Consider the following 230,686-nt stretch of genomic DNA (forward strand, 5'->3'; position numbering starts at 1 on the left):
GCTTAGACGAGCCACGCAGGATATTCAGTACATCCACGACGATGCCAGTTTGGGGTTATCAAAGCGACCTGAAGAGCAATCTGGAATTGAGGCGGCGGATGTTTCGGCAAGTTGCCTGAGTGTTGAGGTGCATGCGTTGCTGCGTTACCGTTTCTACGCGCTTCTGACCTGGCTGGCTTTCCTGCACGGGCAGCGCCAGGAACCTGCATCTCAGCAGTCGGCCATGCTGCTACGATTCCGGCAGTTTCAGAAACTGGTAGACGAGCGTTTCTCGCAATGGAGCCAGGTCGGTGACTATGCAAGCTACCTTGGTTGTACTGAGAAGAGCCTGACGCGCGCAACACTGACAGTTCAGGGGATCAGCGCCAAAGCCTATCTCTCAAAAAGGATTGTGCTGGAGGCCAAACGGCTACTCACGCATACCGATTTGTCCATCGGTGCGCTGTCCGGGCGTCTAGGGTTCGGTGAGGTCGACAGATTCTGCAAGTTCTTCAAACGGGAAACCAATTTTACGCCGAAGGATTTCCGCAAACGAGAGGCTATCTCTTGACCTCATGAGGATCAGCCTACGTCACAGCAAAATATATGCGAAATGCTCGCTGGAACTTGATGCGCGTTTCTATCCGGCTGTAAGCGAGGTTTGCTTTCCTTTGCCAATATTTTTTTCGAATACAAAAGGATAAATGTATGTCAAATGCACTGCCTGTTTACGAGCAAAACTACGGTAATGAAGAACGTAACCTCGCGGACCATCTTATCGGTCTGGAAATATCAGCACTGGATAAGTGGTTCAAGGGGGATACATCTGGTTATGAATCGCTCTGGTCAGAACGCAGCTTTACTTACTTTGATGCGGTAGTGACCGAAAGGGTCGATGACTATGAAACGATTAAAGAGTTTCTGAAATCCATTGACGGCAAGCTGTTTGCTGACAGTTATGATTTCTGCCATCCACGGGTGCAGGCCGTAAACGATATGGCCGTGCTGACCTATCAGCTGTACGCGAAAACCAACCGAATTGATATGGAATACAACGTCATCGAGGTTTTTCAGAAGGAAGACGACCACTGGCGTGTGATCCACTCTACTTGGTCATTTATTCGTCCAATGGATAAAAAATTTCCTAAAATTGATGCTGTTATCTGACTAGGTGGTTCGCTCAGAGTAGGGGCGAGCGACAAAGAGGCAAGGTTCCGGCCCAGAATATTTATAAACCGATGGTAGTGTCTATGCAGGTAAGGTATAGACCGTGAGAATCAGAAACTTTGAATGGTTTTGCGGATGATTTTAAGTTGCGGATTTTTGAGTCGTTAAGGGGCATTTGGGGGTCACTCCGTCATCGAACCAACTTGACCCCAAATCTGACCACCAAATTCTCCCGATGCGGAGTGAAAATGGAATGCGTATCGGGAACGCTGTGAACATGAATTTATTGAACAAAGTGCTAAAAAGCAAAAATCCCGCTTAAGTTTCCTTAAGCAGGATTTCTAAATTTGGCTCCTCTGACTGGGATCGCCTTTGCCAGTAACTGGCTAATATTAAAGCTAAACCTGAATTCCCTTTCTGTCAAGACCACCAGAATGACCACCAATGAATATAGGTTACATTAAGCTCGATACGCTTCCCGTTTTGCATGAAGTAATCGCTAATATGTAGTTACCATCAGTTGGAGGAGAGGATCTAAAGACCTTTCCTCCTAAGAAGTCTGAGAAGGCCATCAATAAACGAGCGTTAGCGGCTTGAGCCCGGAACAATGCGCATGGCTTATCCGCATAGACTCGTACTGAGGTGACCTTGAAGTTGTCCAAAATGCCCGACCTGTAGAAGCACATTTTTATTGATATCCAGTGGAATGCCGATGGGTTTCTCAACGAAACCCTATTGCAGGCGAAAGAGGATCTTGCCTTGAACGATCTGCTCGTTGGCACGCTGCATGCCTCTCCATTTGTGGTAGTGCAAACGCACAAACATAACCGTCTGGAAGAGGGACCCTTAACCCCCAACTGTAAGCACGGCCGCCATACGAAATGAGAGCAGCAGGCAGAAGCAGAAATACGCGAGAACCCGCCACGCTCCTTGCGAATTACCTAAAGGAGTTACGAGCAGCCCTTAAGGGAATGGTTTGCATCGGTGCAACTGGTTGCTGTCAAGTGTCTGTGGTGTATCCGGAGTGATGGCACTGCGCGGAATTGGTTCTAATAGCTGCGCTGACGGACATGAAATTTTTTTGTGGTTGTGTGTCATCTCTGAACCCCTACTGCGATGAGAATGCCGCTCACCGTGCGCTTCTCAACGAGGGCAGTAAATTTCCGGCCGCCAGCGCGCTACCTTAGCGCTGGCGGTAACAGGAAAATGAGTGCCTAATTGCTGAACTTTTTGCTCTCACTGGGTCAAATATGTTTTTTGAAATTTTCCTGAGTTGGATGACATACGCTGCCTTTTATCGCCTCCAGCACACGATGATAGCGGGCTCGCTCAGCTTCGATTAGCTCCCGATCACTTTCCTTTTCACCCGCAGATAGTGCTTCATAGGGCGTTGAAATCTGTTCCTTCCAGCGTGTTACAAGCGCTGAGGGAATGGTCAAAGAGCCATCGTCGTTCATCGTGCACTGGCTGTGCAGATAACTTTGCCACTTTGCCCAGCGCTCATGTTCTATGCTTGCTAGGATCTCAATCACAGCAGGTGAAATTTCAAAATTAGTTTCAGACATTGGATCCTCATGTTTTTCAACGGGCACATACCCTCTCTTAATCAGAAAATTTAGCATAGCCTATCAGTGCATGCCGTCTGTGGTTGTATCCATTCATATTGTGCTGATAAGCAGGAATAAATTTAGCTGCATTCCCATAAACCACACTCGTAATTACTAGAAAAAACGCCTTTTTATCAGACCTTTCCTATGTTACATTTTGAAATCATTTAAAAAAATTCAAATTTTGGAATGTAACATGAGCGTTTTCATCAGTTATCGCCATTCCGATTTTGCACTGGCGATCAGTATTAATAAGAGACTCAGGGACGTTAATATCGAGACCTATCTTGATAAGCTGGATGCAGAGTCTCAGACCACAGACGACATCACGTCAGTCATTACCCGTAATATTGCCAGAAGCACACATCTTATCGCGGTTGTGTCATCGCAGACCGCTCAATCTTGGTGGGTTCCTTTCGAAATAGGAGAGGCGACGATACTGGGACGCAGAATTTCTTCTTATCAGAACGGTTTCCTGAGTCTGCCTGAATATCTCTCCAAATGGCCACAGATGAAAAGTGCGGAACATCTTGAGCTTTTTATCAGTGCATATCAGCGTGATCTTTTTGAACACGTAACTGAAGGAATGGAAGCTTACAGTACATCAGCTGCAGGACGATCGCTTGATAGCGACCGTTCTGCAGCTGATGAGTTCCACCGTAATCTCACTAAAAACATTTTGCACAGCCGATAACCGGGTGCGTCTTAAGCGTGTTCGAGGAGAAAATAATGAAAAAACGCGTTTTTATCAGCTTTGATTATGATCATGATGCCTCACTGAAGGTGCTGCTGGTTGGTCAGTCAAAAAATGAAGACAGTCCATTTGAATTGGCTGACTGGTCTATTAAGGAGCACATTGATCAGAACTGGAAAGATAAAGCCAGAAGCCGGATCCGTGCAGTGGATGTTGTGTGCATCATCTGTGGTCTGCATACCAATACGGCCACTGGCGTTAGTGCTGAGCTGAAAATTGCTATTGAAGAGAAAAAACCGTATTTCCTACTGTGGGGCTACACGGATAAGACCTGCGTTAAGCCAACAGCAGCACTAACCACCGACAAAATATACAACTGGACCTGGCCAAATCTTAAAGCGCTCATTAAAGGAGATCGTTGATGAGAAAGGCGCTTCTTATTGGCATTGACGACTATCCGGACCGCCCGCTTAAAGGTTGTGTAAATGATGCTATAGAGCTGGCTGCGCTTTTTGAAACACATGGTAACGGAGATCCTAACTTTGACGTAAGAAAGCTTACAAGCAATGACGATGAGGTGACGGCTTATGCCCTTCATAAGCACGTGTCCGAACTCTTTGAGGGTGATGCAGACATTGTTGTACTGTATTTTGCGGGCCATGGCATTATCGTTCCTGAAACAAACGCTGGTTACATCATGCCTCAGGATGCCCGTGCCGGCGCGTGGGGGATGTCTATGGCTGAAATTTTGGGGATGGCTAATCAAGCGCATCCTCGTATTAAGTCGACCGTTATCATTCTAGACTGCTGTCACTCCGGTTTTGCCGGTCAGGTGGTCGGGCTTGATAGTCAGAATGTGTCAGTTATCGGTACGGGGGTGACGATACTGACGGCCTCGCATCGTGAGGGGAAAGCTGAAGAAGCGGCCGGACACGGTATTTTTACCGATATTCTTCTCGATGGCCTCCGTGGGGGGTGTTCTGATATACGTGGCAACATTACGCCCGCGGCGCTTTACTCTCATGTTGATCAGACTCTGGGCCCTTGGAAGCAACGGCCTATCTACAAAGCCAATGTACAGAATTTTATTTCTCTCCGGCAGGTTGAACCTAAGGTGTCATCAGAAATACTGCGTAAGTTACCCAAGTATTTTCCTGAGCCAAACTTCGTTTTTCCACTTGATCCTTCTTTTGAACCGGACAGAGATAACGTCCCCGCAGAGCTTAAACATATCCCTGTTAATGAAACCAATGTGGAGATTTTCAAAGAGCTGCAGAGATGTAATCGCTATGGTCTGATTGCCCCTGATGGGGCTGATCATATGTACTACGCAGCCATTGAGTCTAAAGGCTGTAAGCTTACCGCTCTTGGCGCACATTACAGGAAACTGGCCGAAACAAAACGATTATAGGTTTCATTATGACCCGATACAGCATACTCAGAAGAAAGGTGGGTACGTCAAGTGGGCGAAGCATCGACAATGCCAGCATATTGACTGGCGCAGAAGCTTTTACGCTTGTGTCTGAAAATCTCTCTTTACGAGAATTGACCGAAGTGGCAGGCGATCCTGAGACAGAACTCATTGCTCAGGATATGCCTGTATCATTGATAAAACCCGTTACAAAATCTTCTTGTGAAAATGCAGCGGAGTCTTTTTCTAAAAAGCAGACGACTCAGGGGTTAGAGGATATATTGGCCGTATCGTCACCCTTTTCCGGACGCGGCGTCACTGTTGCCGTCTTGGATACAGGTATTGAATTGACGCATGACTGTTTCAGGGATCTGTCGATAATCAGTAGGGATTTTACCGGTGAAGGCATTCATGACAGAAATGGTCATGGAACCCACTGTGCAGGCACTATTTTTGGGCGTGATATCAGAGGTTCACGCATTGGCGTTGCCAGGGGTATTGATACGGCCTACATTGGCAAGGTTTTGGCTGACTCGGGTAGCGGCAGTTCAGATATGACATACAATGGGATGCTGTGGGCACTGGAGCAAAAAGCAGACATTATCTCCATGTCGCTGGGATTTGACTTTCCCGGCATGGTCGTGAATCTCACTAATGACGGATGGCCGACCGATCTGGCAACGTCTACAGCCCTTGATGTATATCGTGACAATCTCAGGATGTTTGATGCCATCATGGCTATCGCCCGTGCACAGTCATCATTTGGATATTCTCCGCTGATTATCGCCGCGAGCGGGAACGAAAGCCGCCGCTCTGTCGACAGAAAACTGAAAATTTCCTGTTCCCTGCCTGCTGCAACTGATGGAGTTATATCGGTTTCAGCCGTCTTTAATAGCGGTAATGGTGTATACAACGTTGCTGATTTTTCGAACACAAAAGCGACGCTCTCTGCGCCCGGAGTCGATGTTGTCTCTGCCTGGCCGGGCAATACCACCAAATCGCTGAGTGGTACCAGCATGGCTTGTCCGCATGTGGCGGGGGTGGCTGCATTGTGGTGGGAGGAACGGCGTCGGTCGGGCGTCCGCCCCACCGCTAAAAACGTTTCGGCCAAGCTTATCGCAACGGCAAGAGGTGACCTATTTTCATGTGAGAATAATGAGCTGGATACGGGGCAGGGGCTTGTCACCTCACCCCAGTAATCTGGTGCCTTAAATCATAACATTAGTCATTTAAGCCAAATATGACGTGCTCATTTCACCCGGGCATTTATGTAAGCATTTTTTCGGAGCAATGCCAAAGGGGCATATTGTTAGTTTTTCTTGCCAACACGCATCCCAAACGAAGAGTGATAGTCCATAGCATTGATATGTCTCATATATGAGACAGTATTCTTGTTTAGATTTGTATTAATCGAGAGCGTAATATATTTCTTCGCGATATATCTTCTTAGTGGCTGTTTTTGCGATCATGCTGCAGATAAGACAAACAATAATTATGGGGAAGATCCGTGGTTAGAATTTGCAAAATCGAGATCCAGAATTTCCGAACTATCCGCTTATTGAACTGGCAACCTTCACCAGGACTCAACTGCCTGATTGGCCCAGGAGACAGCGGCAAGACCACTATTCTCGATGCTATTGACCTTTGCCTTGGTGCCCGCCGCAATATCAGTTTCGCCGATACTGATTTTTATGGGCTGGATGTCACCCAGCCCATCAGCATCACGCTGACGCTCGGTTCGTTGCCTGATGCTCTGATGCGTTTGGATTCGTACGGAAATTATTTACAGGCCTTCAACCGTGCAAACGGGTTGGTCACCGAAGAACCTGAACAGGGCCTGGAAACGGTTCTTTGCTTACGTTTGATGGTCGATGGCGAGCTGGAGCCTGTCTGGTCGCTAGTATCACAGCGCGCTCAGGCACATGGGCAGGAGCGCAATATTGCCTGGAAGGATCGGTTACTTTTAGCCCCAGCCCGGCTCGGGACTTATGCTAGTTCCAACCTGTCATGGACACGCGGTTCGGTACTCAATCGACTGACCGCGGAACGACCAAATCTTGGTGCTGAATTGGCCAATGCGGCACGCCAGGCCCGAAACGGTTTCGGCGGTCAGGCTGGTGTACAGCTGGCCGCAACACTGCAAATCGTGAACCAGAAAGCCAATGAACTTGGCGTGCCAGTGGGTGGCGGCACCCAGGCATTGCTGGACGCGCACGCCGTATCGATCGGAGACGGAGCCATTGCGCTACACGATGCTACAGGGGTGCCCTTGCGCTCACTGGGAACAGGCTCATCCCGTCTACTGGTCGCAGGAATGCAGCGTGCAGCAGCGCAGCAGGCATCTGTCGTTCTGGTCGACGAAGTTGAGTATGGTTTGGAGCCGCATCGCCTTACCCGATTGTTGAATTCCCTTGGTGCGAAGGAAAATCCCCCACCCCTTCAGGTATTTCTAACCACCCATTCCCCGGTCGCTGTCCGCGAGCTTAACGGCAATCAGCTCTTCGTGGTACGCAAGTCTCCGGATGGTGCACATCAGGTTCTCCAGGTAGGTGTCGCTGATGATATTCAAAGCACCGTCAGGGCTGATCCGGAAGCTTTTCTCGCCCGAAGTGTCATTGTCTGCGAAGGTGCCAGTGAAGTCGGCCTGATCCGTGGTCTGGACCACTTCTGGACGAACGCAAACGGAGCGTCAATGCTGGCCGCTGGGACTGCGTATGTGAATGTCGGCGGCGGAGAGCCTGACCGGTGCTTTGTTCGCGGACTCGCATTGCGCCAGCTTGGCTATCGGGTATTGGTCATGGTTGATGCGGATAAGCCGCCCACTGCGGCGACCGTACAGGCATACGTGGATGCTGGTGGGGAGTACATCACTTGGCGAGAAGGGCGTGCTCTGGAGGACGAACTGTTTCTGAGTCTGCCAGATGCGGGTGTGGATGCGCTGCTTCAGCGAGCCATAGACCTTGTGGAAGAAGACCTGGTGGAGGCGCATATACAGACTCAGTCAAGTGGACAACTGACTCTCGCCCAAATCCGGCAGCAGCGTCAACAACTAGGTGTGCCATATCCTCTCGCAACGCGACAGCTACTGGGACTGGCAGCGCGTAATCGTCGAAACGGCTGGTTTAAATCGGTCACCAAGTTCGAGGATGTGGCCCGCGATATTCTCGGTCCTTATAGTCAAATATCAGAGCCAGAATTTGTCACCCTGATCAATCGTCTCTACTGGTGGCCCCATGCCGCCTGAGTATAATTTATTCGCTTTTCGTCGAGGCGCGATCACGGCCCCTGCAGGTTGTGGGAAGACGCAACTGATCGCAAATACATTGTCCCAACATACCGAGGCGAAGCCAGTTCTCATCCTCACTCATACCAATGCAGGTGTCACGACACTGCGTCTGCGCATGCAAAAAGCCGGAGTGCCCGCTTCGGCTTACCACATTGCCACAATCGATGGTTTTTCCATGCGGTTGGTGGCGATGTTTCCGCAGCGAAGCGCTGTTGCCGCTGCAGTCCTCCTGCTCCGGAATCCCGGAGCTGACTACCCGGCAATACGCTTGGCTGCTAGGCATTTACTCCAAAGCGGGCACCTCAATGAGGTTCTTGCAGCAAGTTATGCCCATCTGATTGTCGATGAGTATCAGGACTGCAATTTAGTGCAACATGATCTGGTTACAGCACTTTCCGTGGTACTTCCCACCTGCGTTCTTGGAGACCCGATGCAGGCTATCTTCGGCTTTCGCGGTAATCAGCTGGTGGACTGGAATACCCATGTGCTTCCCCATTTTCCTGCTATCGGCGAGCTGAATCAGCCCTGGCGTTGGACGAACGCAGGCAAGCCCGAATTTGGTCAGTGGCTCCTGGAGTGTCGGAGAATACTCCTGGCAGGAGGTGGCATTGATTTACGCCAGGCGCCGGCCGAAGTCGTCTGGGTCGAGTTGCAGCCGGCTACTGCCATTCAGCAGCGGCTCACCGCTGCGTTAACTCAGGCTGTTACGCGGGAGGGAGACGTGTTGGTGATTGGCGACAGTCGCAATCCTCGAGGTCGTCGTCAAATGGCCAGCCAGACGCCAGGGGCGGCGGCTGTAGAGCCCGTAGACTTGGCGGATCTCACACTGTTTGGAACGACTTTTAATCTGCAAGCTGCCAACGCACTAATTCGTCTAGTGGAGTTTGCCGCGGAGGTGATGACGCAGGTCGGCGCTGCTGCCTTGCAACCCCGATTAGAGAGCTTACGCCGGGGAACTGCACGCAATCCTGCTACAGAGGCAGAAGCTGCACTGCTCGCTTTCGCGAATGCTCCAAGTTTTCCCTTGGCTGCCAAAGCTCTACGCGCGTTGACCCTGCAAAACAATGCCCGAGTCTATCGTCCGGATGTTTTGTATTGCTGTCTGCGCGCGATGCAAATGGCTGCGGGAGACAGTTGCAGTTTTGCCGAGGCTACGGTGCGGGAGCGCGAACGCAACCGGCACGAGGGCAGACCCCTTGCTCGGCGTGCCATTGGCAGTACCCTCTTACTGAAGGGGCTAGAGGCGGAAGTAGCCGTCATAATCGCTCCTGAAGAGATGGATGCCCGACATCTCTACGTAGCCTTCACTCGTGGCTCGAAGAAACTAGTTATCTGTTCGTTTACTCCAATTTTGATGGCCCGCTAGCGCCGACGTAAAGCGCTTTTTTTCTTCGACGGAGCACTGGCTATTCATAAGGAACTGAGCGTGATAAACAAAAAAGTACTTTCCCTCATAAAGGATGTGACTGATAGCGGCAATATGTCTGCCGCAGAGATGGCTGAGTGGATCGACACTCATTCTGAAGACATAGAGAATTTTGTAGCGCTAAAAATGTTCGAGTACCTAGATGAAGCTAAAGGGGAAGTATTAAAGGAACATTACGAAAATTTAGATGCATTTAGAAAGAGACTATTTGCAACTTGGGAGTCCCCTATAAAGCGGCTGGATGCATTAATTTATGGCTGTACTGAAATTAGCGATGAGGTAAATAGCGAATATCGCACTAATCCTGGCATAAGGTCTGCAAAGCTGAACATAGATACCCGACTGCATGCACGTGCAGTCCAGGTTTCTTGCGAGATATCTCACCTTCTAAAAGGTGGGTTTGCAGATGGTGCGATGGCCCGCTGGAGAACACTCCACGAAACCACTGCCATATTGATATTTATTGCAGAAGGCGACGAAGACCTGGCGAAAAGATTCACGGATTTTCAGAGTATTCAGAGGAAGAAAGCTGCTAATCGATATAACAAATATAGTGGAGAGTTGGGTTTTACTTCCTTCTCTTCAGAGGATTTAAGTCGGTTTGATCTCGAAAGGGAAGGCATCGTCGGTAAATATGAAGCGGGATTCGGTAATGATTTTGGTTGGGCCGCTAAAGCCTTAGGAAAAGAACCCAGTACCAGAACTAAGGTTCGCTTTAGTGATATTGAGGAATTTGTCGAGCTGGACTTCTTGCGACCGCACTACGGCTTTGCCAACCAGTATATTCATGCAGGAATTGACAGCATTGGCTTCAAGCTCGGTACATCGCTTTCAAATAAAGATCTCTTGCTATGTGGGCCATCTAATGAAGGGCTGTTAGAGCCGATTCAGTGCACCAGCTTGTCCTTGATACAGGCCACTCAGGCGATAATCTCAGTTTCACCAGACGATCAACGTCTGCTATATAGCGCCGTGCTCTAGTTGTGGCATGAGAGGTTGAAAGAGGAAGTTGTCGCCGCATCAGATACACTCATGAAGAAAGGCGAAGCTTATAGCTGTGAATAAAATTCAGGAATTTTAATTTCAGAGATACGAAGATGACACCGACGGTATTTATATCTTACTCACACGATAACGAATTACATAAAGACTGGGTACTGCAACTTGCAACAAGGCTGAGATCCAATGGCGTTGAGGTTTTGCTGGACCGCTGGAATCTAAAGCTGGGGCAAGATTTGGCTGCCTTCATGGAACGTGGCTTATCGTCATCCAGTCGGGTAGTATGTATTTGTTCGGAAGCATACGTCGCAAAAGCGAATGGCGGCAAGGGGGGCGTGGGCTATGAAAAGCAAATTATTACGGGCGAGCTATTAGCCGACTTGAACAAAAATTGGGTTATTCCTGTTGTCAGAAATAATTCTCAGTCCAAAAAAGTGCCAACTTTTTTGGTGGGTAAGTTTTACGTTAGTTTTGAGGATGATAAGCTGTATGAAAATCACTATGAACAACTTTTGAGAGAATTACTGGATGAACCTGTATTACCAATACCACCTGTAGGACCTAATCCATTCAAAACAGCGAAGCAATATACCAAGCAAAAATTCTTTCCTGCGAGTGAGAAATACGTATCGCCAGCGTCAAAGGGGCGAGTAACATTTGATTATTCCAATAATAATGGTCGTTATTATATTGGGCAAAAAGAGCTGGCGTTTGAATTGGATTTTTCAAAGTCGAGCGATCATGATATCCAATTATTAAATGATCCAAGTAGTATAAATACTATCGCTATTGTTAAAGATAAAAATGAATTTATAGAAATAGATGACGCACGTATTTATGATGGTTCATCAAGAGTTAGACGACCAAAAATAAATCAAATAGCAATATTGCAGAACAATAATGGTTTTTATGCTGCCATCAAAATTCTGTCTATCCAAGACGATACTCGTGGTGCTGAGTATGACGAGGTGACGTTTGACTACGTAATTCAAACGAACGGTAGCCCAGACTTTACGTCATTAAAATTTTAGTAGAAAAATGCATTGTGTTGTTTTCAACTTCTACGCTTGTGTCAGATCCTCTTTTCGGTCATAGCCACTGAGTGATCTGCCTCTAGAGTTGGTTCAACACCTGTCTCAAATCAGCATTCTGCTATTGGTACTCAAGAAAGAGAATCGCATTTAACTCAATGGACTTTGTAAGCGGAAGGATGTGGCATTGGTCGGTAAAGCTTATTCCTCTAATGAACGTCAAGATCCTTACAGGTATTGGATTGTTGACATGTGTTTACGGAAAGCCACGGTCCTTTGGGTTCTCGTGCATCGAGTCGGTACATAGTTAAGATACCTGCGTAATAGCTGTCTGGAATGCCAGGGAATGCGACTTTTTCACCGTCGCTAAATCGTCCCTCATAAACTTTAACGTTATGATTACTTTGAGACGCAAGGGATATCGAGATGCGTCCAGAAGGTCGACAAGTGATGTGCATCATTACGTTGGTTTGATGTGAGGCGGCGGAATCATCAAATGCACGCACGATGCTATGGCCGTTTGGCTTAAGACAAAGTGACCCAGGAATCGTCGCAGACACAGCTTCTGCAAATGTTTCTCCAGCCTTAGCGGAAGGTATGTAAAAGGTCAGGTTTAGTCCAAACTGGGCGCTTTCCGGAACGGGGGAAAACTGATCTTCAAAGAAGTACCTTGTAGCCACCAGACCTGGTTCAAAATTATTCTTGATGAGATCCGTGCTGGCCTCAAGGCACGCACCACCTACTGCAACTAGGATTGCGGTAAGTCCCTTTGATATCTTTTTTTTGAGCGACTTTGTTTCACTTCGCTTTTTAAACGCCACATTGATTCCTTTGGTCTCTTGGTCCGTCTGCTTTTTTGAATTCGTAATTAGCGCTTTGTACGAAAAAATTGTTTAGCAAATGGCTATGTTATATTGATTTTTAATCCTGATTACCTCAGTTTTGTGTTGTCCGTTGCTTCAGCTCATTCGCCTGAAGTGCCAAGTATACTGGATATTTTAATTACCAAGCAGGCGTATCTATAAGTGTCCCAGCAAATCGTGTAATTCACTTTTAAGGCTTAAAGCAACCCTATCAAGTAGATGTTCGCTCTTCGCTCAAAGCTGAATGTCAGATTTGAGTGTGTTCTACCCCAGAATACTACTAACTCACGTCTGAATTGATGCAGCTAAATCCAACCCTCAACCATTTCACCGCTGCGGCCTAAGGGGCGCTACGCCCGTCTATGCAGTGTCAGTTTTTCTCCGTGTGACTTCCGTTCTCGTATCAGCTTCCGGTTAATCGTTTCCCAACACAACCCGTCCCGCAAGGGTAAATGGCACGCATTCTGCGCCCTTGCTGGCCGGAACGATGCCGGGAAAGCGAACCGTCAGGCGATACGAAGACGAAAATCACACCACTGACGGAGAAAAAACATGACCATTTCCCTGCATACCCATACTAGCGCCCCTAACACCGCAGCGGCGACCAGCGTATCCCCGCTGGAGCAGTCAGGCTCCTCAAAAACGAAATTTTCTAAAGCCAAAACCGATATTTATCAGACTGTCACCAACAACATCATTGCAGCGCTTGAAGCCGGTGTAAAACCGTGGTCTTGCCCGTGGAAACGAGTGGCGGGCATGTCTGGGTTGCCTTCCAACTTCGCAACCGGTATCGCGTATAGCGCAATGAATATCATGCTGTTGTGGTGCAGTGCATCAGAACAGGGCTTCTGTGATTCACGCTGGATGACATACAAACAAGCACAGGCAGTAGGTGGACAGGTTCGCAAAGGTGAACACGGCACGACAGCCATTTTTTATACAACCTTAGAGAAGGAAAACGAAGACGGCGAAATCGACCAAATCCCGATGCTGAAAACCTTCAATGTATTCAATGTTGAACAAATTGATGGCCTTCCACTGACAACTGAAACAGTCAGCACAGAAGCAACCTTTGACCCGTTGCCGGAGGCTGAAAATCTGTTCCAAAAGAGTGGCGCAAACATCACCGAGAAAGGACAAAATGCCTTTTTCCAACCCTCAACTGATGAGGTCTGGCTACCAGAGCGTCATCTGTTTTCAGATGCAGCTAATTTCTATGCTACTGGCCTGCATGAGCTGGTTCACTGGAGCGGTGGTAAAAAACGCCTTAACCGTGAAATGAAAGGGAAATTCGGCAGTGCAGATTATGCGGAGGAGGAATTAGTGGCGGAGCTGGGAAGTGCTTTTCTGATGGCGGATTTGGGGATTATCGGAGAGGTGCAGCATGAAAGCTATATTGCCTCATGGCTCCAGGCGTTAAAAAACGACAAGCGCTATGTCTTCAAAGCAGCCAGCGCCGCCTCAAAAGCGCATAGTTATTTAATGGATAAAGCCTGAGGGCAGGGGCAAGAAGCCGCAAAGGAATGTGGCTTTAACCTTTCATAGCGGTGGGAGGAAAGGTGTATAATTCCAATGCGAATTTTCCTGGCATACAGTGTCAGGAAAATTCGCAGACTGCGGGGCGGGCGGCAAAGAGCCCGCTCATTCCTTTCAGATGCATTAGAGCAGACTTGATCTGGCAGTGTTCTCTGTTAGAACACGATTTCACCTGATAGTCGGCAACGAGCGAGGAGCGGAAGTTCGCATTTATTTGCCAACTTAAAAGCGCTTGCAGCCCGTCTCGGATATTTTCTTGCAGACGAATGACCGCGGGCCTTTGAAATTCTGCCTCAGGAACACCAATCTGCATCTGGCTTATGTTCACACCAGCGTCACAGGGGTGGGTTCTAGCGTGAGAGTGAAACACGGGAAGAAGTTGTTTTATATTCCCACTCGCTTTCTGTATGCCTGTACCTTCAGTTGATGCGAAGCTTTGGATATGACGATTAGTTAAAAGGCTCATAAAGGTTAAAATCATTACATAATAACTATTATTGTTCTTTATCAATAAATTATGGAAAAACATATCTTGACCACGGCATCCCCAGTGCTATGTTTACGGGAAGCGGCACAGCGCCTGGACTGCACTCCAGATGGACCATGACCTTCAAGGATAACGCCTGTCTGCTATGCCAGGTTGGTCAAGCCCTTAGCCCCGCAAGCGAGACAATCAGCAGTGAAGATTAACAGTATTGGCAATCTGTAGCGAAGAGCTACAGTACTGCCCCTTCCATCATCCACAATGATAGCTATCAGTAAGTTAACGAAAATGAGAGGGCATCGGAAATGCTCGAAGTTGAATTTCAGGAATGGTTGAAGAACAGAGGTGCCAAAACACAAGCAGGCCTCAACTCCCGTATTTATGCTGTCAAAACTATCGAAAAAAATCTCGCAGCGCTTGGTTCTCCTCATGCAGATCTGGATGCAGCCTACAAGGCGGATGGGTTTGCGCAATTGCGACAGCGGATCAAAGAGATTCGCCGTGATGCTAAAGACAACGGCGAAGACTATCGGTTGCTAATGCCCGAATCAGAGCAACCGCTTAACCGATTGTCCAACTGGAATAGCTGGCTCGGACAATATGGACGCTTCCTGAGTGGTGATGATTCTCAGGCCGACGAAATTCGGGATTATGTCCTTGAAAACTACATCATCCCAGGCAGAGAGCGAGGTGACGCCAGTGTCACCCTGGTAGTTGGCCCTCTGAATACTGAAATGGGCCTCGACAAGGGATGGCCGAACATCTGTCAGGTTCTTGATGGTCAAAAATTTCAGGAGCTAGCGGATGTTCCCCCTCCGGTGACGGAAGGGCCTAAAAAGAGCACAACCCGGAAATATACGTTCATCCTTACGGAAGGAAGCGAACTGGTGGCCCAGAATAAACCGACTCCGACTAACCTTATTTTTTACGGTCCTCCTGGTACCGGAAAAACCTATCACACGGCGAGGGAAGCCGTAGCGCTCTGCGATGGCAAAGACGCCTATCCGAACTCAAAAGATGGGCGTGCGGCCCTGATGGCGCGCTATAACGAACTGATGGCAGAAAAGAGGATTTCTTTCGTCACATTCCACCAGAGCTATGACTACGAAACCTTCGTTGAGGGCCTTCGCCCAGAAATCGGTGAAGATGAGTCTTCGTTTGCAGGATTCAGACTCATGCCTACGCCGGGGCTCTTCAGAGAAATTTGCGCCCTTGCCGATCAGGCCAGAACACAACCCCGTGCACAGACGGATGCCTCGGCACTGCAACTGTCCCAAAAACGCTTCTGGAAAATGGGGCAAGGGACAATTGGCACCGAAGACGATGTGTATGAAGATGCCCGCGACAACGGGTATATCGCTCTGGGTTGGGGTGGGACCATAGACTGGAGCGCGGATGGATTTTCATCGTTCAACGCGATTCATGATGAATGGATCAAGCAAAATCCTGGGAACCTGACGCCTAGTAACTGGACGCAAACCTATCCCTTCCGTTGCGAAATGAAGCCTGGCGATATCGTGATTGTCCCTTACGGGAACACTGCGTTTCGCGCTATCGCTGAAATCACTGGTGATTACTATTTCGTTCCTGAAGCCGAAGGTTACTATGCCCACCGCCGCCCAGTTCGCTGGCTACTGACTCTTGATGAACCACTGCCACTCGATACCATTATCGATGGTAACTTCACCATGCGAACGCTCTATTCCATTGCCACCAGTCGTGTGAATATCCCGGCGCTGGGCAGACTGCTGTCGAGTACAGAAAACCCGGATAATCGTTCCGATGTTAAAGGGCAACCAGAACAGTTCGTCCTCATTATTGATGAGATCAACCGGGCAAATATCTCGAAAGTGTTCGGTGAACTGATCACGTTAATTGAGCCGGATAAACGTCTGGGAATGCCTGATGCACTCACCGTAACTCTGCCTTATTCGAAAAAGAAAGATTTTGGCATCCCCGCCAACCTTCATGTCATAGGCACCATGAATACCGCCGATCGATCCATCGCATTACTTGACACAGCATTAAGGCGGCGATTCAACTTTCGGGAAATGGCTCCCGACGCGACCCTGCTAAGTGAAGTCGAGGGGATCGATCTCAAAGCCGTTCTGAATACCATCAACCAGCGAATTGAATATCTTATAGGCCGGGAATATCGCATTGGACACGCCTTCTTTATCAATTGTGAATCCAGGGCACAAGTTGAAGATGCGGTGCGCAATAAGGTCATACCGCTGTTACAAGAGTATTTCTTCGAGGACTGGAGCCGAATCGCGGCAGTTCTGGGTGATGGTTTTATGCAGGAAGAGCAGATCTTACCGCCGCCTGGAATAGAGGGTGAACCGTTATCAAGCTGGTCAGTACGTGCACCATTCAGAAATGACGCCTTAGATCGACTGGTAGGCAAAGCCAGAACGTTAAATACCACTGCTCCCGAGGTGGCTGGTGAATCGAAAGAATGACGCACCTCACGGTTCGCGAATGGGGTGCTGTTTATGTGAGCACGGAAAGCAGCATAAATGCTCCTCATGCTTTTACACGCCCTCAGGCTAACGCGCTGCTTACGGCGGCGCGCGAGCATCCGCTGGCAAATCAGCACGGAACCAATATCTTAATCGATCGCCATAACAAAATTATTGCCGGGCAAATGGTTGGGGTCATTGCCGCTCCGGGATGTAGCCTTGAGATTCTGCCTAAATTCGACGACGAGACGATAGAACCGGACGCCACAATACGCAATCGCCTGATACGTATGCTTGATGTTGCCCTCGGCCTTAAACTCGGCAATGGACAGGCTGCAACAATGGCGAGACAAGCTGAAAGCTTGCTAGAGATACTTATCCGCTTGTTCGCCGATCTACTCTTGTCTGAAGTACATCGGGGATTACCACGCGCCTATTTGGCACAGGAAGACGATTTGCCCTCATTGCGTGGAAGGCTCAATATCAAACGACAATTCACTACGCTTGCCGTCCGCCCTGACCGTCTCGCCTGTCGTTACGACGTTCTGTCGGCTGATACCAGCCTACTTCGAATTATGAAGGCGTGTGTAGTTTTGCTTCACCATTATGCCCGAGCTGCTGATACGCTTCGCCGTCTGAATGAATTGCGTATCCTGCTGACGGGTGTTAGCGACGTTCCCTTAAGTCACCTGCCTTGGTCACAGGTGCGGATCGACCGAACCAATCATCGCTGGGAAGCACTCTACAATCTGGCACGTCTTCTCCTGCGACGCGACTGGCAGGCTACACACCACGATAAACGAGCGCAGAACGGGATTACGCTGCTTTTCCCGATGAACGACCTGTTCGAGGCATATATAGCGGCACTGGCGAAGCGTGCTGTACGCGGTACGGAATGGACAGTTCGTGCACAGGCTGGCAGATTATACTGTCTGATCGAGGATGGATTAGAAGGTAAACCACGTTTCCAGACCCGGCCGGACCTGCTTATCGAGCGGGACCATCAGACTATTATGATCATAGACACTAAATGGAAGCGTATTGGGCGTCATCCCGAAGATGCCCGGCATGGCGTATCGCAGGCTGATGTCTACCAGATGATGGCCTATGCCCGGCTTTATCACTGCCCACAAGTTATGCTTCTCTATCCACACCATACAGGTCTGGGAGCTCAACCTCTGAATGCAGGCTATAGGATTCGAGAAGGTGAAGAACAATTACAAGTGGCGAGTGTCAATATGCTCCTTGATGAAGACGAGATTGTCGGGCAGTTAATTCACCTTATCGGCATCAACACGCAGATAGGCTCTGGCTTGTAACAATAGATGAAAAACCTGATGACCTGAATTGTTATGTTCGCTTTTTGCACCCAGCAGCCCCTCGAAGCCTGCAGCTTTGAGCGAAGTATAGTCATTCGCACCCTGAGAATTACACTTTGAAGTGATTCAGGGTATGCGCTTACTGGTTACGAATATTGAGCGAGAATCATGTGATGATCGCCGCTTTTCTTTCGAGCCAGTAGGTGCTCCACGTTCGCTAACGAATACTCAGGGCATGCAGATAAACTGCTGGCTATATTTCTTTCGAAGAGCGTGGAATGCATACCAATCCCCGATGAAAGGAGTTGGTGATGACTGCGACTAATCAATTTGCTGCGCACGTTGGTCTGGACTGGGCAGATAAAAAACACGATGTCTGTGTTCAGTTTAAAAACGGTGAACGCGTATTCCATGTGATTGAACATACAGCAGAAGCGCTTGATGTCTGGCTTACCGAGTTACACCAGAAGGTAAAAGGCAGGATCGCTATCGCCGTTGAATTGAAGAAAGGCCCCGTGGTGTATGCTCTTCAGAAATATCCGTTTATCACCGTTTTCCCCGTCCACGCTTTGTCCCTGGCTCGTTACCGGCAAGCCTTCTCGCCCAGCGGCGCTAAAGATGATCCGCAGGATGCCGAGCTGGCATTAGAGTTAATGCTGCGTTACCCCCAGAAGATAAAAGCTATTGAACCCGCCAATGCGGATATTCGCTTACTTCAGCAGCTGGTTGAGCAACGTCGTCAGTTGGTTGAAGATAAACGCCGTTTTGTGAACCGGATAATCAACACGCTTAAACAGTATTATCCTCAGCCACTGGAGTGGTTCTCACATCGGGGTAGCTTACTGTTGTGTGAGCTGATTATCCGGTGGCCCAGTTTGCAACAACTGAAACGAGCCAGGCGCGAGACGATCCGCAACTTTCTGAATGCCAAAGGTGGCCGCGCAATAGCCCTTACCGAGCAGCGTGTTGCGAGTATTGATAACGCGATCCCATTGACGACAGACCCGAGTGTTATAGAGGCTAATGCTTTGATGGCAACAGCACTGGCGACACAAATTAAAGTCGTGAGTGAAATCATCAAAACCTATGACGAACGAATCGAAGCGCTGTTTGACACATTGCCAGATGCGGGGCTGTTTAAATCACTTCCGGGCATGGGGCCGTGTATGGGCCCACGAATGCTTGCTGCACTTGGTGATAACCGTGATCGGTTTAACAGCGCTGAAGAAATTCAAAACTACGCAGGTATTGCACCGGTGACAGAACGAAGTGGCCAGAAATCCTGGGTTCACTGGCGATGGCAATGTGCGAAGTTCGTCAGGCAGACCTTTGTTGAATGGGCTGCCAAGACGGTTAACTCCTCATACTGGGCCAGATTTTATTACCAGGGCCAGCGAGACAAAGGGAAATCGCATCAATCAGCCATCCGGGCTCTGGCGTTTAAATGGATAAGGATCATTTATCGCTGCTGGAAGACCAGAACCCGCTACGACGAAGCGAAATATTTGCTGGCACTTGAAGCGCGACACTCGCCCTTACTTAGGCCATAAAAAGCTTATCGAATGTCTCAGGGCGTGATGCAGACGTTACCCCAAACCTGTTCGAGCAAGAAAGGGGAGCGCCAATATTCATCTTAGTGTTCAGATGGTTAATCCAAAATCCCATGGGAATACATCAATTTCTGATGTATTTGACACTGCAGCCCAGTTAATTTTAATATCTTTTGGTTGACTAATGAGCGTATTTTTATCCCTATCCCAGTCAAAGCTGACATCTAGCAGAGGACCTGGAATGTGAGGCGATAAAGCTCCGAAGGCTATATAGTGCCAAGCACCTTTAGGTCCCTCTCTTCCAGTTATCAAAAGCTCGCTGTGCCGTATGGATTCTTTATATTCCAGAGAAAGATGTTCCGCAGCCAAAAGCTTATCTAGCCTCAACCTCCCAAGACTCGGACAATCAAAGTGCCAAGCCGGAAAATCAAAAGTCGTTTTATCGTCGATCAGTGCTACGCTGATAATATTGACTGAATCATTTGAGTCAAAACAAAGCGAAAGTAAGGAATCGGAAAATCTGTATCCCCACCACCTTTCCCCTATCTTTGTAGGCGCCCCGAGTTGCTGTTCAACCCACCGCGCTGGCGCACCAAGCTCTATCCCTGTAAAGATGTTTTCTGGAGTTTTCCGTGGTTCAATACGTAAACTTGGACGTTCTAGTTTCTCTCTCAAAAACCGAATTCCACGTTTACTCATTGCTAGCCACAAAAGGGCTGCCCATCCCAAAAAACTACCGATAGCGTTAACAATAATGTCATTGATTGGGATTTGAGTAAAAATATCTTTAACATATACAAAAATGGAGTCTATCATCTCTTATCACCTCTGTTTGATTAATACTTAAATGATACATTTTAAGAGATTAAAACATTTGAATTAAAGAGTATTATTTCCCGGTATGAACGAGCGTATTGAATTCAGCGTTCGAGTGTTGACTTATCATCCATAGCGGTAATTTCTCTCCCTTATAACCTTTGGGTATATTTATAGAGAAATCAATCGGATCCAGCTTAGTATCTATGGAAGTTATCTGGCAATCATTTACCGTCAATTCGTTGAATGCTGTGGTAATCATAGAGCTGAGGTTACCGATAAAATCAAAACCATTTAATTTTGTATTATTAGGCTCATTAGGTCTGAAGGTATATCTTACGCTGTGCAATTCTCCATTTCCATCTAAAATAGCTTCTGGGCCATTGCAATCCCAATCTCCAAATCGCATGAAATAAAATGCCAAATTTTTTTCGTGGTTGTCGTCAACTTCATTATCATCGCAGTATATTTTTAAATCACCAATAATGAAGCGCGCCTGTTTTTTTTCATCAATTGAAATTTCTTTATTTTTATCAGCAATGAGTTCTAATGCTAAATCTGGTTTTGTACCTATCATCAAGTCACCAAGCATCCCCAAAGTGTTATTTGCCAGAGAATGAATTAAGTTGGTCGCATATTTACGTTCAAGTTCGATAAACGCACTTTTGGGAAGCATTACCCATCGGTTAATGCAGCGATAGTAGATTGCATAATAGACAGGTATGCAATGTAGTTCACCATACCTTTCAATCTTGTCAATGTTGCCTTTATGTAAAAGGAATGAGGATTGAGGTTTTGCTTGGTTGCAATTCTTCACTTCAACGAATATATGAGCGCCATTATTAAGTATCAATTTATAATCAGGTGGTTGTATGTCAGGGTTGGCAGCAAAACTCTCTCCTGCATCCTCAGATTTGATAAATTTGCAGCCACCAAGCCCTGCTGCAAGGTTTCCAAAGAGTGCTTCGACTCTTTTGCCATGAACAAGCATTTCGTTGCTTTGTGATGCTTTTAAAAGCTCGCCAAAACTTGTCATGAATGCGTCAAAATCTTCTTGAACGTGCAGTTTGTAACCTCGTCCACGACTGAATTCTGAATAAACTTCGAGGGGGGCGTATTTCTCAGGATTTCTCGTTATACGTTTCATTTTATAGTGATTTTTAGAGGGGGAGAAGGCTTCAAGTTACACCTCAACAAATGATAATTCCAGTGCCGATGCTACGGTTAAGACGTCCGTTTCTGGCACCAAGCCGTACTTTTCGAACAATCTGCATTTTTGGTGTGCGCATTGCTGGTAAGGAACGCGCCATTCTGGCGAAATATATCCAGTTCAATCAACCTCACGCCATGTTCGGGCTGGGATTCGACGTTGATCGCGCCGGAGCCGCCATCGACTGGGGCGACCGCAACGCCCCCGCGCCCACGCTGACTATCACCAATCCCGACAACGGACATGCGCACCTGCTTTACGCGTTGCAAACCTCGATCCGCACCGCGCCGGACGGGAAAATGAAGCCGCTTCGCTAAGCCGCCGCCGTGGAGAACGCGCTACGTAAAAAATTAGAGACTGACGCTGGGTATTCGGGGCTAATCTGCAAAAATCCAAACCACGGCCACTGGAAAATTGCAGTATGGCAGCCGGAACTCTGCACACTGGACTGGCTCGCCGATTTTCTCGATCTGAACGCGGCGAACGACAAAGAAATCGTTGCCGACTACGGTTTAGGCCGTAACTGCACCTTGTTCGATAAAACCCGTAAATGGGCATATCGCGCCATCCGTCAGGGATGGCCTGAGTATGCTGCTATGAACGAGCTAGTGCCTACAACCTAAAGTGTTCTTTTCATTGGACGATAAAGAAGTTAAAGTTATTGCAAACAGCATATCTAAATGGACTCATGCTAATTTCTCTGATGTAGCGTTTAGATAATACGTAATAAAAATGCACTCTCCAGAAATACAATCAATTAGAGGAAGGAAAAGTAAGGGGGGAGGACGACCTAAGATGGTTGATGAACCCTGGAAGGATATGGGAATTAGTAGGTCAACATGGTATAGGAAATACAGGTGATTTATGGTTATAAGTTGTAGGTTAAAATGTGATTTATGCGATCATCTATACAGGATAAGAGTTGGTGTGGGATTTGATGGCTATCAGAAGCACTACTTTGACTGTTCTAATTGTAATGCAAATATAGTCTTTGCCCTAAGGGCTAAAGCTCCAGAAGCTAATGTGGAATCAGTAGAAAATTGTTCTCGCTCGTTTGATGAATCGGACGTAGAGCCAGAAGTCTTAAATTTTCATCCAAATTGTGCATTTGATAAGGATGATTTGCGCAATCCTTTTTCCTTCCCTTCGTTAGTTTTGTCAAATTTAATATCTCCACATATGAGGTATATTCAGGGGAGAATTCAAAGCGTTGCTCATCAATTCGATATACCAAATGCACCACATAAATGGTCTTTAATTAAAGGAATGATGACAACTATCCATAAAGATAACAAGAAAGCAGCAAGGTTTGTTCAGCAGTATACTAAGCAGAGAAACAATGACATGAACCCATCCTCATCTGATGGTTTTTCTGATGGAGAAGATGTCATAGTTTATGAGTCAGGTACTGCTTACCCTGAGTCCTACATCATCCATGAGTTTTTTGATTCACTTTTCTATCCGAAGTTGGGAGATATAGTAAGGCCTATTATTGATGCGATTGACGCGATTGATAAGGATGCTCTTTCTGATTTTGTTAGTTATTGGCAGAGTGAGCTGAGGGAGCAAAATCAACATCGGTATTTAAACACATTTTCTGATTATTTTCGTCATAGAGACCACTTTGGTCAAATCGTTATATATTCCAGAATTGAATACAACGTCGATGAGTTGGTTGTGTCATCTAAAGGGTTTGATCAGATAAAGTTATATTATGGTGACGCCTATGAGGCGCTAACTTCAAATATGACTATTCTTGCCTGCCTAAATAATGTCATGGATGGTAGGAAGTTCGATGAGTTTAAATCAATGACGCTTACAAAATATTTGGAAGTAAATAAGGCAAATAAATCCAATCCTTTCAAATCCAATCCTTTATTCTCGGTTTTCGCAGAAGAAGATGTAGAATCTTCTATTAGAAATGGTTCTCATCATGCATCAATATGGCATGATGGAGAAAAAATAATGTACAGAAGTGGAGGGACTGGAGCTCAACATGACATCCCGTACACTCGCTATTTGGATTTTTGCAACAAGCTAACCATTAAACTGGCTGCGATATTTATAATCGAACATTACCTCAGTAAACATGTTAGCGGTTCGGGATATTTCATCGTTGATTAAATCCACAGCCGCTACCTTGTGTTGAGACAAAACAACCTATATCAGATAACAGCCCTCTTTTGCAGAGGGTTTTTTTTGCAGCCAGCACAGGATCTGACATACTCCACGGTACTTTTGTAAGTATCCCTGCAAAAAGAACCATCAACTTTTAGAGAGGCTCTGGCACTCCAACTTCCGCTGTTGGCACAAAGCTGCCTGTCAGATTAGGTTTGGCCCTATGTTGTAGTTCTGCCAGATCAAGTCTGAGCTAATACAAATTATCAGTATCTTTCTGAAGCATCTGAAGGCGCTGTTCCAGACTATCCAGTCTTTCTTCGAGGTCATGACTCTGCTGCTCAATATCTTCCATCGTTTCTGACAGAACATCACGTAGCAGCACAAAATTTGCCTGTAGGGCATAGACAAAATCGCTGCCGCCAGTCAGTAATGCTTCGCGCGGTATGTCCTCCAATGCGGAATGCGTCATCCACGTGACCAGCGCTTTTGCGCTCATTTTGGTTAGTACATCCGAAAGTCGGTCAGTTTCTCTGTTCATTCTGGAGTCCTGTATGTTCTGATGTCGAGGGAGTATTTCGGAAGGGCATTAGTTCTGGTCATTGCTCTGCGGGTTGGGGCCGTTGGTGATACAGAACAACTATATGCAATGGCTTGCATCGAGCCGTTGCAGCTCGTCGAGCGTGTAGATGCGAAAGACATTCCGGTGGCGGGTTTCCAGCGGGATGTATTGATGGTTAACGATGACGTGCCGGATGCTGTCAAACAGCCGTTCAAGACCGCGCTTTTTCTGCGGGTCCAGCACGATATAAAAAACGTAAATCCAGTCTTTACGGGTTCGGGCAAGCAAATGACTGGCGATGATCGACTGATAACGGGCTTTGGTTTTCAGACGGCGCTCGGTCTCAATGGCGATCACGATGTCGCCGGGCAGGGTAATCAGTCCGTCCGGGCGGTGGCTGGTCTGATAACGATTGAGGAAGGTTGTGCGATCGCCGTTTATCCATCCGTATGCGCCTTTTTGCTCAAGGATGATACGGGCGGTCTGATTATCAAGGTGGTGCTCCAGCGTCCAGCCGGTAATTTTTGAAGGCTCAAACCTCGCCGGGAAAAACGCATCGTCGGGGGTCAACACGACGGCTATCCCGTCACTGGTTATTCCCCACAATGAAATTTTCATCGTCCGCGATACCAGAACATGCTTATGTATTAAGCCCAATCCCTCGACTTTTGAAAGCAGGGAATACAGCGATTTATGATCCCTGAAGCCAAACAGCAGCATCAGCGTTTTAAAATCACTGTACGTTTCTTCTTTCAGGAAATTCAGCAATCGTTGTATTTTTTCACGGTGTCGCGTCTGGCGTTCACTGTATGCGGTGATCAGCATCATTCCTCCTTTAAAAATCCAGCAATGACGGGTTTTCCTCTTTATTGGTATTCGGTGTTGTCGTGTCTTTTTCATCCTTATCAAAAAAAAGATCGGATCGAGTTGCTGTGACATCCGGTATTGATGCGGGTCCGGGGGAAGTTTCCTCCTCGCTAAAATCCAGGGCGATGTTTACCGTTGCGGCGGTGGCGGCAATCGCGGGCGACACGGCACAGATCTCCAGTTCGCGTTTTTTCACCCTGATGGGCGAAATCAGCGAAGCAGAGGGGAGTGCTTTTGTCGTGAAGATGAAGCTGACAAAATCGGGTAGGTTCAGGATCATATTGCTGTCGGTAAAGAAACGCTCGGCCTGCCTGATGGTGCGTTCACTGTCGATAGTCTCTGTCAGCACGGCGTTGGTTTTCGCTTTGCGGACCTCATCATCGACTAATATGGTGCCTGACATCCTGGCTACCCATTCAGCGGTGTCCGGATCCATGACACGATAAACCAGTTTGAATTTAGCGTTCTCAACGACCGCGCCGACAACGGCGTCACCTTTCAAATCTGCCGGACAGTCTTTTAAATCGGCAATCGACTGATGGTCCATAATAATATGCACACCTTTATCGCGTGCCGCGCCTAAACCCTCCAGCGCGGGCCTGGATAAATGGTATTTCAGTTCGGAAAGATAAATAGCAATGGGGCGGGGCACGTTTTTCACTCGCTCGCGCCTTTCTGCCAGCTGGTACAGGCGAACCAGCAACATACGTTGAGCGGTAATGATTTTGCTGTTGCGCATTGAGCCAATCACATAACAGCAACCGCCTTCCTCAAATATCGTATTAAGCGAAAATCCTGTCGGCGCATTGATGGCATTAAGCAAGGCAAGCTCTTCAATTTTCCCGAAAAAGGCTTTTATCTTATCTGCAATACCCTGAACGTAGTCGCCGTTATAAACATCCCGAATGGTTGAGGCAGTATTACGGGTGACAAATTGTGCGGCTATCCGGGCCGCTTTCCGATCGTCAATCCGATAAAAGTCAGATTCCTGACCTTTCTCTGCCAGGCTGAACCCGGCAACAAAAAGCTCTTCCAGTTCATCGGCGGTGATCTCTTCAATCAGGTTTAACTGGTATTGGGGTTTACGCAGGTCAATCAGGGCAAAAGGTTTGCCTGCATCCTCACAGGCCTTGCGGTAAAGGTGGGGTGCCCATTCATCATCCTTCGGGTCCATCACAAATACGCCTTCACCAGCCAGAATACTTTGATAAAGTAATATCCCGGTGGCAACCCCTTTACCGGCGCCGGTGGTGCCGATAATATCCGCGTGTTGTTTTTGCCAGTCTTTTAATGGCAGGTACATCGGCTGAATATCGCGGTCCATACCGATAAAAATACCCTTGTTGAGGTCGATATAATCCAGCGGGTCATAATGCAGTGTTTCCGGCAGCAGGGATTTCACCGTGCGGACATCGGTGCGTAATTCCCGTTCAAGCGTGGTTTTCCTGACGAGGCGTTTCTTTATTTTATCTAACTCAGGTGTTAATACCCTGCGCAGCAGAATATGCAAAATAAAACCCGTCAGGGTAAAGGTAATCAGCACCGGCCATGCCAGAACGGGAATGCTGGCGATTACCCGGCCTTTATAAAGCCACTGGAAAATCCAGATAACAACAGGGGCCATCGTACCGGAAAGAAAACACAGCAGGGAAAAAGCAATCATCAGCTTTTGCCATAACGGGGCTTTTTGCCGTTCATCGCTTTTCATCGACGCGAAAAACGGCATCGTCAGCCCCGATAACAGCGCCAGCATCAGCTGGTGCTGTTGCATAAAAGCAATGAAGCTCAGCGCGCCATTCACTATCGGCGACAGTGAAACAGCCAGCTTATTTAAAATCACGATGCCTCCTTCGTCAGCGTTTCGCCCCATGATATCGCCCCATCAGTTCGCCCCACGGTGTCGGGCGAAAAGGCGGGGCGAGCGTATGGGGTAAAGAAGGTGGCCGCATTGCGGCCATGTACCGGAAAGCATGCTTCCCAGTACGACACAGCGTGCGCCAGTACAGGCGGGCTGGACGCCCTTATTGCCTGTCGCATGGGGGTAATGTCGCGGCTGGACGCTGCGCCAAAACCCCCCAACATCAAAGGCGGCACACCGTCGCCCGCTACGCGCGACCAACCCCTTTAAGACGGTCGCTTTTGCCTTTTTATTCCCTTTGCTCGTTCCTCGCAGCGTGAATAAAAGGGAAGCTGACCTTTAAAGGGGTTGGTCGCGCCACGCTACCGGCTTTTGGCCGGAGACTTAGCTGCGACGGTGTGCGGGGCAAGCCCCCCAAATAAACCGCTATCGTGGGCGATAGCTTTTCGCTCGCTGGGGCGGCGAAATTTATTCGGCTCCCCCCGGCCTGCAAAACCCGCGTGGGCGCGGCTGTTTGCAGATGGGTTCGGCGACGCAAATTAGCTATTTCTGCGAAATAGAATTTACTCGCCTTACGCCACTTTTAAATTTCTGCTATTCGCATAAATTTAAAAGCCTAAAACCGTTACGACCAGTGCAGAGTTTTCCATCCAGAGTTGACTGGGGGATCGGTAATAATCCGGATATTGTTATTGCCATTTTTCTTTGCATTCAATTACGCACGCGGCCAAATTTATTGATTATCTGGTCGATAATTTGCGTGTCGGCTGATTTGCATTCGAGCAATAAGTCTCTTCGGGCATCGGCGGTACGGTTAGGGTGAAATCCGTGTCTGTTCTTTTTCACAATAGTAAAGAAAGAGCGTTCGGCAGATTGACATTCATTTCCTCCGCCATTACCGGTTGTTTTACCATACAGACATAAAACAATCTCACAGGCATCAGCGGCCATTACGGAAGAGGGTAGTAGTAAACTCATGCAGAAAAGGCAGATAGTGAATATGATCGTTTTCATATTGAATACCTTTATTGGAAATAACAGGTGATTTAGCTATTTTTTAACTGAAGGTTTCTTTCATTTGATGAAGGTGTATCGGTTTGAAATAAATATCCCCCATCCGACGAATATCACCGTGAATATCTACGCTGACGATGATATCCACGCATTTAAGCACCTTGCGTAACAGCACATCGAACGGGATATTTTTGCAATCTGGATTTTCATAACAGCGGTCAATGATCCCTTCAATACATTCTTCCAGGCTGCCTGCGTGCAGGGAGGTGATAAGACCTTCATGCCCAGAACCGATAATTTTCAGCGCATCCCACGCCTCCCGCCCACGAATTTCTGCCAGCAGAATCCGATCTGGATTCATTCGATAATTTGCCCGAATTAATCGACTGGGGGTGACAATGGCATCCTCTCCAGCATCCGCCGGGTAAAATAGATGAACATAATTTGCGTGGTGGTAAAACCGGATTTCGGGATTATCTTCAATCGTGGTTAGCCTGAGATGTGGCGGAATATAGTGCAGCAACGTCTTCATATAGGTGGTTTTACCGGAGCCGGTTTCACCAACAATAAAGAGGGTTTTGCCGTACTCGACGGCTTTTTCGATAAAGTGGGGAATATCACCCTTGTTATAGCATCGGGTCAGTTCATCATCTTTGCTTTCGTTTCTCTCCTTACCGGCTATCCGGTTATAAAACCCGGCATCAATCCAGGACTGATGAGTTTTCTGCTCAAATGACGGGTTTCGCAGCGTAATAGATACGGTATTCCGCTCGCAGGCTGGGGGGATAATGGTCTGGACACGTTCACCTGATCCTAATGTAGCGGAAAGGATAGGGGAGGTATCATCGATATTGTCCTCATTCCATGAGGCCAGTGCTTTGGCAAACGCATGGCACTGACGCAACGTAACCGGAGAATCATGCTTCTGCCATCGACCGTTTATTTTGGTGTGGATCTCTCCGGGGCGGTTGATAGCAATTTCCGTCAGGCCATCTAGTTTGAGATAATCGCCGAACAACTGAGTTTTCATAAAATCCAGCGACAGGTTTTCAGCGTTCATACCACCTCTTTTTTAGACGTAGTTGATAAACGGAAGAGAAATCGATATCCGTACCGGTCATGATGCCGATCACATCGCCCTGATTGAGGTACATCGTGGGCGGGATATTGATGCTGTTTTCTAAGGCCGTTTTCGCCATTTCTGACGCGGCAGCGCGGGTGTTTTCGGTGTAATCGGTATTGCGGTCTTTCCCCGGTGCCGAATCTGATGCGGCGGCAGCCACATCTTGTACGGTGCTCAACATCAACGCATTGCCGAACCGTTCCCAGAAATGGGTATCAATCCATCCGCTAATTCCAGCCTCACCCAACGGGCCGGTGGCTTCGGTATCAATCAGCGGGATTTGCAGGCTGCCGGGTTCCGGTGTGCGTAATTCCGTCCAAATGACAAACATTCGGCTCCGGCCATGTTGCAGCGCCCCGGTGCGGTAGATGCCTCTGGCGACGCTTCCGGCAGGGAGCAACTTCACGTGATGGTTAGCGCTGTAGACATCTTCGCCGATAAGGCAGGAAATCCGGCCACCCACGTCAGAGACAAAACGTCGCATCATTGAGCACGGAATATAACGATCAACCGGAAGATAGAGATTGGGATCGAGACCCAGTCGCCTGACGCTGGTCACTTTTGCGACACCGGGATTGGCGTCGTTAGCCTTGGTGTCAGACGTGATTGCTGGTGTGCCTTTGCTCTGATTGCGTTGTGTGCCGGAAGGGGCTGTTTGTGAAGCCTGAGTATTACCGCGTTGTGTGGACTCAGCGGCACTACTTGACCCATCGACCAGTGCCGCCGCCTTATTTAAAGCAGGTGGCTCTGACGGTGGTGCCGTCTGTATTGGGTGATTATCTGTTGCGGGTTCCTGTTTGTCCTGACCGAACAGGCCGAACGGATTATTGTCCATGCCGAGGTTTTTACGCTCATGTTGCCCTGTATTGGCTGATGGCGGTGCTGGGGTTTCAACCGACTTATTATCGCGTTGCTTTAATGCGACAAGGAAGCGATCTCCACCCAATGCCAGAGCAATCAGCACGCTCAGGCTTAGCAGGCTGACCAGCAGTGTCCGGCGGCTGGAGGTTTTTTTAAAGCGCGTCACTTCAGGTTGGCCGGGAGGTGTGTTTTGCTCTGGTGCCTGACTCGCCATCGCTGAACGGGCGCGTTCACGGGCTTCAGCCTCCAGCTCCGCCACGGTTTTTTCCGTTGTCTCTGAGTCTGCTTTATCAGTCATCTGGCCTCCAGTGTGACGACAGGTGAAACGGTGTCACCGCTGCCAGCGCTGGCGTTGCCGAATGACGTATTCTCAATCCCGACTACCGCGCTGCCGTAGCGCAATACCAACTGTGGCGACATTGCCCGCACGACGACCACGGTGTAGTTTCCGTGTTTGGCTATGCGAGGCGTTACGGTCTGTTCCTGCCCGTTAACGACCCGGAAGATTGACGGAAGGATTTTGACGGGGGAAAAACCGAGATAGATAAAGCGGCCATCATCATAAGTGAAATCTGGTGCAATGGAGGCTGAACCGGCTGCGACTCGCTTGGTATAAAGCCAGTTACGCGGCGTGGTAGCTTGCTCGAAGGCTGTCGTTATTCGCTGATTTTCCTGTGTTTCACGCAGGAGTTTCAGACGCGCTGCGCTGGCTGCGTCTGCTTGCCTGCGCTCGTCATCCGGATAGCGAAAACGGATAATAAAGGCCTGAGAAGGCGAGTCGTTCTCCAGCACGTTCAGTTCCAGACTGTATTCGCGCTTCGATGTAACGACAAAGAGATTGGTTCTCCACTCGCTCGCCGTTGGCAGAAACACCTTATTGATGTTGTTGCCGTTATCATCGGTTACCGGCTGGGTGATAGGGTTTGGACTGACACCGACCCGGTTATCGTTTTTGGTGACTTTCCAGCCCTTTGGAAAACCCGCTTGTGCGTCGATGACTTCTTCATCGTCATCAAACAGGAGTGTGGTGAGGTAGCCGGGGCGGGTGTTGACGATGGTAGCATTCTGACTGTTATAGGTGACATTCTGCATTCGGCTGTCATACGTGCTGCTGCGCGGTATCGCTGCGCTCCAGGCTGTTGATGACATCAGAAGGAGCCACAAGATCACTATTGTTTTCAGCATCATTCACCCCTCAGTTCTTTATCGCGTTGGTAGCTGGTTACGATGAACCCCAGCGGATTGACTTCTCGCTGGCTGTCTGTCAGTTGTTTGCGGGGGAGATAGCGATAAGTCAGGCGAATGTTCCAGACATCTGTTTTAACCGAGTTATCGACAATGCGGCGGATAGTCCGTTTAATGCGTAAGGTCGCCAGATGGTCAGGTGCTGTCGCGGTCGCGTGAACGTTGGAAATAATGTCGATAGACACGACATATTCCGCTTTATTGAAAATGATATCGGGTGCCTGATTGCTGTTAAACCCGTCGAGATAATCCCTGTTAACGCTGTCGCTATTGAATAACTGTACATCGTCGTAATCGCGCTGGAGAGCAAAATAGTTATAGCCCTCGCGGAGCCTGACATAATGCGCCGCTAACGCCTGAGCCAGTGCTTTCTCAGTGGAAATACTCTGCTCTTTAATCCGGGTCATATATTCATAACGTCCGGTCTGTTTATCCACCGACCATAATTCGATTTCGGTGGTTTTCAGCGGTAGCAGAATAATCAGTGCGGTGATCGCCTTTGCGGCCAGAGCAAACCCTATGGCCGCTATTCGCCACGCCATCTTTTTTTCCCGTTCATCCTTTTCCAGCAGGACAGATTCAAAGGCGCGGGATGACGCAATGATGTTTTCTGTTTCAGACATGCTTTGTCAGCTCCTGAATAATTGCGGGAGAATTAACTGGTTGAGGATCGCCAGATACCGGCGGGAGGTCGTGCCGATGTTGCGCGCAGCCCGTGAGGACGCACAGCATCAGAAAGACGAGGCTGGATTTCATATCGATTCCTGTGTTTGTCGAAGACAGAAATACCATACCGATGGCGGTTGCCATGGTACGAGGTAGAGAGATGGGATTAGAAGGAGATTAGCGGTTACGCTGTTGGTTGAAACGCTTCATGCTGTCGATAGAAGCCACACGTTTTTGCCATGCGGATAGGGCTTTGCTGGTGCCTGCGGCGATAAGTGTACCGGTGGCATTAGCGGCGCTGACGCCCCCTTTTGCCGCCAGTCGAGCACCCGCCGCCCCGGCTTTCATGGCCGGTTTCGCTGCATCAGAAGAGGGTTTCGCCAGCCCACGCAGACCGCCCATAGCGGCACCCTGTAGTGCAACCTGAACGGCGACGCCGCCTAATGCATTCGCGATTTTTGCTGAAAACCAAATAATGATGCCTGAAATAACACCTGCAACGCAGCACTGAACACCCAGTGTGATGATATTGGCGCTATCTGCAAAATTAACCGCTTTATCTAATAGCCCATTAAGATAGTTGATGACAATCCTGATAGATAACGCGGAAAACATAATCGTCAGGATCACCGTGAAGATAATTTTCAGCCAGTTGTTAAACATCGGAATAAGGAATCCATACAGTAGGCAGAAAATAAATAACGGTGCGGTGGTGGTCATTAATACAATGATTATTCCGGCTAACAGGTTAACCGCCGAACCAAATAGCAGGGTGACGATTGCGCCTCCCCAGACCAGAAGTTGGGCAATACCGCCGTTGAGTTTTACATAGGTGGAATCATCCTGCTGATAAAGCTTTTGTCCTATCGTTTGCGCTTTCGCCCAAACGGTATCCAGTAACACCCAGACATTGTCATCACCGCTGACGCCGTCGGTTAATCCGTTAATGGCCGAAATGGCTAAATCCAACCAGCCATCGAGATTTAAAACGAATGTCATGATTAATAGCATTCGCCCAACATCCCATATGACATCTTCTGCAGGCGTTTGGAGTTTTCCAGCCAGGGTTTGATAACCCCGATAAGTGACAAATAACGTGAAGGAGCTGACGGCAATAACGCTTACCATATCGCCGTACACGGAGGTTTGTCCCCGCAGTACGGCATGTAAACCGTCAGTGATCGTGTTGTTCATTCCAACAAACATACCACCTGACATAGATGACCCCTTTAATTCAAATCGGGAACCTTGGCATTTTCCTGACGGAGTTCAAATCGCGCCTCTCGTGCATTTTTGCAATCCTGGGAGTCATCGCCGGATGATTCACACGCTTTATATCGCTGACTCAGTTCATCCGGATGTTCTTTGTACCACTGCGTTGATTTCGGGTTGTCACATCCCGCCAGAAATAATGAGGCTAAAATAATCGGAAAAATGCAAAGTGACGTTTTCATTCTTACCCTCTCAATGATTAAAGTCAGGAATCGGGGAGACGAGTTGTTGTTCATTGAATGCTTTTTGGCGTTGTTGAGTCAACATCACGGATCGCTGTTCAGCCTGCTTGACTGACATTTCCCATTGGCTGGTTAATGCGTTCAATTGTACGCTTTTGGCTGCCACCGCGTTAGCCAGGTCCTGTGACTCTTTCGAGTCTTTGGCGTTTGCAATGCGGTCGGATAAATCTGATATATCGTTTAATGTGCTATTAATCCGGTTTTGGACATCGCTCGTATTCTCAATCGATACCGCCTGATTGAGGACAAGCTGTTTGCAACTTTCAAGATAACGTTGCGATGAACTGGACTGATTACAAATATCAAACGATTGATATTTGCTATATAAGCGCTGAAGGTCAGAAGAATAATAACCGCTTGGGTTGGTCAGCAGATCATCCAGTGAAATACCATTTTTACGTAGATGTTCGATATCGTTTTTCAGGGATTTTGCCTCGCGGAGAAATCCCTGAATATCTCGTATGCCTGTTGCGGTCGCTAATTGCTGCTTATAAGCATCAAGCTCACTTTTATAGTGAGTGACCGTTTCCTGCCATTGCTGGAGTTTCTGTACCCATTGGTTAATCGACTCGGTATTACTGGCGGCATCAAACACAGGGATACCGGCACTAAGTGCGGGTGTGGAAACCAATAGCGATAATGCCAGAAACATCTTTCTGGTTTGCATGGTAGCGACCTCCGAGGTGAATATCAGATAGCGTGGTTAAGGAACGTGTCTTTCCAGTCTTGAGGGGACATGCCTTCCTGATAAATAGCATCAAATATTTTCAGGTTGTCTTCACTGCCGCTCAGGATCTTAGTGATGTTCCCGAGGCCCGATAAATCCATTCTTGCCATGGCGACAAACGGGCGAGTTTCACCGGCACGCAGCGGTGTTTTCAGGACAACCGTATAGTGCTCGCTGGGATCAAGGGTGCGAACCATGTCGTAAACGCTTTCCGGGACTTTCATTTTATCTACGTAATCCGCATGGTTGGCCTTGGGATTGGCGAGAAAAATCTGGGTACTGCACTGCTCAATAATCGCCGGAGCGATAGGGTGCCTGACGATTTCATCGGGCGACTGGGTGGCGGGGATAAAAATGCCGTTCAGCTTGCGGATCACCTTGAGCATATTGAGTGAGAATTTAGAAAACTCGACATCCGCCAGCCATTTCCAGAACTCATCCATGAACATCACCAGTCGGCGACCATCCAACAGGCTGGTGACGCGGTACAGCAGATAAAAGGTGATCGGCCCGCGAATGTCGTCATCATCCAGGAATTCCGTGCCGTCGATACCAAAGTTATCAATATTGTTGATGTTGAAGGTGTCCTCCTCGTTATCGAATACCCAGCCGAATTCACCGCCCTGCGCCCACTGTTTCAGTCGGATTCGCAAGCCGTTAGTTCGGGCCTCTTTGGTCGGTGGCTCTGGCAAGACTTCTAACAGCCGGGTAATACCATAACGGCGGTATTCCGGCGGATAGTCCAGCATGATGGTATCCACCGCAGTGCTGATACGCTCTTCATCGCGGGGATCGAGAGGCTTACCGTCACGACGGCACAGCATCCGGATCAGTCGCTTGATAAAGCTGATATTCCGTCGTGTGGGAGCAAGTGAGAACGGGTTGAATCCGGTAGGGATACCTGTCCGGATACGGAAGTAGCGACCGCCCATCTGGCGGATCGACATTTCTGCCGCTCTGTCTTTATCAAAATAAACGGTGGTCAACCGCTTGATGGTGGCTGAGGCGGAAAATGTCGCCGGATTGCGGTACTTCTGCATCAACTGTTTCATCATCGTCATCAGCAGGGTCTTTCCTGAACCTGTTTTACCGATGATGGCGGTATTCCCCGGCGTTTTCTCATTAAAGTCATTCCGTCCTGCGTGACTGTCATGCAGGTTAAGATAATAACCGCCACCACCAGGTGATTTCAGGATGGCGATAGCCTCACCCCATGGATTGCCGTTTCTCTTGTGAGAATGAAAGTTATGCAGACTCCCCATATCCGCGTAATTCTGGCTACTGACCACCACCAGACGGGGTCGTAACGTATAGACGCCGGGAAGTTGAGCCAGATAGGCGGCTGGTAACGACAACGTAGATAGGGATGTCATGATGCCGAGATCGTTAAAAGGCTGGGCCAGCGCATTGGTCTCCTTGACTACCTGAGCGGCGCTGACGGACGAGACCAGCAGCGAGAAGTGATACTTGCCGCAAGACACATGCCCGGACTGGAGCAGGTCGCGTAAGACGATCAATTCCTCTCGCTGTGAAATAGCGTCATCGTCGGTTGAGTTCAGCCGTTTTTCTGCCAGTCGGATATGATTTTGTGCTTCATCCCGTGCCATACAGGTGAAAGACTGCGTCAACACATACTCGCTTTCGGCATACAACAGCGCATCCAGCAGGCCGGTATAGGTTTCCGGTGAATAGTCTTTAATTTCCAGATTGCGGAAGAAACGAGAACCGCCGACCGTCTGACATTCGGCGGTATCGGTGGTAAAGAACACATCCGGTGTGCTGAGTGCGTGATAAAACGGTGTGCGTGTCACCGCCACGTTCTGCCATTTGCCCATAATCAGCCGATGGTAGAAAGCCAGTTGTGAAGAGTAAACCCGACCTTTTTCCTCATAGAGGCCCAATGGTGTTGCCACGTAACGTGACAGGGCGGTGTTGATGGCTTCATGGTGCTCCAGCATCCCTTTCAGAGCATCATCCAGTGCTGCTTTCCTTTTTCCGGCGGTCTGCGTCTTCATGATTTTTTTCTCCAGCGTGGAGAAAGGGGCATAACAGACGCTGAAAAACAGCCGATGTCGCCATAGTGGTTTCTCTTTTATTGGCTGGTAATAGCGTTCCGTGACGTCATCCGCAAAGGGAATGCCCGAACTGGCCTCAAAGCCATCCTGATATTTCTCTCGTATGCGGTGGATATAGAAGGTGATCGGTAGCCCTTCATACGAGCGGATCAGGTTGTTAAGGTGGCTTGCCAAAAATGTCAGATGATGTTCATCTTCACATTCAAAAACAGTACCGTCCAATTCCCAGGTAGCGACTAAATCACCGGCACGATTTCTTATGATGTGTGGGTGAATGTGGGAGGAGTAGGGAATGTATTTATCCAGCGTGATGCGCTCGTTTAATTTCATCTTATCGGTAAACTCCGAAACATCGACGGCGTCATAGTGGCTTGCCAGCATGGCACTAGCACCGAAATGGCGATCCGTGGCAAATCGCCCACGGGTTTTAAAGGCCAGCCACAGAAGTTCGAAATAATGAATATCCGTTCGAGCTTTTGCCTTCATTTCCAGCCAGGCAGGGATCAATAACGACGCAAGGTAATAGCTGATATAGACCGACAGCAGGACGATAGCCCCGCTGACGATCACGAACGGGACGAGAGGGATACCCATAATGGCGGCAGGGCGGGTCAGCGCTTTGTTCAGGGTGGTCATCGGTTCCTCCTATGATGCCCAATAGGCACCAAAGCCCGATGCACCGACAATCAGGATGGCTCCGATAATGACGTTGCGCATATCATGCAAACTTTTACCGTCAAACAGCACCTTGTAACCCACCCACATGGTTGCCAGCGTGATCGTGACGGCGGCCAGCCCGAGCAAGCCGGTGGAGGTATTACTCAGCGTGTCGTTGGCTTTATTAAACCCGCTCCCAGCTGCCAGCGTTTGGGTCGATATCAACAGGGAAGAAAACGCAGGCCAGTATTTACGTGTTTGCATCGTCATTTCTCCTCATTAATTACAGGTAGGGATACATCGCCGCGAAGGATGGCGTCGGGATAGTGCAAGGAGGTCACAACAGGTGTGGTTTTATCGGTGAGTTCACCGCGTAGGACGGTGGTCGGATAATGAACATATGATGTGGATTGGCTGGTGGTACTGCGCTTTAGATCTTCCCGCGTTGACCGGACCGCATAGCCAATACGCTGGATATAACTGGTTTGGTTAAAGGCGGATTCTGGCTGCTGACCCGTATCGAAATTGCCGGAATAGTAGCAACTGAGTGCTCTTTTCAGCGTGCCACCGCGTTGGTAGCAGTCGGTGAGGATGCGCTCAAAAATGGACAGATTGATGCAGGGGTCTAACAAGTCATGGGCTGTTACGCCGTAATGGCGAAAGTTGGTACTGGTGATTTGCATCAGCCCGACCGAATAGCGGCGACCTTTTGCTGCCACCCGCTTGATGATGTTGATGGCAGTTTGTTTGCTGGTAGGTTGATGAGAAATGACACCTAGGCTGCCGGGCGCTCTTTCTTCCTTTGGCACAATTTCAGCGACGGCATAAGGATTAAAGCTGGATTCCACTTTAGCCACATCAAACGCGGTGGAGGGGTGAACAGTGACGGCACACTGTATGGTCGCCGCCAGAAAGGCTGTGGGGGAAAGCATAGTTGCCTCGGTAAAAGGTCGAGCCACACACAGCCAACAGACTGTTGCTGGCAAGGGAAAAGGTGCGTGAGGGGACAAGTTAATCGTGGTGGGGAGCTTGCGGAGTGTCGCTATCGTCTCTCGGCTCAAGGAGCACCAGCTTACCGGAGACCGCAATATCGGGTGTCAGTACGATGTTCAATCCGGGTTTGCCGTTATGGGCGAACGCCACGCCGACCTTTGTCCAGTAAGTGTTTTTCTCTCTGTTGGAGTCGGGCTGACTTTTTTGCGTGACAAATACGTGATAGGTAGGTTTTCTCATGTGATTTCCTTTAATAAAAAGCCATAGTGAATTAACTAAATCGATCACATCCCGATTCTGCATTCCGGTTTCAACGGGTCAGCGAGAACATTCAGCGGCACCCTGAATTGTGGTTGTGTGACAGCCCGATTCGCATTGTTAAAGAGCAATACCCGCCCCGGACGAATAAACGTCCATAAAGCTCGCCAGTGGAAGGTGGCGCGATAAGCGTGCGATATCGGCGTCAGGATGAGAATGAGAAAATCAAAAAGGGAATGAGAGAAAAAAAGAATAGCGTGGTAATTATTTTTAGTATATTGGATTTTTTGTGTTGGCACTATTGTAGCTCATGTGTATATCTAATCTGAGAGACAGTTTTGTGCTGTGAATTCAACGGGTCGATGCATCGAAATATTTCTATTTCTTGTCAATTTAACTGTGATATCTTAATTCAAACACTAGTTTGAATGAAATGAAATAAAATCTTAGTTAATTATAAGTATTTGCAACGAAAATAGTGGGTGTATTATAATGAACGGAATATTTAGACCTTTTCAGAAATACGAAAATGAACAATATCAACGAGTAAAAGCAAAGGTGTTTTCAGTATTCACATCTGGACACATAACCAAATTAGATGAAGTGATTTCTGTTTGTCTTGTTATGTTTGATGAGCATGAAGCTGTGTTTGTGGAAAATATTGATCGAATTGATACTCTCGATCTTATTATTTTTGCGCTAAACGAATATGAAGCGTATGCAAGAGTGAATTATTTATATTATAACCACTCCTTATCTGCATCTGATGAAAAAGAATGGTTGAGTTACGCCAGCCACGCCAGAAGGGGCATTAAATATTTAATGGAATATCTATGTCAATTTTACATGACGCTTTCTCGAACTAAAAAAAATAAATTAAGCGATAGTGAGAACGGTGCAGTTTTATCGAGAATATTTATTTCAATCGAAGAAATGTGCTCTACTTACATGCGCGTTGATAGTTATAAATTCTTGTACGATCGTGTAGACCTTTTCCTTAATGAAGAAGAATTTGTCTATTTTAATGTGCCTCAAGACGCCGAACCTAAAAATAATTTAGACATTCGTAATGAAAAAAAACAAGTCTTACCCCTTATTAGTGGAAAGCCTTATGGACATAATATAGAAGAGCACAGCAAAGTGTTAGAAACTTCCTTTTATAAAAACTTGGGGGTCAGCTATCACCAACTAATAAATTTTCTACGCAGTTATATAGAATCGCAACATTCATCCGTTGCTATTATTCCTAAAGAAAAAATAATTTCAGATTTACAGCAAGCCTGCCAAATAAGTTATGAACAAGCAATTAATGCCATTCACGGCTTTAGCGTAAGAACTGTTAAACTAGAAAATAGGAAATTATTCAACCCTAAACAAGAACATCGAGCCTATCATCGAGGTTTTTTTGAGTTCATGGACGAAGATATTCCTGTGCTGATATTTTCAAAAGTAATGGCACTAGAAGCCCTAGATATTTTGATTAATAACACATGCTACCAAAAACTACCAGAAGAGTGGAGAACACCGGCAGTTGACCTGCAACTAGCTTCTTTATCTAATAAGGCAGGGAAATGGTTTGAAAAAATTCTGAATGATAATCTTAAAACTGTAGCAGTCAGCGCTATTTCTTCAGTAGAACGCTACCGCTGGCAAAAAAAAGTGATCACGCCACCGGATAATGTTGGTGAGATTGATTTTATTGGTTATTGTCCTAAGAATGATTATTTATTTGTCATTGAGGCTAAAAACGTACGGTTTAATACAGAGCCAAAGCTATTTCGAGATGACTTAAGTAAGTTTATTACTGGAAGTAAATCCTATGCCAGCAAGTTTAATGCGAAGCATCAATGGGTTGTTGAAAATCTACCGATAGTGATTAGTGAACTTAAAATGAGAGGAATAGAAGTACGGAAAGTTAAGAAAGTTTTCAAAGTAATGGTGATTTTTTTTCCATCGCCTGTAGAGGATAGAATATTTGATTTTAGTTGTGTTAATTTGGTTAAGTTTATGCAAATCATGAAAGGCGGAGATCTATCCTCTTTAGCATCAATTGACGTTTAACACTTTTTTTCATTAAAAATTAGATGTTTTTTTGTTGGCATTCCTAGAGTGCCAACAATGCAATTCACTAAGGAATGGTGGTGATAGCCATGTAGTAGTTATCGGAAAGTTAATTAGTAGAGAGGTTTAAATTGTGACTTTTACGCCTCATAAATCCAACTAATATTGATATGTCAACATCTGAGTTTCGCTCATTTCCGGATATCATTTTTAATTGTGCTCAACACAGAGCGTTTTCAGATAAAGTTTGAGCCAATGCAGATAAATAATAATGACTGTGGTTTTATATTCATTATTTTGAAACTTAAAATACTCATGGTTTCTTACTTATTCAGATAATAAAAAATGCGCAAAGAAGAATGCCTCTCTGCGCGTATATCTGCATACTATCAGCGCTGACGGCGCTCAAGAATAGTCTGGCATTCCGTACAGGTTGCCACGCCCGGCAGGGTTAGACGTCTCTGCTCGGGAATGGATTCACCGCACAAACGACAGTAATGTAATGAGGGTGTAGTCGCTGGCTTGAAACGGTTCTGTTCAATCATCTCTTCCAGGCGTTGCTCATTAAATTCCTGATCGCGATCGATCTCATCTGGCATGCGATGTCCTCCTATTCAGTGCTTCTTTTTCACAAAGGGTGATACGGTTCCAGACTGCGGTCAGGGAAGGCCCTTTTTCCCTAGAGGACAACGATTCAGTGACCTGCATCATGGCTTCTAGTGCGTCAGGTGTATCAAGGTTTTCAGTGCGTTTCTTTTGCCATGACAGCCAGATTTCGGCATCAACGGTTTCATCTGGAATAGGCGTTCGGCCATAAGGGATGGTGACACCCAGCAACCGGCGACGAGTGCAGACCTCATTTGAGGTGAGTCCAAAAAAATGATTAAGGAGTGCGATAGATCCCCCTAATATGATGGCCCGATTAATCTGTTGCTGGCGTTGCGCCTCTTGGCGGGACAACGCCAGAATCTGTTGTAGAACGTCGTGACGAACAGTGATCGACATAAACTGCGCGGATACCCGGCTGACGATAAACAGTTCGTCGAGGGATAGTTGATTGAGGGCATTCAATTCGTCGAATGTGAATCCTAACGTTTCGCAATAACGAAAATTGCCTTCCTTAAGCGCGGCAAGGGCGTTTGTTAACACCGCGTAATTCAGTGAGGGGAACATAATGCTGTATCTCCCTTCAGCGCGTTAAGCGGTTAGCTAATTTGAGGTTTATCCACTCGTCAATTTCAGATTCAAGCCAGGCTACGCTGGCAGGTCCAATCTTTATTGAAGATGGAAAGGAGCCTTCTTTCATGTACAGGTAGATTTGTGAGCGTTTCAGACCGGTTTTTACTTCTACTTGTTTCAGACGTAATAACTGATGAGATGTCATAAATACCTCCAGTGCAGAAATGGGATATGCCCGGAGATGACAAAAAAACACAGTGAAGGAAGGAGTGAAAGTAGAAGAGCCCGTATTACGGACACCACGATCCTTAATACGGGTTTTCAGATTGGAACGTGTAACATCATTTTAATTGGGGACCTAAATGGACGTAGGTGAACCACGTTCAAGCGCTGTTTTTAAGGTATCGCCGCTGAGTCGGTCGGTCATGCCTTCGGCTGATGCCCACTGTTCAAAGATGGACAGAAGCTTGTAAGGTTGCCTGATTAATGGACTGATAGACTCATTATTTTTACAGGCAAGCCAGAAAAACCGAGATAGTGGTGTTGATATTCGTGTTGAAGATAAAGGGTTCATTCTGTTCTTAGTCATGATGTTAATTAATTTATCAAGTTCAGCATGTCGAATGACAAAACAGGCATCACGAGGTAGAACATGAGCAGGGAAATACTCTTTTTCCAAGTAATAACTTATCCTCTGAGAAAATATTTCTTTGTGTACATCTTGTGCAATATTTTTAGGTAGTTGCATGATTTTTTGTTTTATCCTTTGCTTCCATGTTACCCTTTCAAATAGTTGAAATATTTCCCCATGTAAGTTTACTGTTATGCCGTGATTAAATTCAATGGCTCCTGTTACCGGTGGACGAATTTTAAGGGAATAGGCAAGCAATTTCTGTATTAGAACATGTTCATACCCAATTAATTGGGTGTCAAGAATTCTCTGTGTGGGTGTTATATATGCACCGTTAGTGCTAACAATAGAATTACACTCGTTGATGAAGGTTGTTTTATCAAAAAAACATAAGCGATTAATTAATGACGATTCTGATTTCCTAAGTTTTACTTTGTTGTCTGATCTTTGTATTTTTCGTAATATTATTGGCGACTGAAAGTAAATGGAGAGACGAATGCTATCATGTAATGCATGTCTGTAAATGTCATTTTTTTTTAATTCCCAGCCCTTTTTTATTTGTCCTTTCAACTGCTTCACTTATAGTCAGCCAGTCAGGAGAGCTAGAGTTTGTACTTGATAATGGTTGTTTTTTTGACATGATAAATCTCATCATTTTATTGGGTTTTACAAAAACTTCATGAAATTGTTCAGTGAGTTTTTTTCAGGGAGTGGGATCATAAAACGTTATGATATCTGAATTATATTGAATATTAAGCGCCTCAGACTGCGTGTCCGGCACATGTTTAGCTTTAGGCAAAAAGAAGAAGAACAAATACCAGATTAAACTAATCCAGTACTCAAACTTCGCGGCCAGTTCTTCGCAAATGCTGAAACTAATTCTGGTTCGGACTCGAGTTACTAGAGCCACTTTCCCAGTCAGTTTTAAATTCATTTGTTGCTCCTCAAATTAAGCATAGTTAATAATATAGCTCTGAGTGACATGGCATAATCAAGGCGATTTGGTGAGTTGAGTAGCGCCCCATCATCTGAACTGGGGCGGGCCGAATTTGTATTTATTGACAGTGCATAGCCACAAGCTACCGAGAAGCACACGTCGAACAATGATCAGAAGCTATATGTCACCTTCAGGCTGCCAGTGGGCGATGTTTTTCGTTGAACAATTGGACTATTTCGTGCATCACCAGCCAACTGCGTAAATCCTGCTGCGGCAACTACGCTCCAGTCTTGATTAAGCTTGTGCGTCCAGTCCATATTCAGTGAATAGGCATAAATTCCAGACTTGGCATCATATCGAGTAAACCCCGATGCTGCCGACTGTGATGCACTTACCCCGTAGTAAGTCTGCATGTACTTGCTGGTCCCCCAACTACTGGTCAGCGCCAGCGTCACAGCGTTTTTCGATGACGTATAGAGCGGGCTGACAATGCTGAAATGCAGGGCCTCACCATTGCTTCGCTGAGAAATCGGCACCTCAGCCTGCAATTGCAAATTAAGCCAGTCGGTCACCTCGTATCCTAGGCCAGGCAAACCGATAGCAGAGCCCTTAACGTCACCCATACCTCGCAAGTAGTCGCTACCGTAGCTGAGCGAGTCGCTGTCCACGTCACGATCCTTTCTGCCTGCGCGATAACTCACCGAAGCGCTGTAATCAAACTTGCCGATATTGTTACCGTAACCGATACCACGCGTGGAGCTGACGAAGAAACCATTTACCATAGAGTAATCAATCACTAGGGCCGTCGTGACTCGGCTTTCATCCGAACCAGAATAACGTGGCGCAACATCCACGCCTCCTCCTAGGGTCAACTCGTTGCCCTGTTTCTGTTCTGCTGCCAGTATTGGGGTTGCCAATAACGCGAGGACAAATCCTGACAACAATTTTCCCAGGGTATGCCCCGAGAGTGAATGGAGGAACTTATGACTCAGTTCGATGTTTCTCATTAAGGAAGTCCTTGTGGGTTCAACTGACTACGATACAAGCGGTTTTAAACGCCAGAACGCTCAGTTTGAATGCTGACCCTGAAGTTCTCATGAGCCAAAAATGAAGAAATACTGAAGTAAGTACCCGTTCTGCAAACCTGATAGATTTACTGACACCGTTTTTTTCTTCAGACGTTCTTCATTCACTGTTGATAAAGTAACTATTGTGAAAATTCTCCTAATCGAAGACGACATCGATCTCGGCAATGGCGTACGTATTGCCCTTACAGACCAAGGATTAGATGTCATATGGGTTCGCCGTAAAGTGGATGCTCTGCATCAACTCGATGTATGCGTGCCAGAACTTGTATTGCTCGACCTCGGCCTGCCCGACGGTGATGGCATGAGCCTGATGGCGCGTCTGCGTCAGGAGCTCAAGGGGATCCCCGTCATCATCCTGACTGCTCGGGGCACTCTGCAAGATCGCTTGACTGGGCTGGATGCCGGTGCAGACGACTATCTCGTCAAACCTTTTGTTCTCGCTGAGTTATTGGCCAGGGTGAGAGCACTTGTGCGGCGCAGTTATGGTTTTCAGAATGAGGTGATAGAGATTCGAGGTCTATCTCTCCATGTGCCAACTCGTCGCGTGACAGTGAGCGAAAGTCATGTTGATTTGACGGCAAGTGAATACGCGCTGCTTGAAACGTTAATGTTGCGTTCTGACCGTGTTCTGACCCGTAGTTTTCTGGAAGAAAGGATCTTCGGTGCAAAAGAAAATATGAGTAATGCTCTCGATGTACATATGGGAAATTTGCGTCGCAAAATCGGTGACGGCTATGTGCGAACGGTGAGAGGTGTGGGGTTTGTCATTGACACCGTACCCATTCAGAAGGGGGTAGGTTGATGCGTAATTTTTGGCGCTATCTGAGAATTCCAACGCTCGTACGGCGAATTATGATCGCCCAGATGCTATTACTCACGCTGCTTTGGTGTATTTTTCTGACCTACATTTTATGGGATAACTTACGCAGCCCTCCAATGCTATCAGGCAACAAAACCTATGAAACCATTCTGACATTGGTGGATCGTATGGGGGATCGCCCGCACGATCTAACCGATGTGCTGGAAACATTCAGCAAGGCATTGCGGGAAGGCTATGGCGGAGGTGAAGACCCAAAAATGTCAATCAGCCTAATCGTTCGGAAGAATAAAGAGATAATTTATTCATCTGATGGCGCTCCAGTAGGAGTGACAAACACCGGTTATGGGATGATTCAGAGTGTTCAGAGTAACGATCGCACCTGGACTAGTCGTACTCTGAAGTCTAGGAGCTCCGACACAGAGGTGACACTGCTCACTCCTGCTGGCGGTTGGAACTTCTTCATATACCTGAACTCGCGCGGATACTACATATTACCGCTGCTGGTATGCATTCCTTTTCTTTTGTTTCCTGCGTGGCTGTCAATCCGCATTGCAATGCGTCCCTGGAACAAGGTGGCAAATGAAGTTTCCTTACGAACACCAGAAGATCTTTCTCCCCTAAAAGCAGTTCCAAAGCACAAGGAGCTTCGCCAAATAGTGGACGCGATTAATATATTCCTTGCCAGGGTACGAGAAAGCACTGAAAGGGAACGGACTTTCATTGCAGATGCCGCTCACGAGTTGCGTACTCCCCTGGCTGCAATGCGAGTCAATGTTGAGGCTTTGCAGTCCGATGTAAGCAACGTTAGTCAACAGGAATTGCTTGCAGGGATTATTCGTAGCAATAGCCGTGCTGCTCGTCTCGTCAATCAGTTGCTGCTGCTGATGCATAGTGAAGCGCGCATTAACACTGTTATGGAGCCTGTGCCGTTGACGACGCTCATACAAGAGCGAATGGCTGAGTTGGCACCTCTAGCTGCTGAGAGCCGAATTGAGCTTGAATTCTACTCTCATGATGAAGTCTGGATTACAGGTGTCAGGGAACGCCTGATGTCGCTGATCGACAACTTAATTGAAAATGCTGTGAAGTACAGTCCTGAGGGCGGGCGGGTTGAAGTAGAGGTACGATCGTTAGAAAAATCCATTCAATTGCGTATCTCAGATGCAGGGCCCGGAATCATGGTTGAATTGAGGGAGCGGGTGTTCGACAGATTTTTTCGTGATCCCAATCAGATACAAAGCGGGAGTGGATTGGGGCTTGCAATAGTCAAAGCGGTTGCGCAGCAACACAACAGCAGTGTTTTACTAAGTACTTCTGCAGAAGGTGGGCTCATGGTTATTGTTGATATCCCAAATCAAAATTCCGTCTGAAAGAAAACGCGATTTTGATCCTAACCCTGCGTAGGATATTTACCAGAATAATGGAGCGTAAATTGAAATATTTGGCCCTAGCTACAATATTATTTTCTATATCACTTAGCGGATGCGCCATAACCGTAAGCGATTTAAAAAACAACAAATCATCCTTAGACGGCAGTTTCATTAGCAAGACGGGGTCCTCCGATACTTATCGAACCCTAAGGCTCATGGCAAGGCAGTGTCTGGAATATCAGTCATATTCAGGAAATCCGGTCATCGTGTTAAGCGAGTTTGACAGTGAGCGCAAAATAGGTGAGATCAATCAAAAGCTTCTTTCAGAGGGATTATTTATCAACAACACGCTAATTGAGATAGAGAACCATGGTGGTGACAAAGCTAAGATCAGTCTATACACAACTAAGAATATTTTGAGTACAGGCATCAGGTCGCCAAATATAAGTGATATCAAGCGATGGGCTGATGGGGACAGCGCCTGCTAACATTATACTTAGCGATACGATCAGGCATTCCAGCCTGAAAATTAGCAATTACCCTGAAATTGTTTTTTTAACGCTTAACTTGCATCTTTATAAGTGTACAGCCGTGTTGAAAGGGTTATTCCGGAGATAGCTTTACCCACCATGGCAGCAGTTCCTTATCACAACTCACCAGCCAGTCGGCGATGTCATGCAGCACATGATACAGGTAGTGATCCGAATCTATGCCGTTCAGTCGACAAACGGCCTATCCGTCCGTTCCCTGATCACCTTCGTGATCAGAGTCGAAGAACAGTTGGTTTTTTCGCCCCAGACTCACCAGCCGAAGAGCATTTCCCGCGATGTTATTACCCACTTCTAGCCAGCTATTTTCTGCATAGTACGCAAGGGCCAGCCACTGGTTTAAAGCATAAGCGAATGCTTCCGCCAGTTCTGAGTGCGCGACAGTGTTTTAACTTTCCCGCCACTAACCTTCCTAAGCCTTCAGGAGCGGTTTCGCCATATATTGGCGTTGTTAGCTGAACAGGTAAAAGTACACAATCCTCAATCAGGACGCAGGGAATGATACGGCTCTTATCTAGCGTTATTCAGTCTTAATGCTATTGCTTTGCCTTTGGATATACGGGGGTACATAGGCTTCCCGGCACGTATCCAGATAATCTGACCACCATTGCATCATCGCTTTTCGAGCATCGAGATATTCTGCTTTATGGATGTAAGCAGCTCGAACGCTATTGCGTTCCTGATGGCTCATCTGCCGTTCAACCGCATCCTGTGCCCACAGTCCAGATTCCATCAGGGCACTACAGGCCATTGCGCGGAATCCGTGGCCGCAGATTTCATCTTTCGTGTCATAACCCATCAAGCGCAGCGCCTTGTTGACCGTGTTTTCGCACATTGGTTTATACGGATTATGGTCACCGGGGAATATCAGTTCCAGATGCCCGGATATATTCCGTACTTGTTTCAGTATAGCGATGGACTGACGAGAGAGGGGAACGATATGTGGCGTGCGCATTTTGGCACCACGCCCGGAATAACGCACACCAGGAATAGATTCACGGGTAGCCGGAATGGTCCAGATTTTGTTTCTAAAATCGATCTCAGACCAACGGGCGAAACGCAGTTCGCTGGAGCGGATGAACAGGTGTAGAGTAAGTGAGACTGCCAAACGGGTTAATTCTCGCCCTTGCTTGTAGTCCTCAATGCAAGTCAACAGTTCCGGTAGTTTCTCCAGCGGAAGGGCAGGGTAGTGGCGTTTAACGGGCGGGGCGATTATACCGTCAAGATTTGCCGCCGGATTGTTCTCTATTAATTCCTGATGTACGGCATGACGCATGATGTTGCACATATGCTGTCGGGTTCGTGCCGCTACTTCCAGCAAACCTTTTTTCTCAATTCCTTTCAGCAGATCGATGAAGTGGCGAGTTTTTAGTTCTGTGACCGGCAGGTGTCCAATTATCGGGAAGATATGGTTATTCATGCTGGCAAGCAGACGGACGGCATGGTTCTCTGACCATGAGCGGTTGCTTTTATGCCATTCCAATGCCACATGCTTGAAGGTTTTTTCTGGTGAGGAAGTGGTTCTTTCAGCAGCGCGCTGTTGTGCTGGGTTGATATTCTGCGCCAGCAATTTACGGATGCCGTCACGCTGTTGACGAGCATCAGCCAGAGAGACATCAGGATAGGAACCCAAGCCGAGGCGGGATTCTTTTCTATTGATACGATATTTGAGATACCAGAGACGTGAACCACCTGGATTAACTAAAAGGTATAGGCCGTGAGAATCAGAAACTTTGAAGGGCTTTGCGGATGGTTTTAAGTTGCGGATTTTTGAGTCGTTAAGAGACATTTGGGGGTCACTCCGTCATCGAACCAACTTGACCCCAAATCTGACCACCAAATTCTCCCGATGCGGAGGGTAAACTGAAAATGCATCGGGAAGACTTTTCACGCTAACTTATTGAATCTGAATCACATAGGGATTCGCAAAGCGGCATGAAAACAAGAATTTGGCTCCTCTGACTGGACTCGAACCAGTGACATACGGATTAACAGTCCGCCGTTCTACCGACTGAACTACAGAGGAATCGGTTAAGTGCGATGGATAATAGCGGGAGCGTTTCGGGTTGTCAAAGACTGTTATAGCTCGGTGCGTTTGATTGCCGAACTAATAACCAACATATTGAAATTATTGCTCAAGTTGAGCACTAGAAAGCAATGAAATGCGCTGATTGGTGGGCAGATCTGCACCCTAAAATAGCAGAGATTGCTTTAAGATGGTGCAGGTTGGCATTGGCCTTATGACCGATTTCCGATACAAAACCGGAGCGTTGGTTAGCAGAATCATTGCTTTTCCTTATTTTACCTGTGGCTTATCAAGGAGGTATCACTTTTTCTTAGGTACAGGTACAAAATATGGCGCGCTTTTTGCTACCTCTTTAGGGTAACTACTCAGGAGGCAGACATGAATCTTAGACGGCTCAAGTATTTTGTGAAAATCGTTGATATCGGTAGCCTGACACAGGCTGCTGAGTTGTTGCATATTGCACAACCGGCGCTGAGCCAGCAGGTCGCGACGCTGGAGAGTGAACTCGAAAAACAGCTGCTGGTACGGAGTCGGCGTGGTGTTACGCCTACCGAGGCGGGGAAAATTCTTTATTCTCATGCACAGACGATATTGTCGCAGTGCGAACAGGCAAAGGATGCGGTGAGTGGTGTACGGCAATCAATGAGTGCGTAAGCGTTAGTCATAGAGCCAGCCATTTCCCGATGGCTGGCTATCAATCAATCTTTCTTGCTAGATGTTCTGTGGAATTATATATCTTTTCCGTGAGTCTCATCACAATTCCATAGTGTTATCGAGTTTCTTCCAAACAATGACGTTGCTCTTAAAAATAAAATGGTTTTTTAGTTTTTTTATTTATTTGGTTTATTTATCTGCAGCTTCATTTTATTGCCGCAATGTGAATATGATTTCCTTAAAATGGTAATAGACACTAGCGGTCATGCCATTCACAGTGTTACATTAATCTTCGTTATGTTTTCTCTAATCCTGTGCACCAAAGAACAGGTGTTGCCTTATGGGTGTATGACGGTTATTTTTTTGATTAAGGAGTTCAAATGAATAATATCCTCTCTCATCTTTTAATAAAGTTGGCAGAAAAAGAAGTTGGAGAAAAAGCGCTTAACGCGAAGATTGAATCGTTAGAGATGCTGATTTCTGCTATTGTTTCAACGTTTGATGATGGTAAAATCAATGAGTTAAATAAAAAGATAGAAGGTGTGGTTGCTGATGCTTCGCAGCGGAAGGATGAGCATAATTACTTAGCTTTCGAATTATTGGAAAAAAATATCAATCGAATCACAACCGTTTCATTACGGGAATAACTTTCTTATATATCAATGGTGACGACATTAATTGATCGCATATTAATTTCCACACATCAATTGAGAATTGATTATATCCAATAATAGAGAATACTTGTGCTATGCGTGACTTTGCTGAAAAAAATTGAAGGCGCCGACGTTGTCCGCGCCTTTCTTGCATTTATACGCTTTACTTCACGTCAACAACCTGCTTTTTTCGACGAACAAACTGATAAGCAATAGCCAGAACAATAAACCAAAGCGGCGTAACAACAAGCGCCTGACGTGTATCTGGCTGTAATGTTAACAGTACAATAACAAAAGCGAAAAAGGCCAAGCATACCCTGCACATAAAAACACCCAATGGCATTTTATATGATGACTCTGCATGTAGCTGAGGGCGTTTTTTACGATATGTCAGGTAAGAACATAGGATGATACTCCAGATGAACATGAATAAAATCGCGGAGACGGTGGTCACCAGCGTAAAGACGGTCATCACGTTCGGAATCAGGTAGATCAGCACCACGCCCGAGAGTAAACATATACAAGAAAACATCAGACCGGTTGAAGGAACCGCGCGTTTAGATAGCATGCCGAAGCTCTTCGGTGCATCGCCTTGTTTAGCGAGGCCAAATAGCATGCGGCTGGTTGAGAACACACCGCTATTGGCTGAGGATGCCGCAGACGTTAATACGACGAAGTTGATCATACTGGCGGCCGCAGGTAAGCCAACAAGAACGAACATTTCTACGAAAGGACTACGATCCGCAGTAATTGCCCCCCACGGTGTCACGGACATAATCATGATTAATGCAAAAACATAAAACATGATGATGCGAATCGGGATGGCGTTAATTGCACGTGGTAGAACGACTTTCGGATTTTTAGTTTCAGCGGCGGTAGTACCAACCAGTTCGATACCAACAAATGCGAATACGGCTATCTGGAACCCAGCAAAGAAACCACTTATCCCTTTAGGGAACATGCCGCCATCATTCCATAGGTTGTTAAAAGAGGCGACGTTTCCTGATGGAGAGGAGAACTGCATCATGACCAGCGCGACACCGACCACAATTAACGCAACGATAGCGACAATTTTTATCATTGCGAACCAGAATTCCATCTCACCAAACAGTTTTACGGTTGCCAGATTTAGCGTCAGTAATAGCAGAACGCAAAGCAGAGAAGAGACCCACTGCGATAAATCGGGGAACCAGAACTGAGAGTAAGCGCTAATGGCTACGACATCGGCAATTCCGGTTACGACCCAGCAGAACCAGTAAGTCCAGCCGGTAAAGAACCCCGCCCATGGCCCGAGTAGATCAGCAGCGAAATCGCTGAATGACTTATAGTTGAGATTGGAGAGTAATAATTCTCCCATTGCGCGCATGACAAAAAACAGCATAAAACCAATGATCATATAAACGAAGATGATCGAAGGACCTGCCATACTGATTGTTTTGCCCGAGCCCATGAATAGCCCAGTACCGATTGCTCCGCCGATAGCGATGAGCTGAATATGACGATTAGTCAGATTCCGTTGCAGTCCTTCTCCCTGTTCAGGGGCAAGGTCTGCGGTTTCTTTTAATTTTTCGACCATGTAAGTACACTTTCCTGTTTCTGTCTGTGATGTTTTTTTGAGCTCTTTGGCGGCTCTCATTTGCGAAAATCGAAACGAATAAGATAGCTCAACCGCAGTACTTATTACAGCGGATGTCTGAGATAAGCATAAAGAAGGCAGATAATGATGTAAGGTGATGCTGTATGTTTTTCGCCCTAAAATGAAGGAGAGATAAAACGATGAAAGGCATAGATATATAGGCCGAGCAGATTAACAAAATTGCCAACTGCTAACAATGCTATTATCGCGTGTAAAAAATTAATATGAAGTATTTGACAGGTGAGCTCTGGAGGAGAATAATCCCCCCCGTTGGGTCGTTAGCTCAGTTGGTAGAGCCGTTGACTCTTAATCAATTGGTCGCAGGTTCGAACCCTGCACGACCCACCAACAATTTCAAAGAGTTACAGTTTTATTTTAAACTTGTTATAATTTTGTTTTCTTTAGTCTCTTTCCATCAAATTGTATCCATCCTTTAATTTCATCGTATTTTTTATTAATTCCACTTTCTCTTTATTTTATTTCATGTCTATTTCAGTATTTTTCGCCTATATCTACGATGACCTCTGGCGTGTCCTTTATTCAATGACGTCTAACGTTGAGTGAAAATATAACGTGGTTGATGGTATAGCTTAAAGTTGCTACCTCGCTTGGTGAGGATGTGTCTCATGCACCCCGAAGAGTGGTGAGAAAGTGCTATGCTTAACGAACGGAATAGTCGATAGATCGTATTATGATGTTGCGAGTTGCATACACAGGGTTGTGTTCACATCCACTGGGGCGGCGTTTAGAGGTTGCTGAAGTTTCCTGGTTAGCCATAAGCAAGTTTTTGCTTTATTTCGGAGGTTCATGTGGGATTCGAAAAATTACTGGCTGTCATAGAAAAAAGTCACCAGGACCCAAAATCGGTTATCTCGTTGTCTGAACTAAGCCAGGCAATTCATGAGATAATTTGTACGGAAAGTTCAAAAGAGTACAAAATAAATGAGTGCTTTACCGAGCTGAGGGAGTTGGTTGATGAAAGAAAAGCACTTTCCAGGAAGCAGTTCCTGGATAAAGCGTTGGTGACGGAATTAACGCTTTATAAAAAGAAAGAAGAGGCGCTACTTCTGAAACTCATGAGTATCGGAAATAAATAGACGAGGGTCTCTATTTTTAAATCAGGGACGATAGTGGTAAATATCACTACACCGCCAGATCAAATTACTGAAATGGCAGTGTAGCAATTAGTGCTATTTACGGTAGCTGGTTTTGATTTGTTTAATCGTGTTATCAAAAACGGCAGCTTGCTCGGCATCTTCCAATTGAGCAATATATCTTTCCATATTGATGATAACTTTACCGGCGTCCGCCTGGCCGATTGCTTTTAATAACAGCGTAACCATAGCTTTCAGGCAGGTAACCTCATGGGCCAGTGTTTCAGCGGATGCGGCAGTAGAAAAATCTGCGTTGCTCATGTTTTCTCCTCAACAAGAAAAAGACGTTTTCCTTCGCCTGCTGCGGGCGTCACCGCTGACACGACAGGCAAAAATAGATAGGGGTAGTATACCATAAAGCATATTATGGATTGATATTATTCGCGGATAACACCATTTTAGTGACTGTTTTTTATGCATTTAATTTATTAGAATAGCGTCTATATTTTGGCTGTTGTTTTGTGGCAAAAGATATAGATGTGTTTCGTTTAATACATATGATGTTAACTATGGACGTTTTTCCCTGAATGCATTATTTGTATAATACAGTTATAGGCGATGATAAAATTCTTAACAATAGCTCGATTACAATAGTGACTTTTTATTGACATTTAAGATGCAAAGCCAATTGCATGCCATTTAATTCACATTGTTTTTCATACATTTTGTGCCATGGAACTGTTTATAAGCGTGCGGCGTATTTGAAATGTTAAGAGTGTGATCAACATACATCTTCAGGTTAACAATATATTGTTATGATCGGGAAATGCGCTTTATTCCTTCTCGGTATATTTTAAAATACATATTCATATAAATCTGTGTTCATTATTTTTTGAAACCAACGTAGTATCACCTGCAAGCAACTTTTCATGTAAGTGTTACTCCCTTTTTTGGAGAATTATTCTTTGATTAGCGTTTTTCTTGTTGATGACCATGAACTGGTGCGGGCAGGGATACGACGCATTCTTGACGATATCAAAGGTCTGAAAGTAGTTGGTGAAGCATGCTGTGGTGAAGATGCCGTGAAATGGTGCCGAAGCAATGATGTTGACGTTGTTCTGATGGACATGAGCATGCCGGGCATCGGTGGGCTTGAAGCAACGCGTAAAATTTTGCGGTTTACTCCAGATATAAAAGTCATCATGCTCACCATTTATACGGAAAATCCATTACCCGCTAAAGTGATGCAGGCGGGTGCCGCGGGATATGTTAGTAAAGCTGCTGCCCCTCAGGAAGTGATCTCCGCCATTCGAGCCGTACATGCAGGGAAACGGTATATTGCTTCTGATATTGCTCAACAGATGGCATTGAGCCAGTTGGAGCCGCAGACGGATGCGCCGCTTGAGTGTTTGTCTGAACGCGAATTACAGATTATGCTAATGATAACGAAGGGGCAAAAAGTGACTGAAATCTCAGAACAGCTCAATCTTAGCCCTAAAACAGTGAACAGCTATCGTTACCGCATGTTCAGTAAGCTGAATATTAACGGTGACGTAGAATTGACTCATCTGGCTATCAAGCACGGGCTTTTTACCGCGGAGACATTGTTAAGTAGTGAGTGAGAGTTTCGATGCTTCGGCATTTTTAAAAACGGTAACGAGCCAGCCTGGGGTCTACCGTATGTACGATGCCGGCAATACGGTCATCTATGTTGGTAAGGCAAAAGACTTAAAAAAACGACTTGCCAGCTATTTCCGCAGCCATGTTGCCAGCCGTAAAACCGAGGCGTTAGTCAAAAGCATCAAGCATATTGATGTCACGATCACGCATACAGAAACTGAAGCCTTACTGCTAGAACACAACTATATTAAGCTTTATCAGCCGCGTTATAACGTCTTGTTACGCGATGATAAATCCTATCCCATGATCTTCCTAAGTGGTGATGCTCATCCACGCTTGACGGTTCACCGTGGCGCTAAGCATGCGAAGGGCGAATATTTCGGCCCGTTTCCCAACGGAAATGCCGTGCGTGAAACGTTAATCTTGCTGCAAAAACTGTTTCCGGTACGCCAGTGTGAAAATAGCGTCTATCGCAATCGCTCTCGCCCTTGTCTGCAATATCAAATTGGTCGCTGCCTTGGGCCTTGCGTTAGCGGTTTGGTTAGCGAAGAGGATTATCGGCAGCAGGTTGAGTATGTTCGCCTGTTCTTGTCTGGTAAAGATCAGCAAGTATTGAATCAACTCATCTCACGGATGGAGTCGGCCAGTCGTGACCTGCGTTTTGAAGATGCCGCACGGATACGCGATCAGATTCAAGCGGTTCGTCGGGTGACGGAAAAACAATTTGTTTCTGGTGACGGCGAAGATTTGGACGTCATCAGTGTTGCTTTTGATGCTGGCATGGCCTGTGTATATGTCCTTTTTATCCGACAAGGGAAAGTGCTTGGCAGCCGGAGCTATTTCCCCAAAGTGCCTGGCGGTACGGAATTGGGGGAAGTCGTACAAACTTTTGTCGGGCAATTCTATTTACAAGGGAACTCAGGCCGAACGCTTCCCACAGAAATTTTGCTTGATTTTACCTTGCCTGATAAAGATTTGCTTACCGAATCCCTAACGGCGGTTGCGGGGAGAAAAGTCCAAATTCAGACGAAACCCCGTGGCGATCGTGCTCGCTATCTAAAACTAGCGCGGACGAATGCTGCTACGGCGCTAGTTACAAAATTGTCTCAGCAATCCACCATTCATCAGCGTTTGGCTGCATTAGCCAACGTCTTGCAGTTGCCCGAAATCCACCGAATGGAGTGTTTTGACATCAGTCATACTATGGGTGAACAGACGGTGGCATCCTGCGTGGTATTTGATGCTAACGGCCCGTTACGTTCGGAATATCGCCGCTATAATATCAGTGGTATTACGCCTGGTGATGATTATGCCGCCATGGCGCAAGTCCTCCAGCGCCGGTATGGTAAAGCGTTAGATGACAGTAAAATACCGGATGTCATTGTGATCGATGGTGGGAAAGGACAGCTCGGTCAGGCTCAGGCCGTGTTTGACTCTTTGCAAGTATCGTGGGATAAAAATAAGCCTCTGTTGCTCGGTGTCGCGAAAGGCAGCGATCGTAAAGCCGGGCTGGAAACGCTGTTTCTTGAGGCGACGGGTGAGGGAATGGCACTGCCTGCTGATTCTCCAGCGCTGCACGTTATCCAGCATATTCGCGATGATTCGCATGACCATGCGATTGGCGGACATCGCAAGAAGAGAGCAAAAGTAAAAAACACCAGTACGTTGGAGCTTATTGAAGGTGTCGGCCCTAAACGTCGCCAAACCCTGTTGAAATACATGGGAGGGCTACAGCCTTTGATGAATGCCAGCATTGAGGAGATTGCAAATGTTCCAGGAATTTCGCATGGATTGGCAGAAAAAATCTTCCATGCATTGAAACACTAGGGACAATGTAGCAACATACTCCTAGTATCCACTCCAGCCAGATAGTTACCTAAGCGCTATGCAATTTAATATACCGACGTTGCTTACCCTGTTTCGTGTTGCTCTTATTCCGTTTTTCGTGCTGGCGTTTTATCTTCCATTCGTCTGGGCACCGCTGCTTTGCGCGTTGATCTTCGTGTTTGCTGCCGTAACGGATTGGTTTGATGGTTTCCTTGCCCGCCGCTGGAAACAAACCACGCGCTTTGGTGCCTTCCTCGATCCTGTTGCGGATAAAGTGATGGTGGCTGTCGCGCTGGTGTTGGTTGCGGAATATTATCATTCTTGGTGGATTACGTTGCCTGCTGCAACGATGATCGCGCGAGAAATCATTATTTCAGCATTGCGCGAGTGGATGGCTGAAATTGGCAAGAGAAGCAGCGTTGCTGTGTCGTGGATAGGGAAGGTCAAAACCACGGCTCAGATGATGGCGCTTTTTGCTTTGCTATGGCGCCCAGAACGCATTGTTGAAGGTATTGGCGTTGCGGCGTTGTACATAGCAGCAGTGCTGACTTTTTGGTCCATGTTTCAATATTTGAATGCTGCGCGCCACGATTTGCTTGAACCTTGATCGAAGCGCCGTAAAAACCAGCAAACGAATGCGGTTGCTTGATAATTCTGTTGACTCATTGCGTCAGGTCAGTAGAATGCACCGCATCAACAGCAACGCTGGTTTGTAAGAAGTTAGATAAATCAGTAAGTTCTGTGTTGCGGGAATAGCTCAGTTGGTAGAGCACGACCTTGCCAAGGTCGGGGTCGCGAGTTCGAGTCTCGTTTCCCGCTCCAATTTAAAGCATCGGCAATTGCGGATGTTGGTTACTAAGACCTGAATATTTTGGCGCGTTAACAAAGCGGTTATGTAGCGGATTGCAAATCCGTCTAGTCCGGTTCGACTCCGGAACGCGCCTCCAATATTTAAGCCCGGGTGGTGAAATCGGTAGACACAAGGGATTTAAAATCCCTCGGCGTTCGCGCTGTGCGGGTTCAAGTCCCGCCCCGGGCACCATTGATAAATCAATAGACGTCAACCGACGTCTATTTTTTTGCCTAAAATCCACGGTTTTACTGGCTTCCACTTCATTCCATACTCTCCCAACGTCAACGCAATTCAATCGACATCAACTTGCTTGTGAGTATACATCTGAGTATATATGTTGGTTCTATCTTGCTCTGTATACTCACCGTAAGCACCAATGAGGATATTGATAATGGCTCTGACCGATATCAAAGTGCGTTCGGCAAAACCAGAAGAAAAAGAGTATTCACTGACTGACGGTGATGGGATGTTTCTGCTGGTTCATCCCAATGGTTCCAAATACTGGCGGCTGCGCTTTCGTTTTGGTGGCAAGCAACATCTCATGGCATTAGGCGTTTATCCTGAAGTCTCTCTTTCTGAAGCGCGTCAGAAACGGGATGAAGCTCGGAAGCAGGTCGCTGCGGGCATCGATCCCCGCGAACATAAGAAAGCGGTAAAAGCCAAACAGGAAGAGGATGAAAAGACCTTCGAAGTTGTGGCTCGCGCCTGGCACGCCGACAACAAGAAATGGTCTGAATCCCATGGCGAGCGTATCCTGAAAAGCCTGAGCGACAATATTTTCCCCGTTATTGGCAACACACATATCGCAGATTTGAAAACACGCGACTTACTGGCACCGATCAAAAGTGTTGAACGTTCAGGACGTTTAGAAGTGGCGAAGCGTCTAAAACAGCGTGTGACTGCCATCATGACCTATGCCGTACAAAATGGCTTGATTGACTATAATCCGGCGCAGGATATGGCGGGGGCGATTATGCCCGGCAAAGTCGAACATCGCCCGGCGTTGGAGCTTGAACGTTTGCCTGAACTCCTTGGTCGCATTGATGGTTACAAAGGCCGTGAGTTTACCAAGTGGGTTATTAATCTCTCCTTACTGATTTTCATTCGTTCAAGCGAGCTCCGTTTTGCTCGCTGGCCGGAAATCGACTTTGAACGAGCATTGTGGACGATTCCCCCTGAACGTGAACCGATTCCAGGAGTGAAATTCTCCGAACGCGGTTCAAAAATGCACACACCACATCTTGTTCCACTGAGCCGTCAGGCACTGGAGATCCTTAAAAAGATCAGAGAAGTGAGTGGGCATTGCGAGCTGGTTTTCATTGGCGATCATTCGTCACGAAAACCCGTTAGTGAAGGGACGGTAAACAAAGCGCTGCAAACCATGGGCTACGACACGAAAACGGAAGTATGTGGTCACGGCTTTCGTACTATGGCCTGTAGTTCACTGATTGAGTCGGGCTTGTGGTCTAGGGATGCGGTAGAGCGACAGATGAGCCACCAGGAACGTAATGGCGTTCGCGCGGCGTATATCCATAAAGCAGAGCATCTGGATGAGCGTAAGCTGATGCTGCAATGGTGGGCTAATTTTCTCGATGCGAATCGGGAGAAAGCGGTTAGTGCGTTTGATTTTGGGAAGTTGATGGTGGGCTGATATGGTAGCATACGGGCAGGCTGTAGTTCTGACTGACTCAGGTTACAGTTTGTTCTGTGGGTAAGAACACTGTTCATATAACTAATAATCACACCAAATACTTGGATATGAGTTTTATGTATTTCTAAAATAATGAACGTTGTCATCAGAGGGAGGGAGGGCATGCTGTGGAGAGTTGTTCGTATCGACTTCACTGAGCGTTGTGCCTGTGTGTTCGGCAGTAAGACACACGACATCACGTCTGGTAAGGGCTTTGTTGTTGTTGATCATGAGGGTAACGAACGGTTCGCAGGTCCTGACTGTGTGCGGAATCCCAATTACGTCAGTAATCCTGGGGAAAAAGTTCCTGATTTGACGAAAGGATGTTTAGAGCCAGGGGGGGAAGTGGGTGGGGATACCTCTAAGGCACCGCCCAAAATAGCCACTGGGAAAGTAGGGGGCACGTCTAAAAAGGACGATCATAGTAACCAAAATGCTATTGCTTATTTGCTACTACGTGTTGAGAAACTTAAAAATTTTCCCAAAATAAAATACAAAAAACTTGATGAGCTATATGAGCGTTATCAACGTGATAGTTTAACCGAGGGTGATTTTATTTTCTTGAATAGGTTAATTGAGAGCAAATCATTTCCTGAATATTCTCTTAGGAATTTACAGGCTATATACGCTTGTGAATTTTGGATTAATCAATTTATAAAAGTTAATCAAGATAAAGATCTAAGCTATGTCGACAGTCTGAAAAGCTATCTTCATGCAAAACTAGCATTAACACCATCTCAAATTAGTGGATTAAACAAGTGGTTCGATAATTCTAGCGGGCGAAAAATGGTCAGATTAAAACCCAATCCTTTTGTTATTGACCCCTCTGAATACTGGAAGAAAGATTAATTTAATATTCTTTCGTTAGTAATACCTATAAAGGTCACACTAGGCTGTGTCCCGTAACTATTTTGTGTACAGTTCAGCATTGTCATAACTGTACAAAAAAATGCTAAGCGATAAAGAACGACCAAATAGATGAATATTTAACCAAAAATCATATCTCGGAAATGATTCTTGCAGCACTTTTTAGCGTGTAGGGAAGTTAAGGGACAGACCCTAAAACAGGTGTGCTTACAGTCGCATAACACGGTTTTAGATGGGTAACCATTTCGGGTATTAGAGCCTGATTTAGGGGCATTTTTCTCGTGCCAGAGATGCTCAGTGAGTTCAGCATTGAGCGCCGTTTCGACGGTTAACTTCGTCAACATGCGGGAAAACGCATTGAGGTCAGCTTCGGTTTTAAGGCCTTTAGCCAATTCAGCAGCCAGTGCTTTGAGTTTCTTTTCGCCCATCGTTGCCTGTCTCTGTTGTTGGAGTGAACATATCAAAAAAGGCAATTACACAATGTAAATTACAGTCTCTTGTACGTTGGTATAGTGAGCACTGTAACACCTTCAATTTTCACATATATTACCGACCTAACGAAAGAATTCTTCGGAAATTATGTTCTAATTTTTCCTCAGCAGTGTCTAAATCACAACCCCATATTTCTGAAATACCTTTAATGGCTTTATCCACATCCCAAGGAAATAAATTTCTTCCATATAACTTCGCAAAAGGAGCATCCGTTTCTGTCAATAATCTATCTTTAGGTATTCGCCCTATTATATCCTTCCCTTTTTTTGAATTTAACATTGCCGGCCCAACTGAGAACCACGCTCCAATATCTATCGCTTTATCAAGCTCTGTTTTTGTGCCAGTAAACCAATGAAATATTGGAACTCCGTCAATCCCTTTTAATTCATCCACAACTTTATCTGCACATCCTCGTGAATGTATGGACATAATCCTCCCTCCTTGATTATTTACCTCCCTTAAAATATGCCTGAACACTTTCAGTTGGATCTCAGCATAGTTTTTATAATCCGCCCCACCATCAAGCCCTATCTCTCCAACATATTTTACTTGAGGTAGTAAAATATCAAAGATGCCTAATTCTTCGTGCCTCAAGTGGGCTAATTCAGGATGAAGTCCTAAAGCAGTTTTTATTCTTTTGCAGCCAGAAACAAGTTTATTGCTACCAATATACGCTTGCGGCGTAGTTGTGACAGAAAGGACATATAGTCCTTTCTTATCACATTGATTAATAATCTCATTTGGATCTTTATATAGATCCAAATGACAATGCATATCAAATTTCAAACCAGTTTTTCCTTTTTCAAGAAAGCTTCCACTTCTTGTAATCCTTCAAAGAATACATTTTCATACTTGCTGACATCCTGCTCTTTAAGCTTTCCAGATTTCAATACCCACGCCTTCAAATTTCTTTTTTTAGCATTTTCAATCGCCATCATTACTGAGAAGATATCATCTCTTCCATCTTTTTTATTCTTAACAAAATTCCGTAAATTAGCATATGATGCCTGGTGATATGTTATTGTTTCTTGAATTCCTCCTCTTAGTAGGGATGCTCGCCTTATCATGCAAGGCACACAATAGCCACATTGTTTATGTTTTCTTTTCCAGTGGCTGCATGAAACTGTGGAATCAACAACTTGGGCTAATGTATTCTTATCTTTACATTGACTAACCATTTTCCCTTTTGTTTCGAATTGATACGGGTTAGTAAAATTCATTTTAATCCCTATGTCATCAAAAATAGACTGTATCATTTCCATAAAATGTGGATGAGTAGTTCTTGTGCTAAGCGAACCTATTCGGCGATTTGTTAGTGGTGCATTCAAGGAGATAAAGCCATTCTCAGGGACATAAATAGATATATTACTATAGTCATTAGCTTTCATTACGGCATCTGCACCAACAGCGGCAAATGCCAAGAAGTTCAAGCTTCTTGTTCTCATTGTAATATCTCTTTGCATACCTCTTCCTATAGGGTTTGCACTGGTACATAGCCTTGAAAATGACCCTATACTTTTAATCCCCTCGGCTATTTTTTCTTGTTTGGCCTTATCTCCTTTGTAAGAATGGCTTATTAGTAATGGTTTTTTTCCGTCGGTTAGAAGATCAATAACACCTATTGCGCTGTCCAATCCTCCTGAAAATAGAGAAATACAATCTAACCCATTTAAATTTATCAACCTACGACCATTAACTGGTTTAAATGGAACAGGAGGTTTCATTCCATCTTTTTTAAAGTCGAAACTCCAGACATCTCCACTCAAGAACTGTAAGGCTTTTTCAATATTTTCTTTATTCTTTATCCAAATAGATGGATTTATGACCCTAACAGATACGTTTATGTCCCGTGTCCAACCATCAAAGCAATCATCACGAACTATAAATGTATCAGCGGCTGTCACGGCCATTGATATTGTCAGAAAATCCATCACCTCATCTGATATTTGAAATCCTAATCTTTTAATTGCGTCGTATACCGGTTTTCCTATAGTTGCAATATCATCACGAGGTTTAATTCCATTCTTCGCAACGACGCCATCACGGTTATAAATTTGAACTGAAATTGTAGAATCATTCGATGCTGGCAACCGACTATAATTATGATCTATATAAATATTCATTCGCTATACCCCTTCCATTCATCCCAAACTTCAGTAATAACATCTTTTTGAATTTTAATTATATCTGACTTTGAAAAGGACCTAATATTTTTACTTATTTTCGGTTCCATATGGTTATCAACTATTGCACTGATATACTCATGCAAATCATTTTCTGCATTCTGCAATTCTTTCGCTGATTGTGCATTATTCCAAGCTTTCCCTACATCCATTGTAACTTGAATAAAAATACTATCAGTTAAATAGCAAATCATCGTTTCAATTAGAACATCGTCTGTAATATCTTGTGGGTTAAATGTAGTCTTCCCATCTAAAGCTTCGACTAAAGCATCATTCATTGCGGTTTGAATTTTATCGGCATCCTCACTCCCATCAGAGAGGGCTTGGGATATTCTTGCAATTGCGTCTTCACATGAGAGCCCATTAAGGCTACTCAGGTCAATTATAGGATTACTGTTCTGATAGTTTGCAACTCCATCATTTAGTAATTCAAATAAATTACCACCAGCACTAACAATATTACCAAGTCGCTCGTTAGCTGAATCTCCTCCACCTGTTACTTGTCGGGAGTAGCGTCCAAGAGCACCTTTTAGTGAAGCGATATCTCTGCTTCGAGCAAATCGACCAAAAAGAGTCCTAAAACCGCTTAAGTTTTTATTTTCTCCATTTTTTGTTTGATCTGCCCAAGGTGGAACAAGGGCATTTCCGTTTTTAGGTCCTTTACTTGACTGTGACGTCCCCATATTTCCTCCTTATTTAAACCAATTTTTTTCTTTTATAAGCGCATTCATCCAATGCGGATTATCGTTTATGCCACTTATAAATCTTTTAAGGATTTTTCCTGCTTCGATATGCTTATCTGCAATTAATACAGCCCCAGCAAAACCAGCAGGTTGTTTACTCCATTCAGTTATAGTTCTAAGGTGTTCAATCAAACTTTCCATAACTGGAATAAACTCATCTTGAGATATATCGCGTAACGCAGTTAAAGCGACTTGAGAACTTTTTCTTGTCGTTGTAATCAATACACTTAACGCATCCCTTGCTTTTGGAGACAAACCCATTACATAATGGCCTGCTGGCATTGTTTCGCGTGATAAATAGATTGATGCTCGTAAATCCTTATCACTCAATTTTGGTTCGATATCAAACCACTTTAAAATAAAATCACTGATTGCATCATCTTTTGTCCAGGATTCTGGTACAGAATCAGGTAATTCCTTAGGTTTCGTGCTTTCTATTTCACTAAATAATTTCTTGTAGTCTTTATTAGTATCAATCATTGAATATAAATCATTGGCAGCAGTCTCTCCTGCACATCTTTCAAATATTACTAACTTCGTAATGACGTTCTCATCTAATGAGATACTTCTTCTTCTAGCAATATTTGATCTCATTTTTACAACATTTAGTAATCTCTTAACTATTCTTGGATTACCATGTATTATTGGTGAGGTTGCAAATATAGGTGCCAACCGGTCTACTTGATCATATGCCCTTGCTAATTCTAAATTATTTTCTCCTTCTAGTATTTTTATAGCATCTTCTTTCTTCATAGGATCCTTATGCCATGATTCCTGTAAAGACTTCTCCAATGCTATCCTTAGCTTTTCTACCAAATCACTATTTACCCCTGCATTAACTGCATGAAGCATGAAAAGATATGATCTTATTTCTAAAAGACCTGTTCTTGGAACTCGGATAGGGACTTGTATTAGTTTATCCAAGTAATCAATATGGTGTCTTGCCGAAGTTCCTTTGAAGTACTCTGATACGGATGTTCTTATCATATCTTCATCAGCAGCAATCACAAATGCCGTATTTGGTAGGAATAGAAATAATCGTATAGCTTCTAATGTTTGTATAGCATTTTGTGGCAAGCAACGATCTAGGTTATCAATGAAAACAATTAAATTCTTCCCTAAGTCTTTTAAAATTACACTATATTCTTCTCTAAATAAATTTATTTGCTGTGGTGGCGTTAATACTTCTTTATCTTTAATTAATCCACTATTTGCGAATTCATTTCCTGTACTAATGGCTTCTTGGTATGTGTTTTCATTAACACCGTTACTGATAATATTTTTAATTGCTCCAACCCCCTTAGAAACCATCCCACCAGTGGGAATGCCGAGAGCTAAAGCAATGCCTTCTAGGGTGTAGCCTAATGCCCTCACTTTATCTACTCGGTTAAATAAACTGAATGTCTTCTCTACAAGGCTTGGGTCTCCTTGGGCTGCTTCGTTAAGTTTGGTTGCAATTACTTCCAGTAATGCAGCTCTTGCGTCATCATATCCCTGATACAGCCAGGCATCGAAATTTACAACTAAGATATCTTTACCATCTTCTTCACTTATCTGTTTTTCTATAATTTTTAGTAGTGAGGATTTCCCAGCGCCCCAGTTACCAAATATTCCAATAGATACTGGTAACATATTTTCAGACTTCAATATATCCACTGCTAGACTTGAAACTTCGCCAAAATTTAAGTAATCAATGTTGGATTCTACGTCAGCCCACATGTGCACTCCCTATTGTTAAACGGCGAACAAACACTTTTATTAATTTCAGATTGTAATTATTGCGTGGTAATCTATTTGCAATAGAACAGTATTACTAACAAGTTTCGTTTAAGGGTGGATACTTAGCCGAAGCAAGTAGCATATTGTATAATTTAGGAGCAGTCATAAACATATGCAACTCAATCCTTTGTAATGCTTCAAAAACCCGTTCCTGATCAAGTTCTGCATACCTTTCTGTTGGATCTGTTGTATTACGGTTGTTAAGTAATCTTTTAACGACTGATGTTGAAAGACCTATATTCATCGTTTCAGCAGCCTGGATCACCGGGTACTTGTGCTGCAGAACCAAATTGATACATTCCCGTTTGAACTCATGGGTAAACTTTTTTCTTCGCATTCTCACCTCGTTAGCATTGCTCATTATATCTCTAACAAAGTGTCCGAAATGATTAGACCATTACTGTGGCAGGACTTACGCTGAGGGAGGGACGTCCATCACATCATTACAGTGTGAATGCGGTCATGAATGATACCTTTGAATGCTGGGTATTATGGCCTAAAAACCTGCCCTCGATGCCATTCCACAAACTGCTCAAGCGGGTAATACTCCCGCTTTTTAGGCAGAAACAGCGGCTTTCCCTCAAAATCCCAGAATAGCCGTTCGACAATCGTGCTGCCGTTTGCACCTTCAGAAACCATCAGTTTCATGCTGTTATCAATACTGATAACGCCAATATCAAACGCAGAGTGATGTACTGAGCACAAAGCTAATCCGTTGGTCACGGTGCAAGGGCCACCATATTGCTTCCATTTGATGTGCGCCGCTTCGAGGCCGACAGGCGTTGCATCGTGTCGTAAATCATAACCACATACCGCACAGCGGTATTGATACGCACGTAGTACCGTTTGACGGAAATGAGGATCGCGAGACTTGCGTACATCATCTAGCGACAGTTCCAGGCGGTTGGCAATTACGTCCTGAACACTTTCAGGAAAGTGCTCGCTTAAAATCTGCTGAGCCAGTTTATCGATAAGTTGAGGTTGTTTGCATAATAGTTGATAGCTGACTTCATCAAATCCCCCCATGACGCTGTGCTTAATCAGCTCACGATTTGGCGGCTCTTTACTCCCTTTCTGCGGTGAACAATACTCGTCGTTCTGCAACTGCCAAAAACCATCTCCCTTCAGCCGCCAGAAGGGCATTTCAGGGTAATGAGCACGCCGCTGCGGCCCAAAGCTGTTCAAAAGTGCCAAGAGCTGCGGACGGATTTCGTCTCCATAGTGAAACAGGCGCGGGTGTCCTTGTTGATAGGCCGATAGAACATAAAGCAGCAACAATGGCTTATGAGGCGCACGTTGATCACCTTTACGCCATATAGACATATTGGAAATTGCTGTTTGAAGTTCCTGGACAGATGGCATACGCAACATGAGCTGAAAAGGGATATGTTGCGATAATGCTCGCAAAATCAGTGGGATTCAAGCCTCCTGTTGCTCTTAGAATGTTACCTCACGCCACCTTATCAACGTAGATAACCCTGTGATGTTGGGCATCGGTGATACGTTGCATATGTGAGATTCTGGCGATGAGTAAAAAGGTGAGCAGATCCTTTATGCCATATTTTCTGTAGATATTATTTTTCATGTTGTTGGCGGTTTTATGCGTTATCGCCATGTTTTTCGCGATGGTTTTTATGGCAACGCCATCCAGCCAATAGCCGAAAAATATTTTCTCATTCGGTGATAACGATATCGTCTTGCCTTTTATTTCTCTGAACGATGACAGGGCAGAGATCACTTTTTTAATCGTACTCATCGATGCGTGTTTTGATAACAGCAATACCTTTTTAGCCACCATCACGGGTGTATGTTTACGGTTATTTAGAATAATAATGAATGCCCGTTGACGGTCGGTAATGATGTGCGTCAGTAGCGTCATTTCGATACCGTGTTCAATATCAACAACAGTGATGGGTACATTACCGCCATCCTTATTTCCCAGACAGGTAAACGCCGCCGTGGTGAAAGGGCAGCGGCTGAATATTTCAATGCTCATGGCGATAGTGGTTCAGTAGAAAATAGCAAAGTGATATCTGACGACGCATCATCCCTGTAACAGCTTTAATACGTTTCCCGACTGCTGATTGGCTTGCGACAAGACGGCCATCGATGCCTGCTGTAGGATCTGGGTTTTTGTCATCGCGGAAACCTCAACGGCATAATCCGCATCCAATATGCGGGAGCGGGCGGCAGCGGTGGCAATTTTCTCCTGTGACAGCACGGTAGTGACGGATTCAAAGCGGTTCATCTGGCTACCGTATTCACTGCGGTAACCGTCCAGTTTTTTCAGCGTATTATCGAACGTGGCTAATGCCGCTCTGGCCTGTTCAGGTGTACCCAGCGTCACAGAGGAAAGCCCCAGCGATTGGCTATCTGCTGGCGTTGGGTTGAGGGTGACCGTTTGCAATGCATCACCGAAACTCGCTCCGACGACAAACGTCGTTTCTTTGCTGATCGGTACTGAGGGCGGCAGTGGCGGGGCAGGCTCTGTCGGTGTGGGAAGTTCATCCCAGCTTGCGCTGCTATTGAATACGCCGCTGCCAACCACAATGACAATCAGATCTTCTGTTACCTCATCAATATGAATTTTTTCCAGTCGGTTTGCTGCGCCCACATTTCCATCGTTAAAGCCCCCGGTGTTGGCATCTTCAAAACGGTCGCCATCACCGCTGTAGGTGATGGTCATACCCTGATAAGTGGTCTGCGCCCCTGTATTGATATTGTATTCCCCGGCTTGCAGCAGCGAATCTGCCGAGTAGGTGGCTCCAGGTAAAAAACCGTTATCTTGCGTAATCACGGCGGTGTTCATGGTGGTTTCATCCGTTACGCCGTTTGCTGACCAGACGATATCGGCGTCTGCTCCTTCTGCGGGTGTACCGGCCAGATGCCTGCCATCTCGCGCAAAGAGCTGGATATCGTCATCGGCGCTTAATGAGTCGATGGTGATGGTAATATTTTTTGCGCCAGCAGGAATGTAAGCCAGCGAAATCACCCCAGAAGGAAATTGATGATTGATATTGGGGACAGGAAACTTTTCAGCCAGTGGCACCGTATCGCCCAGTTTGGCAGGCCGGGGGCCTGGTTCAGTGGGGGCCAGCGGGTAACGACCAAAGATTTGAGTCGATGAAGCGATGCGGTCGATCTCTTCCCTAATCTGCTGATATTCACCGTTCAGGCTGGTCTGGTCGGTATCTGACAACGTGCCATTTGCCGCCTGCACCGCGAGTTGCCTGCCACGTTGTAGCAGATTATTGATGGCATTAAGCCCGCTCTCAGCCGTTTGCATTAGGCTGAGGCCATCTTTCATTCCGTTAGTGATGACGCTGTTGGCATTCAGATTAGCGGTCATCCGGTTGGCAATAGCCTGACCAGCGGCATCATCCTTCGCACCATTGATGCGCAGACCCGATGAAAGCCGTTCAATCGCCTGGCTCAATCGTGTTGCCGATTTATCCTGTTGATTCAGTATCGTTAAATGCAGAGAGGTAATCGGGGTCATTGCGCATCAGTCCTGATTTGGCAAAAGCAACGGGATGGCTTTTATCTGCCGATTATTGATTTATCGGATGACAGGTAATAGTCAGCCCTTCCCGATAATGGAAATAAAAACAGATAAAACATTATGTTATGGTTATTCTCGGCAATAGCTTATCGACGGTAGCGATCAAAAGATAATCGTTTTGATAGATCGATGCGATCGTATCGATCGGCGTTACCGATCAAAAGCGCTCTGAATCAGTGTTCACGTAACGGTATGAAAATTAAGCAGGTCGGTAGTCTGCCCAGTAACCAAAGCAGGCAAAGAAAACGTATTCGTCAATCATTGCCCGACGTGCTGGCTGAGTGCGTAGGCGGGTGCTAATCCACATCTGAATCTGTCTGTCGGTTTTATCAGCCAGTGATGTCCATTCACGATAAGACAGGCCGTTAAGTAGTTCAGACCAGCACAGTAGTATTAACGTTTCCTGAATGCCGGGTTCATTTTCCCGATCAAATAGTCTTTGAAGGGTGTAACTCAATTCATCCAGATGCAGCCGGTCACATTCGCTGATTAGAATGCCGCCCAGCATTGGATACCATCGAAGGTATCGGCTGGCCTCCACTGGCAGAGTGGCTCTGCTGGTAGCCTCAATACGCGATGCTCTTGATTTCTGCACTAGTTTCGCGGGGGCAATCAGATGCGCCTTATGCTGGTCTGGCAGGGAAACTGCCGTCAATCTCAACCGATGGAAAGTATGAATTTTTCTCGTACTGATACCCTGATGGATGGCGTGTGCAGCACTGTTGTCAAGATGGTTTTGGTATTTATCCAGCAACGTGGATAGTGTCGTGTGGCGTGTCATTTGGAAAGTCTCCAACATGCTGAATAACAGACAGACGATATTCTCCGGAGGATCGGACGGCTGCCTGTTATTCAGGGAATAATTAATTAAGGGGGGTGAACTGAAAGGCGTCGTTTCTGGCTGGAATGATGGGATACGAGCAGCGGCCCTGAATTAACTATTCCGATGACCTTCTTCTTCAGGTACATAGCCATTATCTTCAACGACTACACTGTAGATTCCGTCTTTACACGCCGGGCAGAGTTTCTTTCCTGTATAGCGGTTTTGGCACAACACGCAATACCAGGTGTTCGGTTCAGGAGGAACGTAGCTGGCACGGATCTTCTCCCGCAGTTTTTTAATCCTCTCTTCTTCTTTCTCTTCGGGGTCCCGGTAGGCACATGCCTTCAGTTTTCTTGAATCTATACTGAACCGATCATGCTCAAACCAGGCTTCTTGATATTGAGAGCCGTTATGCAGAGTTAACGTACAGCCACAGGATGCACACGTCCAGTGACCCAGGGGCAGGCGGCTAGCCTCAGTTGCATTAACAAAACGATTTTTGGCGTTGTTAGCCAGATAGCATTTTAGAAAGCGCATAAATTGATTCCATTCCTGACGATAACGAGCTTAGTGGAAGCGATTGTCCCAACGCTGTTGGCAGGAAAATGAGTCATGTTTAGAACGTGTGGCTATTGGCGAGACTGATCGATACGTTGCTGTAACCAGGTTTCGACTTCACTTTGCAGCCAGCGGGAACTGCGGCCCAGCTTAATCGGCCTCGGAAACTCACCCAGTTGAATCAGCTTGTAAAACCATTTGTCGGTTAATCCGGTCAACTGGGTGATGAAGATCATATCGACGAACTGGTCGTTAAGAAGGCGGTAATCAGCAGCGGTACTCATCGTTTTTCTCCTTGAATAAATGGGAGAAGGAGCCGGAAAATGGAAATTGGCGAACTCCTTCAAACGATTCGTCAGTGGAGTAATTTTTTACAAATGGGTGCGGCGTCTGTTTCTGTTACGTCCCCCACTTTTACATCGGGAAGGAATATCGCTGCACTGAAAAATAATCTTGTCTGTCTTCTGATTCTTTTTACTGAGATAACTCAGAATATACAGCATGTCGTCTCGACCGGTATTGTTGTCCCAGGAGGTAACACGCTCCCCCCGTACTTCATAATATTCCTTGGGGTTACACCAATGTGTATAACCCGCATCATCGGTAATATCATCCCAGAGTTCAGCTACAGAAAGAAACGTATTCCATGTCTTACGGTGTTTTTGGCCGTTAAGATAAAATGCAGCATGAATATGAAAACCATGAAGTTCGGTATATTCCAGTACCCACACGTACCCTACAAGTCCTCTTATACTCACGCTTTGTTGGAGTAACTTAACCATGTCCCCTACAATGGTATTTTTATCTGAGTGTTTAAATTCGTAACTCGTTTTAATATATGCAAAGTCTACGCGCAGCATCAGTAACTTTGAGTAACGCAGGAACAACATCTCCTGATGTGCTCTAAGTTTTTGGTTCAGATGCATGTCATGCTGATAGTTTGGATTGATGCTTTTACACTGACGTTTTTTCATGATGTCTATTCCGGTGAATTTATCTCATGATAATTATTCAGTGCGTTAATTTTTAATAATGCATGGAGTATGCCTGACGGGTTTTTTATAGCCATACATCCGGGGTTGAATGTTTTTAATAATGCGTCTATTCACTAAGCGAATGATGCTATTATTTATCTATCCGTGATGACTGGATTTATTAAATAATACTTTATTCCTTAATGAACCACATCAGCGACGAATCCCCCTCATGTCATATAGCCGGTTTATATAAATGCTTGTACAAATCAATCAAATAGTACTAAATTAGCACATGCCATAAGTTTATTTAAAATCTATAACCATTTGATTTTATAGTTTTTACTTTAAATAAAATTGTATGATATCTGCCATGAATCACACATAAATAACCTAAAAAACACTACTGTATGTATCAGTAATTCGCAAGAAAACATGCCTTTTCCATGCTTTTAGATGACCTGATTTTAGTATCATGAATCACAGTTTTTTGATGATGTTTGTAGTAGTGTCATTAAAAAATGAAGACACCAGCAATGGAGGGTAGGAGATGGTTAGGTATATTGAAGTTAAGTCCATTAGGGAGGGGGTTTATCTTCTCTGGCGGATGGGACATTCTGAAGATGCAAGACGATTTTCATTCGGCACACAGAAAAACGTACAGTTGATTAATGAGAAGATTAACAAGATTATTGATGCTGAGGTGCGGGAGAGTAACGGAGCCACGCGCATTACAAAGCATGTACTCTGGTATAGCACAATTTACTGTGACCATAGCGTCGATGAATCACAACTGGTATGGCTTAAGCAAGATCAGTATGGCTGTATATATTTTTGGTTACGGTTAATAAAAGAATATGTGGATTTCTACCCTAGAGATGCGGATGATATATACCCAAAATATTATTTTCGTCGAAAAAGGCATCTCTGGCTTATAGGTGAGTATTTGCCTTCGGCGATACCTGACACACCTGAACAATGTTATCTAGCTACCTTGTCTATTCTCGATATATTACTGACCCAGACAAGCAAAAATGACTCAATTACGTCTGAAATAAAAAATGATTACTTAAATAACAAAAAAATGTTCAGAAAGGATTTCTCATGGATGGTCGATGCAGGAAAAGAAAATATTGAATGGATAATGGAGCAATTTTTTTCGGAACGTCGCATATTTAGGGGTTTCAGAGATGTCAACATCATTCCTGAGATGCAGGGTTTTGCCATTCCTGCAATATATTATCTCTGGAATGAAGAACCGGCAGAAAAACAACTTTTTCTAAATACGTTGCGAAAACGCTATGCAAATATGAAGCATCGTAAGAAAGTTGCAACCAAAGCACCGGTCAATATTCGTATTTCTGACAGTTCTAAAAAGACGCTGGTAAAACTTGAGAAATATCTTAACCGTAACAGGGCTGATGTGATCGAATTTCTGATAGATAAAGCATGGGCAGAAATGAATCAGAAAAAATAAAAAAATCTCAGTTATATATCACATCATTGAGTTACCCCAATTCCAATTCATCAGGCCACCCATCCCGGATGGCCTTTTTCATTCTGAGGCTGATATGAAAAAATCGTCAGGTTATTCCCTGATCCGCCGCCATCTGCGGCGCTATCCCCGTTCGTTACGTCATGCCCTTATGCAGGAGCTGACCCGGCTGGTTACCTATGAACCGGTGATTGGCATTATGGGCAAAACCGGCGTAGGGAAATCGAGCTTATGTAATGCGCTGTTTCGCAGCGAAGTCTGCGCAGTGAATGCTGTCGCAGCCTGTACCCGTGAGCCACAACGCATTCGTCTGCGTTTTGGGCGTCATTATCTTACGTTGGTTGATTTACCCGGAGTGGGTGAAAGTCAGCAGCGGGATGAGGAATATCGCGCACTGTATCAATCCCTGTTGCCGGAGCTGGATATGGTGCTGTGGGTATTGAAGGCGGATGACCGCGCCTATTCTGCCGAGGAGCAGTTTTATCGGGATGTGTTCGGCTCCGTGAACGGTGAGCACACGCCGATACTCTGGCTGCTCAATCAGGTCGACAAGATTGAACCGAGTGAAGAATGGCACTGGGCCTCTGCGCAGCCGTCATCCAGGCAACGGGAACATATGGCACAAAAGCAGGCGGCTATCGGGCAACAACTCGGTATCGTGGCAGAGAACATTTTACCGCTTTCCGTTAAAGGCCGTTATCAACTGGGAAAGATGGTGGAGGCGATGATAACCCTTCTCCCAAAGCAGGCTCGCAGTCCGGTCATTCCTCATTTACGTGCTGAGCACCAAACCGAAAGCGCGATACAGCAGGCCAGGGCTGGATTTTCCGACACGGTAGTCAGTGCGGTGGATTGGGTTATTGACCACGCGCCGTTGCCTCAGGTAGCAAAACAGGTGCTGCATGGCGTCACCCATTCCGTTGCCAGAGTGGCAAATGCGGTGTGGTCTTTCTTCTTTGACTAACGTTTTTGCTGCTTCCCATCAGGTTTCTTTATCGTCACCGATCGATTTTGTCGATCGAACCGATCGAATTGATTTGTTATACCGCCATTTCTCCCCGCTATAAAATCGATTTTCCATTCTGAGACTTTTTTACTTTTACGAATCAATAACATGTTCATGTAACGCGTATGCGTCTGGAGGGCAATGATGCCGTTGTTACTGCTTTGGGTGGGGCTGGCAATCGTGTTGGGATGCGTGGCATCCAGCAGCGGTCGCTCGTTCTGGGGCTGGTTCATTTTGGGTATGGTCATCGACCCGTTACTGGCCGGATTGCTGTATTACCTGATTTGCAGAGAAAAATAATATGCGAACGCTGTTGAAGCTGTTTGGCCGCTTTATGCGCTGGTATATCACGCTGGTGATTTTTATGGCCTGCCTGCTTTTTATCATCAATACCGTTGGCGGATGGGCCGGCTTTTAACCGAGAGCCCTTCCGAAGGAAAACCACAATGAAAACACAACCTGCACTGCCATGCAGCGGACTGCTGCTGGCCTCTCTGATGGTTCTGCCCATTCTGTCTGCACAAGCAAAGCCTGCTGACAATGAACCGCAAATTATCACCGACAGCGAAGGGCACATGGTTTGCCATCTCTGTGGACCCGACAGGAAAGACAGTTTCTTTATTTCTGACTATCCACAGGGCTATAAAAATAAAACGGATCAGTACAGCAAGTTATGGGACATGACGCGCTATACCATCCTGCTGAATGATGCCATTCCTGCTTACACCGCTAACCGGACACCCGATTTTTATTACATCGATAAATATGCCGCGTCGCCCACCGTTCACTTTATTGAGTTTGACGATGACCGCTCTGATTTATCGGCTGTAGCTAAGGTGTCGGTGACGGAAAACAAAAACAACACGCTGCTCACTGTCACCTGGAAGAATGGAGAGAAAAACCGTTTCCAGATGAATAACCAGATTCTGGCGTATCAGGCACAAATACTGAGAAACACGCAGGACCAGCTTTTCTGCCGGAATTGCGGTGACAACGGCAAGGATGTGCTGGTTCAGGGCGCGGATACCGCCAGCCTTTATACCCGTCTGACCGATACGCCGTATTACGCCTTTCTGGTGCAAAGTGCCGGGATGGCCTGCCCGGCAGGGAGCTGGTATGCCGTCAATAAAACGACGCCCGCGCCTGAAATCAAGGCGATTGACCTCAAGGATTGCAGTGAAATCGTGAAGGTTGACAGTACCCATGATGCCAACAACACCACGCTTAACCTCACTCACTACAACGGCAAAAAGGACACGCTGACATTCAGCCATCGTTGAGTGTTACCGCCTCTGGTCATCGGAAGGCTTCGAGCCTGTCGAGTAAAGGAAAATATCATGAAAAAAGCATTTGTCGCACTCTGTCTGGGATTGTGTTCGCTAAGCGTTTTTGCAGAAAAAGCGCCTGTCAGAGTGCAAACCCGTATTGCCTCAGGGAACTGGTATGCCGGTCCCTATTATCCAAGGATATCCGTGACAGCGTTGACAGATTCTGTCGTCGTCAAAGACATTGCGGTTAATCGGGGAAATTGCCAGCATCTTTCCGAAGCATCCTGGAAGCCCGTTCGACTCCGCTTCGGCAGCTCTTTTGAAACAACGTTTAAGTCAAAAAACTGGGGAGCCGCCTGTAATGTCCTTGAAATCATTGTCGAGACCGATCAGGGCATATGGGAATTCCAGGTGGAATAACGACTGACCTTATTCACGGTTCCGATGCCTCGTGCGTCTGCGCGAGGCATTGTATTTATTGTGTTCTTGTCATCCATTTCATCCTTCTTTTTCATCATCCATCATTTAGATAAGGAATCACCATGTCATGTAATTCATTGGCAGGCGGCATCGCGTCCAGAGAGCAGCGCATTATCCAGATGGCGTTATGCCTGCTGGAAAAACGGGTACGAAAAAATTCGCGACAGTTCAAAACCTCGGAGGACACCAAAAGCTGGCTGATGCTGGAGCTCAGCGGTCTGGATCGCGAGGTCTTTATGGTGCTGTATCTGGATAACCAGCATCGTCTGATAGAAAAGGAAGTTATCGCGCTGGGTGGTATCAACAGTACCGAAGTGCATCCACGTGAAATCCTCAAAGCCTCACTGCGCCATAACGCCGCCGCCGTGATACTGGCACACAATCATCCTTCCTGCTGTGCCGAGCCCAGTCAGGCTGACCGCCATATCACCGACAAGCTGAAGGGATCACTGTCACAACTCGACGTCAGAGTCCTCGATCATCTGGTTGTCGGCGGCGCTGATGTGGTGTCGTTTGCTGAACGTGGCTGGCTGTGATGATCACATTTACTACCGCACTTTTATAAGGAAACCATCATGCCATCATCGAATACCCCTGAATGGGGACTAAAATGTGCTGTCACGCCGCGATTCGGAGCCAGGCTGGTTCAGGAAGGTCACCGCCTGCACTATCTGGCAGACCGGGCCAGCATTGTCGGTACGTTTAGCAAAACAGAAGCCCAAAATCTGGAGCGTTGCTTCCCTGAGCTAATTAAGCTGTTGGAGCAGAAGCTACGCATGGGGGAACTGAATCCCCGTCAGCAGAACTGCGTCACGCTGCATTGCAACGAATGGATCTGTGAAGCCGATACGCTGGGCAGTGTTGGCTACGTGTATATTGTTATCTATCCCTCTTCGGCAGCAGCAGAATAACCTGCAACTTCTCCCCCATCCTGAGCATTTTCCTGATTTTAACGACTTAACCTGTAGAGAGTATTCCCATGCAAACATCACCTGCAATCCCGCCACGGGAGGATAACCCCTGTCCGTCACCTATAACCGTCTGGCAGCAACTGCTGACCTACCTGCTGGAAAAGCACTACGGCCTGACGCTGAACGATACACCATTCTGTGAGGAAAACGTGATTCAAGCGCATATCGATGCTGGCGTCACGTTGGTCAATGCCGTGAATTTTCTGGTGGAAAAATACGAACTGGTGCGCATCGATCGCGACGGTTTTAACTGGCAGGAGCAATCGCCGTTTCTCACTGCCGTTGATGTTCTCCGTGCCAGACGTGCTACCGGCTTGCTCAAAGCATAAAGACTGCGAGCCGCTTTCCAGTAATACCAGACCAAATCTATTTATCCTTCTCCCCGATGCATAATGCGCCAGCCCTTACCGGCTGGCGCATTTGCTTTTATCTATGGACCACAAATGATGCAAATTGAACCCGAGGTTTTGACCGAACACACCGAGCTGATTTGCTCGACCAATATCGAACGTATCGTTACCGGACGTGATACCGCGCTGCAACAGATAGAACAGCTCCTCAACCAGCTACGGGCGATCTCAACACTAACAGCGACTATTGGTGGCGGCACCGCTGAAGACTGGGCGTTAAAGCAAGGGCATCGCTACGACTGCTGGCTGACAGAAACACCTGGCAAAGCGATGCCTGCCATTACCCGCACACTGGATCGTAATATCTGGCGCGACCTGATGCTGAAATCCGGCATGTTGACGCTGATGGATGCTGAAGCGCGTAGCCAGTGGCATAAAAATCTGGATGAGGGGGAGCTACCGGTCATCAGCGAAGCCAATATACTCAGCACCTTTGAGCAACTCCACCAAAGTAAACAGGAGGTATTTGAGCGAGGTGTTATTAACGTATTCAAAGGGCTATCGTGGGATTACAAAACCAATCACCCTTGCTACTTTGGCAAGAAAATCATCATCAGCAATCTGGTGACATACAACCGTTGGGGCTTTGGCCTGAATTGGGGCTGGCGACGCGATCAACTGGCTGATTTGGAAAGAATGCTGTATCTGTTGGATGGTAAACCGCTCCCCGACAATCGGGGCGATGTAACCATCCGGTTGATGGACCATATCCGTGATAATCCTCACGAGCAGGAATACGAAGATGAGTTCTTTAGTGTGCGTTACTTTCAGAAAGGCACTGGGCATCTCACCTTTAAACGCCCTGACCTGATCGATCAGATGAACGATATAATTGCCAAACATTATCCAGGGATGTTGGCGGCAAGGTGATTATCGACAGGCTAGGGGGCTGGATGGAGGTTACCTATCTCGTTGCTACGGTGATGGTAATGTTAGTCTGGTAATGTAAAAGGGGGATACGACATGTTATGTGCCACGTATCGTTTGGCGGGAGAAGGGCGATGATGAGAAAAGGGAATAGCAGTATCTCAAAAACTGCTGCATTGACCGATGATGTGAAAGACGCAGATACGACAGCGATCGATCACTCACGTATCACTACGTCATCGGGGGAGAGCTGGGATGGTTGGTTTGCTACCGAGGATGCCACTTCTGATTTTATGGAGGACAGGGAGCAACCTAAAGCCCCCCAGACCTGATGATAGCGGTGAACCGATTGCCAGAAATGCACTCGCTGTCTTGATAACGGTTTTGCTATCTACATTAAACCACGATAGCATCTAACCGCTGAATGAAGTTGTACTGATGTTATTTATACATCAGATTTTGCATCGCAACATTTTTAACATCACTGTTGAATTGTGTGGCGAGTAGTCACTGGTGTGAAGGGAAAAAGACTGAGTATACAAATGAGGATATATCGTCTATGTTCACTTATGATGTGTCTTTATTTTCAATAAGATGGGTTTGTTTTTCAAGTCCCGCCCCGGCACCATTGATTTAAGCTAATAAAAACAATTAGTTATATAATATTATACGCCACCGCAAGGTGGTTTTTTTATGCCTGAAAATCCCTTTCCTAATATGATTTTTTTGTCAGTGCTAGATATGCACTATTTTGACCACCAGTTCACTAGAACGAACAGCATTTTACAGTTGTATCAGTCTGTCACTGCCGATGGTCAAGTGTCCTGATATTGACTATTTTTCTGCTAATAGCCCCTGAATATAAAGGTCTTTATCCCTCATCAGAACGTCTATTTTTGAATCCGTGCCTGTTCAACGGCCAGTCGTTCTATTGCTCCTGCGCGGAGTGTCGCCAACTGTTTGAGGAGCCCTTTTGCATCTACCATGGGGTGTGGTTGGTCAGGCTGATGTACTTTTAGTTGATTTTGCATTTCAATTTGACCGTTACTAAAAGGATGCGCGGTGAGATGGACTGTAATGGGGTGCTTAGAATCTTCCACCATCACCTTAATACGGTCTATGCTTCGGATGTAGGCCTCAACCTGTTGCGGACCGTCTATAGCATTTAATCCTAATCCGCCAATAGTAATCGCGTGATAGGTGTTATTCCTCTCTTTGACATCAAGCACATAAGATGTGGTGCCCCAAGTGTGGCCTGGGGTAATGTAGGCATGAAATGTAGTATCACCCACCGTCAACGCATCGCCGTCTTTCACCAAGATATCTGTGGTGGCTGGGTCAGGCATTGCCCATGCGCTAGGTTTCCCCAGTGTTTTTTTTGCATCAGCCTGCGCTTCCTTCCATCCTTCCTCAGACATGACAAAACGTGCGTTGGTTAACGACTTGAGTTTAGATACGCCGCCTACATGATCAAAATGTCCGTGTGTTAGCAGTACCATTTTGATATCTGATGGCTCGACGCCGATTTTTTTAATGTTATCCATAAGCTGGTCTGTAAATTCTCCATACAGCGTATCTATTAGTACTGGGCCTTCGCTGGTTTTGATGAGCCAGGCTGAGACCCAACAAATGCCGACATAATAAACATTGTCAAATACCTGATAGGGTTCGACGGCCTGGGCCTTTGCATCATTCAGCCAACGTCCAAGTTCGGCAGGCATTTTACCGCTGCTTCCAAATTGGTTGAAAAATTGGTTGATAGCTGAGGATGGACCGCACCCTGTCAGTGAGGTGATGGCGGGACTATTTGTTTCTGCACCTTTTGTTTCTGTACCTTGTGATGGGAGAGTGTGAGCCGTAGCAGCCACACTGATTAAAAGTAAGAAAGCTGCTAGGGGCGTAAGACGTTGGTTTTTCATTCTTTATCTCTTGTCTGGATAGTAAAACCCAGACTATAGTTGCAGAAATCGGATGAATAAATACGAAGTAATGCAAACTAACGTTGCATATTTCGGACAATATGAGGGCTTATGGATCGCTTTGTTGCCATGCAGGTATTTGTTGATGTGGTTGAGTTAGGAAGTCTCACTGCCGCAGCGAACAAACTGGATATCTCGCGGGCCATGGCTACGCGGTATATCGCATCATTGGAGAAATCATTTGGCGTTCGGTTATTGCATCGTTCCAGTCGCAGTTTGGGGCTGACCAGTGCTGGGAGCGAAATTTTGTCCTATTGCCGACAAATTTTAGCTCTAAATGATGATATTGGTGCGGCCCTTGAGAGTAAGAGCCAAGAGCCTAACGGCTTGATTCGGGTTGCGAGCAGTATCTCATTCGGTCAATCCTATCTGGCCGATGCGATGAGGCGCTATGCTTCCCAATACCCCAAGGTTGCTATTGAAATGGTGTTGAAGGATGCATCAATTAATCTGGTGGAACAGCGGATTGATCTGGCTATTCATGTTGGTAACAAGCTCGATCCGAGTGTGATTTCACGCCAACTGACCCGATGTGCTTCTGTCGTTTGTGCTGCACCCGATTATCTGGCACGTAATGGAACGCCCCAACGGCCAGACGATCTCAGGCAACACAACTGCTTGCACCACACGCGTTTTGGCAACGTCTGGCGTTTTCAGCGCCCGTCGGCTAAGGGGGAAAATTTGGTGATGGATGAAGTGGATGTCACGGGCAACTTTGCCGCGAATGATAGTATGGTGCTTTTGCATGCTGCGCTGGCGGGCGGGGGTATCGTTCATTTACCCGCTTTTACGGCAGATCCTTATCTTCGCACCGGCGCACTGGTTCGCGTTTTGACGGACTATTTATTGCCGGAACTGGGTGTCTATGCGTTATACAGCTCACGTAAATATTTACCGACCAGCACACGGACGTTACTGGATTTTTTGCTTGATGATTTGGCAAGCGACAACGCTGATGGCACTAAGAGGCGAGCCGTGTCTCGATCACTGACAGCCTAATGTATAGCGTTAGAATAGGCATTCGATAGACTACAGATGCACATCCACGACCGCATCTGTAATTAAACGAGTTGCTGGCTTGGGTAAATAGAGCATTAACTCCTTGAATGTCCGATGTGATCATATGCACTCTTCTTCGTTCGACAGGATATATAACCATATAGTATGAAGGGATGTTATCGTGAAGATACATCTACAGATATATTTGATTCACATGATTAGTTGAGATGTTGGAAGGCGGGTTGGCGGGTGATATGGCAGATTAATGTTACAGAAAATCACTCTTTTAATCGCCGTTAAGAGACGGCGATAAATAGCAAAACTGCTGTTACTAGATTTTTATCTATTTGTTTTTTCGGCATAAGAATTTATCTTTTATCACGCCATCAAAGAAACGACCTTTAGAGACGACAGAGTCAGAAATAAACTTTTTGTAGATAGATTCAGGTACGCCAACATATTGATAGATATCTTTGTTATGAAACGCTATCTCAAGGGTGTGCGTCTGTGGGTCATACCCAATGGAATCAATTCGTGACGATGAAACCTGCTGTCGCTGCAATGCTTGTTCCTCCCTTGTGTAAAATAAGATCAAAGTATAAAAAATTTACTGCATGACGCATTGTCGACGATCATGCTTATTTATGGTTCATCGCGGGTTAGCGTGAAAGAATAGAAAACGGCAGTAAGAACGTTTAGGTTTGTATTTGCCAAAAAACGCCCTAAACCTCCAGACTGCTGCCATGAATGCTAACCCGACTTTACTCTTCTGGAAAGGGTTTGATGTTGAGTTCCACACCGAAATCGCCCCACATACACGCTTAATTATGCCTCAGCCATTGAGTCAGTGACGATGGGCATGAATATCGCGCTCGTTTGGTATACAAATAACGATGTTGCCTCGTGAGCGGCTTCGCGTAATTCTCAGCCAAATGAGACAATTCTGCGGCGGGTGCGATACACTTCGACCATCTTATCAATGGGGTACGTTAGCGAATTATTCGGCGTGAACGTTAAACGAGTAGCAGCCTGCCTAGCCATTTTTTCTATGATGATGCTGTTTATTGCCCCCTTGATTTCAAGATCATTGGTGCAGCTATCGGCCTGTCAGGTATCCGCCCATCACATGCCTGCTGCATCTCAGCATCACCATGGCGTAGATGATCATGAGACATGTCATCGCGGCAGTACGCCGCATAATCTGATGATGTCCAGCATCGGTCTTTCGCCGATGGAGGACATTGCCTGCGGATACTGCCAGCTTCTTGTGCATTTACCGTTCATTCTTTCTGTCATATTGCCATTGCTCTGGTTGCTATTATCCGCACACCGGCCGACGTATTCCCCTAATTTTGTTTGCCCAACGTTATTCCGACCCTATTGCCCACAGCGTGCCCGTGCGCCTCCCGAGACGGTTTCTTTGCTTTGAATCCTTTTAATAACGACATCCGTCGGCGTACTTCCTATGGTCGGGCGATCCCTCCATAGGCGTTCTGCCGCATGTTGTTATGGCATAAGAAACCGTAAGGCAACACGATGAAAAAAATTGAATTTGTATACACGCCCGCCGCTTCTTTGGTGCTGGTGGCGCTATCCTCTTTACCCGTGATGGCACAGGGCGATCACGATCATTCCGCTTCTCACGCTATGCTGAATGATGATGCCGTGATGGTGGTGACTGCCCCCGATACTTCTCCTCTTACGCTGGTGACCTCGCCGAAAACCCCGCGACAGCCAGTACCGGCCAGCGATGGCTCGGATTATCTGAAAACCATTCCCGGGTTCTCGCAAATACGCAACGGTGGAACCAATGGCGATCCTGTTTTCCGGGGCATGTTTGGATCGAGACTACGCATCCTTTCTAATAATGGTGAGATGTTGGGCGCCTGCCCGTCACGCATGGATGCACCGAGTTCGTACATCTCGCCCGAAAGCTATGACCTGTTAACCTTTACCAAAGGACCGCAGACCGTGCTGTGGGGCGCGGGAAATTCAGCGGGAACCGTGCGATTTGAGCGGACACAGCCGCGTTTTGATAAACCGGGAATACAGGGCAACGCCAGCGTATTGGCTGCATCAAACGATCGTCATGATGAAAATGCTGATGTCAGCTTCGGGAGTGAAGAGGGCTATGTTCGACTCATTGGTAATAAATCACAGTCGGGCGATTACAAAGAGGGTGATGGAAAACGCGTGGCATCAAAGTGGGATAAATGGAATGCGGATGTGGCGCTCGGCTGGACGCCAGACAGCGACACACTGCTGGAGCTGACCGCAGGCAAAGGTGATGGAGAAGCGCGCTACGCTGGGCGTGGCATGGATGGTTCGCAATTTAAGCGTGAGAGTTTGGGTCTACGTGCCGAGAAATCCAATATAGGGAACGTATTCGATAAGCTTGAAGCGAGTGTGTATTACAACTATGCCGATCACGTTATGGATAATTACACGCTGCGCTCACCGGGTGGTATGGGGATGATGAGCATGCCAATGGCCAGTCAACTGGATAGAAAAACGGTTGGCGGACGGATGATGGCAACGTGGATATGGTCCGATTATGAGCTGAAAAGCGGGGCGGACATGCAGACGAATACGCATCGCCGTTGGAGGAATGATAGCTGGAAGAAAGATGCGCAATTTAACACCTATGGTGTCTTCAGCGAACTTACCTGGCAGGCCACTGGGCAGAGTAAGGTCATAGGGGGAACGCGCATGGATAAAACCAAGGTCGAGAATGACACGGGCACTGGCGCGAGCGAACGGCACGATACGTTACCAGCAGGTTTTATCCGCGTGGAGCATACGCTGGCCGATAGCCCAGTAATGCTGTACGCAGGCGTTGGCTACACCGAGCGCTTTCCTGATTATTGGGAGCTTTTCTCGCCAACCTATGGGCCGAGCAGAACGCAGAGTGCGTTCGATCATGTTAAAACCGAGAAAACGACCCAGCTTGATATTGGCGCGCAGTACAGCGGCGAACGTCTGAACAGTTGGGTCTCTGCCTATGTGGGACGGGTTAATGATTTTATCCTGTTCCGCTATGATCCGATGAATGCCAGGGTCAGCGAGGCGGATAATGTTAATGCGACCATCATGGGAGGCGAAACGGGATTCAGCTATAAATTAACGGATAGCTGGAAAACGGACGCCAGCCTAGCGTATTCCTGGGCGAAGAATACGGATGACCATCGGCCGCTGCCGCAAATTCCTCCGCTGGAAGCGCGCTTGGGATTATCGTGGGAAAAAGGTAACTGGAGTAGCACGGGTTTGCTGCGTCTGGTGAGTCAGCAAAATAGGGTGGCGATTAGCGAAGGTAACGTTGTCGGAAAAGACTTTGATAATAGCCCCGGCTTTGCGATTTTCTCGGCTAATGCGGCGTATCGTGTTAACCAATACGTCAAACTGAGTACGGGTGTCGATAACTTGTTTAACACCACTTACAGTGAACATCTCAACCTTGCCGGTAATAGCAGTTTCGGTTATTCAGCCAACACATCCGTAAACGAGCCGGGTAGAACCTACTGGGCGAAGGTGAATGTTACCTTCTAATTTAACGTTGTAACGTATGGATAAACCGCACTGTAGCCATTTTTTGACGGATTACAGTGCGGTTCAGGGAGTGATACGCTGCGTGAAACTCGCACTTTCATTTTATCTGCGAAGATTAGTCTCAATTATTTCGATGAATGCTGACAAATCCCGAGTGCTGAACTATTTTCATAAGTAATTATCACGTTACGGAGGTCGATATGGGATTTTGGCGCATTGTACTGACTATTCTTTTACCACCGTTGGGCGTGTTATTGGGGAAAGGAATTGGTGGCGCGTTTATTCTGAATATTATTCTGACGCTGTTGGGTTATTTTCCCGGTTTGGTGCATGCGTTTTGGGTGCAGACAAAAGACGATGGAATTTAATGGCTGAAAAAACTGAACGACGATCATGATGAAATAACGGGGAGGCAACATGCCTCCCCGTTATTTTTTGCGAACATACAGGACAGGCGATTAATAATAGCCAATCAGTTTCCACCAGACTAAGCCGACGATAAAAATCAGGGCGACGTTAAACGTGACGATACAGAAATTGATTTTATAGAAACGGTGCCGTTCAAAATATCCCTGAGCAAAATAGATAGGGCCGGGGCCACCGCCGTATTCGGTATTTCCCCACATCAGGTTGCTAAAAATCCCAAAACAGATGGCAACCATCATGGGCGGGGCGCCTGCGGCTATTGCGGTGGCAGCGAAGGGCGCATAAAGCGCGGCGACGTGCCCAGAGGCGGTAGCAAACAGATAATGCACATAGATATAGAGGATGCCGAGAATAACGAAGGTTTCCATCGCGCCGAAGCCCTGTATGGAGTTACCCAGCTTGACGGTCATCCACTTAATAAAGCCAAGGTCAGACAACCCTGCGGCGAGGCTGATAATGACGCTGAACCAGATGACTGTATCCCAGGCCGCGCGATCGCTGAGTACCTCTTTCCACTGGACGGCCTGAGTGACGAACAGGTAGGCAACTAATGCCAGCCCGACGGACGTGGCAGAGAAACCGGTGATCAGGCTGGTGCCCCAGCCGAGCAGCGCGAGCACAAAACCAAACGCCACTTTTTTCTCTGCCGATTTCATGTTCCCCAATTCCACCAGTGACCGGCGTCCCATCTCCTTGGCTTCTGGTGTTTTTTTCAATTCCGGGTTCAGAATTTTGTAAACCAGCAGTGGCATGAGGCAGAAGCAGCACATTGCAGGTACGACAGCGGCAATAAACCAGCCGCCCCAGGTAATGTCCACGCCTAATGAGGTTTTTGCTAGGCTGCCAACCAGCGGATTGGCGGCCATGCCAGTGAGAAAAATCGCGCCGGTGATCGGCGTAAACTGAAAGCAGACCATGATCAGAAAATCCCCGATCTTTTTACCGCTAACGCCGGGTGTTGAGCCTAATACTTCATTAATTGAACGCGCGATGGGAAAGATAATTCCGCCCGAACGTGCGGTGACGGATGGCATAGCGGGCGCCATGATCAGGTCGGAGACGCCCAGTGAATAAGCGATCCCCAAACTGCTTCCGCCGAATAGCGACAGCATTTTGTAGGCGATGCGTTTTCCTAAGCCGGATGTGACAAAGCCCAGTGAGAGGATATAGGCACAAAAGATGAGCCAGACGGTGCCGCTGGAAAAACCGGCCAGCGCTTTAGCTTCTGTTAATGTTCCCGTGAAAATGGTGATGCAAAGGACAAGCAGCATAATCGCGCCCGACGGCAGAGGCTGCGTCAATATTGCTGCGATAGTGGCGGCAAAAATCGCGAACATATGCCATGCCTGTGGCGTAAGGCCATCAGGGACCGGAGAAAACCAGATAATTAGGCCCAGCAGGAGAGGAATAATAACCGCGACTATTTTTTTCTTGGTGGATGATTCGGATGACATAGCGTCCCCTTAATCGTGCAAGCAATGGTTATCCGTTATCGTTCCCGGCAACAGAGAGCCTACCCAGACGCGTTATTATCTTGCGTCTGGGGAATATCGATCTCAGTTTGTGAATTAGGGAGATACCGGATAATTACCGGTGATGACTATTTTCTTTCCATTTTATTTACTACCTGGTCAACCATTTCAGGGGCGCTCCCCAAATAGTTGACGGGGTTGGTCAGGTCTTCGATTAATTTGGGATCGAGGCGGCTAGCGACGCTTGGCATAGCATTGAGAACATCGGCCAGCGTGCCGCCTTTCTCATTTACGATACGGCAGGCATCGTAGACGATGTCATGCGCTTCCTGACGACCAATATACGGTGCCAGCCCCATCATCACAGCTTCTGCCACAATCAGGCCGTTGGTCATATTGAGGTTTTTCAGCATCATCTTCTCATCAACAATGAGGCCGTCTAGCATGAACTTGGCTTGATGAAGTGCGCCTGCGGAGAGAATGAAACTTTCCGGGATGGCGATCCACTCCGCATGCCAGGGGCCTGTGGCGCGTTCCAGATCTTGCACCATCGCATCCAGCATTAACCCAGCCTGTTGACGAACGCCTTTGGAACAGGCCAGCATCAGTTCGCTGGAAATAGGGTTACGCTTTTGCGGCATGGTGCTGCTGGCTCCACGGCCTTTGACAAACGGTTCATACAGTTCGCCGAATTCGTTGGAGGCCATCAGCATGACGTCATAGCCAATTTTCCCTAATGAACCGGTGATTACCGCTAGCAGGTTGACGGCTTCGGCAAACCCATCACGAGCCACATGCCAGGTTGAGGTCGGTACACCCAGTCCAAGCTCTGCCATCAGTGCTTTTTGCACCGCGAGCCCTTTGTCACCCAATGAGGCGAGTGTCCCTGCTGCACCCGCGAACTCTCCCACCAGCACGCGAGGACGTAGCTGTGCGAGGCGCTCGGCATGGCGATCGAACATATCCAACCAGATGGCCGCTTTGTAGCCGAATGTAATCGGTAGCGCCTGTTGTAAATGGGTACGCCCAGCCATTGGCGTATTGCGGTAACGCACGGCCAGTCTGGCTAAAATAGAACGTAGTGCGTCGATATCTGCTTCAATTAACGCGAATGCATCACGGATTTGTAGCACCACGGCCGTATCCATAATGTCCTGTGTCGTTGCGCCCCAGTGTACATAGCCGCCAGATTGGCCGGCCTGCTTGGAAATCTGGTGTACTAGCGGCAGGATAGGGTAGCCCACAATTTCTGTTTCGTGGCGCAGCAGCTCAAAATCGAGCGTGTCGGCGTTACAGCTGGCTGTGATTTCTGCGGCAGCTTCTTCTGGAATCACGCCACAACGTGCTTGCGCATTGGCCAGTGCGATCTCTACTTCCACATACTTACGGACGAGTTCTCGGTCATCGAAGATTGCCCGCATTGCTGGGGTACCAAATGAATCACGGAATAGAACTGAATCAAGCACATTCGAAGCCATAACGCCTCCTGAAGCGAATGTATTGGTGATAAGATGCAGACCATATCCGCGATAAAATGAAGCGTGTTTACCGCTGATGAGCGGTATGGCCTGAAGGTTTAAATGTTCGGACATGTTCAAATGTTCGGACATGTTGTATTTATAAAAACATGTCCGGACAAGTTAGGGAAGCAGTGAAATGTTATTTTGTGATGCAGGGCATCAATCTTGATTAAGAGCGTGAGCCGATGAAAGAACCTTTGTATAAGCGCATTGCCCGTGAACTCAGCCAGAATATAACGCTAGGCCAGTACCCAACTGGCTCGTTGATTCCCTCCGAGCTGGAGCTCTGTGAGCAGTATCAGGTTAGCCGCCATACCGTCAGGGAGGCGCTGCGCGATCTAACAGAGGCGGGTTTGCTATCCCGTCGCAAGGGCGTGGGTTCCGTTGTTGTCGATAATGATGAAAAGCGGGAACGTAACCATCCTCTGGCTAGCCTTGAGGATCTGTTTGTGTTGGCAAAAACCAACCTGCGCGTAGTGAAGAAGATTGATGAAGTCGTGGCGGATGTTGAGCTGGCAAAGATTATTGGCGGCAAGCCGGGCGATCGTTGGTTGCATATTGCCAGTATTCGTGAAGACAGCCAGAAAAAGGACTCCCCGATATGCTGGACTGATAGCTACGTTAGCCCGGATTATGCCAAGGTCAAAAGTCTGGTACGCAGCGATCCATTTGCGTTGATTAGCGATTTGATTGAAAAGCATTATGGCGTGCAAGGGGAAGAAGTGCGCCAGACGATCTCTGCCGTTGGTGTTCCGGCCAAAATAGCGAAAACGCTGGGCGTTGACGTAGGCTACCCAGCATTAAAAATCGTACGCCATTATCTTGACCGCTCGGGAAACGTTTTTGAAACCACGGTATCGATCCATCCAGCAGACCGATATACCTGCTCCATTACGCTTAAACGCCAAACGGGAAACCGAACGTAATCCGCTTGTACCTTATTGAAGCCTGCTCGCTTCCTGTCTACATGAGCCTGCATGCATAATGCAGGCACCACGCTTGTTGATTTGTTCTTGTTGATATTGTCCCTGTCGTTATTATTCTGGTTACTATATTGCCCGCATTACCTGATTGCGACCCTGCTGTTTGGCCTGATAAAGCGCGATATCGGCGCGGTTAATCAGCATACTGAGTGTCTCACCATCCCGATATTCAGCGACGCCGCAACTGACCGTCACCTGAATGATCCCTTCACGGTAGGGAAGGTGCGCTATTTCAATACTGTGGCGTAGCGCTTCGGCGCGCTGTTGCGCGGCGTTGATATCGCAATCGTCGAGTAGAATGACGAACTCTTCACCTCCCCAACGACAAGATTGATCGCTGGAGCGGGTGTTGGTCGACAATATGGCGGAAACTTCTTGTAAAACCAGATCCCCAACGTTATGGCCATACTTGTCATTAATTTTTTTGAAGTGGTCAATATCAATGAGAAGAATGGAGAGTGACTTGTGTTGTAAGGCATTTTTCGTCCCGAGACGGCGGAATAAATAATCAAACGCTTGCCGGTTCATGAGGCCTGTTAATTTGTCGGTCGTGGCCATTTGTTCCAGACGGCGTTGATATCCGCCAATGGTCAACCACAGCAGAAGTAGGAAAAGGGCGCTGACGAACGTACTGATGCCTAGATTTTTTAGCAACGTGGCGAACAGCCGTTTTTCACTGGGGTGACTGGTTTGCTCTACCATCAAATACCAGCCAAATTCAGGGATTAGTCGGGTGTTGAGGAAAATATGTTCCCCCTTTGACTGATATTCATAAGCGCCACCGGGGGAGGTCAAAACCGTGGTCGCGATCCGGTTCATTCCCTGCTGTTGTTGAATCTTGAGGGGGCGGTTATACGTTTCCCCATGTAAGGTAATATTACCTTCTTTATCAATAAAATAGATGGTCCGATTATAGCGCTGTTCGTATTTTTCAATAAGATGTTTAACCCGCTCAACCGGGATACCCACGCCGGTAATGCCAATAAAATTGTCTTCATAATCCATGACTTTATGGTTGATGAAGATGTCCAAACGAGTACGTTTTTCAGGATCGACACGGAGATCGACAACGTAAGGCATCTCGTCTGATAGCGTTCGGTGTTGGAAATACCATTGATCGTCTGGTGAATCCTCTGAGACGGTTTTCAGGATGCGCTGAGGATCGTAGTAGCGCTTGGTTTTATCCGAAATGAAGAAAGAAAATACGGTATCGAAGCGACGATCGATTTCTCGCAGGTAGCGAAACATGGCTTGCGGATCGCTTTCGTCCTTCAGCACCCAGTCACGTAGGAAGGTGTCGTGCGCCATCAGCGACGAAATAAAGATAGGCTTTAATAAGTCTTGCTGGATTTCAGAATAGACGTTATCACTGGTCAGCGGCAGAGTATTCTCTTCGATTTCTTCTTCTAATGATTCTTTAGCCACTTCATAACTGGTCCAGCTAATCACCAGGAATGCCGCGAGCAGCATAGTGCCGAGGATTATGATTGCGCGTGTTTTATCAAGCCAGCGTGAGTTATTGATGAATCCAGTCTGCAAAATAATCTCCCCAGAGAATCATTGATGAGATAGGTGAATAACCCTCTGCTTTCACCTAAAAATGGTGGTGCAACATTTTACTGGACTGACGATGTAGCATCGTAGGGTAAATGAATCGCTGACTCGTAGGGTTCAGTATAGTGGTTACATTGTGGAAGTATTAGAGCAGATTGCCGGAACGTAATGTTTTGTATTGTATTGTGGGCTTGTTAAAGCTCTCTTGTTGGTTTGATCATCCCTATGGTTAGATTCAAGCAAACAATAATGTCGGGTAGATGACCATGAGCCATTATTCAGCAGCGAAGGAATCAGGCCCAACAGCGCTTTTATTGATTAATAAGCATGCGCGGAATGGTGATTCCTCTGCTCGCGATGTGAAGCAGTTATTACAGCAAAGCCAGATTACCCTCGTCGAGCCAGATGAAAAAGACACGGGCTCATACAGCGATATTATACGTGCCTATGCGGATCGGGTTGATTTCGTCATTGTCGGCGGTGGCGATGGCACGTTAAATTCAGCGGCTCCCGGTCTGGTCGATACCGGATTGCCGCTGGGCGTGCTGCCATTAGGAACGGCAAATGACTTTGCTCGTACGGTGGGGATTCCCAGAGATATTCGGCAGGCCATTCAGATTATTGTCAGCGGCCAGCGGCGTGCGGTTGATTTGGGGGACGTTAACGGACATCTGTTCTTTAATGTCTCCAGCATCGGTTTTTCTGCGGCACTGGCGCGCGGGCTGTCGGCCAAGTCCAAAAAGCGCTGGGGCACATTAGGCTATGCGCTGGCGGCCTTTAAGCTGCTGAAACAAAGTCGTCCTTTCCGCGTTGAGATCGAGCATGACGGCATCAAAGAGCGGGTTAAAACCGTGCAGGTATCGGTGGGCAACGGGCGTTTCTACGGCGGTGGCATGGCGGTAGCACAGAGTGCCGCGCCCGATGATGGCCGGCTGGATGTGTATAGTCTGGAGGTTTCCCACTGGTGGGAAATAGTGGCGCTCATCCCCTTTATCCGACGGGGGACGCACGGTCGCTGGCGTAAAGTCCGCGCTTTTTCCGCCAAACAACTGACGCTGAGTACCTCAAGGCCACACGATATTAATGCGGACGGCGAGTTAATCGGCAAAACGCCAGCGGTGTTTGGGATCAGAGAAAAGGCGATTCAGGTTTTTGCGCCGCCGGTGCATGGTGATAATGGATAGAGCGTAAACAAAACAGGGACACCGTGCAGCGTCCCTGTTTGTTCATAAAGAATGATTCAGTGGATTATTTAAATACGCGGAAACGTTCTTCAAAGGCAATGTAGGTTTTCTCACCAGCGGGTTGCTCAACGGAACCGAATGGCATTTGAGCACGCAGTTTCCAACTGGCAGGCAGATCCCACTGTGCTTTGACATCATTGTCGATCAGCGGGTTGTAGTGCTGGAGTGAGGCACCAATTTTTTCCTGCGCCAGCGTCGACCATACGGCGAACTGGGCGATACCCGTTGAATGTTCTGACCAAACCGGGAAGTTATCGGCATAAAGCGCGAACTTTTCCTGTAGCGCTTCAATTACGCTGGTGTCTTCAAAGAACAGGACGGTTCCCGCACCGGCGGCAAACGAAGCCAGTTTGCCTTCTGTCGGGGCAAAAGCGTCCGCAGGCACAATTTTCTTCAGTTGCTGTTTAACAATATCCCACAGTTTGTGGTGCTGCTCGCCGAACAGAATGACAACGCGAGAAGTTTGTGAATTAAAAGAGGAGGGGCTTTCATTAACGGCTTCGGTAATGAGGGCGGTAACCTGATCTTCTGATATCGGAAGTTTATCGCCGATGGCATAGATTGAACGACGGGCCTTGATTGACTGCAAAAAAGCATTACTCATGGTGTGTTCCTCAGTTTACATGATGACTTACCTTGATACTGTGTCACTGATTTTTCCTGTGTTCAATGACTTATCGTGCCGGATGCCAATCTTTCCACTTTCTGCTTTACCCGCCGCAGACGTCGCAGCGGGGATTTTTCGGCAGCGTAATTTCGCGAAATTGCAGCGTCATCGCATCGAACATCAGCAAACGACCGGTGGTCAGCTTGCCATAGCCCGTTAGCAGCTTAATGGCTTCCATCGCCTGCAAGCTCCCGATCGTCCCCACCAGCGGCGACATCACACCCGCTTCGACGCAGGTCAGCGCATTGGCTCCGAATAGGCGGCTGAGACAATGGTAGCAAGGCTCATCGGGCTGATAGGTAAAGACGCTGATTTGGCCTTCCATCCGAATTGCTGCACCGGAGATCAGCGGCTTTTTGAGCTGAAAGCCAATACGGTTCAGGCGATTACGGATAGCAACGTTGTCGGTACAGTCCAACACCGCATCGTGCTGGCTGACCAGCTCGCTCAATGCGTCGTCATCGAGATCGCTATCAACCGTATCAAACGAAATATGCGGGTTCATGTCGGATAACGTCAGACGCGCCGATTCGACTTTTGCCATCCCGATACGGTTATCGCGGTGCAGAACCTGACGTTGTAGGTTAGACAGAGAGACGGTATCAAAATCCAGCAGCGTCAAATGGCCTACGCCCGCCGCAGTCAGATACTGAGCGGCGGCACAGCCCAGTCCGCCTAGCCCGACAATCAGCAGGCGTGAAGCCTTGAGTTTTTCCTGCCCGTCAAAATCAAAGCCGCGCAGTACAATCTGTCGATTGTAGCGCAGCATTTCTTCATCGCTCAGTTCCGGCAACATACTCAGTGTCCCAGCAGCGCGTTGAAAGGTTCGATTTCTACCCATTCGCCAGCGGCAACGCGCCCACGATCCTGCTCAAGCACGATGAAACAGTTACCGAGGCTGAAAGAGCTGAAAACGTGCGAACCCTGATGCCCAGTGGTTCTCACTTCCAGCTCTCCCTGCGCGTTGCGGCTGAAAATGCCGCGCTGAAAATCGGTGCGTCCCGGCGTTTTTTTCAGTGCGCTGGTGGTTTTGACGCGTACACGTTGTGGCTGGTGCCATTGTGTATAGCCAGACAGGCGAGCCAGCAGCGGCTGAACCAACTGATAGAACGTTAGTGCCGCAGAAACCGGATTCCCCGGCAGACCGCAGAACCAGGCGTGGTGTAACTTGCCGAAGGCGAAAGGTTTACCGGGTTTGATCGCCAGCTTCCAGAAATGGATGTCACCCAGTTCATCCAGTATTTGCTTGGTGTAATCTGCTTCGCCAACGGAAACGCCGCCGCTGCTAATGACCAGATCGGCAAGCTGGTCTGCTTCATGGAATGCGGCACGCAGTGCGTCTGGGTCGTCGCGGATGATGCCCAGATCGTGCACGTCGCAGCCCAATTGTTCCAGCATCAAACGCACGGCGAAACGGTTGGTGTCATAAATTTGGCCGTCTTCCAGCGGCTCGCCGACGCGTTGCAGTTCATCACCGGTTGAAAACACCGCGACTTTCAGACGGCGCACCACGTCAATCTGCGCAATCCCCAGTGAAGCCAGCAGCGGCAGTTCCGCCGCGCCCAGCTTGCAACCGGCGGGCAGCACGCTGGCACCCGCCTGAATGTCTTCTCCTGGCAGACGAATATTCTGGCCGAGTTTTACCTCATGGGAGAAACGAATACCGTCCTCGCTGACTTCAGCCTGTTCCTGCATGATCACCGTGTCTGCGCCTGCGGGAATCGGTGCACCGGTCATGATACGAATGCAGGTTCCGGCAGGCCATTCGCCCGTGAAGGGTGCGCCCGCGAATGCTTTACCCGCCAATGGCAACGGTGCGGCAGCGGACAAATCAGCGTAGCGTACGGCATAGCCATCCATCGCGGAATTGGCGAAAGGCGGGACGTTGATCGGAGAGGCGATAGCATGGGCGGTGATCCGTCCTGCGGCGTCGAACAGGGATACGCGCTCTGTCTCGGTAAGGGAAGGAACCTGAGCAAACATATTTTCCAGAGCTTGTTCAAGAGTCAGTAAACCTGAGTTAACGCTTTCCATCTTCACTCCACCGTTTTTCATCAATACAGTTTGTTTCATCAATACGACTGATTACATCAATAAGAATCGTGTTTCGCCGACGCGTTGTTTACGGGCGAAAATCGGTTTCCTATGCCAATATTAATTATGTCAGAGTTCGTAACGTGGGTGAATGTATGCAGGTCAAGGAATGCGGCTTTTGACGTGTGGACCCCGGTTAGGTACTAAGCAACCGACGGATGGTTAAAAACAGCCGTCTTTTGTCCACAACGTGAACCATTTCGGGTAAATGTGAGTGTATCTGCGTGAGAGTTCACGCATGATGGCGCGTCTATCTAGTGGTTAACTTAATGTTATAAAAAGAATTTTTCACTGTGTTGATTTCAGTTTCTGCTTTACATCATACCTTGCGCTAAATATAGTCGAAAACCGCTGATAATTTGTCCCTGATCGCGCTGCGCTGATTCCAGCCGCATTTATATGGAGATTCGCCGTTCATGTCGCCCACACAGGATCATTATTCCTCGTTGTCTTCCCCTGTCCCGGGGCTGATGTTGCCTGAAAAACGGGTGGTGGAGGTGCGCAACCTGAGTGTCTATTTCGAGCAGCAAGGGCAGCGGACGGATGCGGTACGTAATTTGACGTTCTCTGTCGATCGGGGCGAAACGCTGGCTATCGTCGGGGAGTCGGGATCGGGCAAATCTGTCACATCGCTGGCGTTGATGCGTCTGGTCGAACATGCCGGTGGGGTGATTCATCAAGGTGATATGCTATTCCGTCGTCGTGATGGGCAGGTGCTAGATCTTCGTGGTGCCCGCCAGCGGGTGATGCGAACGCTGCGTGGTGCGGATTTGGCGATGATTTTTCAGGAGCCGATGACGTCGCTGAATCCGGTTTTCCCCGTTGGTGAACAGATAGCCGAGTCGATTCGTTTGCATCAGAGAATGGACAGGCGTGCCGCGCGTGCAGAGACGTTGCGTATGCTTGATCTGGTCAGAATACCGGAAGCGCGCAACGTGCTGGATCGCTATCCCCACCAGCTTTCTGGCGGAATGCGCCAGCGGGTCATGATTGCGATGGCGCTTTCCTGCAAACCGTCGCTGCTGATTGCCGATGAACCGACAACTGCGCTGGATGTCACTATTCAGGCGCAAATTCTGCAACTTATCCGTGTGCTCCAACGAGAAATGGACATGGCCGTGATTTTCATCACCCATGACATGGGCGTGGTGGCGGAAGTGGCTGAACGTGTATTAGTGATGCACCGTGGAGAAAGCGTCGAAGCGGCAAGCGTGGGGCAGATTTTTGCTGCGCCGCAGCACCCATATACACAGGGGCTTTTAGCGGCGGTACCGGCGTTAGGATCGATGCGCGGACAACCGTTTCCAGCAAAATTTCCGCTGCTGGATCAAAACACGGCACGCATTGTGGACAACGTGCCGCAGGATACTGTTCCTGCACATGCGGAGCCAATCTTGCAAGTGAGTAATCTGGTGACGCGCTTTCCGATTCGCAGCGGTTTACTGAACCGCGTAACCCGGCAGGTGCATGCGGTAGAAAAAGTCAGCTTCGATCTCTGGCCGGGCGAAACGCTCTCGCTGGTGGGGGAATCGGGATGTGGCAAGTCAACCACTGGCCGTGCGTTGCTCCAACTGGTTGAAAGTCAGAAGGGCGACATTACCTTTGATGGCCAGCGTATCCATCAGTTGAAAGGCGCGGCGTTACAGCATCTGCGGCGTGATATTCAACTGATTTTCCAGGATCCGTACGCCTCATTGGATCCCCGTCTGACGGTTGGATTCTCGATTATGGAACCGCTGTTGGTACACAATGTTTGCCGCCGACAGGAAGCGGAGAAACGCGTGGCGTGGCTGTTGTCACGCGTAGGGTTGGAGCCGGAACACGCTCGGCGCTATCCGCATGAGTTTTCTGGTGGTCAGCGTCAGCGTGTTTGCATCGCCAGAGCGCTCGCGCTGAACCCCAAGGTCGTCATTGCGGATGAAGCAGTATCGGCGCTGGACGTGTCGATTCAGGCGCAAATCATCAATCTGATGCTGGAACTGCAACGTGAGTTTGGCATCGCATTTTTGTTTATTTCACATGATATGGCGGTGGTCGAACGCATCAGTCATCGCGTGGCGGTGATGTATATGGGGCAGATTGTCGAGATCGGCCCGCGTCAAGACGTATTCGAACGACCCCAGCACCCCTATACCCGCAAGCTGATGTCGGCCGTTCCGGTTGCCGATCCCTCACGCCGCCAGCGTGAGCAGGTATTGTTGGTTGATGAAATACCCAGCCCGATTCGGGCGATTGGCGATGAGCCGACAACGGCGCCTCTGGTTCAGGTTGGCAAGCGACACTTTGTGGCGCACCACCCGATTGCAGGTGCTTATTGACAGGGATTCATAAGGAGAACGTAGCATGAGCGTAATGACGATACAGCGGCGCTGGTTAGTGGCCGCAGGGGTAACTGCAGCAATGGTGGCATCACCCGTTTGGGCTGCCAAAGATGCGGTTATTGCCGTGGGTTCCACGTTTACCAGCCTGGATCCCTATGATGCCAACGACTCGCTATCGCAAACGGTGGCGAAATCATTCTATCAGGGGTTGTTTGGCTTCGATAAAGACATGAAGCTGATCAACGTGCTGGCGGACAGCTATGACATCAGCTCAGATGGCCTGACGTACACCGTCAAATTGCATCCTGGCGTTAAGTTTCACGATGGGTCGGCGTTTAACGCCGCTGCCGTTAAAGTGAATCTGGATCGCGCCAGTAATCCAGACAATCGTTTGAAGCGGTATAACCTGTTCAAGATGATCGACAAAACCGAAGCAGTGGACGATCTGACGGTGAAAATCACGCTGAAGACGCCGTTCTCGGCGTTTGTTAACAATCTGGCGCACCCAGCCGCGGTGATGATCTCGCCTGCGGCATTAACGCAGTACGGCAAGGAGATTGGCTTCCATCCGGTAGGCACCGGCCCGTATCGTTTTGTGGCCTGGAATCAGACCGATTTTGTCAAAGTTGAGAAATTCAGCGGTTACTGGAAAGCCGGGTTACCTAAGTTAGACAGCATTACCTGGCGTCCGGTGGTGGATAACAATACGCGTGCGGCACTGCTGCAAACGGGGGAAGCGCAGTTTGCTTATCCGATACCGTTTGAGCAGGCCAAGGTATTGGAGAAGAATGACAAGCTGGCGCTGGTGGCGTCACCGTCGATTCTGCATCGCTACATCAGCATGAACGTTACGCAGAAACCGTTTGATAATCCGAAAGTTCGGCAGGCGCTGAACTACGCGATTAACAAAGACGCGTTGATCAAAGTGGCGTTCTCCGGCTATGCGACGCCAGCCGAAGGGCCACTGCCGAATAGCATCGATTATTCGGTAAAATATCATCCATGGCCTTACGATCCGGCCAAGGCGCGCGAGCTGCTGAAGGAAGCGGGCTACCCGAATGGTTTTACCACCACGCTTTGGTCGTCACATAACCACAGTACGGCGCAGAAAGTCTTGCAGTTCACGCAGCAGCAGCTTGCACAGGTTGGAGTGAAAGTGCAGGTGACAGCGATGGATGCGGGGCAACGCGCTGCTGAAGTGGAAGGTAAGGGCGTTAAAGAAACGGGCGTTCGTCTGTTTTACACTGGCTGGTCGGCATCGACGGGCGAGGCAGATTGGGCGCTATCGCCGCTGTTTGCTACGGCCTCATGGCCACCAGCACAATTCAATACGGCGTTTTACAGCAACCCGCAAGTTGATACGGACTTGGCTAATGCGCTGAAAACGACGGATCGAGCGGAAAAGCAGACACTGTACAAGGATGCGCAGGATAAAATCTGGGCTGATGCGCCGTGGATTTTCCTGGCGACAGAGCGTTTGGTGTCGGCTAATAGCAAGAAACTGACGGGTTTCTACGTCATGCCAGATACCTTGTTCAGTTTTGAGGATGCCGATCTGACGGAATAACTCACCGCACAAGAATGACCAGGGAGTCGGGTGGCCGTTAGGCTACCCGCTGTGGTCAACACGCGTCTACTTATAGGAGAGCCTGACACATGTATGTGGAAAACCGTTCATGCTGAATTATTTTATTAAACGGTTACTGGGGCTGATCCCCACGCTCCTGATCGTTATGGTGCTGGTGTTCCTGTTCGTTCATCTGCTGCCCGGCGATCCGGCGCGTTTAGCGGCCGGACGGGAAGCGGATGCGGCTGTGATCGAAATGGTACGTCAGGATTTGGGCTTGGATAAGCCGCTGCCGCACCAGTTCTGGCACTTCTTGACCAATATTCTGCAAGGGGATTTGGGAACGTCGATGGTGTCGAAACGGCCTGTCACGCAAGAGATCGCCTTGCGCTTTATGCCAACGTTTTGGCTCACGGTTTGCAGCATGGCGTGGGCGGTAATTTTTGGCATGGCGATCGGCATCGTGTCCGCCGTGTGGCGTAATGGCTGGCCGGACAGAATCGGGATGACGCTGGCGGTATCCGGCCTCTCTTTCCCTGCGTTTGCGCTTGGCATGCTGTTAATGCAGATTTTTTCCGTTGAATTAGGCTGGCTGCCGACAGTGGGAGCGGATACCTGGCTGCACTACATCTTGCCTTCGCTGACGTTAGGTGCGGCGGTAGCGGCGGTGATGGCGCGTTTCACCCGTGCGTCGTTTGTTGATGTACTGCAGGAAGATTATATGCGTACGGCGCGGGCAAAAGGCGTGCGCGAATCGCTGGTTGTGCTGAAACACGGGCTGCGTAATGCGCTGATTCCAGTGGTCACCATGATGGGGCTGCAATTTGGCTTTTTGCTCGGTGGCTCCATCGTCGTGGAGAAGGTGTTCAACTGGCCGGGGCTGGGGCGGTTGCTGGTTGATTCGGTTGAGATGCGTGACTATCCGGTGATTCAGGCGGAAGTGTTACTGTTTTCGCTGGAGTTTATTCTGATTAATTTGCTGGTCGATATGCTGTATGCCGCGATTAATCCAGCCATTCGTTATAAATAAGGAAAGGGAATGAGACACTGGCGACGTAAAGCTATGCTGGCGACGCTCCCTGTCATTAGGGATAAATCCGTTCGTACGCCGTGGCGTGAATTCTGGCGGCGTTTTCTTCGGCAGCACGTCGCGGTCGCTGCTGGCTTGTTTGTGCTGCTGCTTATTGCCATCGCTTTTTGGGCTCAATATCTGATGCCCTACGATGCCGAGAACTATTTCGATTATGATCGACTGAATGAAGGCCCCTCGTCGGCACACTGGCTGGGCGTGGATTCATTAGGGCGTGATATTTTCAGTCGGATCCTGATGGGGACGCGTATTTCGCTGGCAGCGGGTATTTTCTCGGTGCTGGTGGGGATGATGATCGGTACGACATTGGGTCTGCTGGCGGGCTACTACGAAGGGTGGGCAGACCGAATCATCATGCGTATATGCGATGTGCTGTTTGCCTTTCCCGGCATTTTGCTGGCGATTGCTGTTGTGGCGATTATGGGCAGCGGTATGGCAAATGTGGTTGTCGCTGTTGCGATTTTCAGCATCCCGGCTTTCGCCCGTCTGGTGCGGGGAAATACGCTGGTGCTGAAGCAGCTTACCTATATCGAATCTGCCCGCAGCATGGGTGCCAACGACTGGACAATTCTCTTTCGTCATATTCTGCCCGGTTCGGTATCTTCTATTGTGGTGTTTTTCTCAATGCGGATTGGAATGTCGATCATCACCGCAGCTAGCCTGTCATTTTTAGGGCTGGGCGCGCAGCCACCGATGCCCGAGTGGGGAGCGATGCTGAACGAAGCGCGATCGGACATGGTGATTGCACCGCATGTTGCGATATTCCCCAGTCTGGCGATCTTTCTGACGGTATTGGCGTTTAATTTATTGGGGGACGGCCTGCGCGATGCGCTCGACCCGAAATTGAAAAGCTGAGTAAAAAAAAGCGCGACAACGAGTGCCGCGCTTTTCAGCAGTAAGAGCGCTAGCCCTTAGAACGAAGTACGTTTATAGCTGCGGTACTGTGGTTGCCAGAAGTTATGGTCAATCGCCTTCTGCAATGCATCGGCAGAGGTTACGACGGCCACACCTTGCAGCTGTGCGGCTTTACCCACGTCCAGTGCAATACGCTTGGACACCTGCTGGATATCGGACAGGTCCGGTAGCAGAGCGCCTTCACCGTTATTCGCCAGCGGCGAGCAGTCAGCCAGAGCGCGGCTGGCGGCCATCAACATACCGTCAGTGATACGGTTGGCTCCTGACGCCAGTACACCTAACCCGATACCTGGGAAAATGTAGGAGTTGTTGCACTGCGCGATAGGGAAGACTTTATCCTGATAGTGAACCGGAGAGAACGGGCTACCGGTCGCTACCAGCGCGGAGCCTTCTGTCCAGCGAATGATATCTTCTGGACGCGCTTCCACGCGAGATGTCGGGTTAGACAGTGGCATCACGATAGGACGAGCGCAGTGTTTGTACATTTCACGGATGATTTCTTCCGTGAACAGACCAGGCTGGCCGGATACACCGATCATGATGGTCGGCTTGGCATTGCGTACCACTTCCAGCAGTGAAATCGCGTCGCTGTTACAATCCCAATCAGCCAGCAGTTCACTTTTCTGCACCAGTTTGCTCTGGAAATCGAGCAGGTTCGGCAGTTTGTCTGTCAGCAGACCGAAACGGTCAACCATGAAGACGCGTGCGCGTGCTTCTTCTTCGCTCAGCCCTTCTGACTTCATCTGTGCGATGATTTGCTCAGCGATACCACAGCCTGCGGAACCTGCACCCAAGAAGGCAACGGTCTGATCGCGTAACTGCGTACCTGCTGCACGGCTGGCGGCAATCAGGCTACCGATAGCGACGGCTGCGGTGCCCTGAATGTCATCGTTGAAGCTACAGATTTCATCACGATAGCGATTCAGCAGCGGTGTGGCGTTTTTCTGCGCGAAGTCTTCAAACTGCAACAGCACGTTCGGCCAACGGCGCTTCACGGCCTGAATGAACTCGTCAACGAATGCATAGTATTCGTCGTCGGTGATGCGCGGATGACGCCAGCCCATATACAGCGGATCGTTCAGACGCTGCGGATTGTTGGTACCTACATCCAGAACGACTGGCAGGGTGTAGGCTGGGCTGATGCCGCCACAGGCGGTGTACAGCGCCAGCTTACCGATCGGAATCCCCATACCGCCGATACCCTGATCGCCCAGACCGAGAATTCGTTCACCGTCGGTGACAACGATGACTTTCACGTTCTGCTTGGTGGCGTTTTGCAGCATATCGTCGATATTTGCGCGGTTAGGGTAGGAGATAAACAGGCCACGGGCGCGACGATAGATATCGGAGAAGTGTTCACAGGCTTCGCCAACGGTCGGGGTGTAGATGATAGGCATCATCTCATTGAGGTGACCGTCCAGCAGGCGGTAGAACAGCGTCTCGTTGGTATCCTGAATGTTGCGCAGGTATACGTGTTTTTCAATATCGTGTTTGAATTCCTGATACTGGCGCCAAGCGCGTTCTGCCTGTTCTTCGATAGTTTCAACGGCTTCTGGCAGCAGGCCTGCAAGGTTAAAATCAGCGCGTTCTTCTTCAGTAAACGCGCTGCCTTTATTCAGCAGGGGAAATTCGAGCAAGATCGGACCAGCATAGGGGATGTAGAGAGGACGTTTGCTTTCGTATTCTAATTCCATGACTTTTTACTCTTCGGGTAACAGAAAAGACACTCAGGTGTTGTCGATGAAAAACTGCTGAGGATCTTAAATTACCCAGAGAATATGTACAGAAAATGTTAATTTAAATAGTTACAGATGGCTTGCATCTTAGCTGAAATACAGGCTTTATCGATTCACCTCTCTTTTTTCACCCGCACGCCGCTTAAATTTTGCGCCTATCTCTGCTGTTATTCCTCAATAAAGTGGTGTTCAACGTCGGTGCAACCCAGCTCGGCCAACATAATTTGTGAGATTGCCCAGTGGCTGACCACCGCATTACGGCGTTCAACGACAGCTGCGTACTTAATGGTGCTCGGATCTTCGCCTGCAAGGTTCATCAGATTCAATGCGGCCTGCAAAGGTGGGAGACTGGGGTTGAATGCTGCATTTTCTGCGTAGCGTCCGGTATAGATGTTGCCGCTCGCCGTTTCCAGCGCAATACCGCTAATGGCTTTGCTGTAGGGGGCGTGGCTACGGTTGGCAGCATCCAGCGCCTGACGCGTGAGCGCATTCACATTCTGCAAGGTCGCGCCGTGGTTGATGTCATCCATCAGCAGCGTATCGATTTGCAAATCGACGGGGCCAAAGGCATCCGGCAGATAGTGACTGAGTACGGCTGGCTGGCGGCCCGGCAGTTGAATACGCAGCGACGCGGCATTGCGCAATTCATTCATAAATTGGCGACAGTGGCCGCATGGCGTGTAGTTCACGGTCACGGCCCGCAATCCACGCTCATTACGCAGCCAGGCATGGCTGACGGCGCTCTGTTCTGCATGCACCGTTTGCTGAAGCTGAACGGCGGTAAACTCCATATTGGCACCAAAGTAGAAATTGCCGCTGAGCCCTTGCGCAATGGCACCAACCTGAAAATTTGAGATAGAGGCTTGCGCGCAGGCGGCAGCCAGGGGCAATAGCGCAAAGGCTAACGCATCGACGTCTAGCTGGCTGGCTTCGCAGACCGCATTCACCTCGTCAGCGGTTAGCATGGCGGCGAAATCCGGTTTATCGATCAATGGGCCGAGCGCGTCTTGCAGACTGGCAGATAATTGCTGGAAGGCGTTTTCAAATCGTGTATGCATGTCGGCTTACTCTTTTTACCCGTCAATGACGTCATGTTAGGTAGCAGAGTAGCAATAAATTGTGATCGGAATCTCTTTATTGAATGAAATGAATGCAAATTAACTACTAAATGCGAGATGTATCTCAATTTTATAGCGGGAACGATGTGGGTACGCATCGTTCCCCTCAGGCTTCAGCCAGCAAAGTGCAAGAGTACGGGGAACACTAACGGAGCAATCAGCGACGTGATGATCCCACATATAACCAGTGCCAGTGAACTGAACGCGCCTTCCTGATAATCGACCTCTGCGCTGCGCGCCGTGCCGAGTGCGTGTGAGGCGGTGCCCATCGATAGCCCACGTGCAGCTTTGGTTTTGATTCCTACACCGTTGAACAGGCTGTGGCCTAATACAGCACCGAGGATGCCGACAAAAATCACGCAGACGGCGCTGATCGCCGGAATACCGCCGATGGCGCCAGCGACGGCCATCGCAATGGGGGTAGTGACAGATTTTGGCAGCACTGAGGCGGCGATTTCTGGCGATGCGCCCATCCACAGTGCCACCAGCGTGCCGGAGATAATCGCCGTCAGGCTACCGATGAAGCACACGCTGATGATCGACTTCCAGCGCGCGCGAATTTGGTGTAGCTGTTCATATAGTGGGAACGCCAGCGCGACCACAGCTGGTTGCAACAGGTCGTTAAGCACTTTGCTGCCTTGAAAATAGTGCTCGTAGGGAATCTTCAACACCAGCAGCAGTGGAATAATAATCGCCATCGACACCAGTAGCGGGTTCAACAGGGAAAGCTTGGTCAGTACGGCCAGTTTACGTGCGGCGAAAAAGACCAGCAGAGTAAGGGGCAGCGACCACCACAAATAGCTGAACATTATTCATTATCCTTCGGCGGCGTGCGATCGCCAGCCGTGGCTCGCTCACGCTGCATAATCTGGGTACTGAAACCCACAACCAACATGACAATAAAGGTGCTGATCAGACAGGAAACCACAATGGGGCCAAACTGCTGATTGACCAGATCGTAATAATTCATAACGCCGACGCCGATGGGAACGAACAGTAGCGCCATGTGACGAATAAGGAGATAGCAGCCCGGTTTTACCCACTGCGCGGGCAGAATCTGCGAGGCGAGGAGTGTGAACAAGACCAGCATGCCGATGATACTGCCGGGGATAGTGAACGGAAGTAACGCGGATACCGCATTGCCTGCCAGCAGGCAGAGATAAATCAATGCGAAAGCGCGTAAATACTGCCAGCAAACGATGAACGTATTACGCATGGGAAATTCCTGATTAGCAGAGGGGATTATCATAACGCTAATGGAATTTACGTGCCACAGATCACGAATTTTGTTAAGGAAGGTGAGTCGGCCTGAAGGATGAGCGATACCCAGTTCAGGCTGAAAATGAAACGAGAAACGGGTGAGATAAATTCGGTTCAACCCCGCGTCAGTCTGGATTGGGGGTTGAACCGGAAGAATGTCGACGCGTTATTTTACGTCTACGTTCCACTTGGTGATGTCAATCTGTCCATCACCGCCAAAGATCTCGGTGCCAAACTGAACGCTACTGATATATTTTGTATTGCTCATCCACTTCTTGGTTCCTACCAGATAGTTGGTGAAATGGCGAATATTGAGTGATGCATTGTTGGTATTGGAAGTGCGTACGAAGGAAAAGACATTCCAGCCCTTGCCATTACCCGCATTGATCCAACCTTTGAATACATTCCAGCTACTGCCGCCAAGGAAAACTGTTTCAATATAATCACCGGCAGGGCCTGCATTGGTATTATTTAGCCAGATCATTAATTCATCGGTAGGCGTGGAATCCCAATTGGCTTTATCGGTGGTGTGGAACCATATGTCATAAGCTGCATTATACGTGCCGGTAGATTTGATGGAATAAGTGACATTACTGGTAATACTTTTATTACTGGATAACTTTATCGGCAATCCACTATTTTCAGTATAACCCGCAGTCCAGTGCCAGCCGCTCACCAATGAGGGATAACCTTTAACGCTGGAGCTGCTGCTTGGCCAGTGCCAGTTCCACCCCATGCTGGTGGGACTATTATAGAAAACCGTTTGCTGCCATCCTTTTACTTCATCTTTCCCCCAGACGTTATTGAATACGTAATATTTATTATTCTCAAAATAGAGTTTGTCTGCGTCTTTGGATGAACTGACCGCAGAAACGGTTAGGGGCGAGAGTAACAAGGCAGAAAATAATACGGGGAATAACGTACGGAAAATACGCTGTGGATTCTTATTCACTGTAAGCATAATAAATCTCCTTTTAATATATGCTTGGGGTTTTTCACTCTGAAATCTAGCACGTATTCAGTCAGTGTGCATGTCTGATTAAATATAAAATGTGGTGTACTTAACAATTGTTATTGTTTTATTCTATATCAGCATAATTCAGTTCATACGTCATGAATGAAATGAAAATCTTATTCATGAAATAATTATAAGAACGGTAATGAATATCGATAATACGAAATAAAATCAAGCGCCATGGTTTTGAGGCGCACAGGAGCGTGCGCCTTGGGTTAACGATTATTCAAATAACTGTGCGTTATGGATGGCCGCACAAACCGCATCCGTCAGCTTACGCAGTTCATCAGGTTGAATGATAAACGGCGGCATCAGATAAATGAGTCGACCAAATGGTCGAATCCAGACGCCGCGCTCGACAAAGAAACGCTGTAGCCGCGCCATATTGACCGGACGATGTGTTTCCACTACGCCGATAGCGCCCAACACACGGACGTTCGCCACCAGTGGGGAATCCGCACAGGGTTGCAGCGCTTCTCGCAACTGCCGCTCAATATTTTGCACTTGCTGCTGCCAGCGGTTATCTGCCAGCAAGGACAGGCTGGCATTGGCTGCTGCACAGGCTAGCGGGTTACCCATAAATGTAGGGCCGTGCATAAAACAGCCTGCTGCACCGTTACTAATGGTTTCAGCCACCGTTCGGGTGGTCAGCGTGGCTGAGAGTGTCATATAGCCGCCAGTAAGCGCTTTTCCCAAACACATAATATCCGGCGAAATTCCCGCATGCTCGCACGCAAACAGCTTGCCAGTGCGACCAAATCCGGTGGCGATCTCATCGGCAATCAGCAAGATCCCCCATTGATCGCACAGTTCCCGTACTCGGCGTAGGTAGGTTGGATGATAAAAACGCATCCCGCCAGCACCCTGTACGATAGGTTCCAGTATCACAGCAGCGACCTCGTGAGCATGCGCCGACAGCATCGCCTGCAATGGCGCGATATTGGTTTCCTGCCACTCGTCGGTAAAACCGCTTTCGTTGATAGCAGCACAGGGTGGCGCATCGACAAATAGGTGAGTCGGCAGGTAACCCTGATACAGGCTATGCATCGAATTCTGTGGATCGCATACGGACATCGCACCGAAGGTGTCACCGTGATAGCCGTGACGCAGGGTGAGAAAGCGTTGTCGGGTTTCACCGCGCGCCTGACAATATTGCAGCGCCATTTTCATCGCCACTTCGACTGCCACCGATCCTGAATCCGCCAGAAAAACGCATTCCAGCGCATCCGGCGTGATGTTTACCAGTTGACGACACAGCGCAACCGCTGCCGGATGGGTGATTCCGCCAAACATTACGTGCGACATCTGGCTGAGTTGGCTCTGCACCGCCTGATTGATCGCCGGATGATTGTAACCGTGAATCGCCGCCCACCATGATGACATTCCGTCAATCAAGCGACGTCCGTCATCCAGTTGTAGCTCGACGCCGCTGGCTGCTATGACCGGATAGCAGGGCAGTGGTTTGGTCATCGAGGTGTAGGGATGCCAAATATGGCGCTGGTCAAAAGTAATGTCTTCCGGGCTCATGATGATCTTTCGTAAACCAAAATGGATTCTATTTGGTTGACAGTATATCGGGTTAATTTACACTGACGAAACGTTTTTAGTTTGGAGATGCCGAGATGGCTGACCGCATTTACTGGACGCTTGAGCAAGCGCAAGACTTATTTAATAAACCTTTCCTGGAACTGATGTTTGAAGCACAGCAGATCCACCGTCAGCATTTTGATCCCCGTCAGGTGCAGGTGAGCACGTTACTGTCTATTAAAACCGGCTCCTGCCCTGAAGACTGCAAATATTGCCCACAGAGCTCCCGCTATCGGACGGGGATTGATACCGAGCGCTTGATGCAGGTCGAACAAGTGCTGGATTCCGCCCGTCAGGCGAAAGCCGCTGGGTCGACGCGCTTTTGTATGGGCGCAGCGTGGAAAAATCCGCACGAGCGTGACATGCCTTATCTGGAACAGATGGTGCAAGGCGTCAAAGCGATGGGGATGGAAACCTGTATGACGCTGGGGATGCTACACCACGATCAGGCTGAGCGTTTGGCCTCTGCCGGGCTGGATTTCTATAACCATAACCTCGACACCTCGCCAGAGTTTTACGGCAGCATTATCACTACCCGTACCTATCAGGAGCGTCTGGATACGCTGGATAAAGTGCGCGGTGCGGGCATTAAAGTCTGTTCCGGCGGCATTGTTGGGCTGGGTGAAACCGTGCGCGATCGCGCCGGGCTGCTGGTGCAGTTGGCTAATTTGCCGACGCCGCCGGAAAGCGTGCCGATCAACATGTTGGTCAAGGTGAAAGGGACACCATTGGCGGATAATGAGGACGTCGATCCGTTTGATTTCATTCGTACCATTGCCGTAGCGCGTATCATGATGCCGGCCTCTTATGTGCGCCTGTCCGCCGGACGCGAGCAGATGAGTGAACAAACGCAGGCAATGTGTTTTATGGCTGGCGCGAACTCCATTTTCTACGGTTGCAAACTCTTAACGACGCCAAACCCGAAAGAAGATAAAGATCTGGCGCTGTTCCTCAAGTTAGGTCTGAATCCTCAGCAAACAGGGACCGAATTTGGCGACAACCAACAGCAGCAGCGCTTGGCAGAACAACTGATTAATGCTGATAGCGAGCAATTTTATAATGCTGCAGTATAGCGCCCTGTACGCAAACGGCTGCATGGGGCGTGCGCAATCATGAGCTGGCAGCAACGTATTGAAGCTGCGTTGGTACAGCGTCAGCATGATGATGCCTACCGCGTACGGCAGAGTAATCAGGGGGGGAGCGGACGCTGGCTGATACAAGGCGATCGTTGCTACCTGAATTTTTCCAGCAACGATTATCTGGGGCTGAGCCATCATCCCGAGATTGTGCGTGCCTGGCAGCAGGGCGCAGAGCAATACGGTATCGGCAGTGGGGGTTCCGGGCATGTGACGGGATATACCGATGCGCATGCCTCGTTGGAAAACCAGCTTGCCGATTGGCTGGGTTACCCGCGTGCGCTGCTGTTTATTTCCGGCTATGCCGCGAATCAGGCTGTGGTGGCTGCGCTGGCACAGGCGGAAGATCGGATTTTTGCCGATAAACTCAGCCATGCTTCACTGCTGGAAGCTGCCGCACAGTCACCGGCGACGCTGCGGCGCTTTAAACACAATCAGGCGGATAGTCTGCAAGCGCTGCTGGAGAAACCGACAGATGGCCAGACGCTAGTGGTGACCGAAGGCGTTTTCAGCATGGATGGCGATACTGCACCGTTGCCTGCGTTGCAGGCACAGTGCAGGGCGCACGATGCCTGGTTGATGGTGGACGATGCACACGGGATTGGCGTGTTGGGCGATGAAGGGCGCGGGAGTTGCTGGCAGCAGGATATCAAGCCAGAACTGCTGATTGTCACGTTCGGCAAGGCGTTTGGCGTCAGCGGCGCGGCAGTGCTATGCACCGAACCGCTGGCCGAATACTTCCTGCAATTCGCCCGTCATTTGATTTACAGCACCTCAATGCCGGCGGCGCAGGCCTGTGCGCTGAGCGCGGCGGTTAACTGTGTCCGGCAGGGCGGTGCGCGGCGTGATGCGCTACGACGTAACATAGCGCTGTTTCGCGCGGGTTTTTCGAACTCGTCATATCAACTGATGAATTCGCAGAGCGCGATTCAGCCGCTGATTGTTGGCGAGAACGCGCGAGCGCTGGCGTTGATGAACCATCTGCGTGAGCAGGGCGTGTGGGTGAGTGCGATGCGGCCACCGACGGTGCCGCCCGGCAGTGCACGTCTGCGGATTACACTGACGGCGGAACATCAACCGGAAGATATCAATCGCTTGCTTACGGTATTGCATCATGCTGACAGAAAACTATAACAAGCAGGCGATTGCGCAGGCGTTTGGGCGTGCGGCGGGGTGCTATGACCGCTTTGCTGAATTGCAACGCACCAGCGGAGAACGTTTGCTGGCGCTGATGCCTGCGCATAGTGGTTTACAGGTGTTGGATGCGGGCTGCGGGACAGGACACTTTAGCCGTTACTGGCGTCAGGCTGGTCGAAATGTAACTGCACTGGATTTGTCGGCGGAAATGCTGGCGTATGCCCGTGAGCAGCATGCTGCAGATCGTTATTTGGAAGGGGATATCGAAAATCTGCCGCTGGCGGATAGCTGCGTGGACATCTGCTACAGCAATCTGGCAGTGCAGTGGTGTGATTCACTGCCACGCGCGCTGGGAGAGCTGTATCGGATCACGCGGCCGGGGGGCGTTATTGCGTTTGCGACGTTAGCGGACGGCTCCTTAAGCGAACTGTCGCAGGCGTGGCAACGGCTCGACGGTACGCAGCGGACGAATCGCTTTTTGCCGCACTCAGTTATCGATGCGGCCTGCCAGCCTTATCGTCATCATCTGCTACAGGAACGTGAAGTGTGTCTTTTTCCCGATGTGCTGGCGTTGATGAAATCGCTGAAGGGGATTGGCGCGACGTGGCTACATGAAGGACGTACGCCAGGGCTATTGAGTCGGGCACGTCTGGCGGCACTATCTGCTTGCTATCCACAAGAACAGGGCGGCTACCCGCTCAGCTACCAACTGGTTTATGGAGTGATTTATCGTGATTGAACGCTGGTTTATAACGGGCACGGATACCGAAGTCGGGAAAACGGTCGCCAGCACGGCAATACTCCAGGCCGCTTGTCAGGCGGGATACCGTACCGCAGGCTATAAGCCTGTGGCGTCCGGCTGTGAGATGACGGTTGACGGCATTCGCAACAGCGATGCGCTGGCGCTTCAGGCCAATAGCAGCGTCCACCTTGATTATCAGATGATTAACCCACTGGCGTTTATGGAACCGACTTCACCGCATATTATCAGTGCGGTGGAGCAGCGACCTATTCATCTCTCGACGCTGTCAGAAGGGCTACGGGCAGTAGAAACTCAGGCTGATTGGGTGCTGGTCGAAGGGGCTGGCGGGTGGTTTACGCCGCTGTCGGAGCAGGACACGTTTGCCGATTGGGTGGTACAGGAACAGCTTCCCGTGATTTTGGTGGTTGGTATCAAACTGGGATGTATCAATCATGCGATGCTCACCGCCCATGCTATTCAGCACGCTGGCTTGCATCTTGGCGGCTGGATCGCTAATGACGTCATCCCGCCAGGGAAATGGCACCAGCCGTATCTGCAAACGCTGCGACAGCGCTTGCCTGCGCCGATGCTGGGTGAAATTCCTTATTTATCGGATCTTCCTCAGCATAATCTGGGGCAGTATATTGATATTGGGTTATTATACCCATAATACTTCAAGCTGCATGTGCGTTGGCTGCGTTTACTCACCCGAATCACTTACCTGAGTAAGCTCATCGGGATTCCCTCTCTTGCCGCCTTCCTGCAACTCGAATTATTTGGAGTATAGCGGAGTAATTGAAGTCATTAAGACCTCTCAAATCAGATCAATGAAATGAGGGTCGGCCTACAGGGATACTGCGCCACCATTATGCTGATGAGGATTGTTGGTAAGCCATCACCTGCGTTTACTAATCGCAACGATTTTTGTTGTTTTTTACCAACATTTCTTTCATGAGTATAAAGTCTGCATTTTTATCAAAATTAATAGATAAAACCTTCTTGAGTTTTCCTCTAACACCCCGCCATAACTGAATTGTGGCATTTTAGTCCTCAGCTGTTTTTAGTCTTTTTCCGTCTAATACTTATGCGATAAATCACAGAAAGAGTGTGAAGAAAATCCATATCAGGGGGAATCGCCAATGAAGCGGGTATTTCTCTAACTCAGTGCTGATGCGGGGTTGTGGGAGTTATCCACCATTTCTGTGGATAACTATGTGCATTATAGATAGACAACGTGTCCTAGCCGAGAGCTGGCGCGGGTTTTCGCCAGGTTGGCGCTATTCTCCACGGTTTTGTTAATCTATTTATTATCATTCACTTAAATAAAATCAAGTGTCTTGAACATCAACGGTGCGTAGTTGCATAAATTAACCTCGCTGGTTATCCCTGCATGTTACATTTTTACCAAATCTGGGGATAAATCATGATGGTTTTATCTGGTAGATTGAATATGAATGTGCTAGCAAATTCATTTGTCGATTAATCATCCAATTCAGCGATAATTTTCTTGATGCTGTTTTTATATCCAGTATCATGATGGTGGCAAATTTCGCCATTGGCACTCAGAATAAAGCATCGCGTGTTTAACGTTGTAGGGCGATGCTTGTTTGTACGATGGGTTGTGTCTGTGACGACGCAACCTGTGACGAAAATCGTCAGTCTATGTCTTTTACCTGCCTCTGTGCGTCCACCCACGAACATCGTATTTAGCGATGAGTAATAACGATAAGTAGCGTGTTTAACGATGAGTAAAGCATTCACACTGAATTCCGACTTTAAACCGGCAGGCGATCAGCCTGAGGCCATTCGTCGTTTAAAGGAAGGTCTGGAGGACGGGTTGGCGCACCAAACGCTGCTCGGGGTAACAGGCTCAGGTAAGACGTTCACGATAGCCAACGTGATTGCCGATCTCAATCGGCCGACGATGATGCTGGCACCGAATAAAACGCTGGCAGCTCAACTGTACGGCGAAATGAAAGAATTCTTCCCCGAGAATGCCGTGGAGTACTTCGTCTCGTACTACGACTATTATCAGCCTGAGGCCTACGTTCCGAGCTCGGATACCTTTATCGAGAAAGACGCGTCTGTTAACGAACATATCGAGCAGATGCGTCTTTCCGCGACAAAAGCGCTGCTGGAGCGGCGTGATGTGATCGTCGTGGCTTCGGTGTCCGCTATCTATGGTCTGGGCGATCCCGATCTCTATCTGAAAATGATGCTGCACCTGACGCAGGGGATGCTGATCGACCAGCGTGCCATTTTACGTCGTTTGGCTGAATTGCAATATGCCCGCAACGATCAGGCATTTCAGCGCGGTACGTTTCGCGTGCGGGGCGAGGTGATCGATATCTTCCCTGCGGAGTCTGACGAAATCGCACTGCGCGTTGAATTGTTCGATGAAGAAGTGGAACGCCTGTCGCTGTTTGACCCGCTGACGGGGCATGTCCTCCAAACGGTGCCGCGCTATACCATCTACCCGAAAACGCACTATGTGACGCCGCGTGAGCGTATTTTGCAGGCGATGGAAGACATCAAAGTTGAATTGGCCGATCGCAAGAAGGTACTACTGGCGAACGATAAGCTGGTGGAGGAGCAGCGACTGAGCCAGCGCACGCAGTTTGATCTGGAGATGATGAACGAACTGGGGTACTGCTCCGGCATCGAAAACTACTCACGCTATCTCTCTGGACGTGGCCCCGGTGAACCGCCACCGACACTGTTTGACTATCTTCCTGCTGATGGGCTACTGGTCATTGATGAATCTCACGTCACTGTGCCCCAGATCGGCGGTATGTATCGCGGCGACCGTGCGCGTAAAGAGACGCTGGTCGAATACGGTTTCCGGCTGCCTTCCGCGCTGGATAACCGGCCGATGAAATTTGAAGAATTTGAAGCGCTGGCCCCGCAGACGATCTATGTGTCTGCGACGCCGAGTCACTATGAACTGGAAAAATCGGGCGGTGACGTTATCGATCAGGTGGTCCGTCCCACTGGATTGCTCGATCCGATCATTGAAGTACGGCCTGTCGGGACACAAGTGGATGACCTGCTTTCCGAGATTCGCCTGCGTGCAGCGATTAACGAACGTGTGCTGGTGACGACGTTGACCAAGCGGATGGCGGAAGATCTGACGGAATATCTGCAAGAACACGGCGAGCGGGTACGTTATCTGCACTCGGATATTGATACCGTCGAGCGTGTGGAAATCATCCGTGATTTGCGCCTGGGTGAATTTGACGTGCTGGTGGGCATCAACTTGCTGCGTGAAGGGCTGGATATGCCTGAAGTGTCGCTGGTGGCGATTCTGGATGCCGACAAAGAGGGCTTTTTGCGATCCGAACGTTCCCTAATCCAGACGATTGGCCGCGCGGCGCGTAACCTGCGCGGCAAGGCCATTCTTTACGGCGACAGGATTACGGCGTCGATGGCGAAAGCGATTAGCGAAACGGAACGCCGCCGCGAGAAGCAGGAAGCCTACAACACTGAACACGGGATTGTGCCGCAGGGGATCAATAAGAAGATTTCCGATATTTTGCAACTCGGACAGTCTGCGAACAAAGGCAAAGGGCGAGGTAATCGTAAAGCGGCAGAACCGGCAGCGCGTTATGAACTTATGACGCCGAAGGCGCTGGAACTGAAAATTCGCGAGTTGGAAAGTAAGATGCTGACACATGCGCAGAACCTTGAATTTGAAGAGGCGGCTTCCCTGCGCGATGAGGTACAGGTATTACGCGCGCAATTTATCGCGATATCGTAGTTATCGCAGAATTGTAGTTATCGCGGCATCATAGCGATGCGGCACTCTGATAAGGAATCATGATGACCCCTTCTATACCGGGCGTGGATGTGCTGTTTGTCGCGGGCTTTGGCCCTATCGTGACATCACTTCCTGCCAGCTATGCACTTTATGTGGATACGTTGAAGTTACCGCTAAAACCTGTTGCGGAAGGGAGCGACTATCTGGTGAGCGATGTGATGGATGGCGTGAAGCATTTTGCCTTGTGGCCACTGTCACACGCCAGTGAATCCTGTTTTGGGCAGGGAAATTGGCCTGCGGATCTTCCTGAACCGCAAAGCTGGCTGGAGTTTGAAGTGGCTGATATGGCGGAAGCGACAGAGGCGCTGAAAGTACAGGGTTATGCGCTGCTGGTCGAAAATCGTCTTGAACCTTGGGGCCAGCAAGTAACGCGTTTCCTGAGCCCCGAAGGGATTCTGATTGGCGTGACTTATACGCCGTGGCTGCGGGATTAAGAACCTAGTAGCTGTAGTGCACGATCGATAGCCTGACGCAGTAACTGACGGTCGTGGTGATGTGGCTCATCCTCCGCGGCCAGCGGCTGCTGTACGACCAGACGGTTACCGATCTGGCTGACATCAACTTTTGGGCCGACGATTGCTGCATCAATAACCGGTTTCCCCACTTTGCGTTCAATCCAGAACAATTTTTCTGCCAGCGTCAGGCGGGCTGCTGGGTTGCTTTGTTCATTGCCCAGATTGCCGATGTACACCATGGGAGCGGGCGTGCGGCGGAGCGCCTGTGTCAGGTCTTCCAGCAGCAGCAACGGCATCAGGCTGGTCAGGAAACTGCCGGGGCCAATCAAAATCAGATCGGCTTTAGCGATGGCATCGATGGCCTCACGTGTTGCCGGTACGGTTGGATACAGCATCAAATCTTGCGGTAGAGCCGCCAACTGATCGATCTCGACTTCGCCATAAACGGGGTTACCCTGCTCATCAATCGCCATTAAATCGACAGGATGCTCGGACATCGGAATTAAAAAGGCGTCCACTTTGAGCAAATTGCGAATCAGATTGATGGCTTCCAGCGGGCGCACGCTCAGGTGATCGAGCGCTTTTAGCATCAGGTTACCCAGATTATGCCCGGCAAGCTCGCCGTTACCGTTAAACCGGTATTCAAACATCGCAGAGGCTACGCTGGGTGTGGTGATCAGTTGGTTCAGACAGTTGCGCGTATCGCCCCAGGCAAGGCCACCTTCGGAGCGGCGGATGCGGCCGGTAGAACCGCCGTTATCCGTGGTCGTGACAATGCCGGTTAGCCGTGAACCCAAGGAAGATAGCGAAGACATGACACGACCTAAACCGTGTCCGCCTCCTAACGCGACAACCCTGTCGAGGTCGGCCAACGTGCGATTGCGCATAGAGAACCTTATGAATAAGCCAGAGGAATATGAATAGCGTGTATACCCGTCATACTTCAAGTTGCATGTGCGTTGGCTGCGTTCACTCACCCGAATCACTTACCTGAGTAAGCTCATCGGGGGTCCTTCCCTTGCCGCCTTCCTGAAACTCGAATTATTTAGGGTATAACAATCGCCGCTAAGGTAGCTGATTTCACCTTAAAACGCGAAAAATCCTCACACTGGCATGACCTGAGACAATTTCTGCCGCACATTTTCCCGTATGCTGTGCAGTATAAGATATTGAAAATTCGCTATATATTATCTTATATATCGATTTTGAGAGTGGTTAGCGGTGCTTTTTCGCAGTAAACTGCTCAATGAAATCACGGTTCTTTACTGGTTATCCTGCCGTTGTCTGACGGATACCCGATGAGAATCAAACTCCTAGCCTTGGTGCCTAAGTGATGCGCTTATTGCGCGTGATACGGCGCCTTGGCCGTGGCCTTCGCGGTCACCAGGGTGCGAGGTAGAAATGCCTGCATCTCCCGTATTTGGAAAGGTGTTTATGGTGAGTCAACTGACTGATGCGTTTGCGCGCAAGTTTTACTATTTGCGTCTGTCTATCACAGACGTCTGCAATTTTCGCTGTACCTACTGCCTGCCGGATGGTTATCAAGCCAATGGCACCAATCCACATCGCTTTTTATCACTCGATGAGATTCGTCGCGTCAGCCGCGCTTTTGCTGAATTGGGGACGGAAAAAGTCCGTCTTACCGGCGGCGAACCGTCTCTGCGTCGTGACTTCGTCGATATCATTGCTGCGATCCGTGAAAACCCAGCTATTCGTACGCTGGCGGTCACCACCAACGGTTACCGTCTGGCACGTGACGTGGCTCAATGGCGTGATGCCGGACTAACAGCACTGAATGTTAGCGTCGACAGCCTTGATGCTCGCCAGTTTCATGCGATTACCGGACAGGATAAATTCCGCCAAGTGATGGACGGTATCGATGCGGCATTTGACTGCGGTTTTGCCAAGGTTAAGGTCAACACCGTGCTGATGCGTGATGTGAACGCAGGCAGCCTGCAAACCTTTCTCGACTGGATTAAACACCGACCGATTCAACTCCGCTTTATTGAACTGATGGAAACGGGAGAGGGGGGCGAGCTGTTCCGCCGTCACCACGTTTCCGGCGAGGTGATTCGCCAGCAGCTATTGCAGCAAGGGTGGCAACAGCAGCAACGTGCACGCAGCGACGGCCCTGCTCAGGTATTCTGCCATCCAGACTACGAGGGCGAAATCGGGCTGATCATGCCGTATGAGAAAGATTTTTGCCTGAGCTGTAACCGTCTTCGTGTGTCTGCTATCGGTAACCTGCATCTGTGTCTCTTTGGCGAGCAGGGCATTCCACTGCGCGATTTGCTGGCTGACGATCGTCATCTCAATGATTTGAAAATGCGTATCTCGGGCGGGTTGTCGACGAAGAAGCAGACGCACTTCCTGCATGAAGGCAATAGCGGCATAACGCAAAATCTGTCATTTATCGGCGGTTAATCCGCGATATCACTGATTCTTAAAGGAACCTGACATGAGCAAAGTCAGCAGCGAATTCGTTTCTCTCAATCTAGCAGTACTGACCGTTTCCGAACGCCGTACTGCGGAAGACGATACCTCCGGCGACTATCTGCGCGAAGCGGCACAGTCCGCAGGGCATCGTATTGTCGCCAGCGCTATCGTGAAAGAGAACCTGTACCAGATTCGGGCACAGATCTCGGCGTGGATTGCCAGCGATGAAGTACAGGGTATTTTGATTAACGGTGGCACGGGCTTTACGGCAGGGGATGTGGTGCCGGAAGCCATTGGCGTCTTGTTCGATCGGGAAATTGAAGGCTTCGGCGAACTGTTTCGCATGGTGTCATATGAAGATATTGGCACAGCGACGCTGCAATCCCGTGCGCTTGCCGGTCTGGCTAATCAGACGGTGATTTTCGCCATGCCGGGTTCGACGCGCGCTTGTCGAACGGCGTGGGAACGTATCATTCAGGAACAGCTGGATGCGCGTCAGAAACCGTGCAATTTTTACCCGCACTTAAAGAAATCCTCTTAACGATAAGCCTTATTCACTATGTCATCATCTAAGCCACAATTGACCCACATAAACGCCGCTGGCGAAGCCGCAATGGTGGATGTTTCTGCCAAAGCGGAGACCGTGCGTGAAGCCCGCGCGGAAGCCTTCGTTGAAATGGCCCCGCAGACGCTGGCCATGATTATTGCCGGTAGCCACCATAAAGGCGATGTGTTCGCCACCGCGCGTATCGCCGGAATTCAGGCTGCGAAACGTACTTGGGAACTGATTCCGCTCTGTCATCCGCTATTACTGAGCAAAGTCGCTGTCGAGCTGGAAGCGCAGCCGGAGCACAATCGGGTTCGTATCGAATCCGTTTGTCGACTGACGGGGAAAACGGGCGTGGAGATGGAAGCGCTGACGGCGGCTTCCGTTGCCGCGCTGACCATCTATGACATGTGCAAGGCCGTGCAGAAAGATATGGTGATTGGCCCGGTGCGCCTGTTGGCGAAGAGCGGCGGAAAATCTGGGGGTTTTACGGCGGAGGGATCATGATTAAGATTCTGTTTTTTGCGCAGGTGCGTGAATTGATCGAAACAGACAGCCTGTCGCTGCCCGCTGATTATGCCACCGTAGAGGAGGTTCGACAGGCGTTGTGCCAACGTGGTGCTCGTTGGGAATTAGCATTGGAAGCCGGCAAATTGTTGGCAGCAGTAAATCAGTCGCTGGTTGAGTTGACGCACCCGCTACAGGACGGTGATGAAGTCGCCTTTTTCCCACCGGTAACGGGAGGTTGATCGTGGCAGAAACGCGTATTCAGGTCGGCGAAGAGAACTTCAACGTAGGTGATGAGTATCAGTGGCTGGCACAGTGTGATGAAGACGGCGCAGTCGTGACGTTCACGGGTAAGGTGCGTAATCACAATTTGGCGAAAGACGTCAGCGCACTCACGTTGGAACATTATCCCGGCATGACGGAAAAAGCGCTGGCAGAGATTGTCGAGCTGGCACGCGAACGTTGGGAACTGCCGCGTGTGAGCGTGATTCATCGGGTAGGCGCACTCTATCCGGGCGATGAAATTGTGTTTGTTGGCGTCAGTGCCGCCCACCGCAGCGCGGCATTTGATGCCGCCCAATTCATCATGGATTACCTGAAAACCCGCGCGCCATTCTGGAAGCGAGAAGCCACGCCGGAAGGTGAGCATTGGATTGAATCGCGAGACAGTGATAAACAGGCCGCGCAGCGCTGGTAGTTGATTTCTGTGTTAGGATAAAAGGATGGCGGGGAGAGAATATTCAGTCTCGATCCCCCAATCAGGCGGTTCGCGCCGCGTTAATCAGATAACTTTATGCAAAGGTAACATCATGGACAGATATCCACGCTCTGGTTCAATCGTTGAGCGCTCGCAGTCTGGTCTACAGGCCTATATGGCACAGGTTTATGGCTGGATGACTTGTGGCCTGCTGCTGACGGCATTCGTCTCCTGGTATGCGGCGAATACGCCCGCCGTACTGAATTTTGTTTTCTCCAGCCAGATCACTTTCTTTGGACTGATCATTGCCCAACTGGGGCTGGTATTTGTCATTTCCGGCATGGTACAGCGCCTGAGCGGCACGGTTGCCACGTCGTTGTTTATGCTTTATTCCGCGTTGACGGGGCTGACGCTCTCCAGCATTTTCATCATGTACTCTGGTGAGTCCATCGCTAGCACCTTTGTGATTACGGCAGGGATGTTCGGGGCGATGAGCCTGTACGGCTACACCACGAAGCGTGATTTAAGCGGCTTCGGCAGCATGTTGTTTATGGCGCTGATCGGGATTGTTCTGGCTTCGCTGGTGAACCTGTGGCTGAAAAGCGAAGCGCTGATGTGGGCAGTAACCTATATCGGTGTGGTGGTGTTTGTCGGTCTCACCGCGTATGACACCCAGAAACTGAAAAATATCGGCGAGCAGTTGTCTGTTGATGACAAAGATAGCTTCCGCAAATACTCCATCGTCGGCGCGTTGACGCTGTACCTCGACTTCATCAACCTGTTCCTGATGCTGCTGCGTATTTTCGGTAATCGTCGTTAATTTTACGCTCCTATCTGGCGCGATTCCTCGCGCCAGATAACGCCTTCCCGTATTTCCCCTCCTTATTAATTACGCGATATTCCGTCGAAAAATAGCGTAAGCCGCTGAACCCGTGGTCAGCATGATGATGAGCAGTGGCCATAAACTGCCCCAGATAATGCTGAAGTCCTTGTTTATCAGCGGTAGCTATTGTAATTAATTTCATTGAATGATAATAATTGCCATTAGCAATTGCATTTTTACTGGTACTGACATAATGGCCTGCCAGCATTGACGTTGTGCCATAGGGTGTAAACCCTGCGTTCAATGCCAGAGCCGATAGTGATCCGCCAAAGTGCTTCGCGTAAGACGAAGCATTTTGGCATTTTTTTGTCTGTGCTGCGGTGAGTGGTCTGCCACAGGCGATGATTTTTATTCACGGTTGGATATATAACCAAAGGGGAAGGACAGTGAACCAGATGCGCACTTTACTTGCATTGATGCCATGCGTGCTGATTGCTCCGGCGTATGCACAGGATGATACGACCAAAAAGGGTGATTCGAGCGGTGATGAGATGGTGATTACCGCCTCACGCTCGAATATCCAGCAGCAGAAAGCGCCGCAGGTGGTTACGGTGATTACTAAGGAGCAAATCGAGCAGCAGATGCAGGTTACCTCCGACTCATCGCAAATTCTGAGCAATCTGCTTCCTTCGTTCTCCCCCAGTCGTCAGAAAATGAGCGGCAGCGGCGAAACTTTCCGTGGTCGTGCAGCGTTGGTGATGATCGACGGCATTCCCCAATCTAACCCGCTGCGCCCCACCGGACGTGAGATGCATACGGTCGACTATTCGATGGTCGAGCGTATTGAAGTGATTCACGGTGCCAACGCCACCAATGGCATGGGCGCGACAGGTGGGGTGATTAACATCATTACCCGTCGCCCGGAAAACGGTTCGTTTAATCAACATGTCAGTGTGCAGACCACGATTCCGACTGAAAAGATTCGTGGCGAAACTGCCAGCTATAAAACCACTTATCGGGTGGATGGACGTCAAGACTATCTCGATTATCTGTTCGCGATTGGCTACGAGAATCAGGGGTTGTATCTGGATGGCAACAATCGTCCCGTTGGCGTGGATAATACGCAGGGCGACACCATGGACTCTCGCGCCTATGACATCATGGCGAAAGTCGGATACTGGCTGGATGACTATCAGCGTATTCAACTGAGCGTAAATCGCTACCACATTAAAAACGAAAATAACTACCTTAGCGTGGATGGTATCCGCGATCAGGGCATCCCTACGACGTCAGTGCGCGGCACACCGCCGGGCGAAGCGCCAAATAACAGTATTTGGACGACGGGATTAACCTACGAGCACCACGATTTGGCGGGGATGAAGCTGTCCGCTCTGGTGTTTAATCAACGCTATGAAGCGCTGTTTGGCGCAACGATTTCAAATACTTTCCAGGATCCGGCGATTGCTCCCCGAGGTACGCTTTATGAGCAGTCACGATCCGTCGCCAATAAGTACGGCACCAAGCTTGCGTTGACCAAAGACGACTTGCTGGATGACACGCTGAAGGTCACGGTGGGTTTCGATACCTTGTATGATAAAGGGAAACAGGATCTCTACCTGACCAAGCGTACCTACGTGCCGGAGATGGAATACACCAACTATTCACCGTTTATTCAGGGAGAATATCAACTGCTGGATAAGGTAACGCTACACGCGGGCGTACGCCATGAAATCGCTAAGCTACAGGTCGGTGACTATCAAACGCTGGCATCCAATGGCGGTTATACAGTGGAGGGCGGTAGCCCAAAATTTAATGAGACGCTGTATAACGCCGGTATTGTTTATGCGGCAACAGATTCCCTGAGCCTGTTCGCTAACTACTCGGAAGGGTTTGGTATGCCGGATGTGGGCCGTGCGCTACGTTCCATTAACCGTCCGGGTGTTAGCCTGAAAAATTTCGACGGCTTTAAGCCGATTGTGACGGATAACGTAGAAACGGGATTCAGATTTAAACGTGATAAGTTTGACTTCGAAGCCAGTTATTTTGAGTCCAAATCGAAACTGGGTGAGCGTGTTAGAGAGAGCGGTGGCGTATTTTTGTCCGATCGTCAGCGTACGCAGATCCGAGGGGTAGAGGTGACTACAGGCTACCAAATTAACGAGCAGCATAAAATTAATGCCTCTTACGCCCACAGTGAAGGGAAGTATGACAATAACGGCGATGGCAAGGTGGATAAAAAATTCAACGGTCTGAATATTGCTCCGGATCGTCTTATCACTAGCTGGTCGGCGAACTGGAATGATAACTGGAGCTCATTCGTACAGGCGAATTATGCCTTTGGCCGCAGTTTTGACGATGCGGGTATGGCCTTTGATGGCTACCTGTTGATGGATGCTGCCGTGGGTTACAAGCTGCCATATGGTCGTCTCAATGTCGCGGTGGCTAACCTGCTGGATAAGCAGTACATCACCTACTATTCGCAGGCTGCCCTTGTTAACGATACGCGCTATTTCTCTGGGCGTGGTCGCACGATGACATTGGGTTATTCGATTGATTTCTAAAATTACCTTGTTTAACCATGTCTAAGTTTAGCCATGTCCAAAAATCAGCAACACGGCAGCGTTTTTCGCTGGCCGTGTTGTTGTCTTTTCTGCTGGTGACGTTGGCGCAGGCGGCAGAACCGTCGCGTCAGGTTCGGCATGCGCTGGGTGTGACCACCGTGACAGGGACGCCGCTGCGCATAGTGACGCTGTTTCAGGGCGCGACTGACGCTGCCGTTGCACTGGGAATTAAGCCGATTGGCGTGGTGGAATCATGGGCGGAGAAGCCGATTTACCGCTATCTTCGCCCCGCGTTGCAGGGCGTGACGCTGGTTGGGCTGGAAACGCAGCCTAGCCTGGAAACGATCGCGTTACTCAAGCCCGATCTCATCGTGGCGTCTACCTTTCGGCATGAAAAGATCTACGGTCTGCTGTCGCAGATTGCGCCGACGATTGCGCTGGACAGGGTGTCTGAATTTAAGGACACGGTACAGATGATGGGCGTAGCGCTTAACAGGGAAGATAAGACGCATGAGATTTTATCCCACTGGGATCGACGCGTGAATTCGCTGCGTGACAGGCTAAAGGCGCGATTTGGCGATCGCTGGCCGCTCAGCGTTTCCATTCTCGAATTCCGTGAGGATCACATGCGCAGCTATCTACCCGCCAGCTTTGCCGGGTCGGTGCTGTCGGAAATCGGCTTTGTCTGGTCGCGGCCGGAAAGCTACACGTCAGGTCTAATGCAAAAGCTTACGAGCAAAGAGAGTATTCCCGTGGTGGATGCCGATCTATTCTTTGTGCTGCTGCGTTCAGACAAACCTGCGGTGGTGCAGAATTATCGAGATTGGCAGGCCCACCCGCTTTGGCAGCGGCTGCATGCCCCTCGCCAGCAGCAGGTGTATCCGGTAGATAACGTGGCCTGGAGCCTGTCTGGCGGTATTTTGGGCGCAAATAACATGCTGGACGATATCGAACGGCAGTTCGCTGGCAAGGCAGAACCTGCGAGCAAAAAAAGCGATGTCGTAGAGGAGAGTCAGACGCGATGAGACAGTGCATCGTGATGGCAGCGGGTATTACACTGCTGCTGTTGAGTATCGTCGCTAGCCTGATGCTGGGGCAAACCACGATTTCATTTGGTGCCGTGTTCAGGGCGCTATTCTATTACGATCCGCAGCAGATCGATCACATTCTGGTGTTGACGACCCGCCTGTCGCGGACGGTGATTGCTCTCGTTGTCGGTGCCAGCCTTGCCGTTGCCGGGGCGCTAATGCAGGCGTTGACGCGTAACCCACTAGCCTCGCCGGGAATATTTGGCATTAATGCCGGAGCCATGTTTGCCGTCGTGCTGCTGTCTTCGCTGTTGACCTTTTCCTCGCAGGTTGCGTTGGCATGGACGGCCTATCTCGGCGCAGCTGTTGCTGGCGTCATGGTGTACGTGTTGGGAACGTTGGGCAATGCGCGTTCCAGCCACTTACGCATCGTGCTGGCCGGTGCCGCTATCAGCGCGCTGTTTATTTCGTTTACGCAGGCGCTGCTGGTGATCAATCAGGATGGGCTGGATAGCATGCTGTTCTGGCTAGCCGGTTCGGTATCCGGGCGCAACCTGTCGATGCTGTTGCCGCTGCTGCCGTACTTTGTTATCGCGCTATGTCTCACGCTGCTGCTGGCGCGTCACCTCAATATTCTGGTGGCGGGTGACGAGATCGCCAAAGGGCTGGGGCAGCGTACCGCGCTAGTCCGTGCGTTGTCTGGGCTGTGCGTGATTGGGCTGGCGGGGGGAGCGGTGGCGATAGCCGGAAATATCGGCTTTGTCGGGCTAATCGTGCCGCATATCGTGCGTCGCATGCTGTCTGCCGATCACCGTTGGCTGTTGCCCGGTTGTGCAATTTTCGGTGCGACGCTGCTGCTGCTGGCCGATGTCGCTGCGCGTTTGCTAATTGTGCCGCAGGAAGTTCCGGTCGGGGCAATGACCGCGCTATTAGGAGCGCCATTCTTCATTTATCTGGCGAGAAGGGGGCTGCGACATGGGTAAGGTGTGTACCGTGCGCATAGGGAGCGTTTCGCGCCAGATTGATTTACGTACCTCAGCGGTAGCGGTTTCGCTCCTTCTGGTGCTGTTGGCTGTCGTATTCCTCTCGCTGTCGCTAGGGCAGATTGTGCTGTCGCCCACGCAGGTGATGTCGGCGCTGCTGGGAAAGGCAGACAGCGGCGTGCACTTTATTGTCAACGACTTGCGTTTGCCGCGTGCGCTGCTGGCGCTGTTGGTGGGTGGGGCGCTGGCGATATCCGGTTTGATTCTGCAAAGCATTGTGCGTAACCCGCTGGCCTCGCCGGATATTCTGGGGATTACCAGCGGTGCATCGGCGGCAGCGGTGTTCTTTCTCTCGTTTCTGGCGACAACGATAAGCCAGCGTTGGCTCCCACTGGCGGCAATGGGCGGGGCGTGGATTACGGCGATCGCCATTTATCTGTTGGCCTGGAAACAAGGCGCATCACCGCTGCGGTTGGTGCTGGTCGGCGTGGGCCTGTCTGCCATTATGGGCGCGGCGGTTACGATGATGCTGGTGTTTAGCCCGATAGGCACGACATTGACGGCCTATGTGTGGCTGACGGGCAGTATTTACGGCGCACAGTGGCAGCATGTGTCAGCGCTGGCGGGCTGGTTGCTACTTGGCGCCCCGTTTCTGGTGGGGCTGGCGCGGCATGTCAACGTACATGAACTGGATGACGCGCTGGCCTGCGGCGTCGGGCAATCTGTCGGGCGTATCCGGCTTGCACTGCTGACGCTGAGCGTCGCGCTGGCTGGCGCGGCGATTGCCTACGCCGGTGCGATGGCGTTTGTCGGCCTGCTAGCACCGCATATTGCGAAAAAGCTGGCGAGTCGTTCATTTCCCGGACTGGCGCTGGTGTCGGCGTTGACAGGCGGTTTACTGGTGATGGTGGCCGATTTACTGGGTCGTACCGCGTTCCTGCCGCTGGATTTACCTGCCGGCATCTTTATCTCGGTGCTCGGGACGCCTTTCTTTATCTATTTATTGCTTCGGCAACGCTATTGAGATCGCCAGGTTATGTTTTCAGAAAACGTGTCTTCAAAGAATGTGCCTCCAACAAGTAGCGATTCCCGCGAGGCGATTGCCAGTCAGTCGCTGACGCTAAGTTACGATAAGCAGATCGTCATTGACGCGCTGGATATTTCGCTGCCAGCGCAGAAAATTTCGGTGCTGGTGGGCAGTAACGGCTGCGGTAAGAGCACGTTATTGAAGTCATTCGCCCGCCTGCTGAAACCAACGAGTGGAACGATTATTGTCAACGGGGCGGATATCCATCGGCAATCCACCGTTGAGGTGGCGAAATCCCTGGCGATTTTGCCGCAAACACCGACCGCGCCGGAAGGCCTGACGGTCTATCAACTGGTGAAAATGGGGCGTTACCCGCACCAGTCGTGGCTGAAGCAGTGGTCGACAACGGATGAGGAAAAAGTGCTTCAGGCGTTGCGTAGTACTGGCGTGCTGGCATTAAAGGATCGCGCAGTCGATTCTCTGTCCGGCGGCCAGCGCCAGCGCGTATGGATCGCGATGACGTTGGCGCAGGATACCGATATCGTCCTGCTGGATGAGCCGACGACCTACCTCGATCTGGCGCATCAGATGGAGGTGCTGGATTTGCTAAGGGAGTTGAATCTCCAGCAGCAGAAAACCATCGTCATGGTGCTGCATGATTTGAATCTTGCCTGCCGATACGCACATCACATGGTGGCGGTACATGACCGGACGGTGTTTGCACAGGGCAATCCGCGCGATATCCTTACCGAAGCTACGGTAAAAACGGTGTTTAACCTGAATTGCCGCATCATTGACGATCCGTTTTTCGGCACGCCGCTGTGTATTCCGTTTGGACGTGAAGCAGCGGCTGATGTCGGCTAATCGTCTGACGGCACCGCAGTGGGCGATTATTACGCTCCGCCAGAAAAACGGGCCGACACAGATAAAAATCCCTTAGTGGTCAGAATCTCTGCTACAATCGTCGGCAGTCATGCACCGTAGTTGTGCTCGTTCATCGTGGTTGTTGCGTATGTCGTTGTTACGTGAAGTGTTACATTAGTTGTTACGTTAATAGTGGCCCGCCAAACCCGTCTTATTGACCCTCTGAAAACTACACCGGCTACTGTCCGGTCAGAGCGGATCTGGAGTTGTTCTTTTTATGTCATTTGATTCTCTCGGCCTGAGTGCCGATATTCTGCGCGCGATTGAAGAGCAGGGTTATCGCGATCCTACCCCTGTTCAGCGTCAGGCAATTCCTGTCGTGTTGGAAGGGCGCGATTTAATGGCCAGTGCCCAAACGGGTACGGGTAAAACGGCGGGCTTTACGCTGCCGTTATTGCAACTGCTGACGAGTCGCGAAGCGCAGAATAAAGGGAAAGGGCGCCGTCCAGTACGGGCGCTGATCCTGACGCCGACCCGTGAACTGGCGGCACAGATTGATGAGAACGTGAAGGCGTATAGCAAATATTTACCCCTGCGTTCACTGGTCGTATTCGGCGGCGTGAGCATCAACCCGCAGATGATGAAGCTGCGTGGCGGCGTGGATATTCTGGTGGCGACGCCGGGACGTCTGCTCGATCTGGAACATCAGCGTGCCGTTGACCTGTCTCAGATCGAAATTCTGGTGCTGGATGAAGCAGACCGGATGCTGGATATGGGCTTCATTCACGATATTCGCCGTGTACTGGCGAAGCTACCTGCTAAACGCCAAAACCTGCTGTTCTCCGCCACTTTCTCTGATGAGATCAAAGCGCTGGCGAACAAACTGCTGACCAATCCGGCTTCGGTCGAAGTCGTGCGTCGTAATTCGCCGTCTGAACTGGTCACGCAGCATGTACATTTTGTTGATAAGCGCCGCAAACGTGAACTGCTGTCGCAGCTAATTGGTGAAAACAACTGGCAGCAGGTACTGGTCTTTACCCGTACCAAGCACGGGGCTAACCACTTGGCCGAGCTGTTGGAAAAAGATGGTATCACCGCTGCGGCTATCCACGGTAATAAAAGTCAGGGTGCGCGTACTCGCGCGCTGGCCAACTTCAAGGACGGCGGCATCCGTGTGCTGGTCGCGACAGATATCGCCGCGCGCGGTCTGGATATCGACCAGTTGCCGCACGTTGTGAACTATGAACTGCCAAACGTGCCAGAAGATTACGTTCACCGTATCGGCCGTACCGGTCGTGCAGAAGCGACGGGCGAAGCGCTGTCGCTGGTGTGTGTGGATGAACACAAGCTGCTGCGTGACATCGAACGTCTGCTGAAGCGTGAAATTCCGCGTATCGCTATTGAAGGCTACGAGCCGGATCCGTCCATCAAGGCAGAACCGATTGTGAATGGCCGTCAGGGCAGCCGTGGTGGTAGTAGTGGTGGTGCGCGTAGTGCGTCTCCTCGTGCACCGTCTGGCGCACCACGCGGTCAGTCCGAGCGCAGCGAACGTAGTCAAGGTCAGGGCGAGCGCCGTTCAGCCGATGCTAATCGTCAGCCGCGTAAACCGGGCGGTAATAGCGATAGCCCATGGGGTACTGGCGGAAAAGGGAATAGCGGTAAGGGCAGTGGCGAAGGACAACGCCGCGCACCGCGACCGCAAAACCGCAGCAAGCCAGCGGACAAGTAAAATCGAAAGGGAGCCACTGGCTCCCTTTTTGTTGGTCACGTTATTTTGCCGTCGCAGGTTGTGCCGTTGGGTTGTGTGGACGGTAGAACATCACCGCGTTGCCCGCTAGCATCAGCAGCAGGCCGACAAGCGCGTTGGGTCGCCAGTAGGTGTCTACTATTTGCGCACCAATTACCATTTGGGTATAATAAAAACTCCAAATGGAGGTTTGTTATGAAAACATTTAGCTTATCCACGACTCAGACCAGGCCGCCCCGTTTATGGCAGGTGGCCGGATTAAACAATTCTGATGGTGTGGCGCTTCTGGGACAGATTAACGAAGGCCTTGAGGGCAAGGTTGCTAACCTTATCGCTGACTGGGCGAAGATAACGCAAAACGACCTGCGTAAAATGTCCGGCATTCCGTCAACGACGTTTAGCCGCAGCGTCAAAGCGCGATTTAGCGCCGATCAAAGTGAACGGCTGGTGCGTATCATCCGTGTCATTGATCGGGCGGTAGAACTGTTCGAAGGTGATAAGGACGAGGCTCAAAAATGGTTGAATGAGCCAAACCGAGCGCTTGGCGGGAAAGTGCCAGCAGAACTGATGGTATCCGAAACCGGGGCTTACGAAGTCATGAAATTGCTCACGCGCCTGGAACATGGTGTGTACTCTTGATTCTCTATCGGCTTACAAAGACAAAGTATCTTTCTACAGCCTGGACGGGATACGGAGCAAAAGAGGCTGGAGGCCGCTGGAATAGTATTGGCACCTCGATGGTTTATGTATCAGAAACCGCATCGCTTGCCATGCTGGAGACGCTGGTACATCTGCATGCAGCGCAGATCCTGGATTATTACACGCTAATGCGTATCGATGTGCCTGAGGATCAGATTCAGAGTGCCGATATGGACGAATTGCCAGACAACTGGGCTGCTGAAGAAGCGCCGCCAGATCTGGCTGTATACGGTGATGCATGGATCTTTACCAAAGGTTCGATAGCGTTGCGAGTCCCCAGCGCCCTATCGCCTGTAGAGTATAACTACCTGTTAAACCCTGAACACCCAGATTTCTACGGGATCATTCAGATGGCAGAGATTATACCGTTCCAGTTTGATAGCCGGCTAAAGCCCGATCGTAAATAATGCATCACGGGTATCAATCCATTTAATCGTTATCAAACTCTCTTTTCTCAACGCGATTATTTCGCTGCCAGCAGGCATAAATTCAATGCCACTTCATACGATTTCACAAACGACGGCACAGGGAGAAACTCAAAGCGTGAGTGGAAATTGTGCGCACCAGTGAAGAAGTTCGGCGTTAGCAACCCTTTAGCGGATAGCGCTGCGCCGTCCGTGCCGCCACGCATTGGCGTCACCTTAGGTTCAATACCCAGCGTGTCCAATGCGGCAAACAGCAGGTCTATTGCCCGACGATCGTCAGTAATCGCGTTGCTGATATTGCTGTAGATATCGGTGAGCGTATAGGTCACGGTGCCCATCGGGTACTGCGCGGCAATCTTCGCTGCGATCGTGGCAATCTGCTGTTTACGCTGTTCAAACGTGGCTAAATCGAAATCCCTAATAGAGGCTTTGAGCTTTGCTTCATTGGCATTCGCCGTCAGATCGTTAAACCAGACATAGCCCTCGCGTCCTTCCGTGTGTTCCGGTGTCTGTTGGCGATCGAACTGGCTGATAAAGTCATGTGCCATAAGCAGGGGATTAACCAGCACGCCTTTCGCCGACATCGGGTGCGCGGGCACGCCAGTAAAACGAATTTCCGCCGAGGCCGCATTGAAATTCTCATACACCACTTCACCCAGCTCGCAGCAGTCGATGGTGTAGGCGAAATCAACATCGAAGCGTTTGAGATCGAGCGCTTTCGCACCGCGCAGCCCAATTTCCTCATCTGGCACGAAGGCCACTACGATATCGCCGTGTGGCGTCGCATCGGTTAGATTCTCCATGAGCGTCATCACCACGGTGACGGCGGCTTTGTTGTCCGCACCAAGTACGCTGGTGCCATCGCTGAAGATAATGTCCTGCCCGACATACGGTATAACCTCTGGATGTTCCGCTGTGCGCAGCCAGATGTCCTGTTCGGCATTCAGGCACAGGTCTTCACCGGTAAAGCGCAGCGTTTGCGGGTGAATATGCGGCGACAGACCGACGTCAACCGTATCGATATGAGTAATAAAGCCAATGCGCGGCGCGGATGGACAGTTGCCCGGCTTTACGGCGGTTACCGTGGCGTGCTCATCAATCACCACATCTTGTAGGCCTATCGTACGCAACTCGTCCGCCAGCAGACGCGCCATCTCATGTTGTTCCGGCGTGCTGGGCAATGTTGTGGAACTGGCATCGCTTTGGCTGGTGACGGCGAGATAACGGTAAAACCGATTGCTGAGTTGATGAGCCAGACTGTCTGTCATAACGAATCCTTTTTATTCAGTAAGAGCCATGATTGTTATCCTAACGTAGAAATTATTTCATTTGAGGGTTTTATTTGTCATTTTATCGTCATGATTTTTATAGCAGTGTGGTGAAACACAAATAACAAGCGAGGTCTGGGATGAGAAAGGCAGGAATACGATTCACATTGGCTGCGTTGACGCTGGCGGTTGCCTCAGCGGCATCGGCGAATACACTGGTGTATTGTTCTGAAGGATCGCCGGAAAACTTTAACCCGCAGCTTTATACCTCCGGCACCAGCGTGGATGCTAGCGCCGTGCCGATTTATAATCGTCTGGTGGATTTCAAAGTTGGTACCACAGAGCTAGTGCCGAGTCTGGCAGAACGCTGGGACATCAGTGCCGATGGGCGCGTGTATACCTTTCATTTGCGCAAAGGGGTGAAGTTCCAGAGCAACAAATATTTCAAACCCTCGCGTGATTTTACCGCTGACGACGTGATTTTCTCCTTCATGCGGCAAAAAGATCCGCAGCACCCCTACCACAGTGTCTCGAAAGGCACTTATGCCAATTTTGAGAGTTTGTCCTTTGGCTCACTGATCAAGAATCTCGAGAAGGTGGATGATCACACGGTGCGCTTTACGCTCTCCCATGCGGAAGCGCCGTTTCTGGCCGATTTAGCCTGGTACTTTGCTTCCATCCTCTCTGCTGAATATGCCGATGCGATGCTCAAAGCTGGCACGCCGGAACGTGTTGATATGGATCCGATTGGTACCGGACCTTTTGAGTTAGCGCAGTATCAGAAAGATTCGCGCATTTTGTTTAAAGCGTTTCCAGATTATTGGGAAGGCAAGGCCAAGTTGGATCGGTTGATTTTCACTATCACGCCAGATGCTTCCGTGCGCTATGCCAAGCTGGAGAAAAATGAGTGTCAGGTGATGCCATTCCCTAATCCCGCAGACCTGCCGCGCATGAAAGAGAATAAAGATATCGTATTGATGCAAAAGGCTGGGTTGAACACCGGTTTCCTGTCGTTCAATACCCAAAAGGCACCGCTGGATAATGTGAAAGTGCGTCAGGCGCTGACGATGGCGATTAACAAAGCGGCGATTATTGAAGCCGTCTTTCAGGGCACTGGCACCGCAGCGAAAAACCTCCTGCCGCCGGGCGTCTGGAGCGCCGACAGTGATCTGAAGGATTATGACTACGATCCCGAGAAGGCGAAGGCGTTACTAAAAGAAGCCGGTTTGGTGGAGGGTACTGCTATCGAACTCTGGGCGATGCCGGTACAGCGTCCGTATAACCCGAACGCCCGTCGTATGTCGGAGATGATTCAGGCCGACTGGGCGAAAGTTGGCGTGCAGGCCAAAATTGTCACCTTCGAGTGGGGCGAATACCTGAAAAGGGTGAAAGGTGGTGAACATCAGACGGCGCTAATGGGCTGGACAACGGCGACGGGCGATCCTGATAACTTCTTCGGGCCGTTGTTTACCTGTACGGCGGCCAATGGCGGCTCTAACTCTGCAAAATGGTGTTACGCCCCGTTTGATAAACTTATTATCGACGCGCGAGCTTCACAGGATCATGAACAGCGAATCGCCCTATACAAACAGGCGCAGCAGATGATGCACGATCAGGCTCCGGCCGTCATGATTGCGCATTCCACCATTTTTGAGCCGGTGCGCAAAGAAGTGACCGGGTATGAAGTTGACCCGTTCGGTAAGCATATTTTTTATCAGGTCGATGTGAAGAAGTAAGAAGCTGAAAGTCCGGCACACTGTGCCGGACTTTGGTTCCATGCGGTTATTCGGCTTCATCGCCGTAATACAGCTTACCGATGCGGATAATATCGCGCCCCTGTGATTTGCGATGCTTATTGGAATCGCGCAGGGAATAGATGCAGCCGCAATATTCTTGCTGATAGAAATGTTCACGCTTGCTGATTTCGATCATCCGTGCCGAACCGCCACCTTTGCGCCAGTTATAATCCCAGTAGGTGACACCAGGATATTTCTGCGCCGCGTTCTGGCCGCATTCGTTAATCTGCTGCATGTTTTTCCAGCGGGAAATTCCCAGTGAGCTGGAAATTACGCTAAAGCCGTTTTCCGCTGCATACAGCGCCGTGCGCTCGAAACGCATGTCAAAACACATGGTGCAGCGAATGCCACGTTCGGGTTCCCACTCCATACCTTTGGCTCGTTCGAACCAGTGATCTGAATCGTAATCTGCATCGATGAAAGGCACGTTATGCTGTTCGGCGAAACGGATGTTTTCCTCTTTGCGGATCAGATATTCACGCTGCGGGTGGATGTTGGGGTTATAGAAGAAAATGGTGTAGTCGATGCCTGAAGCGGTGATGGCTTCCATGACTTCACCAGAGCAAGGCGCACAGCAGGAATGCAGCAGCAGTTTGTCTGCGCTATGTGGCAATGAAAGCTGCGGGCGTTTAAATTCTGCGGTTTTGACATTCGACATAAATAAACAGTCACTTCGTTGTGGTCCGTAAGGACGTAGCATCACAAATTCGCAACGAATTATTGATGATATGCCCACGAGAGGCAACCTCTGGGCGTATCTGGCGTTATCTTTCCCGTTGCGTTATCCGTACAATGTCCCTAACAACGGGCTTACGTGACCTGTATTATCCTAATATTGCCTGCTTTTTGGCTGTGTTATTTACGGCTATCATTCACGATCGAAGAGTTATTGAGTAGCGTTATGCGTGTTCTGCTTGCCCCGATGGAAGGGGTTCTCGACTCACTAGTGCGAGAGCTGCTGACCGAAGTAAATGATTATGATCTGTGTATCACCGAGTTTTTACGCGTGGTGGATCAATGCCTGCCGATTAAATCTTTTTATCGCCTTTGCCCAGAGCTACAGCATGCTAGCCGCACGCCGTCCGGCACGCTGGTGCGCGTGCAACTGCTGGGGCAATATCCGCAGTGGCTGGCGGAGAACGCAGCGCGGGCGGTTGAGCTGGGTTCGTATGGCGTCGATCTCAACTGTGGCTGCCCGTCAAAGCTGGTGAACGGCAGCGGAGGCGGTGCGACACTGTTAAAAGATCCGGAACTGATTTATCAGGGGGCAAAAGCCATGCGTGAGGCGGTGCCAGCGCATTTACCGGTCACGGTGAAAATACGTTTGGGGTGGGATTCCGGTGCTCGCCAGTTTGAAATTGCCGATGCGGTGCAGCAGGCGGGTGCCAGCGAGTTGGCCGTGCATGGTCGCACGAAAGAAGATGGCTACAAGGCTGAGTGCATTAACTGGCAGGCGATCGGGGAAATCCGCCAGCGGTTGCAGATTCCGGTGATTGCCAACGGCGAAATCTGGGACTGGCAGAGTGCGCAGGATTGTATGGCGACAACGGGCTGTGACGCGATCATGCTCGGGCGGGGCGCGCTGAATGTGCCGAACCTGAGCCGCGTGATTAAATATAACGAACCGCGTATGCCGTGGCCTGAGGTTATGTTACTGCTACAAAAATATGTGCGACTGGAAAAGCAGGGCGATACGGGGATGTATCATGTCGCGCGTATCAAGCAGTGGCTTGGCTATTTGCGTAAAGAGTACGACGATGCCACCGAGTTATTCAGCGAGATTCGCACGTTGAAGACCTCAACGGATATCGCACGTGTGATTGGTGAGCCATAGGCGCTCACCGCATTCTTTTACTTCTGCTCAATTTTAACTCACCTCATCGCTCTTCAGCGGCCTGCGCTTTACTTTACGAATCGGTTGACGGTATAACACTCCATCTATCTGGAAGTCTAAACGTCTACTCCCGCTTAGGAACTATTACCGTCCTGCGATATCAAGCAGTACGGGTTTATTGATAACGAAAGGTCATCATGGAACAACACGCATCTGGCTCGGAAGGGCAGTTTAAGCGCACCATGAAAGCTCGCCATTTGGTGATGCTTTCGCTTGGCGGCGTCATCGGTACCGGCCTGTTTTTCAATACGGGCTACATTATTTCCACGACGGGTGCGGCCGGGACGCTGTTGGCGTATCTGATCGGTGCGTTGGTGGTGTACTTGGTGATGCTTAGCCTGGGTGAGCTGTCTGTCGCGATGCCGGAAACTGGGGCGTTCCATGTGTACGCATCCCGTTATCTTAGCCCGGCAACGGGCTATACCGTGGCGTGGTTGTATTGGCTGACGTGGACGGTCGCGCTCGGTTCCAGCCTCACTGCCGCTGGTTTTTGCATGCAGTACTGGTTCCCGCAGGTGCCAGTCTGGACGTGGTGCCTGCTGTTTTGTGCGCTGATCTATCTGCTGAATGTCGTCTCGTCCCGCTTCTTTGCCGAAGGAGAATTCTGGTTCTCGATTGTTAAAGTGGTTACGATTCTTGCCTTTATTGTGCTCGGTGCGGGCGCGATGTTTGGTTTTATTCCGATGCAGGACGGTTCTCCCGCGCCGTTCTTCCAGAATATTACCGCTTCTGGCTGGCTCCCACACGGCGGCCTGCCGATATTGATGACGATGGTGGCGGTGAATTTTGCCTTCTCTGGTACAGAGCTGATCGGCATCGCGGCAGGAGAAACCGAGAATCCGCAGAAGGTTGTACCGATGGCGATTCGCACGACCGTCGCGCGGTTGGTGATCTTCTTCCTTGGTACGGTGCTGGTGCTAGCCGCCATCATCCCGATGGAAGAAGCCGGTATCGCCAAAAGTCCGTTTGTGCTGGTGTTTGAAAAAATTGGTATTCCTTACGCCGCAGACATTTTTAACTTCGTGATCTTGACGGCGATTCTGTCGGCCGCGAACTCAGGGCTGTATGCTTCGGGACGTATGCTGTGGTCGCTGTCTAACGAAGGGACGTTGCCGCGTCGTTTTTCTCGCCTGACGCGCCGTGGTATTCCGCTCTTTGCTATTTCCGTCAGTATGCTGGGCGGGCTGCTGGCGCTGTTTTCTAGCGTGGTCGCGCCCGATACCGTCTACGTAGCGCTATCCGCCATTTCCGGCTTTGCCGTGGTGGCGGTGTGGTTGAGTATTTGCGCTTCGCACTATATGTTCCGCCGTCATCATATTCGCTCCGGAAAATCACTTTCCGAGCTGCAATATCGCGCGCCCTGGTTCCCGATAACGCCGATTCTTGGCTTCCTGTTATGCCTGTTAGCCTGCGTCGGGCTGGTGTTTGATCCAAGCCAGCGGATTGCACTGTGGTGTGGCATTCCGTTTGTCGCACTGTGTTACGGTGCTTATTATTTCACGCAATCGGTGAAGAAACGTGGATTAACGGGAGTAGAAGACATTGCGTAAAAACAGGATTACCGAAATGCTGGCAACAGCATCAACGATTGTATTGGACGGTGCGTTGGCGACCGAACTGGAAGCGCGCGGCTGTGATTTAACGGATCCCCTGTGGTCGGCGAAGGTGCTGGTTGAGAATCCGGCGCTGATTTATCAGGTGCACTTCGACTATTTCAAGGCTGGGGCGCAGTGTGCGATTACCGCTAGCTATCAGGCAACGCCGCAAGGGTTTGAGGCTCGTGGGTATAGCGAAGCGGAGTCGCTGGCGCTGATTGCCAAAAGCGTACAGTTGGCGGCGCAGGCTCGGGATGATTATCGCCGCGATAATCCGCAGGCTGGGACGCTTCTCGTGGCGGGGTCAGTGGGGCCGTACGGTGCCTATCTGGCGGATGGTTCAGAATACCGTGGCGACTATCAGCTGCCACAGGCTGAGATGATGGCATTTCATCGGCCGCGTATTGCGGCGCTGCATGAGGCGGGTGCGGATCTTCTAGCCTGCGAGACGCTGCCGTCTTTTGCGGAAATAGAGGCGCTGATTGCGTTGCTGGCCGAATTCCCTCAGGCGCAGGCCTGGTTCTCCTTCACGCTGCGTGACAGCGAACACCTCAGTGACGGTACGCCATTGCGCACTGTGCTGGAACGGGTCAATGCCTGTTCGCAGGTGGTTGCCGTTGGTATCAACTGCATTGCGTTGGAAAAGGTAACACCGGCGCTAATGCACCTATCTTCGTTAACGGATTTGCCTTTGGTGGTTTATCCCAATTCCGGCGAGCAGTATGATGCCGTAACCAAAACCTGGAGCAGCGCTCACGATACCGCATGCTCGCTGACAGCGTATCTGCCCGAGTGGCAGACAGCAGGGGCGCGTTTGATTGGCGGCTGTTGCCGAACGACGCCTGCCGACATCGCCGGTATCGCACGCTGTTGTCAGCAGTAGAGTCAGTACTCGTATAGGGATGCCGTGATGGAAAATGATGTAAATCTGCAACATATGTACTCGCTTGCCAGACAGCGTGTTGCACCCGATGTGCCAGTGACGGTGCTGTGTATTGGCGAACAGCAGACAACCGTTATCTGCGGGACGGCATTACAGCCGTCTGCAACACTGCAATTGACCATTGGCTTTGACAAAACAGCAGCGACGTTTTTCAAACATCTTCCTCCGACGCCGGACGAGATGGAACTGGCGATCATGGCGGTAGAAGATGAAGTGACGCGTATTCGCCACGACATCCCAGCAGGTTCTGCTCTATTTTCTTTCGATCCTACCTTGATGGCTATCGCACAGATTTCGGGAGTAGAAGAAGAGGACGCGGGGTGGCGGTTGCCGCAGGATGACATGGAGCGAACCTTTAAACGTCTGGAACGCGTCATGATGGGGAGTCCAGCCGCTTGGGAGGGCATTCCGCTAGAGAATGCTTTCTCCGCCCGGTTGCTCATTTTACGTGAGTTTATGCACCATCACGGCTTCGATTCTGCACTGATCTTGCTATTACCTGTGGTTACTGCGTGAAGAACTAGCGGTTTCTTCCTTCTCAGCTACTATTAACGGCGGTCAGCGTCCAGTGCGACGCTGACCGCATTTTTTTGGTGATAAATCGGTGATGGCATTTGTTTGCAGGTAATCGTTGTCAGAAAATTGCGCCCGGGATATTTGACGTTGTAAGGTAATAACGCGGCATGATTATCGAGTTAATGCTATCGTGGTGCCAGGATGTGACAGGACGTAGGATGTTAATCAAGGAGGATTATAGGACGGCCATTCGGCCATATTATGTTACCTGTATGATCTATTTTGCGGATGACTGAACCATTATTATTTTGAATTTCCGTATGGCAGCGAAATAAAACGCTGATCGATGTGGCGGAGAGTCAATTTTATTTCAGGGAATCCAGTGAGGGGAAAGAACATGGTTGAACATTTCACAGGGAAATATGAAGTTGAACTTAAATTCCGCATCGAAGATATAGCCGTTTTCAGAAATACGCTTTTTAGTCTTCACCCAGAGGCTTTTGTCTTTGAAAATAAAGAACATGATATTTATTACGATGACACAGAGAGACGATTGCAACAGCAAAATATCAAAATGCTGGTGCGTCGCATGGAACCATCGGGGATAAAACTCTGGATTGTTAAAGGGCCTGGGACCGATCGCTGCGAAGCGGTTAACGTCGAAGCCTTTGAAAAAACCGACAGCATGCTACAAACGTTAGGGTATAAGCCCCTTTTTGACATTCATAAAATCCGCAGCATCTATTTTTTAAACGCCTTCCATATTACGCTCGATTATATTGAATCGCTTGGTTATTTCGTGGAAATATCGGTGATGACCGATGATGAAACCCAGTTGAAAACACTCAGAGATCGGTGTATAGAGTGTGCGCTACGGCTTCAATTATCATTGGATAATATTGAAACTAAGTCTTATTACCAATTATTAGGTTTTAACTGATTGTTCTTCTCTGGTTATTGAATTGTTGCTTTTATTGTTTTATTTACACATGGGGAAATGATGAAGAAATCTATTCCGGCGCTGCTGGCCACGTTAGTGATGGCTTTTTCTCTGTCCGTTCATGGCAGTAATGTGGCGCAATATAAAGATGGCACCTACATCGGTAAAGCGCAGGGTAAGGCAGCAGAGGTTGAGGTAACCGTCAGCATTAAAGAAGGAAAGATCGCTAACGCTGAGGTGCTGAAGCATGGGGATACTGAAGCGATGATGCTGAGTGCGACGGATCAAATCGTGCCTGAGCTTATTGAGAAGCAGGATATTAACAAGGTAGATGCGGTAACGGGGGCAACGTTATCGAGTCAGGGCGTGATTAACGCGGTGAAACAGGCGCTGGAACAGGCAAAAGTTACCCCGTGATCGAACTGGAATGTGATTGAACAGGAAAGTGACTATCACCGTTGATGAGGCACTGTTGATGAATGCACCATTGATGAAGGAATCTCTCTACCGTGGAAAACCTGCTGATTATTCTGCGCCACACGCCTTATTGGGTGTGGGCCGTTTTGGGTTACCTGATTTATGCTGGCGTAAAAGCCAGTCAGCCGAGACGACAACCGCTGGCGCGAATGTTAATTGTGCCAGCAGTTTTCATGGTGTGGGGCATTAGCTCGATTTTTCACACGCTGATGCTCCCGCTTGCAGCGGCTGGAGGGTTTCTACTGATGTTGATGATTGGGCTGGGTATTGGGTGGATGTGGGGAGCGATCTCAGGAACCTACCTGCCAGAACCGCGCTGTTTTCAACGTACCGGATCGTGGTGGCCGCTGGTCTTGATGCTATTGACGTTTTGTTCTCGTTTCTATTTTTCCGTCCAACTGGCCCAGTTTCCCTCGTTGGCGCATGACCCTGTTTTCTGCTTGTTGTCCGGTGCGGCGAGCGGGATTACCGCCGGAATATTCAGCGGCGTTAGCCTGCGTTTGCTTAACCAGATGCGCAAAATAAGACCGTCTTTGACATAATGCTAGAAAAAACAGTATGTTGCTAAAATCGCTTGTCAAAATTTGTCACAAAGCTTTTTATGCTGCATGAGTGCGCGGGGAAGGGCGGTAAATTATAATGCCAGCGCCTATTCCTTTCATTTAACAGAATACTGTTTAAGTTATTGAAGAATGACTAAAAATTTTAAGCTTTCTCTTTTTGGCCTATTGATACTGTCAACCCATGCTGTGATGTTGCCTCAGGCTGTGGCGAAAGCGCCGACGTATTCCGCTGGGAATGCGCATCAGGAAATCGCTTCCGGTAGCGCCATGGTGGTAGATTTACGCGATAACCATGTCCTTTATTCCAGTAATCCTGACGTCGTCGTGCCGATTGCTTCGGTGACGAAGCTGATGACGGCACTGGTCGTGCTGGATGCCAACCTGCCACTGGATGAAATCATCTCGGTAGATATCAGCCAGACGAAAGAAATGAAAGGGGTGTACTCACGCGTTCGCCTGAACAGTGAGATCAGCCGTCGTGACATGCTGCTATTGGCGCTGATGTCATCCGAAAATCGTGCAGCTGCCAGTCTGGCGCATCACTACCCGGGCGGCTATCAGGCGTTTATCCACGCGATGAATGCCAAAGCCCGTGCGCTAGGTATGGTACACACGCGTTATGTGGAGCCGACCGGCTTGTCCATCAATAATGTCTCGACCGCCCGCGACCTGACTAAACTATTGATTGCCAGTAAGCAATATCCGCTGCTGAGCCAGCTCAGTACCACGCAGGAGAAAACGGCGACATTCACCCATCCGGCGTATAGCCTGCCGTTCAGAAACACCAATCATCTGGTCTATAAAGCGGACTGGAGTATTCAGCTCACCAAAACGGGCTTTACGAATCAGGCGGGACACTGTCTGGTGATGCGTACGGTTATTAATCAGCGACCTGTTGCGCTGGTGGTATTGGACGCCTTCGGTAAGTACACGCATTTTGCGGACGCTAACCGCCTGCGTAAGTGGATTGAAACCGGTAAGGTCAGTGAAGTGCCAGCCGCTGCGTTGAGCTATAAGAAACAAAAATCGCTGGCTTCTCATCAACCGCAGAGCATGGCGAATATCGAAACCGAATAACAGGTTCCCCTTTCCCACTGATTTGGGAGGGGGACGTTTTCACGGTGGCCGAACGGGCCACCGCCTGCGATGGTATTACGCGCGAGCGCGAAAATCTTCTATCACTTCACCTGCATTTGTCACATCTTCCTCGTGCGCCGCTTCACGCCATGTTTCTGCTAATGCCTCTCCTAGCCATTGCTGCATCGCGGGCAATGCCAGCAAGCGTTCGCAGTAAGCGGCGGCTTCCGGCGAGACGGAAAGCTGATAGGTTTTGATACGGAAGACGACCGGGGCAAAAAACGCGTCTACCGCCGAAAACGCTTTTCCCGCCAAAAATGGCCCGCCAAATCGTGTTAATCCTTCCAGCCACAGCTCACTAATTCGGGCAATGTCGCTGCTGAGAGCCGGAGACATCTCGTTCAGCTTGACGCGCACGCCGCAGCTCATGGCGCAGATATTGCGTAATGCGGTAAAGCCTGAATGCATTTCGGCGGCGGCACAGCGTGCCCAGGCACGAGTGTTGGCATCGGCAGGCCAGATGCCGGGATGCTGTTCAGCCAGGTATTCGGTAATCGCCAATGAGTCCCATACGGTGGTTTCGCCGTCGATCAGGCAGGGGACCTTTGCCGTCGGCGAAAAGGCCTTAAAGGCCGGCTGTGCCATACCCGGCGCAAAAACAACCTGCTTTTCTTCGAAAGGAATCGACAGTGTTTTCAACAGCACCCACGGGCGCAGTGACCAGGACGAATAATTTTTATTGGCGATGTACAACTGATACATGTCTGAGGCTCCTTTAGTAACGAAGCCTTAGCATTAGCACGAAAGACAGTAGAAATCATCTTCCTCACCGTAGCTGCTCCGCGGTTTGGCACAATGTTGCTGGGATTATTATGCAAACGGAAGGCGGGGAATGTGAATTATGCGTATCGCCTAGCATTATTCTTGCAGTTTTTATTAAATGAAATCTCAATAAATGCACTATATTACGCGCTGTGCATTTGAGTGCGTCGGTGCGGCAACCACTATCGGGAAGCCTTATTCGCTTAAGGCAGGGGGAAGGTGTTTTTCGCCTTGTCAGAGAAGGGATGTGACCGCCGGAATCTTCAACCTGTCTTGTGCTTCAGCGCCTTGTTCTGCTCTGACGCCTGGATTGACTGGGTCTTTATAACGAATGAAATGGCTTACTTCACTGACTATAGCAATTGGACTTGCTTGTAATCCGACGTTTGCGCAGGAATTGACGTCTGTGCCAGCATCAATATCGCCTTCACATCAGCAGCGTGATGCGTTTGTCACGGATCTGCTGAAGAAAATGACGCTGGAAGAGAAGATCGGCCAGCTCAGATTAATCAGCGTCGGGACGGATAACCCGAAAGAAGTCATCCGGGAAATGATTAGAAATGGCCAGGTTGGTGCGATTTTTAATACGGTAACCCGCCAGGATATTCGTGCAATGCAGGATCAGGTTATGCAGCTCAGCCGCCTGAAAATTCCCCTGTTTTTCGCCTATGATGTGGTGCACGGTCAACGCACTATTTTCCCTATTGCACTGGGGCTAGCCTCCAGTTGGGATATGGACGCGATTGCGAAAAGCGCGCGTGTGGCGGCTTATGAAGCGACGGAAGATGGCCTGAACATGACCTGGGCGCCGATGGTGGATATCACCCGCGATCCGCGCTGGGGCCGCGTTTCTGAAGGCTTCGGTGAAGATACCTGGCTGACCAGTAAAATTGCCGGTGTGGTCGTAAAATCCTTTCAGGGCGACGACGTAACCGGACGCCACTCGCTGATGACCAGCGTAAAACACTACGCACTCTACGGCGCTGTTGAAGGCGGGCGTGACTATAACACGGTAGACATGAGCCCTCAGCGCATGTTCCAGGACTATATGCCGCCTTACAAAGCGGCGATTGACGCCGGCAGTAGCGGCGTGATGGTCGCGCTCAACTCAATCAACGGTACGCCAGCCACCGCTAACAGCTGGTTGCTGAAAGAGGTTCTGCGCGATCAGTGGAATTTCAAAGGCATCACCATTACCGACCACGGCGCGATTAAAGAGCTGATTAAGCATGGCGTTGCCAGCGATCCACGCGATGCATCACGTCTGGCGCTTAAATCCGGTATCGGGATGAGCATGAGCGACGAGTATTTCGTACGCTATCTGCCAGAGCTGGTGAAAAGTGGTGCGGTGAGCGTGCAGGAGATCGACGATGCCTGCCGTCAGGTCTTGAACGTGAAATATGATATGGGGCTGTTTGAAGATCCGTATCGTCATCTGGGCATCGCGAGTTCCGATCCGGTGGATACCAATGCGGAAAGCCGCTTACACCGTTTAGATGCGCGCGATGTGGCGCGTAAAAGTCTGGTGCTATTGAAAAACCGTCTGCAAACGCTGCCGCTGAAAAAGCAGGGCACGATTGCCGTCGTGGGGCCATTGGCTGATAGCCAGCGCGATACCATGGGCAGTTGGTCTGCAGCGGGCGTCACGAAACAGACGATTACCGTTTATCAGGGCCTGAAGAATGCGGTCGGCGATAAAGCCACGATTCTCTATGCCAAAGGTGCCAACGTCAGTAATCACAAAGGCATTATCGATTTCCTGAATCAGTATGAAGATGCCGTGCAGGTGGACAAACGCCCACCGCAGGTGATGATCGATGAAGCTGTGGAAGCCGCGAAGAAAGCGGATGTGGTGGTCGCGGTCGTCGGTGAAGCGGCGGGGATGGCGCATGAGGCATCCAGCCGTTCGAACATCGACTTGCCGCAAGGCCAGCGTGACCTGATTGCGGCGCTGAAAGCCACGGGTAAACCGCTGGTTCTGGTGCTGATGAATGGCCGCCCTCTGGCACTGGTGCGTGAAGATCAGCAGGCTGATGCGTTACTGGAAACCTGGTTCAGTGGTACGGAAGGCGGCAATGCAATCGCTGATGTACTGTTTGGTGACTATAACCCGTCTGGCAAGCTGCCGATGTCCTTCCCACGTTCTGTCGGGCAGATCCCTATTTATTACAATAACCTGCCGTCAGGCCGTCCTTACACGCCGGAAAACCCAGGCAAATATACGTCTCACTATTATGATGAAGCCAACGGGCCGCTCTATCCGTTCGGTTACGGCCTGAGCTATACCACTTTCAGCGTGTCAGACGTGCGTTTGTCCAGCCAGACAATGAAGCGTAACGGGACGATCAACGCCAGCGTAACGGTGAAAAACACCGGTAGCCGTGCTGGGGAAACGGTCGTTCAGCTGTATCTGCATGATGTGGTGGCTTCCATCAGCCGTCCGCTGAAAGAGTTACGTGGTTTTGAGAAAGTGATGCTACAGCCGGGAGAATCCCGCACGGTCACCTTCACGCTCGATCAGGATGCACTCAAGTTCTACAATGCCCGCATGCAGCAGGTAGTAGAACCCGGTAAGTTCGATGTCATGATCGGTCTGGATTCTCAACGCGTGAAAAGCGACAGCTTCACCCTGCTATAATGATGTTCGTCTCGCCGCCGATATTCCCGGCGGCGAATCCACGAAGGGTGATTACCTAGATGCAGTGTGAGTTTCTAAATAAAGTGTGATTATCGGAGAGTAGGGTATTGCAGGAGGAAAGTATGCCGTTGACTGAAGTCGTGTTGGTTGATGAAAATGACAAGCCAACAGGCGTAATGGAAAAGCAGGAAGCGCACGTAAAAGGAGAGTTACACCGTGCGATTACCGTCTATATTTTCAACTCTCGCCAGCAGTTGTTATTACAGCAGCGGGCAGAAGAGAAATATCACAGCGGCGGTTTATGGAGCAACACCTGTTGCAGCCACCCTGCACCCGGTGAAGAGACGTTACAAGCGGCACATCGTCGTTTGTATGAAGAAATGGGATTACGCTGTGCGCTGACGCCGATGTTTACGCTGACCTATCGTCTGCAACTGGATAATGGGTTGATTGAGCATGAACTGGGGCATGTGTATTTTGGCGTGACGGATGACGTTCCGCAGATCAATCCTGATGAAGTATCGAGCTATGAATACCAGTCGATAGACGAGATTACGCAGCGGATGATGATGACGCCTGAGCAGTTTACGGCTTGGTTCCAACTGACTTTTGCCCGTATTCCAGACTACTGGCAGGCGTTCAAGTCTGAGCAATCGCGTTAGTCTGAACCGCTGCGATAATTGCCGCGTTTCAGTGCGGCACTGTTCATGCAGCGTGCAGTAGGAGGGAAAGGTAGGTCGAAAGCCTCAGCCTGCGTGCTCGATAATAATGTAACCCACCAGCATCATGCCAGACATGCCACCTAAGGCGAGCAGGGCAAAGAGACTGATAATGCCGATTTTTTGAAGAGTCATCAGGTTATCCTTTTGTTAATTGCCCCGAATTATAAAGCCTTCCGCCCATGAAACAAGGCCGAAACGCGCCTCACTTTTTAAATAAACCTCATTACCGAAATAAAAGCAGCAGACCGAAAAAGAGCAAAATGACGCCAGCACCGCGCTCAATCGGGTTAAGCCAGCGTGTTAAACGCTGCTGAATCAATGGGCGAGCGATAAGTGCCGCGATGAGCAGATCCCACACCAGCACGATAGAAAACATCCAGCTACCGCTGACGAATTGCTGTGTTGGTGTTACCTGTGGCCCAAGGATACTGGTCATCAGGCTGATATAGAACAGCATGTTTTTAGGATTCAACAGCGACGAACCGAGCCCCAATAGGATTTGTTTACGCAGCGTTGGGCAACTGTCGGACTGCTGTTCGGCCTGAAACGACGGGATAGAACGGCTTTTCAGTAACTGATAGCCAATCCAGATCAGGTAAGCGGCACCGGCCAATTCGATGGCGGTAAAAAGCGTCGGCGAGTGCTGAATACCAGCCCAGCCGATCGCCGCCAGCAGAATATAAATACCGTTGCCCAACGCGATGCCTAGACAGATTCCCGCGCTGCCGCGCAGTCGGTAGCGAATGGCGTAGGCCGTCAGCAGAAAGAAATCCGGACCCGGGCTCAATAGCGCCACAAAATGCGCCAGTGCCAGAGCAGGAAAATGGGCAGGAAAGAGAGAATCGGCGGAAAAAAGGGGATTGATAAACATGATATTTCTGACCTCGATAAGTAATCGACGCCAGTCTAGACAAGGTGTTCGGCTATTTATTGTCAAATATTGATCGCGCGTACTGACCCGGTGTCGCGGAGGTATATTGCACAAACGTTTTATGGAAATGGCTTTGGTCGCAGAAGCCGCTTTGGTAACTGGTATCAACCAGCGGCGTGCCCTGCTTCAGGAGTGATTTAGCATACTCAATACGGGCATTATTAAGAAATGCCATGGGTGTAATACCGGTATCGTGACGAAACTGCCGCACGATAGTCTCGCGTCGTAGGTTCAACTCGTCCGCCAGCGTTTCCAGCGAGGGCGATTCTTGAAGATTATTCAGCAAACGCTCGCGTACGTGCCGCGTCGTGGTTTGTAACGCCTGATGGGGTAATGCTGGCTCAGGCAGGCAATATTGCTGCCAAACGGGTGTCAGCATCGCGTTGAGTAGGCTGTCTGCCGACGTGATTTCTCCCCGATGCAGCAGCGTAATAAGATGCTGGTAACGAATAAATAGCGTGGGATCGCGTAAGACGACACGGTTGCAACGCAAGCTATCCGCCTGATAATTACAGTGGACAGCGATCTGGTCGAGGCACCATGCAGTATCCAGATAAAGCATGTGATAACTGCGCATTTTCCCTGGAGGTGGATTACAGCTGTGCGGCTGTTGGGGATCGATAAAGATCAGATCGCCAGCCTGTAAGTGATGCGTTTCGTTGCGGTAATGGCACAGTGTTTCGCCGTGTTCGATCGCCCCAATTGAGAATTGCGCATGGCTGTGTGTTTTATAGGCGTGGCTGCTGTTGCGCGTGGTGCGGCTTTCAACATGCGGTAATTGTGTCGAAAACCAGTACGATTGGTTAATGGCGTGGACCGAAGACATAATTTACCTAAGATAGCGTTTACCGCTCGCGACAAAAATAGGGTTTTACCCTAATCGCTGGGCGGAAGATTGTCGAGAGCAGAATCATCGCGGACGTGATATCGGCTGACGTCGCCGGACGTCTGTGGGACAATGGCGACCAGATTACGCAGATACAGAGTATGCATGACGCTGTCCCCCGCAATAAAATTGCAGATTGGTCAATGGTATAAGGCCCTGCAAGAGCAAATCCCAGATTTTATTTCCCGCGTTTCCCAGCGACAGATGATTGCCGAAGTGGCGAAAACGCTGGCGGGCGATTACCCGCGCCATCTGGCCATCGAAGCACCAACCGGCGTCGGGAAAACGCTTTCTTACCTTATTCCGGGTATTGCAGTGGGGCGTGCAGAGGATAAAACGTTGGTGGTGAGCACCGCGAATGTGGCATTGCAGGATCAGATTTACAGTAAAGACTTGCCTCTGTTGCAGAAATTTATTCCCGAATTGAAATTTACCGCGGCATTTGGTCGCCGTCGTTATATTTGCCCACGTAATTTGGCGATGCTGGCAACCGATCCCGACGCGCAGGGGGATTTACCGCTCTTTCTGGATGATGAACGGGTGTCTGCCAGCAAGGAAGAAGAACGCGTCTGTGTAAAGCTTGAAAAAGCACTGCAAGGCCACGCTTGGGACGGGCTGCGCGATCATTATCAGGATTCGATAGCCGATAGCCTGTGGCAAAAACTGAGTACGGACAAAGCAAACTGCCTTGCGCACAACTGCCATTATTACCGCGAGTGTCCGTTCTTCCTCGCGCGGCGTGAGATCGAGCAGGCCGATGTTGTCGTCACTAACCATGCATTGGTGATGGCGGCGATGGAAAGTGAGTCGGTACTTCCTCCCCCTAAGAATTTACTGCTGGTGCTCGATGAAGGGCACCACATTCCCGACGTTGCCCGCGATACGCTGGAGATGTCTGGCGATATTCATCCCGCCTATATGATGACGCAACTGGAACAGCTGGTGCAGCTCATCGGGCAGTGTATGGCGCAATTCGCGCCTAAATCGCCGCCGCGACTTGCGAACAGTGAACGGTTAACCAGCCATTGTGAGGAGATCCGCGAGTGCGTGCTGTCTTTCTCGCAAATGTGTGCGCTGTTCCTTCCGCATGACGGGCAGGAAACCGAGTACCGTTTTGCGATGGGCAAAATGCCAGATGAAATGCGCGAACTCTGTGTGCGGTTGTTCAAACTGACCGACACGCTGCGGGCGTTGGTGGAATATATGCTTAACGATCTCAGCGAGAAAACGGGTAAGCATGACGTGGTACGGGTTTATCACGCATTGCTGAAAATGAGCCGCCAGCAGAGCTACCTGGAGTCTATGAGCAAGCTGTGGCGACTGGCGGCGATGGAAAAATCCTCGAACGCGCCAGTTTCCAAATGGATCACGCGGGAAATGCGCGATAACCAGCCGCATCTTCACCTGCACTGTGCGGGAATTCGCGTTTGCGATCAGCTTGAAAGGTTACTGTGGGGTAAGGTGTCGCATGTTGTGGTGACCTCGGCAACGCTGCGCTCGCTGAACAGTTTTGCGCGCATACAGGAGCTTTCCGGTCTGAGCGAGCAGGAAGGCGATACGTTTATCGCACTGGATTCACCGTTCAACCACCGTGAGCAGGGGCGTCTGGTGATTCCTAAAATGCGTCATGAACCGCTGATGGAGTCTGAGGCGCAGCATATTGCCGAGATGGCGCAATTTTTTCGAGCAGAATTACAGAAGGATAAGCATAAAGGTATGTTGATGCTGTTTGCCAGCCAGCGTGCCATGCAGCTCTTTCTGACACAGGTGACCGATTTACGCCTGATGTTGCTGGTTCAGGGAGATAAACCACGCTATAGGCTGGTTGAATTACATCGTCAGCGGGTACAAGAAGGCCAGACCAGCGTACTGATTGGCTTACAGTCCTTTGCGGAAGGGCTGGATCTGAAAGGTGAACTGCTCTCTCAGGTGCATATTCACAAAATAGCGTTTCCGCCCATCGACAGTCCGGTGATTTTGACGGAAGGCGAGTGGCTAAAAAGTCTCAAACGGCACCCGTTTATCGTACAAAGCTTGCCCAGCGCCTCGTTTAACCTCATCCAACAGGTTGGACGCCTTATTCGCAGCCATAGTTGTTTTGGTGAAATTGTCATTTACGACAGGCGACTGTTAACCAAAGGCTATGGCGCACAGTTGCTGGCGGCGCTGCCGGTTTTCCCGATTGAACAGCGAGATATGCCATAACAAATTTCTCTATATCTGTTCGTCTAATAAGGGGGTAATTAGTTCTTATTTAGCGCTATATTTTTTTATTCTTATTTGTTAGATTTGTCTCGGAACAGCAAGGATGCCGTTAATACGTGTGGCAAAGTGTGTCATTACGCAGTGCGGTTTTATCAACCAGGGATTGGTGACATGATGAGAATTAATACAATTAATAAAACCCCCTTCTTTTTCAAAAACAAATGCCGTTTGGCATCAGATCCCTTTACTGTCCATACCAATAATAAAAAGTAGTCATCTAACTTTATTATTTATTAATTGATAATAACGAAAATAATTGGAATTTTTTCTTAATTATTTCCTTATAGAGATAATTTTTATTTATATGAGTTTTTTGGATATAAATATTTTTGGGTAAGCACCCTTTATACTCTAAATAATTCGAGTTTCAGGACAAAACATTGGCCCTTTAGAGCAAGGCCCACGGCGGGCCGAGTACTTAAGAGAAGCCAACGCACATGCGGCTTGAAGTATGACGGGAATACTCAGGAGACGATTAAACCGCAGCCATGCACGGCATCGTGCAATGTAGTTCAGTAGGGTTATTGCATGAAGGGATTTAGGATTCTGATCATCCTGATCAGACTTATGGAGAAGAAAAGATGGCTTTACGAGATTTGCAAGATGAAGACACCGCAACATCCGCATTGGATGCGGCTGGTACAGGATTTAGCGATGTAGCACCGCTGTTTTATAACCATGTTCGTGGTGATGATGTGGTGTTGAAGGGAAAACCTTCTTTCACCAGCGAGCAGGCTGGCTGGCAAATAGTTCGCGATGGTTTGACGTGGAACGGTACAAATGTGTTTGGTAAATCTGCGGATTTGACCTATTCGTTCTTACAGAACGTGAAGTCTATCCCTTCTGGCGATCAGGGCTTTGTGAAATTCAGCGCAGCCCAGGAACAACAAGCCAAACTGTCTCTGCAATCGTGGTCAGATGTTGCCAATCTCACGTTTACTCAGGTTAGCCCTACCCAAAAAGCCACTATCACGTTTGGTAACTATACCCGTGATTCAAGCGGTCGGATGGACTACGATACTCAGGCTTACGCTTATATGCCGGGTAACCACTCAGCGGCGGGCAGCGCTTGGTTTAACTACAACGCTGACACGGTGCGTAACCCAGCGACGGAATACGGCAAGCAGACGCTGACGCATGAAATCGGCCATGCGCTGGGCCTGAATCACCCAGGTGATTACAATGCGGGTGAAGGTAATCCGACTTACCGCGATGTGACCTACGCAGAAGATACGCGCCAATATAGTCTGATGAGCTACTGGAGTGAGCAGAATACCGGCGGTGATTTCAAGGGGCACTATGCTGCTGGTCCGTTAATTGATGATATCGCGGCGATTCAATTGCTGTACGGCGCGAATATGGACACGCGTACCGGTGATACGGTATACGGTTTCAATTCCAATACCGGTCGTGATTTCTATACCACCAACAGCAATAGCCAAAAATTGATCTTCTCCGTTTGGGATGCGGGCGGCAACGATACGTTTGATTTCTCTGGCTACAAGGACAATCAAATTATCGATCTGAATGAAGGTCGTTTTTCTGATGTTGGCGGCCTGAAAGGTAACGTGTCTATCGCTCACGGTGTGACGATTGAAAACGCGATTGGTGGTTCCGGCAACGATATTATTATCGGTAACAGTGCAGATAATATTTTGCAAGGTGGTGCTGGTGCCGATACGCTGACAGGCGGTGCAGGCAAAGATATTTTTGTCTACGCCAGCGCGAGTGATTCTTCCAATACCACAGGTTATGACACCATCACGGATTTCCAACGCGGTATAGACAAGATCGATCTGTCAGCGCTGAATCAAAATAAAGACTTGCAGTTTGTCGACTCTTTCACCGGACTTGGCAATGAAGCACTGCTTGACTGGGATGCGGGTAGCAACACGACCAATCTGTGGTTGAATTTTGCAGGCCAGACCACACCAGACTTTCTTGTACATATTGTTGGTCAGCCCTCTGCGGCCACCGATTTTATCGTGTGATGTAGCAAGGACGGGGTAACCCGTCCTTTTCTGTTATCGATTTGGGGCCACTATGAAAAAATTAATCATCGCGGCGCTGTTAAGTGCAATAAGCGGAGGATGTATGGCGAGTAGTCTGAAGTTGCCTTCAGCAAGTGAACTAAGCGGTGCATGGCAATTGCGTGGTGGAGAACAACACTGTGAGGTTGTACTGCACAACACGCAGTTAGTGGACAACATCTGGCGCCTTGACGGTGATGCGCAGTGTTTAAAAGCGCTGCTATCCGATGTTCCTGCCGGCTGGCGGCCGACGCCGGACGGTATCACTCTGACGAAAGAACAGGGCCAATCTGTAGCGTTCTTTAGCAAGGAAAAAGAGGGCTATACGCTGATATTGCCTGATGGCAGTACACGTACGTTGCATAAGCAGCCCTGACAGGAGAGGCAAACGCAGTGAGTCAACTATCAAATAAGGAACGTTCGTTGTTGAGTATACTGCGTCCTTTCCGGCGCAGCTTCTGGAGCATTGGGATTTTCAGCGCCATCGTTAATCTACTGATGCTGTCGCCTTCTATTTACATGCTTCAGGTTTACGATCGCGTACTGGCTTCGGGCAATGGCACGACATTGCTAATGCTCACCTTGCTGATTGCCGGGTTGGGGATATTCATGGCGGCGCTTGAATGGGTGCGGAGTCTGGTTGTCGTCCGACTCGGTACGCGGATCGATCTGCAACTGAATCAACAGGTCTTCAACGCTGCGTTTGAACGCAATCTGGAAGCCGGTGAGGCAAAAGCGGGTCAGGCACTGAACGATCTCACGCAACTGCGGCAGTTTATTACGGGCAACTCACTGTTTGCCTTCTTCGATATCCCCTGGTTCCCCTTCTTTTTATTAGTGCTGTTCCTAATCCATCCGGTTCTTGGCCTGCTGGCGCTGGGGGGAACGGTGGTGCTGGTGCTGTTGGCCTGGCTGAATCAGTATCTCACCACATCGACTTTAGAAAAGGCGAGCCACGAGGCGTTACAGGCGACCCATCTTGCAGATACGCAACTGCGTAATGCCGAGGTGATTGAATCGATGGGAATGTTATCTAATTTACGTCGCCGTTGGCTGGGGCAACACTATCGCTTTATTACCCTGCAAAATCTGGCCAGCGAACGGGCTGCGGTTGTCGGGGCGGCGTCAAAACATTCCCGCATCTTTTTACAATCGCTGATGCTCGGTGTGGGGGCAATGCTAGCGATTAAGGGCGAGATCACGCCGGGGATGATGATTGCGGGGTCAATTCTTGTTGGACGCGTGCTGAGCCCAATCGATCAGCTTATTGGTATTTGGAAACCGTTGAGTAGTGCGCGGCAAGCGTGGCATCGGCTGAATCGAATTATGACGGCTTATCCGCCCAGAAGCGAGACGATGACGTTGCCCGCGCCAGTGGGTCAGCTCAGCGTCGAGAATGTGTTATTACAGACCCCGCAAGGGGCGTCACGATTGCAGGATATCCATTTCTCGCTTCAGGCGGGGGAAACGCTGGCAATTTTGGGCGCATCGGGTTCAGGTAAATCGACGTTGGCACGTTTACTTGTCGCGACGCAAACACCGACGCGTGGCAAGGTTCGATTGGATGGTGCCGATCTCAGTCAGGTAGATAAAACAGTGTTTGGCCCGGCAATGGGCTACCTGCCGCAGGATGTGCAGCTCTTTAAAGGCACGCTGGCGGAAAATATTTCCCGTTTTGGCGATCATGACGCGGAAAAAATCGTCGCGGCGGCGAAGCTGGCTGGCGTCCATGAGATGATTCTTAGCCAACCACAGGGGTATGACACGCCTCTCGGCGCTGACGGCAACGGGCTATCGGGTGGGCAGCGGCAGCGTATCGCACTGGCGCGCGCGGTGTATGGCGCTCCCTGCCTGCTGGTACTCGATGAGCCAAACTCCAGCCTCGACAACGAAGGCGAAGTCGCGTTGGCGCAGGCAATCTCACACCTTCAGAAGCGGGGAGCGACGGTGGTACTGATTACCCATCGTCCTGCATTAACCACGCTGGCGCATAAAATTCTGGTTCTCAATCAGGGTAAGCAACAGCGATTTGGGCCTGCGCGCGACATTCTGAACGAATTGCAGCCGCGTCGTGCTGCGAACCAAGCACAAATGACACCTTCTGCCGCTGTCCAGCAGTAACAGGGAATGAAAGAAAACAGGGAAAGACATGTCCGCATCTGAATTAAGTGAAGAGAATATGAACCAGACTGCGCGGCGCGATGAGAAACGTGCCGTGCGTCTGGGGTGGTTGCTGGTGCTTGCCGGATTCGGCGGTTTTCTCCTGTGGGCACTGTTTGCGCCGTTGGATAAAGGCGTCATGGTTAATGGCAGCGTCGTGATTTCCGGTAATCGCAAGGTTGTGCAGCACAATCAGGGCGGTATCGTTGATAAAATTCAGGTGAAAGACGGCGACAAGGTTGAGGCTGGGCAGATTCTATTAACGTTGAATGAGGTTGATGCACGTTCGGCAAGCGAAGGGCTGGATGGTCAGTATTTACAGTTGGTGGCGCGAGAAGGTCGTTTGCTTGCTGAGCAGCAGCGCCTGAGTGATATGGTTATGACACCTCGCCTGCAACCGCTAGCCGAAAGGCCGGAGATGAGCGTGATTACGGCATTACAGCGCGATTTACTGCGCAGCCGTCAGCAGTCTCTCAAGCTTGAGGCGGAAGGAATGCGTTCGAGTATTGCAGGAATGGAAGCGTCACTCAGCGCCCAACGTCAGGTGATGTCCAGCAAGCAGAAGCAGCGAGAGACGTTGGAACAACAGCTGCAGGGGTTGCGTTCACTGGCGGCGGAAAACTATGTACCACGCAACAAAATGCTGGAGAACGAACGCCTGCTGGCGCAGCTAAACGGCGATATCGCACAACTGACAGGGGATATTAATCGTACTCGTCGTGATATTGAGCAACAAACGCTGCTGATGGCCCAGCGCCAGCAAGAATACGACAAAGAGGTTAACAGCGAGCTGGCGGAAGTGCAGGCGCTATTGAGCGATGTGGGCAGCAAGAAGGAAAAGGCCGATTTCAATCTGGCGAATATCCAGATGCGTGCGCCCGTTTCCGGTACGGTGGTGGGGTTGAAAGTGTTCACGGAAGGCGGTGTGATTGCGCCGGGACAGACGCTTCTGGAGATCGTGCCGGACGATCAGCCTTTGCGGGTGGATGGACACCTTCCTGTTGAATTGGTCGATAAAGTCTGGCCGGGTTTACCCGTAGAGCTTCAGTTTGTCGCGTTTAACCAAAGCACCACGCCACGCGTGGCGGGAACGGTCGAGCTGTTGTCGGCTGACCGTCTATTGGACGACAGAGATGGTCAGCCTTATTACAGTCTGCGTGTTCAGGTGGATGATGAAGGAAAACGCGCGCTGGAAGGATTGGAGATTAAACCCGGTATGCCGGTACAAGGATTCATTCGTACCGGAGAGCGGTCATTCGTCAATTATCTATTTAAGCCTTTAATGGATCGCCTGCATCTGGCATTAACGGAAGAGTAATCATGCAAAGGATCGCGATAATCGTGCTGTTTGGGCTGCTTTCTTCGGGCGCTAACGCATTAGGGCTGCTTGATGCCTGGGAACTGGCGCTGCGTAACGATGCGCAATTTCGTGCGGCGGGTTTTGAGCGCGCGGCGGGTCAGGAAGAGGAGACGATCGGGCGTGCCAATCTGCTCCCTAATCTCCAGTACGGCTATAGCGCCAATAGCAGCCATTCCAAAGTCACCCAAACAGATAGCGTCAGCAATAACACGCTAAAACGCGATTACAACAGCTACACGTCAACGCTATCGCTGCGCCAGCCGCTGCTGGACTATGCGGCCTGGGCTCGTTATCAGCAGGGGGCTGCCCGCACGCTGATGGCCGATCAGCGTTTTCGCGATCGTAGTCAGGATCTGATGGTGCGGCTGTATAAAGCCTGGAGCAGTGCGCTGCTGGCGCAGGAAAAACTACAATTGTTGGATGCGCAGCAGCGGGCCTATCAGGAGCAGTTGGCGATGAATAAACGTCTCTTGCTAGCAGGCGAAGGGACGCTAACGGACGTGCGGGAAACGGAAGCGCGGTTTACGCTGATTGAAGCACAGCGCATTGAGCAGCAGGATAATCTGGATTCTGCGATCACCGATTTAGAGAATATGACGGGCACGGTGCTCGATATCGCTGCGCTGCATCCTCTGATGCTCACGCAACTTCCGTCTACGGAATCCGTCAAGCAGACGCTGGCGCAGTGGCGCGATCTTGCGGTGCAACACAATGCCAAACTGGCGACGCAGCGAGAAGGATTGGCGGTCAGCCGCTATGAAATCGAACGCAGTCGCGCCGGGCATTTACCCACGCTGTCGCTGGTGGCATCGTCGCGTAATAGCCGTTCCGAAAGTGAATATAACTACAATCAGAAATACGACACACAAAGCGTCGGTTTGCAACTGAATGTCCCGCTCTATTCCGGTGGTTCCGTCTCGGCATCGATGCGGCAGGCGGCGGCGGAATACCAGCAAAGTCAGGCGGAGTTGGACGATCAAACTAAGCAAACGCTGGCTGAATTGAAAAAGTACTACAACCTGTACAACAACGGATCGGCGAAAATTAAAGCCTGGCAAATGACGGCCTCGTCGGCGCAGGAAGCTGTCAAGGCAACACGGTTGAGCGTCGCGGGCGGCGAACGCATTAATCTGGATATTCTGCTAGCTGAGCAAGACTGGTATAACGCCCGACGAGAGCTGGCGGAAGCGAAATACAGCTGGCTTCAGGCATGGCTATTACTACGCTATACGGCTGGCACGCTGAACGAGAAAGATATTTTGGAATTGGCGGCCTGGTTTCAGCCTGCTGGCAAGCCCTCATTTTAAATGGTTCAATTCTGTAGGATATTGCGCCTCCGTCATACTTAAACTCCTTTAAAATCATCGAATCTTCCCGTTTTGCATAATGGCCTCCATTCTTATCAGGAGGCTTTATCGTGAAAAAAATCAAAAAACCACGTCTTACCGGCTGGATTATGACATCGGCTTTTCTCTTTACTGTTATCGGGCTGATTTCACCACAACAGCTTCCCGTCACCGTCTATAAACTCTCGCTTATCTCACTCGCTGCCGTATTAGGCTATTGGCTGGATCGTTCGCTGTTTCCTAAAGCTCGCCCCGGCTTATTCCTTGAACAAGGTGATGAACCTGTACCACGTGGACGTTTTCCCGTTCGGGACGGTCACCACACGGTATTTGCCGCAGCGATGTTACGACGAGCGCTGATTGTGTCAGCCGTTTGCATCGGCGTAGCGATGGGGCTGTGATATGCGACACCTTTTTATCCCATTGTTTTTAAATTTAATATTCTTTAGTGCTGTGGCCTGTGCTGACACGATCCCTCGTGCCGCGCAGGCGTACCGTAGTGATGTGATCCGCAGCGCACGGCTGGATTGGGGCATGAATGCCCCGATTGCTGATTTTGCAGCACAGCTGCATCAGGAAAGCGGTTGGAATCCACGGGCAGTCTCGCCCGTCGGTGCTCAGGGGTTGGCACAGTTTATGCCGACAACAGCCGACTGGTTCAGCGGTATTGTTCCTGAGCTTCGGACAAATCAACCGTTTAACCCCGCGTGGGCTATCCGTGCGCTGACGGGCTACGATCGCTGGCTGTGGGCGCGAATTAGCGCCAGTAACGACTGTGAACGCATGGCAATGACCTTATCGTCCTACAACGGCGGACTTGGCTGGTTACAACGGGATAAGCAACGCGCGAAGGCCGCCGAGAAGGACATACTTCGCTGGTTCGATCATGTGGAAACCGTCAATGCCGGACGCAGCGCCGCCAACTGGCGTGAAAATCGCCATTATCCCGACCGCATCTTGCATCAGTTGGCACCACGTTATTTGGTCTGGGGGAGGGCGAGCTGTGTGGAATAGTCTGTTTATTACTAGCCTGAAATCCTTTCTTTCGCCGCGCGTGGTCGCTGTCCTACTAGCCGTTGTGCTACTACTCGCCGTCTATCTAACCGGCCGTAATCAGGGTTACCAACTGGCGCAAGCGCTGGGGGACGCCGCGTTGGCGAAGCAGTTGGCGGCATTTAATTTACTCCAGCAGCAGCAGGCCGAAACCCAAAATCAGCTATTACGTGCGGCGGCGGAACAATACCAGCAGCAGGTAGAGCGTGGGAATCAACTCGAACAGCGTTATGTGGCAGTGCGTCAAAAACTGGCGGCGGATAACGTCGCTCTGCAAAGGAAAATCGACCATGTTACTCAGCAATACATTGACGAAAAAGGCAAGGCTCAGCCTGTGCAGTGCGTGTTTACTCGTGGCTTCGTGCAGTACTACAACGCCGCTTTCGGTCTGTACGGCGACGGTGCCTCAGACATTACCGCCGTTGCCCGCCGCACTGGCGCAGCGTCCAGTTTCGGTACAACCGTTGACGCCGAATTACAGCCTTCAGGCGTCTCCCAGCGCGATATCCTCGCCAACATCAGCGACAACGGAGAGCGCTATCAGGCGCTAAGTGCGCAGGTTAATGCGCTGTTGGATTACATCGAAGCATTACAACAGGCAGGGGAGGTAACACGTGAAGATTGAAGTGGAATTTTGGTCGCTGGTCGGCCTGCTGCTGTCGTTTATGAGCTTCCTGTTTGCCGCCGGGCGGATTCTACTTACCCAGATTGAAAAGCGGCTGAACGAGCGTTTTGCCGCGCTGGAAAATGCGCGACAAAAGAGCGAACAGGGATGGACGCGACTAGAACGTGAGTTTCTGGAGTTTCGTGCCGATTTACCGCTGATTTACGTGCGACGTGAGGATTATATCCGTGGTCAGACGGTAATAGAGGCCAAGTTGGATGCACTTTATAACAAACTGGAGTTAGTACAACAGCGGTATTCGGGAGGACATCATGGCTAATACGCAGTGTATCCGACAGGAGTCGATGCGTTGGCATTTGCTCATCGCATTAAATAAAACACGTCCTTATACCGCGAATGAAATGTTTTTATTGGCCGTGATGCAGCGGCTATATGCAGGTGCTTCTGAACCGGAGTTACGTCAGGCGCTGGATTATCTGGCCGATCGCAAGATGGCAGTATTGACCAAAGAGATGGGAGGTGTCTGGCTAGCGAATCTGACCCGCCTGGGTGTGGACGTTGTGGAATATGCGGTTGACGGTATGGTTGGCATTGCCCGGCCAGAAAAGTACTGGGATCGGTAACTCCGTAATATTTAATTTCTCTTTGCATTTTCTCTTTATCGGTATCGTCATATTCCTTTGCGCCAGCACGGTTGTGCTGGCGTTTTTTTATCGAAGTAATTTTTATATTTCATGTGATTAGACGTTTTTTATCAATAAAGCATATCGCTGTTTTTTTCTAAAACAGATTAAAAGCCGCAGCCAGTCGTTATCCGGATACTAGCGCCATCAACACGATGTGCCACTAAAACAGTAAGCCATCAACACAGCGGGTGAACGGATATGAATACCAAACCAATTATCGATGCGGTGATAGCCCGCCTCCAACAGCATTTACCTGCACGGCGGATCGCGTCCTGTCCAGAAAATATTCTGATCAGTCCAGATCTTCTGACACCTGGCGATGTGCTGGTGGGGTATCGCGGTTCTGAGTTTTCCGCACCGGAAGATGTGGATTCTCCGGTTCAGACGCAGCGACCGCAGTTGATGGTTGCCGTGCTGCTGGCGGATCTGGATGGCGAAGACGGCGTGCTGGCCACGCTCGATACCATTCGTCAGGCGCTGGGAGGATACCGACTGCCTGACTGTCATCGCGGTATCCGGTTAGTGCGCGATCGCTATGTTGGTTACACCGAAGGTCGTTGGCATTACGCCATCGATTGCACCACAGAAACCCTTTTTATCGAAGACCGCGAGCAGACGGATGGTCCGCTGCTTACCACGGTTAATTATGAGGAGAAAGACGCATGAAGTATCGCTATACCGGCCCCGCCAGCGGCGTCACGCTGGCAGATGGTCAGGAAATTCTGCTTTGGCCCGCTCAGGTGACTGAACTGCCAGCAGATCATGAGTACGTGAAAACACTGATCGCGCTGGGCTATTTGCTGCCTGTCGCGGGTCAGAATCTGGTTGATAGCGCAACGGAGGTGACACTTGGCCGCTAATTATTTACATGGTGTAGAAACGATTGAAGTTGAAACCGGTGCTCGTCCGGTGAAGACCGTCAAATCTGCGGTAATTGGGTTGATTGGTACGGCACCACAGGGAAAGCGGCCTAATAGCAATTTCCTCTGCGCCAGAGTGACCAGAACCTCAGCAAACATGTTATTTTCATTGATAAGTTCTTTACTAGGTCGCCGAAAATGAGAGGCCAGCATGGATTACACCAAAATTATCAAAGAAGTGGGGCGCGGGAAAAATCATGCGCGCGATATCGATCAGGCAACGGCTTATGAACTGTATAGCGCGATGCTGCGCGGTGACGTGCCAGATCTGGAGCTCGGCGGGTTATTGATTGCGTTTCGCATCAAAGGCGAATCCGAGGCTGAGATGTTGGGCTTTTATCAGGCAATGGACGAGCATGTGTTGCGCTTGAGTCCGCCTGCGGGCTTTCCTATGCCAGTCGTGCTTCCTAGCTACAATGGGGCGCGCAAGCAGGCTAACCTGACGCCGCTATTGGCGCTGCTGCTGGCAAAATTGGGTTTTCCGGTGGTAGTGCATGGCGTAAGTGAAGACCCGACTCGTGTTACCAGCGCCGAGATTTTACGTAACCTTGGCGTGACAATTGCGGAGAATGCCGAGCAGGCTCAACAGGAGCTTGATAACGGTAGCCCGGTATTTATTCCCGTCTCTGTGCTGTGCCCTGCCATCGATCGTCAGCTACAGTTACGCTGGCGTATGGGGGTTCGTAACAGTAGTCATACGCTTGCCAAGGTGGCGACACCGTTTGGTGAAAGCGAGGCGTTGCGCGTCGCCAGCGTGTCCCACCCTGAATACGTTTCTCGCGTGGGGACGTTTTTTAACGATATCAATGGGCGCGCGCTTCTGATGCACGGCACGGAAGGGGAGGTTTATGCCAACCCGCAGCGCTGCCCGGAAATCCATTTTATTCACCAGCAACATACTAACGTGCTGCAACTTCGGCAGGATATCAGTGTCGCGCCCGATGCTCTGCCTATTGCGAGGGATGCTGCAACCACGGCGCGCTGGACGGTACAGTGCCTGACGGGTGAAATTGCTATACCGCAGGCGATTCGTCTGCAACTGGCGTGCTGTTTGGTTGCTGCCGGTGAAGCCGCGACAATGGAACAGGCTGTCGCAACGATTAAGAAGCGCCTTGGCTGATTGGCCTGCTGGGGCGGGTTCAGACGCGGGTTACTGCGTCACTTCACACAGCCAGACGGCTGTCATTTGAAGAGAGAAGGAATAGCATGCAACAGGTAGCGGACTATTTTAATGCATTGAATCGTGACTATCTTGCGGTCCATCAGGCGAAAGAAGAACTGTTTTGGCAACTGTATATGGGAACGGGAAACGATGGGGTGTCTGAGCGTTTCTCCGCCGCAGAGAGCGCATATAAGCGCTTTATTTCGCAACCGCAGCGTTTGGCCGAGTTGAGAACGCATATCGCGACACTGGAGAATGGCCCGCGTGATGAACAACAGCAGGCGCTGCTACATGGCTTGCAAGGTTGGTATCGGTTTTTTGACTGCAATGTGATTGAAGATCCGCAGGCTCAGGTGTTGATGGATGAGATTATTGCAGCTGAAAGCGCGCTATACGCCAAGCGTAAATCCTATGAAATGACGCATCTGGATGCCAAGGGAGAACGTGTTTCCGCCTCGCTCGGAGAACTGCTGACCAATCAGGCGACCAATGATACCGAAGCTTATCGTCAGAGTTCTCAGCAGGCGCTGCGCTCCCTGGAGCAATGGCTGTTGCAGAACGGTTTCCCTGAGCTGATTTCACTGCGTAACCGCTTTGCTCGTCAGATGGGCTATCGGAATTATTTTGACTATAAGGTCAATAAAACGGAGCAGATGACGCCGGAACAGCTCTTTGCCATCCTCGATCCTTTCGAAGAGCAGACCCGTGAAGCGACTGCCCGCAGCCTGAAAAATCTGGCGGATGAAAAGGGCGAAGATGCGCTGCAACCGTGGAATATTCGCTATGCCAGCGCGGGTGATGTGACGCGCCAGCTCGATCCTTATTTCCCATTTTCTGCGTCGCTTGAACGTTGGATTAATAGCTTTAAGCGTTTGCGTATCGGGTTTAATGGCGCAGAAATGCAGCTCGATTTATTGGTGCGGAAAGGCAAATACGAGAACGGCTTTATGCACGGTCCGGTACCGCCGTTTGTGCAGGAAGGGAAATGGGTCCCTGCGCGGATTAATTTCACCAGTCTGGCAAAACCGGATCAAATTGGTAGCGGTGCCAGCGGTATTAATACGCTGTTCCATGAAGGTGGACACGCCGCGCATTTTGCCAATATTCGGCAGAATGCCCCCTGTTTTTCACAGGAGTTTCCGCCAACTTCGATGGCCTACGCTGAAACACAGTCGATGTTCTGCGACAGCCTGTTGGGCGATGCTGACTGGTTAAAACGTTATGCAAAGAATGCGCAGGGAGAGACGATTCCTGATGAGTTGATCCGTGCGGATATCAGTACTCAGCAGCCGATGCGAGCCTTCAACGATCGACATATCCTGCTGGTGCCGTATTTTGAGTGGCAGCTCTATTCGTGGGATGACGAAGCACGCACGCCGGAAGCGATGACCAAATTGGCACGCGACACCGAGCAGCGTATTCTGGGCACTAGCGGTAGCCCGCGTCCAACGTTAGCGATTCCGCATCTACTGTCTATGGAATCGGCATGTTCTTATCAGGGATATCTGCTGGCGCTGATGGCGGTGGAACAGACGCGGAGCTACTTTCTGCAACGCGACGGCTATTTGACGGACAACCCAGCTATTGGCCCCGATCTGGCGCAGCACTATTGGTTGCCAGGTAATAGCGTGAGCCATGACGATACACTGCGTAGTTTGACGGGTGAAGGATTCAATCCCGCCTATCTGGCACAGGCCTGTAACCTGACGGTGGAAGAAGCCTGGAAACAGGCGGAAGGCACGATGGCGCAGGCCGCTCGTCGTCCTCAGCCTGAAGCGGATTTCGATCTGTCCGCTCGTATTCGGGTGGTCGATGGTAGCCGTGTACTGGCGGATAATGAACAGGGTGATGAGAAGATGTGCCAGGATTTTGCGGCGTTTATTGAGCGGGAATATCCGCGTTCACAGATATAAGGCTGAAAAGAAGTAAGGGGGCGAAAGCCCCCTTGTTGATCAGGATACGTGTTGCAGGAATTCACGCAGGCGATCGCTGGGTGGATTCGTAGTCAGCGTTTCCGGGTCGCCATCTTCTGCGATGCGGCCTTTATCAATAAAGATCAGGCGTGAAGCCACCTTACGCGCAAAGCCCACTTCGTGGGTGACGATAACCATCGTCATGCCTTCTTCGGCCAGATCTTTCATTACGGTCAGCACTTCATGACGCAGCTCTGGATCCAGTGCAGACGTCGGCTCATCAAACAGCATCAGCTTCGGTTTGACGGCCAGCGCGCGGGCGATTGCTACACGCTGCTGTTGGCCACCGGAAAGCTCGGAAGGATAGTGATGCGCGCGTTCTGACAGACCTACTTTCGCCAGCAATTCTAGCGCCAGTTTCTCAGCCTCCGCTTTACTCGCACCGCGCACTCGGATCGGACCGAACGCGACGTTTTCCAGCGCGGTAAGATGCGGAAACAGATAAAACTGCTGGAAAACCATCCCTGCTTCCTGACGGATCAAGCGCTCATCAACGCGAGGATCGTTCACTTTGAGGCCGTCAACAATCAATTCACCGCTGGTAATCTCTTCCAGCTTATTGATGCAGCGCAGCAGCGTGGATTTACCCGAGCCTGAAGGCCCGATAATGACGACAACTTCACCCTGACCGATGGTGAGATCGATATCGTGTAAGACCTGTGTCTTGCCAAAGTGTTTGGATACGTTTTTAAATTCAATCATATAATCTTAAGTCTTCTTTCCAGACGACGCAGAATAAAGCTGAGGACCAGCGTGATGCACAGGTAAATAATGGCAACCGCAGTCCAGATTTCCAGCGCACGGAAGTTGCCCGCGATGATTTCCTGACCCGAACGCGTGAGTTCAGCCACGCCGATGACAATAAACAGTGAGGTATCTTTGATACTGATAATCCACTGATTACCCAGCGGCGGCAGCATACGACGCAGGGCGAGTGGAGCAATCACATGACGTAACGTCGCGCTACGAGATAGCCCAAGCGCCAGACCCGCTTCACGAAAGCCGTTATGAATTGATAATACCGAACCACGGGTAATTTCCGCGATATAAGCACCAGAGTTAATCATGATGGTCACTACGGCGGCGGCAAAAGGGTCAATCCGCACGGACGTGAAAATCATCGGCAAGGCGAAGTAAATAAACATCACCTGCACAACAATGGGGGTACCGCGAATAATTTCAATAAAAACGAGCGAAATACGGCTGGAAAACCAGCCGCCGTAGGCGCGGGCAAAACCCGCAACCACGCCAATCACCAGGCCGCCAAGCAGACCCAGAACAGAAATCAACAACGTCATTTTTGCCCCTTCCAACAGGAGGGGCAGAGAAGGCCAAATGGCACTCCAATCAAACTGCATGGAATATCTCCAGATTAAATCGGCAATTACTTAGGTTCTACGCCAAACCACTTCTTGTAGATCTCAGCATAAGTGCCGTTTTCACGCAGTGTTTTCAGGGCGCCATTCACTTTTTCACGCAGCTCGTTGCTGCCTTTCGGGAACGCGATGCCGTATTGCTGAGCTTTAATGGAATCACCTACCGCTTTAAACTGGCCGTTGCCTGCGGTTTTGATGAAGTAGAGAATATTTGGCGTGTCGTGCAGCACGGCGTCAGCACGGTTGGTGCCCAGTTCCATATAGGCGTTGTCGATGTTCGGGAACTGGCGCAGATCTTTGGTTTTGATATTGGCTTTCGCGTAATCCACGGAACCTGTGCCGCTCTTCACCGCAACCACTTTACCAGCCAAGTCCTGCTCGCCTTTGATATCGTTGTTGTCTGCTTTAACCATCACCAGCAGGCCGCTGTCGTAGTAACCGTCAGAGAAATCGATTGCTTTTTTACGCTCTTCGGTAATGGTAATGCCTGCGAGCGCCAGATCGATGTTACGCGTTTGCAGGGCAGGAATAATACCGCCGAAGTCCATTGGCTTCAGGGTGTACTTCAAGTTGAGTTGTTTAGCGATAGCATCCCAGAGGTCGATGTCAAAACCGACGTACTTGTCGCCTTGTTTGAATTCAAAAGGGACGAAAGCAGTGTCTGTTGCGACAATCAGTTCTTTCTCAGCGGCATAGCTGGATACGCTCATCATCAGCGTCAATGCAGCCAAAGAGGCCTTAAGTAGTGATTTCATCAAATCCTTCCTATTTAGCGGTTGTGGGAGCTTTTTGTTTTACAGGCGTTTTAAGCATAGTACGAAAGTGGAACCCATTAGAACATTAGGTCAGTTATCATGCGTTGTGCTTAACCTGTTGTTTTTATTTTATTACCTTGCTAGTGGTGAAATTTTCATCTCCAATTCGCTTAGGCAAGGCGCTGTTATGATTAACTGATTTATACGAGGGAAACAACCGTTGATTAGCGTTATGGCCAATTAATGGAGACAAAAGCTAATTTTTTGAGCGTCTTAACGGATAAAATGCGTGGTTTGTGCGGGTAACACGAAGAAAGAGGGTGGATTGAGTGGATTTATTAATGAGTAAAAAGGCTGCTTAAGCAGCCTTCAAAGCGTTCCGGGACTACAACACCGATTACTCGATGTTTGATTCAATGAACCACAGGAACTGATCCAGATCGCGTGATGCGGCGGTCAGAATGTCCGCAGAGGCCTCATCTTCCGTTTTACCAATGGCCTGACGTACGTTGTTAGCGACAATCGCATAACGCTCGGCGAGCGCTTTCAAATGATCCTGAACGCTATGGATAGTGGTCGGATAGCTTTTCAGCGACGTTTGTTTACCCACAATTTGCACGGTACCCAGCGCGACACCGCCTATCTGCACGACGCGTTCGGCGATGGTGTCCTGATGGTCAATAATCGAGGTGCGGAAGCCATCAAGCATTTCATGAACGGCGATAAAATTTGCGCCACGCATGTTCCAGTGCGCCTGCTTGGTAATCAACGACAGATCGATGAAATCAACAACCAGTTGGTTTAACAGCGCGATAGTCGAGGTTTTAACGCTATCGTCCAAATCATTGCGAGTGTAAAGCAGTTCGGACGGTGCTGATTTCACGAGTTTGGCGGTAGACATAGTAGTTATCCTCTCTTTAATTTCATAGTCTGACTGTTCAACGTGACTAATTATAGCAGTGGTGAAAATTAATATTGAAAAGAATTACCTATCAAATGAATAGCTATAGCATAACGACATTGTGGTTATTTGTGGTCGGGATTTATCTGATATCAATAATGTGGGAATAGTGATGCAAGGGAAATATTTTAATTGTCTCCGTAACATAATCTCACATATTGATAAATATCATTACTGCTTAGGTGGAAATGGTTATTATTCTCTGCTTTTCTCTTAAAGTATATTAGGTGTTATTAAAGGGCGTCATGAATGATGAGAATCAATATTATTGGCACCAGCGGAAGTGGTAAGTCTACGCTCGCTCGTCGTTTGTCTGTAAAGTTGGATACGGCCTATGTTGAAATGGATGCGTTGTTTTGGCTGAGCGACTGGCAAGGAAGAACGGATGCCGAATTTTTTCAACGGCTTGAAGACGCGCTAGAACCAGACAGTTGGGTGCTGGATGGTAACTATAATCGAACGCGAGATATAAAATGGCGCAATGTTGAGGTCGTGATTTGGGTCGATTATTGCTTTACCCGCACGCTTTTTCAGGCGGTAAGACGCGCCTATCTTCGGGCGTGGCACAAAGAAGAACTTTGGAGTGGTACCGGTAATAAAGAATTTTTTCTCCGCAGTTTCTTCAGTCGTGATTCGATTATCCTCTGGACAATAAAAACCTATTCAAAAAATCGGAAACGGTATTTGGCGGATTTAGCTAACCCTCTTTATCGCCATATCCGCTTTATTACGCTGCGTTCTCCTCGGGAATGTGAAACCTTTCTGCAACACCTTCCCAAGGAAATACGCACTCATTCTGCTTGAGTTGTCGCTTTGGTCGCGCCCGCTGATTTTATTGTCAACGTTGCACCTATTGACGCAATGATAATAAACATCAGCGCCATCCACTGTATGAATGCCAGATGCTCACCGAGGAAGAGGATGCCAGATAAGGCGGCAATAGCGGGCTCCATGCTCATCAGCGTGCTGAACGTTCTGGCGGGCAGACGGGTTAAGGCCACCATCTCCAGAGAATAAGGCAGTGCGGTGGATAGGATGGCGACGGCAATGCCGAGTGGGAGTATCGAGAACGAAAACAGCGTGCTCTCCGCGTAATACACACCGATAGGGCAGAAGATCAGCGCCGCAATACAGGATCCGACGGCGACGGTGCCTGGCCCATGATTTGCCCCCGCTTTTTGTCCAAATAGAATATAGAGCGCCCAGCAGGCGCCTGCACCCACGGCGCAAGCGGCACCGGTCAAGTCAACATTGCCGATATTGTGACCCAGTGGCAATAAGAACCACAGCCCCGCAACAGCCAGAAAAACCCATAGAAAATCAATAGGTCTACGTGAGGCTAACATAGCAACGGCAAGCGGACCGGTGAATTCCAGTGCGACAGCAATGCCGAGCGGCACCGTTTGCAATGAGAGGTAGAACAAAAAGTTCATGCCACCCAGCGTAATGCCATAAACCAGCAGCGGTAGGCGGTTACTGCTAAAGCGCATACGCCACGGCTTGAAGATGATACACAGAATGATCGTCCCAATTCCCAGACGCAATGCTGTGACGCCCGTTGCCCCGATGAGCGGAAACAGACTTTTTGCCAGAGCGGCTCCGCTTTGGATAGAAAGCATCGAGATAATGATGAGCAACACAGGGACGAATGAAGACGAGCGGTGGGAAAATAAGGTCATTCTTGTGGCCTTAAAACAGGTATAACATTCCGTTGCTATTATATCCAATTGTAAACAATTTGTCTGGTATGAATTGACTTTTGTTGACCTTTATTTACGCATCATTTAATTGATTTATTCTTTTATAGCACTATTAGCATAGAAACTGAGCGAGAAATTCAGATTTGTCTGTTTTACCACCCTGTGGTGAATTTATTTTTAATCTAACTGTCACAATAAAAAATTCAATATAATTAGTGTGATAGATAGGTTTTGACAATATTTGTTACATCTAAAGGCTAATTGATAAATATTTATAGGGCGGCAAGTTCCGAACTTCTTTGTTATATTTACTGCGTTAGTTAGTCTTTCATAAAATGAATTTGAGGCTGTAAATATGAAAAAAATCGCGTGTCTTTCCGCTCTGGCTTGTGTATTAGCCGTTGGCGCAGGTTCTGCATTTGCTGGTCAAAGTACTGTAACTGCAGGCTATGCTCAAGGTGATGCTCAGGGCGTACAAAATAAAGTTAAAGGTTTTAACCTGAAATATCGTTATGAGCAAGATAATAACCCACTGGGCGTTATTAGCTCGTTCACCTACCTGGAAAAAAATGGTAGTGATGACGGCTTCTACAGCAAAGGCCAATACATGGGCTTCACTGCTGGTCCTGCTTACCGTCTGAATGACTGGGCAAGCCTGTACGGCGTTGTCGGTTTCAGCCATGGTAAAGTAACAAGCAACAACACCAACGGCCAGGATAACGCCAGCAATGACGATTACGGCTTCACTTACGGTGCTGGTGTTCAGTTCAACCCAATCCAAGACGTTGCTCTGGATGTTGGTTACGAACAAAGCCGTATCCGCAGTGTTGATGTTGGTGCCTGGGCTGTTGGCGTGGGTTACCGCTTCTAATCTAACCCTGTAGGGTTTTTACCCTCAGCGTTGGTGTTAGCTGTGTCGAAAGAATCCGCTCTTTTTAGGGCGGATTTTTTTATGCCTGTTTGTCTAAGCTAGCACCGAGTTTATCCAGTAATTTTCTAACCGATCGGTATCTGGTCATGCTTGCCGCCATGGATCACATGCATGCTGTAACCAGTCTGCCATACGATTTTATCTTGACGTTAAGATTCTTTGTGTGAAGATAATGATAATCAGGCAGCAGTAATTTGCTCAAGCTATTGAGGTTATAAATGGTAGTGACATCAACGGTCCGCACGCGGGCTTTTCTGTTCTTCACAATTATTCTATTGGGATTGAATCTACGCCCTGTTTTGGCGGGAATTGGCCCGTTGCTGAATCAAATTCAGGCCGCAACAGGTTTGGATGACAGCATGGCGGGGATGTTAACCACGCTTCCCGTGTTCGCTATGGGATGGTGCGCATTATATGGCGGCCAGTTGCAGAAGCGCCTTGGCGAATATCGGGGAATCACGCTGGGCATCGTGGTGATTGCTCTGGCATGTAGTGCCCGCTGGTGGCTGAATAGCGGCATTGCTCTGCTGGTTAGCGCTGCGCTTGCGGGGATCGGAATTGCCTTAATTCAAGCACTGGTACCGTCGTTTATCAAACTTCACTTTGGTCGTCATAGCAGCCTCCTTATGGGTTTTTATACCACGGCGATTATGACCGGTGCGGCGTTTGCGGCTTCATCGGTTTCTCCGTTGGCAAATGCGTGGGGCTGGCAAAGTGCACTGGCGTGCTGGGGGATTGTGGCGTTGGTTGCAGCGGTAGCCTGGCGATGTATCCCTAAAATCTATACCGCGAAGCAGGATACGGTGGCTGTTTCAGCCACGCGCCGAACGGGAATGGATTGGATGCTGATGGTGTTCTTTGGCATTGGGACGGGCGCGTATACTCTGGTGCTAGCATGGTTACCGCCGTATTACATGCAACTGGGGTTAGATGCGACGCAAAGTGGCCTGATGTTGGGCGGATTAACGCTGACGGAAGTGATTTCCGGCCTGTTGGTGTCAACGTTCATTAATCGTTTTCCCGATCGACGCAAACTACTGCTTCCTATCCTGCTCGTGATGCTGGTGGGGATGATCGGGCTGATTGTGGCTCCGCTGGCGTTTACCTATCCCATCATTATTATGCTGGGAATGGGTATTGGGGCGCTCTTCCCACTGTCGCTAATCGTGGCGTTGGATCAGGTGACTGAACCACATAAAACGGGTTCGTTAATGGGCTTTGTTCAGGGCGGTGGCTACATCCTCGCCAGCCTGATGCCGTTACTCGCCGGGTTTATACGCCAGCATACGGCGGGTCTGGAACAAGCTTGGATGATTATGACGGTTGGCATGGGCGTATTGATTATCATGGCGACCCGTTTTGCTCCGTTGAAAAAACCGAGTCGTTGAGCGATATATTTTTGTTGTAAGCGAGCGGGTTTCCGCTCGCTATCATGAATCAGTCGGAGGGCGATAGCGCCATAGCCAGCGCCCGCTCATCAGACGGCGGTAATAGAAGAACCCGCGTACAATCCAGTCAAAGAACATCCCCATCCACACGCCGATCACGCCAAGGCCGAGCATCACGCCGAGGATGTATCCCGCGATAACACGGCATCCCCACATTCCTGCCATCGCCACCCACATGGTGTAACTGGCATCTTTCGCGCCTTTTAACCCGGCGGGTAGCACCCAGGATGCAGCCCAGATTGGCATAAATAGTGCGTTGAGCCACAGAAGGTGTTTTGCCACCTCGATCACTTCTGGCTCATTGGTGTAAAACGACGCCAAAAAGCTGGCGCTGGGCACCGACAGTATGGCAAGAGTACATAACCCAATATTGGACAGCCAGAAGATGTGCTTCAGCTGTCGAGTAGACTGCATAATCTGGCCTTTCCCTAATCGTGTGCCAACGATGATAGTGGCGGCTGCACCGAGCGAATTGCCAGGAAGATTGATCAGCGTTGAGATGGAGAAGGCAATAAAGTTTCCGGCAATGACTTCGGTCCCCATACCTGCCACAAAACGCTGGGTGATGAGCTTGCCGATATTAAACATCACGGATTCAATGCTGGCGGGAATGCCGATGCTGAGCACTTCATAGAGGATCGATAGGGTAAAAGGTGCAAAGTAAGACTTGAAGGGAATGCGCAACGCACCGTTAAAACCGTGCATCAGCGTCAGAATAACAAGTACCGCCCCAATGTAACGTGAAATGGTAATACCAATGCCCGCGCCAATAAAGCCGATACCATCCCAGGAAAATGCGCCGTAGATTAGCAGGCTGCTGATGGCAATATTGAGGATATTCATCCCAATGTTGATGACCATAGGCAATTTAGTGTTACCCGCGCCCCGCAGTGCGCCGCAGCCGACTAGCGCAACGGCGACAGCGGGATATCCCCATACCGTCCAGCGAAGAAACGTGAGAGCAAGCACCTTCACCTGTTCATCGGCCTGTCCTGCGATCAGATCGATGATTGCAGAACCGGCGAATTCAACCAGAGCAACTAACAGAAATGATGACAGGACGAGTAATGACATTGATTGGCGAGCGGCAGAACGTGCCTGCTTTCTATTGCGCTGGCCCAGACTGAAAGCGACAACAACGGCGGTCCCCAAGGCGACAGCGGTAAAGAAGGCGATAATAACCATATTGAAGCTGTCAGCCAGGCCGACGGCTGCCATGGCCTCTTTCCCCAACCAACTGACCAGGAAAGTGCTGAAAACCCCCATGAGCACGACGCATAGACCTTCAATAAAGATGGGGAAGGCTAGCGGCGAGATTTCTCTCCAGAAGAGAACGCGGTTGGAGTAACGCTTTTTATACCAGTCTGTATCTTTTAATTTTTTCATGAAACGGTCTTGGATAGATCTCAAGTTTCCCAGTCGGCAAGGTAAACAGAGCCATAAGGTGGCTCGCAAATAGCGTTATTTCTGCACGGTGCTTATCCATACCGTTACTGATCCATTTTGTACGATCGGTGCAGCATGGCTATTTTTAAAATGACGTTTCTATTTACAGAGTATCAGCCGGCAAATTGATGTCCAGCTTGGATTGCTTTCCCAGCATGGAAAGTTGTTGCATGTAGTCATTATTTAATTTAGATTTTACTTAATTAGGTTTACCTAAATTAATGGTGGCACGCATACAATCTGCGATATCACCTTCCTTGCCGACGGAACACCGTGTTGAGTGATGCATTATGACGGGTTTCAACGGCTCAAAAGAGGCTCACGATCATGTCAACACCACTTGCCATTTCACCCGCTCAGGCTCACAAATTGTTAGATGAAGGCGCGATACTTATCGATATTCGCCAGCCGGAAGAGTATGCCCGCGAGCACATTGCGCAGGCGAAATCGCACCCGCTAAATTCCTCCGCTGGATATCCTCTTACTGGAGAGGATAGGGAAGGGAAGGTTGTGATTTTTCATTGTTTGTCTGGCATGCGTTCAGAACAGAATGCTGAGATTCTGGTGCAGTCTGTGTTTCCTGCAACGGCTTTTTTACTTAATGGTGGAATGACTGCCTGGAAAAAGGCGGGTTTTCCAACAGAAATCAATAATAAACAACCAATTGAAATCATGCGACAGGTCCAAATCGCCGCTGGCGCACTTATTCTGAGTGGTGTATTACTGGGTTACAGCGTAAACAGCACGTTCTTCCTGCTCTCTGGTTTTGTAGGGGTAGGGCTGCTGTTTGCTGGAATTACAGGTTTTTGCGGCATGGCAAAATTGTTAATGAAGATGCCGTGGAACGGTGGTGCCAAACGCTGATTTGCCGGGATAGTCCGCGGAGTGTTAACTAACAACGTTAGAAGAATAGGGGCAGTAACATGGACATGAAGAACATTCCGTTTGGTACGACTGATTGGTCACAAATAGAACCCACTGAACATAAGGGTGAGTCGGGGATTGCGTATTGGCGGACACAGCATTTTGATAATATTCGAGTCCGGATTGTCGAATACACCCCCGGATATTTAGCAGATCACTGGTGCTCAAAAGGACATATCCTGCTATGCCTTGAGGGTGAACTCCATACGGAATTAGACGACGGTCGTGTTTTTGTTCTCAAGCCGGGAATGAGCTATCAGGTTGCGGATAACGCGGAAGCTCACCGTTCCTACACCGAGACGGGTGCTAAACTGTTTGTTGTCGATTGATGTCAGGGGGCTAACTCGGAATCACGGAGAGTAGCCCTCGATTTTAGTTAGATCATCTCATCTGGATTCACGTTCGTTGAAACCGAAAAAATACTATATAGACACGCTCAATCCTTTGATGGATAAGGGAAGAACTCGCTTATAAATAGGTTGTTGATATCGATGTTTAATCATTACAGGCAGCATGGTTAACTGGTGTGCCGACTATATTTCTACACTATTCAGGAGTGCGCGATCGTGTCTATCGGAATTGAACTTTAAAACGGGCGTTGTGGCAGGAAGAGATTCGAGCAAAGTAACCTCGATGTGGCAATGTACTCATTTTTCCGTCCTGTAGCGTGTATTCCTTCTCGGCAGGTTTGGCGGCTTTGATCTCGGTATTGGTCAGTGGGGTAGTTATACGCTTTTGTAGTTATATGAGACGGTATAACTAAGCGTATAACTAAATTTTCCGGCTGTAAACGGGGTATCCCGATAGATAACAGGCAACAAAAAACCCGCAAACTCAGTGAGAATGCCACGAGAGAAATTGAATTTGTTTTTTAATGTTATGATTTTTAAATAATTTGTGTTTTTAGTTTTTACATCATAGTCCCAATCGTAGTCCCATAGAGAAAAGTCAGTTTAAAAATGGCTATGTCTCGCCCGTTGTATACGCTGGTTTTAGCGCTGGCTGTGCTGTAAATTTAATTTTGCTTTACGACGCTCCAACACCATCATTTTTCGGGTGTGTTGCCATAAAATCCCATCTAGCAACATAAATTCACGCCACTCGGCCGTGCCCAAAGAAAGAGATCTGTGCATCAACTCGCCGACACGTTCGGCAAGGAGTAGGTTTCTTACTCGTAGCAATTGCAACTGCGTGAATTGCCCATTATCACCCGCCAACGGAAAGAATGCCTGGCGGCTGCGTTCCCCATGTTTCACTGCATTGGTATTACCTATGGGAGCGCCTGCGCCGGTACGTTTCCCGCCCCAGCCAGACGATCTTGATTGTTGGGTGTGTTTTTTGTCGTTTTTCATGGTTGCATGGCGGTTAGTCGGTGGATGTACGTTCGTTAAAGGTTGTCACCATTTTGATGGTAAACGCCTGTGCGTATGAAAGACGCGTAGAATCTGGATCATATTATCTTTCGCGCGGTAGGGGATGATGTAGGGATAGTGCGTTAACACTAGCTCACGCGTTCCTGGCACACGGCCTGGCCTTCCCATTGCTGGCTGTTGCGGTAGTAATTCCGTTAACCTTTGGACTTCATCTACAAACTGGCTGGCAGCCTGTGGATCGTCTTGCGCGATATAGAAGTATTCGGCTTCCAAATTGGCCGCGGCTTTACGCAGCCATTTAATTTCCATGTCTTGCCGTACCTAACTTTTTAAACAGATTGTTCATCTCATCTGATGAGACGAAATCGCCCGCATCGGCTTCTTTAATAGCTTGCTCGATCTCTGCTATCTGCCAGGCTTCCCGCGCAAGATAGTCTTCAATGGCTTGTCCAGCGAGAAAAGAGCGGGTACGTCCCGTGGCTTTAGCCAGCGCATCAAGTTGCGCGGTTGTTTCATCATTCAATCGAACGGACATGACACCCATACAGTTGCCTCACTACATTGTGTGTTTTGTATACATTGTAATAAGGTGAGAAGAGAGAGGCAAGTGACTACTCAATGGTAGCTGGAATGTTGTTCTCTTTGCAGGTATGGATTAGCCGCTGGCGTCTGTTAAGCGAGGCGCGGACGTTCGATAGGTGTGAGCTAGTAACTTTAAAAACATTTAATTACTAGTGAAAAAAAAAGAACATATTATCACTTTTGCAATTTTTAATTGCCCTTATCAATTTTAAGAAAAATATTTCCAACTTCATGAGAATAATTCTGTATTATTTTTGAAATGACGATATGGTCAATGGTTGGTTTTAAAAATAAAACTGTCACAGTAATCTGCATCAAACTAATAGCAGTAGCATGGGCTGGATCAGTCATTCCTGAATTACTTTGACCGACCAGTAATATATCCTCATCAGTTTCACAGAGACCAAGCCTATTTCTCATCGCCTTAGAGCCAGTGTGTATATTCTGACTCGCCCACTTATAATAAGGACGCATGTGTTCTAACTGAACATCTTTCTCAATGGCTCCAAATCCTACTTTATTATGGTTAGGGAAAAGATAAGATGCCCATCCATAATTATCTGCGTATTTTTTACCATATTTTTTTATTAATAGATCAAATTGAACTTTACACTCAGCTACTTCTTCAATAGTTGGACCTTTTTCTTGTAACCGGTGCTCGTACTTTTTGTGTTCCACCATTCCATTGTATGAGTCAACCACTTCGTGTTGGTAAAAGCGCTCAGCACACTCTTTTCCATGCTTTGCTATAAACATAGCTGTAGCCGCTACTTCATGAAGTGCTCGCCATCTCGCATGAGCAGCATCTGCGAATCCATTTTTTAGTAGACACAATATTTCGTTGGCGATATGGCAAGCTCTGGCATGATGTCGAACGACTAAATCAAAAACTAAATCATCTTCAGAGGCAGCCTGTGGTCTATAAGAGTTATTGAATTCTTCACCGGACTCCGTACATATCACTATGAGTGTTTCGAGCAAATCAAAAGCTTCTGCCCATCTTGAAATATTTCTCGCAACAAACTCATCTGAAAGAGAACGATGTTCTCTAAGCATTGTATTAGTAGAGCCAATAAGAGATTTTTTAACGATGGTTGCCATTTCGGGAATTAGAATATTAATAACCTTTTCGATGTCAATGTCGCTAGATAAATCAGAATTCTCATTAAAAAGACTCTCTATGTGGTCAAATAAAATATTATGAAAAGTATCCATGTCATCTCTCGATTAGTTTTAAATTCATATGGCAATATTTATAATACAAGATAAACAGTATGCCAGTTTAAGTCTAGCTATATAGTATTATCTAAAACAATCACAGATATAACCCCCGAGAATATTATCAATGTTTGCTTCGGGCACATAGCAGACCGTCGAGTTTAGCCGATCTCTAGTAGTGTTTGACTCGGTCATAGATCGAAACCGTCCCCAATCTACTATTTTAAGCATGTTCCCCATACCATATCCCGCCGTGCCGACTGCGCAAAAAACCTTAGCATTTCTATACATGCGTACCGACCAAAAAATTGATTTCAAATTGAATAAAATGAGGCGTGGTGCGGGTTGCAGCGAGGTACGCAGTTCGCACAGCAATGTGCACAACTGCGTACCATGTTGCGCATTTTTCCGTACTTGTTCAGTGCCGTTTTGCGCATTTTCTTGCTGGCAATGGTTTGACCCATCATGATTTTTGTGTGCGCAAATTCTTATAGATAAGCAAAAGTGGGTCGGTTCGGTAGGTTCAGTCGGTTCACGCAATCAACTGATTGATAGATAGGATAATTATTTTCAGAATTGAACCGACCTATGGGTAGGTTCACGCGGTGTGTAAGTCGGTTCACCAAGCCAGCCAGAAAAGGGGTGTTTGGTTAGGTCGGTTCAAAATGGCTAAAGTCGGTTCAGGGTCGGTTCACTATTCAAATAAAAATAACGATAAATCAATGTATTAAAAAAATGAACCGACTGAACCTACCGAACCGACCTTATTTTACCTTACGCGTAATTTACTCTTCCTCGTCGTCGAGCGTCATTAGCACCACAAAGCGCGGCTGCTTGCCGTCAATGCGCAGTGATTTACGTGTAATTCCTTTGGCGGGTTTATCCAGCATTCCGGCATCGGCCAGCACCTGCGCAAACGCGGCGGCATTCGCACCTACGGCAATTTCGTTATTGAACACGGCGGGGAAGGTGTGAAACACCAGTGTATCGGCTCCCGGCTTTTTCACCCGATACCCCGCCAGATCCTTGATGGGTAAATCGCGTGGATCAGGGTTGGGGTGAGGTAAATAACGGCTGTAGCCAAACTGGTGCAAAAAAGCATCGGCCTGTTCTACCCAGGCTTTGGCCTCACGGTTGCCCATGCCAAATTCATTTACCCAGGCATAGAAGCTATGCTGTAACGCATCGTGGCATTCTTGCGCCGTCCAGCCGGTAAAAGAGGCTGAGAGCAACAAAGCGGCTTCCAGTACGGCAAAACGTGATGCCACACGCCGCACTTGTTCGCTGGCATCATCGGGTAAGAGTGATAACCAGCGCCGCTCTGTTTCACGGTAGGTTGCCAGCGCATTTTCTTTCTGGCTGGTAAGGTAGGCGATCCACGCCCGACCAACTGCGCCATAATGGGCGTTGCTGGCATCCCGGATTGCGTCGGCATGGGCTTTGCCGTCCTGATAGCCATGAAATACCGCTGCTTTGGTGATTGGGACGTTCAGCAAGCGCACCAATTGACCGGCATTCACCCGCCCCCCGTCAGCGCGGATATAGCTTTCAAGATCGATCTCGCCGGTACTGAACGCCATTGCCCGCCAGCGTTTTAGCTCTCGGTTGCCGCCTTCTCTGGCTCCCTGAATCTTACCCACGCCGTTAAACAGCGCATAGGCGGCATCGGCCACGGCTTTACGATTGCTGCCTTGCCCGATTTCATCCAACGGCATAAAGCCGTCATTATGGGCGGCGGCTTCGTTCACCAGCCCCAACGCGGTGGAATACCACGTTAGTTTAAGCGCGTTAGGATCGCCATAGACGGAAGAGGCGATATTGCCGGTGGTGGTTTTGCCCGCAGAGGAACCGCCAAACAGGTGGACGCCGAACCCGTCCGCGTTTACCAGCCCGATAAGCGGTGCGGCAAAGGCGCAGGTGATCCCCAGCATCATGGAGGGATTACCCTGTGCCAGTGCTGCGACGTTTTCACGCCAGCTTTGCGCCGTTCCGCTGGTGGCATAACCTCTGGCTGCACCTGATTTACCGTTGAACAAGACGGGAATACTTGGTGTACCGATAACGGAACCATCCGGCATCAGGTATGCCCCATGTTGCCAGCCGGTGGCGCTGGCGATTGCCCAGCGGCAACCCGCATGACTGCGACACAAGTGATCGGCCAGTATTGCCCGTAACCCGCCTTTGGCCGTGACTGCCAGCCCACCCGCACGTAATCGCGCCCAGCCTTCACGTTCGCCAATATCTCGCATTGGAATGGCTTCGGTGCGGGATTGGCTCTCACCGCTTGGCGTCCAGCTTAAAACCAGATAACGCTCTGATTCATCCGATCCGATACCCGCTACCGTAATAGGATCAGACAGCCAGCTTTCACGCGCGATAATGTCGCCGCTGTCATGGTCAGTCTTCGGCTCTACCCAATACAGCCCACCATGACGAATATCTGCGTAAGGTTTTAAGGGGGAAGCGGAAGATGGCTGCTGTTTTTGTCCTGGCTGATAAAGTGAAGCAGCAAAAGCCGATATCGATACCGCCGCGCCATGCTGCTGGTAGTAATCATTCCAGTCAGCTTTTTCAGTTGTCGGCGGGAGTGTCACCCAACCGTTTACCGCTAGTGCCGCTTTTTCAGCCGCGATTTTTCCGGTGTTACTACCATCAGGTTTGTTGTCATTGTCCGCAGCCAGGATGATTTTGGTGTCCGGCCAGACTGTACGACAAGACCGCGCAACGTGAATCAGATTCCCGCTGTCTAACGCGCTGATAGCGACACCTTGCATCAGTAACGATGTCGTAAGCGCCGTGGCGTATCCTTCGGCAATGATCACCGTGTCTGTGTGTTCGGGTAGGGTACTAACGGGAATGAATGCGCCTTTCTTGTGGCTACCGGCAATCAGCTTTTTCTCACCATTAGGTTTGATAAGCTGTGCGCCAGTGGTGGTTCCGTCCATGTTTTGCAGCACCAGCAACAGGGAATCATCATCTAAGAGTAGTGAGGGGCGTTGCAGCCCCTTATTCAGTAGATAGTTAGATTGACCGGATACCGATTTCGCCACCAGCGAATTCACCCGTTCGGTAATCGTGCGATTATCAGGCTTCTCACTGGCGGGGGTAATGACGGGCAACGGAAGCGACAGCACCTCGGCGACCTGTTCCGCTGCTTGTCTTGCACCACACTTATTCACTTTCATCACCAGATCCAGCCCGGTTCCTGCACCGCAGTGAGAACAAAAATAAGTGCCACGACCTTCTTTATCGTCAAAACGGTAGCGGGTATTCCCGCCACAGTTGGGGCATTCACTTTCCTGCCGATTGGTCGGGATGCCTAATCGCTGCAAAATCCCTTCCCAATGGCCGTTGGCTTTTGCCCGCACGTCCTGAATAAACGTGTTGCTCATGCGGCTTCGTCCTCCTGCGCTCGGTGGAGCGCATTAAGCCGTTCGGCAAGAATGAACATCAGGATCTCTTTTGCCTGTGGTTCCCTTAACTCCACGATGGCATAAGCCAATGCACGACACTGATCGATCAGTTCTTCCTGTTCCAGCGGTGTGTTATCAAACATGGCGCACCTCCTGCACGGGAATACGAGCAGCGAAAGCAAATGCAAAACACGGAGACAGCATTTGCCGTGCTTCTTGCTCTGAATAGGCTTCAACGGATAGACGACAAAATGTTTTTGCCTGCGGAGAGTAGGGGTGTACCAGAAAGCGATACTGAAATTTAAGGCGAGTTTGGGTAGACTGTGAATCAGCCATGACGTTACTCCTTTTAACGCTGTGGTCAGAAGCCCGGCACGTGTTGCTGCACTGCCGGGTTTCGTTATGTTAACCTTGAATTTAATCAAGGTGTGCGCACAGGATAATTCTTGGTGTGCGCACACGTCAAGCACTTTAAATTTCAATTTTTCAGGCATAGTACCGTCAGTGTCTTTAACGGAGTTAGGCATGGCTACAGGCAATAACAATAGTAAATCCACTAAAAAGGGAATCCGTTTCCCACACGAACTTATTGATGAAATTGATGCCAGCGTAGCGCGTGAAAAAGTAGGCAACCCCAACGCTAATTTTTCTGCGTGGGTATTGGATGCCTGCGGACGTAAGTTAGAAGCGGAAAAAGACGATAAATCAAAACCGTGATTTGAGCGTTTTTCTAAATAGCTGGAGTGCTGATTTTGGGCGTAACAATGCCCGTTCCAGCCAGTGCCAGATTTTTGGAACATCATATTTTTGATTCCGATATGCCGCTATCGCGGCAATAATAATGTATGTGTCGGCTTATGCGGTTTCGGTTTGCTGGTCACGTTCGGCAATGCGTTGCCTTAACCAATCGCTAACTTCATCCTCGAACCATCCTACGCGCCGTAAGCCAACCCGAAACCCTTTTGGGAATTCTCCGGCATTGATCATTTCCTGAAAGCTGCTGTCTGAGCTAACGCGCAGAATGGCTTTCACTTCTTTCTTTAACAGGATTTTTCTGTCTAACAGGTTCATAGCGATATACCTCATCAATGACCGGTCGTATCCGGTCGATGAGGCTATTCAATAACAGAGTGAGGGAATTGGCATCGCAACGAAAAATTGATTTTCGCTGCAAACTTAACAGTTTGATTTATAGAACTTATTCGCTTCTGAAAAGTAGTTGTCCAGAGTGCGGTTTTTGATGTTCTCCGTATTCTCGACTATTTCCAGCTTCAGGCTATCTTGTGTCCATCTTTTTGATTTGGTCGATGTATTTTTTAGTGCATCAATAATCGCGCCAATGACGAAAAGGCTTTCATTCAGATTGAGATCGGTATATTCATCCAACTGCTGCTTTTCAAACTGCTCAATATTTACGCGCCGAAATACAAATTCGACATCACGTAATCCATCTGCGGGATAAAACGATGAGTGATAATTATCTGGTGTTACGAATTCTTTTCTTTTTTCATCAAATAATCTTAGCTTTCCTGCGTCATCCATTTTGTATCCAACAGCTTTCTCAATGAAAGGTTCGACTATGCTGATATATCGTTCGTCATCAATTAAAAACGGTCCATCCAGATTAATAAAGGTTGCTGGCTCTCTTCCTTGGTGAATAGAACAAAGGTGCAAAACATCCAATACTTCAGCCCCTATCATCGGTAGATCATAGATGCCTGTTTCAAGGCGAAATACTTCCCCATATCGAGACATGCGTATAGGCATCCTATTTGATATTGCCTCAACTGCATCATCCAGCACGTGAGGATTTTCCTTAAGCACTCCTTTCTCTAATAAGAATTTGTTAAACCCTGCTAAAAGCTCTTTGCTAAGAGGGCTTCTTTTTTCAGCCCACATACCATAGCGGTTTTTTTCTATTAGCGCTGAAATGATGATGTGACCATCAAGTGCAAGTTGAAGACAGTCTGCAATGGATACTTCTTCTTGAAAGCTGGTTGTCAACCTGCGGGCAGTTTCTTCTAATGTTAACCACTCTTTGAGCTTAAACAGCTTTTTCATGATGCTCCCTATCCGTGAATCTTGTGCCAGTTGCGGAGAAAAGTATTCAGGTATGGGATTCTCGGTTCTGCCTGTTTTCACCGGATAACCACATTTTAGGAGGGCAACTAACAGGAATCAATAACTAACTGTATATAAATACAGTATTAGCCATTCGCGACGCGTAAGCCTCTGGCTCCTTCCGACGCCATCACTTTCCCCGTTGCGGCTGTTTCGACAAATTCGCCCCACCAGCACATCAACACCTTGCGTTGTTCCAGATAGGTGGAGCGGTTATAGGCACGGCGCACTTCGTTAGTGTCTACGTGGGCGAGGGCGGCCTCGATCACATCTGGCGGGAACCCTTCTTCATTGGCGGCGGTACTGAATATGGCGCGTAGGCCGTGGGATACCAGTACACCTTTGTAACCCATACGCCGCAATGCGGCATTAGCGGTCTGGCTGTTCATCGGCTGCTTGGGATCTTTACTGGAAGGAAACAGGTATTCCCTGTGTCCGCTGATGGGCTTCATGGCGTCCAGAATGGCTAATGCCTGCGGGGGCAGAGGAATAATGTGATCACGGCGCATCTTCATGCGGCCAGCGGGGATCGTCCAGGTGTTATCTTTAAGGTTTATCTCGCTCCAACGGGTTTCAGCGGCTTCGGCAGGGCGGGTAACGGTGAGTAGCTGCCATTCAATCAATAAGCGGGTCTGTAACTCAATGCTGGCGACCGATAGCGTTTTCATCAAGCCAGGTAATGCCTCTGGCCGAATGGTCGGCATATGAGTTTTCACCGGCGTCTGAAACGCTTTGCGGATCTTGGCGGCGGGATTCGCAGGAATTAGCCCGGAGTTAACCGCATAATCCATCACCTCGTTAATTCGCTGACTTACCCGCTTGACGGTTTCCAGTTTGCCACTGGCCTGTATCGGCTCCAGCGCGCTGATGAAGTGACGAGCGGTAAGCTGGGTTATCGGTAAGGTTCCGATGAACGGGAACACGTATTTTTCTAGCGAACGCCAAATATCTTTAATGGTGTTCTCGGCCAGCGGTTGAGACTTTTTTAATTCGTACCAGTCAGCGGAGACTTTAGCGAATGTATTTAGGTTGATGGCTTGTTCTTGTTCGCGCTGCTGTTGCTGGTGGAATTGTGGGTCGATACTTTTTTCTAAGAGTGCTTTGGCTGCTTCCCGCATTTGCCTGGCATCAGCCAAAGAAATTGCCGGATAGCTACCAAACGTCAACGTAGTGCGTTTTTTAGTTTGTGGCTGGTAATAGCGAAAACGCCATGTCTTTGTGCCGGAAGGTTTGACGAACAATAGCAGCCCGCCTCCATCATGCAGTGACAATTCTTTGTCTATTGCTTTAGCGGCTTTGACTTCCGTGTTTGTGAGGCGCTTTGTCTGAATTGCCATGATCGTTACCTTTGGGACTACGGTTTTATGGGACTACGCTAATATAGTCCCAAATGTAGTCCCAAAATTTCCGGCTGTAAACGGGGTATCCCGATAGATAACAGGCAACAAAAAACCCGCAAACTCAGTGAGAATGCGGGTTTCTGTGGGGTTTCCGGTAGTAAACGATACTAACCGAAGTTGTATTTGGTCGGCACGAGAGGATTTGAACCTCCGACCCCCGACACCCCATGACGGTGCGCTACCAGGCTGCGCTACGTGCCGATGCTATGGCATTTATACTACATTTTCCTGACCTTATTGCAATAGCTAGCTACAACGACTGCTTTAGATTTAAGCAGTTAGTTGGCAATAAAGCGCCTTTCGTTCGTTAGTACCTGCAAGAGCAGGGCAAGCTGCGGTTTTTCATCATTCAGTCGATTTCCCGCCATGTCGTAAGCCCGGTAGTTGCCGTTGCTTTCCAATACGATGATTTGTTCCGGCGTTGTGATCAGTAGCGTGCCGCTATTACCATTAATCAACCACGGATAGCGTCGTTGGGCAGAGAACAGGTCTTCACCTTGTGAATAATCATCCGTGCCGTTTTTAACATGAAGCAGGCGCTGCATCAGCGTAGTCATGACGTCTTTGTTGTCCGTCATTTTCGTAATGGTCTGTGCCGGCGTATTCGGCCAGTGAACAATAAGCGGTGTTTGCCATTGCGAGCGAGTGAAACGTGCCGCGTTGCTGGTATTGGCATTCTGGTTCTGTGCGGTTGTCACGATGATGACCGTGTTATCCAGAATGTTCTTTTCCTGCAAAGTTCGAATGATTTGGCCAATCTGGCGGTCAACGTCCTGAATATTCATTCGGCTGCTTGGCTCTGCGTCTTTGCTGGATGTATTTTTCGGTGCACTGCTCAGCTCAACGTAAGAGAACCAAGGCGCGGGATTATTATCGCGATTGAGCCACTCTTGCCACTGCGTGATGATGGCATCGCCGCTTTGCTGCTGTGGCGCGGGCAAGGAGAAATCAGAAAGCAGCGCCTGACGATAGAGCGGGCTGTTGAAGCCGTTCGCTGAAAATAGCCCAAACTGATAACCCTGCTGGCTTAATGCGGCGATCAACGCTGAGGGTTTACGCGCACTCAGGATACCATCCATATAGGTTGTCGAGAGGCCGTAAAACAGATTAAACAAGGCGGCGTCTGGCTGAGAACCCGAATCGTAGTGATCGCTGAAACGCACGTTTTCTGAGGCGAAGCGCGACAAGTTAGGCATACGGTTTTGTATGGCTTCAGGCTGGGTATCGTCGATCATCACCATCAGAAGGTTGTAGCCGCTGCCGTTGTCGCGGAAGGTGATGTTATTGAGCGGATACTCTACCGTCATCGCCTCAGGATTACCCTGTTGCGTCAATCGGCGCTGATATTCCTGCGCATCCAGCAGGCCATGTTTTTCCAGAAACCGACGTGCCGTCATTGGATAAGATAGCGGTAGATTGGCGCGTTGCATGGTAATCGGGCGATAGAAATTCGCATCGGCCCAGATGTACATCAGGTGCGACGCGAAGAACGCCGAGATGAAAACGCCCGCCAGTGGTTTACCAAAGTTGCGGCGATTCAGACTGCGTAATTTTTGCCAGCACCAGGTGCCGAACAACATCTCCGCCATAAAAATCAACGGAATGCCTATAAACATCCACTGCCAGTCGCGGGCGATCTCCCCTTGTCCTGGGTTGACGACGAGCTCCCAAACGGTGCTGTTGAGGTGCAGGTGAAAACGCGTAAAGACTTCAACATCGACTAACAGTATCGTCAGCCCAGTTGTAGCCAGCGCCGCAGACAGGAACCGCAGCAGGCGTTGCGACATCACAATGAATGTTAGCGGGAAGATGACGAGCAGATAGGCGGCAAAGACGATAAAACTGAAATGGCCAAGCCAGCTAACCAGCGCGTAAATTCGACCGAACAGGGAGGTTGGCCAATCGGCAACAAACAGGTAGCGGCTACCCAGCCCCAAAGTGAGCAAAATGTTGAATAAGGCGAACCAGTGTCCCCAACTGATCATCTGGGAGACTTTTTCGCGGTAGCGCTGACGGTTGGTTACCATACGTTGGTCAAAATTTAGTGAGCTTTATCGGCTTTTTTAATCGAAGCCTGTAGGGCTTCAGCGAAAGAACGCGCCAGAATCTGACGTTGAGCTGGTGCGATGCTGGTGTTAATCAGGTTCGTCACCATGTTACCGAGCACCATTAAAGCAAGGTCGGTCGGAGCGTGGTGCTTTTCCAGAACATTGACCATCTCAGAAAGCAGTTGTTCAACGTGTTCGTCACTATAGCGGGATGATTGTGGCATAAAATGGCGTATCTCAAGCGGATAAAGTCGCTTATCTTACCGTATAGGCTTATGCTTTTCCGCACTTTTATCATTAACGTACTTTTATCACTAAATAGTGTAGACGCTCAGCGCGCGTACAGGTGCAAAGGGGCAGCTTTATGTGTTGCGGGTCGCTCGTATCAGTGTTTGAATACGCGCCTTGCCAAAAGGAGAGTTTATCATGAGTCTGGATATCGCCCAGATTGCCCTGCATCAGCTAATTAAACGTGACGAACAAACGCTGGACATGGTGTTGCGAGATTCTCTGCTGCCGACCAATGCGGCAGTAGAAGATATGATGGCTGAACTGCATCGCGTTTACAGCGCCAAGAGTAAGGCCTACGGGCTGTTTAATGAACAAAGCGAGCTGGCGGATGCGCTGCGGGCTTGCCGCAAAGGGGATGAGGACTTTCTGAGTTTCTCACGCGCCGCGACTGGGCGTCTGCGTGACGAACTGGCGAAGTACCCGTTTGCCGAAGGTGGCATCGTGTTGTTCTGCCAGTACCGCTATCTTGCCGTCGAATATTTGCTGATATCGGTGCTTAATAGCTGCAACAGCATGCGGGTTAATGAGCAGTTGGATATCAGCACCACACACTATCTGGATATCAATCACGCGGATATCATTGCTCGTATCGATCTGACTGAATGGGAAACTAACCCTGAATCCACACGCTATCTGACGTTCCTGAAAGGGCGCGTCGGGCGTAAAGTGTCTGACTTTTTCATGGATTTCCTGGCCGCGTCAGAAGGGCTGGATACCAAAGCACAAAACCGTGGCCTGCTGAAAGCGGTTGATGAGTATTGTGATGAGGCGCAGTTAGATAAAAACGAGCGCCAGAATTATCGCCAGCAGGTGCATAGCTACTGTACTGAGCAGTTGCAGTCTGGTGAGGAAATCGAGCTGGCATCGCTGTCTCAGGAACTGCCACCCCTGGGCGAGAAAACCTTTCAGCAGTTTTCAGCCGATCAGGGCTATGAGCTGGAAGAGAGCTTCCCTGCCGATCGCGGGACACTGCGTCAGTTGACCAAATTTGCTGGCAGCGGTGGCGGCATTAGCCTGAACTTTGATGCCTTATTACTTGGCGAGCGGATTTTCTGGGATCCGGCTACAGATACGTTGACGATTAAAGGCACGCCGCCGAATCTACGCGATCAGTTACAGCGTCGGACGAGTGGTGGTAAGCAGTAGAAATCGAGCCAAAAGGCGACGCTGCCCTTTTTCTTATCGTCAGGAAAAGGGCAGTAGCTGATCTCGTTTGGAAATGATAACAATTAGAAATATTTGAGCCAGCGGATGTCTCTGCGGCGGGCTTTTAAACGGGCAAACGCACGAACGGGCGAAAATAACGCGACCATCAGCACCAAGGTACAAACCCACAATTGCCAAACGGCGGAAAAGCCGAACCATTCACCTTGATTTTCCCCCCAGATCGCAACAGCGGTTAAATACATGCCTTTTAAAACATAAAGATGCAATAAGTAGAAAAACATCGGTGCGGCACCGAAATTCGCCAACATAACAAGCCAGCGCTTCTGTTGCTGACGCTCAAACAGAGCGAGCAGGCAAAACCCTATGCTAAGGGTTAGGCAGAGAAACAGCAGCGATGGCGGGTATTTCGTGATGTTGAAATAACTCATGAGTGTCTGCGTGATGGTTTCACTCTGTTGCCAGGGTTTATCGCCATACAGATTGATACTACGTAGTATGAAAAACAGCGCTAACGTGGTTCCGGCTAGAGCGAGCAAGACTTTCTGCCGCTGAAGCGGAAAGACGTCTTTTCGGTATAGTGATCCTGCCGCGTAGCCAAGTGAAATGACGCCAATCCAGGGAAGTATCGGATATGAAGTACGCATACGGAACGTTTCGCTGATTGCTATCCAACCGCGATCGTGCAGAACTGCCCAGGGAATGGACCAAATGGAACCTGCTGAAGCATGTAGAGGGTCCAGCAGATTATGCCCACCCACGATAACAATACCCAATATGAAAACCAAGCTAGCAGGTAGCCAGATTAGCGCGCTGAGAGCGAGCATACTCATGCCGATTGCCCAAATCACCTGCAAATAGATGACCTGCGGTGGGAATTGGAACGTCCACGCAAAGTTGATCAACGTGACTTCAAGAAGAATGAGAATTAAGCCGCGTTGGAACAGGAAGAGGGCAGTTTGCCGACGATTTTGCACTTTCTGATGATAAAGTGCCGCAGAGAGTCCGGTTAAAAAGACAAACACGGGAGCACACAGGTGCGCCAGCGTACGATTGATGAATAGCATAGGATCAGTGCTGGTGACATCAATGGGATCGGCGAGTTGCAGGTGTAAATAAAAGGTTTCGCGCACATGGTCTAGTAGCATAAGTACCATCACCAGACCGCGCAGAGCATCGATAGCGAGAAGTCGCTGAGAGATATCTCGAGACATGTTCACATTCCTTTGTGAATGAATAAATTTTTATAAAAAAAACGCCGCATAAGCGGCGTTCTTCTTTCCCGGCGTCCCGGAAAACGACTTCAGTGCAAACTAAACGCGAACGAAGTCGATGTGAGTCAGTTTAGGCTTGTAAACGTGACGTTGTACAGCCTGAACTTTAACTTGAACTTCTTTGCCATCGATAGACAGGATCAGTGTTTCACCGTAGAAGCCTTCTTTCACTTCTTGGTTTTTTACTGAATCGTGATCTAGTTCGATAGATACTGGTGCTTCTGAACCACCGTAAACGATGGCTGGGAATTTACCAGCGGAACGCAGGCGGCGGCTCGCACCCTTACCCTGACCTTGACGTGCTTCTGCTTTGATAGTAATCATTTTCTTCTCTACTTATATAAAGTAATCCTGCTACAGGCGACCCAGCAGCAGGTTGGGTTATCCAGCTTTTGCGGACAAAAGCGGGCTAAATTCTAGCGGAATATGGCTTCGTGGGCAAATGAATCCCAACATTACTCGTCATACTTCAAGTTTCATGTGCGTTGGCAGCGTTCTGTCACCCGAATCACTTACCAGAGTAAGCTCATCGGGATTAAATGAGAGACATCCTGTCTCTCACCGGAGGCCAGCTGTTGGCTGGTCAAATTCGTTCCCGACGAATTTGTCCCTCACTTGCCGGCTGCCTGAAACTCGAATTATTTAGAGTATACCTTAGCCGCGGAGTTCATTGGCGCGGCGAAAGCGCCCCTGATAATCAAAGAGCTTTTCACGTATTTGCCAGAATCTCCCGTTTTTACGCGCGACGACAAAGTCGGGTGCGCGTAAAGATATCTGCTGTGCGATGACGTCGGCGGCATTCTGCCAGTTAAATGGCGTTCCCGGTGCGCGTTGATGAACACGTAAAAACTGTTGCAGGAAAACGTGGCGTTGTGCGGTGGAGTGCAGGCGGAAACGCTCGCTAACGTCAGCACCTTCCTCATCATGGTAGGTTATTTTCAGCCATTCACCTTTTGCATCTTGCCCCTGTTCGAAGCTCATGCCGCTACAGCGTAAAACCAGCGCATTTTTCAGTTTCAGTGCGGCTTTCAACATGTCGTCGGGGTCGACTAATACCTCGTCGCACTGGTTGCAGCGCCGTGCGGCAATGTCGTTTTCTGCCCCACAGTGTGGACAGACTTTAAACCGAAACCGGAAATTACACTGCTGACGTTGGCCGTTTTCTGCCATTTCCCAGCCTTGGCAGCGGCGGCCATAGTGTTCGATGATATCGCCATCCGGGGTGGTTTTGCCCCAGAACAGGTTAGCAAAACCACACTCAGGGCAGAAAACTTGCACCGGCTGGCTGCCAGCATGGGGTTTGCTGTTGCCTACTTCTGGGGTGTAGAGGTCGTGTGGGTTACCTGCGTAATCCAGTATCAGACAGTCTGCTTTTCCCGGATACAAACGTAAACCGCGCCCGACAATTTGCTGATAGAGGCTTACGGACTCTGTCGGACGTAGAATGGCGATAAGATCGACATGTGGGGCATCAAAACCGGTCGTCAGTACCGCCACGTTGACCAAGTATCGCAACGACTGCTGTTTAAAGGCGTCAATCAACGCATCACGCTCGGCAGGTGGGGTATCGCCGCTGACCAGTGCAGCCTGACCTGCGGGTAACAACGCTGCAATTTCTTTGGCATGCTCGACGGTAGACGCAAAAATCATCACACCGCGTCGCGTTTGCGCATAATCGACAACCTGGCTGATGATGTGCGGCGTAATGCGCTGTTGGCGTTTAAGTTCGAGATTTAGGTCAGCTTCGCTGAATAATCCGTTGCTGCGGGCGACAAGCTTACTGAAATCATATTGCACCACTGGCATATCCAGTCGGTCAGGCGGCACCAGAAAGCCATGCTTGATCATATAGCGCAGCGGTAGCTCATAGATGCAGTCGCGGAACAAACAACGCTCGTCGCCACGCATCATGCCGTGATAGTGGTACTGATATATCCAGCCTTTGCCAAGCCGATAGGGCGTCGCAGTTAGGCCGAGTAGCCGCAGCTGTGGATTGGTTTTTTGCAGGTGCTGGATGATTTGTTGATATTGGCTATCATTGTCGTCGCTGATACGGTGACATTCATCGATGATCAGCAGAGAGAAGGCGTTATCGAACTGATCGAGGTTACGTGCGACGGACTGCACGCTGCCAAAGACCACTTTTCCCCTGCTCTCTCGCTGTTGCAGCCCCGCCGCGAATATATCCGCTTCCAAATCCCAGGCGCAGTATTTGGCGTGGTTTTGCGCGACTAGTTCCTTGACGTGGGCGAGCACCAGCACACGACCACGAGCAAGCCGCGCCAGTTCGGCGATGACCAGACTTTTCCCCGCGCCGGTGGGCAAAACGATGACGGCCGGTTGGGTATGATGCCGAAAATAGTCGAGTGTGGCGGAAACAGCCTCACGCTGGTAAGGCCGTAGTGTGAATGACATCGCTAGTGCTGGCAGATTTTACTGGCGCTGGTGGTGAAACCAGCATCGTGCGGGATAAATTTTCCGCGTTCAGACAGAAATTGCACCAGCATTGAGGCTGTCATGTTTTCGGCGGAGCAGGTATGAAAACGCGCTGCGTTGCCGAAGCGGGTTTCTATGGTGGTAATCAGTTGTTCAGTGGTAAATGACTCACCGGACGCGAGCATCATTTGCAAAACTTCATGGCCGTGAATAGATGACATGAGGATTGTCCTTAAAATGTAAAAAATTGCCCTTATTATGCCTGTTGATAGTACCCAGTGCGAGGGGCGCGCAGCATGAGGGTTGGCTAAAAAGAGCAACATACAGGCGGTGAATTGCAGGACGAGCGGGCAAAGCCTCGGTATACTATCCTCTCACAATTTAGGGCCTCACAATTTGAGACCGGCATTTCTTTGAAATAGGTAGTCAGTTTTAATGCGATTGGACAAATTTTTATCCCAACAGCTGGAAATTAGTCGTTCACTGGTGGCGCGCGAGCTCCACGCACAGCGTGTTACCGTAGATGGCGAAGTGGTAAAAAGCGGTGCGTTCAAGTTATCCCCTGAGCATAACGTTGAATTTGATGGTAACCCGTTGAAACAGCAAAACGGCCCACGTTATTTCATGTTGAATAAGCCTCAGGGCTACGTTTGTTCAACTGACGATCCCGATCATCCGACCATTCTTTATTTTATGGATGTGCCGGTGGCGTACAAACTGCATGCCGCAGGGCGTTTGGATATCGATACCACAGGGCTGGTGCTGTTAACTGACGATGGGCAATGGTCGCATCGTATTACCTCACCTAAACATGAGTGTGAAAAAACCTATCTGGTGACGCTGGAGTTGCCGCTGGCTGAGGATACCGCAGAGCAATTTACGGTGGGTGTACAGCTGCATAACGAGAAGAATCTTACTAAACCCGCTACGCTTGAGAAGATAACGGATCATGTTGTTCGGTTGACGATTAGCGAAGGTCGCTATCATCAGGTGAAAAGGATGTTTGCTGCGGTGGGCAATCGCGTTGTGGAGCTACACCGTGAGCGGATCGGTGGTATCTGTTTGGATAGCGAGCTGGAACCGGGAGAATTCCGCGAGTTAAGTGCTGAAGAGGTCGCCAGCGTAAAATAATACTATTCAGAACGACCTTCTTTCTAATCTGGAGTTATTAGTGCAATTACGCCGTTCTTCTCATCTCGGGCTGATTTTTATTCTTGGCCTGATTTCGATGCTAATGCCGTTAGCTATCGATATGTATTTACCGGCGTTGCCGACCATTGCTAACGAGTTTGGCGTGGGCGATGGGCATGTCCAAATGACGCTCAGTGCTTACGTGTTGGGTTTTGCTATTGGCCAGATGTTCTACGGACCGATGGCGGACAGCCTAGGGCGTAAACCTGTCATTCTCGGCGGTACGCTGGTTTTTGCGTTCGCAGGCGTGGCCTGTGCGCTGGCGCAAACGGTAGAGCAGCTGATCTATATGCGTTTTCTGCACGGTGTTTCTGCCGCCGCCGCGGCGGTTGTTATTAATGCACTGATGCGCGATATGTTCTCGCGGGATGATTTTTCTCGCATGATGTCGTTTGTCGTGCTGGTGATGACTGTTGCCCCCTTAATTGCACCGATTGCCGGTGGCTGGTTGCTGCTGTGGTTTAGCTGGCATTCCATTTTCTGGACGATCTCTGCCGCGGCGTTTCTGGCGTCAGCGCTGATTTTCTTTTTTATCAAAGAAACCTTACCGCCAGCGAAACGACAGAAATTTCATCTGCGCACCACCATCGGGAATTTCGCTATTCTGTTCCGCCACAAGCGGGTGTTTAGCTATATGGTGGCGAGCGGGCTTTCGTTTTGCGGCATGTTCTCCTTCCTGAGTGCCGGGCCGTTTGTGTACATCAACCTGTATGGCGTTTCTCCTCAGAATTTTGGCTATTACTTTGCCCTGAACGTCATTTTTCTGTTCGTGGTGACGCTGTTTAACAGCCGTAATGTACGACGACTGGGTGCTATGGCGATGTTCCGCACAGGGCTGGTCATTCAGTTTGTGATGGGAATATTTTTGGTGGTTGTCTGTCTGTTCGATCTCGGCTTCTTACCGCTGGTGTTTGGTGTGGCGCTGTTTGTTGGCTGTATTGCGATGGTGGCGTCGAATGCGATGGCAGTTATTCTTGATGATTTCCCTCATATGGCAGGGACGGCATCGTCGTTGGCTGGCACGCTACGCTTTGGTCTTGGTGCGATTGTAGGTGTTGTCCTCTCACTGGCTTCATTCAGCAGCGCTTGGCCGATGGTACTATCTATGGCGCTCTGTTCGATCGGAGCATTTCTGCTGTATCTGTACGCGCACCGTTCCCCAGGGTCCTGATTTTCCCCTTCTTTTCAGATGCAGGTAAGATGTGCCTGCACCTGAGTTTGTTCTTCTCTTATATTCCTCATTTTCCTTTTGACAGCGATAGCCTGCCATTCTCCTTTGTTTTGCCAATGTAAAATATTTTACTAAAAAGTGAATAAATAAGCTGAAAGGAGTTGAGATATTAAATGGAAAAGGTTACATATAGCCGGAAAAGAAGAGCGATTCGTGATCAGTTTGGCATTAATAGCGCTTGCAATCAGGTTAGTTAGCCACTACCACGATATGCAAAATATGTGTTTGTTGTTTTTTTGTTCACGAAAAGTGGCGGGAAATGGCGCGAACACGCTACTATGATAAATATGTTGCTATTTTGTGAATTTTTACCTGAGGAAAACAGTAGTGGACAGTTTTCAACTTTCGGTGGTTCATCGTTTGCCGCAAAGTTATCGCTGGTTATCGGGTTTTGCAGGTATCAATGTTGAACCGATTCCGCTGAGCGGCAGAGAAGAAGACAATAACCTGATTGGTCTCAAATTGTTGAGTCATGATGGCGATATCGCATGGGAAATCATGCGCCAGCTGAATCAATCCCTGTTTGAAATACAGGTTGAATGCGCCGTTCTGGAATGGGAAAGCGAACCGTGTCTGTTTTTACATCGCAATGATGAAAGTACAGCAATGTGCCGTCTGAAAAATGTCGGTGTCGCTATTGCTGAATCTGTATCGGCACAGTATCCTTTTTAAACCGCAGCGCCAGTAGACTGGCGCTGCGGCACTTCCTCGTTTATGCCGATTGCGTTTCCGTCATGCCAGATGAAAACTGTAGCAGCTCCCGCGTGTAATGCTCGGCAGGATGCGTGAATACCTGTTTACACTCCCCCTGTTCGACGACTTCACCCTGTCGTAACACGATAACCTGATGACACAGTGAGCGGATAACTTGTAAATCATGGCTGATGAACAGGTAGGCGATTTTGTGCTTTTCCTGTAATGACTTCAGCAGGGCCAGAATTTGCGCCTGAACCGTTCTGTCCAGCGACGACGTAGGTTCATCGAGAATCAGCAGTTCCGGTTGCAGTATTAGTGCCCGAGCGATAGCGATACGCTGGCGCTGACCGCCGGAAAACTCGGAGGGATAACGGTAACGAGTGGTGGGATCCAGCCCGACTTCCTGCATCACCGCCACCACGCGTTGTTCTTGCGCCTCTTTACTCAATTTGTGATGAACGATCAATCCCTCAGCAATGATTTGCTCCACATTCAGCCGTGGGTTCAGCGCGGAGTTCGGGTCCTGAAAAACGACCTGAATCCGGTGACGGAAGGGCAGCATTTGCTTACGGGTTAGCCCTTGCAAGGGTTGACCATCAAACCAGATATCACCGCGTGATTGAATCAGGCGAAGTAGCGCTAATCCGGTAGTGCTTTTCCCTGAACCCGATTCCCCTACCAAACCCAGGCTTTCACCGCGCCGTAAGGTGAAACTAATATTATTAACGACCTGCTTTTCGTCAACGGTACGGCGCAAAAGGCCGCGTTTGATAGGGAATGAAACGTGCAAATGCTCCACCCGCAGGAGGGGGCCACCGTCATCCTCTACCGGAAGCGGCTCGCCTGATGGCTCTGCGTCCAGTAATTGGCGTGTGTAAGGATGCTGCGGAGCGCTGAAAAGCTGCTGACAGCTGTTGTGCTCCACGGCTTTACCCGATTTCATAACCGACACGTTATCCGCCAATTGACGGACGATATTCAGATCGTGGGTGATGAACAGTAAGCTCATCCCCATTTCCCGCTTCAGCTCGTTCAGCAATTTCAGTATTTGCGCCTGAACGGTAACGTCCAGTGCTGTTGTCGGCTCATCAGCAATGAGTAAATCGGGCTGAGTCAGCAGCGCCATTGCAATCATGACGCGCTGGCGTTCCCCGCCGGAAAGCTGGTGTGGGAAATCATTCAATCGGCTTTTAGCCTGCCGAATACCCACGCGATCCAGACAGGAGATGACTTCGCTACGGGCCGCCTCGGTGCGCATGCCACAATGGAGCGAAAGCACTTCAATTAGCTGTTTCTCAATGCTTTGCAGGGGGTTAAGCGACACCATCGGTTCCTGAAAGATCATCGCAATTCGGTTACCGCGTATCTGACGCAGTGTTTTTTCATCGGCATGTAGCAGCGATTGCCCCGCAAAGCGGATATCTCCCTGCGGATAAACCACGGGTGGGGAAGGGAGCAAGCGTAAAACCGACAGTGCAGTGACGCTTTTCCCCGAACCTGACTCGCCGACCAGCGCCAGCGTCTCACCCGCATTCACCGCCAGTGAAAGCTGGTCGACAACACGCTGCTCCTGATCGCCTTTGCGGAAGGCAATGCTGAGATCATCTATCTGCAATAAAGGTGAACTGGACATATTAATGCGCCTTGCTGGGGTCAAAGGCGTCGCGCACCGCTTCGCCGATAAAAATGAGTAAGGAAAGCACGATGGAAAGTACCATAAACACGGTAATACCCAGCCACGGTGCCTGAAGGTTATTTTTCCCTTCCAGCAATAAAGTACCTAATGATGGTGAGCCCATTGGCAGACCAAAACCGAGGAAATCCAGCGATGTCAGTGTGGTAATCGAGCCGCAGAGAATAAAGGGCAGATAGGTCAGCGTCGCAACCATCGCGTTTGGCAGCATGCAGCGGAACATAATGGCACGATCGCTGACGCCCATTGCCTGCGCGGCGCGAATATAGTCAAAATTTCGAGTACGCAAAAACTCTGCCCGGACCACACCAACCAGACTCATCCAGCCGAAAAGTACGGTAATCGCCAGTAGCCACCAGAAGTCCGGCTGAATCACGCTGGACAGTAGGATGATGAGAAACAGCGTCGGCATGCCGGACCAGACTTCGATAAAGCGTTGGCCCCATAGGTCAAAACGTCCGCCGTAATAGCCCTGTGTTGCGCCTACGATAATACCAATCACGCTCGACAGTATTGTGAGCGCCAGACCGAACAGCAGTGAGATACGGAAGCCATAAAGTACCTGTGCGACTACGTCTTTCCCCTGGCTGTCCGTACCCAGCCAATTCTGCCAGGAGGGTGCCGATGGGAAAGACACCGTGGTGGCATAGTTTATGGTGGCATAGCTGTAGCGAATCAGTGGCCAGATGGCCCAACCGTGGTTGCTGATACGTTCGGCGATATAAGGGTCACGAAAATCAGCCGTGGTATCTAACTGTCCGCCGAACGTTCTCTCGCTGTGATCAATAAGGACAGGCGTATAGAGCTGACGGTCATATTTCACCAGCAGCGGTTTGTCATTGGCGATCAGTTCGGAAAACAGGCTGAGAATAAACAGCACCATGAAAATCCACAGCGACCAGTAACCGAGACGATTACTTTTAAAACGCGCCCAGCGCGCCTGATTGATCGGGCTTAATCGGCTCATTGGCGTCCCTCAAAATCGATACGCGGATCCACCAGTGTATAGGTTATGTCACTGACGATATTCAACAATAAACCGATCAGCGTGAAGATATACAGCGTGCCGAACATGACGGGATAATCACGTTGCAGCGTGGCGTCATAGCCCAACAGACCCAGCCCGTTGAGAGAAAACATCACCTCAATCAGCAGCGAACCAGTGAAAAACATGCTGATAAACGTGGCAGGGAAGCCAGCAATCACCAGCAGCATGGCATTACGGAACACATGCCGATAGAGGATGCTTTTTTCATCCAGCCCTTTAGCGCGTGCGGTAACAACGTATTGCTTACGAATCTCATCCATAAAGGAGTTCTTAGTGAGCATCGTGAGGGTAGCAAAACCGCCAATCACGGAAGCTACTACCGGTAGCGCGATATGCCACAAATAATCGGTAATCTTGCTGTACCACGGCAGGGTATCAAAATTGCTGGAGATCAGTCCTCGAAGTGGGAACCAGTCTAGATAACTGCCGCCTGCGAACAGCACAATTAAAATAATCGCAAACAAAAACGCCGGAATGGCATACCCGACGATGATTAATGTACTGCTCCAGGTATCGAACGGTGTGCCGTTCTTCACCGCTTTTTTGATGCCAAGTGGAATGGAAACCAGGTAGATAATCAGCGTACTCCATAGCCCCAGCGTAATCGAAACCGGCATGCTTTCCTTAATGAGCTGCATCACCGAAGAGCCACGAAACAGGCTGTCGCCGAAGTCAAAACGTACGTAATCCCACAGCAGTTTAAAATAGCGCTCATGGATTGGTTTATCGAAGCCATAGCGTTTAGTGATTTCTTCGATGACTTCCGGGTCAAGCCCGCGTGAGCCTCGGTAAGCGTTTTCGATATTGGGCGCGCCGCTGGTGCCAGTGCGTGCCATTCCTGCATCCATTCCGCTATTGGAGGTATAGCCGCTTCCGTGTCCCATTTCGATCGCTGCGATAGCTTGATCGACAGGGCCGCCGGGAGCAATTTGTACAATGAAGAAGTTAATCGTGATAATCGCCCACAGGGTTGGAATGACCAGCAAGAGGCGGCGTAACAGATACGTTCCCATTTTGATTCCTTAACGTCGCTCTGCGGGCAGCGTAGCTGCCTGTTTGGTATCGAACCACCAACCATCAAAACCAAGTGAATAGGCCGGGCGTACAGCAGGCATGGCAAACTTGTTCCAATAGGCGAAGCGGTCATGGTTGGAATACCACATCGGAATCATGAGCTGGTTCCAGGTCAATACCCTGTCCAGCGCGCGGCCTAATGACAGCAGGGGTACTTTTTGCCCTTGATGCTTAACGATGTCTTCGATGAGCGAATCAATCGCGGGATCGCTGACTCCCGGTCTGTTGTAGGTCGAGTCGATATACTGCGAACTCCAGCGAATTTGCAGGTCAGCACTGGGGTAGAGCGATGCGCTGTATACCGTTGCCAGCATATCGAAATCCCGCTTACGGAGGCGGTTGTTGAACTGCGTGCTGTCGATGTTACGCACGTTCATGGTGATGCCCAACTTTTTCAAGCTCTGCTGGAAAGGCAAGACATACTGCGAATTACCGGCGCTTGGCAATAGCAGTTCAAACGTAAATTGCTGTCCGGTTTTGCGATTAACCAGCTTCTGATCTTTCAATTCCCAGCCGGCCTCTTCCAGCAGCTTGATTGCCTTAAGCCAGTTTTGTCGATCATATCCGCTGCCGTCGGAGGAGGGCGGTTTGTAGGCCGTGCCGAAGACTTCGGGGGGGGCTTTGTCCTTCAGTGGCGTCAGCCAGGCCAGTTCCTCTGCGCTGGGTTCACCTTTAGCGGCATATTCAGTATTTTGGAAATAGCTGTCGGTACGTTGATAGGCGTTGTAATACAGCGCCTTATTCATCCAGTTGAAGTCAAATGCCAAGGATAACGCCTGACGAACGCGACGATCCTGAAACAGCGGCCGCTGGATATTGAACGCGAGCCAACGCGTATCCTGAGCGGATTGATTAACCTGATCCTGTTTAATTATGTAGCCACGCGCAAAGTTGCCACCCTGATATTGGGTCGCCCAATTTTTTGGCGATCCTTCTTCACGCAGATCGAAGGCGCCCGCTTTAAAGGCCTCGAGTGCGACGCTGTCGTCCAGATAATAGTCGTAGCGGATTTTATCGAAATTGTACTGGCCTTTATTGACTGGTAGATCGGCACCCCAATAATCGTTCACGCGAGAATAGGTAACATATTGCCCCGTTCGATAGGCGGTGATGCGGTAAGGGCCACTAGCCGGGGGTGGATAGGATAGCGGTTCGCTGAACTTATGATTCTTCCAGAATTTTTCCGGCATGATGGGCAAGGTCAGCAGGCTGAACATGCGGTTTTTGTCGGACACGGGAAAATCGAAGCGTACGGTCAGCGGTGCAACGGCCTTGGCGGTAACATCTTTAAAATAGATGCGAAACTGCGGCACGCCCTGCGTCATAAACATATTGTAAGTGAACGCCACGTCGGCCGCAGTGATCGGGGTACCGTCATGAAAGCGTGCTTTGGGATTCATCTCTATTTCAATCCAGCGGAAATCCGCCGAATGGCGTGTCGTCAGCGCGACCAGCGGATAATAACTGCCGGGTTCGTCATCAGAAGAAGTGAAAAGCGAATCGTAGAGACGTTCAGTACGTGCCGCCGCCGCGCCGCGCAGCGCGAAACGGTTGAAGTTGTCAAAGGTACCCAGTGCGCTGAGGGTGATGCTGCCGCCCTTGGCGGCATCAGGATTGACATAGTCAAAATGACTGAAGTTCTCAGCATATTTGGGTTCACCCAAAAGCGCAAAGCGGGTGCTGTTTTCAATCGTTTCGGCATGCAGCCCAAATTGGGTCGTGCAAAGCAATACGGCAGCGATAACGCGTTTTAACATCTGACGGCAATCTCCTGCGAGCGGACGTTATCTGATTGGGCGACGAGTGTAGACACGTCATACCGTAACGTCGGCGATACCGATTTCTTCGGCATAAAGTTCTTGAAATAATTAACATTCCCATCGGGAACTTGCGTGTTTTCTTTTTATCATGAAATTAGGTGATAAACCTACCTTAATCACGGCCTGTTAATGTTTCAGATTGTTGAGTCAGTCATATTTTGTGCAATATGCCGCAGAAGGGGAGGAACGAAGTGGTATTTGAGGGAGGCAGGCATAAAAAAACATAGGGAACGTTTTTCAACGTTGCGCAGCAACGGCCCGTAGGGTGACGGATAAGGATGTTCGTCATAAAAAAACGCCGCTTAGGTTATAAGCGGCGTTAGTGTCATCTCGTTTCGTTGGCTAACTAAACAATACCACAGCAAGGGACAGATATTGTTTAGCTGGTTTTTCCTTTACTCAGAACACGGCGTCCTTCTTGATAACGCTTATTCCAGTAGTCTTCTGTCATTTTGGAGATGATGACACCACTGCTGGTTGATGCGTGGACGAACTGATCGTTGCCGAGGTAAATACCAACGTGGCGTCCGGTTGAACCTGCACGGAACAGAACAAGATCGCCAACGCGCAGTTTGTTGCGCTGAATTTGCTGGCCCATCTCTTGCTGTTCATAGGTCGAACGCGGTAAATCCATGCCAAATTGTTCGCGGAAGGTGCGCTGAACGAAAGCTGAGCAGTCAATGCCACGGCGACTATCACCGCCTAAGCGGTAACGAACACCTTTCCAACTGGCATATTGGTTAAGCAATTTGGACTTGATGTCCACGTTACGAACCAGTGCTTCAAATTCATCCTGAGAGGCTTGCAGTAAAAGACCATCTTTATCATTAACTGCATGCATATCAGTTTGAGCTTTATGGTTGTATGCACTATTACTTCCACATGCGGAGAGCATCATTGCTACCGCTACGGCAGGCACTGCCCGCCAGATATATCTCAGAATCGGTTGAGACTTGACCATTATTGTTGTGTTCCCTTGCTGTCCTTAACGATAAATATCGCTATGTAGTATCCCCATTTCACTGGGGCATAAATGCCAAACGAAAACGAGAGTCAGACTAAATCAGAGTTTCTTCTTAGCCAAATACTCATCAACGAAAGTGTGCCAGAATGCACATTATTTTTCTTGTCGCTACTAGTTCAGTATGCGCTAAAAAGCAAACTTCAACGAGACTACCGCAACAGCAGTAGGATTGCGAGTAGTTTTAACTAATTTATTTATAAGATTTAATGATGTATTCAGCTAAAAAATGTCGATGTAAAAAAGCTGAAATCATATGAATTTATACTGTCGATTTCTTAGGTAATCGTCGGTTTAACAGGGCAATAGCGGCATCGCTTGCTGGCGTTAATAACCACCAACTCAAGCCGACCAGAACAACCGAGAGCGAACCGACGGCAATATCGGTAAACCAATGTGCACCGATCATGATGCGAGGCAATGAGAAGATTACTGTGATGGCCACGCCGATAGCGAAAGCGGTGCGGGTAAAATAGCGCAGCATAAAGGCAGCAAAGATCATCAACATCATACCGTGGTCACCGGGGAAACTGTCCGATGAAGCATCTTTGGTAGGTATACCCGTTAAGTCTGAAACGCGGTTGACGTCACTAAAATAGAGCGTCGGGCTGGCGTGTTGAACGGGCAGCAAATGTCCCGCTTGATTCAGCACTACGGCAGTTAACAGCATGATGAAGCCAATGATTAACAAATGGCGGCGCTCTATGGGGGAGGCTTTCAGATAAAACGACAAATACAGCAACCCCATCGCAATAAGCGCACAGCCGTCAAAAGCCCGGTTATTGGTAATCGCTACCAGATGTAAAAATGCCGGACTATCAACCAAAAGGCGGTTGAAATAGAAAAAGATGTTACTGTCGAGCGTGAGCCAAAAACCATGATTTTCCGGCAGGTACCAAGATAAAAACAGACCAATACCCAACACATTGAGCACTAAAATAGAAGAAATACGAGCAAATGACATAAGGCAAAGCATCCAAATACGAAAAACTCCAGTTTAGTCCACGTTAGGTAAACGAGCCTTTAACAATGAGGCTTGCAACGTATTCCATTCTGCCGGTGTTTCATTGATGACTTCGATACGGCTATCAATCGGTGCCGCCGATCGGGTTTCTATATGAAGATCGAGTCCCTGACGGTTGACGACGAGCGTCCCTTCTTTGATACGCATAACCCCTTTAACCCGGCTCACGGGGGAAAGGCGAACCCAGTCCAGCAAGGTGGCGGTGTCAAAAGCGGTTTCAGGCTCGAATATCCAACCGCAGGCATGGTAGCCCTGTCCCTGATTAAGAGAACGTCGCCAGGATTGCCCACTCGGTAATTGCAGCGCGGCCAAACCATTTTTTGGCTTATGTGCGTGGTGGTGAATGCCGTCCGGCAGTTCGCGTACACGGTTTTGCGATAAAGGGTGTCGCGGTTGGTCGAGCTGCTGTCGGTCAAGGTTTCCCTGACTGGTTTCGATAATTTGCCGACCATCGCTGTTTGCCTGTTGCCACTGTTGTAAGGCTGCGAGATCGTCGGTGGTGTAGGTATCGCGCTTGTTGGCGATAATAATGTCAGCGGCGGCAAGCTGATCGCGGAAATTCTCATTTTCCGTGTAACGAGAGTCGCTTAACTGGCGCGCATCCAGCAGACACAGCGTGGCCTGCAATGTCAGCCAGGGCTGATAGATGTCACTCGTCAGCAATGAGAGAATTTGTTTCGGGTGGCCGAGCCCCGTGGGTTCGATAAGTAATCGATGTGGTTTTTTCTGTTGCAGCAGCATATTCAGGCCAACCTGCATCGGCAAACCATTCACGCAGCACATGCAGCCGCCGGGAATTTCTTTCAGGACAGCACCGCTGTCCGCCAGTAAGGCACCGTCAATGCCCACTTCGCCGAATTCATTGACCAGCACTGCCCAGACTTCGTCTTCAGGCTTTTGCGACAGAAGATGGCGAATTGTGGTGGTTTTTCCACTACCCAGAAACCCCGTAATCAAATTGACTTTCGTTAGCATGGCAGGCTCCTATATGAATGGACGGTTGAAATGTGCCGGATATCTCATCCGGCGACACGTATCGTGCTAATGGTGCGAGGTTGTTGTTAGTCTGCGCGGCCCATGTAGCGACGTTCTGGAATGTGAATACGGATTTTTTCACCTGCGCTCAGGTATTCTGGAACTGGGATGACCAGACCGGTGCTCATGGTGGCTGGCTTGTTGCGTGAGCTGGCCGAAGCACCTTTAATGCCCGGTGCCGTCTCGATGATTTCCAGATCTACCGTTTGCGGCAGTTCCAGTGCAATGATTTGGCCGTCCCAGCTTAATACCTGAATCCCCGGCATTCCGCCTTCAGGGATAAACAGCAATTCTTCTTCTATTTGATCTTTTTTGAAGAGGTAAGGGGCGTAGTCTTCATCATCCATAAAGACGTATTCGTCACCGTCAATATAAGAGAAGGTCACCGTGCGGCGTGTCAGCGTGATGGTGTCGATAATATCGTCACCTTTAAAACGCTCTTCCACTTTCAAACCCGTGCGGACGTCAGAAAAACGCATTTTATACAGCGTGCTAGCACCGCGGGCGCTGGGGCTCTGGACATCGATGTCCTTTACCAGCAATAACTTGTCGTTATAGTTAACGACCATTCCGCGTTTAATCTCGTTCGCTCTTGCCATAAAAATTACCTGTTATAAGGAGTGTGATTTTTGTGGCGACACGTTACTCGCGCCGGAGAATTCAGGCAAGTAGATACTCGTCATACTTCAAATTTCATGTGCGTTGGCTGCGTTCACTCACCCGAATCACTTACTTATGTAAGCTCATCGGGATTCCTTCCCTTGCCGCCTTCCTGAAACTCGAATTATTTAGAGTATAAGATGAATGGGTCTGATATTGGTTTTTTGCTATCGGGCTGCTATCGTGGCGCTCTCTTATCTCTTGTCAGCCCACCTGAGAGCTTACTGATGGACTGTCGCCCTCATTGCGGTGCTTGCTGCATCGCGGCATCGATTTCAACGCCTATGCCGGGCCTGCCGCACGGCAAGCCAGCAAACACGCCCTGTATTCATCTTGATGAGGCGATGCGCTGTGGGTTATTCCATTCCCCTCTGCGGCCTGCGGTTTGCGCGGGGCTAAAACCGCGTGCGGATATGTGTTTCAGCCATCGGGATGAGGCGATGATTTACCTGCTCAAACTGGAAGCTGACACCGCGCCTTGAATTGCGGTGGTCAGGCATCTTTGATGCGCGACATACAATAGATGGAACCGACGATCATCAGCAGTGCGAAAAAGAAAACGGCGTGATAGCTCCAGATTTCAGCGACGATACCGGCCAGTGAGCCGGAGATGATCCAGCCAACGCGCGTGGTATTGGTAAACAGCGTCGTCGCAGCCCCTGCCTGTCCAGGCATTAAATCCTGAAAGTAGAGCATACCGATTCCAGCCAGAATCCCGATGAAAATGGCGTTCAGCACCTGTAACGCTAGCAGTGCGGTTTCTCCGTTGAAGAACAACAGCCCACCGAAAAACAGCAGGCCAGATGCAACGGCAAGCCGCATCAGGAAACGTTTACCGAAGCGTTTGGCAACGTAACCTGCAATCAACATCACCGGAATTTCCAGCCCAGCGGCAACGCCCATCATGATACCCGCCAGCTTTTCTGGCAGATGAAGCTCATGCACCAGATACAGCGGCATATTAATGAGGTAAATCCCGTTGCAGGTCCACATCAAGGTACACGCAATGAATAGCAAGAGCGTGTCACGACGGTTGCGACGAGGTGATTCCAGCGTGGAGGTGGTTTTTTCCACCGCTTTAGGCATGGAGGGCAGAAAGAATTTGACCAAAATGCCGCACAAGATAAAGACGACTGCGGCGGTCAGATACATCGTGGTAAAGCCGAATCCTAGTGCCAGCGCAAACGCGATAGGCGGGCCGACAACCCAGGCGAGAGAAATCTGGGCGCGGAGGATGGAGCTGAACATTGCCGCTTCACGACCGGTTTTATCCGCGTGCTCGCGCGCCAGCGCAAAAAGTTGCGGGTTCGCGGTCGAGCCAAAACTGCTCAGTAAAACGCCGATAAAGAGCAGAATAAAATAGTTACGGTTCCACGCAAACAGCATGCAGGCCAATGCACCCAGCAGGCAGCAGACGAAGATCAACGATTTACGATCGCCTTGACGGTCTGAACGCGTGGCCAGCATTTGGCTGACGACGATGCCAATAACCGCGCTGCCGGTATAAAACATGCCCACCATAAAAGGACGAACCTGTACTTCGCTGGAAAGAAAGAGGCTGAGTGTGGGAAGTTGCAGGGCACCGGCCGTTCCAGTCAGAAAGGCAATGATTAAAAATGCTGACGATGTCAGGTCAAGCGGGCGTCGTGTTGTGTTTGCAGGAGTGAACATAAATTGATAGCGCTTGGAAAATAGGCAGAGGCTGTCGAGCGCGACATAGTACGCGGGTTTATAATGAAACAGAAATCTTGTTTCATTATTTTTCGTCAGCACGGCTTCAGCCATTTGAGGATTTTTGTTGGCGGGCAGTGCGTCATCCACGTTAAAATGTGCGTGATGTCAAAATTTTGTTACGTCAGTAGCGTAGAAAGCTTGCATAAAGGACGTAATAGAATGAGACTTTTGAAACGTTTCAGCGGGATTTTTTTTGAAACGCCCTAATCATCACCACATTTTTTTCTCATAAAAGCTGAAACGATTCAACTTTCAGCAAGAGAGGAGCGCCATGTTCCAGTTGTCACAGCAAGATATTCATTTGGGCGCAGCGGCAAGTAATAAGCAGGAAGCTATCCAGCTTGTTGCTTCAGCACTGACCGCTGCCGGGTGCGTTAACGCAGGGTATGTCGACGGCATGCTACAGCGCGAACAGCAAACATCTACTTATTTGGGAAGCGGCATTGCTATCCCTCACGGTACAACCGATACCCGCGATTTGGTATTGAAGACCGGAGTTCAAGTATTTCAGTTTCCTCAGGGTATCGCCTGGGGTGAAGACCAAACCGCCTATGTGGTATTAGGCATTGCAGCCCGCTCTGATGAGCATCTGGCTTTACTGCGTCAGCTGACTCACGTCCTGAGCGACGATCGCGTAGCGGCACTGCTGGCAAGCACAACCTCAGCAGAAGAACTGCGTAGCCTGCTGATGGGCGAGCAGCAATTGGCGGAGTTCCGCTTTGACACCTCGCTGATTGCGCTAGATGTAGCGACCGATAATCTGCTGACACTTCAGGCGCTGAACGCCGGTCGTCTTCAGCAGGTCGGTGCAGCTGATGCCAGCTTTGTCAGCACTACCGTCAGCAACAAACCGCTGAATCTGGGACAAGGAGTGTGGTTCAGCGATAGCGCTATCGGTAACCTCAGCAGCGCGGCTGCGGTGGCACGTCCGGCTGCGCCTTTCAGCGTTGACGGTGAAAACGTGGCCTTGTTGGTGACGGTTGCAGCGGCTGACGATCAGGCTTTTGCGCCTATCGATTACTTGAGCAACTTGCTGATTACGCAAAAAGCGGAACGCCTGCTGACGGCTGATGCGCCGACGCTGCTGGCACTCTTGACCAGCGACGTACCGGAAGAAAGCGAAGTGCTGACGGCAGAATTTACCATTCGTAACGAACACGGCCTGCACGCCCGTCCGGGCACCATGCTGGTGAACGTGATCAAACAGTTCACCAGTGAGATTACGGTGACCAATCTGGATGGTACCGGCAAACCGGCAAATGGCCGCAGCCTGATGAAAGTCGTCGCGCTGGGCGTGAAAAAAGGTCACAAACTGCGTTTCACCGCCAGCGGTAGCGATGCGGAGCAAGCACTTGCCGCTATTGGCGACGCGATTACGTCCGGTTTGGGCGAGGGGGCAGCATGAGCAGGAGAGTAGCCACAATCACCCTGAATCCAGCTTACGATCTGGTTGGCTATTGCCCGGAAGTTGAGAAAGGCGAAGTCAATCTGGTTCAGACAGCGGGTCTGCACGCCGCAGGTAAAGGTATCAACGTTGCCAAGGTGCTGAAAGATCTCGGGATTGATGTCACGGTAGGTGGCTTTCTGGGTAAAGACAATCAGGATGGTTTTCAGCAATTGTTCAGCGAGCTGGGCATTGCCAACCGTTTCCAGGTTGTGCCAGGACGTACGCGTATTAATGTCAAATTAACGGAAAAAGATGGCGATGTAACCGACTTCAACTTTTCCGGTTTTGAAGTGACACAGCAAGATTGGCAGCGTTTCGTCAATGATTCGCTGAGCTGGCTCGGACAGTTCGACATGGTCGCGGTGAGCGGTAGTTTGCCTGCTGGCGTCGATCCTGATGCATTTACCGACTGGATGTCTCGTCTGCGCACGCAGTGTCCTTGCATTATTTTCGACAGCAGCCGTGAAGCGCTGGTGGCGGGACTGAAGGCCTCTCCTTGGTTGGTGAAACCGAACCGCCGGGAGCTGGAAATATGGGCTGGGCGTAAATTACCTACGCTGGCTGATGTGGTGGATGCCGCTCACGCGCTGCGTGAACAGGGTATCGCGCATGTTGTGATCTCACTGGGTGCGGAAGGTGCGCTGTGGGTGAATGCATCTGGCGCGTGGCTGGCAAAACCACCTGCCTGTGATGTGGTAAGTACGGTAGGGGCGGGCGACTCCATGGTTGGGGGGTTGATTTATGGCTTATTAATGCGTGAGTCCAGTGAGCACACTCTGCGTTTGGCTACGGCGGTTTCGGCTCTGGCCGTCAGCCAAAGTAATGTAGGTATTACCGATCGTCCTCAGTTGGCCGCAATGATGGCGCGTGTCGACCTAAAACCCTTTAACTGATACAGCAGGAGACAAACAATGAAAACGCTGCTGATTTTGGATAAATCACTGGGCCTGGCGAGAAGCCAACTAGTGAAGAACCTACTCGGCGCTGCCGCTGCGAAAGCAGGGGTGACGTTTACAGAACACGCTAACGATGCTGAACTGGCGATCGTTCTGGGTGCATCCGCTGCGGCGGACAGCGCACTGAATGGCAAGCAGGTTTATGTCGGTGATATCGAACTGGCTGTTTCGCAGCCGGAAGCCTTTTGGGCGAAAGCGCAGGCTGAAGCAACGGCGTATCAGGCCGTCGCGTCAGCTTCCGTTCAGCCACCCGTTGCAGCCAAGCGTATTGTTGCGATAACGGCGTGCCCGACTGGCGTCGCGCATACGTTTATGGCGGCAGAAGCGATTGAAAGCGAAGCAAAAAAACGCGGCTGGTGGGTTAAGGTTGAAACACGCGGATCCGTTGGCGCAGGTAATACGATTACCCCAGAAGAAGTGGAACAGGCCGATCTGGTGATCGTCGCTGCGGATATTGAAGTCGATCTGGCGAAGTTTGCCGGTAAGAAGATGTATCGCACGTCGACGGGTCTGGCACTGAAAAAGACGGCGCAAGAATTAGATAAAGCGCAGGCTGAGGCTAAAGTGTATCAGTCATCCGGGCAAGCTGGCGCGTCAAGCGCGAGCGAGTCTGGTCAGAAAGGCGGAGCAGGCCCGTATCGTCACCTGCTGACCGGCGTGTCTTACATGCTGCCTATGGTGGTGGCGGGCGGCCTGTGTATCGCACTGTCGTTTGTCTTTGGTATTGAAGCCTTTAAACAGGAAGGTACGCTGGCAGCAGCGCTGATGAAGATCGGCGGCGGTTCTGCCTTTGCGCTGATGGTGCCGGTGTTGGCAGGCTATATCGCTTTCTCCATTGCGGATCGTCCGGGTTTAACGCCGGGTCTGGTTGGCGGGATGTTGGCGGTGAGTACAGGTGCGGGCTTCCTCGGCGGTATCATTGCCGGTTTCCTTGCGGGTTACATTGCCAGAGCAATCAACAATAAATTGACTCTGCCGCAAAGTTTGACTGCGCTAAAACCGATCCTGATCATTCCGCTGTTCGCTACCTTGATCACCGGTCTTATCATGATTTACGTCGTCGGTACCCCGGTGGCGAAAATCCTGACTGGCCTGACTGGCTGGCTGCAATCTATGGGCACGGCGAATGCGGTGATTCTGGGGGCGATTCTGGGTGCGATGATGTGTACGGATATGGGCGGCCCGGTTAACAAAGTGGCCTACGTTTTCGGTACCACCTTACTCAGTAGCCAGATTTACGCGCCGATGGCAGCTGTCATGGCTGCGGGTATGGTGCCACCGTTGGCGATGGGTCTGGCAACCGTGCTGGCAAGCAAGAAATTTAACCCGACCGAACGTGAAGGCGGCAAAGCAGCGTTTGTGCTGGGCCTGTGCTTTATTTCCGAAGGGGCGATTCCTTACGCCGCGCGTGATCCAATGCGCGTTCTGCCTTGCTGTATCATTGGTGGTGCACTGACCGGTGCACTGTCTATGGCGGTGGGTGCTAAGTTAATGGCACCACACGGTGGTCTGTTCGTACTGTTGATTCCTGGTGCGATTACCCCGGTCATTGGCTATCTGTTAGCGATCATTGCGGGAACGGCGGTAGCTGGTGTGCTGTATGCACTGCTGAAACGCTCTGATGAGCAACTGGCGAAAGCGGCATAAGCCTGATTATCGTTATAAATTTCACGATGCAGGATGATAGCGGGGAAAGTTAACCGTCACACCTGCAAAGTGAAGAAAGCGTACTGCCATAACACAAGGATGTGGATGAGATAGCGCCAGTTGGTATTCACCAATTGGCGCTTTTTTTATGTATATACTCGTCATACTTCAAGTTGCATGTGCGTTGGCTACGTTCATTCACCCGAATCACTTACTTGAGTAAGCTCATCGGGATTCCCTCTCTTGCCGCCTTCCTGAAACTTGAATTATTTAGAGTATAATCAGTACTGGGCTTCAGACTTGAGCCAGGCGATTTCGTCGGCCCAGATGTCGGGATTGACTGTTTCCAGAATCATCGGAATACCGTCAAAACGGGTGTCTTTCATGATGTAGCTGAAAGCGGTTTTGCCAATATTACCTTCTCCGAGACTGTGGTGTCGGTCAACTCGGCTGCCGAACGCGCTTTTCGCATCATTCAAATGCATTCCGCGTAGATAGCGGAACCCAACAATGCGATCGAACTCAGCAAAGGTCGCTTCGCAATCCGCTTCTGTTCGCAGATCGTACCCGCCAGCGAAGGCGTGGCAGGTATCGATACAGACGCCGACACGGCTTTTATCTTCCACGCCATCGATGATGGCCGCCAGATGTTCAAAACGGAAACCCAGATTACTGCCTTGTCCGGCGGTATTTTCAATTACGGCGGTGACACCGTCCGTTTCCGCCAGCGCGATGTTGATGGACTCGGCAATACGTGCCAGACAGTCCGCTACCTCGATCTGCTTCAGATGGCTACCGGGATGAAAGTTCATCAGGCTCAGCCCAAGCTGTTGGCAGCGGGACATTTCGTCAATAAACGCGATGCGTGATTTCTCCAGCGCTTCCTCGTCTGGGTGACCCAAATTAATCAAATAGCTGTCGTGGGGCAGAATCTGTGCCGACGTATAGGCGTACTGTTCACACGCGGCTTTAAAACGGTCAATGACCTCTGCACTGAGTGCGGCAGCCTGCCATTGGCGCTGGTTCTTGGTAAATAAGGCGAAAGCGGTCGCCTTTATCTCATGCGCGCGAATCACGGCCTGATCGACACCGCCTGCTGCGCTAACGTGCGCTCCGATGTATTTCATGTTGGTCTCCTCTATAACGAAGACATTATGGCATCGTCATGCATACCCGTCATACTTCAAGTTGCATGTGCGTTGGCTGCGCTTACTCACCCGAATCACTTACTTGAGTAAGCTCATCGGGATTCGCTCACTTGCCGCCTGCCTGCAACCCGAATTATTTAGGGTATGGGTTAATCAGACGTTAATGGGTAAATAATTTATCGTTAGCTGAATAAGTGTTCGAAGAACAGGTTGATTCCCGCACCACCGATCACCAGCCAGATAAACAGAATAAGTGCCAGCAGTAGCGGTTTTGCTCCTGCCTGACGGATGGCGCTGAATTGGGTAGTCAGGCCTAACGCCACCATCGCCATCGTCAGTAGTACATTATCAAGTTGAACTAACTGGGTGACGAGTGTCGGAGAAAGTAGCGGGAAAGAATTGAAGGCGGCCACGGCAATGAATCCCAAGGCAAACCACGGGAACATCAGTGGAACAGCGTCTTCTGCATCACGTTTTTGCGTGTTTTTTTTCAGGAAGAACCCGAGTATGAGAAGGAAAGGTGCCAGCATCATCACGCGCAGCATTTTGCTGATAACGGCGATGTTTTCCGTCGCGCCATCAACGGCATGCCCAGCGGCAACGGCCTGAGCGACTTCATGTATTGTTGAACCAAAATACAGGCCGACGATCTGCGGTGTAGCTTCAATCCACTGATGTTCGAGATTGAGTTGATAGAGCCACGGATACAAAAACATGGCTGTCGTACCGAAGATCACCACGGTGGAAACCGCGACGGCAATAGTATTGCCAGCGGCTTTAACAACGGGGGCTGTTGCCATTATCGCCGCCGCACCGCAGATGCTGCTGCCAGCACCGATGAGAATCACCGTCTCATTGTCGAGCTTCAGCCAGCGCTTGCCAATCCAACAGGCGAGCAAAAATGTTAGCGTGACGACGGTAAGATCGACGGCGATACCCGTAAAGCCGACGGCAGCAACTTGCTGAAAGCTGAGACGAAAACCATAAAGTATGATGCCCCAGCGGAGTAAGTGCTGCTTGGCCCACTGCACACCGGGATCGCACAGAGGATGAATTCGCGGATAAACGCTATTCCCCAGCACGATCCCAGTTAGGATCGCTAATGTCAGTGAGCCGGGTCCCCAGTGGGCGATTTTCGGAATATTTGCCAGCCAGAGAAGTGAAAAAGTTATTAAACTTACTAACAACAGGCCAGGTAATCGCGCTTTTGCTCCATTGGGTGGTGCTATCGCTTGTAATGTCGCAGGAAGAGCCATGGGTTTGGTGCCTATTCTGACCGTACCGAATTGAGAAGCCAGCTTATAATCCATGAGATTAAAAGAGAAATTGATTATATATTTATAACCTATAAGTATTTCAGATAAAGAGCGCACTATGCATATCACGTTACGTCAACTGGAAGTCTTTGCCGAAGTCCTGAAAAGTGGTTCAACGACACAGGCCTCCGTTGTGCTTTCACTTTCTCAATCGGCAGTCAGCGCTGCTCTGGCGGATTTAGAAGGGCAGCTGGGTGTTCAACTTTTCGACCGCGTGGGTAAACGTCTGGTTGTTAATGAGCATGGCCGCCTGCTGTACCCCAAGGCGCTGGCATTGCTTGAACAGTCGATAGAAATTGAGCAGCTCTTCCGGCGTGATAATGGAGCACTGCGTATTTATGCCAGCAGTACTATTGGCAACTATCTATTGCCTGCGATGATTGCCCGCTATCGCCATGACTACCCTGAAATTCCGCTGGAACTGCATGTCGGCAATACGCAAGATGTGATCACCCGCGTGTCTGAATTTAGTGTCGATTTGGGCTTGATCGAAGGCCCTTGCCATCACCCTCATTTAATTACGCAGCCCTGGCTGGAAGATGAACTGGTGGTATTTTGTTCTCCCGAGTATCCGCTCAGCCGGGGGACGGTATCATTAGCGGCGCTGGCGGATGCCCACTGGATCCTGCGTGAGCGCGGTTCAGGCACGCGTGAAGTGCTGGATCATCTGTTGTTGACGCACCTGTCACATTTCCATCTGGTGATGGAATTAGGTAATTCGGAGGCAATTAAACATGCGGTTCGCCATGGAATTGGTATCAGTTGCCTGTCACGGCATGTGATTGCTGAACAGCTGGCGTCAGGCTCGTTGGTGGAATTGAAGGTGCCGTTGCCTAAACTCACGCGGACGCTGTATTTGGTACACCACCGACAGAAACATCTTTCAAATGTGTTACAGCGTTTCCTGAGTTATTGCTGTGAAATGCCATAGTGAAAATATTTTCTGCTGCTAATAATCGGGCGTGAGTTATTAAGCTCTCTTATAACTCGACGATCTTAACTATCCAGTACAACGCTATTTGCTACAATCCCGCCTCGATTTTTAGCACGAGCACGCAGGATAACAATGGCTCAGCACGATATTCAACAAACTACACAGGGCGCACCGACCCTGCGCCGTGAACTGAAAGCGCGGCATTTAACGATGATCGCCATTGGCGGATCGATTGGTACCGGGTTATTTGTCGCTTCTGGTGCGACGGTTTCACAAGCGGGTCCCGGTGGTGCACTCCTGTCTTATGCCCTGATTGGGCTGATGGTTTACTTCCTGATGACGAGCCTAGGCGAACTGGCGGCATTCATGCCAGTTTCTGGTTCATTTTCTACCTACGGATCTCGCTATGTTGAGGAAGGTTTCGGCTTCGCATTGGGCTGGAACTATTGGTACAACTGGGCGGTGACCATTGCGGTCGATCTGGTCGCTGCGCAACTGGTGATGGGATATTGGTTCCCTGAAGTCTCCGGCTGGATCTGGAGCGCTTTGTTTCTGGCGCTGATGTTCCTACTTAATTACATTTCCGTGAAAGGGTTTGGCGAAGCCGAGTATTGGTTCTCACTGATTAAAGTGACGACGGTCATTATTTTCATTGCTGTGGGTGTGATGATGATTACGGGCATCATGAGCGGTGCGGAAAATGCTGGATTCCACAACTGGGAGATTGGCGATGCACCGTTTGCTGGTGGCTTCTCCGCCATGATCGGCGTGGCGATGATCGTGGGTTTTTCTTTCCAGGGAACGGAACTGATCGGTGTGGCTGCTGGGGAGTCCCAGGAACCGAGCAAAAACATTCCGCGTGCCATCCGTCAGGTTTTCTGGCGTATCCTGCTGTTTTACATCTTCGCGATTCTGATTATCAGCTTAATCATTCCGTATACCGATCCGAACCTGCTGCGTAATGATGTGAAAGACATTACGGTGAGTCCGTTCACGCTGGTGTTTGAGAATGCGGGTCTGTTGTCTGCCGCTGCGGTCATGAATGCGGTCATCTTGACGGCGGTGTTGTCGGCGGGTAACTCCGGGATGTACGCCTCTACACGTATGCTGTTTACGCTGGCATCGGAAGGTAAAGCGCCGCGTATTTTCGCTAAGCTGTCAAAAGGGGGTGTGCCACGTAATGCGCTGTATGCAACAACCGTGGTGGCTGCGCTGTGTTTCCTGTCTTCTCTGTATGGTAACCAAACGGTTTATCTGTGGTTGTTGAATACCTCGGGAATGACCGGCTTTATTGCTTGGCTAGGGATCGCGATCAGCCATTACCGTTTCCGTCGCGGCTATGTTATGCAAGGCCACGATCTGAACCGTCTGCCTTATCAGTCGCGTTTCTTCCCGTTAGGGCCGATCTTCGCCTTTGTGCTCTGCCTGATCATCACATTGGGGCAGAATTATCAGGCGTTTCTGCAAGACAACATCGACTGGTATGGCGTCACGGCAACCTACATCGGCATTCCGTTGTTCCTGCTGATTTGGTTCGGCTATAAGCTGTATCGTGGAACGGGCTTCATCAAGTATCAGGATATGACGTTCCCGGATCATAAAGACTAATCGCTAGCATACCGTTAACGGGCGATTCCCTGATGGGGGTCGCCTTTTTTATTGATTTTTTTTCGTTTTCGCACTGTCCTTCATACTTCCTCTTATATTGATGTGTTGATTTATATCAAATTTATTCACCTTGATTTACCGGGTTATTTTACATTAACTCGATTTAATAATTGTTTTTTTAATTTAATTATTTGTTTTTTATGAATAAATTCCACATCAATTTCATTCCTTATTGCGCATGCAAATGATTTTAATTTTCATTTACAATTATTATTTGCTCATTACAATGTGTTGAACAAAAAAACTCAATGTAAATCATCCGTTCTGAGGACACAGACGCATGGCAATAAATATAAGAAAATCGGTGGCATTGGCGCTGGTTACAATGGCAACGACACCCGTTATCGCCGCACAGGACGATACGATGGTTGTGACGGCTTCGGGTTATGAACAAAAAATCACCGAAGCGGCCGCGAGTATTTCGGTTGTTGGTCATGATGAACTGACTAAACGTAAATATAACGATCTTGGTGAAGCACTCAGTGACGTAGAAGGAGTTGATGTACGAAGCTCAACGGGTAAAACAGGTGGCCTAGACATCAGCATTCGCGGTATGCCAAGTGACTATACGCTGATTCTGGTTGATGGTATTCGCCAGAACGGCTCATCAGATGTCACGCCGAATGGGTTTGGTACAATGAACACCGGCTTTATTCCACCGTTGGCGGCGATAGAGCGTATTGAAGTTATCCGCGGGCCGATGTCAACGTTATATGGTTCTGATGCGATGGGTGGCGTGGTAAATATCATCACCAAAAAAGCGTCGAAAGAGTGGGTCGGAAATATCACTCTGGATCATACTTTTCAGGAGGACAGAGACTATGGTGACGCGTCCAAGTTCTCGATTTATTCCAGCGGTGCGTTGATCGAAGACAAACTGGGGCTCGCCCTGCGCGGCAACATCTTACGCCGCGATGCATCAGAAGTTAGTTCGTCCTCAACCGGACAGGAGCTCAGTATGCGTGGTCCGAATCCAGTTAAGTCTGACAATTACCTTTTGGGTGGTAAGTTATCCTGGCTGCTGGATAGTCGTAATACCCTGTGGCTGGATGGTGAAGTCTCCAACCAGAAATATGATAACAAGGAAGAACAACTCGGTGCGCTGGGAGCTGGTACTGCGGCTCGGGGCGGCGGTTATGAAGATACACTGCGTTATGAGCGTCGCAAGGTTACGCTGGGTAGCGATAATCAGCTCGATTTTGGTACATGGAATTCGAGCTTGTCCTTCAACCAGACAGAGAACAAGGGACGGTTGATTCCTCGTTCTACGGTGCCGGCAGGGTCAACAGCCTCAGGGCAAAAGCGCGAGCTAAAAAATACCAACTACATTCTTGATACGAAACTGGTTAGCCCACTAGGTGACAGTCATTTAGTGACGCTGGGTGGGCAGTACTGGAATGCCGTCATGAAAGATGGAATTGTTCTGGCGAATACGGGTGAGAAATTCGAACAGAATTCGTGGTCGCTCTTTGCTGAAGATGAATGGCGCATTGTTGATTCGCTAGCGTTAACCACAGGCGCTCGTTATGAGCATCATGAAGCGTTCGGTGGCCATGTTAGCCCACGTGCTTATCTCGTGTGGAATGCGTTGGATGAATTAACGATTAAAGGTGGGGTGAGCACAGGCTACAAGACGCCATCGTTGGCTCGGTTACATAACGGCATAAGTGGCGTAACGGGGCAGGGTACGATCAATACGATTGGTAACCCTAACCTGAAGCCGGAAGAAAGCGTGAATACGGAACTGGGGGCATACTATGAGCATTTTAGTGGTTTCTCTACTAACGCTACGCTTTTCCATAACCGCTTCCGTAATAAGATCGATAGTTACGAAATTGATACGGTAACGTCTAGCTATCGCAATATTGGTAAAGCGAACACGCAAGGTCTGGAGTTGGGATCGACTATCCCTCTATGGTCAGACAACTGGACGCTGAACGTGAATTACACCTTTACTGACAGCGAGCAGAAAGGCGGAGAAAATCCCGGTGCCCGTTTGACCAATACGCCTAAGCACATGGCCAATGCGCGTTTAAACTGGAGTGTGAACGAGCAGTTGAGTACCTGGCTTAAAGCGGAATATCGAGGCAAAACGGCTCGTTTCACGGAAAATTATGACCAACTCAGTGATGCAAACAAGGTTGTTCATGACAATCTTGGCTCGGATTTCAAATCATTCACCGTCGTGAACCTCGGCGGATCGTATAAGATATCCAAAGATGTAACATTGAACGGATCGGTTAATAACCTGTTGGACAAAGATTTCACCAAGACCTATGTCCTCCCGGTCGGAACGGGTACGACAACAGCGGGTGATTACTTTACATCAAGTCAGGTCACTACAGGTTCCGTAGTACCAGGTCGTAATTACTGGGTATCGGTAAACGTCAACTTCTGATGAAACAGCGCCCCGGAATGAGTCAAGCTCGTTCCGGGGTATAATGATTCTCACTCCGCTTCCTTCCCCCTCTAAAGACACTGCATCATTTCTGAGGTTTTTCTCGCGCATTTATTCTTGCTGATTAACGACCAGGTTTTGCTATCACCCTTATTATTCCCTCCCTTTGCCAGCATCATGAGAACAATGAGTGAATATCATCAGCACTTATTTTTTTGTGATATTTCTGAATATCGACGATAACAATGTCGATGAATGAAATTCATTATATTAGGTATTGTTAATTGCTTTAATGCTGACTACGCTTCACGTTAGGGAGTGATGGATTTCCGATGAGGCAGGAAGTGTAACGTTATTAATACGTTCGTTGTCTTGTGTCATACAGAGAATTTAATTCATTATTTTTGTATGAGAATACCTGTCGTGATTGCCGACTGCGGAACCCTTGATATCTGCAATCGGAGATCGATGTATGAATAGCAACCAGGGCGCGATGATGTTAAAAATTACCTTTTTGGATAAAGGCTCACTGCCTGAAACCATTTTCCTGAAAAAGACGAGTTTTAGGCGTCCACAATGCCGCCATGAATGGATTGAATATAGCCATACCTCACCCGATCAAGTTATCGCCCGAGCAAAAGACACCCACGTTATCATCACAAATAAAACGCTATTAACGCGCGAGACCTTAGCCGCGTTGCCTGCGCTGAAGCTGATTGCTGTGACAGCAACAGGAACCGACAATATCGATCTTGCGGCTGCTAAAGAACTGGGGATCACGGTCAAAAACGTACCGGGCTACTCGACGCAAGCCGTGTCCGAGCACGTTATTGCCATGATGTTCGCGCTGAAGCACAGCATTATGGCATGGTACCGCGATCAATTGAGCGATCGCTGGGCCAGCCAGTCGCAATTTTCTTACTTTGATCATCCGGTCAAGGATATCGCAGGCTCTACGCTTGGCATCATCGGTGCAGGGACGATTGGACGGGAAGTTGCACGTCTTGCTCTGGCGCTGGGGATGAAGGTGATTTTTGCCGAGCACAGAGGGGTATCACTGTGTCGTGCTGGGTATCTGCCGTTTGAGGAGGTTCTGCGGCTGGCTGATGTGATTTCACTCAACTGCCCGCTAAATGCGAGTACGCAGCATCTGATTAATTCAGAGACGCTCGCGTTGTGTAAGCCAACCGCGTTTATTATTAACACCGCCAGAGGCGGGTTAATTGACGAGCGCGCGTTGGCAGCGGTATTGCTCCAGCGTGGCATTGCTGGCGCAGCGCTAGACTGTCTGACGCAGGAGCCGCCGGAAAAAGACAATCCGTTGATGGTTGCGGCGAAAACCCTACCTAATCTTCTGATTACTCCGCATATCTCCTGGACGTCCGCCTCATCGCTGCAATTGTTGATGGAAAAGACGATTGAAAATATTGATGAGTATGTTCAGCAGAACGGACATAGATAAATATACCCGTCATACTTCAAGCTGCTTGTGCGTTGTCTGCCCTTACTCACCCCAGTCACTTACTTGTGTAAGCTCCTGGGGGCTCGCTCGGTTGCCGCCTTCACGCAACTCGAATTATTTAGGGTATAGAGGTAATTTGATTTAGCCGGGTATGAGGGAATATTTCCCGGCAGCTAAAATATGATATTCATCAATTTTAATTCATTACTAAAATTGAACGTTTTAGCGGGGCGAATCTTTCGTAATCTATTGTCTGCTTAACTTTTTATATCCAGTGAAGATGGGAATAGCGATGCGCCTGTATTAATGTAGCGATCTATCCTTTGTGATTATTCTTATGTTAATTTTATTTTTATAGTAAATGCTCACCTATAAATAATAACGTAAGTAAATAATGTCATGTATGTGGTGACTTTTGTCTGCGGCAACCAGCCTGTTTCCCCGTGTATCTCGGTGCTTAAACGATGGGTATTCGTTTAGTGAGGGACGGTATTAGCGGGCTGAATGGCGAATCCGCCCCGAATTCGGATGAATGGGGCGGAAGCGAGAAGTCTCAGCGTTTCTGGATATACGTCATTGCCAACGCGAGCGCGAGAACCAGACCTTTGATGATATCCATGGCGTAATAAGGCACGGAGAGCATCACAAGACCATTCTGCAAGACGCCAAGAATGACGGCACCGAGCAGTGTACCCAGCGCATTCGGCTTACCGGATCCCGCCAGTGAGAAACCGATATATGCCGCAGCAACAGCATCCATTAAATAGCCGCCCCCAGCATTGACCTGTGAAGAACCGATGCGTGATGCGAGTAGGATGCCGCCCAGCGCTGCGAGTAAGGAAGAGAATACATACGCCTGTACCCGATAACGCGCTGTGCGAATGCCCGCCAGTCGAGCGGCTTCTGGGTTGCCGCCGATGGCATACATCCGGCGACCGTGCTTGGTAAGGGACAGATACAACTGCACCAGTACCGTCACCGCCAGCATAATGACAACAATCACCGGCACCTGACCTAGCGTGGCAAAGAACTCAGGAATGACACCTTCTGCCATTTCACCACTGGGCAACACCATGTTCTGCGTGATGGAACCGCCATAGCTGTACGTCATCGCCACGCCCTGAATGACGAACAGACTGGCGAGCGTCGCCAGCATATCGGGAATCTTCAGCACAACGATGAGAAAAGCGTTGAATAGCCCGACCAGCGTACACAGCAGGAGCGTCAAAACAATCGCGCCAGTGGTGCCGAACCCATGCCAGACAAAGAGGGAGATAACCAGAGCGTTGGCCAACGATGCCGTTGATCCCACGGAAAGGTCAAACCCGCCAACGGACAGTGAAATGGAGACGCCAATCGCAATCACCGTGACGATGGCGATAGAACGCAAAATATTGATGATGTTATACGGGTCGAGAAAATTTTCCGACGCGAGTCCAAAAAGTGCAATCAGTGCGACGACCGTGATCAGCATGCCCCACTTATAGAGAAACTCGAAAACGTGGTGACGGAAGGGGATCGCCCCGTTAGATGAAAGTGGGTGACTCACGTGGGAGTTCCTCCAGTTGAATATAAAAGTAGGGTTTCTTCGTCAATCTCAGCGGCGTTTAGCTCTGCGACAATCCGGCCATCCCATAGCACGCAGATGCGATCGCAGAGACCGACAAGTTCGGAAAACTCGCCCGACGCATAAATAATGCCTTTACCCTGTCGTGCGAGGCCGTCAATCAGCGTGAACAAGTCCTGCTTGGCCTTGATATCGACGCCTTTGGTGGGTTCATCAAAAATCAGAACCTGTGCTTCACTGCGTAGCCACTTGCCAATGGCGACTTTTTGTTGATTCCCACCCGACAGGCGTGCGAGCTTTTGCGCTGGGCCGGTGGTGCGAACCGCAAGCCGCTCAACAATCTGTTTCGCCCAGCGCAATGCCTTGCCACGATTGAATATTCCCCAGAGGGAAAAGCTGTCTGTGGCCGTGATGCTGAGATTCATGGTGACGGATTCATCAATAAAAATGCCTTCCTTGCGCCGCTCTTCAGGAACCAGTGCCAGACCTTGCTCGACGGATTGATGAGGCGAATGAGGTTGCCAGGGTTTGCCGCGATATTTACCTTGCGCTATCTGGCAGGGTTCTGCGCCGAATAGTGCTTTACACAACTCGGTTTTACCCGCACCGGCCAGCCCGGCAATGCCCAGAATTTCCCCTTTGTGCAGCGTGAGCGAAATATTGTGCAGCAGCGTCTCGTCGTGCAAACCGATGACCTGAAGCAGCGGCTCTTCTGAAGGTGTGGTACGGCGCGGTGGGAAGATATCGTCAAGCCGATGCCCCAGCATTCTCTCTACAATCTCTTCGCCGCTCAGCCCCTGCATCACGCCACTGCTAACAAACTCGCCGTCACGCAGAACGGTCAAGGTATCGCAGATTTCGCTCAGTTCATGAATACGATGGGAAATGAATACGATCCCGATGCCATCGGCCTGTAAGCGACGAACCACCTGAAAGAGACGCGCACTTTCAGCCTGATCCAGCGGGGCGGTGGGTTCATCTAAAATCAGGAAGCGACACTCGTGGGATAACGCACGGGCGAGTAGAATTTGCTGTTTTTCGGCCAGCGAGCAGGTATCCAGACGTTGGCGAACATTGAGGGGAACGCCAAGTTGGTCAAGCAGCGCCTGCGCCTGACTGTATATCTGCGGCCAATTCAGTAGATGCCCGTCCTGTGCCAGCGTATCCAGCATAATGTTTTCCGCCACGGACAGCGTGGGAACCAACGCGACATCGACTTCCTGCTGCACCAGATGAATGCCGTACCGCTTGGCATCACGCGGCGAATGGATATCGACCAGCTTACCATTAATCAGAATATCGCCCTGATAGTGATCGTAAGCGCCCGATAGGATCGTCATCAGCGTGGATTTTCCCGCACCGTTTGCGCCGGTCAGGGCATGAATCGAACCACCTTCCAATGTGAAGTTAACCTGCTTGAGGGCGTGGAAACCAGAAAAGGAGATGGAAATGTTGCGCATCTCCAGTCGGCTTTGGGAGGTAGAGGTCATGGTCGGCAACGCTCTTGGCGGTTAAGGTCATGAAATAACGGAAAAGAAAGGTAGCATATATCCCAGAGAATTTAATACAGCTTCACGTGTTTGAGAGTCGCTGGCTATGAACGAAAAGGCATAAATTAAATAAAAAAGTTCTTAATCTGCGGCAAGCAAGTGAATAAAATGGAATTATCAAAAGGGTAGAGCAGTAGCAAACATAAGATAAGAGCCGTGCTCAAGATAAGTGGCGGCGAGGAATGTTCAAACATGCACACAACGACCGTTCGCGTACAGGTTGGCCCTGCCAACTATTTTTCCTTTCCCGGTGCTATCGATAAGTTGCTGGAGTTTTACCCGCCAGAGGTGCTGAAAAACGCGCTGTGGATTTATGGTGAGCGTGCGATTGCAGCGGCTCGGCCCTATTTACCGGCCGAGTTTGAAGCACCTTCAGCCCGACGTGTTCAATTTAGTGCGCATTGCAGTGAGGGTGAAGTGGCAAAACTGGTCGCGCAAGCGGGCGATGACTGTCAGGTTGTCATCGGTGTCGGCGGCGGCGCTGTACTGGATACCGCGAAGGTCGCTGCGCGTCATATCGGCGTGCCGCTGGTAGCCATTCCGACTATTGCGGCAACCTGTGCAGCCTGGACGCCGCTGTCCGTCTGGTATAACGATGCCGGACAGGCACTGCGTTTTGAAATTTTTCCCGATGCTAACCATCTGGTACTGGTGGAGCCGCGGATTATGCTCGCAGCGCCGGTGGAATACCTACTGGCAGGGGTCGGCGATACGCTGGCGAAGTGGTATGAAGCCGTGGTTCTCAGCCCCCAGCCTGAAACGCTGCCTCTTTCTGTTCGTTTGGGCTTACAGACTGCGCTAGATATCCGCAATGTCTTGTTGCAACAAAGTGCGGCTGCGTTAGAAGCCGTCAAGCGTGGCGAGTTGACGCAGGATTTTCTGGATGTGGTAGATGCGATCATTGCCGGGGGCGGCATGGTTGGTGGGTTGGGAGAGCGATATACTCGCGTGGCGGCGGCACATGCGGTTCATAACGGCTTGACGGTGTTGCCGCAAACCGAACGCTTTCTGCACGGCACCAAAGTGGCTTATGGCATTCTGGTGCAAAGCGCCTTGCTGGGAGATAGCGAAACGTTGCTCCAGTTGAAAGCGGCGTTCAAGGTGTTTGGTTTACCTACATCGCTGGCTGAGTTGGATGTGGATATTCACGATCGTGCTGCGCTTCAGGCCGTGATTGCACGTACTTTGCAAGCGGGGGAATCCATTCATTATCTGCCATTGTCGTTAAATGAAGACGTCTTGCTGGCAGCGTTTAACACCGTTGAGTTGAGCGGGAAATAAATAGTAGGGAATAGGCGGAGGGAATTCTCCGCCCTTAAAGACTATTCTTTATCTTTAAAAACTACTGTGTTTTCTCGTAGGGAAATGAGTTTTTGATATAGCTGGCGTAGTAACGGTACTTCGCCTTGCTTGCCATCAGCTCTTCATAAATCATACGAGCTACGCCGTTGTAGAGATAGATGCTCCCGTTCAGCAGCTCGACCTCCAACTGACTTTTTTCTGCATCGTACCCGACTGAAAACAACTCTGTTGATGAAACGCGTTTTCTCTGCAAAATTAACCACTCCCAACGTATCAATACCGCATCCTGACGATATACGCCTTTCGAGCTTTCTAGCCATATCGTGTTATGTACCCGTAATACTTCAAGCTGCATGTGCGTTGGCCGCGTTCAAATACTCGGCCCGTGGTGGGCCTTGCCCTGAAGGGCCAACACTGTGCGTTGTTCAAAACGCTAACGTTTTGTCCTGCAACTCGAATTATTTTGGGTATAGCTCGAAATATATCCGTGTTAGATAGCAGCATATCTTTATTAAGTTATGAATAATCAGTAAACGCTCACAGAATTCTTGCTCTGTCGTTTATCGGGCAGTTTGTTGTTCGTGGTCGATGAGGCGATATCCCTATTGCATGGTTAATCCTGAGCAAGAGCCCGTTGAAAAGCTGGCTGGTTTTCTATCCGCTCAATGTATTGTTGAATGTGTGGATAGAGGCTGAAATCCAGACGCGTTTTCGCCAAAACCAGCGGTACTGCCATTTGTATATCGGCACCGCTGAACGACTCTCCTGCAAACCAGTTTTGTTTACTCAGATGCTGTTCGATGAACTGAAGCTGAGTGGTCAATCGCGGCACAATAAAGGCCTGTTCGATACTTTGCACAATTTTGCGTGCTATCGGGCGGATGAAAAACGGCATCGGTGCGGATTCTGTTTTCGCCAATACCAGACGCATCACCAGAAGCGGCATGAGCGAACCTTCGGCAAAATGCAGCCAGAAGCGATAATCCAGCAACGCTTGTCCGCTCTGTGGACGAAATCTGCCATTACCGTAAGTCTCAATCAGGTATTCCACAATGGCCCCAGATTCGGCAATGGTCAATTCGCCATCGGTAATCACTGGCGATTTCCCTAGCGGGTGAATCTGCTTGAGCGATGTTGGGGCGCTAAAGGTTTTGGGGTCACGTGCGTAGCGAATAATTTCATAGTCAACGCCCAGTTCTTCCAACAGCCAGGTCGCTCGGGTCGAACGGGATTTTTCGAGGTGATGAACGTGTATCATCCATTGCTCCTTTTTGTTTGTCTTGGTTCCGGTAATTTGGTTCAGGGCAGGTGTGTAATCGAATATTTTAATGCGACTGCGTTCTAACAAGAAAGAGAAACAGCGCTCAGGGCGTACCTGAGCGCTGCTCTCAACGAGATAAGCATAGCACCATTATTCGAACAACTATCGTGTGAGCGACTCTTCTTCAAACAGGTACTGGGCGTGGAAGCGCAGGTGATCTTCGATAAAACTGGCGATGAAGAAATAGCTGTGATCATAGCCGGACTGCGTCCGCAGTGTCAGCGGCCACGCATACTGGTTTGCTAGCGCTTCCAGTTTTGCCGGTTGCAATTGGTCGGGAAGGAATTGATCGCAATCCCCCTGATCGACCAGCATTGGCAGTTTTTTCTGGCTATTTGCTAGCAAATAGCAACTGTCATACTGCAACCACTGTGTTTCGTCCTCACCAAGGTAAGCGGTAAGCGCCTTACGCCCCCACGGAACCTGGCTTGGGTTAACGATCGGCGCGAACGCCGATGCAGACAGAAATTGCTCCGGGTTGCGTAGCGCCAGCATCAGCGCACCGTGGCCGCCCATCGAATGTCCACTGATGGACTGGCGGCTATTCACGTTAAAATGCTGCTGGATCAGTGCCGGCAATTCCGTGCTGATGTAGTCATACATCCGGTAGTGTGCTGCCCAAGGAGCCTGTGTGGCATTCACATAGAATCCTGCACCCTGACCCAGATCGTACCCAGTATCGTCCGCTACGCCATCGCCGCGCGGGCTGGTATCCGGCATCACCAGAACCAGACCCAGCTCGGAGGCAACGCGCTGGGCGCCTGCTTTCGTCGTAAAGTTTTCGTCATTGCAGGTTAACCCAGACAGCCAGTAAAGCACGGGCGGTGGAGTGTCATCCTGTGTTGGTGGCAGATAAATGCTGAACGTCATGGCGGTGTTCAGTGTGTCTGACACATGGCGATAGCGCTGTTGCCAGCCGCCAAACATACGGTGTTCTTCCAGCAGTTCCAGTGATGGGTTCATCGCTGTACAGCCTCCTTTTTATTCCTGACAGTGGCGCAATTAACCGAAATGAATCACAGTGCGAATCGATTTGCCTTCGTGCATTAAATCGAATGCGGTGTTGATGTCGTCCAGCCCCATGGTGTGGGTGATGAAGTCATTCAGCGGGAATTCGCCTTTTAGGTAACGATCGACAAGGCCCGGTAGTTCGCTACGGCCTTTCACGCCGCCGAAAGCAGAACCGCGCCATACGCGACCGGTTACCAGTTGGAACGGACGCGTGGCGATTTCTTCGCCTGCACCGGCCACACCGATGATGATGGATTCACCCCAACCTTTATGACAGCACTCTAGCGCGGAACGCATAACGTTAACGTTACCGATACATTCGAAGGAGAAGTCCACGCCGCCATCGGTCAGTTCAACAATGACGTCCTGAATTGGCTTGTCGTAATCTTTCGGGTTGAGCAGATCGGTAGCACCCAGTTTACGTGCCAGATCGAATTTGCTGGTGTTGAGATCGATACCGATGATGCGACCTGCACCGGCCATGTGTGCGCCGATAATCGCCGACAAACCGATGCCGCCGAGGCCAAAAATAGCAACAGTATCGCCTGCTTTAACTTTTGCGGTATTCAGAACGGCACCCATGCCGGTGGTGACACCACAGCCCAGCAGGCAGACTTCTTCCAGCGGCGCTTCTTTATTCACTTTTGCTAGCGAAATTTCAGGCACGACGGTGTGCTCGGCGAACGTGGAGGTTCCCATGTAGTGGAAAATCGGTTGGCCATTTTTAGAGAAGCGGGTGGTGCCATCTGGCATCAAGCCTTTGCCCTGTGTGGAGCGAATAGCCTGACACAGGTTTGTTTTGCCGGAGCGACAGAATTTACATTCGCCACATTCCGGGGTGTAAAGCGGAATAACGTGGTCGCCAACGGCAACGCTGGTCACGCCTTCGCCAATCGCTTCCACAATACCGCCGCCTTCATGGCCCAGAATCGCTGGGAATACACCCTCAGGATCTTTACCTGACAGCGTATAGGCATCCGTGTGGCATACGCCAGTGGCGACGATGCGCACCAACACTTCACCTTTCTGCGGTGGCATCAGATCCACTTCTTCAACCGAAAGAGGTTGGTTTGGACCCCAAGCGATGGCGGCGCGGGTTTTAATCATTTGCATGGTGGTGGCTCCTAATGGCATACCGTTATGGGTTGTAAGTTAAATGATAGGACGTCGGTGTTCATCACGGTGTCGTCCCTCTTGAAAATGGTCGTTCACTAAAAATAAATGTTCATTCCGACTGAGCGGACTGCTCAATAATGAGCTTTTTGAGTGCCTCGACATTGGGGCCGAAAGCGTCGCGCCGCCATACCAGCCAGGTTGAAGCGGCTGCGATATCAGGCGGTAACTCATGTACCTGAACACGTGCGCCTGCGGGCAACGATTCGAGGACGGCATAGGGCAGCATAGCCAGCCCAGAACCGCTGGCTACACAGGCAAGCATGGCGTGGTATGAGTGAATTTCCATGATGGTGCCGGGCACCACGCCATCCTGACGGAACCAGTTCTCTAAGCGTTTTCTATAGGAACAGCTGGGGCGAAAGGCAAACAGCGTATCGTTGCTGGCATCTCGTGCATGGGTAATTGGCGAGTGCGAAGGATCGGATATCAGCACTAATTGTTCTGCAAAACACGAACAGCCATTCAGTTCATCGTACACTACGGGGCCATCAACTAACGCCGCGGCCAGCGTTCCCGCCCGGACGCGCTCGATGATTTCCCCCGATGTACCGGTATTCAGGGACAGCGAGACATTGGGGTAGCGCTGATGATAAGCCGCTAATAGCGTAGGCAAACGAGTCGCCGCCGTGCTTTCCATCGAGCCTAGCGCAAAATTACCTGCGGGTTCACCCGTACGCGTCATGCTGATCGCTTCCTCACTAAGCGCCAGAATGCGCTGTGCATAGCACAAAAAATTGTGCCCAATCGGCGATAGACGCAGGCGCTGTTTTTCTCGGATAAACAGGTCGGTGCCGAGTTCCAGTTCCAACTGGCGTAACCGCGTGGTCAGATTTGAGGGCACTCGGTGAAGCTGCTCTGCGGCGCGGGCGACGGATCCCGTTTCGGCGACGAGACAGAACATGCGGAGTTGAGTCAAATCCATGGTTTTCTCTTTTCGTAATGAACTGGTGTTTGATTATTCATTTTTTGTGAAGTGTAGCGGCAAGCTGTGCATTTCGCAACAGGTGTGGATCACTCAGATAGCGAACTCAACCTAAATCTGACGCGATGAAACATACCGGAATGGTGGAAATTACGGGCGTAATTATCATCAAGATTAATATTTGGATTTAGAAAAAGAAGGAAGCGATAAAATGATCGCGGCCTGAATTAATAGCACCAAAATCAACTATTGCAGTGAATAGGGGAATATTTCCTAACAGAAGAGACTCGAATGAAAAAATTAAGAATAATCACAGAAAAATAAAATCGTATTGTCTCCTGATACAATAGCAAAAGAGAAAAATAAATAGATAATTAAAATAAACAGTTAAATGTATAGGTAAATAGTTGTAACTAAGCAATAGCCAAAAACTATCGCAATTCTTTATTTTGATCGCATTTGTTGATGCAAGGGCGTAAAGTGCCCGGCCAAAGTGCCGATAATGTTAATGTATGGTAGGAATACCTTATCGTTATTGTAAGGAAGTGTATCTTTTTGTCATTAAAGGAAAATAACTCTAACTAATGAGAGCCTTAGCTCTTCATTAAGTGACGTAACACTCGGCGTATTTCCAATTAAAAATGTGCAGCCATCTTGTAGAAAGCGCAGAGGAAAATCGCCAGATAATTTATAGGAGTTTTCTGTGAACTTTTTAAAAAATATCACCATCAGGGCAATGCTTTTAACAATATTGGGGCTGTTTTTAGTTGTATGGGGCGGAGCATCTTTCTTTACCTCCACCTCATTAAGCAGCATGACCAAACTATTGGAGTCCGGCGAAACTCAGCGTAAAAACGTAGAGATGCTGGTAAAAGGCAATGACCAGTATTTTCGTACGGTTACTCGCTTGTTGCGTTCGATGGACTTCCAGCAAACGGGCGAAACTGCGGAAGCAGAAAAAGTATTTACGTCAGCGACAACGGCGTTTAAAAACACGTCAGATCAACTGGCGGCGTTTAAAGCCGCTGGACATGTCGGCGTCGATAAAGAAGCGGCAGACAATATGATCGCGTCGTGGACCCAATTGCTGGATAACGGGTTGACGCCAATGTTGAACGCCGCGCGTGATAATCGTCAGGAGGAGTTTCGTCAGCTTTTCCGCAAAGCGTACCCGCCGCTGAGCGTCGCGTTTGGCAGTAGTATGGATAAATATCAGGCCGCAATTATTTCGTCGTCAGAGACGTCAATGAAAGAGGTCTACGATCTGGTTGACTGGAGTAATTATATCCTGCTGGCTGCGGTGATTATTGGGTTGCTCATCCTGCTGCTGACCGATCGTTATCTGGTTAACTATCTGGTCAAGCCGTTGAATATGATCAAAGGCTATTTCCAAGTTCTGGCTGCCGGGCAGCTTGGTCACCCGCTTGATGAATTTGGCCGTAACTGTGCTGGGCAACTGATCCCTTACCTGAAAGAGATGCAGGGAAGTCTGGTTAATACGGTTTCAATTATTCGCGATAGTTCTGCATCGATTCATCAGGGCTCAAGCGAGATCAAAAGCGGCAATAACGATCTGTCCGCACGCACCGAGCAGCAGGCTGCCGCACTGGAACAGACGGCTGCCAGTATGGAAGAATTGAGTGCGACGGTGAAACAGAATGCCGATAACGTTCATCAGGCGACGAAGTTGGCACAGGACGCTTCTGTAGCGGCGAAAAAAGGCGGTGAGGTCACGGCAGATGTAATGGCGACGATGGCGAGTATTACGACAAGCTCGAAGAAAATTGCAGACATCACCAGCGTGATCAACGGTATTGCCTTCCAGACCAATATTCTGGCGCTGAATGCGGCAGTAGAAGCAGCCAGAGCCGGTGAACAAGGTCGCGGCTTTGCGGTCGTTGCGGGTGAAGTCCGTAATCTGGCTCAGCGTAGTGCTCAGGCGGCGAAAGAAATTGAAAGCCTGATTGCGGAATCAGTTCAACGCGTCAACATGGGATCAAATCAGGTCACACAGACTGGCGAAGCGATGGATTCCATCATTTCTGCGATTACTCGTGTGAACGATCTGATGGGTGAAATTGCATCGGCGTCGGATGAACAGAGTCGCGGTATTAGCCAGATTGGTCTGGCTGTTACCGAGATGGATGGCGTTACGCAACAGAACTCCGCGCTGGTTCAGGAATCTGCCGCCGCTGCTGCATCGCTGGAAGATCAGGCTCGTCAGTTGACTGAAGCCGTATCGGTGTTCCAACTGTCGGCCGCAGAGGCACCTCGTCGTCCTCAACAGCGTCTGGCGGAGAAAGCGCCAGCAGCGCAGAAGCCGATGTTACTCGCGGCCGCTGGCGGTAAGAAAGGCAACGCCAACGACAACTGGGAAACTTTCTGATAATTCCATGACAAACGGCATCGAGACAGTGACGGCCGAAAAAATCAGCTGATTTATCGTTAAAAGCACTGGGATATTTTCTCGGTGCTTTTTTTTATCGCTGAACATTTATTACTGAGCATCTATATTACTACTGAATGGTGGTTTCTCTGTGCGTACGACCTGCGTACAGGCACAACCGTAGCGCTTGATAACTTGAATCTATTTCAACAATCATGACATACAATCACTGGATAATCGTTACTCTCTCAACTAGAGTGTTGACGGCGCTAGGGTCTGACCAAGACCGTGATAATACGATAGGCATAGTTACACCTGCAGGAGAATAATAATGTCATCACTAAGTAAAGAAGCCGTTATGGTGCACGAAGCGCTGCTGGCACGCGGTCTGGAAACGCCGCTGCGTGGGGCGTTGTTGGATCGGGATACGCGTAAGCAACGTATTGCCGAGCATATGACGGAAATTATGAATTTGCTGAGCCTCGATCTGGGCGATGACAGCCTGGCTGAAACACCGACTCGTATCGCCAAAATGTACGTTGATGAAATATTCTCCGGTTTGGACTACGCCAACTTCCCCAAAATCACCATCATTGAAAACAAAATGAAGGTCGATGAAATGGTCACCGTGCGTGATATCACATTGACCAGCACCTGCGAACACCATTTCGTGATGATCGATGGGAAAGCTACGGTGGCGTATATTCCAAAAGATGGCGTCATTGGCTTGTCGAAGCTCAACCGAATCGTTCAGTTTTTCTCTCAGCGTCCTCAGGTGCAGGAGCGCTTAACTCAGCAGATTTTGGTTGCGCTGCAAACGCTGTTGGGAACAAACAATGTTGCGGTCTCGATTGATGCAGTGCACTACTGCGTGAAGGCACGCGGTATTCGTGATGCGACTAGCGCAACGACCACGACATCGTTAGGCGGACTGTTTAAATCCAGCCAGAACACGCGTCAGGAATTCTTGCGCGCGGTACGCCACCACAATTAAGCCTCTTTTATTGGCGATGATGAGGCAAGTACAGGTTGTCATCGCCAAACTGATTATCGCTAAATCAGTAAGCATCTTCGCTTTTTCCCCGTCTGTGCATACAATCGCTACTTCGATGCTTTGAAAATGTAATTTGTATGCCTTCTCACACTATACCGTCACCTCATTTTCCACCCTCGCGGATCGTTGCGCTGGATTTCGCGCGCGGCATCGCTATTTTGGGCATTCTCCTGCTGAATATTACGGCGTTTGGTTTACCGCATGCGGCATATCTGAATCCTGCCTGGCAGGGACAAGCGACATTATCTGATGCCTTAACCTGGGCGGCGATGGATCTGATCGCGCAGGCAAAATTTCTGACGCTATTTTCTCTTCTTTTTGGTGCGGGATTACAGCTTCTGCTCTCGCGGGGGAAACGCTGGGTACATGCACGTTTGTTCTGGTTGATGGTCATCGGGCTAATTCATGCCATTTTTCTGTGGGATGGCGATATTTTGCTCGACTATGCGCTGATTGGGCTGGTGTGTTACGGCATGATTCGCCATGCGGAGAGCGGTCGATTGCTAATGCGTACTGGGGCTTTCCTGTATCTGGTGGGGATCAGTGTGTTGTTTGTGCTGAGCCAGATTCTGAATTTGCAACCGGGGCGATTCTGGTTGCCGGGCATGGCGGATATCACCTATGAGGTTTACTGGCGGGCCTTAGGTGGGCCCGTGGCGTGGGAGAATCGCGTTGATCTGTTAACGGAAAGCCTGTTATCGCTGGGCGTGCAGTATGGCTGGCTATTGGCGGGATCGATGTTACTCGGTGCAGGGTTGATGCGCAGCGGTTGGCTAAAAGGTGAGTTCAGTACCGCCCATTATCGCAACGTTGCCCTGTGGCTAATTCCGCTGGGGGTGGCAATTAACAGTATTGGCGTGGTGGGTCAGTGGCTGGTGGGCTGGGAGTATCGCTGGAGCGGGCTGTTATTGCAGATTCCACGTGAGTTGAGCTCACCATTACAGGCGATAGGGTATCTTGCGCTGTGTTATGGCTTTTGGACCACGCTGTGCCAGTGGCGAATCACGTATTGGATTACAGATATCGGGCGTATGGCGCTAACCAACTATTTGCTGCAAACACTGATTTGTGTGGTGCTGTTTAACCAGCTTGGCCTGTTTATGGCCTTCAGCCGCCTGCAACTGCTGGCGCTGGTTCCCGCTATCTGGGTCGTCAATCTGGTCTTTTCTCACTACTGGCTACGTTATTTCCGTCAGGGGCCGCTTGAATGGCTGTGGCGTAAACTCACCAATGCGATAGCGAAAGCCACGTAGAAAAATACGCTACGGAGTGACTTTCTCGTTCTGCTGCGTAGGTTCCGATGCTGTTCTCGTCGGTTGTTGGTAAGGCTTAGTCTGATTAACTGGTGAGGTCAGCACCTGCTCCGGCAGAACAGCAGGGTAGTCTGGCGCATCTTCTGGGATCTTATGCTCTGCTGGAATCGGCACCTGTGGGCCTAAAAAGCGTGGCTCGCGTTTGAGAATATACAGATCGAACAGCGCGCCCAGACGAGCGCCAAATTCACGAACTCGCACGGTCATCATATTTTTGGGGGAAGGTACGGCGTAACACTGCGCCTGAATACCAAGGTGCAGCGCGATGAATAGCGCACGCTCGCAGTGGAAACGCTGGGTAATGATGGTGAAATCGTTGGTATCAAACACCTTGCGCGTTCTGACGATGGAATCCAGCGTGCGGAACCCCGCGTAGTCCAGCACGATGTCCGAAGGCGGAACGCCCGCAGCGATCAAATCGCGGCGCATCGTCATCGGTTCATTGTAACTTTGCAGCGCGTTATCACCGCTTAATAGCAGATAGCTGACTTTACCGCTGTTGTAAGCGTTAATCGTCCCTTGCATACGGAACAGGTAATACTGATTGATCACGCCGGTACGGTAGTACTTTGCTGTCCCCAATACGACACCGACCTGACGTTTCGGCAAGGTCTGAAGTTCATCGTAAATGAATGGTGCGGTTTTCCAGCTGATCCAGCGATCGAGCGCAAAAGCAGAGAGCAGCAGCACGCCAATGAGGGCTAACAAACCGAATGTCAGGCGTTTCCACATGCTTATGCCTCAGGTAAGGCGAGTAGACTAATCATGCCTCAAGGCTACTTTACCTGACAGGGGGACGCAAGATGCAGGAGAGGAACGGGCGGTTTATTGATTGAATTTTCAGCATTCAGCCCAATATGGCATGAAAATAAAACGCCAGCCTTTCGAGCCGAAAAGCTGGCGTGATAAGCGTATTAAACGCGACTACCCCACAGATCGTATTCATCTGCGTGTTCGACTTTCACTTTGACGATGTCACCGACTTTCACGCCAGTTTCGCCGTTCAGATAAACTGCGCCATCAATTTCAGGGGCGTCAGCCATACTGCGGCCAATTGCGCCTTCTTCGTCAATTTCATCGATCAGTACCAGTACTTCACGGCCAATTTTATCCTGCAAGCGTTGAGTGGAAATCGCCTGTTGAAGCTGCATGAAACGGTGGAAACGTTCTTCTTTGACTTCTTCCGGCACCTGATCGGGCAATTCATTTGCCGCTGCGCCTTCGACTGGGCTGAATTTGAAGCAACCCACGCGGTCAAGTTTGGCTTCTTTCAGGAAGTCGAGCAGCATCTGGAAGTCCTCTTCCGTTTCGCCGGGGAAGCCGACAATAAAGGTCGAACGCAGCGTTAAATCAGGGCAAATTTCGCGCCAGCGCTTAATGCGTTCCAGCGTTCTTTCTACCGCGCCCGGACGCTTCATCAGCTTGAGAATCTTCGGACTGGCGTGTTGGAGCGGAATGTCCAGATAAGGCAGGATTTTGCCTTCTGCCATTAATGGGATCACATCGTCTACGTGCGGGTAAGGGTAGACATAGTGTAGGCGCACCCACACGCCTAGCGATGCCAGTTGCTCACACAGGCTGACCATGCTGGTTTTGACCGGTTGACCGTTCCAAAAGCCGGTGCGCTGCTTCACATCTGCGCCGTACGCCGAGGTGTCCTGAGAAATGACCAGCAGCTCTTTTACGCCAGCATTTACCAGGCGTTTTGCTTCATCCAGCACTGAACCGATTGGGCGGCTATCCAAATCGCCACGCATGGAGGGAATAATGCAGAACGTACAGCGGTGGTTACAGCCTTCTGAAATTTTCAGATAGGCATAATGGCGCGGCGTGAGTTTTACGCCTTGTTCAGGAACCAAGCTGGTAAACGGATTGTGCGTCGGTTTAGGGACATATTGATGTACGTGTGACAGCACTTGCTCGTAGCTGTGCGGGCCGGTAATTTCCAGAACCTTAGGGTGCACTTCGCGTATTTGATTTTCTTTGGCACCTAAACAGCCCGTCACGATGACTTTACCGTTTTCATTCAGCGCTTCGCCGATGGCTTCCAGCGACTCTTGCACGGCGCTGTCAATAAAACCACAGGTATTGACGATCACCAGTTC

Annotated in this window: 217 protein-coding genes, 6 tRNA genes, 8 pseudogenes and 1 riboswitch (2 of these 232 running past the window's edge); of the genes and pseudogenes, 121 read left to right on the top strand and 110 right to left on the bottom strand. The window is 49.4% G+C overall.

Annotated features, from left to right (window positions below; translation table 11 throughout):
• On the top strand, window positions 1-550 hold the 3' portion of the coding sequence (locus tag DCX48_21630; protein ID QXE16882.1) for a helix-turn-helix domain-containing protein. 386 nt of this gene lie to the left of the window's left edge; the window shows 550 of its 936 coding nt (coding positions 387-936); the start codon falls outside the window, past its left edge; its stop codon occupies window positions 548-550.
• A gap of 137 nt (window positions 551-687) precedes the next feature.
• Window positions 688-1,146 carry a DUF4440 domain-containing protein gene (locus tag DCX48_21635; protein QXE16883.1) on the top strand — a complete coding sequence of 153 codons (459 nt, stop codon included), beginning with the start codon at window positions 688-690 and terminating at the stop codon, window positions 1,144-1,146.
• Between the two features lie 91 nt (window positions 1,147-1,237).
• Here DCX48_21635 and DCX48_21640 read toward each other — a convergent pair.
• Window positions 1,238-1,321 (bottom strand): annotated as a pseudogene (locus tag DCX48_21640) (DUF4102 domain-containing protein).
• A 1,069-nt stretch (window positions 1,322-2,390) separates the two neighbouring features.
• Window positions 2,391-2,711, bottom strand: coding sequence for a hypothetical protein (locus tag DCX48_21645; GenBank protein ID QXE16884.1), 321 nt, complete (start codon window positions 2,709-2,711; stop codon window positions 2,391-2,393).
• Between the two features lie 238 nt (window positions 2,712-2,949).
• On the opposite strand from DCX48_21645, the gene DCX48_21650 reads away from it, so the two are divergent.
• The 8 genes from DCX48_21650 to DCX48_21685 all read left to right on the top strand — a co-directional run bounded on the left by DCX48_21650 (window position 2,950) and on the right by DCX48_21685 (window position 11,600).
• Window positions 2,950-3,447, top strand: a complete 498-nt coding sequence (locus DCX48_21650; protein QXE16885.1) for a toll/interleukin-1 receptor domain-containing protein — start codon at window positions 2,950-2,952, stop codon at window positions 3,445-3,447.
• A gap of 35 nt (window positions 3,448-3,482) precedes the next feature.
• Window positions 3,483-3,869 (top strand): hypothetical protein, encoded by a 387-nt coding sequence (locus DCX48_21655; GenBank protein QXE16886.1) that lies wholly within the window; start codon window positions 3,483-3,485, stop codon window positions 3,867-3,869.
• Window positions 3,869-4,858 carry a caspase family protein gene (locus tag DCX48_21660; protein QXE16887.1) on the top strand — a complete coding sequence of 330 codons (990 nt, stop codon included), beginning with the start codon at window positions 3,869-3,871 and terminating at the stop codon, window positions 4,856-4,858. Before DCX48_21655 ends, DCX48_21660 begins: the two co-directional genes overlap by 1 nt.
• Window positions 4,859-4,866: 8 nt before the next feature.
• A complete protein-coding gene (locus DCX48_21665) occupies window positions 4,867-6,057 on the top strand; it encodes a peptidase S8 (protein QXE16888.1) in 1,191 nt (396 codons plus the stop codon).
• Window positions 6,058-6,365: 308 nt separating this feature from the next.
• Window positions 6,366-8,102, top strand: coding sequence for an ATP-dependent endonuclease (locus DCX48_21670; GenBank protein QXE16889.1), 1,737 nt, complete (start codon window positions 6,366-6,368; stop codon window positions 8,100-8,102).
• Complete coding sequence (locus DCX48_21675) at window positions 8,092-9,510, top strand: DNA helicase UvrD (GenBank protein QXE16890.1); 1,419 nt, start codon at window positions 8,092-8,094, stop codon at window positions 9,508-9,510. Before DCX48_21670 ends, DCX48_21675 begins: the two co-directional genes overlap by 11 nt.
• A 60-nt stretch (window positions 9,511-9,570) precedes the next feature.
• The gene (locus DCX48_21680; protein QXE16891.1) at window positions 9,571-10,551 is read left to right on the top strand and encodes a hypothetical protein; all 981 of its coding nucleotides are present in this window, start codon (window positions 9,571-9,573) and stop codon (window positions 10,549-10,551) included.
• A 116-nt stretch (window positions 10,552-10,667) separates the two neighbouring features.
• Entirely contained in the window at window positions 10,668-11,600 is a 933-nt protein-coding gene (locus DCX48_21685; protein QXE16892.1) for a TIR domain-containing protein, read from the top strand.
• Between the two features lie 209 nt (window positions 11,601-11,809).
• Here DCX48_21685 and DCX48_21690 read toward each other — a convergent pair whose 3' ends face one another.
• Entirely contained in the window at window positions 11,810-12,421 is a 612-nt protein-coding gene (locus tag DCX48_21690) for a hypothetical protein (protein QXE16893.1), read from the bottom strand.
• 594 nt (window positions 12,422-13,015) lie between these two features.
• On the opposite strand from DCX48_21690, the gene DCX48_21695 reads away from it, so the two are divergent.
• Entirely contained in the window at window positions 13,016-13,960 is a 945-nt protein-coding gene (locus DCX48_21695) for a DUF1738 domain-containing protein (protein ID QXE16894.1), read from the top strand.
• 100 nt (window positions 13,961-14,060) lie between these two features.
• On the opposite strand, the gene DCX48_21700 is transcribed toward DCX48_21695, so the two are convergent.
• Window positions 14,061-14,528 carry a hypothetical protein gene (locus tag DCX48_21700; GenBank protein QXE16895.1) on the bottom strand — a complete coding sequence of 156 codons (468 nt, stop codon included), beginning with the start codon at window positions 14,526-14,528 and terminating at the stop codon, window positions 14,061-14,063.
• Between the two features lie 260 nt (window positions 14,529-14,788).
• Here DCX48_21700 and DCX48_21705 point away from each other — a divergent pair, with 260 nt between their 5' ends.
• The 3 genes from DCX48_21705 (at window position 14,789) to DCX48_21715 (ending at window position 19,814) form a co-directional block, all read left to right on the top strand.
• A complete protein-coding gene (locus DCX48_21705; GenBank protein QXE16896.1) occupies window positions 14,789-16,945 on the top strand; it encodes an AAA family ATPase in 2,157 nt (718 codons plus the stop codon).
• Window positions 16,942-18,264: a calmodulin-binding protein gene (locus tag DCX48_21710; GenBank protein QXE16897.1), complete on the top strand. Its 1,323-nt coding sequence runs from the start codon at window positions 16,942-16,944 to the stop codon at window positions 18,262-18,264. The genes DCX48_21705 and DCX48_21710 overlap by 4 nt, the downstream gene beginning before the upstream one ends.
• Window positions 18,265-18,575: 311 nt before the next feature.
• The gene (locus DCX48_21715; GenBank protein ID QXE16898.1) at window positions 18,576-19,814 is read left to right on the top strand and encodes an IS110 family transposase; all 1,239 of its coding nucleotides are present in this window, start codon (window positions 18,576-18,578) and stop codon (window positions 19,812-19,814) included.
• 90 nt (window positions 19,815-19,904) lie between these two features.
• On the opposite strand, the gene DCX48_21720 is transcribed toward DCX48_21715, so the two are convergent.
• Both DCX48_21720 and DCX48_21725 read right to left on the bottom strand, forming a co-directional pair.
• A complete protein-coding gene (locus DCX48_21720) occupies window positions 19,905-20,630 on the bottom strand; it encodes a hypothetical protein (protein ID QXE16899.1) in 726 nt (241 codons plus the stop codon).
• 73 nt (window positions 20,631-20,703) lie between these two features.
• Window positions 20,704-21,666, bottom strand: a complete 963-nt coding sequence (locus DCX48_21725) for a hypothetical protein (protein QXE17344.1) — start codon at window positions 21,664-21,666, stop codon at window positions 20,704-20,706.
• A 232-nt stretch (window positions 21,667-21,898) separates the two neighbouring features.
• Between DCX48_21725 and DCX48_21730 the strand changes: the two are divergent.
• Together DCX48_21730 and DCX48_21735 are read left to right on the top strand one after the other, a co-directional pair.
• Window positions 21,899-22,701 (top strand): annotated as a pseudogene (locus DCX48_21730) (replicase).
• Between the two features lie 3 nt (window positions 22,702-22,704).
• Window positions 22,705-23,964: a hypothetical protein gene (locus tag DCX48_21735; protein QXE16900.1), complete on the top strand. Its 1,260-nt coding sequence runs from the start codon at window positions 22,705-22,707 to the stop codon at window positions 23,962-23,964.
• 247 nt (window positions 23,965-24,211) lie between these two features.
• Here DCX48_21735 and DCX48_21740 read toward each other — a convergent pair whose 3' ends face one another.
• From DCX48_21740 to DCX48_21815, 16 genes are all read right to left on the bottom strand, one after another.
• Window positions 24,212-24,499 (bottom strand): hypothetical protein, encoded by a 288-nt coding sequence (locus DCX48_21740; protein ID QXE16901.1) that lies wholly within the window; start codon window positions 24,497-24,499, stop codon window positions 24,212-24,214.
• Between the two features lie 99 nt (window positions 24,500-24,598).
• A complete protein-coding gene (locus DCX48_21745; GenBank protein QXE17345.1) occupies window positions 24,599-25,345 on the bottom strand; it encodes a molybdopterin-guanine dinucleotide biosynthesis protein MobC in 747 nt (248 codons plus the stop codon).
• A gap of 10 nt (window positions 25,346-25,355) precedes the next feature.
• On the bottom strand, window positions 25,356-27,227 hold the full coding sequence (locus DCX48_21750; protein ID QXE16902.1) for an MFS transporter: 1,872 nt from the start codon (window positions 27,225-27,227) through the stop codon (window positions 25,356-25,358).
• A 307-nt stretch (window positions 27,228-27,534) separates the two neighbouring features.
• Window positions 27,535-27,783 (bottom strand): hypothetical protein, encoded by a 249-nt coding sequence (locus DCX48_21755; protein QXE16903.1) that lies wholly within the window; start codon window positions 27,781-27,783, stop codon window positions 27,535-27,537.
• 173 nt (window positions 27,784-27,956) lie between these two features.
• The gene (locus DCX48_21760; GenBank protein QXE16904.1) at window positions 27,957-28,259 is read right to left on the bottom strand and encodes a conjugal transfer protein; all 303 of its coding nucleotides are present in this window, start codon (window positions 28,257-28,259) and stop codon (window positions 27,957-27,959) included.
• A 43-nt stretch (window positions 28,260-28,302) separates the two neighbouring features.
• On the bottom strand, window positions 28,303-29,319 hold the full coding sequence (gene virB11 / locus DCX48_21765) for a P-type DNA transfer ATPase VirB11 (GenBank protein ID QXE16905.1): 1,017 nt from the start codon (window positions 29,317-29,319) through the stop codon (window positions 28,303-28,305).
• Entirely contained in the window at window positions 29,309-30,541 is a 1,233-nt protein-coding gene (locus DCX48_21770) for a TrbI/VirB10 family protein (protein ID QXE16906.1), read from the bottom strand. The genes virB11 and DCX48_21770 overlap by 11 nt, the downstream gene beginning before the upstream one ends.
• On the bottom strand, window positions 30,538-31,428 hold the full coding sequence (gene virB9 / locus DCX48_21775; GenBank protein ID QXE17346.1) for a P-type conjugative transfer protein VirB9: 891 nt from the start codon (window positions 31,426-31,428) through the stop codon (window positions 30,538-30,540). The genes DCX48_21770 and virB9 overlap by 4 nt, the downstream gene beginning before the upstream one ends.
• A complete protein-coding gene (locus tag DCX48_21780) occupies window positions 31,428-32,111 on the bottom strand; it encodes a type IV secretion system protein (protein QXE16907.1) in 684 nt (227 codons plus the stop codon). Before DCX48_21780 ends, virB9 begins: the two co-directional genes overlap by 1 nt.
• 220 nt (window positions 32,112-32,331) lie before the next feature.
• Entirely contained in the window at window positions 32,332-33,372 is a 1,041-nt protein-coding gene (locus DCX48_21785; GenBank protein QXE16908.1) for a type IV secretion system protein, read from the bottom strand.
• An 11-nt stretch (window positions 33,373-33,383) separates the two neighbouring features.
• Window positions 33,384-33,608 (bottom strand): Eex protein, encoded by a 225-nt coding sequence (locus tag DCX48_21790; GenBank protein QXE16909.1) that lies wholly within the window; start codon window positions 33,606-33,608, stop codon window positions 33,384-33,386.
• A gap of 10 nt (window positions 33,609-33,618) precedes the next feature.
• The gene (locus DCX48_21795) at window positions 33,619-34,335 is read right to left on the bottom strand and encodes a type IV secretion system protein VirB5 (GenBank protein QXE16910.1); all 717 of its coding nucleotides are present in this window, start codon (window positions 34,333-34,335) and stop codon (window positions 33,619-33,621) included.
• Between the two features lie 23 nt (window positions 34,336-34,358).
• Complete coding sequence (locus DCX48_21800; protein ID QXE16911.1) at window positions 34,359-37,106, bottom strand: ATPase; 2,748 nt, start codon at window positions 37,104-37,106, stop codon at window positions 34,359-34,361.
• 9 nt (window positions 37,107-37,115) lie between these two features.
• Entirely contained in the window at window positions 37,116-37,397 is a 282-nt protein-coding gene (locus DCX48_21805; protein ID QXE16912.1) for a conjugal transfer protein, read from the bottom strand.
• Entirely contained in the window at window positions 37,394-38,059 is a 666-nt protein-coding gene (locus DCX48_21810; protein ID QXE16913.1) for a transglycosylase, read from the bottom strand. Before DCX48_21810 ends, DCX48_21805 begins: the two co-directional genes overlap by 4 nt.
• A 79-nt stretch (window positions 38,060-38,138) precedes the next feature.
• On the bottom strand, window positions 38,139-38,360 hold the full coding sequence (locus DCX48_21815; protein QXE16914.1) for a hypothetical protein: 222 nt from the start codon (window positions 38,358-38,360) through the stop codon (window positions 38,139-38,141).
• Between the two features lie 510 nt (window positions 38,361-38,870).
• On the opposite strand from DCX48_21815, the gene DCX48_21820 reads away from it, so the two are divergent.
• A complete protein-coding gene (locus DCX48_21820) occupies window positions 38,871-40,439 on the top strand; it encodes a hypothetical protein (protein ID QXE16915.1) in 1,569 nt (522 codons plus the stop codon).
• Between the two features lie 389 nt (window positions 40,440-40,828).
• Here DCX48_21820 and DCX48_21825 read toward each other — a convergent pair whose 3' ends face one another.
• The 6 genes and pseudogenes from DCX48_21825 to DCX48_21850 all read right to left on the bottom strand — a co-directional run bounded on the left by DCX48_21825 (window position 40,829) and on the right by DCX48_21850 (window position 44,193).
• Window positions 40,829-41,038, bottom strand: a complete 210-nt coding sequence (locus DCX48_21825) for a TraR/DksA family transcriptional regulator (protein QXE16916.1) — start codon at window positions 41,036-41,038, stop codon at window positions 40,829-40,831.
• Window positions 41,028-41,612, bottom strand: coding sequence for a DUF2857 domain-containing protein (locus DCX48_21830; GenBank protein ID QXE16917.1), 585 nt, complete (start codon window positions 41,610-41,612; stop codon window positions 41,028-41,030). The genes DCX48_21825 and DCX48_21830 overlap by 11 nt, the downstream gene beginning before the upstream one ends.
• A 16-nt stretch (window positions 41,613-41,628) precedes the next feature.
• Window positions 41,629-41,823: an AlpA family transcriptional regulator gene (locus DCX48_21835; protein QXE16918.1), complete on the bottom strand. Its 195-nt coding sequence runs from the start codon at window positions 41,821-41,823 to the stop codon at window positions 41,629-41,631.
• Window positions 41,824-41,976: 153 nt separating this feature from the next.
• A pseudogene (locus tag DCX48_21840) lies at window positions 41,977-42,889 on the bottom strand (hypothetical protein).
• 207 nt (window positions 42,890-43,096) lie between these two features.
• Window positions 43,097-43,183 (bottom strand): annotated as a pseudogene (locus DCX48_21845) (oxidoreductase).
• Between the two features lie 173 nt (window positions 43,184-43,356).
• Window positions 43,357-44,193: a MipA/OmpV family protein gene (locus tag DCX48_21850; protein ID QXE16919.1), complete on the bottom strand. Its 837-nt coding sequence runs from the start codon at window positions 44,191-44,193 to the stop codon at window positions 43,357-43,359.
• On the opposite strand from DCX48_21850, the gene DCX48_21855 reads away from it, so the two are divergent.
• The 4 genes from DCX48_21855 to DCX48_21870 all read left to right on the top strand — a co-directional run bounded on the left by DCX48_21855 (window position 44,097) and on the right by DCX48_21870 (window position 46,952).
• Window positions 44,097-44,297 (top strand): hypothetical protein, encoded by a 201-nt coding sequence (locus tag DCX48_21855; protein ID QXE16920.1) that lies wholly within the window; start codon window positions 44,097-44,099, stop codon window positions 44,295-44,297. The two genes, DCX48_21850 and DCX48_21855, sit on opposite strands and share 97 nt — an antisense overlap.
• A gap of 101 nt (window positions 44,298-44,398) precedes the next feature.
• On the top strand, window positions 44,399-45,076 hold the full coding sequence (locus tag DCX48_21860) for a response regulator (protein ID QXE16921.1): 678 nt from the start codon (window positions 44,399-44,401) through the stop codon (window positions 45,074-45,076).
• Entirely contained in the window at window positions 45,076-46,464 is a 1,389-nt protein-coding gene (locus DCX48_21865) for a two-component sensor histidine kinase (protein ID QXE16922.1), read from the top strand. The genes DCX48_21860 and DCX48_21865 overlap by 1 nt, the downstream gene beginning before the upstream one ends.
• A 50-nt stretch (window positions 46,465-46,514) precedes the next feature.
• Window positions 46,515-46,952 carry a hypothetical protein gene (locus DCX48_21870; GenBank protein ID QXE16923.1) on the top strand — a complete coding sequence of 146 codons (438 nt, stop codon included), beginning with the start codon at window positions 46,515-46,517 and terminating at the stop codon, window positions 46,950-46,952.
• A 244-nt stretch (window positions 46,953-47,196) separates the two neighbouring features.
• Here the strand turns inward: DCX48_21870 and DCX48_21875 are convergent, their stop codons facing one another.
• The 3 genes from DCX48_21875 to DCX48_21885 all read right to left on the bottom strand — a co-directional run bounded on the left by DCX48_21875 (window position 47,197) and on the right by DCX48_21885 (window position 49,038).
• A complete protein-coding gene (locus DCX48_21875; GenBank protein ID QXE17347.1) occupies window positions 47,197-47,379 on the bottom strand; it encodes a hypothetical protein in 183 nt (60 codons plus the stop codon).
• A 153-nt stretch (window positions 47,380-47,532) separates the two neighbouring features.
• The gene (locus DCX48_21880) at window positions 47,533-48,801 is read right to left on the bottom strand and encodes a DUF4102 domain-containing protein (GenBank protein QXE16924.1); all 1,269 of its coding nucleotides are present in this window, start codon (window positions 48,799-48,801) and stop codon (window positions 47,533-47,535) included.
• Between the two features lie 161 nt (window positions 48,802-48,962).
• Window positions 48,963-49,038: transfer RNA gene (locus tag DCX48_21885), tRNA-Asn, on the bottom strand.
• Window positions 49,039-49,416: 378 nt separating this feature from the next.
• Between DCX48_21885 and DCX48_21890 the strand changes: the two genes are divergently transcribed.
• Window positions 49,417-49,692, top strand: a complete 276-nt coding sequence (locus DCX48_21890) for a LysR family transcriptional regulator (protein ID QXE16925.1) — start codon at window positions 49,417-49,419, stop codon at window positions 49,690-49,692.
• Between the two features lie 380 nt (window positions 49,693-50,072).
• Window positions 50,073-50,339: an anti-adapter protein IraP gene (gene iraP, locus DCX48_21895; GenBank protein ID QXE16926.1), complete on the top strand. Its 267-nt coding sequence runs from the start codon at window positions 50,073-50,075 to the stop codon at window positions 50,337-50,339.
• 169 nt (window positions 50,340-50,508) lie between these two features.
• Here iraP and DCX48_21900 read toward each other — a convergent pair whose 3' ends face one another.
• Window positions 50,509-51,921, bottom strand: coding sequence for a D-serine/D-alanine/glycine transporter (locus tag DCX48_21900; protein ID QXE16927.1), 1,413 nt, complete (start codon window positions 51,919-51,921; stop codon window positions 50,509-50,511).
• Between the two features lie 332 nt (window positions 51,922-52,253).
• Between DCX48_21900 and DCX48_21905 the strand changes: the two genes are divergently transcribed.
• Both DCX48_21905 and DCX48_21910 read left to right on the top strand, forming a co-directional pair.
• Window positions 52,254-52,329, top strand: a tRNA-Lys gene (locus DCX48_21905).
• A gap of 461 nt (window positions 52,330-52,790) precedes the next feature.
• A complete protein-coding gene (locus DCX48_21910; protein QXE16928.1) occupies window positions 52,791-53,078 on the top strand; it encodes a hypothetical protein in 288 nt (95 codons plus the stop codon).
• A 93-nt stretch (window positions 53,079-53,171) separates the two neighbouring features.
• Here the strand turns inward: DCX48_21910 and DCX48_21915 are convergent, their stop codons facing one another.
• On the bottom strand, window positions 53,172-53,396 hold the full coding sequence (locus DCX48_21915; protein ID QXE16929.1) for a DUF2594 family protein: 225 nt from the start codon (window positions 53,394-53,396) through the stop codon (window positions 53,172-53,174).
• Window positions 53,397-54,040: 644 nt separating this feature from the next.
• Here DCX48_21915 and uvrY point away from each other — a divergent pair.
• The 8 genes from uvrY (at window position 54,041) to DCX48_21955 (ending at window position 59,914) form a co-directional block, all read left to right on the top strand.
• A complete protein-coding gene (uvrY, locus tag DCX48_21920; GenBank protein QXE16930.1) occupies window positions 54,041-54,697 on the top strand; it encodes a two-component system response regulator UvrY in 657 nt (218 codons plus the stop codon).
• Window positions 54,690-56,522: an excinuclease ABC subunit UvrC gene (uvrC, locus tag DCX48_21925; protein ID QXE16931.1), complete on the top strand. Its 1,833-nt coding sequence runs from the start codon at window positions 54,690-54,692 to the stop codon at window positions 56,520-56,522. The genes uvrY and uvrC overlap by 8 nt, the downstream gene beginning before the upstream one ends.
• Window positions 56,523-56,580: 58 nt before the next feature.
• A complete protein-coding gene (locus DCX48_21930; protein QXE16932.1) occupies window positions 56,581-57,129 on the top strand; it encodes a CDP-diacylglycerol--glycerol-3-phosphate 3-phosphatidyltransferase in 549 nt (182 codons plus the stop codon).
• 139 nt (window positions 57,130-57,268) lie between these two features.
• Window positions 57,269-57,344, top strand: a tRNA-Gly gene (locus DCX48_21935).
• Window positions 57,345-57,395: 51 nt separating this feature from the next.
• Window positions 57,396-57,469, top strand: a tRNA-Cys gene (locus tag DCX48_21940).
• Window positions 57,470-57,477: 8 nt separating this feature from the next.
• A tRNA-Leu gene (locus DCX48_21945) sits at window positions 57,478-57,564 on the top strand.
• 202 nt (window positions 57,565-57,766) lie between these two features.
• Window positions 57,767-59,026: a DUF4102 domain-containing protein gene (locus DCX48_21950; GenBank protein ID QXE16933.1), complete on the top strand. Its 1,260-nt coding sequence runs from the start codon at window positions 57,767-57,769 to the stop codon at window positions 59,024-59,026.
• A 162-nt stretch (window positions 59,027-59,188) separates the two neighbouring features.
• Complete coding sequence (locus tag DCX48_21955; protein QXE16934.1) at window positions 59,189-59,914, top strand: hypothetical protein; 726 nt, start codon at window positions 59,189-59,191, stop codon at window positions 59,912-59,914.
• A gap of 230 nt (window positions 59,915-60,144) precedes the next feature.
• Here DCX48_21955 and DCX48_21960 read toward each other — a convergent pair.
• The 13 genes and pseudogenes from DCX48_21960 to DCX48_22020 all read right to left on the bottom strand — a co-directional run bounded on the left by DCX48_21960 (window position 60,145) and on the right by DCX48_22020 (window position 71,046).
• Window positions 60,145-60,360 (bottom strand): annotated as a pseudogene (locus DCX48_21960) (transposase).
• Window positions 60,361-60,478: 118 nt separating this feature from the next.
• Complete coding sequence (locus tag DCX48_21965; GenBank protein QXE17348.1) at window positions 60,479-61,198, bottom strand: TatD family deoxyribonuclease; 720 nt, start codon at window positions 61,196-61,198, stop codon at window positions 60,479-60,481.
• Between the two features lie 8 nt (window positions 61,199-61,206).
• Window positions 61,207-62,547 (bottom strand): DNA-binding protein, encoded by a 1,341-nt coding sequence (locus DCX48_21970; protein ID QXE16935.1) that lies wholly within the window; start codon window positions 62,545-62,547, stop codon window positions 61,207-61,209.
• A complete protein-coding gene (locus DCX48_21975; protein QXE16936.1) occupies window positions 62,544-63,290 on the bottom strand; it encodes a hypothetical protein in 747 nt (248 codons plus the stop codon). The genes DCX48_21970 and DCX48_21975 overlap by 4 nt, the downstream gene beginning before the upstream one ends.
• Window positions 63,291-63,299: 9 nt before the next feature.
• The gene (locus DCX48_21980) at window positions 63,300-65,069 is read right to left on the bottom strand and encodes a KAP family P-loop domain protein (protein QXE16937.1); all 1,770 of its coding nucleotides are present in this window, start codon (window positions 65,067-65,069) and stop codon (window positions 63,300-63,302) included.
• A gap of 94 nt (window positions 65,070-65,163) precedes the next feature.
• Window positions 65,164-65,352 (bottom strand): annotated as a pseudogene (locus DCX48_21985) (integrase).
• Between the two features lie 266 nt (window positions 65,353-65,618).
• The gene (locus DCX48_21990; GenBank protein ID QXE16938.1) at window positions 65,619-66,491 is read right to left on the bottom strand and encodes a restriction endonuclease; all 873 of its coding nucleotides are present in this window, start codon (window positions 66,489-66,491) and stop codon (window positions 65,619-65,621) included.
• Window positions 66,492-66,579: 88 nt separating this feature from the next.
• Window positions 66,580-67,125, bottom strand: a complete 546-nt coding sequence (locus tag DCX48_21995) for a transcriptional regulator (GenBank protein QXE16939.1) — start codon at window positions 67,123-67,125, stop codon at window positions 66,580-66,582.
• 48 nt (window positions 67,126-67,173) lie between these two features.
• Window positions 67,174-68,628 (bottom strand): flagellin, encoded by a 1,455-nt coding sequence (locus DCX48_22000; GenBank protein QXE16940.1) that lies wholly within the window; start codon window positions 68,626-68,628, stop codon window positions 67,174-67,176.
• A gap of 262 nt (window positions 68,629-68,890) precedes the next feature.
• The gene (locus DCX48_22005) at window positions 68,891-69,472 is read right to left on the bottom strand and encodes a hypothetical protein (protein ID QXE16941.1); all 582 of its coding nucleotides are present in this window, start codon (window positions 69,470-69,472) and stop codon (window positions 68,891-68,893) included.
• Window positions 69,473-69,625: 153 nt separating this feature from the next.
• Complete coding sequence (locus tag DCX48_22010; GenBank protein QXE16942.1) at window positions 69,626-70,051, bottom strand: hypothetical protein; 426 nt, start codon at window positions 70,049-70,051, stop codon at window positions 69,626-69,628.
• Window positions 70,052-70,143: 92 nt separating this feature from the next.
• Window positions 70,144-70,356, bottom strand: coding sequence for an AlpA family transcriptional regulator (locus DCX48_22015; GenBank protein QXE16943.1), 213 nt, complete (start codon window positions 70,354-70,356; stop codon window positions 70,144-70,146).
• A gap of 87 nt (window positions 70,357-70,443) precedes the next feature.
• Complete coding sequence (locus DCX48_22020) at window positions 70,444-71,046, bottom strand: inovirus Gp2 family protein (GenBank protein QXE16944.1); 603 nt, start codon at window positions 71,044-71,046, stop codon at window positions 70,444-70,446.
• A 550-nt stretch (window positions 71,047-71,596) separates the two neighbouring features.
• On the opposite strand from DCX48_22020, the gene DCX48_22025 reads away from it, so the two are divergent.
• From DCX48_22025 to DCX48_22065, 9 genes are all read left to right on the top strand, one after another.
• Window positions 71,597-72,523, top strand: a complete 927-nt coding sequence (locus DCX48_22025) for a hypothetical protein (protein QXE16945.1) — start codon at window positions 71,597-71,599, stop codon at window positions 72,521-72,523.
• A gap of 94 nt (window positions 72,524-72,617) precedes the next feature.
• Window positions 72,618-73,505 carry a GTP-binding protein HSR1 gene (locus DCX48_22030; GenBank protein ID QXE16946.1) on the top strand — a complete coding sequence of 296 codons (888 nt, stop codon included), beginning with the start codon at window positions 72,618-72,620 and terminating at the stop codon, window positions 73,503-73,505.
• Window positions 73,506-73,993: 488 nt separating this feature from the next.
• Window positions 73,994-74,827: a hypothetical protein gene (locus tag DCX48_22035; protein QXE16947.1), complete on the top strand. Its 834-nt coding sequence runs from the start codon at window positions 73,994-73,996 to the stop codon at window positions 74,825-74,827.
• A gap of 57 nt (window positions 74,828-74,884) precedes the next feature.
• Window positions 74,885-75,235, top strand: coding sequence for a hypothetical protein (locus DCX48_22040; protein QXE16948.1), 351 nt, complete (start codon window positions 74,885-74,887; stop codon window positions 75,233-75,235).
• Window positions 75,236-75,357: 122 nt separating this feature from the next.
• Entirely contained in the window at window positions 75,358-75,831 is a 474-nt protein-coding gene (gene radC, locus DCX48_22045; protein QXE16949.1) for a DNA repair protein RadC, read from the top strand.
• A gap of 39 nt (window positions 75,832-75,870) precedes the next feature.
• Complete coding sequence (locus DCX48_22050) at window positions 75,871-76,206, top strand: type IV toxin-antitoxin system YeeU family antitoxin (protein ID QXE16950.1); 336 nt, start codon at window positions 75,871-75,873, stop codon at window positions 76,204-76,206.
• 68 nt (window positions 76,207-76,274) lie between these two features.
• Window positions 76,275-76,595, top strand: a complete 321-nt coding sequence (locus DCX48_22055; protein ID QXE16951.1) for a toxin — start codon at window positions 76,275-76,277, stop codon at window positions 76,593-76,595.
• A 117-nt stretch (window positions 76,596-76,712) separates the two neighbouring features.
• Window positions 76,713-77,546: a DUF4942 domain-containing protein gene (locus tag DCX48_22060; protein ID QXE17349.1), complete on the top strand. Its 834-nt coding sequence runs from the start codon at window positions 76,713-76,715 to the stop codon at window positions 77,544-77,546.
• A 131-nt stretch (window positions 77,547-77,677) separates the two neighbouring features.
• Window positions 77,678-77,875, top strand: a complete 198-nt coding sequence (locus DCX48_22065) for a hypothetical protein (protein QXE16952.1) — start codon at window positions 77,678-77,680, stop codon at window positions 77,873-77,875.
• A gap of 558 nt (window positions 77,876-78,433) precedes the next feature.
• On the opposite strand, the gene DCX48_22070 is transcribed toward DCX48_22065, so the two are convergent.
• On the bottom strand, window positions 78,434-79,462 hold the full coding sequence (locus tag DCX48_22070; protein QXE16953.1) for a subclass B3 metallo-beta-lactamase CAR-1: 1,029 nt from the start codon (window positions 79,460-79,462) through the stop codon (window positions 78,434-78,436).
• A 111-nt stretch (window positions 79,463-79,573) separates the two neighbouring features.
• Between DCX48_22070 and DCX48_22075 the strand changes: the two genes are divergently transcribed.
• Window positions 79,574-80,521, top strand: a complete 948-nt coding sequence (locus tag DCX48_22075; GenBank protein QXE16954.1) for a LysR family transcriptional regulator — start codon at window positions 79,574-79,576, stop codon at window positions 80,519-80,521.
• Between the two features lie 343 nt (window positions 80,522-80,864).
• On the opposite strand, the gene DCX48_22080 is transcribed toward DCX48_22075, so the two are convergent.
• Window positions 80,865-81,083 (bottom strand): KTSC domain-containing protein, encoded by a 219-nt coding sequence (locus DCX48_22080; GenBank protein QXE16955.1) that lies wholly within the window; start codon window positions 81,081-81,083, stop codon window positions 80,865-80,867.
• A gap of 417 nt (window positions 81,084-81,500) precedes the next feature.
• On the opposite strand from DCX48_22080, the gene DCX48_22085 reads away from it, so the two are divergent.
• The 3 genes from DCX48_22085 to DCX48_22095 all read left to right on the top strand — a co-directional run bounded on the left by DCX48_22085 (window position 81,501) and on the right by DCX48_22095 (window position 84,435).
• The gene (locus tag DCX48_22085; protein ID QXE16956.1) at window positions 81,501-81,950 is read left to right on the top strand and encodes a DUF2946 domain-containing protein; all 450 of its coding nucleotides are present in this window, start codon (window positions 81,501-81,503) and stop codon (window positions 81,948-81,950) included.
• Between the two features lie 107 nt (window positions 81,951-82,057).
• The gene (locus tag DCX48_22090; GenBank protein QXE16957.1) at window positions 82,058-84,067 is read left to right on the top strand and encodes a TonB-dependent copper receptor; all 2,010 of its coding nucleotides are present in this window, start codon (window positions 82,058-82,060) and stop codon (window positions 84,065-84,067) included.
• 200 nt (window positions 84,068-84,267) lie between these two features.
• Window positions 84,268-84,435 (top strand): YqaE/Pmp3 family membrane protein, encoded by a 168-nt coding sequence (locus DCX48_22095; protein QXE16958.1) that lies wholly within the window; start codon window positions 84,268-84,270, stop codon window positions 84,433-84,435.
• Between the two features lie 90 nt (window positions 84,436-84,525).
• Here the strand turns inward: DCX48_22095 and DCX48_22100 are convergent, their stop codons facing one another.
• Window positions 84,526-85,947, bottom strand: coding sequence for a DASS family sodium-coupled anion symporter (locus DCX48_22100; GenBank protein ID QXE16959.1), 1,422 nt, complete (start codon window positions 85,945-85,947; stop codon window positions 84,526-84,528).
• A 146-nt stretch (window positions 85,948-86,093) separates the two neighbouring features.
• Complete coding sequence (gene pcaB / locus DCX48_22105) at window positions 86,094-87,443, bottom strand: 3-carboxy-cis,cis-muconate cycloisomerase (GenBank protein QXE16960.1); 1,350 nt, start codon at window positions 87,441-87,443, stop codon at window positions 86,094-86,096.
• 227 nt (window positions 87,444-87,670) lie between these two features.
• Between pcaB and DCX48_22110 the strand changes: the two genes are divergently transcribed.
• The gene (locus DCX48_22110) at window positions 87,671-88,411 is read left to right on the top strand and encodes a GntR family transcriptional regulator (protein QXE16961.1); all 741 of its coding nucleotides are present in this window, start codon (window positions 87,671-87,673) and stop codon (window positions 88,409-88,411) included.
• Window positions 88,412-88,534: 123 nt separating this feature from the next.
• Here the strand turns inward: DCX48_22110 and DCX48_22115 are convergent, their stop codons facing one another.
• Window positions 88,535-90,007 (bottom strand): GGDEF domain-containing protein, encoded by a 1,473-nt coding sequence (locus tag DCX48_22115; GenBank protein QXE16962.1) that lies wholly within the window; start codon window positions 90,005-90,007, stop codon window positions 88,535-88,537.
• Window positions 90,008-90,282: 275 nt separating this feature from the next.
• Here DCX48_22115 and DCX48_22120 point away from each other — a divergent pair, with 275 nt between their 5' ends.
• Window positions 90,283-91,206, top strand: a complete 924-nt coding sequence (locus DCX48_22120) for a lipid kinase (protein QXE16963.1) — start codon at window positions 90,283-90,285, stop codon at window positions 91,204-91,206.
• A 64-nt stretch (window positions 91,207-91,270) separates the two neighbouring features.
• On the opposite strand, the gene DCX48_22125 is transcribed toward DCX48_22120, so the two are convergent.
• The 3 genes from DCX48_22125 to moeA all read right to left on the bottom strand — a co-directional run bounded on the left by DCX48_22125 (window position 91,271) and on the right by moeA (window position 93,967).
• Entirely contained in the window at window positions 91,271-91,870 is a 600-nt protein-coding gene (locus DCX48_22125; GenBank protein QXE16964.1) for a nitroreductase family protein, read from the bottom strand.
• A 106-nt stretch (window positions 91,871-91,976) separates the two neighbouring features.
• Complete coding sequence (moeB, locus tag DCX48_22130) at window positions 91,977-92,729, bottom strand: molybdopterin-synthase adenylyltransferase MoeB (GenBank protein ID QXE16965.1); 753 nt, start codon at window positions 92,727-92,729, stop codon at window positions 91,977-91,979.
• A gap of 2 nt (window positions 92,730-92,731) precedes the next feature.
• The gene (gene moeA / locus DCX48_22135; GenBank protein ID QXE16966.1) at window positions 92,732-93,967 is read right to left on the bottom strand and encodes a molybdopterin molybdotransferase; all 1,236 of its coding nucleotides are present in this window, start codon (window positions 93,965-93,967) and stop codon (window positions 92,732-92,734) included.
• Window positions 93,968-94,443: 476 nt separating this feature from the next.
• Here moeA and DCX48_22140 point away from each other — a divergent pair, with 476 nt between their 5' ends.
• From DCX48_22140 to gsiD, 4 genes are all read left to right on the top strand, one after another.
• Complete coding sequence (locus tag DCX48_22140; protein ID QXE16967.1) at window positions 94,444-96,345, top strand: dipeptide ABC transporter ATP-binding protein; 1,902 nt, start codon at window positions 94,444-94,446, stop codon at window positions 96,343-96,345.
• Window positions 96,346-96,379: 34 nt separating this feature from the next.
• Complete coding sequence (gsiB, locus tag DCX48_22145; protein QXE17350.1) at window positions 96,380-97,915, top strand: glutathione ABC transporter substrate-binding protein GsiB; 1,536 nt, start codon at window positions 96,380-96,382, stop codon at window positions 97,913-97,915.
• A 109-nt stretch (window positions 97,916-98,024) separates the two neighbouring features.
• Window positions 98,025-98,945, top strand: a complete 921-nt coding sequence (gene gsiC, locus DCX48_22150) for a glutathione ABC transporter permease GsiC (protein ID QXE16968.1) — start codon at window positions 98,025-98,027, stop codon at window positions 98,943-98,945.
• 9 nt (window positions 98,946-98,954) lie between these two features.
• Window positions 98,955-99,860, top strand: coding sequence for a glutathione ABC transporter permease GsiD (gsiD, locus tag DCX48_22155; GenBank protein ID QXE16969.1), 906 nt, complete (start codon window positions 98,955-98,957; stop codon window positions 99,858-99,860).
• Window positions 99,861-99,916: 56 nt separating this feature from the next.
• Here the strand turns inward: gsiD and DCX48_22160 are convergent, their stop codons facing one another.
• From DCX48_22160 to DCX48_22185, 6 genes are all read right to left on the bottom strand, one after another.
• Entirely contained in the window at window positions 99,917-101,614 is a 1,698-nt protein-coding gene (locus DCX48_22160; protein ID QXE16970.1) for an NAD-dependent malic enzyme, read from the bottom strand.
• A gap of 209 nt (window positions 101,615-101,823) precedes the next feature.
• Complete coding sequence (locus tag DCX48_22165; GenBank protein ID QXE16971.1) at window positions 101,824-102,714, bottom strand: cytidine deaminase; 891 nt, start codon at window positions 102,712-102,714, stop codon at window positions 101,824-101,826.
• Window positions 102,715-102,887: 173 nt separating this feature from the next.
• Window positions 102,888-103,583, bottom strand: coding sequence for a CidB/LrgB family autolysis modulator (locus DCX48_22170; GenBank protein QXE16972.1), 696 nt, complete (start codon window positions 103,581-103,583; stop codon window positions 102,888-102,890).
• Window positions 103,583-103,990, bottom strand: coding sequence for a hypothetical protein (locus DCX48_22175; GenBank protein QXE16973.1), 408 nt, complete (start codon window positions 103,988-103,990; stop codon window positions 103,583-103,585). Before DCX48_22175 ends, DCX48_22170 begins: the two co-directional genes overlap by 1 nt.
• A gap of 210 nt (window positions 103,991-104,200) precedes the next feature.
• Window positions 104,201-104,995, bottom strand: coding sequence for a glycoside hydrolase (locus DCX48_22180; protein QXE16974.1), 795 nt, complete (start codon window positions 104,993-104,995; stop codon window positions 104,201-104,203).
• 276 nt (window positions 104,996-105,271) lie between these two features.
• On the bottom strand, window positions 105,272-106,576 hold the full coding sequence (locus tag DCX48_22185; GenBank protein ID QXE16975.1) for an adenosylmethionine--8-amino-7-oxononanoate transaminase: 1,305 nt from the start codon (window positions 106,574-106,576) through the stop codon (window positions 105,272-105,274).
• A gap of 95 nt (window positions 106,577-106,671) precedes the next feature.
• On the opposite strand from DCX48_22185, the gene DCX48_22190 reads away from it, so the two are divergent.
• The 6 genes from DCX48_22190 (at window position 106,672) to DCX48_22215 (ending at window position 113,902) form a co-directional block, all read left to right on the top strand.
• Window positions 106,672-107,709 carry a biotin synthase gene (locus DCX48_22190; GenBank protein QXE16976.1) on the top strand — a complete coding sequence of 346 codons (1,038 nt, stop codon included), beginning with the start codon at window positions 106,672-106,674 and terminating at the stop codon, window positions 107,707-107,709.
• Window positions 107,710-107,748: 39 nt separating this feature from the next.
• Window positions 107,749-108,906 carry an 8-amino-7-oxononanoate synthase gene (bioF, locus tag DCX48_22195; GenBank protein QXE16977.1) on the top strand — a complete coding sequence of 386 codons (1,158 nt, stop codon included), beginning with the start codon at window positions 107,749-107,751 and terminating at the stop codon, window positions 108,904-108,906.
• The gene (gene bioC / locus DCX48_22200) at window positions 108,887-109,648 is read left to right on the top strand and encodes a malonyl-[acyl-carrier protein] O-methyltransferase BioC (GenBank protein ID QXE16978.1); all 762 of its coding nucleotides are present in this window, start codon (window positions 108,887-108,889) and stop codon (window positions 109,646-109,648) included. The genes bioF and bioC overlap by 20 nt, the downstream gene beginning before the upstream one ends.
• The gene (gene bioD, locus DCX48_22205) at window positions 109,641-110,321 is read left to right on the top strand and encodes an ATP-dependent dethiobiotin synthetase BioD (GenBank protein ID QXE16979.1); all 681 of its coding nucleotides are present in this window, start codon (window positions 109,641-109,643) and stop codon (window positions 110,319-110,321) included. Before bioC ends, bioD begins: the two co-directional genes overlap by 8 nt.
• 1,074 nt (window positions 110,322-111,395) lie before the next feature.
• Window positions 111,396-113,408, top strand: a complete 2,013-nt coding sequence (uvrB, locus tag DCX48_22210; GenBank protein ID QXE16980.1) for an excinuclease ABC subunit B — start codon at window positions 111,396-111,398, stop codon at window positions 113,406-113,408.
• A 62-nt stretch (window positions 113,409-113,470) separates the two neighbouring features.
• Window positions 113,471-113,902, top strand: a complete 432-nt coding sequence (locus tag DCX48_22215) for a glyoxalase/bleomycin resistance/dioxygenase family protein (protein QXE17351.1) — start codon at window positions 113,471-113,473, stop codon at window positions 113,900-113,902.
• Here DCX48_22215 and yvcK read toward each other — a convergent pair.
• On the bottom strand, window positions 113,899-114,810 hold the full coding sequence (gene yvcK, locus DCX48_22220; protein QXE16981.1) for a uridine diphosphate-N-acetylglucosamine-binding protein YvcK: 912 nt from the start codon (window positions 114,808-114,810) through the stop codon (window positions 113,899-113,901). The genes DCX48_22215 and yvcK overlap by 4 nt on opposite strands.
• A 411-nt stretch (window positions 114,811-115,221) precedes the next feature.
• A riboswitch (molybdenum cofactor riboswitch) is annotated at window positions 115,222-115,370 on the top strand.
• On the opposite strand from yvcK, the gene moaA reads away from it, so the two are divergent.
• The 12 genes from moaA (at window position 115,358) to rhlE (ending at window position 127,125) form a co-directional block, all read left to right on the top strand.
• On the top strand, window positions 115,358-116,347 hold the full coding sequence (gene moaA / locus DCX48_22225; GenBank protein ID QXE16982.1) for a GTP 3',8-cyclase MoaA: 990 nt from the start codon (window positions 115,358-115,360) through the stop codon (window positions 116,345-116,347). Its footprint overlaps the riboswitch before it by 13 nt.
• A 34-nt stretch (window positions 116,348-116,381) precedes the next feature.
• Complete coding sequence (gene moaB, locus DCX48_22230; protein ID QXE16983.1) at window positions 116,382-116,900, top strand: molybdenum cofactor biosynthesis protein B; 519 nt, start codon at window positions 116,382-116,384, stop codon at window positions 116,898-116,900.
• An 18-nt stretch (window positions 116,901-116,918) separates the two neighbouring features.
• Window positions 116,919-117,413: a cyclic pyranopterin monophosphate synthase MoaC gene (gene moaC, locus DCX48_22235; GenBank protein ID QXE16984.1), complete on the top strand. Its 495-nt coding sequence runs from the start codon at window positions 116,919-116,921 to the stop codon at window positions 117,411-117,413.
• Complete coding sequence (locus tag DCX48_22240) at window positions 117,410-117,655, top strand: molybdopterin synthase sulfur carrier subunit (protein QXE16985.1); 246 nt, start codon at window positions 117,410-117,412, stop codon at window positions 117,653-117,655. Before moaC ends, DCX48_22240 begins: the two co-directional genes overlap by 4 nt.
• 2 nt (window positions 117,656-117,657) lie before the next feature.
• Entirely contained in the window at window positions 117,658-118,110 is a 453-nt protein-coding gene (gene moaE / locus DCX48_22245; GenBank protein QXE16986.1) for a molybdopterin synthase catalytic subunit MoaE, read from the top strand.
• Between the two features lie 112 nt (window positions 118,111-118,222).
• A complete protein-coding gene (locus DCX48_22250) occupies window positions 118,223-118,930 on the top strand; it encodes a Bax inhibitor-1/YccA family protein (protein QXE16987.1) in 708 nt (235 codons plus the stop codon).
• Window positions 118,931-119,388: 458 nt separating this feature from the next.
• Complete coding sequence (locus tag DCX48_22255) at window positions 119,389-121,494, top strand: TonB-dependent receptor (GenBank protein ID QXE16988.1); 2,106 nt, start codon at window positions 119,389-119,391, stop codon at window positions 121,492-121,494.
• Window positions 121,495-121,511: 17 nt separating this feature from the next.
• Entirely contained in the window at window positions 121,512-122,519 is a 1,008-nt protein-coding gene (locus DCX48_22260) for an iron-siderophore ABC transporter substrate-binding protein (GenBank protein ID QXE16989.1), read from the top strand.
• Window positions 122,516-123,505 carry an iron ABC transporter permease gene (locus DCX48_22265; protein QXE16990.1) on the top strand — a complete coding sequence of 330 codons (990 nt, stop codon included), beginning with the start codon at window positions 122,516-122,518 and terminating at the stop codon, window positions 123,503-123,505. Before DCX48_22260 ends, DCX48_22265 begins: the two co-directional genes overlap by 4 nt.
• Complete coding sequence (locus DCX48_22270; protein QXE16991.1) at window positions 123,498-124,529, top strand: iron ABC transporter permease; 1,032 nt, start codon at window positions 123,498-123,500, stop codon at window positions 124,527-124,529. The genes DCX48_22265 and DCX48_22270 overlap by 8 nt, the downstream gene beginning before the upstream one ends.
• 12 nt (window positions 124,530-124,541) lie before the next feature.
• Window positions 124,542-125,396 (top strand): ABC transporter ATP-binding protein, encoded by an 855-nt coding sequence (locus DCX48_22275; protein ID QXE16992.1) that lies wholly within the window; start codon window positions 124,542-124,544, stop codon window positions 125,394-125,396.
• Between the two features lie 277 nt (window positions 125,397-125,673).
• Entirely contained in the window at window positions 125,674-127,125 is a 1,452-nt protein-coding gene (gene rhlE / locus DCX48_22280) for an ATP-dependent RNA helicase RhlE (protein QXE16993.1), read from the top strand.
• A 40-nt stretch (window positions 127,126-127,165) separates the two neighbouring features.
• On the opposite strand, the pseudogene DCX48_22285 reads toward rhlE, so the two are convergent.
• Window positions 127,166-127,279, bottom strand: a pseudogene (locus DCX48_22285) (EamA family transporter).
• A gap of 59 nt (window positions 127,280-127,338) precedes the next feature.
• Between DCX48_22285 and DCX48_22290 the strand changes: the two are divergent.
• Together DCX48_22290 and DCX48_22295 are read left to right on the top strand one after the other, a co-directional pair.
• Window positions 127,339-127,782, top strand: a complete 444-nt coding sequence (locus DCX48_22290) for a DUF2384 domain-containing protein (protein QXE16994.1) — start codon at window positions 127,339-127,341, stop codon at window positions 127,780-127,782.
• Window positions 127,779-128,249: an RES domain-containing protein gene (locus DCX48_22295; protein QXE16995.1), complete on the top strand. Its 471-nt coding sequence runs from the start codon at window positions 127,779-127,781 to the stop codon at window positions 128,247-128,249. The genes DCX48_22290 and DCX48_22295 overlap by 4 nt, the downstream gene beginning before the upstream one ends.
• A gap of 56 nt (window positions 128,250-128,305) precedes the next feature.
• Here DCX48_22295 and pepT read toward each other — a convergent pair whose 3' ends face one another.
• On the bottom strand, window positions 128,306-129,535 hold the full coding sequence (gene pepT, locus DCX48_22300; GenBank protein ID QXE16996.1) for a peptidase T: 1,230 nt from the start codon (window positions 129,533-129,535) through the stop codon (window positions 128,306-128,308).
• 140 nt (window positions 129,536-129,675) lie between these two features.
• On the opposite strand from pepT, the gene DCX48_22305 reads away from it, so the two are divergent.
• On the top strand, window positions 129,676-131,271 hold the full coding sequence (locus tag DCX48_22305) for an ABC transporter substrate-binding protein (protein QXE16997.1): 1,596 nt from the start codon (window positions 129,676-129,678) through the stop codon (window positions 131,269-131,271).
• Between the two features lie 46 nt (window positions 131,272-131,317).
• Here DCX48_22305 and DCX48_22310 read toward each other — a convergent pair whose 3' ends face one another.
• A complete protein-coding gene (locus DCX48_22310) occupies window positions 131,318-131,989 on the bottom strand; it encodes an epoxyqueuosine reductase QueH (protein ID QXE16998.1) in 672 nt (223 codons plus the stop codon).
• A gap of 243 nt (window positions 131,990-132,232) precedes the next feature.
• Here DCX48_22310 and dusC point away from each other — a divergent pair, with 243 nt between their 5' ends.
• The 8 genes from dusC (at window position 132,233) to DCX48_22350 (ending at window position 139,336) form a co-directional block, all read left to right on the top strand.
• A complete protein-coding gene (gene dusC / locus DCX48_22315) occupies window positions 132,233-133,165 on the top strand; it encodes a tRNA dihydrouridine(16) synthase DusC (protein QXE16999.1) in 933 nt (310 codons plus the stop codon).
• A gap of 197 nt (window positions 133,166-133,362) precedes the next feature.
• Window positions 133,363-134,775: an S-methylmethionine permease gene (locus DCX48_22320; protein ID QXE17000.1), complete on the top strand. Its 1,413-nt coding sequence runs from the start codon at window positions 133,363-133,365 to the stop codon at window positions 134,773-134,775.
• Window positions 134,768-135,703: a homocysteine S-methyltransferase gene (locus DCX48_22325; protein QXE17001.1), complete on the top strand. Its 936-nt coding sequence runs from the start codon at window positions 134,768-134,770 to the stop codon at window positions 135,701-135,703. The genes DCX48_22320 and DCX48_22325 overlap by 8 nt, the downstream gene beginning before the upstream one ends.
• Before the next feature lie 27 nt (window positions 135,704-135,730).
• Complete coding sequence (locus tag DCX48_22330) at window positions 135,731-136,279, top strand: hypothetical protein (GenBank protein ID QXE17002.1); 549 nt, start codon at window positions 135,731-135,733, stop codon at window positions 136,277-136,279.
• 397 nt (window positions 136,280-136,676) lie between these two features.
• Window positions 136,677-137,219 (top strand): class IV adenylate cyclase, encoded by a 543-nt coding sequence (cyaB, locus tag DCX48_22335; protein ID QXE17003.1) that lies wholly within the window; start codon window positions 136,677-136,679, stop codon window positions 137,217-137,219.
• Between the two features lie 60 nt (window positions 137,220-137,279).
• Entirely contained in the window at window positions 137,280-137,636 is a 357-nt protein-coding gene (locus tag DCX48_22340) for an FMN-binding protein (protein QXE17352.1), read from the top strand.
• Between the two features lie 92 nt (window positions 137,637-137,728).
• Window positions 137,729-138,238, top strand: a complete 510-nt coding sequence (locus DCX48_22345; GenBank protein QXE17004.1) for a hypothetical protein — start codon at window positions 137,729-137,731, stop codon at window positions 138,236-138,238.
• Window positions 138,239-138,388: 150 nt separating this feature from the next.
• Entirely contained in the window at window positions 138,389-139,336 is a 948-nt protein-coding gene (locus DCX48_22350) for a D-alanyl-D-alanine endopeptidase (protein ID QXE17005.1), read from the top strand.
• A 75-nt stretch (window positions 139,337-139,411) separates the two neighbouring features.
• On the opposite strand, the gene DCX48_22355 is transcribed toward DCX48_22350, so the two are convergent.
• Window positions 139,412-140,098 carry a glutathione S-transferase family protein gene (locus DCX48_22355; GenBank protein ID QXE17006.1) on the bottom strand — a complete coding sequence of 229 codons (687 nt, stop codon included), beginning with the start codon at window positions 140,096-140,098 and terminating at the stop codon, window positions 139,412-139,414.
• A gap of 391 nt (window positions 140,099-140,489) precedes the next feature.
• Here DCX48_22355 and bglX point away from each other — a divergent pair, with 391 nt between their 5' ends.
• Window positions 140,490-142,796: a beta-glucosidase BglX gene (gene bglX / locus DCX48_22360; protein QXE17007.1), complete on the top strand. Its 2,307-nt coding sequence runs from the start codon at window positions 140,490-140,492 to the stop codon at window positions 142,794-142,796.
• 122 nt (window positions 142,797-142,918) lie between these two features.
• The gene (locus DCX48_22365) at window positions 142,919-143,458 is read left to right on the top strand and encodes an isopentenyl-diphosphate Delta-isomerase (GenBank protein QXE17008.1); all 540 of its coding nucleotides are present in this window, start codon (window positions 142,919-142,921) and stop codon (window positions 143,456-143,458) included.
• 283 nt (window positions 143,459-143,741) lie between these two features.
• Here DCX48_22365 and DCX48_22370 read toward each other — a convergent pair whose 3' ends face one another.
• Both DCX48_22370 and DCX48_22375 read right to left on the bottom strand, forming a co-directional pair.
• The gene (locus tag DCX48_22370; GenBank protein ID QXE17009.1) at window positions 143,742-144,389 is read right to left on the bottom strand and encodes a LysE family translocator; all 648 of its coding nucleotides are present in this window, start codon (window positions 144,387-144,389) and stop codon (window positions 143,742-143,744) included.
• Between the two features lie 52 nt (window positions 144,390-144,441).
• Window positions 144,442-145,275, bottom strand: a complete 834-nt coding sequence (locus DCX48_22375) for an AraC family transcriptional regulator (GenBank protein QXE17010.1) — start codon at window positions 145,273-145,275, stop codon at window positions 144,442-144,444.
• A 165-nt stretch (window positions 145,276-145,440) separates the two neighbouring features.
• Here DCX48_22375 and dinG point away from each other — a divergent pair, with 165 nt between their 5' ends.
• The 16 genes from dinG to DCX48_22455 all read left to right on the top strand — a co-directional run bounded on the left by dinG (window position 145,441) and on the right by DCX48_22455 (window position 160,855).
• On the top strand, window positions 145,441-147,540 hold the full coding sequence (gene dinG / locus DCX48_22380) for an ATP-dependent DNA helicase DinG (protein QXE17011.1): 2,100 nt from the start codon (window positions 145,441-145,443) through the stop codon (window positions 147,538-147,540).
• A 641-nt stretch (window positions 147,541-148,181) separates the two neighbouring features.
• Window positions 148,182-149,591, top strand: coding sequence for a matrixin family metalloprotease (locus DCX48_22385; protein QXE17012.1), 1,410 nt, complete (start codon window positions 148,182-148,184; stop codon window positions 149,589-149,591).
• Window positions 149,592-149,694: 103 nt separating this feature from the next.
• A complete protein-coding gene (locus DCX48_22390; protein QXE17353.1) occupies window positions 149,695-150,006 on the top strand; it encodes a proteinase inhibitor in 312 nt (103 codons plus the stop codon).
• A gap of 17 nt (window positions 150,007-150,023) precedes the next feature.
• On the top strand, window positions 150,024-151,751 hold the full coding sequence (locus DCX48_22395; protein ID QXE17013.1) for a type I secretion system permease/ATPase: 1,728 nt from the start codon (window positions 150,024-150,026) through the stop codon (window positions 151,749-151,751).
• A 28-nt stretch (window positions 151,752-151,779) separates the two neighbouring features.
• Window positions 151,780-153,108, top strand: a complete 1,329-nt coding sequence (locus tag DCX48_22400) for an HlyD family type I secretion periplasmic adaptor subunit (protein QXE17014.1) — start codon at window positions 151,780-151,782, stop codon at window positions 153,106-153,108.
• Window positions 153,109-153,110: 2 nt separating this feature from the next.
• Entirely contained in the window at window positions 153,111-154,457 is a 1,347-nt protein-coding gene (locus tag DCX48_22405) for a peptidase (GenBank protein ID QXE17015.1), read from the top strand.
• A 110-nt stretch (window positions 154,458-154,567) separates the two neighbouring features.
• Window positions 154,568-154,897, top strand: a complete 330-nt coding sequence (locus DCX48_22410) for a hypothetical protein (GenBank protein QXE17016.1) — start codon at window positions 154,568-154,570, stop codon at window positions 154,895-154,897.
• Between the two features lies 1 nt (window position 154,898).
• Window positions 154,899-155,510, top strand: a complete 612-nt coding sequence (locus DCX48_22415) for a lytic transglycosylase domain-containing protein (GenBank protein ID QXE17017.1) — start codon at window positions 154,899-154,901, stop codon at window positions 155,508-155,510.
• The gene (locus DCX48_22420) at window positions 155,500-156,174 is read left to right on the top strand and encodes a hypothetical protein (GenBank protein QXE17018.1); all 675 of its coding nucleotides are present in this window, start codon (window positions 155,500-155,502) and stop codon (window positions 156,172-156,174) included. Before DCX48_22415 ends, DCX48_22420 begins: the two co-directional genes overlap by 11 nt.
• Window positions 156,164-156,493: a hypothetical protein gene (locus tag DCX48_22425; protein ID QXE17019.1), complete on the top strand. Its 330-nt coding sequence runs from the start codon at window positions 156,164-156,166 to the stop codon at window positions 156,491-156,493. The genes DCX48_22420 and DCX48_22425 overlap by 11 nt, the downstream gene beginning before the upstream one ends.
• Complete coding sequence (locus DCX48_22430) at window positions 156,486-156,797, top strand: hypothetical protein (protein ID QXE17020.1); 312 nt, start codon at window positions 156,486-156,488, stop codon at window positions 156,795-156,797. The genes DCX48_22425 and DCX48_22430 overlap by 8 nt, the downstream gene beginning before the upstream one ends.
• 261 nt (window positions 156,798-157,058) lie before the next feature.
• Entirely contained in the window at window positions 157,059-157,526 is a 468-nt protein-coding gene (locus tag DCX48_22435; GenBank protein QXE17021.1) for a hypothetical protein, read from the top strand.
• The gene (locus DCX48_22440) at window positions 157,523-157,720 is read left to right on the top strand and encodes a hypothetical protein (protein QXE17022.1); all 198 of its coding nucleotides are present in this window, start codon (window positions 157,523-157,525) and stop codon (window positions 157,718-157,720) included. The genes DCX48_22435 and DCX48_22440 overlap by 4 nt, the downstream gene beginning before the upstream one ends.
• A complete protein-coding gene (locus tag DCX48_22445; GenBank protein QXE17023.1) occupies window positions 157,710-157,922 on the top strand; it encodes a hypothetical protein in 213 nt (70 codons plus the stop codon). Before DCX48_22440 ends, DCX48_22445 begins: the two co-directional genes overlap by 11 nt.
• A 9-nt stretch (window positions 157,923-157,931) precedes the next feature.
• Window positions 157,932-158,900 carry a DNA-binding protein YbiB gene (gene ybiB, locus DCX48_22450; protein QXE17024.1) on the top strand — a complete coding sequence of 323 codons (969 nt, stop codon included), beginning with the start codon at window positions 157,932-157,934 and terminating at the stop codon, window positions 158,898-158,900.
• A gap of 86 nt (window positions 158,901-158,986) precedes the next feature.
• A complete protein-coding gene (locus DCX48_22455) occupies window positions 158,987-160,855 on the top strand; it encodes a peptidase M3 (GenBank protein ID QXE17025.1) in 1,869 nt (622 codons plus the stop codon).
• Window positions 160,856-160,894: 39 nt separating this feature from the next.
• Here the strand turns inward: DCX48_22455 and glnQ are convergent, their stop codons facing one another.
• From glnQ to DCX48_22475, 4 genes are all read right to left on the bottom strand, one after another.
• Window positions 160,895-161,617 carry a glutamine ABC transporter ATP-binding protein GlnQ gene (gene glnQ, locus DCX48_22460; protein QXE17026.1) on the bottom strand — a complete coding sequence of 241 codons (723 nt, stop codon included), beginning with the start codon at window positions 161,615-161,617 and terminating at the stop codon, window positions 160,895-160,897.
• Entirely contained in the window at window positions 161,614-162,273 is a 660-nt protein-coding gene (gene glnP, locus DCX48_22465) for a glutamine ABC transporter permease GlnP (GenBank protein QXE17027.1), read from the bottom strand. The genes glnQ and glnP overlap by 4 nt, the downstream gene beginning before the upstream one ends.
• A gap of 26 nt (window positions 162,274-162,299) precedes the next feature.
• On the bottom strand, window positions 162,300-163,046 hold the full coding sequence (glnH, locus tag DCX48_22470) for a glutamine ABC transporter substrate-binding protein GlnH (GenBank protein ID QXE17028.1): 747 nt from the start codon (window positions 163,044-163,046) through the stop codon (window positions 162,300-162,302).
• 397 nt (window positions 163,047-163,443) lie between these two features.
• Window positions 163,444-163,947 (bottom strand): DNA starvation/stationary phase protection protein, encoded by a 504-nt coding sequence (locus DCX48_22475; protein QXE17029.1) that lies wholly within the window; start codon window positions 163,945-163,947, stop codon window positions 163,444-163,446.
• A 312-nt stretch (window positions 163,948-164,259) separates the two neighbouring features.
• On the opposite strand from DCX48_22475, the gene DCX48_22480 reads away from it, so the two are divergent.
• Window positions 164,260-164,811: an adenylate kinase gene (locus tag DCX48_22480; GenBank protein ID QXE17354.1), complete on the top strand. Its 552-nt coding sequence runs from the start codon at window positions 164,260-164,262 to the stop codon at window positions 164,809-164,811.
• Here the strand turns inward: DCX48_22480 and rhtA are convergent.
• Complete coding sequence (gene rhtA, locus DCX48_22485; protein ID QXE17030.1) at window positions 164,799-165,686, bottom strand: threonine/homoserine exporter RhtA; 888 nt, start codon at window positions 165,684-165,686, stop codon at window positions 164,799-164,801. The genes DCX48_22480 and rhtA overlap by 13 nt on opposite strands.
• Before the next feature lie 376 nt (window positions 165,687-166,062).
• Between rhtA and ompX the strand changes: the two genes are divergently transcribed.
• Both ompX and DCX48_22495 read left to right on the top strand, forming a co-directional pair.
• Window positions 166,063-166,578 carry an outer membrane protein OmpX gene (ompX, locus tag DCX48_22490; protein QXE17031.1) on the top strand — a complete coding sequence of 172 codons (516 nt, stop codon included), beginning with the start codon at window positions 166,063-166,065 and terminating at the stop codon, window positions 166,576-166,578.
• Between the two features lie 278 nt (window positions 166,579-166,856).
• Complete coding sequence (locus DCX48_22495) at window positions 166,857-168,026, top strand: MFS transporter (GenBank protein QXE17032.1); 1,170 nt, start codon at window positions 166,857-166,859, stop codon at window positions 168,024-168,026.
• 42 nt (window positions 168,027-168,068) lie between these two features.
• Here the strand turns inward: DCX48_22495 and DCX48_22500 are convergent, their stop codons facing one another.
• Complete coding sequence (locus DCX48_22500; GenBank protein ID QXE17033.1) at window positions 168,069-169,472, bottom strand: EmmdR/YeeO family multidrug/toxin efflux MATE transporter; 1,404 nt, start codon at window positions 169,470-169,472, stop codon at window positions 168,069-168,071.
• A gap of 387 nt (window positions 169,473-169,859) precedes the next feature.
• Between DCX48_22500 and DCX48_22505 the strand changes: the two genes are divergently transcribed.
• Window positions 169,860-170,396, top strand: coding sequence for a DUF2892 domain-containing protein (locus tag DCX48_22505; protein QXE17034.1), 537 nt, complete (start codon window positions 169,860-169,862; stop codon window positions 170,394-170,396).
• Window positions 170,397-170,455: 59 nt separating this feature from the next.
• Entirely contained in the window at window positions 170,456-170,785 is a 330-nt protein-coding gene (locus DCX48_22510; GenBank protein QXE17035.1) for a hypothetical protein, read from the top strand.
• 325 nt (window positions 170,786-171,110) lie between these two features.
• Here DCX48_22510 and DCX48_22515 read toward each other — a convergent pair.
• The 7 genes and pseudogenes from DCX48_22515 to DCX48_22545 all read right to left on the bottom strand — a co-directional run bounded on the left by DCX48_22515 (window position 171,111) and on the right by DCX48_22545 (window position 177,378).
• Window positions 171,111-171,185 (bottom strand): annotated as a pseudogene (locus tag DCX48_22515) (integrase).
• 263 nt (window positions 171,186-171,448) lie between these two features.
• The gene (locus DCX48_22520; GenBank protein ID QXE17036.1) at window positions 171,449-171,808 is read right to left on the bottom strand and encodes a hypothetical protein; all 360 of its coding nucleotides are present in this window, start codon (window positions 171,806-171,808) and stop codon (window positions 171,449-171,451) included.
• Window positions 171,809-171,853: 45 nt separating this feature from the next.
• On the bottom strand, window positions 171,854-172,138 hold the full coding sequence (locus DCX48_22525) for a type II toxin-antitoxin system RelE/ParE family toxin (protein ID QXE17037.1): 285 nt from the start codon (window positions 172,136-172,138) through the stop codon (window positions 171,854-171,856).
• Entirely contained in the window at window positions 172,128-172,373 is a 246-nt protein-coding gene (locus DCX48_22530; GenBank protein QXE17038.1) for a ribbon-helix-helix protein, CopG family, read from the bottom strand. Before DCX48_22530 ends, DCX48_22525 begins: the two co-directional genes overlap by 11 nt.
• 227 nt (window positions 172,374-172,600) lie before the next feature.
• Entirely contained in the window at window positions 172,601-173,626 is a 1,026-nt protein-coding gene (locus DCX48_22535) for a hypothetical protein (protein QXE17039.1), read from the bottom strand.
• Between the two features lie 788 nt (window positions 173,627-174,414).
• On the bottom strand, window positions 174,415-177,021 hold the full coding sequence (locus tag DCX48_22540; protein ID QXE17040.1) for a DUF927 domain-containing protein: 2,607 nt from the start codon (window positions 177,019-177,021) through the stop codon (window positions 174,415-174,417).
• Window positions 177,022-177,177: 156 nt separating this feature from the next.
• Window positions 177,178-177,378: a host cell division inhibitor Icd-like protein gene (locus tag DCX48_22545; GenBank protein QXE17041.1), complete on the bottom strand. Its 201-nt coding sequence runs from the start codon at window positions 177,376-177,378 to the stop codon at window positions 177,178-177,180.
• 189 nt (window positions 177,379-177,567) lie between these two features.
• Between DCX48_22545 and DCX48_22550 the strand changes: the two genes are divergently transcribed.
• Window positions 177,568-177,759 (top strand): DUF3950 domain-containing protein, encoded by a 192-nt coding sequence (locus tag DCX48_22550; protein QXE17042.1) that lies wholly within the window; start codon window positions 177,568-177,570, stop codon window positions 177,757-177,759.
• Window positions 177,760-177,897: 138 nt separating this feature from the next.
• Here the strand turns inward: DCX48_22550 and DCX48_22555 are convergent, their stop codons facing one another.
• The 6 genes from DCX48_22555 to DCX48_22580 form a co-directional block, all read right to left on the bottom strand.
• Entirely contained in the window at window positions 177,898-178,113 is a 216-nt protein-coding gene (locus DCX48_22555; GenBank protein ID QXE17043.1) for an AlpA family phage regulatory protein, read from the bottom strand.
• Window positions 178,114-178,218: 105 nt separating this feature from the next.
• Window positions 178,219-179,103: a hypothetical protein gene (locus tag DCX48_22560; protein QXE17044.1), complete on the bottom strand. Its 885-nt coding sequence runs from the start codon at window positions 179,101-179,103 to the stop codon at window positions 178,219-178,221.
• A gap of 146 nt (window positions 179,104-179,249) precedes the next feature.
• The gene (locus DCX48_22565; protein QXE17045.1) at window positions 179,250-180,500 is read right to left on the bottom strand and encodes a DUF4102 domain-containing protein; all 1,251 of its coding nucleotides are present in this window, start codon (window positions 180,498-180,500) and stop codon (window positions 179,250-179,252) included.
• A gap of 187 nt (window positions 180,501-180,687) precedes the next feature.
• A tRNA-Pro gene (locus DCX48_22570) sits at window positions 180,688-180,764 on the bottom strand.
• Window positions 180,765-180,841: 77 nt separating this feature from the next.
• On the bottom strand, window positions 180,842-182,590 hold the full coding sequence (locus DCX48_22575; GenBank protein QXE17046.1) for a DUF3413 domain-containing protein: 1,749 nt from the start codon (window positions 182,588-182,590) through the stop codon (window positions 180,842-180,844).
• A gap of 14 nt (window positions 182,591-182,604) precedes the next feature.
• Window positions 182,605-182,835 carry a DUF1414 domain-containing protein gene (locus DCX48_22580; GenBank protein QXE17047.1) on the bottom strand — a complete coding sequence of 77 codons (231 nt, stop codon included), beginning with the start codon at window positions 182,833-182,835 and terminating at the stop codon, window positions 182,605-182,607.
• A 202-nt stretch (window positions 182,836-183,037) separates the two neighbouring features.
• On the opposite strand from DCX48_22580, the gene DCX48_22585 reads away from it, so the two are divergent.
• A complete protein-coding gene (locus DCX48_22585; protein ID QXE17048.1) occupies window positions 183,038-184,048 on the top strand; it encodes a nucleoid-associated protein in 1,011 nt (336 codons plus the stop codon).
• A gap of 83 nt (window positions 184,049-184,131) precedes the next feature.
• Here DCX48_22585 and DCX48_22590 read toward each other — a convergent pair whose 3' ends face one another.
• The 4 genes from DCX48_22590 to DCX48_22605 all read right to left on the bottom strand — a co-directional run bounded on the left by DCX48_22590 (window position 184,132) and on the right by DCX48_22605 (window position 187,997).
• Window positions 184,132-185,280 (bottom strand): DUF1624 domain-containing protein, encoded by a 1,149-nt coding sequence (locus tag DCX48_22590; protein ID QXE17049.1) that lies wholly within the window; start codon window positions 185,278-185,280, stop codon window positions 184,132-184,134.
• Window positions 185,281-185,379: 99 nt separating this feature from the next.
• Entirely contained in the window at window positions 185,380-185,664 is a 285-nt protein-coding gene (locus tag DCX48_22595; GenBank protein ID QXE17050.1) for a 50S ribosomal protein L25, read from the bottom strand.
• Window positions 185,665-185,994: 330 nt separating this feature from the next.
• Window positions 185,995-187,755: a DEAD/DEAH box helicase gene (locus DCX48_22600; GenBank protein ID QXE17051.1), complete on the bottom strand. Its 1,761-nt coding sequence runs from the start codon at window positions 187,753-187,755 to the stop codon at window positions 185,995-185,997.
• Between the two features lie 2 nt (window positions 187,756-187,757).
• Window positions 187,758-187,997: a DUF2492 family protein gene (locus tag DCX48_22605; protein QXE17052.1), complete on the bottom strand. Its 240-nt coding sequence runs from the start codon at window positions 187,995-187,997 to the stop codon at window positions 187,758-187,760.
• 214 nt (window positions 187,998-188,211) lie between these two features.
• On the opposite strand from DCX48_22605, the gene rsuA reads away from it, so the two are divergent.
• The 3 genes from rsuA to DCX48_22620 all read left to right on the top strand — a co-directional run bounded on the left by rsuA (window position 188,212) and on the right by DCX48_22620 (window position 190,870).
• Window positions 188,212-188,907 carry a 16S rRNA pseudouridine(516) synthase RsuA gene (gene rsuA / locus DCX48_22610; protein ID QXE17053.1) on the top strand — a complete coding sequence of 232 codons (696 nt, stop codon included), beginning with the start codon at window positions 188,212-188,214 and terminating at the stop codon, window positions 188,905-188,907.
• Window positions 188,908-188,947: 40 nt separating this feature from the next.
• Window positions 188,948-190,138: a Bcr/CflA family multidrug efflux MFS transporter gene (locus tag DCX48_22615; GenBank protein ID QXE17054.1), complete on the top strand. Its 1,191-nt coding sequence runs from the start codon at window positions 188,948-188,950 to the stop codon at window positions 190,136-190,138.
• A gap of 387 nt (window positions 190,139-190,525) precedes the next feature.
• On the top strand, window positions 190,526-190,870 hold the full coding sequence (locus DCX48_22620) for a hypothetical protein (GenBank protein ID QXE17055.1): 345 nt from the start codon (window positions 190,526-190,528) through the stop codon (window positions 190,868-190,870).
• 40 nt (window positions 190,871-190,910) lie between these two features.
• Here DCX48_22620 and yejF read toward each other — a convergent pair whose 3' ends face one another.
• From yejF to yeiP, 8 genes are all read right to left on the bottom strand, one after another.
• A complete protein-coding gene (yejF, locus tag DCX48_22625; protein QXE17056.1) occupies window positions 190,911-192,527 on the bottom strand; it encodes a microcin C ABC transporter ATP-binding protein YejF in 1,617 nt (538 codons plus the stop codon).
• Window position 192,528: 1 nt separating this feature from the next.
• On the bottom strand, window positions 192,529-193,554 hold the full coding sequence (locus tag DCX48_22630) for an ABC transporter permease subunit (protein QXE17057.1): 1,026 nt from the start codon (window positions 193,552-193,554) through the stop codon (window positions 192,529-192,531).
• Window positions 193,551-194,648 (bottom strand): microcin C ABC transporter permease YejB, encoded by a 1,098-nt coding sequence (locus DCX48_22635; GenBank protein ID QXE17058.1) that lies wholly within the window; start codon window positions 194,646-194,648, stop codon window positions 193,551-193,553. Before DCX48_22635 ends, DCX48_22630 begins: the two co-directional genes overlap by 4 nt.
• Before the next feature lie 9 nt (window positions 194,649-194,657).
• Window positions 194,658-196,466 carry an ABC transporter substrate-binding protein gene (locus tag DCX48_22640; protein ID QXE17059.1) on the bottom strand — a complete coding sequence of 603 codons (1,809 nt, stop codon included), beginning with the start codon at window positions 196,464-196,466 and terminating at the stop codon, window positions 194,658-194,660.
• Between the two features lie 442 nt (window positions 196,467-196,908).
• On the bottom strand, window positions 196,909-197,490 hold the full coding sequence (locus DCX48_22645) for a bifunctional murein DD-endopeptidase/murein LD-carboxypeptidase (protein ID QXE17060.1): 582 nt from the start codon (window positions 197,488-197,490) through the stop codon (window positions 196,909-196,911).
• 322 nt (window positions 197,491-197,812) lie between these two features.
• A complete protein-coding gene (locus DCX48_22650; protein QXE17061.1) occupies window positions 197,813-198,514 on the bottom strand; it encodes a phosphatase PAP2 family protein in 702 nt (233 codons plus the stop codon).
• Between the two features lie 33 nt (window positions 198,515-198,547).
• Window positions 198,548-199,549: a GTP-binding protein gene (locus DCX48_22655; protein QXE17062.1), complete on the bottom strand. Its 1,002-nt coding sequence runs from the start codon at window positions 199,547-199,549 to the stop codon at window positions 198,548-198,550.
• Window positions 199,550-199,635: 86 nt separating this feature from the next.
• Window positions 199,636-200,208 (bottom strand): elongation factor P-like protein YeiP, encoded by a 573-nt coding sequence (gene yeiP, locus DCX48_22660; GenBank protein ID QXE17063.1) that lies wholly within the window; start codon window positions 200,206-200,208, stop codon window positions 199,636-199,638.
• Window positions 200,209-200,496: 288 nt separating this feature from the next.
• Between yeiP and DCX48_22665 the strand changes: the two genes are divergently transcribed.
• Window positions 200,497-200,751 carry a YkgJ family cysteine cluster protein gene (locus DCX48_22665; protein ID QXE17064.1) on the top strand — a complete coding sequence of 85 codons (255 nt, stop codon included), beginning with the start codon at window positions 200,497-200,499 and terminating at the stop codon, window positions 200,749-200,751.
• Window positions 200,752-200,761: 10 nt separating this feature from the next.
• Here DCX48_22665 and setB read toward each other — a convergent pair whose 3' ends face one another.
• Window positions 200,762-201,940: a sugar efflux transporter SetB gene (gene setB / locus DCX48_22670; protein QXE17355.1), complete on the bottom strand. Its 1,179-nt coding sequence runs from the start codon at window positions 201,938-201,940 to the stop codon at window positions 200,762-200,764.
• A gap of 334 nt (window positions 201,941-202,274) precedes the next feature.
• On the opposite strand from setB, the gene DCX48_22675 reads away from it, so the two are divergent.
• Genes DCX48_22675 through fruA form a run of 3 tightly spaced genes read left to right on the top strand, consistent with a single transcriptional unit; the run spans window position 202,275 to window position 206,053 of the window.
• On the top strand, window positions 202,275-203,408 hold the full coding sequence (locus tag DCX48_22675) for a fused PTS fructose transporter subunit IIA/HPr protein (GenBank protein QXE17065.1): 1,134 nt from the start codon (window positions 202,275-202,277) through the stop codon (window positions 203,406-203,408).
• Entirely contained in the window at window positions 203,405-204,343 is a 939-nt protein-coding gene (locus DCX48_22680) for a 1-phosphofructokinase (protein ID QXE17066.1), read from the top strand. The genes DCX48_22675 and DCX48_22680 overlap by 4 nt, the downstream gene beginning before the upstream one ends.
• A gap of 18 nt (window positions 204,344-204,361) precedes the next feature.
• Window positions 204,362-206,053, top strand: coding sequence for a PTS fructose transporter subunit IIBC (gene fruA, locus DCX48_22685; protein ID QXE17067.1), 1,692 nt, complete (start codon window positions 204,362-204,364; stop codon window positions 206,051-206,053).
• Between the two features lie 281 nt (window positions 206,054-206,334).
• On the opposite strand, the gene DCX48_22690 is transcribed toward fruA, so the two are convergent.
• On the bottom strand, window positions 206,335-207,180 hold the full coding sequence (locus DCX48_22690; protein ID QXE17068.1) for a deoxyribonuclease IV: 846 nt from the start codon (window positions 207,178-207,180) through the stop codon (window positions 206,335-206,337).
• A gap of 203 nt (window positions 207,181-207,383) precedes the next feature.
• Window positions 207,384-208,457 (bottom strand): YeiH family putative sulfate export transporter, encoded by a 1,074-nt coding sequence (locus DCX48_22695; protein QXE17069.1) that lies wholly within the window; start codon window positions 208,455-208,457, stop codon window positions 207,384-207,386.
• A 118-nt stretch (window positions 208,458-208,575) separates the two neighbouring features.
• Here DCX48_22695 and DCX48_22700 point away from each other — a divergent pair, with 118 nt between their 5' ends.
• The 4 genes from DCX48_22700 to DCX48_22715 all read left to right on the top strand — a co-directional run bounded on the left by DCX48_22700 (window position 208,576) and on the right by DCX48_22715 (window position 214,979).
• A complete protein-coding gene (locus DCX48_22700) occupies window positions 208,576-209,448 on the top strand; it encodes a LysR family transcriptional regulator (GenBank protein ID QXE17070.1) in 873 nt (290 codons plus the stop codon).
• A gap of 135 nt (window positions 209,449-209,583) precedes the next feature.
• On the top strand, window positions 209,584-211,059 hold the full coding sequence (locus DCX48_22705) for an amino acid permease (GenBank protein ID QXE17071.1): 1,476 nt from the start codon (window positions 209,584-209,586) through the stop codon (window positions 211,057-211,059).
• A 340-nt stretch (window positions 211,060-211,399) separates the two neighbouring features.
• Entirely contained in the window at window positions 211,400-213,517 is a 2,118-nt protein-coding gene (locus tag DCX48_22710) for a TonB-dependent receptor (GenBank protein ID QXE17072.1), read from the top strand.
• A 472-nt stretch (window positions 213,518-213,989) separates the two neighbouring features.
• Entirely contained in the window at window positions 213,990-214,979 is a 990-nt protein-coding gene (locus DCX48_22715) for a 2-hydroxyacid dehydrogenase (GenBank protein ID QXE17073.1), read from the top strand.
• A 553-nt stretch (window positions 214,980-215,532) separates the two neighbouring features.
• Here the strand turns inward: DCX48_22715 and DCX48_22720 are convergent.
• Together DCX48_22720 and DCX48_22725 are read right to left on the bottom strand one after the other, a co-directional pair.
• Window positions 215,533-216,528: an ABC transporter permease gene (locus tag DCX48_22720; protein ID QXE17074.1), complete on the bottom strand. Its 996-nt coding sequence runs from the start codon at window positions 216,526-216,528 to the stop codon at window positions 215,533-215,535.
• Window positions 216,525-218,036, bottom strand: coding sequence for a sugar ABC transporter ATP-binding protein (locus tag DCX48_22725; GenBank protein ID QXE17075.1), 1,512 nt, complete (start codon window positions 218,034-218,036; stop codon window positions 216,525-216,527). The genes DCX48_22720 and DCX48_22725 overlap by 4 nt, the downstream gene beginning before the upstream one ends.
• Before the next feature lie 252 nt (window positions 218,037-218,288).
• Between DCX48_22725 and DCX48_22730 the strand changes: the two genes are divergently transcribed.
• Window positions 218,289-219,377, top strand: coding sequence for an oxidoreductase (locus DCX48_22730; protein QXE17076.1), 1,089 nt, complete (start codon window positions 218,289-218,291; stop codon window positions 219,375-219,377).
• A 61-nt stretch (window positions 219,378-219,438) separates the two neighbouring features.
• Here the strand turns inward: DCX48_22730 and DCX48_22735 are convergent, their stop codons facing one another.
• From DCX48_22735 to DCX48_22755, 5 genes are all read right to left on the bottom strand, one after another.
• On the bottom strand, window positions 219,439-219,651 hold the full coding sequence (locus DCX48_22735; protein ID QXE17356.1) for a KTSC domain-containing protein: 213 nt from the start codon (window positions 219,649-219,651) through the stop codon (window positions 219,439-219,441).
• Between the two features lie 360 nt (window positions 219,652-220,011).
• Window positions 220,012-220,656, bottom strand: a complete 645-nt coding sequence (locus tag DCX48_22740) for a glutathione S-transferase (protein ID QXE17077.1) — start codon at window positions 220,654-220,656, stop codon at window positions 220,012-220,014.
• Between the two features lie 165 nt (window positions 220,657-220,821).
• Window positions 220,822-221,682, bottom strand: a complete 861-nt coding sequence (fghA, locus tag DCX48_22745; GenBank protein ID QXE17078.1) for an S-formylglutathione hydrolase — start codon at window positions 221,680-221,682, stop codon at window positions 220,822-220,824.
• Window positions 221,683-221,721: 39 nt separating this feature from the next.
• Entirely contained in the window at window positions 221,722-222,837 is a 1,116-nt protein-coding gene (locus tag DCX48_22750; protein QXE17357.1) for an S-(hydroxymethyl)glutathione dehydrogenase/class III alcohol dehydrogenase, read from the bottom strand.
• 118 nt (window positions 222,838-222,955) lie between these two features.
• A complete protein-coding gene (locus DCX48_22755; GenBank protein ID QXE17079.1) occupies window positions 222,956-223,828 on the bottom strand; it encodes a LysR family transcriptional regulator in 873 nt (290 codons plus the stop codon).
• Window positions 223,829-224,531: 703 nt separating this feature from the next.
• Here DCX48_22755 and DCX48_22760 point away from each other — a divergent pair.
• The 3 genes from DCX48_22760 (at window position 224,532) to DCX48_22770 (ending at window position 228,521) form a co-directional block, all read left to right on the top strand.
• On the top strand, window positions 224,532-226,214 hold the full coding sequence (locus DCX48_22760) for a methyl-accepting chemotaxis protein (protein QXE17080.1): 1,683 nt from the start codon (window positions 224,532-224,534) through the stop codon (window positions 226,212-226,214).
• 331 nt (window positions 226,215-226,545) lie between these two features.
• The gene (gene folE / locus DCX48_22765) at window positions 226,546-227,208 is read left to right on the top strand and encodes a GTP cyclohydrolase I FolE (GenBank protein QXE17081.1); all 663 of its coding nucleotides are present in this window, start codon (window positions 226,546-226,548) and stop codon (window positions 227,206-227,208) included.
• A gap of 137 nt (window positions 227,209-227,345) precedes the next feature.
• Window positions 227,346-228,521 (top strand): DUF418 family protein, encoded by a 1,176-nt coding sequence (locus tag DCX48_22770; GenBank protein QXE17082.1) that lies wholly within the window; start codon window positions 227,346-227,348, stop codon window positions 228,519-228,521.
• Window positions 228,522-228,530: 9 nt separating this feature from the next.
• On the opposite strand, the gene sanA is transcribed toward DCX48_22770, so the two are convergent.
• Complete coding sequence (sanA, locus tag DCX48_22775; protein ID QXE17083.1) at window positions 228,531-229,313, bottom strand: outer membrane permeability protein SanA; 783 nt, start codon at window positions 229,311-229,313, stop codon at window positions 228,531-228,533.
• A gap of 182 nt (window positions 229,314-229,495) precedes the next feature.
• Window positions 229,496-230,686 carry the 3' portion of a 30S ribosomal protein S12 methylthiotransferase RimO gene (gene rimO / locus DCX48_22780; protein ID QXE17084.1) on the bottom strand. 138 nt of this gene lie beyond the right edge of the window, so 1,191 of the gene's 1,329 nt are visible here — the last part of the coding sequence; its start codon lies off the right edge, out of view; the stop codon is at window positions 229,496-229,498.

The organism is Pectobacterium atrosepticum (assembly GCA_019056595.1).
Classification (GTDB): Bacteria; Pseudomonadota; Gammaproteobacteria; order Enterobacterales; family Enterobacteriaceae; genus Pectobacterium; species Pectobacterium atrosepticum.

Coding starts and splice junctions, on each gene's coding strand:
- DCX48_21635 (QXE16883.1), top strand. CDS start 688: ATGTCAAATGCACTGCCTGTTTACGAGCAAAACTACGGTAATGAAGAA.
- DCX48_21645 (QXE16884.1), bottom strand. CDS start 2,711: ATGTCTGAAACTAATTTTGAAATTTCACCTGCTGTGATTGAGATCCTA.
- DCX48_21650 (QXE16885.1), top strand. CDS start 2,950: ATGAGCGTTTTCATCAGTTATCGCCATTCCGATTTTGCACTGGCGATC.
- DCX48_21655 (QXE16886.1), top strand. CDS start 3,483: ATGAAAAAACGCGTTTTTATCAGCTTTGATTATGATCATGATGCCTCA.
- DCX48_21660 (QXE16887.1), top strand. CDS start 3,869: ATGAGAAAGGCGCTTCTTATTGGCATTGACGACTATCCGGACCGCCCG.
- DCX48_21665 (QXE16888.1), top strand. CDS start 4,867: ATGACCCGATACAGCATACTCAGAAGAAAGGTGGGTACGTCAAGTGGG.
- DCX48_21675 (QXE16890.1), top strand. CDS start 8,092: ATGCCGCCTGAGTATAATTTATTCGCTTTTCGTCGAGGCGCGATCACG.
- DCX48_21685 (QXE16892.1), top strand. CDS start 10,668: ATGACACCGACGGTATTTATATCTTACTCACACGATAACGAATTACAT.
- DCX48_21695 (QXE16894.1), top strand. CDS start 13,016: ATGACCATTTCCCTGCATACCCATACTAGCGCCCCTAACACCGCAGCG.
- DCX48_21700 (QXE16895.1), bottom strand. CDS start 14,528: ATGTTTTTCCATAATTTATTGATAAAGAACAATAATAGTTATTATGTA.
- DCX48_21705 (QXE16896.1), top strand. CDS start 14,789: ATGCTCGAAGTTGAATTTCAGGAATGGTTGAAGAACAGAGGTGCCAAA.
- DCX48_21710 (QXE16897.1), top strand. CDS start 16,942: ATGACGCACCTCACGGTTCGCGAATGGGGTGCTGTTTATGTGAGCACG.
- DCX48_21715 (QXE16898.1), top strand. CDS start 18,576: ATGACTGCGACTAATCAATTTGCTGCGCACGTTGGTCTGGACTGGGCA.
- DCX48_21720 (QXE16899.1), bottom strand. CDS start 20,630: ATGATAGACTCCATTTTTGTATATGTTAAAGATATTTTTACTCAAATC.
- DCX48_21725 (QXE17344.1), bottom strand. CDS start 21,666: ATGACAAGTTTTGGCGAGCTTTTAAAAGCATCACAAAGCAACGAAATG.
- DCX48_21735 (QXE16900.1), top strand. CDS start 22,705: ATGGTTATAAGTTGTAGGTTAAAATGTGATTTATGCGATCATCTATAC.
- DCX48_21740 (QXE16901.1), bottom strand. CDS start 24,499: ATGAACAGAGAAACTGACCGACTTTCGGATGTACTAACCAAAATGAGC.
- DCX48_21745 (QXE17345.1), bottom strand. CDS start 25,345: ATGCTGATCACCGCATACAGTGAACGCCAGACGCGACACCGTGAAAAA.
- DCX48_21760 (QXE16904.1), bottom strand. CDS start 28,259: ATGAAAACGATCATATTCACTATCTGCCTTTTCTGCATGAGTTTACTA.
- virB11 (QXE16905.1), bottom strand. CDS start 29,319: ATGAACGCTGAAAACCTGTCGCTGGATTTTATGAAAACTCAGTTGTTC.
- DCX48_21770 (QXE16906.1), bottom strand. CDS start 30,541: ATGACTGATAAAGCAGACTCAGAGACAACGGAAAAAACCGTGGCGGAG.
- virB9 (QXE17346.1), bottom strand. CDS start 31,428: ATGCTGAAAACAATAGTGATCTTGTGGCTCCTTCTGATGTCATCAACA.
- DCX48_21780 (QXE16907.1), bottom strand. CDS start 32,111: ATGTCTGAAACAGAAAACATCATTGCGTCATCCCGCGCCTTTGAATCT.
- DCX48_21785 (QXE16908.1), bottom strand. CDS start 33,372: ATGTCAGGTGGTATGTTTGTTGGAATGAACAACACGATCACTGACGGT.
- DCX48_21790 (QXE16909.1), bottom strand. CDS start 33,608: ATGAAAACGTCACTTTGCATTTTTCCGATTATTTTAGCCTCATTATTT.
- DCX48_21795 (QXE16910.1), bottom strand. CDS start 34,335: ATGCAAACCAGAAAGATGTTTCTGGCATTATCGCTATTGGTTTCCACA.
- DCX48_21800 (QXE16911.1), bottom strand. CDS start 37,106: ATGACCACCCTGAACAAAGCGCTGACCCGCCCTGCCGCCATTATGGGT.
- DCX48_21805 (QXE16912.1), bottom strand. CDS start 37,397: ATGACGATGCAAACACGTAAATACTGGCCTGCGTTTTCTTCCCTGTTG.
- DCX48_21810 (QXE16913.1), bottom strand. CDS start 38,059: ATGCTTTCCCCCACAGCCTTTCTGGCGGCGACCATACAGTGTGCCGTC.
- DCX48_21815 (QXE16914.1), bottom strand. CDS start 38,360: ATGAGAAAACCTACCTATCACGTATTTGTCACGCAAAAAAGTCAGCCC.
- DCX48_21820 (QXE16915.1), top strand. CDS start 38,871: ATGAACGGAATATTTAGACCTTTTCAGAAATACGAAAATGAACAATAT.
- DCX48_21825 (QXE16916.1), bottom strand. CDS start 41,038: ATGCCAGATGAGATCGATCGCGATCAGGAATTTAATGAGCAACGCCTG.
- DCX48_21830 (QXE16917.1), bottom strand. CDS start 41,612: ATGTTCCCCTCACTGAATTACGCGGTGTTAACAAACGCCCTTGCCGCG.
- DCX48_21835 (QXE16918.1), bottom strand. CDS start 41,823: ATGACATCTCATCAGTTATTACGTCTGAAACAAGTAGAAGTAAAAACC.
- DCX48_21850 (QXE16919.1), bottom strand. CDS start 44,193: ATGAGAAACATCGAACTGAGTCATAAGTTCCTCCATTCACTCTCGGGG.
- DCX48_21865 (QXE16922.1), top strand. CDS start 45,076: ATGCGTAATTTTTGGCGCTATCTGAGAATTCCAACGCTCGTACGGCGA.
- DCX48_21870 (QXE16923.1), top strand. CDS start 46,515: ATGGAGCGTAAATTGAAATATTTGGCCCTAGCTACAATATTATTTTCT.
- DCX48_21880 (QXE16924.1), bottom strand. CDS start 48,801: ATGTCTCTTAACGACTCAAAAATCCGCAACTTAAAACCATCCGCAAAG.
- DCX48_21890 (QXE16925.1), top strand. CDS start 49,417: ATGAATCTTAGACGGCTCAAGTATTTTGTGAAAATCGTTGATATCGGT.
- iraP (QXE16926.1), top strand. CDS start 50,073: ATGAATAATATCCTCTCTCATCTTTTAATAAAGTTGGCAGAAAAAGAA.
- DCX48_21900 (QXE16927.1), bottom strand. CDS start 51,921: ATGGTCGAAAAATTAAAAGAAACCGCAGACCTTGCCCCTGAACAGGGA.
- DCX48_21915 (QXE16929.1), bottom strand. CDS start 53,396: ATGAGCAACGCAGATTTTTCTACTGCCGCATCCGCTGAAACACTGGCC.
- DCX48_21930 (QXE16932.1), top strand. CDS start 56,581: ATGCAATTTAATATACCGACGTTGCTTACCCTGTTTCGTGTTGCTCTT.
- DCX48_21950 (QXE16933.1), top strand. CDS start 57,767: ATGGCTCTGACCGATATCAAAGTGCGTTCGGCAAAACCAGAAGAAAAA.
- DCX48_21955 (QXE16934.1), top strand. CDS start 59,189: ATGCTGTGGAGAGTTGTTCGTATCGACTTCACTGAGCGTTGTGCCTGT.
- DCX48_21965 (QXE17348.1), bottom strand. CDS start 61,198: ATGCATTGTCATTTGGATCTATATAAAGATCCAAATGAGATTATTAAT.
- DCX48_21970 (QXE16935.1), bottom strand. CDS start 62,547: ATGAATATTTATATAGATCATAATTATAGTCGGTTGCCAGCATCGAAT.
- DCX48_21975 (QXE16936.1), bottom strand. CDS start 63,290: ATGGGGACGTCACAGTCAAGTAAAGGACCTAAAAACGGAAATGCCCTT.
- DCX48_21980 (QXE16937.1), bottom strand. CDS start 65,069: ATGTGGGCTGACGTAGAATCCAACATTGATTACTTAAATTTTGGCGAA.
- DCX48_21990 (QXE16938.1), bottom strand. CDS start 66,491: ATGCCATCTGTCCAGGAACTTCAAACAGCAATTTCCAATATGTCTATA.
- DCX48_21995 (QXE16939.1), bottom strand. CDS start 67,125: ATGAGCATTGAAATATTCAGCCGCTGCCCTTTCACCACGGCGGCGTTT.
- DCX48_22000 (QXE16940.1), bottom strand. CDS start 68,628: ATGACCCCGATTACCTCTCTGCATTTAACGATACTGAATCAACAGGAT.
- DCX48_22005 (QXE16941.1), bottom strand. CDS start 69,472: ATGACACGCCACACGACACTATCCACGTTGCTGGATAAATACCAAAAC.
- DCX48_22010 (QXE16942.1), bottom strand. CDS start 70,051: ATGCGCTTTCTAAAATGCTATCTGGCTAACAACGCCAAAAATCGTTTT.
- DCX48_22015 (QXE16943.1), bottom strand. CDS start 70,356: ATGAGTACCGCTGCTGATTACCGCCTTCTTAACGACCAGTTCGTCGAT.
- DCX48_22020 (QXE16944.1), bottom strand. CDS start 71,046: ATGAAAAAACGTCAGTGTAAAAGCATCAATCCAAACTATCAGCATGAC.
- DCX48_22025 (QXE16945.1), top strand. CDS start 71,597: ATGGTTAGGTATATTGAAGTTAAGTCCATTAGGGAGGGGGTTTATCTT.
- DCX48_22030 (QXE16946.1), top strand. CDS start 72,618: ATGAAAAAATCGTCAGGTTATTCCCTGATCCGCCGCCATCTGCGGCGC.
- DCX48_22035 (QXE16947.1), top strand. CDS start 73,994: ATGAAAACACAACCTGCACTGCCATGCAGCGGACTGCTGCTGGCCTCT.
- DCX48_22040 (QXE16948.1), top strand. CDS start 74,885: ATGAAAAAAGCATTTGTCGCACTCTGTCTGGGATTGTGTTCGCTAAGC.
- radC (QXE16949.1), top strand. CDS start 75,358: ATGTCATGTAATTCATTGGCAGGCGGCATCGCGTCCAGAGAGCAGCGC.
- DCX48_22050 (QXE16950.1), top strand. CDS start 75,871: ATGCCATCATCGAATACCCCTGAATGGGGACTAAAATGTGCTGTCACG.
- DCX48_22055 (QXE16951.1), top strand. CDS start 76,275: ATGCAAACATCACCTGCAATCCCGCCACGGGAGGATAACCCCTGTCCG.
- DCX48_22060 (QXE17349.1), top strand. CDS start 76,713: ATGCAAATTGAACCCGAGGTTTTGACCGAACACACCGAGCTGATTTGC.
- DCX48_22065 (QXE16952.1), top strand. CDS start 77,678: ATGATGAGAAAAGGGAATAGCAGTATCTCAAAAACTGCTGCATTGACC.
- DCX48_22070 (QXE16953.1), bottom strand. CDS start 79,462: ATGAAAAACCAACGTCTTACGCCCCTAGCAGCTTTCTTACTTTTAATC.
- DCX48_22075 (QXE16954.1), top strand. CDS start 79,574: ATGGATCGCTTTGTTGCCATGCAGGTATTTGTTGATGTGGTTGAGTTA.
- DCX48_22085 (QXE16956.1), top strand. CDS start 81,501: ATGGGGTACGTTAGCGAATTATTCGGCGTGAACGTTAAACGAGTAGCA.
- DCX48_22090 (QXE16957.1), top strand. CDS start 82,058: ATGAAAAAAATTGAATTTGTATACACGCCCGCCGCTTCTTTGGTGCTG.
- DCX48_22095 (QXE16958.1), top strand. CDS start 84,268: ATGGGATTTTGGCGCATTGTACTGACTATTCTTTTACCACCGTTGGGC.
- DCX48_22100 (QXE16959.1), bottom strand. CDS start 85,947: ATGTCATCCGAATCATCCACCAAGAAAAAAATAGTCGCGGTTATTATT.
- pcaB (QXE16960.1), bottom strand. CDS start 87,443: ATGGCTTCGAATGTGCTTGATTCAGTTCTATTCCGTGATTCATTTGGT.
- DCX48_22110 (QXE16961.1), top strand. CDS start 87,671: ATGAAAGAACCTTTGTATAAGCGCATTGCCCGTGAACTCAGCCAGAAT.
- DCX48_22120 (QXE16963.1), top strand. CDS start 90,283: ATGACCATGAGCCATTATTCAGCAGCGAAGGAATCAGGCCCAACAGCG.
- DCX48_22125 (QXE16964.1), bottom strand. CDS start 91,870: ATGAGTAATGCTTTTTTGCAGTCAATCAAGGCCCGTCGTTCAATCTAT.
- moeB (QXE16965.1), bottom strand. CDS start 92,729: ATGTTGCCGGAACTGAGCGATGAAGAAATGCTGCGCTACAATCGACAG.
- moeA (QXE16966.1), bottom strand. CDS start 93,967: ATGGAAAGCGTTAACTCAGGTTTACTGACTCTTGAACAAGCTCTGGAA.
- DCX48_22140 (QXE16967.1), top strand. CDS start 94,444: ATGTCGCCCACACAGGATCATTATTCCTCGTTGTCTTCCCCTGTCCCG.
- gsiB (QXE17350.1), top strand. CDS start 96,380: ATGACGATACAGCGGCGCTGGTTAGTGGCCGCAGGGGTAACTGCAGCA.
- gsiC (QXE16968.1), top strand. CDS start 98,025: ATGCTGAATTATTTTATTAAACGGTTACTGGGGCTGATCCCCACGCTC.
- gsiD (QXE16969.1), top strand. CDS start 98,955: ATGAGACACTGGCGACGTAAAGCTATGCTGGCGACGCTCCCTGTCATT.
- DCX48_22160 (QXE16970.1), bottom strand. CDS start 101,614: ATGGAATTAGAATACGAAAGCAAACGTCCTCTCTACATCCCCTATGCT.
- DCX48_22165 (QXE16971.1), bottom strand. CDS start 102,714: ATGCATACACGATTTGAAAACGCCTTCCAGCAATTATCTGCCAGTCTG.
- DCX48_22170 (QXE16972.1), bottom strand. CDS start 103,583: ATGTTCAGCTATTTGTGGTGGTCGCTGCCCCTTACTCTGCTGGTCTTT.
- DCX48_22175 (QXE16973.1), bottom strand. CDS start 103,990: ATGCGTAATACGTTCATCGTTTGCTGGCAGTATTTACGCGCTTTCGCA.
- DCX48_22180 (QXE16974.1), bottom strand. CDS start 104,995: ATGCTTACAGTGAATAAGAATCCACAGCGTATTTTCCGTACGTTATTC.
- DCX48_22185 (QXE16975.1), bottom strand. CDS start 106,576: ATGAGCCCGGAAGACATTACTTTTGACCAGCGCCATATTTGGCATCCC.
- DCX48_22190 (QXE16976.1), top strand. CDS start 106,672: ATGGCTGACCGCATTTACTGGACGCTTGAGCAAGCGCAAGACTTATTT.
- bioF (QXE16977.1), top strand. CDS start 107,749: ATGAGCTGGCAGCAACGTATTGAAGCTGCGTTGGTACAGCGTCAGCAT.
- bioC (QXE16978.1), top strand. CDS start 108,887: ATGCTGACAGAAAACTATAACAAGCAGGCGATTGCGCAGGCGTTTGGG.
- uvrB (QXE16980.1), top strand. CDS start 111,396: ATGAGTAAAGCATTCACACTGAATTCCGACTTTAAACCGGCAGGCGAT.
- DCX48_22215 (QXE17351.1), top strand. CDS start 113,471: ATGACCCCTTCTATACCGGGCGTGGATGTGCTGTTTGTCGCGGGCTTT.
- yvcK (QXE16981.1), bottom strand. CDS start 114,810: ATGCGCAATCGCACGTTGGCCGACCTCGACAGGGTTGTCGCGTTAGGA.
- moaA (QXE16982.1), top strand. CDS start 115,358: ATGGTGAGTCAACTGACTGATGCGTTTGCGCGCAAGTTTTACTATTTG.
- moaB (QXE16983.1), top strand. CDS start 116,382: ATGAGCAAAGTCAGCAGCGAATTCGTTTCTCTCAATCTAGCAGTACTG.
- moaC (QXE16984.1), top strand. CDS start 116,919: ATGTCATCATCTAAGCCACAATTGACCCACATAAACGCCGCTGGCGAA.
- DCX48_22240 (QXE16985.1), top strand. CDS start 117,410: ATGATTAAGATTCTGTTTTTTGCGCAGGTGCGTGAATTGATCGAAACA.
- DCX48_22250 (QXE16987.1), top strand. CDS start 118,223: ATGGACAGATATCCACGCTCTGGTTCAATCGTTGAGCGCTCGCAGTCT.
- DCX48_22255 (QXE16988.1), top strand. CDS start 119,389: ATGCGCACTTTACTTGCATTGATGCCATGCGTGCTGATTGCTCCGGCG.
- DCX48_22260 (QXE16989.1), top strand. CDS start 121,512: ATGTCTAAGTTTAGCCATGTCCAAAAATCAGCAACACGGCAGCGTTTT.
- DCX48_22265 (QXE16990.1), top strand. CDS start 122,516: ATGAGACAGTGCATCGTGATGGCAGCGGGTATTACACTGCTGCTGTTG.
- DCX48_22270 (QXE16991.1), top strand. CDS start 123,498: ATGGGTAAGGTGTGTACCGTGCGCATAGGGAGCGTTTCGCGCCAGATT.
- DCX48_22275 (QXE16992.1), top strand. CDS start 124,542: ATGTTTTCAGAAAACGTGTCTTCAAAGAATGTGCCTCCAACAAGTAGC.
- rhlE (QXE16993.1), top strand. CDS start 125,674: ATGTCATTTGATTCTCTCGGCCTGAGTGCCGATATTCTGCGCGCGATT.
- DCX48_22290 (QXE16994.1), top strand. CDS start 127,339: ATGAAAACATTTAGCTTATCCACGACTCAGACCAGGCCGCCCCGTTTA.
- pepT (QXE16996.1), bottom strand. CDS start 129,535: ATGACAGACAGTCTGGCTCATCAACTCAGCAATCGGTTTTACCGTTAT.
- DCX48_22305 (QXE16997.1), top strand. CDS start 129,676: ATGAGAAAGGCAGGAATACGATTCACATTGGCTGCGTTGACGCTGGCG.
- DCX48_22310 (QXE16998.1), bottom strand. CDS start 131,989: ATGTCGAATGTCAAAACCGCAGAATTTAAACGCCCGCAGCTTTCATTG.
- dusC (QXE16999.1), top strand. CDS start 132,233: ATGCGTGTTCTGCTTGCCCCGATGGAAGGGGTTCTCGACTCACTAGTG.
- DCX48_22320 (QXE17000.1), top strand. CDS start 133,363: ATGGAACAACACGCATCTGGCTCGGAAGGGCAGTTTAAGCGCACCATG.
- DCX48_22330 (QXE17002.1), top strand. CDS start 135,731: ATGGAAAATGATGTAAATCTGCAACATATGTACTCGCTTGCCAGACAG.
- cyaB (QXE17003.1), top strand. CDS start 136,677: ATGGTTGAACATTTCACAGGGAAATATGAAGTTGAACTTAAATTCCGC.
- DCX48_22340 (QXE17352.1), top strand. CDS start 137,280: ATGAAGAAATCTATTCCGGCGCTGCTGGCCACGTTAGTGATGGCTTTT.
- DCX48_22350 (QXE17005.1), top strand. CDS start 138,389: ATGACTAAAAATTTTAAGCTTTCTCTTTTTGGCCTATTGATACTGTCA.
- DCX48_22355 (QXE17006.1), bottom strand. CDS start 140,098: ATGTATCAGTTGTACATCGCCAATAAAAATTATTCGTCCTGGTCACTG.
- bglX (QXE17007.1), top strand. CDS start 140,490: ATGAAATGGCTTACTTCACTGACTATAGCAATTGGACTTGCTTGTAAT.
- DCX48_22365 (QXE17008.1), top strand. CDS start 142,919: ATGCCGTTGACTGAAGTCGTGTTGGTTGATGAAAATGACAAGCCAACA.
- DCX48_22370 (QXE17009.1), bottom strand. CDS start 144,389: ATGTTTATCAATCCCCTTTTTTCCGCCGATTCTCTCTTTCCTGCCCAT.
- DCX48_22375 (QXE17010.1), bottom strand. CDS start 145,275: ATGTCTTCGGTCCACGCCATTAACCAATCGTACTGGTTTTCGACACAA.
- dinG (QXE17011.1), top strand. CDS start 145,441: ATGACGCTGTCCCCCGCAATAAAATTGCAGATTGGTCAATGGTATAAG.
- DCX48_22385 (QXE17012.1), top strand. CDS start 148,182: ATGGCTTTACGAGATTTGCAAGATGAAGACACCGCAACATCCGCATTG.
- DCX48_22390 (QXE17353.1), top strand. CDS start 149,695: ATGGCGAGTAGTCTGAAGTTGCCTTCAGCAAGTGAACTAAGCGGTGCA.
- DCX48_22400 (QXE17014.1), top strand. CDS start 151,780: ATGTCCGCATCTGAATTAAGTGAAGAGAATATGAACCAGACTGCGCGG.
- DCX48_22405 (QXE17015.1), top strand. CDS start 153,111: ATGCAAAGGATCGCGATAATCGTGCTGTTTGGGCTGCTTTCTTCGGGC.
- DCX48_22415 (QXE17017.1), top strand. CDS start 154,899: ATGCGACACCTTTTTATCCCATTGTTTTTAAATTTAATATTCTTTAGT.
- DCX48_22430 (QXE17020.1), top strand. CDS start 156,486: ATGGCTAATACGCAGTGTATCCGACAGGAGTCGATGCGTTGGCATTTG.
- DCX48_22435 (QXE17021.1), top strand. CDS start 157,059: ATGAATACCAAACCAATTATCGATGCGGTGATAGCCCGCCTCCAACAG.
- DCX48_22440 (QXE17022.1), top strand. CDS start 157,523: ATGAAGTATCGCTATACCGGCCCCGCCAGCGGCGTCACGCTGGCAGAT.
- ybiB (QXE17024.1), top strand. CDS start 157,932: ATGGATTACACCAAAATTATCAAAGAAGTGGGGCGCGGGAAAAATCAT.
- DCX48_22455 (QXE17025.1), top strand. CDS start 158,987: ATGCAACAGGTAGCGGACTATTTTAATGCATTGAATCGTGACTATCTT.
- glnQ (QXE17026.1), bottom strand. CDS start 161,617: ATGATTGAATTTAAAAACGTATCCAAACACTTTGGCAAGACACAGGTC.
- glnP (QXE17027.1), bottom strand. CDS start 162,273: ATGCAGTTTGATTGGAGTGCCATTTGGCCTTCTCTGCCCCTCCTGTTG.
- glnH (QXE17028.1), bottom strand. CDS start 163,046: ATGAAATCACTACTTAAGGCCTCTTTGGCTGCATTGACGCTGATGATG.
- DCX48_22475 (QXE17029.1), bottom strand. CDS start 163,947: ATGTCTACCGCCAAACTCGTGAAATCAGCACCGTCCGAACTGCTTTAC.
- DCX48_22480 (QXE17354.1), top strand. CDS start 164,260: ATGAGAATCAATATTATTGGCACCAGCGGAAGTGGTAAGTCTACGCTC.
- rhtA (QXE17030.1), bottom strand. CDS start 165,686: ATGACCTTATTTTCCCACCGCTCGTCTTCATTCGTCCCTGTGTTGCTC.
- ompX (QXE17031.1), top strand. CDS start 166,063: ATGAAAAAAATCGCGTGTCTTTCCGCTCTGGCTTGTGTATTAGCCGTT.
- DCX48_22495 (QXE17032.1), top strand. CDS start 166,857: ATGGTAGTGACATCAACGGTCCGCACGCGGGCTTTTCTGTTCTTCACA.
- DCX48_22500 (QXE17033.1), bottom strand. CDS start 169,472: ATGAAAAAATTAAAAGATACAGACTGGTATAAAAAGCGTTACTCCAAC.
- DCX48_22505 (QXE17034.1), top strand. CDS start 169,860: ATGTCAACACCACTTGCCATTTCACCCGCTCAGGCTCACAAATTGTTA.
- DCX48_22510 (QXE17035.1), top strand. CDS start 170,456: ATGGACATGAAGAACATTCCGTTTGGTACGACTGATTGGTCACAAATA.
- DCX48_22520 (QXE17036.1), bottom strand. CDS start 171,808: ATGAAAAACGACAAAAAACACACCCAACAATCAAGATCGTCTGGCTGG.
- DCX48_22525 (QXE17037.1), bottom strand. CDS start 172,138: ATGGAAATTAAATGGCTGCGTAAAGCCGCGGCCAATTTGGAAGCCGAA.
- DCX48_22530 (QXE17038.1), bottom strand. CDS start 172,373: ATGGGTGTCATGTCCGTTCGATTGAATGATGAAACAACCGCGCAACTT.
- DCX48_22535 (QXE17039.1), bottom strand. CDS start 173,626: ATGGATACTTTTCATAATATTTTATTTGACCACATAGAGAGTCTTTTT.
- DCX48_22540 (QXE17040.1), bottom strand. CDS start 177,021: ATGAGCAACACGTTTATTCAGGACGTGCGGGCAAAAGCCAACGGCCAT.
- DCX48_22545 (QXE17041.1), bottom strand. CDS start 177,378: ATGGCTGATTCACAGTCTACCCAAACTCGCCTTAAATTTCAGTATCGC.
- DCX48_22550 (QXE17042.1), top strand. CDS start 177,568: ATGGCTACAGGCAATAACAATAGTAAATCCACTAAAAAGGGAATCCGT.
- DCX48_22555 (QXE17043.1), bottom strand. CDS start 178,113: ATGAACCTGTTAGACAGAAAAATCCTGTTAAAGAAAGAAGTGAAAGCC.
- DCX48_22560 (QXE17044.1), bottom strand. CDS start 179,103: ATGAAAAAGCTGTTTAAGCTCAAAGAGTGGTTAACATTAGAAGAAACT.
- DCX48_22565 (QXE17045.1), bottom strand. CDS start 180,500: ATGGCAATTCAGACAAAGCGCCTCACAAACACGGAAGTCAAAGCCGCT.
- DCX48_22575 (QXE17046.1), bottom strand. CDS start 182,590: ATGGTAACCAACCGTCAGCGCTACCGCGAAAAAGTCTCCCAGATGATC.
- DCX48_22580 (QXE17047.1), bottom strand. CDS start 182,835: ATGCCACAATCATCCCGCTATAGTGACGAACACGTTGAACAACTGCTT.
- DCX48_22585 (QXE17048.1), top strand. CDS start 183,038: ATGAGTCTGGATATCGCCCAGATTGCCCTGCATCAGCTAATTAAACGT.
- DCX48_22590 (QXE17049.1), bottom strand. CDS start 185,280: ATGTCTCGAGATATCTCTCAGCGACTTCTCGCTATCGATGCTCTGCGC.
- DCX48_22595 (QXE17050.1), bottom strand. CDS start 185,664: ATGATTACTATCAAAGCAGAAGCACGTCAAGGTCAGGGTAAGGGTGCG.
- DCX48_22600 (QXE17051.1), bottom strand. CDS start 187,755: ATGTCATTCACACTACGGCCTTACCAGCGTGAGGCTGTTTCCGCCACA.
- DCX48_22605 (QXE17052.1), bottom strand. CDS start 187,997: ATGTCATCTATTCACGGCCATGAAGTTTTGCAAATGATGCTCGCGTCC.
- rsuA (QXE17053.1), top strand. CDS start 188,212: ATGCGATTGGACAAATTTTTATCCCAACAGCTGGAAATTAGTCGTTCA.
- yejF (QXE17056.1), bottom strand. CDS start 192,527: ATGTCCAGTTCACCTTTATTGCAGATAGATGATCTCAGCATTGCCTTC.
- DCX48_22630 (QXE17057.1), bottom strand. CDS start 193,554: ATGAGCCGATTAAGCCCGATCAATCAGGCGCGCTGGGCGCGTTTTAAA.
- DCX48_22635 (QXE17058.1), bottom strand. CDS start 194,648: ATGGGAACGTATCTGTTACGCCGCCTCTTGCTGGTCATTCCAACCCTG.
- DCX48_22640 (QXE17059.1), bottom strand. CDS start 196,466: ATGTTAAAACGCGTTATCGCTGCCGTATTGCTTTGCACGACCCAATTT.
- DCX48_22645 (QXE17060.1), bottom strand. CDS start 197,490: ATGGTCAAGTCTCAACCGATTCTGAGATATATCTGGCGGGCAGTGCCT.
- DCX48_22650 (QXE17061.1), bottom strand. CDS start 198,514: ATGTCATTTGCTCGTATTTCTTCTATTTTAGTGCTCAATGTGTTGGGT.
- DCX48_22655 (QXE17062.1), bottom strand. CDS start 199,549: ATGCTAACGAAAGTCAATTTGATTACGGGGTTTCTGGGTAGTGGAAAA.
- yeiP (QXE17063.1), bottom strand. CDS start 200,208: ATGGCAAGAGCGAACGAGATTAAACGCGGAATGGTCGTTAACTATAAC.
- DCX48_22665 (QXE17064.1), top strand. CDS start 200,497: ATGGACTGTCGCCCTCATTGCGGTGCTTGCTGCATCGCGGCATCGATT.
- setB (QXE17355.1), bottom strand. CDS start 201,940: ATGTTCACTCCTGCAAACACAACACGACGCCCGCTTGACCTGACATCG.
- DCX48_22675 (QXE17065.1), top strand. CDS start 202,275: ATGTTCCAGTTGTCACAGCAAGATATTCATTTGGGCGCAGCGGCAAGT.
- DCX48_22680 (QXE17066.1), top strand. CDS start 203,405: ATGAGCAGGAGAGTAGCCACAATCACCCTGAATCCAGCTTACGATCTG.
- fruA (QXE17067.1), top strand. CDS start 204,362: ATGAAAACGCTGCTGATTTTGGATAAATCACTGGGCCTGGCGAGAAGC.
- DCX48_22690 (QXE17068.1), bottom strand. CDS start 207,180: ATGAAATACATCGGAGCGCACGTTAGCGCAGCAGGCGGTGTCGATCAG.
- DCX48_22695 (QXE17069.1), bottom strand. CDS start 208,457: ATGGCTCTTCCTGCGACATTACAAGCGATAGCACCACCCAATGGAGCA.
- DCX48_22700 (QXE17070.1), top strand. CDS start 208,576: ATGCATATCACGTTACGTCAACTGGAAGTCTTTGCCGAAGTCCTGAAA.
- DCX48_22705 (QXE17071.1), top strand. CDS start 209,584: ATGGCTCAGCACGATATTCAACAAACTACACAGGGCGCACCGACCCTG.
- DCX48_22710 (QXE17072.1), top strand. CDS start 211,400: ATGGCAATAAATATAAGAAAATCGGTGGCATTGGCGCTGGTTACAATG.
- DCX48_22715 (QXE17073.1), top strand. CDS start 213,990: ATGAATAGCAACCAGGGCGCGATGATGTTAAAAATTACCTTTTTGGAT.
- DCX48_22725 (QXE17075.1), bottom strand. CDS start 218,036: ATGACCTCTACCTCCCAAAGCCGACTGGAGATGCGCAACATTTCCATC.
- DCX48_22730 (QXE17076.1), top strand. CDS start 218,289: ATGCACACAACGACCGTTCGCGTACAGGTTGGCCCTGCCAACTATTTT.
- DCX48_22740 (QXE17077.1), bottom strand. CDS start 220,656: ATGATACACGTTCATCACCTCGAAAAATCCCGTTCGACCCGAGCGACC.
- fghA (QXE17078.1), bottom strand. CDS start 221,682: ATGAACCCATCACTGGAACTGCTGGAAGAACACCGTATGTTTGGCGGC.
- DCX48_22750 (QXE17357.1), bottom strand. CDS start 222,837: ATGATTAAAACCCGCGCCGCCATCGCTTGGGGTCCAAACCAACCTCTT.
- DCX48_22755 (QXE17079.1), bottom strand. CDS start 223,828: ATGGATTTGACTCAACTCCGCATGTTCTGTCTCGTCGCCGAAACGGGA.
- folE (QXE17081.1), top strand. CDS start 226,546: ATGTCATCACTAAGTAAAGAAGCCGTTATGGTGCACGAAGCGCTGCTG.
- DCX48_22770 (QXE17082.1), top strand. CDS start 227,346: ATGCCTTCTCACACTATACCGTCACCTCATTTTCCACCCTCGCGGATC.
- sanA (QXE17083.1), bottom strand. CDS start 229,313: ATGTGGAAACGCCTGACATTCGGTTTGTTAGCCCTCATTGGCGTGCTG.